Consider the following 230686-nt stretch of genomic DNA (forward strand, 5'->3'; position numbering starts at 1 on the left):
TCCTTCTGGTGGGAGTTACGCGACACGGGGGCAACTGGATTGGAGGCGACGGTCAAGCCGGTGTGATCGGCTGCACATTGCCGATCACCGATGAGGACAAGAGGCGCTCAGAGACGGCTCGGCAGGACACGGTTCGGCGGCCGGTGCCCGTCGAAGAAGGTGCGGATGTTGATGATCACCTTGTCGCCCATGTCGATACGACCCTCGACGGTGGCCGATCCCATATGCGGCAGAAGGACGGCCTTGCCTTCCTTGGCGAGCTTCAGGAGCTTCGGATTGATCATCGGCTCGTTGCTGAACACATCGAGACCGGCGCCGGCAATCTTGCCATCCTTCAGCAACTGGATCAGGGCCGCCTCATCGATGATGTCACCGCGGGCGGTGTTGACGATGATGCCATGCGGCTGCATCAGGGCCAGCCGGCGCGCCGACAGAAGATGGAAGGTTGCCGGTGTCGAGGGGCAGTTCACCGAGACGATATCGACGCGGGCCAGCATCTGGTCGAGGCTATCCCAGTAGGTTGCCTCCAACTCCTCTTCGGTCGCCGGGTTGACGCGCTTGCGGTTGTGGTAATGGATCGACAGGCCAAAGGCCTTGGCCCTGCGGGCAACCGCCGTGCCGATGCGCCCCATGCCGACGATGCCGATCCGTTTGCCGCCGATCCGGTGTCCCAGCATCCAGGTGGGCGACCAGCCGGCCCAGTTGCCGGGGTCTTCCGTCAGAACCCGCGAGCCTTCGATCAGCCGGCGCATGACGGCGAAGATCAGCACCATGGTCATGTCGGCCGTGTCTTCGGTCAGCACGTTCGGCGTGTTGGTGACGGTGATGCCCTTCTTTGCCGCCGCATCCACATCGATGTGATCGACACCGTTCGAAAAGCTGGCGATCAGCTTCAACTGCGGGCCGGCAGCCGCGATCAGGTCTGCATCGATGCGGTCTGTGACGGTCGGAACGAGAACATCGGCGTGTCGGACTGCTTCTTTCAGCTCATCTTGAGACCGCGGCGTGTCATCAATGTTCAATGTCGCGTCAAACAGCTCCCGCATTCGGGTTTCAACCGCATCCGGCAGCTTTCGGGTGATGTAGACCTTGGGCTTCTTCCTGGCGGTCATGGGCGTCCTTCAAAGCTCGTTCAGAACTCGTTAACCAAGATCGGCGACATTCGGCGGATCAGGCGTTTTCTACCAGACCCGTCGGCGAAGACAAACAAAACCTCGTTGTGCCGGGTTCGCGCCGCCCTGTCGGACGTGCGCTGGACGCGCGTCCGCATTTGAAGATCTCGATGAGAAACCACATGCGTCGTTCCCTGCGTCTTACCTGTGTTGCAACTTTTCTGGCCTTTACGGCAACCTCCATGGGGGCCGTGACGGAACATGCGCCTGTTCACGCACAAGGGACGTCCAAGGGGGCGAGCGGGCTTCCCCTGCCGCGCTTCGTCAGCCTGAAGTCGCGGCGAGTGAACATCCGCATCGGCCCCAGTACGGATTACGCGGTCTCCTGGATGTACATGAAGGAAGGCCTCCCCATGGAGATCATCCAGGAATACGAGAACTGGCGGCGTGTGCGCGATGCGGACGGAACCGAAGGCTGGGTCAACCAGGCGCTTCTTTCGGGCGAACGAACCGCCGTTGCCGCCCCGTGGATGAAGGGCAAGGGCAAGGACATCTTCGTCAACCTGCGGCGCGAGGCGCAGAACAGCGCGACCGTGCTGGCCAAACTTGAGCCCGGCGTGATCATGCGCATCAAGGAATGCAATGGCACATGGTGCCGGGCTGAAACCGGCTCCATGGAGGGTTGGGTCAGCCAGGGCGAGATCTGGGGCGCCTATCCGGGCGAGGCCTTCAAATAAGGCCTGCCTCGACGGCGGCATCCTTCAGCGACAGCATCGGCCGCGGCCCGATCTGCTGGATGACGATTCCGGCCGCCAGGCAGCCCAGCTTGCCGCACTCTTCCAGGGACTTGCCCTTGGTGTAGCCGTAAAGGAAACCGGAGGCGAAGAGATCACCCGCACCGGTCGTATCGACGAGACGGTCGATGGCGATGGCATCGACCTTCACCCGTTCGCTGCCGCGCACGATGATGGCACCTTCCTCACTCAGCGTCACCGCGGCAAGCTTGCAGTCGCCGGCGATCTTCTCGATCGCAAGATCGAAGTCTTCCGTTTCGTAGAGCGAGAGTGCTTCCTGCTTGTTGGCGAACACGATGTCCACCGTGCCGGAGCGCATCAGGTCGAGGAATTCGTCGCGATAACGGCCGACGCAGAAGGAGTCCGACAACGTCATCGAGGTTTCGCGCCCGTTTTCATGGGCAATGCGGGCGCATTCGCGGATCGCTTCCTTGGCACGCGGCGGATCCCAGAGATAGCCCTCGAAGTAGGTCACCTTCGAATCGGCCACCACCTGGGGCTCCACATGCTCCGGCCCAAGATCGACGCAGGCACCAAGAAAGGTGTTCATCGAGCGCTCGCCATCCGGCGTGATGAAGATCATCGAGCGGGCAGTCGGCGGAAAGGTGCCATCCGGCTTGGTTTCGTAATGCACGCCCTGGGCGCGGATGTCGTGCTGGAAGATCTTGCCGAGTTCATCCTGCGCGACCTTGCCGAAATAGGCGGCGCGTCCGCCAAAACTTGCAACGCCGGCTGCGGTATTGCCGGCACTGCCGCCGGAGGCCTCGTGGGCCGGGCCCATGAGCGAATAGAGAAGTTCGGCACGCTCGGCATCGATCAAGTTCATCGCGCCCTTGATGATCCCGTTCCGGCTCAGGAAATCATCCTCGCAGCGCGACAGAATATCCACGATCGCATTGCCAATGGTCAGAACGTCGAACTTGCTCATCGAGCCCATCATCTCCAGTTTGAAGCCTCCTTCCCTAATAAGGATTCAGCCTTTAAAGAAAAGGAAAATCGGTCTGCTTTTCCGCTTTGTCATCTCTTCGTCACAGAACCCGGCTAAAACATCCTCATCGGATCGCCCATCGACCACGGATGAACTGGAGATGGGCGGGTCCGGTGCCAAGCGGCCGACACGGGCCGCTTTTTTCGTTGTCGTGATGGATGACGGTTTGTACCCTTCCGCCTTATCCGCTACATCGAAGGCTTCTGCTTCGTGAAAGCCTTCCACGCGTGTCTTCCGTCTTCCTCAACGTTGCCCCGATCTTTCTTCTCATCCTCATGGGATGGATTGCCGCCCGGACCGGGCTGTTGCGCGAGCAGACGGGGGATGGGCTGGCGGAATTCGTCTTCAAGGTCGCACTTCCGGCGCTGATTTTCCGGACGCTGGCAGAGGCGCATTTCCAGGGGGCCTCGCCGTTTCGGCTGTGGATCGCCTATTTCGCCGGCGTGGCGGTGACCTGGACCGTCGGCCATCTGATGGCACGCCACCTCTTCGGTCGCGATGCCAAGATCGGCGTGATTGCCGGCATGTCATCCGCTTTTGCCAACAATGTCTTCATCGGCCTGCCGCTGGTCGGGCGATCGGTGGGCGACGACGGTATCGTCGCGATTTCGATCCTGCTTGCCATCCATCTGCCCTTCATGATGGTGGTCGGAACGATCCTGATGGAACATGCCAGCGCCAAGGTGGACGGCAAGGAAAAGCGCGGCCTGCTGTCGGTCGTTCGACAGGTGGGCGCAAACCTCGTTCGCAATCCGCTCGTCATCGCGCTGACGCTCGGCCTCGGTTACAACCTGACGGGTTTCGGCGCGCTGCCGGCCGTGGTGAAAAGCGTCGTGGACCAGATCGCCAGCGTGACGGCGGGTGCGGCGCTCATTTCGCTCGGCATGACGCTGCGCAAGTATCCGGTAAAGGGCAATCTCGGCCTTGCGACGGTGATGGCGCTTCTGAAGCTGATCCTGCTTCCGGCGAGCGTCTTCGCGTTTGCCCAGGTCCTCGGACTTTCCAAGGCCTGGACCTCCGCCATGGTGCTGACGGCCTCGGTGCCGACGGGGATCAATGCCTGGATCCTTGCCGTCCGCTTCCAATCCGGCGGAAGCCTGGCCGCCTCCGTCATCAGCATCACGACGATTTTCGGCATCGTCAGCGTCAGCTTCTGGGCCTGGGTCCTCGCCTGAGCGCCTTTTCCGCTTTCTGCGACCTGCCGGCATGAAAAAAGCCCGGCGCGAGACCGGGCTTTTTGGCAGTTTTCTTGAAAGCGCAGTGCTTAGTTGGTCGCCGGTGCGGCAGGTGCGTTCGGATCCGGCAGGGGCGCGGGATTGTCGGACAGGGAGCGCAGATAAGCGATCAGGTTGGCCCGCTCGTCATCCTTTTTCACGCCCGCAAAGCCCATCGCCGTTCCCGGGATATAGGCCTTCGGTCCAGCCAGGAAGTGGTTCAGGTGCTCGAAGTCCCAGACCACCGTACCGCCCTTGGAGAAGTCCTTCATCGCCGCCGAATAGCTGAAGCCTTCATGGGTGGCGATCGGACGATTGACGAGATCCCAGAGATCCGGACCAACCTTGTTCGGTCCGCCCTTCTCCCCGGAATGACAGCTCTGACACTTCTTGAAGACCGTTGCACCGGCCGCCGCGTCGGCGGTTGCCAACAGCGTTGCGATCGGAACAGCAGCGGCCGCGGCCGCCTCTCCGGCGCCAGCGGCCGGCGCTTCTTCAGCAACGATCGCAAAGCCTGGCTTCTCCGGCGCTTCGGAATGGAACAGACCTTCCGAGGCGATCGAGACAGACATCATGACAAAAACGGTACTGAGCAAGGCCCCCACAGCCATGTTCGTATAGGCGTTCATCCGCTAAAAGCTCCTTCCCACCCGCAGGAATCGCGGGTGTCCCACCTTGAAATCCCTTGAAAGCTATGCCTTTTGCGACACTGGTGCAACCTGAATCAGTGCACGCCCCCTGAGACCTTTTGCCATCCTGGGGGATGCCAGGAAGACATTGATGCGCAATCCGGAATCCGACAAGACGCTCGTTCTGATCCCCGCCCGCCTGGCGTCCACCCGCTTGCCCGGCAAACCGCTTGCCGATATCGGCGGTGCGCCCATGATCGTGCAGGTTGCCAGACGCGCCAAGGAAGCCGATATCGGGCGGGTTCTGGTGGCGGTGGACGACCAGAGCGTCTTTGACGCCGTGCGCTCCGCAGGCTTCGACGTGGTGATGACGAGGGTCGATCACCAGTCGGGTTCCGACCGGATCCACCAGGCGCTTTTATCGGCCGATCCGGACGGACGCTTCGACTACATCATCAACGTGCAGGGCGATCTTCCGACGATCGAGCCGGAAACGATCTTGGCGTCGTTCCGACCCATGCAGGAGCCTTCCGTCGATATCGCCACGCTCGCGGTGGAAATCCATGACGAGGACGACAAGAAAAACCCGAACATCGTCAAGGTGATCGGTTCGCCTCTCTCGGCGGAGCGGCTGCGGGCGCTCTACTTTACCCGCGCCACCGCACCCTATGGCGAGGGTCCGCTCTACCATCATATCGGCCTTTACACCTACCGCCGGCGTGCCCTCGAACGCTTCGTCGCGCTGGGACCCTCCGTGCTGGAACTGCGCGAACGGCTCGAGCAGCTGCGCGCGCTGGAAGCCGGCATGCGCATCGACGCGGAGATCGTTGACTCCGTGCCGCTCGGCGTCGATACTCCGGCCGACCTCGACAAGGCGCGTGCGATCCTCGCCAGCCGTTCCCTCTGATGGACAATCCCATGGTTTCGAAGACCAATCGCATCGCCTTTCAGGGCGATTTCGGCGCCAACTCCGACATGGCCTGCCGGGACATGTTCCCGGAGATGGAGCCCCTGCCCTGCCCCACCTTTGAGGATGCCTTCACGGCGCTGGAAAGCGGCGAGGCGGATCTGGCGATGATCCCGATCGAGAACACGCTTGCCGGTCGCGTGGCGGACATCCACCACCTTCTGCCCGAATCACGGCTGCACATCATCGGCGAGTATTTCATGCCGATCCGCTTTCAGCTGATGGTTCTGCCGGGCGTTGCACGCGACGAGATCCGCACGGTCCACAGCCATATCCATGCGCTTGGCCAGTGCCGCAAGATCATCCGCTCGAACGGCTGGAAGGGGGTCGTGGCCGGGGATACCGCCGGTGCCGCCAAGCTGGTGGCCGAACGCGGTGACCGCTCGATGGCCGCCCTTGCCCCGCGGCTGGCGGCCGGTCTCTACGGGCTGGAGATCATGCAGGAGAATGTCGAGGATTCCGAAAGCAACGTCACCCGCTTCGTCGTGCTGTCGCGCGACGAGCACTGGGTGAAGCGCCAGAGCGATGCGGACCTGATCGTCACGACGTTTGTCTTCAACGTGCGCAACATCCCGGCTGCGCTGTACAAGGCGCTCGGTGGCTTTGCCACCAACGGCATCAACATGACGAAGCTGGAAAGCTACCAGATCGGCGGCAAGTTCGTTGCCACCCAGTTCTATGCCGATATCGAAGGCCATCCGGACGATGCGCCCGTACGCCGTGCCCTGGAGGAACTCCGGTTCTTCTCGGAAAAGGTGCGCATCCTCGGCACCTATCTCGGCCATCCGATGCGGCGCTCGCTGCACGACGTCTGAAACGCCTTCCTGTTCGCCGGGGATACATCCCCATGCACCGTTCCGATAGTGCTTGCCTGCGGTGAGATGCGCCCCCGCGCGTGATCCGGCATCGGCATAAGGAGTTCCCATGCTGCTCGGGATTCTTGCGGGCCTCACCACCTGCGCCCTCTGGGGCCTGACCTTCGTTGCCGCGCGGCTGGTGCACCCGTTCACGCTGTTCGACATCACCATCGCCCGTTACGCCATCTTCGGCCTCACCTGCGCGCTGACGATGCTGCATCCTCGGTTCCGGCTGCAGGGCGTCGGCGGTCAGCGGATCTTCATCGGCATGATGCTGGGGGTGATCGGGTATGTCGGATATTTTGTGCTGGCGTCGCAGGCCGTACTTCTGGCGGGAGCCGTCGTTCCGCCGCTGATCATCGGCATCATGCCGGTCATCCTCCCGGCGATTGCCAATCTGCTGGACAAATCGGTTGACTGGCGGCGGCTCGCCCTGCCGCTCCTGATGATCGCCGCCGGCATTGCCGTCGTGAACGTCGAATTGGTGGCGAAGCTCGATCTCGACGGCCAGCGGATGATGTTGGCCGGCGCCGGCTGTGCGGTGGCGGCGCTGCTGGTCTGGGTTCTTTATGGCATCATCAACGCCCGGATCATGCGCTCGGATACCCCGCCAAGCACGATCGACTGGACGAACCTGCATGGGCTCGGCGCGCTTGCCGGCTCGCTGGTGCTCGTCCCGATGGCCTCCGATACGTACGCCACGGCATCGACGGACATGCTCCTGCATTTTTTCGCCTGGGCGCTGGTGCTCGGCATGGCCGCCTCCTGGCTTGCCACCTGGTGCTGGAGCTTTGCCTCCAACCGTCTGCCGCTCACGCTGACGGCGCAACTGATCGTGGCGGAAACCGTATTCGGGCTGATCTTCGGACTGATGCTCGACCATCGGTGGCCGACCGCCTCCGAGGCGATCGGCGCAAGCCTGCAGATTGTTGGCGTCTCGCTTGCGGTCCACACGTTTACGCGCAAACCGAAAGCCGACTAACTACCGGCTCCATTCCACCCAGTCGCGCATCAGGCGATGGGCAATCGCGCCGCCCGGCGGTGCAAAGGGTCCCTCGCCCGCATGATCGGCCTCCAGCATGGCGGCCACCTCTTGGCGGCTGAACCAGCGGCAATCGGCGAGCTCCTGCTCGTCGCGGCGGATCTCTTGCGACAGAGCCTCCGCATAACAGCCGATCATCAGAGAATGCGGCATGGGCCAGGGCTGCGAGGCATGATAACGGACGCGTCCCGTCTCGATGCCGGATTCCTCCAGCGTCTCGCGACGTACGGCGTCCTCGATCGTTTCTCCGGGTTCCACGAAGCCCGCGAGCGTCGAATACATGCCGGGTGCGAAATGATGGCCACGGCCGAGGAGGACACGGTCGTTTTCCGCATCCACCGTCAGCATGATGACGACGGGGTCGGTCCGCGGAAACATCATATGCCCGCATGCGGGACAGCTGCGCTTGTAGCCGCCAAGCTGGCTGTCCGTCTTTGTGCCGCATTTGCCACAGAAGCGGTTGGCGGCGTTCCAGTGGGTGAGGCTCAGCGCCTGGGCCACCTCGCCCAGCGTTTCCTCATCCAGCAGTCCGTCCCGGAAGGCCGAGCGCGCATCGGTGATCTTGAACTGGCTTTCCAACTGCTCGATGGCTGCGCCAATGCTTACCGCAAGCCGCGGTTCGCCATTCTGCCGGTAGCCGAGCAGGATCAGCGTCTCCATGTCCGGATGAAGGCCGGCAAGTTCATGGCGGGCAAACAGAGCGTCCAGCACCTGGTCGTCATGCTTGAGAACCAGTTTGCCGCCGGCGAACACGAGGATATGCGAACCGTCATGTGCCACGGCCTGTTCCAGGCAATCCTCGGCACGATGTTCGGCGGCGCGATCCAGGCGATTGCCGGAAAAGGCGGTGAGCCGGCTGGCTTCGGGATGCGGCGCATCCGTTTTGAAAAGAGAAATGCTCATGGGGACATCGCTTCGTTCAGCGCCTTGAGAAAGGCCTGTTTTGCCGGATCGTCATAAGGAACAGCCGTGCCGAAACCCCAGATGGGTCCCGGCCAGTTCGGATCGCCTTCGCTGCGCGCCACCACATGCACGTGGAGCTGCGAGACGACGTTGCCCAGCGCGCCGACATTGATCTTCTTCGCGCCGGTCGCCGTTTTCAGCGCCTCGGCAATCATGTTCGTCTCGAAGGTCAGCATGGCCTGATCGAGGGGGGCAAGTTCGAAGATTTCCGTCTTGGCCGCCCGCTGCGGCACCAGCATCAGCCAGGGCCAGCGGCTGTCCTTCAACAGGCGCAGCTGGCAGAGCCCGAGCACGGTGACGAGGTCCGAATCCCGCTCCAGCCGGGCATCCAATTCAAATGCGCTCAAGGTGTCCTCCGCGTTTTTGTCTCTGCTAGCAGTTTTTTGTCGGCTTGGCTTGCATTTGCTGCGTGAAACGACGATATGTCCCCTCGGGAGGTTGGTGGTGGACGAGCCACTCGCCAACCGGGTCAGGTCCGGAAGGAAGCAGCCCTAACGAGCCCGGCACGGGTCGCCGTGCCAGCCTCCCACCTTCTAACTCTTTCATGGTCAGCTTCCGGTCCGGCCGTTTGGCTGGTCAAAGGCTGGAATAGCCAAGCGGGGCTGGCGGGACTTGATGAGCGACACCGGGCTGACAGTTTCGGGAACGACCGCAACGGGGAACGCCGGCTACCGGGTTCTGGCACGCAAATATCGCCCCAAGGATTTTTCGGACCTGATGGTCGGCCAGGAGCCGATGGTCCGCACCCTCACCAATGCCTTCGAGACGGGCCGCATCGCCCAGGCCTACATGCTGACCGGCGTACGCGGCGTGGGCAAGACGACGACGGCCCGCATTCTGGCCCGTGCGCTCAACTACAAGACCCCGGACATCGACAAGCCGACGATCGACTTGCGCGTGCCGGGCGAACACTGCCAGGCGATCATGGAAGGCCGGCATGTCGATGTGATCGAGATGGACGCCGCCTCGCATACCGGCATCGACGACATCCGCGAGATCATCGAGCAGGTGCGCTACCGACCGGTCTCGGCGCGCTACAAGGTCTATATCATCGACGAAGTGCACATGCTCTCGACGCAGGCCTTCAACGGTCTCTTGAAGACCCTGGAAGAGCCGCCGGAGCATGTGAAATTCATCTTCGCCACCACCGAAATCCGCAAGGTGCCGATCACGGTTCTCTCCCGCTGCCAGCGTTTCGACCTGCGCCGGATCAGCGCCGCCGACCTCGTCGGCCTGTTTTCCGCCATCCTCGGCAAGGAGGCGATTGCGTTCGAGCCGGAGGCGCTCTCGATGATCGCGCGGGCAGCCGAAGGTTCGGCCCGTGACGGCCTGTCGCTGCTCGACCAGGCAATTGCCCATGGCGGCGGTTCAGTCCAGGTCGAGACCGTGCGCGGCATGCTGGGGCTCGCCGACCGGGCGCGGATCGTCGATCTCTTCGAACACGTCGTCAAAGGCGATGTGCAGGCCGCCCTGCAGGAATTTACCGCCCAGTACGAGGCGGGTGCCAATCCGGTCGTCGTTCTGACGGATCTCGCGGATTTCACCCATCTCGTCACCCGCATCAAATATATCCCGGAAGCCGGCAACGATGCCTCGCTCAGCGAAGTGGAGCGGGTTCGCGGCGCGGAGTTTGCCGCCAATGTCGCCGTCACCACGCTGTCGCGGATGTGGCAGATGCTGCTGAAGGGCATTCCGGAGGCGGAAAATTCGTCGCGTCCCGCGGGGGCTGCCGAAATGGTGCTGATCCGTCTCGCGCATGCCGCACATCTGCCTTCGCCGGAGGATGCGGCACGCCGGGTGGCAGATCTCATCAACGGCGGCGGCGATGCCGGTGCCTCCGTGCAAGGTTCCGGCAATGGCGGGGCACGTGCGGCGCTGGGCGGTTCTCCGGCGACGATGGCACGCGGCGTCGATCAGACCCCTGCCCCGCGCATGGCCTCCAATGGCGGCGCGGGCGGACCGACAGCCATGCTTTCTGCGGTCCCCTCGACGCCGCAGCCGATGGCGGTTGGACGCGCGGAAGAGCGGCCCGCAAGCCAGCCCGCCGCCGCGCCTACACCGGCAGTGCCGATCCATTCGCTTTCGGACATCGCCGATCTGTGCGCGAAAAACCGCGAGCCGGTTTTGCGAGCCCGCGTGCGCCAATCCGTTCACCTTGTGAAGATTGAACCCGGACGGCTTGAAATCCGGCTGGAGCCGGACGCGCCGAAATCGATCGCTGCCGATCTGACGTCCAGGCTCAAGGACTGGACCGGTATCACGTGGTGGGTCACGCTCTCCAACGAGAGAGGTGCTCCGACGCTGGTGGAAGCGGAAGAGTCGCTCAAGGAACAGCGAAAGACCGATGCCAAGGCCGATCCGGATGTTGCGGCGATCCTCAGCCAGTTCCCCGGCGCCCGCATCACTGACGTGCGCATCCGGGTGACCGAGGCGGACGAGACGGAAGAGGTTGCGCCGCCGGCGACGATCGAGACCGACGAGGGCGACATCCTGCCCGGCGACGACATGGAATTCTGACAGGAAACGAGAAGGAGCGACCCGATGCGCGACATCATGGGCATGATGGGCAAGGTCAAGGAAATGCAGGCCAAGATGGAGCAGATGCAGGCGGATATCGCCGCGCTCGAAGTCGAGGGCAAATCCGGCGGCGGTCTGGTGACCGTACGCATGACCGGCAAGGGCGAGATGCTGGGCCTCAAGATCGACCCGTCGCTGTTCAAGGAAGACGAGGTCGAGATTCTTGAAGACCTGGTCATTGCCGCGCACAAGGATGCCAAGGACAAGGCCGAGGCGCTCGCCGCAGAAAAGACCCGCGAACTGACCGCCGGCCTGCCGATCCCGCCCGGCATGAAGCTGCCGTTCTAAGAACGTCAGCCCGCTAAAGCTGCCCGCAGCCTTTCGCTGATCGGCAGAGCCAGGAGGTGGGCGCGCTGTTGGTCAGTCACCTGCTTCGTTACTAGTCCCAGCAGATACGGCATGGTGACGGATTGCCCGTCGAAGGGGATGTGGGTGACGGGATCACCCGCCCCGATCGTGCCCTTGCGCAGCACACGGGCGTAAAAGCCCGGCCGTGCCATCTGGTAAAATCGCTTTGCGAACCGCGGGTCGCCCATGCGGGCTGCGAGCGTTGCACACGGCGTGCGCGTCGAAGTCACCTCCAAGAGGACATCGTCCGTCTCGAACCGGTCGCCGACCCGCACCAGCCGGCTATCGAGCCCCTCGATCACCAGGTTTTCGCCGAACGTGCCGGGTTCGACGGTTTCTCCCAGTTCGGCCGACCAGGCCGCCAGATCCACCGAGCCCAGAGCGTAGACCGCCTGATCCGGCCCGCCGTGATGTTTGCGGTTGAGCACCGAATCACCGAGCAGCCCGCTCTCGTCGATCATGACGGCACCGCTGACCGGCGCCTTGTTGATGCCCGTCCGGTAGGTCTTGCCCGGCACTTTCTCCGGTTGCCCGATGCATGTGACGCTGACTTTCATGAGAGATGCCTCACTGTGCGATTCCGTTTCCAACGCTTATCGTCTAAAAGCGGCGCATGGCAAAACGCGTCACCGGTCCTGAAATCGAAAAACTCATCCAGTTGCTGGCCAAGGTTCCGGGGCTCGGCCCCCGTTCCGCACGGCGGGCGGCGCTGCACCTGATCAAGAAGCGCGAGCAGTTGATGGGCCCGCTATCGCTGGCGCTCGGCGACGCCTATGACAAGGTCAAAGTGTGTTCGCGCTGCGGCAATGTCGATACCAGCGACCCCTGCACGGTCTGCACCGACGACCGCCGCGACCAGTCCGTCATCATCGTCGTGGAGGATGTCTCCGACCTTTGGGCACTGGAGCGGGCCGGCGCCATGAATGCCGCCTACCACGTGCTGGGGGGAACGCTCTCGCCACTCGATGGCGTCGGGCCGGACGATCTCAACATCAAGGGCCTCATCGACCGGGCGAGCGAGGGCGGCATCCGGGAAATCATCCTGGCCGTGAACGCGACGGTCGAAGGCCAGGCGACGGCGCACTACATCACCGACCGGCTGGCCGAACTGCCGGTGAAGATCACAAGGCTGGCGCATGGCGTGCCGGTGGGTGGCGAGCTGGACTATCTGGATGAGGGCACACTGACGGCGGCGCTTCGGGCGCGCACGGCGATCTGAGGGTGATGGGAGGAGGAGATATAGTGATCAGGCTTCTTCGGAACTTTCTCGCCCGACGGAACGAAATCTCCAGGATTTCGGTGGATACGAACAGGTCATCGAGATCTCACCTCTCCTTGAATGGAACGACGGCTGGATGGGTCACAAAGACCCCTCCCCACCCCCTCCCCACAAGGGGGACGGGCTTAACCTGCCGCGGCCTCGTCGCCTTGTTCGGAGCATGGCGGCGCGGCAAGTCTTCTCCCCCCTTGGGGGGGAGATGGCCGGCAGGCCAGAGGGGTTCTGTTTGGGTTGGAAAAAGCTGTCTCCTGGCGTTGACGCTTGTTAGCCTGAACACGGTCTCCCTCCCCGCCTTGGCCGCCCCCTCCAAATCCGAGGTGGAGGCCCAGTTCCGCGCCTGGATCAGCCGCGACCTCGCCCCGGAGGCCCGCAAGGCGGGCGTTTCGGAGAAGACGATCGAGCGGGCGTTCCAGGGGGTGATGCTCAACTGGTCGCTGCCGGATCTCGTACCGCCCGGTACAACGCCACCCAAAGAGCAGGACCAGAGCCAGGCGGAATTTTCCTCGCCCGGCGCCTATTTCTCCGAACAGCGGCTGCAGGGGCTTGCCGCGACCGGCCGGACGCTGGCCGAGACCCATGCGGCGACGCTGCGTAAAATCGAAAAGACCTACGGCGTGCCGGGTGCCATCGTGATTGCCATCTGGGGCCGCGAATCCGGTTATGGCCGGGCAAAGCTGCCCTATTCGGCGATCGAAGTGCTGGCGACCAAGGCCTTCATGTCGACCCGCAAGGAGATGTTCCGCACCGAACTGATCGATGCACTGCGTATCCTCGAGCATGGCGACGTGGCGCCGGGGCGGATGATGGGCTCCTGGGCCGGGGCGCTCGGCCAGCCGCAGTTCATGCCATCGAGCTACGTAAAATACGCCGTAGATTTCGATGGCGATGGCCGCGCCGACATCTGGGATTCGGTGCCTGATACGCTGGGCTCGATCGCGCATTATCTGGCGCTCAAAGGCTGGCAGCGCGGTCGCGACTGGGGTTTTGAGGTGCGCATCCCGGACGCCGTCTCCTGCGCGCAGGAAGGGCCGGATCTCGCCAAGGCGATTTCCGCCTGGCAGGCGAGCGGCATCACCCGAATTTCGGGCAAGGCTTTTCCGACCGATGAAGCGAAGCTCTCCGGCATGATGCTGGTGCCAGCGGGGCGGCACGGGCCGGAATTCATCGTCACACCGAATTTCTACGTGCTGAAGGAATACAATAATTCCGATCTCTACGCGCTCTTCATCGGCAATCTGGCAGACCGCATCGCTTTCGGCAGCGGCGCCTTCCAGGGCCAGTGGGGTGCCGTCGGCAGGATGCTGCGCTCGGATGTGCTCGCCATGCAGAAGAGCCTGCAGGCGAAAGGCTACGATGTCGGCAAGGCGGACGGTTTGGCCGGCTTCAAGACCCGCCGCTCGCTTGGCGACTGGCAGGCGAAGAACGGGCAGGCACCCACCTGTTTTCCGGATGAAAGCCTGAAGGCGAAACTGCGCTAGAGGCTGAGCTTGAACCCTTCATGGCTCGCCTCGAAGCCGAGCTGTTCGTAGAAGCGCAACGCATCCTCGCGGCGTTTGTCGGAGGTCAGCTGCACGAGGCCGCAGCCGCGCTTGCGGCATTCCTCGATCGCCCACGACATCATCTCGTGTCCGAGGCCGCTGCCGCGCTGGCTTGCCGCAATCCGCACACTCTCGATCTGGCCGCGCCAGAGTCCGAGCCGCGAGAGGCCGGGAAGGAAGCTGAGCTGAAGGCAGCCGATGACCTCGCCCGCCTCGCTCAGCACCACCGCCAGCAGCTGGTTCGGGTCCGCATCGATGGCAGAAAATGCCTCGACATAGCGGGCATCGACGGGATCGGAGACCACTTCCCGCGACAGACCCAGCTGGTCGTCGGCGAGCATCGCGACGATGGCGGCGAGATCCTTGCGTTCTGCCTTGCGAATCTGGACCATGTGCCTGCCCTCAATGGTGAAGATCGATGGATGCCTTGTGGAAGATGTCGTCGCCGGCATCCTCCGGTGGAATGGCCTGGCGTTCGATCATGCGGTGAACGCGCGGCCCGTCCGGCCCGGCATGCAGGGCACGGATGCGCGTCCACACCTCGGAATCCGCCTGAGTGCGGCGCTGGTTGTGGCGCACATAATCCGCCCAGGTGGCGGTATGATAGGTCTCCGTCCAGATGTCGGGATTTTCGAGATCCCGCATCAGGGCCCATTGGCGGGCACCGTCACGGATCCGGATACGGCGGCGCTCGGACATCAGCGCCAGGAATTCCGGCACGTTTTCCTCGCGGATCGTGTAATCGACAAGCAGGACGATCGGCCCGCTGCGCGGCTGCAGATCGAGACGCAGCGACGGCTCGCGGAAGGTATTGGCCGGGTCGAGATCGAGCGTCTCCATCGAGGGAAGCGAAAAGCGGATGCCGATGAGAGCGCCGATCACCAGCGCAAGGCTGGCCACCAGCAAGGCATAAGCCACACCGAATTCCTCGGCGATCATACCCCACACCCAGCTCCCCAGGGCGATGCCACCGAAGGTGGCCGTCTGGTAGAAGGACAAGGCACGCCCGACCACCCAGCGCGGGGTGGACAACTGCACCGTCGTATTGAAGAGCGATAACGCCAGCACCCAGCAGGCCCCCGGCACGAGCAGGACCAGACAGGTGAGCCAGGTGGACGTGGACAGGGCGGCCACCACGGCACTCGCCGCAAAACCGGTGAAAGAGAGCCGCACGATCATCTCGCTCGAACAGAGTTCGCGCAGGCGTGCGTTCAGGATGGCGCCCCCGACCGCGCCGACACCGAAAGCACCCAGCATGATGCCGTAGGTGAGCGGGCCGCCGGCCACCAGATCGCGCGCCACCAGCGGCAACAGCGCCAGGATGGCGCTGGCCGAAAGGCCAAACAGGCCGGAGCGGAACAGCACCTTGATGAGCTTCGGCGACATCGCGACATAACCGAAGCCGGCTGACAGCGCACGCCCTAAGGTTTCGCGCGGCAACTTGCTGACGGGGATCTCGGGCTTCCAGCGTCCCAGGGCGTAGATCAGCGCAAAATAGCTGAGCGCATTGACGCCGAATGCCGCGGCCGCACCAAACGCCGCAACGATGGCCCCGCCAATGGCCGGACCGACGCTTCGCGTGATGTTGAAACCGACGCTGTTCAGCGTCACGGCCGCCGGCAGCACCGGTCGCGGCACGAGATCTCCGACGGAGGCCTGCCATGACGGGTTGTTCAGCGCCGTGCCGCAGCCGATCAGGAAGGTGAAGGCCAGGAGCGCCCAGGGCGTCAGCCAGCCGAAGAAGGCGAATGCGGTCAGAAGCAGGGACACGACGAGCATGAACCCCTGCGCCGCCAGCATGATGCTGCGGCGGTTGAAATTATCGGCGAGCGCGCCGGCAAGGAGCGAGAACAGCATGATGGGCAAGGCCGTCGAGGACTGCACGAGCGCCACCATGTTTTCCGAACTGGAAATCGCGGTCATCATCCAGGCCGCACCGACCGCCTGGATCAAGCCACCGAAATTGGAGGCGATGCTGGCGATCCAGATGGTCCGGAAGGTCTGGTGGGCGAAAGGCGCCAGGGGGGAAACCCGGTCGGGCACGGTGCACCTCGTCGTGATTCATGCTGCGCCATAAACTAGTCGCACGATCGATCGGGGCAAGCGGAAATGCCGGGCGACGGGAGAGGATCGGGCAAGGCCTTGCAATCGGAGGGTTTGCAGCGTATATGAACCGTAAATTCTTGATCGTCAGATGAAGAGTGGGCCCGCGAAGGACCCGCTCTTTTTTATTAGGCGGTCAGGCGAACGGAACATTATCGCCGGGACGGCGACCACGCCGAAAGACCATATGCAGGACAGCCAGAAGGAAACGCGTCTCATCGTCGAGACGGGTCTCGACCTCAGGATCGCAGAAATCATCGAGCCGACACTGGAGGCGATGGATTTCCGCCTCGTCCGGGTGCGGCTTCTCAACCAGAACGGCCTGACGCTGCAGATCATGTGCGAACGCAATGACGGCACGATGACCGTCGAGGATTGCGAAGCGGTCTCGATGGCCATTTCTCCGGTTCTTGATGTGGAAGATCCGGTCGATAAGGCGTATCATCTGGAAGTGTCCTCGCCCGGCATTGACCGGCCGATGGTGCGCAAGTCCGATTTTGTGCGCTGGACCGGGCATATCGTGAAGTGCGAAACCTCCGTGCTTCTCGACAACCGCAAGCGCTTCCGCGGCAAGATCGCGGAGACAAACGACAACGGCTTCACGCTGGAGCGCGACCAGGTTGCGTACGGTGAAGAACCGCGTGTGACCATTCCCTATTCCGCCCTGGCGGAAGCGAAACTGATCCTGACGGACGATCTGATCCGCGATGCCCTGCGCGCCGACAAACTGGCGAAGGCGGAGGCCGCGAACCAGAACGACGAAAGCGACGAAGACTAAAACCCCATTTTGCCCGCCCGACGACGCGGGCAGCAGCACACATTCGATCTACGGAGACCGACGACAATGGCAGTGAGTGCGAACCGACTTGAACTTCTGCAGATCGCAGATGCAGTTGCGCGCGAAAAGGTCATCGACCGCGAGATCGTTCTGGCCGCCATGGCCGATGCGATCCAGAAGGCGGCCCGCTCGCGCTACGGCACCGAGAGCAACATCCGCGCCGACATCAACTCCAAGACCGGCGAAATCCGCCTGCAGCGTCTCTTGGAAGTGGTGGAGCATGCCGAGGATTACACGACGCAGATTCCGCTGGCGCTGGCCCGCGACCGCAACGTCGATGCCAAGATCGGCGACTACATCGCCGACCCGCTGCCGCCGATGGATTTCGGCCGTATCGCCGCCCAGTCCGCCAAGCAGGTGATCGTGCAGAAAGTGCGCGAAGCCGAGCGTGACCGCCAGTTCGACGAGTTCAAGGACCGCGTCGGCGAAATCGTCAACGGCACCGTCAAGCGCGTCGAATACGGCAACGTCATCGTCGATCTCGGCCGTGGCGAAGGCATCATCCGTCGCGACGAGATGATCCCGCGCGAGAACATGCGTTATGGCGACCGCGTCCGCGCCTATGTCTACGATGTGCGCCGCGAACAGCGTGGCCCGCAGATCTTCCTGTCGCGTACCCATCCGCAGTTCATGGTGAAGCTGTTTACCATGGAAGTACCGGAAATCTACGATGGCATCATCCAGATCAAGTCGGTGGCCCGTGATCCGGGTTCACGCGCCAAGATCGCGGTCATCTCCAACGACTCGTCCATCGATCCGGTCGGCGCCTGCGTCGGTATGCGCGGTTCCCGCGTCCAGGCGGTTGTCGGCGAGCTTCAGGGCGAAAAGATCGACATCATTCCGTGGTCGGCCGATCCGGCCTCGTTCATCGTCAACGCCCTGCAGCCGGCGGAAGTCGCCAAGGTCGTTCTCGACGAAGATGCAGAGCGTATCGAAGTGGTGGTTCCGGACGAGCAGCTGTCGCTTGCCATCGGTCGTCGCGGCCAGAACGTCCGCCTCGCCTCGCAGCTGACCGGCTGGGACATCGACATCATGACGGAGGCCGAGGAATCGGAACGCCGCCAGAAGGAATTCAACGAGCGCACCAACCTGTTCATGGATGCCCTCGACGTGGACGAGATGGTTGGCCAGGTTCTCGCCTCCGAAGGTTTTGCCCAGGTGGAAGAACTGGCTTACGTCGATCTCGACGAAATTGCCTCCATCGATGGCTTCGATGAGGACACCGCCAACGAGATCCAGACCCGCGCCCGCGAATATCTCGAGCGCCTGGAAGCCGAAATGGATGCCAAGCGCCGCGAACTGGGTGTGGCCGACGAGTTGCGCCAGATCGACGGCCTGACCGGCAAGATGCTGGTGGCGCTCGGCGAGGACGGCATAAAGACCGTGGAAGACTTTGCCGGCTGCGCGGCCGACGACCTGATCGGCTGGTCGGAGCGCAAGGACGGCGAAACCAAGAAGTTCGAGGGCATCTTCTCGAAATTCGACGTGTCGCGTGTCGAAGCGGAAAACATGATCGTGCAGGCACGCCTGCTCGCCGGCTGGATCACCGAAGCGGATCTGGCACGCGAGGAGGAAGAGGTTGTCGAAGCGGATGAGGAGGCGGACGCCGCAGTTCAGGAATGATTGCGGCGGCGCAGACCGGTGATGGTGACGCCGATGACGGAGAGCTGGTGGTGAACGATCGCACCTGCATCGTCACACGCGAGGCGACCGATCCGGCCGATCTGATCCGTTTCGTGGCCGGGCCGGATGGCCAGGTGGTTCCGGACCTGAAGCGTCAGCTTCCGGGTCGTGGCTGCTGGGTAAGGGCCGAGCGGGCTCTGGTGGAACGGGCGCTTCAGCGAAAGCTGTTTGCCCGTGCCCTGAAGACGGATGTGACGGCGCCCGGGGATCTGGGCGACCTCGTTGACCGGCTGCTGGTGGCGGATCTCGCCGGCATGATGAACCTGGCGCGCAAGGCGGGACAGTTCGTCTCCGGCGCAATGAAGGTGGACAATGCCGTTCGCAGCGGCGAGGCGCTTGGCGTGTTCCACGCCGTGGATGCCGCTGCGGATGGTGTCAGAAAGATCGACCAGGCCCGCAAGGCCTGGAGGCTGGGTACGGATGCCGAAGAGGACATTGCCTCCTTCAAGCTCTTTACCTTGGCCGAAATGGAAGAACTGATGGGCCAGAATGCTTTTATCCATGCCGCGGCGCTTGCCGGACAGGCGGGTGAAGGTGTAGTGAAACGCGCAACCAAGCTCGAAACGTACCGCACGAGCGGTCACTCCGGAGCAAATGGCGGCGCTGGCCGGTCAAGAACATGACGCGGTCACCGGCCTATGCCGGCTGCCGCATTGAACGACATGTATTGAACGACAGGATGTGATGGTTGCCATCCGTTCCTGTCGGAAGGAACAGGAACGGATGACCGACAGTAACGACGACAAGACACTCAGCGTAACGGGAAAGAAGACCCTCACCCTGAAGCCATCGGGGATGTCTCAGGGCACCGTGCGCCAGGATATGGGTCGCGGTCGCACCAAGGCGGTCGTGGTCGAGACGCGCAAGCGTCGCCCGCTACGCCCGGAAGATGAAAAGCCGATCACACCCGTGGTTGCCGCACCGGCGCCCCAGCCGCAGCGCGCCCCCGAGGCCGCCGCACCGGCACCCCAGCCGCAGCGCCCTGCCCAGCAGACGCCGCCGCCGCGCGTGCACCAGCCGAACCAGCAGTCGCACCGTCCGCCGCAGCAGGGCAATCGCCCCCCGCAGCAGCAGGGCAACCGTCCGCAGCAGTCGCAGCAGCGCAACAATGATCGTCCGCGCGGTGCCGTGCTGCACGATCTGTCCGCAAGCGAAATGGATGCCCGCCGCCGCGCACTTGCCGAGGCCCAGGCCCGGGAAGTGATCGAAGCCAAGCAGCGCGCCGAAGACGAAGCCCGTCGCCGGGCCGAAGACGAGCGCCGCGCAGCGGAAGCTAAGCTCGAAGCCGAACGCCGTGCAGCAGAAGCCCTGGCGGCGCCTGCAGCGGAACCGGTAACGGAAGCCGCTCCGGCTGCCGACGCTCCGGCCGCACGCGATGATGCCGCTCCCGCAGCCCGCGCCGCAACGCCGGGTGCAACTGCCCGTGCACCGGATGGCCGCCCGCAAGGCGCTCGCCCGGCTCCGACGACGACGGCTCCTTTGCCGGCCGGCGCGGTTCGTGGCCGCAAGGCCAGCGACGACGACTTTGACGATCGTGGTCCTCCGCGTGGTGCGCCGGGTCGTGGCAAGGTGGCAGCACCGGCTCCGGCCAAGGTTCCGGCCCGTCCGAAGGAAGACGATCGCCGCCGCGGCAAGCTGACGGTCACTACCGCAAACGTCGATGATGACGGCAATGCACGCGGCCGTTCGCTCGCATCCATGCGCCGCCGGCAGGAAAAGTTCCGCCGCAGCCAGATGCAGGAGACGCGTGAAAAGGTCATGCGCGAGGTCGTCCTGCCGGAAACGATCACCATTCAGGAACTGTCGCAGCGCATGTCCGAGCGCGCCGTCGACGTCATCAAGTACCTGATGAAGGAAGGCCAGATGATGAAGCCGGGCGACGTCATCGACGCCGATCTGGCAGAACTCATCGCCACCGAATTCGGCCACACCGTCAAGCGCGTTTCGGAATCCGACGTTGAAGAAGGCATCTTCAACGTGGTGGATGAAGAAGGCGAGCGCCTGCCGCGTCCGCCGGTCGTCACCATCATGGGTCACGTCGACCACGGCAAGACCTCGCTCCTCGACGCAATCCGCAAGGCGAACGTCGTGGCTGGCGAAGCCGGCGGCATCACCCAGCACATCGGCGCCTACCAGGTCGAGCAGAACGGTCAGAAGATCACCTTCATCGACACCCCCGGTCACGCGGCGTTCACCGCCATGCGTGCCCGTGGTGCACAGGTGACGGATATCGCGATCCTTGTGGTTGCCGCTGACGACAGCGTCATGCCGCAGACGATCGAGTCCATCAACCACGCCAAGGCGGCTGGTGTCCCGATCATCGTGGCGATCAACAAGATCGACAAGCCGGCAGCTGACCCGCAGCGGGTCCGCACCGCGCTCCTGCAGCACGAAGTCTTCGTGGAATCGATGGGCGGTGACGTTCTGGAAGTTCAGGTTTCGGCCAAGAACGGCACGAACCTCGACAAGCTGCTGGAAGCGATCCTGCTGCAGGCGGAAGTTCTGGACCTCAAGGCCAATCCGAACCGGACGGCCGAAGGCACTGTCGTGGAAGCGCAGCTCGACCGTGGTCGTGGTGCCGTTGCCACCGTGCTGATCCAGAAGGGTACGCTGAAGCCTGGTCAGATCATCGTGGCCGGCGACCAGTGGGGCCGCGTGCGTGCGCTCGTCAACGACAAGGGCGAACACGTCAAGGAAGCCGGTCCGGCTCTCCCGGTCGAAGTTCTGGGTCTGTCGGGAACGCCCGCTGCCGGTGACAAGTTCGCCGTCGTCGAAAACGAGGCGCGTGCTCGCGAAATCTCCGAGTACCGTCAGCGTCTGGCCCGTGACAAGGCGGCTGCCCGCCAGTCCGGCTCGCGCGGTTCGCTGGAACAGATGATGAGCCAGCTGCAGACGTCGGGTCTCAAGGAGTTCCCGCTGGTCATCAAGGGCGACGTGCAGGGTTCGATCGAAGCCATCATCGGCGCGCTCGACAAGCTCGGTACCGACGAGGTCCGCGCCCGCATCGTCCATTCGGGCGTCGGCGGCGTGACCGAATCCGATATCGTTCTGGCCGAAGCCTCGAACGCAGCGATCATCGGCTTCAACGTCCGCGCCAACACCCAGGCCCGCGCCGCCGCCGAACGCACCGGCACCGAAATTCGCTACTACAACATCATCTACGATCTGGTGGATGACGTGAAGGCAGCGATGTCGGGCCTCTTGTCGCCGGAACGTCGCGAAACCTTCCTCGGCAATGCCGAGATCCTCGAGGTGTTCAACATCACGAAGGTCGGCAAGGTCGCCGGTTGCCGTGTGGTCGAAGGCAAGGTGGAGCGTGGCGCAGGCGTTCGCCTGGTGCGCGACAACGTCGTCATCCACGAAGGCAAGCTCAAGACCCTCAAGCGCTTCAAGGACGAAGTCGCCGAAGTGCCGGTCGGTCAGGAATGCGGTATGGCCTTCGAGAACTACGAAGACATCCGCGCCGGCGATACGATCGAGTGCTTCCGCGTGGAACACGTCACCCGTACGCTCTGAGACTTTCCTCAGTTCAGGCATGCATCAACGCCGGGCCCTCGGGTCCGGCGTTTTCTGTTGCGGATCTGACCTTCATTGCCCCGGCGCGCTCAACCCGCACACACTTCTTTCGCGATCGCGGCACAATATAGTTGCTAAACACACTCAAGTTTATTATCCCGTATCCATTCGAGGCCAGTCGTCGGACCGAGCTGTCCGGGCGCTCGTCAACGCGCTTGCCGGAGAAGGGCCTTGCGGCCAAGCGCCTGCACTGAAGTCCAATGTCCGGAGTTTGGCCATGTCGATCAACGCCCCGTCCGCCCCCATCCCACACCGGCCGATGCTGCAATCGACCCGCGCGCGGCTTGCGCTCGTTGTCGTGGCCGCCGTTTTCTCCACCCCCGTACTGGCCCAAGACGCGACCCAAAACGCGACCACGGCTCCCGATGCCGTAATGACAACGCAGCCGCGGGTGGTTGCACCATCAGCTGGCACTGTCTCCGAGCCACCCGTCGCGCAACAGGCTGAGACACAGCCTGAGCCCCTCCCGCCTGTGCAGGCACAGACGCAACCGGCTGCGCCCGGCGCGACCACTCCATCCGCAGAGCCTCAGGCCACCACCGATGGCGCCGCGCCCCGGTCAATGTCAGCGGCTCCAGCCACGGCGGATGAAAGCGTGCCGGAGGCGAGTGAGCCCACGGGTCTTCTGACCCAGTTCCTGACCCCTCAGCCGCGCAGCGACATTCCGCATGACCTCTCGCCGGTCGGCATGTTCCTGGCGGCCGACTGGGTGGTGAAAAGCGTCATGATCGGGCTGGCGCTCGCTTCCCTCATCACCTGGACGGTGTGGCTTGCGAAGACGCTCGAGCTTGCCGGCGCCCGCCGCCGCGCCAAGAGCGTCATCAAGGTCATCCGCCACTCCAAGAACCTCACGGAGGCTGTCACGGCCACGGAACGGCGCGGAGGCCCGGCGGCCTCGATGCTGCGCGAGGCCGCCCGCGAACTCGCGCTTTCGGAAGGGGCGCTGGATCACGCCGAAAATGCCGGCGTGAAGGAACGCGTCTCCTCCATCCTCGGCCGTATCGAAGCCTATGCCGGGCGCCGCATGATGCGCGGCACGGGGGCGCTCGCGACGATCGGTTCCGTCGGCCCCTTCGTGGGACTGTTCGGCACGGTCTGGGGCATCATGAACGCCTTCATCGGCATCTCGAAGTCGCAGACGACCAACCTTGCCGTCGTCGCTCCGGGCATTGCAGAGGCGCTGCTCGCCACCGCGATCGGTCTCGTCGCCGCCATTCCGGCCGTCGTGATCTACAACATGTTCTCCCGCTCGATCACCGGCTATCGCCAGCTTCTGGCCGATGCTGCCGCGGGCGTGGAGCGACTGGTGAGCCGCGATCTCGATTTCCGCAAGGTGCCGCCCGGCCAGCGCAAGGCGCCTGTCTCGCTCGTCGCGGGAGAGTAAGATGGCCGGCGGAATCCGCGAAAATCACGGCGACGACCTGCCGGAAAACCACGAGATCAACGTCACCCCCTTCATCGACGTCATGCTCGTGCTCTTGATTATCTTCATGGTGGCGGCCCCGCTTGCCACGGTGGATGTGAATGTCGATCTCCCCGCCTCCACGGCCAAGCCCTCGCCGCGCCCGGACGAGCCGATCTACCTGACCATCAAGCAGGATCTCAGCCTCAATCTCGGCAATGACGCGCTGCTGCGCGAACAACTGGCCGCACGGCTCGACCAGCAGACGGACGGCAACAAGGATGCCCGCATCTTCCTGCGCGCCGACAAGTCCGTCGATTACGGCGAGTTCATGCAGGTGATGAACCTGCTGCGGGACGCCGGTTACCTGAAGATCGGCCTCGTCGGGCTGGAAACGCTTCCCGGTTCCGCCGCCCCTCCTCAGGGAGCCGCCGGAGCAACGCCATGATGCTGATGCAGAAAAGCCGCCGCGCCCGGCTGGGAGAAGCGGCCCTCTGGACCTGTGCCTGCGTCGTGGTGCTGACCGCGCATCTGGCGGCGGCTGCCGTCATGCTGCGCGAGGAACCTTCCGCTGACGCCGACGCCTCGCCGCCTGCCGCAATCATGATCGAACTTGCCCCCGAACCCGAAGCCGCCGTCACCGAAGAGACGGTGGTCAGCGAGGAGATGCAGGATTCGCAGGAGGTGAAGAGCGATACGGTCGAACCGGTGGAGGAACCACCACCGGACCCCGTGCCCACCCCGGACCCGGTCGTGGAACCGGTGCCCGATCCCCCCAAGGAGGTGACTGAGGCGACGCCGGAGGAACCGGTGATCGAGGAGCCTGAACCGGAAGAGCCGGTGCAGACGGCGAAGACCATTCCGGAGGATGTTCCGGAGCCGATCAAAGAACCGGTGGAGCAGCTTGCGCTTCTCGACAATGTGGACGTGCCGCTTCCGGTTATCCGTCCCGAAGAGATCGAAGAGCCGAAAGAGGTCAGGAAGGAAGAGCCGAAGCCGGTCAAGAAGAAGGTCGCCGAGCGTCCGAAACCGAAGCCGCCGGCACCGGCCGCAAAGGCTGCGGAACAGGCGAAGGCCGAGGTGCGCCAGTCCGACCGCACCGCGGCGGCAGCCAACTCCAACAGCCCGGCGGGTTCTTCCGTTTCTCCAGCACGCTGGCAGTCCAAGCTTGCGGCCCATCTCGGCCGCCAGCGCGGCAAATGCCCGGCCGCCGGCCGGGGCAGCACCGCCTATGTGACCTTCCGGATTGATGGCAGCGGCAATTTGAGCGGCGTTTCGCTCTCCCGTTCTTCCGGTTACGGTGATTTCGATCAGTATATGGTCGATCTGGTGCGGCGTGCTTCTCCCGTTCCGCCACCGCCGCCGGGAATTCCGGGCAAGGTCACGGTTCCTCTCGGCTATCGAAACTGCTAATCCTGACGCCTCCCCCAAGGGATGGCGTAAGCCGCCATCCTGCATGCGTTTCAGGATCCTGCCCATGCGTTATTCCCTTCCCGACCTCGAGCGGCAGATCGCCGCCGTTTTCGAAGCAAACGGCGTTCTGCCGCAATCGTCCCTCTCTGTGGCAAAGGCCCTTGTTGCGGCGGAAGCCGCCGGCCAAAGCGGCCACGGGCTTCGCCGTGTCCCCGCCTATGTGAAGCAGGTCCGGACCGGCAAGGTGGACGGCAAGGCCATGGCCAGCACCGAGATGCCGCGCCCCGGTGTGCTCGCCGTCAATGTCAATTACGGCTTCGCCTACCCGGCGCTTGATGTTGCGATTGAGGAACTCGCGCCCATGGCCCGTGCGCAGGGCATTGCCTGCGCATCCCTTTACCGCTCCCACCACGCCGGCGTAATGGCGCTGACCGTGGAGCGCTTTGCCGACCAGGGACTGGTGGCCATGATGTTTGCCAATGCGCCCGCCTCCATGGCACCCTGGGGTGGCCGGAAACCTCTTTACGGCACCAACCCGATCGCCTTTGCCGTTCCGGTCGCCGGGCAGGAGCCGATCGTCATCGACCTTGCCCTGTCAAAGGTTGCCCGCGGCAAGGTGATGGAGGCACAGCAGAAGCGTGTCGCCATTCCCGATGACTGGGCGCTCGACGTGAACGGTAATCCGACCACCGATCCGGATGAGGCGATCAAGGGCACCATGGCGCCGGCCGGCGGCGTAAAGGGTGCTGCGCTTGCCTTCATGGTCGAGGCGCTCTCCGCCGGCATCACCGGCGCGCTGTTTTCCTATGAAGCGACGTCGCTCTTCGATGACAAGGGCGCGCCGCCGGCGCTTGGCCAGTTCATCATTACCATCGATCCCCAAGCAACCGTCGGTGCCGGATTCGGCGCACGAATGGCAGACCTGGCCGGCGAGATGGCGCAGGAGGACGGCGTGCGCATTCCGGGACGACGCGGGCGCTCGTTGCGCGCCGAGGCCCTGCAGGAAGGGATCGAGATCGACGACGGTGTTTTGCAGGCCATCGCTGCGCTTTGATCGAGAGCCAGGCGTTTCGGCGCCTGGCACACCTGCCCTGGAGCGGCTGTTCGCACTCCACCGGGCTCTGCCATTCACGGAGCCTGAGGGGTCAAGACGGGGATCTGTACGGAAAAGAAGCTGAAAATGAAAAAGCCTGCCGCGGGAGGAGGTGCGGCAGGCTTTTAAACTCGATCGGCAATTGGGAGGAGGAGGAGGTTGCCGATCTCTATCTCGCGACGCTGGGAGGAGGAGTGCGTCGCTTCGATGATTTGTATATAGCGAATACGATCAGGCCACACAAACGGCACTGCTGCATTGCAGCAATGCACTGGACGCAGAGCTTGCCCGCCAGTCACTCTTGGCCGCCAACACCTTAGGCATATTCAGCCCGCGCCCCATGCGCTATAGCGGTTTTCACGACAGGAAAGGGAAGACATGAGCACGATCCGTTATCACGAAGGGGATATCTCTACAGAAGACGCTGCCCGTTATACGGGGGCCATCGCCATCGATACAGAAACGCTGGGCCTTGTGCCGCGCCGCGACAGGCTGTGCGTGGTGCAGCTTTCACCGGGCGATGGCAGTGCCGACGTCATTCGTATCGCGGCAGGCCAGACCACCGCTCCCAACCTCGTCGCGATGATGGCGGATGCCGCCCGCGAAAAGATCTTTCACTATGGCCGGTTCGATATTGCCGTGCTCTATCATACCTTCGGCGTCACCACGCAGAGCGTGTTCTGCACAAAGATCGCCTCGCGTCTCTGCCGCACCTACACGGATCGTCACGGCCTGAAGGACAATCTGAAGGAACTGCTCGATATCGACGTTTGCAAGGCCCAGCAGCAATCCGACTGGGCGGCAGAAAAACTGTCGCCCGCCCAGCTGGAATACGCCGCATCGGACGTTCTGCACCTGCATGCGCTGCAGGAAAAGCTGATGCAGCGGCTGATCCGCGACAACCGGCTGGAGATGGCACAGGCCTGCTTCGCCTTCCTGCCGACCCGGGCGAAGCTTGATCTTCTCGGCTGGGAAGAGACCGATATCTTCGCGCATAGCTGATTGGCGACAAGGTCAATCAGGCTTAAAGCCTGTTGACCTATGGTCGGCGGACCAACACCCGTCGTACGGGCACGTCATGATTACGCCGACCATGCAGGCCTTCGAGCAGAGTGCGCTCCAGGCAAAGGCCGATGTGGCCGCGGCGGGGGATGACCTTTCAGAAGACGGGCCAGCCTCCGACCCGCCGGTCTTCGTGGGGAGCGACGAGACGGGGATTTACGCCCTTCCATTGGGGGATCCCGCTTCAAAACCCGCGCATTCCGCCCTTTTCCGTTTCGATTCTGCACAAAGTTAATCAAAAGTTTACGTTTTATCCGGATATTTAAGCATCAAACGGCACTTTGACGCCATGAGGCGCCGCGGCAGCGGCCCATAACACGGTCGCAATAACAGAAGCATTCTGCCCGTCGCCGGTCTGTCCTTTTCAACCGAGACCGCGTGGAGCATTGCCATGTTGCCGCCTGTCGTTGCCCTTTCAGACACTGCGCTCAGCCAGTTCAATCAGTCGCCATACCTGCCGACCCCCAGTCGCGTCCAGATCGGCCAACCGCGCGGTGACGCTGCCAGCGGTCCCCTGACCTCTCCCGCCGCCTTTGACAGCGACCGGCGCGATGTGCTCTCGCTGTCCGGCCAGTTGCAGCTGGCGCAGGGCCTGTCCTCCGTTGCGGAAGCCGTGGGCAGTGTGCTGAAACTGGCCCGCCACGAGGGCGAAACCCTCAACGACTATGCCGACCGCCTGGCCGAGACGATCGCCGCCCTGCCGCCTGCCGAGCGGGTTGCGCTGCAAAGGGTCCTGATGCAGCTCTTCAAGGGCGTGACGCTGCGCCTGCTCGTCGACATTCTGAAGAACCCTTTCGGGCCGGAGGCGACCAGGCTCTCCCTGCAGCTGGAGACCGACGCTGCGGCGGAACGCGATCCGGTCACCAAGCTCGTCGTGACGTCCTATCGGCAGAACGACGGATCGGGTGGCCTAATCGGCCCCCCGAATCGGCCGTTCCTGGCCACCAACGGTGGCACACCTCCTGCGGCCCTCGCACCGAAGGCGGCTCAGGCCGTACCCCCGGGGCTGACGGCTCCGTCACAATCGCCCGGCCTTTTGCCGGCCGCTCACCATTCCGATGGGACCGCAGCGCTGTTCGATGCCGAGGCATCTCCGCAGGCGCTCACCGCCAAGCCCGGGCAACCCGGAGCCGTTGCTCTCGTGGCAGGCAGCAGCCAGGCTTATCAACAGCAGGCGGCAGCGCTGGAATTTGTTGCGATGCCTGGCGCGCAACAGCAGATCTCCGGTGAGATCCGCGGCCAGAACAGTGGTGGGCCAAGCGTTCCGGTTGTACCGGTGCGTGCAGGGGGCGTGGAGAACCACCTCACGGCCATGCCGATGCCGAAAGCAGAGGTCGCGGAACCTGCACGGGCAGACAGGACGGCGGCGCGGACGCTCGAGCCTCTCCCGTCAGCGCGCGACGACGTGACCTATGATGGGCCCGCCCTTGCGCGCCAAGGGTCGCAGCGGGTGCCAGCCGCCGCCGGGTCCCTGCGCACAGCGACGAATACCGCCGTTCTTCTCCCGTCCGCAGGCAAACCGGCTGCGGCGATGATGGAGCCGGTTGCCGCTCGGACAATCGACCGTTACGCGTCGATCTTTGCAGGCGACAGTTTCGCCGATGAGTTTTCCTTCGGCCTCAAGGCCACCGCGCAGGCTTCGCCGGCATCCGTCGCATCGCCTGCAGCAACGGCATCCTCCAATCCGGCCCAACCGGCGTCATCAGCGCTGAATGCCGTTCTGCCCGGTGGTGTCGCACCGCAGGGCGTGCCGAATGAAGGCGCCAATTCCACAGTGCTTGATGCGCAGATGCGGGCGGCCGGCACGTCGGTATCGGTGCAGGCGGAAGCCACGGGCGCCGTGGCCATCGGCAATCCTTCCCCTGAGGCGGCTGTGCAGGCGCCCGGTGTGATGGCCGAGCAGGCCGTCCATCGGCCGGACGGCCTTCTTCCCCCCGCAGCGATGCACACCACGATGGCCACGGCTTTCGTACCGGCTTTTGTGCCCTACCCGATTGCCTCCCCCGCCGCCAAGGACAGTGGTGATCTTGTGCGTGCCGTGGAAGCGGTCAACGAGGATGGCCGTTCCGGCCGCCGCCGGCAGGGCCGCGGTCGGGAGGACCAGGCAAACGAGAACGGGCAGGAAGAGGCCGGAGACGAAGGCCGCGCGGACGATGAGCTGTCTGCGGCGGACATCGCGCAAACGCATCCGGACAGGACGACAGCCGCCAGTAACCGCAATCAGGCGCCCACGGCCCATCTTTCGGGCGACCGCCAGGGCGAAGCGCAGGATTTCTACCAGCGCCTCGCTGCCTGGTAGCCAGGCAAACGCCAGCTCGGACCCAACAGAAAACCCGCCGGACGAGGTCCGGCGGGCTTTTCATTTCAGCAAAGGCAACGCGGATTAGTCGTTGCTGCGGCCCTTCAGAGCGGCGCCCAGGATATCGCCGAGCGATGCACCCGAGTCGGACGAACCGAACTGAGCAACGGCTTCCTTCTCTTCTGCGATCTCGAGAGCCTTGATCGACAGCATGACCTTGCGGTCCTTCTTGGAGAAGTTGACAACGCGGGCATCAACCGTCTGACCGACCGAGAAACGCTCCGGACGCTGTTCGTCGCGATCGCGGGACAGGTCGCCGCGGCGGATGAACGAGGTGATGTCTTCGTGGTTGACGAGACGGACTTCGATGCCACCGTCGTTGACGGCGATGACTTCGCACGAAACGACAGCGTTCTTGCGCAGGTCACCGGCCTGGGCAGCTTCACCGACCGTGTCACGGCCGAGCTGCTTGATGCCGAGCGAGATACGCTCCTTCTCGACGTCCACATCGAGAACAACAGCGCGAACGACGTCGCCCTTGTTGAATTCTTCGATGACCTGCTCGCCCGGACGGTTCCAGTCGAGATCCGACAGGTGAACCATGCCGTCAACGTCGCCTTCGAGGCCGATGAACAGACCGAATTCAGTCTTGTTCTTGACTTCGCCTTCGACTTCCGTGCCAGCCGGATGGCTGTAAGCGAATGCCTGCCACGGGTTTTCAAGCGTCTGCTTGAGGCCGAGCGAGATGCGGCGCTTGGACGGATCGACTTCGAGAACGACCACGTCAACTTCCTGGCTCGTGGACAGGATCTTGCCGGGGTGAACGTTCTTCTTCGTCCAGGACATTTCGGAGATGTGGATGAGGCCTTCGATGCCCGGCTCCAGCTCAACGAATGCACCGTAATCGGTGATGTTGGTGACGGTACCGGAGATCTTCTTGCCAACCGGGTACTTGGCGGAGATGCCATCCCACGGATCCGACTCGAGCTGCTTCATGCCGAGCGAGATACGATGGGTTTCCTGGTTGATGCGGATGATCTGAACCTTGACCTGCTGGCCGATGTTCAGGATTTCCGACGGATGGTTCACACGGCGCCATGCCATGTCGGTGACGTGCAGCAGGCCGTCGATGCCGCCGAGGTCAACGAACGCACCGTAATCGGTGATATTCTTGACGACGCCGTCAACAACCTGGCCTTCTTCGAGGTTCTGAACGATTTCAGAACGCTGCTCGGCACGCGACTCTTCCAGAACGGTACGGCGCGATACAACGATGTTGCCGCGACGCTTGTCCATCTTGAGGATTTCGAAGGGCTGCGGGTTGTGCATCAGCGGGGTCACGTCGCGGATCGGACGGATGTCGACCTGGCTACGCGGCAGGAAGGCAACGGCGCCGTCGAGGTCAACCGTGAAGCCGCCCTTGACCTGATTGAAGATGACACCTTCAACGCGCTCGCCAGCTTCGAACTTGGCTTCGAGCTTGATCCAGCTTTCTTCGCGGCGAGCCTTTTCGCGCGACAGAACAGCTTCGCCGAGAGCGTTTTCGATGCGCTCGACATACACTTCAACTTCGTCGCCGACCTTGAGCGAGCCGTCCTTGCCCTTGGCGCCGAATTCCTTCAGCGGTACGCGACCTTCAACCTTGAGGCCTACGTCGATGACGGCAACGTCCTTTTCGATCGCCGTGACCGTGCCCTTGGCCACATAGCCTTCGGCAAGATCGTGAGAGGCGAAAGATTCTTCGAGGAGGGCCGCGAAATCTTCCCGCGTGGGGTTTGCTACTGACATGAAATCTCCTGATCGTGCCCAGTCTGGACACGCGATGCGCCGGGGGTTGGTGTTGTTCATACCCAAAGATCAAGCCCGCCCTACACACTTCGAGGGCAATCCGGCGCGGGGACCAGGTCTTCAAGTTATTCGTCTGACGGTGATCAGCCGGGAGTGCCGGCCAATCGTCAATTCCTGTTCAAGGCCGCGTCGATAATGGTCTTCGCCGCTTGAAATGCGGCCTCTATACTCATTTCCGATGTATCAAGCAAGTGCGCATCGACCGCCGGTTTCAAGGGGCTGTCGGCCCGGCCCATATCGCGTTCGTCGCGCGTCTTCACGTCCTCGAAAATGGCTGCGAGATCGGCCGTGCCGCCATTGCCGATGATCTCGTCGTAACGCCGTCTTGCCCGCACCTCGGGCGAGGCCGTCACATAGAGCTTCACGGCGGCATCCGGGCAGACCACGGTACCGATATCGCGACCATCCAGCACAGTTCCGGGATCGCGGCGGGAAAATGCACGCTGCGCCTCCACCAGCGCCCGGCGCACCGCCGGCATCACGGCGATCTTCGAGGCGGCCTCGCCGATCTCATGGCGCGCCAGAACCGAACGATCGAGCCCGGCCAGATCGATCGCCAGTGCGGTCTTTTCCGCCACGGCCTCGTCGTCCAACGGCAGCCCCAGATCGAGCAGCGCCTTGGCCGTGGCACGATAGGTCAGGCCCGTATCGAGATGCTGGAAACCGTAGGTGTCCGCAATCGTCCGCGACAGGGTGCCCTTGCCCGCAGCGGCGGGGCCGTCGATAGCAATGATAAAGCCCATGAAGCGCTCCCGCATGAAGGTTTGCCGGCGATGTAACGGAAAACCGCCATCCTGGCTACCGGCGCGACAGGCCAGACCCGGTCCGCAGCAGATCAAACGGCGACGAGAGCGGTGATCTCGATCAGGGACGCCGTCAGCGGTTGGCGTCCGGTGATGCTGAGCATCACCCCGCCCTGCCCAGTCTCTGCCACCGCGACACCGGCACCGAAGCGTTGGAAGAGCCTTGCGATGCGGGGATCGCACCTGCCTTCCTGTGCGATCCCGGTCAGACCGGGTGTGTTCACCGCAGACAGAAGAATGGTGAGCACCTTCACCAAATCACCCACCTCCACCTGCCACTCTCGCGGCGGTGGCATGTTCGAGCCGCGCAGCGATACCCGCGCATGGCTCTTCGCCTCGACCTGCAGGCCGATCGGCAGGAACAGGTCCGACAGATCCGCCACGCCCTCCCCCATGAGGGTCACGGGAACATCATGCGAGGATAGAAGCCCCGTCAGCAGCGCGGCGGTGAGCGGCGCGCCCGAGAGATCGACGGGCTGGACCGGTTCCAGCAGCACGCCGGTGCCGAGGCCGGAGACGATAATGACATCGGGCGCCAGTTCAACCGTTGCGCCGAACGCCCTTGCGGCAGCGACAGCGGCCTTCACCTCCTTCGACGGATGTGCACCCGACAGCCGGCTTCTGCCCGTCGCAACCGCCATCAGCAGCAGGGCCGCGACCGCGAAGAGATCATCGACGGTCCGACTGGCGGACAGGCGCGAGGAGCCAGCCCCCGCTGCAGCTTCGTTTCCCGGCTCTGCCTGTTGCGACATCGATCCCCTGACCACCACCTGATCCGCGCCTGCGCTGCCCCGACGTGCACCGCCTTCGCGGTCATCGACGGGAAACTCTGGAATTGCAAGGCTTTCCCGCCCAAGTTTGTCTTTGACATGCCAATCCACAAGGATTAAGGGGACCGGCTAATATTTTTGTGAGCGCCGCGCACGCGGCAACGCCGAGACAATCGGCCATTTGCACGGGGCATCTAAAGTGGCAAAAGCGGAACTTGGTACCAAGCGCACCGACCCGGATACGGGCAAGAAATTCTACGACCTCAACCGCGATCCGGTTGTGTCGCCCTACACGGGCAAGTCCTGGCCGCTCTCCTTCTTCGAGGAGAACACGGCCCAGATGAAGATGGAACAGGCCGAGGAAGAGGAAGTCGCGGAAGTCGATACCGAAAACCCGGATGTTGAACTCGTCTCGCTCGAAGAGGGCGACGATGCGGCATCGGGCGACGACATTCCGGATATCGGCGATGACGACGTCGAAATCGACGGCGACGATGACGACACCTTCCTCGAGGCGGACGAAGACGATGACGATGACGATGTCACCGGCATTATCGGCGTCGGCGGCGACGAAGACGAGGTCTGATTTTCCTCAAGAATTCGGGCCCGGACGAAAAAATCGCCGGGCCTATCATTTTTAGGCTTGCACTCCGAAACGACCGGACGTATTAAGCCGCCACCCCGACGGAAGCACTGCTTCGGACGGGGTTCCCGGAACCGGAAAATGCCCGGTACCCTGATGGGGCTATAGCTCAGCTGGGAGAGCGCTTGCATGGCATGCAAGAGGTCAGCGGTTCGATCCCGCTTAGCTCCACCAAAATTTTCTAGGCAGTAACGTACAAGACTAAGCTCTTACGAATACGCGGATCTCCGCTCTTCCTTGTTCGCGTTTCGATCAAACACTTAGTCCCTTTTCGTTGCAAGTTAATACTCGAGCGTCACCTTCTTGCATTGCTGTCTCCCCGGGAATCTGATGATCTAAACTCAGACGCAAAGGGCGAGCCACTTCTCCCCACTATTCACAAATCGACAGCCTTGACTGCGCGCATCTTTTACTGTACGGGCAGTGCGCAAATTCTAAGCTATTGTTTTTAATGATTTTTCATGAATCTCATTGAATAAACTAAGATTTTGCGTCGGACAACCTATCCAGATTCGCTTGTCAAACGCGAATCAATAGCTTACAAATCATCATCCTGTTAATCGCAGGATGAAAAAAGGCCCCCACCGAAATGGGAGCTTTTCTTATGCTTCGACATGGTACGTCTGGGTTACGCAACTGGTGCGTTGGAGCGCGGCCAGCGGCGGCAATGAGAGCAGACAGTCTCCCATTGGCCCAGACGGAACCTCCGGTATTGGATAACCGATACCGGCTTGAATGCAGGGCATGAAATTCTCATACCCGCCTCCTATACTCGTATGAGAGCCAGGAGGACTCGCTCTCGCCAGCCCTTCGCCACTTTATGCGACGAAGCTTCACCATCCCCGCACACTTAGGGGTGCCGCATAAGCGTGGACCAGCAAAAACTAATCGATGAATACTAGGTTCCAGTAGAGTCGACAAGCGGCTAACAACTAAAACGCCGCACAATCCCCGTTTATTTGACCACCAGCGCGCATGGCCGCTTGAATTTCTCCTAACCGCAGCGAGGCACAAATCGCTTCAGTGGCCTTCTATGACGATTCTAGGAGGGTTCAATTTTTGTTCTTGTTGACAGCTTCAGGTCGCACCGTAAAGAGAGAAGCCGTTTAACGACGACCTGAAGTTTTTGACGGTTTAAATGCCATTACGCTATAGAGTCTGATGTCTATCGCATTGAGACTTAGTTTCCGTCCAGCGTCTTCTTCCTCTCAAGTCTAGTTGAGATTCGGACGCGGAAGCGTTTTCGACGATGCTACCGCCTCGGTTCCCCACCCGGCGCATAAACACTTTTGCTCTCGAATCGGAACTTGTGGCCGCACTGGCAGCGCAGCATGTATTTTCTCGGATCCCGCGCGGCGAATTCTGTCGCGAACCCCTTCGGCATCTCGTCGATCTGAAAGCCCGGGTCCTTGCGGCGCGGGTCGTCGTCCTCGGAGACCTCGGCAAAGCCTGAGTGTCCGCACTGGGGGCATTCGAGTTTTCGGGAATATCGGTCGCGTGCTGCCATAGCGGGAGAGGTAGAGGCTTGACCGCCGGCTGGCAAGGTCTTCGCCGCCATGACGCTCTCATTGACAGTGGACGACCCCTTGCCAAGCACGCACACCCGGTCGAGATTAAGGTGGATGAGAACCGCGTTTGACAGCACCCTTGAACTGACGGCCTTCTTCGATCGCGACGCCTTGACGGTGGCGCAGGAACTGATCGGCGCAACCTTGACGGTGGAGGGCGTCGGCGGACTGATCGTCGAGACGGAGGCCTATCGGCCGGAGGATCCCGCCTCGCACAGCTTTCGCGGCGAAAGCGCGCGCAACCGCGCCATGTTCGGCCCGCCTGCACATGCCTATGTCTACCGCTCCTACGGCATTCACTGGTGCCTGAACTTTGTCTGCCGGCCGGGAAGCGCTGTTCTCATCCGGGCGCTGGAGCCGGTGACGGGGATCGACACGATGCGGGCACGCCGCAGGCTGGAAAACCCGGTGCTGCTCTGCGCCGGGCCCGGGCGGCTGGCACAGGCGCTCGGCATCAGCCTGGCTGAGGACGGCGCCTCGCTTCTGGAGCCGCCGTTTTCCCTCACCCTGCGCCACAGCGTTCCAGACACCCTCTGCGGCCCGCGCATCGGCATTACCAAGGCGGTCGAGCGTCCGTGGCGATTCGGCCTCAAGGGCTCGGCCTATCTCAGCAAGCGGTTCCGCTAGAGTTTCAGGCGATCGATCTGAGCTGCCCGTTCCTCAGGGTCCGTTGACCAGCGCGAGGATCAGCTGATGCACATTGCCGCCGGGGCTGAGTTCCACCCGGTCGAACTCGACATTCTTGGCCCGCTCGGCCTTGGAGAGTTCGCCGAGGCGTGCCGTCAGCACCTGCCGGATCTTCTGGCAGGAGGGATCGTTCTCCACCCGAAGCCCGAGGCTGAAATCCTGGATCTGCTGCACGAGCTCCTGGATGAAGCGTCCGTGCACCCGCTCGTGTTTCTCGACGCCGGCAATGAAGCGCGCCCAGCTTGCCGCGACATCCGGGCTCAGTGTGTTGGCCGGCTTCGGCAGGGTGTAGGTGATGATGACCTTCGGCTTCGCCACGGTGATGGCGCAGGCACCTCCCTGGGGCGTATAAATTCGGGTCCAGGTGAGCTTGAAGCTGGTATGGGCAATGGCGAGCCCGCCGCCCGCCTGAGGCGCGCGCGCGCCGATTGCGTCGTAGAGTTCGGCGCCCGTCCGGCCGGTGATGGCGTAGGTCTTGATCTGCTCGATCGGCTGCCAGTCCCTGGCATTCGCACCAACGGGGACGGCCAGCACCAGCGCCACCATCGTCAACCACACGATCCTACCGCCCAAGTCCTGCCTCATCCCGTTTCCTTCTGACACCGCCGGTCACGTGCCGGCGGCGCATCATAGGGGGCAGGGATGGACTGGCAAGAGGTCAGCCGATCGTCATCAGGCTGGCATTTCCGCCGGCAGCCGCCGTGTTGATGGAGGTCGATACCTCTTCCAGCAGCCAGTGCAGGCAATAGGCATCCGGCCGCCCCATGGCATCCGACGGCGCGGATTGGGGAAGCACAAGCGGCCCCGGCAGATCGGCCAGCCGCTGCAGAGCCTGTGTCACCACCTCGCCCTCTCCTTCGATCAGCGCACCGGCAAACGGGCCGTCGCTCTCCCAATCGCGGGTCACGCGGATACGGGCGAGAAGATCGGTCGGCAGGCTGTCAAGCCGCGCCTCAACCGAGGGCGATGCCGCGACAGAAGCCGTATTGCCGGTGGCGAGCACGCAGGCCAGCTGGTTCATCAGGCCTTTCTCTGTCTGCGGCACGAGCAGGATCGAGCCGCGCGGATGCAGGGCATAAAGATTTTTCTCGCCGACCGGTCCCGTCAGTTCCAGCTCCAGGCCGAGGGCCGAGTGGCTGCCGATGACATGCGCCAGTTCTGCCATCTCCGGCTGCTGCCGGTCATCGAGGAAGCGGGCAAAGCGTGTCAGCGCCGGATCGAGGTGAACCGAACTCAGCTGCGGCGGCTCCGGCGGTGTCTCCACCAGGCGGCCGAGATAAAGCGGCCCGCCCGCCTTCGGGCCGGTTCCCGAGAGGCCGCGCCCGCCGAACGGCTGCACACCGACGACGGCGCCGATGACATTGCGGTTCACATAGCGATTGCCGACCCTGATCCGGCTCAGCACATGGGCGATGGTTTCATCGAGACGCGTATGCAGGCCGAAGGTCAGTCCGTAGCCGGTGGCATTGATGTCCTCGATCAGCCGGTCGAGGTCTTTTCGCCGATAGCGGATGACATGCAGGACGGGGCCAAACACCTCGCGCTGCAGCTCCTTCAGCGATGCCAGTTCGATGATAGTGGGGACGACAAAGGTACCGAAGCCGCAATCTTCGGGAAGCGCTGCCTGGTGGATCGGCCGGCCAAGCTCGCGCATGCGGGCAATATGGCTCTCGATCGTGCCTTTGGCCTCCTCGGTGATCACCGGGCCGATGTCGGTGCTCAGCCGGTCGGTGCGGCCGATGGATAGTTCCGCCAGCGCGCCCTTCAGCATGGTGAGAACCCGATCCGCCACCTCCTCCTGCAGGCAGAGCACGCGCAGAGCCGAACACCGCTGGCCGGCGCTGTCGAAGGCGGAGGCAATCACGTCGGCCACCACCTGTTCCGCAAGGGCCGAGGAGTCGACGATCATGGCGTTCTGGCCGCCGGTTTCGGCGATCAGCGGAAGCGGTCTGCCCGAAGCGGACAGGCGGCCCGCAAGCTGCCTCTGGATCAGGCGCGCCACCTCCGTCGAGCCGGTGAACATCACGCCCGCGGTCTCTGCCGCTCCGACCAGGGCCGCGCCGATCCGCCCGTCGCCCGAAAGAAGCTGCAGCGCGTCTCGCGGCACACCGGCCTCATGCAGGATGCGAACGGCTTCCGCTGCGATCAGCGGCGTCTCTTCGGCAGGCTTCGCCAGCACCGGGTTGCCGGCCACCAGAGCTGCCGCCACCTGTCCGGTGAAGATGGCGAGCGGGAAATTCCACGGGCTGATACAGAGGATCGGCCCGAGCGGGCGGTGCGCCGGCCCCAGGCTGCGCTTTGCCTGCTCGGCGTAATAGCGCAGGAAATCAACCGCCTCGCGCACTTCGGCAATCGCGTTCGGCGCGGATTTTCCGGCTTCGCGCATGATGAGGCCCATCAGCACGCCGATCCGCGCCTCCATCAGATCCGCCGCGCGCTCTAGGCAGGCGGCCCGTGCGGGCGCCGCAAGGGCGCTCCACGTGGACACGGCGTTGGATGCAGCTCGCACCGCCTGTTCGGCCACCTCCACCGTCGCAACAATGACCGCCCCGACGCTGTCGCGGTGGTCGGCCGGGTTTGTCACCGTCTGCGCCGGTCCCATCGGAGCATCGAAGGCCAGAAGCGGTTCGGCGCGCCAGGATTCGTCCGCGCTGGCCAAAAAGTCCCCGGCAAGATCGGCCAGTACCGCTTCGTTGCTGAGGTCGAGCCCCTTCGAGTTGCGCCGCCCGGCGCCGAACAGATCGACCGGGCGAGCAATCCTGTCGTGTTTCGATCCGGGTTGCGCCATGGCACGCACCACATCGACCGGATCGGCCGTCAGATCATCGACCGGGACCGTCGCATCGCCAATTCGGTTGACGAAGGAGGAATTGGCGCCGTTTTCCAGCAGCCGGCGCACGAGATAGGCAAGCAGCGTCTCATGCGTGCCGACCGGCGCATAGATCCGGCACGGGCGCTGAAGCTTCGCCTCACCCACCACCTCCTCGTAGAGCGGCTCGCCCATGCCGTGCAGGCACTGGAATTCGTAAGAGCCGAGTTCGAATTCCCGCCCGGCGAGCTGATAGATCGCGGCCAGCGTCTGAGCGTTATGCGTGGCAAACTGCGGGAAGACGGCATCGCGCCGGCCAAGCAGCTTGCGCGCGCAGGCGATGTAGGAAACATCCGTGTGGACCTTGCGGGTGAAGACCGGAAAATCGTCCAGCCCCTCCAGCTGGGCACGCTTGATCTCGGCATCCCAATAGGCGCCCTTCACCAGCCGCACCATGATGCGATGGCCGGATCGTTCGGCGAGATCGATGATATAGTCCAAAACGAAGGGGCAGCGCTTGCCATAGGCCTGCACCACGAAGCCGATGCCGTTCCAGCCGGCAAGATCCGGATCGAGGCACAGCGCCTCTAGGAGATCGAGCGAAAGTTCGAGCCGGTCGGCCTCTTCCGCATCGATGTTGAGGCCGATGTCATAGGTCTTTGCAAGCTTTGCCAGCGCGGTCACGCGGGGCAGAAGCTCATCCATCACCCGCTGGCGCTGGGCGCGCGCATAGCGCGGATGGAGCGCCGACAGCTTGATCGAGATGCCGGGACCGGCATAGACCCCGCGACCGGCGGCCGCGCGCCCGATGGCATGGATCGCCGTCTCGTAGTCGCGGAAGTAGCGCTTGGCGTCGTCTGCCGTCGTCGCTGCCTCACCCAACATGTCATAGGAATACCCAAAGCCCTTCGCCTCCATCTCACGGGCGCGGGAGAGCGCCTCGTCGATGGTTTCGCCGGTAACGAACTGTTCCCCCATCATCCGCATGGCCATATCGACACCGCGGCGCACGACCGGTTCGCCGCAGCGGGCGATCAAGCGGGTGAGCGCGGAGGCAAGACTGCGGTCGTTCACCGTCGCCGTCAGTCTGCCGGTCACAACAAGGCCCCAGGTGGCGGCGTTGACGAAGAGCGAGCGCCCGCTGCCGAGATGCGATTTCCAGTCTCCGGTCGAGATCTTGTCGCGAATGAGGGCGTCGCGGGTGGCGGTATCCGGAATGCGCAAAAGCGCCTCGGCAAGGCACATCAGCGCCACGCCCTCCTGGCTGGACAGCGAATACTCATGCACCAGGCCTTCGACGCCTGCTCCCTTCGGCTTGGCGCGGAGAGCGATAACCAGCTGGCGCGCCGTCGCACGTATCGCTTCCTTCTCCGGCCCGCTCACCGTTGCCGCGTCCAAAAGCGGCGCAAGGCACTGGGCTTCCGGCCGCCGGTAGGCCGATGTGATGGCCCGCCTCAAGTTTGAGGCCTCTCCGGATGGGTCGGCGAAGTTTTCAAAGGGACGGACCGGGTTCTGCAGTTCTGCCGGGGACGGCGCGCCTTGCGGGGTCATGAGACAAGCCTCGAAGAGGGAGTGGACGGTGATTGAATTCTACCGCATCCTGGATTTCTCATCAGTCTTTATTTTAGCACCTGTCTGCGCTAACGAACCTGCAGTTCGATCGTTCTTTGGAGGAATTCCCTTTGGATACCAGCAAAGCAGGACATCTTGACCTGTTCGACATCAAGATCCTCGATGAAGTCGCGGAAAACGGACGAATTTCCGTCACCGAACTCGCCTCCAAGATCGGTCTTTCGAAGACGCCCTGCAATGCGCGGCTGAAACGGCTGATGGATGAGGGTTACATCCTGGGCTTTCGCGCCGTGATCAACCCGCAAAAGCTGGGGCTCGACCACGTGGCCTTCACCGAGGTGAAACTGTCGGATACGCGCGAACAGGCGCTGAGCGAATTCAATCAGGCGGTGCGCAAGGTGCGGGAAATCGAGGAGTGCCACATGATCGCCGGACGCTTCGATTATCTGCTCAAGGTTCGCACGCAGAACATCCGCCGCTACCGGGAGGTGCTCGGCGAGAAGATCTCAAGCCTGCCGCATGTCGCAAGCACATCGACATCTGTCGCAATGCAATCGGTCAAGGAGCGGTGACGCCGCTAAATTGGGCAGGCTCCCTGTCCTTTTTTATGCGGATCGTACCGTTTTCAGGCAAAATGGCCTCGCCGAGGTCCTGGCAATCTGGCTCTATGCAAAGGCTCACGCGCAGCCGTACGTGAGCTTTTCCCCCAGATTGCCCCGTCGTTCGGCGGGGCTTTTTTTTCACCTGCCGTCAGAGCAGGACGCTTCCCGCCATGAAGGCCAGGACGAGGAAGATCAGGAACAGCGCGATGGCGAGGAAGAAGAGAATTCGCGCGATGCCAGCCGTCGCCGCGGAGACACCTGAGAAGCCGAGAAAACCGGCAACAAGCGAGATGATGAAGAAGACCAGAGCTGCCTTGAGCATGTGAGCACTCCATTTCATGCGTATCTTGCCCTTCAACGGCCAGAGAATTTATAGGTTCCGTCAGCACGTCGGCTTCAGCCTTTGAAGGTTTGGGGCAGACGAGAAGAAGCCGGTCCTTCATGCGCAAGCGCGCGGCAGCCACAAAACGGGAGATCCCTGGTGCGACGAACCTTCCCTGTTCTCGGGCTTGCCCCCGGGCCCGCGATCATGCTGCTCGGCATGCTGATGTTTGCCATGAACGATGCGATCGGCAAATGGCTGGTGGCCAATTACGGACTTGGCCAGGTCATCCTGATCCGCAGCGTGGCAGCGCTGCTGATCCTTACCCCTTTTCTGTGGAAGGGTGGCATCCGGCCGCTGATGCAGGTGGAACGGCCGCGCCTGCAGGTGGCCCGCGTGGTGTTCTCCACGGCGGAAATCTTCTGCTTCTATTATGCGGTCATGTACATGCCGCTGGCCGACGTGATGACCTACTGGCTGGCAGCCCCCATCTATGTCGCGGCCGCCTCGCCGCTGCTGCTCGGCGAAAAGGTCGGCTGGCGGCGCTGGACGGCGATCGGCATCGGCTTCATCGGAGTCATCATCACGCTCGAACCCTCAAAGGCCATGTTCACCCTGCCGGCCCTGATCTCGATCCTCGGCACCGGTGCATTCGCCTTCATGCTGCTCTCCGGCCGCAGCCTTCGCCAGACCCCGGACAAGGCGCTCGTGCTGTTCCAGTTGACGGGCGCGGCGATTGCCGGACTGTTCATCGCCCCCTTCGACTGGCTTCCCATCCAGTCAACGGCGCAGCTGATGCTGCTCGGGCTCTTGGGCGTGGTCGCCATGGGCGCGCATATGCTGGTGAACCGGGCGCTCAAGATCTCCGATGCCGCGAGCGTCGCACCGTTGCAATATACGCTTCTTTTGTGGGCGGTGTTTTTCGGCTGGCTGTTCTTTGATGAGGTGCCGCGCCCAACCATGCTGGTGGGCGCGGCGCTCATCGTCGGCTCCGGCCTCTTCATCTTCTTCCGCGAACAGCAGTTGAAAAAGAAGGACAGCGTCCTGCCGAGCGTGCCGGAATAAGGTCAGAACAACCGGCGCTGCGCGAGATTCTTCATCAGCGCCCCGGTGCCGAACGTCCATTCCGGGCAGGCATCGCTGCGATCGACCCAGTTGACGAGACGGCCAAGGCTCGGCGTCGAGATCTCCACCCGGTCGCCGATCTCGTGCGTGAAGCCCTGGCCGGGCGCCCGCCTGTCCTTGACCGGTGCGAACATGGTGCCGAGAAAGAGAACCGCGCCATCCGGATACTGATGATTGCGGTTGCGAAGCTGGGCGGCCAGATCCGCCGGCTTGCGGCTGATGGCGGCCATGTGGCTCTCGCCGCTCATCGTGAAGCTATCGGTCCCCTCCACCAGCAGCGAGACCTTCAGCTCTTCCACATGCGACAGACTGAAAGCGCCATCGAACAGCCGGATGAAAGGCCCGATGGCGCAGGAGGCGTTGTTGTCCTTCGCCTTGCCGAGCAGCAGTGCCGAGCGGCCCTCCACATCGCGCAGGTTCACATCATTGCCGAGCGTCGCGCCGACGATCGTTCCGTCTGCGCGAAGGACAAGCACGACCTCCGGCTCCGGATTGTTCCACTGCGAGATCGGGTGAATGCCGACCTTGGCACCGCAGCCGACCGCCGACATCACCTGCGATTTGGTGAAGATCTCGGCATCCGGGCCGATGCCCACTTCGAGATATTGCGACCAGAGGCCCATCTCCTGCAGGAGTGCCTTCACTTCGGCCGCCTTCTGCGATCCGGCCACCAGGCCCCGCAGATTATCACCGATGACCGGTGCCAGGCGGGCTCGGATTTCCTGCGCGCGCGAGGCATCGCCGCGCGCCTGTTCCTCGATGACACGCTCCAGCATGCTGTCGGCAAAGGTGACGCCCGCCGCCTTCACCGCCTGCAGGTCAATCGGCGCCAGAAGCTCACCTGCGCTGCCATCAAGATAATCTGCGAGCGATCCGAGATCGGCAAGCGCGTCGCCGGCAACCACATCCAGCAGATCGGCGCGCTCCAGCAGCAGCGACATCGTCGGGCCAAAGGCGGTCAGGTCATAGAGACGATCGCCGCGCACCGTGACCAGGCACGGCCCCTCTGCCTTGCGCGACCAAACGCGGCCGACCAGGCAAGCCTCCTCCTTCGGCAACAGGTCCACCGGTTTCAGGCTGTGTTCACTCCGCATGTCTCTCTCCCAATCTGCAATGGCAGCCGCTCTCGGCCACCGATCGTTGTTTTATACGAAAGATTGCGGATGAAAACCGGTTCCGAAATCAGGAAACCCGCCGGAACGGGGGCGGGTTTCAAAAGGAAGGGCCGCCGCGGCGACATCGCCGGGCGGCCCTCTTCTTCGAGACTGGGCAGTCTCTTTCCTTGGGAGGAAGCTTATTCCGCCGGCTGCAGCGAAGCAGGAATCGACGGTTCTGCCGGCAGGCGGCCGGCCAGCGCTTCGGCCAGTTTGGTCTGGTCCAGTTCGTTCTCCCAGCGGGCAACGACGATCGTGGCAACTGCGTTGCCGACAAAATTCGTCAGTGCCCGGCATTCCGACATGAAGCGGTCGATGCCGAGGATCAGTGCCATGCCGGCAACCGGCACCGCCGGAACGACCGACAGCGTGGCCGCCAGCGTGATGAAACCGGCGCCGGTGATACCGGCCGCACCCTTGGAGCTCAGCATCGCGACCAGCAGCAGCAGAACCTGATCGACCAGCGACAGCTGGATATCGGTTGCCTGGGCGATGAACAGGGCAGCCAGCGTCATGTAGATGTTGGTGCCGTCCAGATTGAAGGAATAGCCTGTCGGAATGACGAGGCCGACGACCGAGCGCTTGCAGCCGGCGCGTTCCATCTTCTGCATCAGGCCAGGCAGGGCCGCCTCCGAGGAGGAGGTGCCAAGCACCAGCAGAAGCTCTTCCTTGATGTAGCGGATGAGGGCCACGATCGAGAAGCCGTTGTAGCGGGCGACAGCACCCAGCACCACGAAGACGAAGAGCAGCGAGGTGAGATAGAAGGTGCCGATCAGCATCGCCAGATTGGCGATCGAGCCGATGCCGTACTTGCCGATGGTGAAGGCCATGGCGCCGAAGGCACCGATCGGGGCGGCCTTCATCAGGATCGAAACCAGCTTGAAGATCGGGGCGGTGACCGCATTGAGGAAATCGGTGACGGGCTTGCCGCGCTCACCGACCATCGCGAGCGAAATGCCGAACAGGACCGAGAAGAACAGCACCTGCAGAATGTCACCTTCCGCAAAGGCTCCGACGATGGTCGTCGGAATGATGTTCATCAGGAAGCCGGTGATCGAGGTCTCATGCGCCTTGGTGGCATAGGTCGAGACGGCTTTCGCGTCGAGCGAGGCCGGATCGATGTGCATGCCGGCACCGGGCTGGACGACGTTGGCAACAATCAGGCCGACGATCAGCGCGAGCGTCGAGAAGGCCAGGAAGTAGATCATCGCCTTGCCGGCGACGCGCCCGACCTTTTTGAGGTCCGACATACCGGCAATGCCGGTTGCCACCGTCAGGAAGATCACCGGGGCGATGATCATCTTGACGAGGCGGATGAAGGCGTCACCCAGCGGCTTCAGCGACGCGCCGAACTCCGGATAGAAATGACCCAGCAGGATGCCGGCGGCAATCGCCACCAGAACCTGTACGTAAAGCTGACGATACAGCGGAAGTCTGCCGCGCGGCGCGTCGGCGTCGATATGCAAAGCCATGTGTCCAATCCTCCAGCGCCCCTACCGTACCTTGGCTCTCCCGGGGCGAATTTGATGATGCCCATGCTTCGCAAGCGCCGTGCCAGACTCAATCGACGCACTATGTCCTTGTTATCATTAAAAAATATTCCAGAGCATCTTTTCCTACGTCACGCAGTGTGCGGTTTTTCGCACTTCCTGTTTACGGATCTGGCGGATTCATGCACAATACAGACATGATCATCGAACCATCGGGTGTCCGCAAACGCATCCTGGCCTGGGGCACCAGCAGTGCCCGCGCCTGGTTTCTCTTCGCCTGTGCCGGCCTCCTGCTCGGCGCCGTGTCGATTTTCTTTGCACAGCAGATCGCGACCCGGACCGCATTGGAGACGCTGGAACAACAGGGACGGGCGGATGCCGGCCTGAAGGTGGCGTTGCTGCGGGCCGTCCTGGAGCGCCCGCGCTCGCTGCCGCTTATCCTCTCCCGCGATCGCGAGGTGGAAGAGGCACTGCGCGCACCCGATGCCGCGCGGATCAGGGAGTTGAACCGCAAGCTGGAGGACCTGGTCGCCGGCACGTCGGCTTCGGTGCTCTACGTCATCGACATGACCGGCGTGGCGATTGCCGCCAGCAACTGGCGGGAACCGTCGAGCTTCGTCGGCAGTGATTACGCATTTCGCGCCTATTTTTCCGGCGCCATGCAGAATGGCCGGGCCGAACATTTCGCCCTGGGCAACGTCAGCCGCAGGCCGGGTCTCTACATTTCCCACCGGGTGGATGATGCAACCGGCACGCCGCTCGGCGTCGTCGTCGTCAAGGCGGAGTTCGAGCAGCTGGAAAGCGACTGGCGGGATGCGCTGCGCCCCACCTTCGTGACCGATGAAAACGGCGTGGTGCTGATCACCAGCATTCCTTCGTGGCGGTTCATGTCTCTGGGGGTCGCCTCGCAGGAGGTCCTCAACCGCGTCAGGTCCAGCCGCCAGTTCGGCGAGGAAATGCTCCTGCCGCTGCCGATCCTGACCGGCGATCGGCTGGGCGAGCACACACGCCGCGTCGAGACGGCGCTGCCGGGTGGCACCCGCGACGCGTTTATCGAGGTGAGCCTTCCGGTTCCCTCGACACCCTGGTCGCTGCATTTCCTCCTGCCGGTCCAGCCGGCGCTGCCCGCGGCCGTCCGGCAGGCGCAGATGACCGCGCTTCTGATCCTGGCGCCGTTCCTGGCCCTGATCGCTTTCCTCATCCGCCGGCGCCAGCAGGTCCTGGCACGTATTGCGACGGAACAGGCGGCACGCCTGGAGCTGGAGAAAAGGGTCGAGGCCCGCACGCTCGATCTTCGGCAGGCCCGCGACCGGCTGGAGGCGGAAATCGCTGACCACCGGTCAACGGAAGCGCGGCTGCAGGGGGTGCAGCAGGAACTGGTGCAGGCCAACCGCCTGGCGATCCTGGGACAGGTGGCCGCCGGTGTAGCCCACGAGATCAACCAGCCGGTCGCGACCATTCGCGCCTATGCCGACAATGCGAAGACCTTTCTCGACCGCCAGCAGCTGGAGCCGGTCTCGGATAATCTGAGCGAGATCGCCGGACTGACGGAGCGGATCGGCACCATCACGCAAGACCTGAAGGCGCTTGCACGCAAGGGCCGCTCTGCGCCGAAGCCCGTGCGGGTACAGGATGTGCTGACCGGTGCGGTGATGCTGCTGAAGAGCCGGTTTGCCGGCCGGCTGGAGGCACTTGTCATCGATCATCCCGACCCGCAGCTCTTCGTCCTAGGCAACCGCCTGCGGTTGGAGCAGGTGATGATCAACCTGCTGCAGAACGCGCTGGAGGCGATCGAAATGCTTCCCGCCGGCCATGTGCGGGTCTCGGCGAGCGAGGATGCGGAGACCGTCATTCTGCGCGTCGAAGACAACGGGCCCGGCATCGAAGCGGAGGTCCTGCGGCAGCTGTTCACGCCGTTCAACACCTCCAAGGAGGCGGGGCTCGGCCTGGGCCTGGTGATCGCCAAGGACATCGTCGGCGATTACGGCGGCTCCATCGATGTCGACAGCAGCCCGACCGGAACCCGCTTTTCCGTCACGCTCAAGCGAGCCAAACCATGACCGGACCCTTTCCCATCATCCTGATCGACGACGACCGTCAGCTCCTGCGCGCCACCAGCCAGACGCTGGAACTCGCCGGCTTTGCCGTCTCCGCCTTCGAATCGCCCGTGGAGGCCCTTGCCGTCATTCACGCCGACTTTCCGGGTGTGATCGTCTCCGACGTGCTGATGCCGCGCATCGATGGACTGGAACTCTTCAATCGGGTGCGGGCGATCGATCCGCAATTGCCGGTGATCCTGATCACCGGGCATGGCGACATTCCGATGGCCGTGAAGGCCATCCAGGACGGCGCCTATGACTTCATTACCAAGCCGTTTGCCGCTGATCGCCTTGTCCAGTGCGTGGGCCGGGCCGCTGAAAAGAGAGCACTGGTGCTGGAAAACCGGGCGCTTCGGAAGGCCGCCGAGACGGAAGACAGCGACCTTCCCCTGATCGGCCAGACGCCGGTGATGGAGCGGCTGCGCCGCACCCTCAGGCAGATCGCCGATACCGATGTCGATGTGCTGCTGATGGGCGAGACCGGCACCGGCAAGGAGGTGGTGGCGAGCCTCTTGCATCGCTGGAGCCGGCGCACGAAGGGCAATTTCGTCGCCTTGAACTGCGGGGCGCTGCCCGAGCAGATCATGGAAAGTGAACTCTTCGGCCACGAGGCAGGTGCCTTCACCGGCGCGCAGAAGCGGCGTGTCGGGCGCATCGAGCATTCGAGCGGCGGCACGCTCTTCCTGGATGAAATCGAAAGCATGCCACCCGGCACGCAGGTGCACATGCTGCGCGTGCTGGAGATGCGCGAGGTGACGCCGCTCGGCACCAACGAGATCCGCCCGGTCGATCTGAGGGTCGTTGCGGCTGCCAAGGTGGACCTCGGCGATCCGGCGGAGCGCGGCGATTTTCGCGAGGATCTTTATTACCGGCTGAATGTGGTGACGCTGTCGATCCCGCCGCTGCGCGAGCGCCGGGACGACATTCCGCTGCTCTTTCGCCATTTCGCCCAGCGCGCCGCCCGTCGTTTTGCCCGTGAGGTGCCGCAGTTGTCATCCGTGGTCTCCCGCCACCTCGCGGACCACGACTGGCCGGGAAACGTGCGCGAGCTCACGCATTTCGCCGAGCGTTTCGTGCTGGGACTGGAGCCGTCGGGTGAGACGGGCGGTCGGCCGTCCCCAGGCAGGGAAGACGAGAGCGAGCCCCTGCCGGACCGCATCGCACGGATCGAGGCAAAAATCATCCGCGAGACGCTGATGGCGCATGACGGCGACGTGCGCAAAACAATCGAGGCGCTCGGCATTCCACGCAAGACCTTCTACGACAAGCTGCAGCGGCACGGGATCGTGCGGGGCGCCTTTTCGACGCGGGGCGACGGGTAGAGAGAGGCACCGGCTGGCCCCTGATATCGTCCTGTCACACAGGGTTGTCTAGGATGGGCAGCGCCAGAGGTGCGGCAAATTCCGGGAAACGGCATTTGAAAGCGCCGTCTCGTGCCTATATGCCTGTGCTGTCGCTGATCCTTTGCCGGCTGTTCTGCCGGGTTTTGCAAGAGAGAAATAGATGCGTATCACGATGATTGGTGCCGGCTATGTGGGTCTGGTCTCCGGCGTTTGTTTTGCCGATTTCGGCCACGAGGTGACGTGCGTCGACAATGTCGCGGACAAGGTCGAGGCGCTGCGCAACGGCGTCATCCCGATCTACGAGCCGGGTCTCGACGACCTGGTGAAATCCAACGTGAAGGCGGGCCGCCTCACCTTCACCACCGATCTCGCCGCAGCCGTTGCCGAGGCGGATGTCGTGTTCATCGCCGTCGGCACGCCGTCGCGGCGTGGCGATGGCCATGCGGATCTCTCTTTCGTCTATGCGGCGGCCAAGGAGATCGCCCATGCGATGACCGGTTTTACCGTCATCGTGACAAAATCGACCGTTCCGGTCGGCACCGGCGACGAAGTGGAGCGGATTATCCGGACCGAGCGGCCGGATGCGGATTTCGCCGTCGTCTCCAATCCCGAATTCCTGCGCGAAGGGGCTGCCATCTCCGACTTCAAGCGCCCGGACCGTATCGTCATCGGCTCCGAGGATGAGCGCGCCACCGAGGTGATGCGCGAGGTCTACCGGCCGCTCTATCTCAATTCCGCGCCGCTGTTCTTCTGCGACCGCCGTACCTCCGAGCTCATCAAATATGCCGGCAATGCATTTCTCGCGATGAAGATCACCTTCATCAACGAGATGGCGGATCTGTGCGAAAAGGTCGGCGCCGACGTCCAGAAGGTGGCCAAGGGCATCGGCATGGACAAGCGCATTGGGGACAAGTTCCTGCATGCCGGCCCCGGTTACGGCGGCTCGTGCTTCCCGAAGGATACGATGGCGCTGGTGAAAACGGCGCAGGACCACGACAGCCCGGTGCGCCTCATCGAAACGACGGTGGCGGTCAACGATACCCGCAAGCGCGCCATGGCCCGCAAGGTGATGGCCGCCTGCGACGGCAATGTGCGCGACAAGAAGATCGCGATCCTCGGCCTGACCTTCAAGCCGAACACCGACGACATGCGCGATGCACCGTCGATCTCGATCATCCAGGCGCTGCAGGATCACGGGGCGAAGATCCATGCCTATGACCCCGAAGGCATGGAGATTGCCCGCGGCATGCTGTCGGGCGTCGAGTTCGGCACGGACCCCTACAAGATTGCCGAGGGTGCCGACGCCCTGGTGCTGGTGACGGAATGGGATGCGTTCCGCGCGCTCGACTTCCGCCGCCTGAAACAGATCATGGCGCAGCCGATGCTGGTCGATCTGCGCAATGTCTATCCCGCCGAGGAAGTCACCCGCCACGGCGTCGGCTATTTTGGCGTCGGGCGGCAGATCGCGGCCGAATAATCGTTCCGGACAGCAGGCATCCGTCGCCCACGGCGGCTGCCTTGTCACCGGACTTTCAAAAAAAATGTCACAGAGAGCTTGTGCAATAAAAATCCGTCGTCTATAGGAGCGCCACTGGTCACGGAGTGTAGCGCAGTCTGGTAGCGCACCACGTTCGGGACGTGGGGGTCGAGTGTTCGAATCACTCCACTCCGACCAGTTTAAAACCTCCCGAATTCCCGAAAATCGCCGATCATCAACTGGATAGTCTCAGCGGCAACGTGCACCTGCCGTCAAACATGAGCCGCGCCTCCTCGGCGGGAATGGCCTTGCCGAACAGAAAACCCTGGCCATAGGTGCAGCCCATGCTGGAGAGGCTCGACAACTGGTCTTCGGTCTCGATGCCTTCGGCGGTTGTCGGCACATCGAGGCCCATGCCCAGGCCGACAATGGCTCTTACGATCTTTTCCTGCTTTTCCTGATCCTGGAACGAACTCACGAAGCTTCGATCGATCTTGATCTTGTCGAAGCTGAAGTTCGAAAGCTGTGCCAGGTTCGAGTAACCGATGCCGAAATCGTCGAGTGCCACGGAAATGCCGGCGGCGCGCAATTCGCTGAGGATGGAGGCCGCCGTCTCGAGGTCCTGGATAAGGGCCGTTTCGGTGATCTCGATCTCCAACCGGCGCGGATCGAGGCTGGTCTCCATCAGGATGGCAAGGATTCGCAGACCGAGCATCCGGTCCTTCAGCTGTATCGGGGAAATGTTGAAGGACAACCGCGTGTCGGCCGGCCAATCGGCGGCATCCAGACAGGCCTGGCGCAGCAGCACATCCGTCAGTCTGGTCATCAGTCCGCTGTCTTCGGCGAGCGGAATGAAATCGGCGGGCGGAATGAAATGTCCGTCTTCCATCTGCCAGCGGGCAAGCGCCTCAAAACCGCTGATCCTGCCGGACTGCAGGTCGATGATCGGCTGATAGAAGGGCCTGATGCCGCCATAGGCGACAGCATGCCGCAAATTGCGTTCCGCAACGTCCCGTCGCTGCATCCGCTCCCGAATAGTCGCGTCGAAGACCTGAACCTTGCCGCGTCCGGCGGCCTTGGCCGTGTACATCGCCGCATCCGCCGCCCGCAGGCATTCCACGCCACTTGCGCCATCGGTCGGCGCGGTCGCAACCCCGATACTGGCGCCGATATCAAGTGACGTCTCGTTGAAGGGAACCGGACGGTTCAACGACTGCAGCAGCGCCATCGCCACCGGAAGTGCAAGGCTTGGCGTATCGATGACCGCGACGAACTCGTCGCCACCCATGCGGTAAAGATTGTCGTCCGCCAAATGGTCGCGAAGCCGTGCCGCGATCGTCGTCAAGACGAGATCGCCCGCGTGATGCCCGACCAGATCGTTGATGCGCTTGAAGCCGTCGAGATCGATCACGAGGACGGAAAACCGGCGCGATCCACCAAAGGCCTCCTCCGCAGTTCGAAGCCGGCGCTCCAGGCTATGGCGGTTCTGCAACCCTGTCAGATTGTCGTGAAGAGCCATCCAGTCGATCTGCGATTCGGCTTTCTCGCGCCGCTTCTGCTCCCGATGAAAATCCCAGAAACGCAAGATGCCATAGATCAGGCAGAGGACGCCGAAGATGTCGAGCGCCAGCAGGAATTCATCGATCTCGTAGTCCTCGTGCGTCTGCAGAAAGGCAAGAAGCGACTCATAGGAATCGAAGTAATGGAAGATGCCGAAGGCAACAGCGCCCACCGCACCCAGCAACCACGCCTGCCAAACCGCTTTTCGGGCATAGAGTTTCATGATGACCGGCCGTCCGACTGGTGGCCTTCATGGCCTTGAAGCGGAGATGCATTTCCGCGCGGCTCAATGGTTCCCGATCTGGTTTAAGAAACTGATAAAGCAACCCCAGATTTATGAGCACCTCCTCATCCTGTCCGATTCACCAGCTTGATTCAGATCAAGGCCTGCTCGCCCCGCGAGTGAGATGAGTTCATGCGGAGGGGTACGTCGGGGAAACCCGGCGCTCACCCGTGACTGTTCGCCTTTGGGGGATGTTCCAATGAACAACACCGTTCCGATCGTGGCGCTGACCTTGGGGGCGTTTTTGGCGCTTCTGGGTGCCGGCTTTGCCCACGATCATCTGTTTGCCGCCCACATGTGGGTCCTCTTCTTTACGCTGACGGCCGCCACGATCGTCATGCTGCGGCGGGTCAAGTTCGCACCCGCCAACAAGGTGGCGCCTGACCGCTCCGGTTATTTCGACGAAGTGGTCAAATATGGTGCGATCGCCACCACCTTCTGGGGATGCGTCGGCTTCCTCGTCGGTGTGGTCGTTGCACTGCAACTGGCCTTCCCGGACCTGAACTTCGGTCCGTGGTTCAACTTCGGGCGCATGCGCCCCCTTCATACCTCTGCCGTGATCTTCGCTTTCGGGGGAAATGCGTTGATCTGTACGTCGCTCTATGTCGTGCAGCGCACCTCGCGCGCCCGCCTGTTCGGCGGCGACGGGCTCGGCTGGTTCGTCTTCTGGGGCTACCAACTGTTCATCGTCATGGCGGCCACGGGTTATCTTCTCGGCATCACGCAGGGCCGCGAGTATGCCGAGCCGGAGTGGTATGTCGATCTGTGGCTCACCATCGTCTGGGTGGCCTATCTCGTCGTCTTCCTCGGCACCATCCTGATGCGCAAGGAGCCGCATATCTATGTGGCGAACTGGTTCTATCTGGCCTTCATCGTCACGATCGCCATGCTGCATGTCGTGAACAATCTGGCCATTCCGGTCTCCTTCCTGGGTATCAAGAGCTATTCCGTCTTTTCCGGCGTCCAGGATGCCCTGACGCAATGGTGGTACGGGCATAACGCCGTCGGTTTCTTCCTCACCGCAGGCTTCCTCGGCATGATGTACTACTTCGTGCCGAAGCAGGCCGGCCGTCCTGTCTATTCCTATCGCCTGTCGATCATCCACTTCTGGGCTCTGATCTTCATGTATATCTGGGCCGGCCCGCACCACCTGCACTATACAGCCCTGCCCGACTGGGCGCAGACGCTTGGCATGGTGTTCTCGATCATGCTCTGGATGCCCTCCTGGGGCGGCATGATCAACGGCCTGATGACGCTGTCGGGCGCCTGGGACAAGATCCGTACCGACCCGATCATCCGCATGATGGTGATTGCGATCGCCTTCTACGGCATGTCGACCTTCGAAGGCCCGATGATGTCGGTGAAGGCCGTTAACTCCCTCAGCCACTACACCGACTGGACCATCGGTCACGTTCATTCCGGTGCGCTTGGCTGGGTCGGCATGATCTCGTTCGGCGCGGTCTACTTCCTTGTTCCGAAGCTGTGGAACCGCAACCGCCTCTACAGCCTCGCCATGGTCAACTGGCACTTCTGGCTCGCCACGCTCGGCATCGTCGTCTACGCCGCCGTTATGTGGGTGGCCGGCGTCCAGCAGGGCCTGATGTGGCGCGAATATGATGATCAGGGCTTCCTGGTCTACTCGTTCGCCGAAACCGTCGGAGCCATGTTCCCCTACTATGTGCTGCGCGCCGTTGGCGGTGCCATGTACCTGGTCGGTGCACTCATCATGGCCTTCAACATCACCATGACCATCCTCGGCTACGAGCGGGAGGAAACGCTTCCGGGCGTCGTTCCTGCCGGTCTCCAGCCTGCCGAATAAGGAGTGGATCCCATGTCCATTATGGAGAAACACCAGTTCATCGAGCGCAACGCGACCCTGCTTCTCGTTGGCTCCCTGCTCGTGGTCTCGATCGGCGGCATCGTCGAAATCGCGCCCCTCTTCTACCTCGACAACACCATCGAGAAGGTGGAAGGCATGCGGCCCTATTCGCCGCTGGAGCTTGCCGGTCGCAACATCTACATCCGCGAAGGCTGCTATGTCTGCCACAGCCAGATGATCCGCCCGTTCCGGGATGAAGTGGAGCGTTATGGCCACTACAGCCTGGCCGCCGAGAGCATGTACGACCACCCCTTCCAGTGGGGTTCGAAGCGCACGGGACCAGATCTCGCCCGCGTCGGCGATCGCTATTCCAACGAATGGCATGTGCAGCACCTCATCCGCCCGCGTGACGTGGTGCCGGAATCGGTGATGCCGAGCTACGCCTTCCTCAAGGAAACGCCGCTCGAGGTGACGGATGTGAGCATGGACCTCAAGGCAAACAGCCTTGTCGGCGTGCCCTATACGGAAGAGATGGTGCAGAACGCCAAGGCGGATCTGTCCACCCAGGCGGACCCCAATGCCGACACCTCGGCGCTTCTGGCCCGCTATCCAAAGGCGAAGGTCGGCGATTTCGATGGCGACCCGGCAAAACTCACCGAGATGGACGCACTCGTCGCCTATCTGCAGATGCTCGGCACGCTGGTCGATTTCTCGACCTATGACGATGCCACCGGTTATCGCTGAGGAGGGTTGTCATGGAAGTCTACACCGCAATGCGTCACTTCGCCGATAGCTGGGGCCTTCTGGCAATGACCCTGTTTTTCGTCGGCGTGGTGATCTTCACCTTGCTTCCCGGCGCGAGCACCTCGGCGAACGAGGCCGCAAAAATCCCTCTGAAGGAGGATTGATCATGGCGGACAAACATATTGATGACATCAGCGGCGTCGAAACCACCGGCCATGAGTGGGACGGAATCCGCGAACTGAACAATCCGCTGCCGCGCTGGTGGCTTTGGACCTTCTATGCCACCATCATCTGGGCGCTCGGCTATACCGTCATCTATCCGGCCTGGCCGATGCTGACGGATGCGACGAAGGGGGTTCTCGGTTACTCCAGCCGCAGCGAACTCGCTCAGGAAATGCTGAGCGCCAAGGCGGCACAGGCGGGCGTGCGCGACAAGATCGCAGGCTCTTCCCTCGACCAGATCCTCGCCGACCCGCAGATGACCCAGTTTGCGACCGCCGCTGGGGCTGCTGCCTTCAAGGTCAATTGTGTCCAGTGCCACGGCTCCGGTGCCGCCGGCGGGGCGGGTTACCCGAACCTCAATGACGATGACTGGCTGTGGGGCGGCAGCGCCGAGGCCATTCACCAGACGATCGCCCACGGCATTCGTTATGCCGACGACGCAGACACCCGGGTTTCCGAAATGCCGGCCTTTGCCGATATTCTGAAGCCCGAGGAGATCCGCCAGGTCGCCTCCTACGTCGTCAGCCTGACGGGCACGCCGCGCGACACCGCCATGGTCGAGCCCGGCAAGCAGATCTTCCTCGACAACTGCGCATCGTGCCACGGCGAGGACGCCAAGGGCAACCGCGAGTTCGGCGCGCCGAACCTCGCCGATGCCATCTGGCTGAAGGTAAAGGGAGAGGCGGAGATCGCCCAGCAGATCCGCCAGCCGAAGCACGGCGTGATGCCCGCCTGGCAGGTGCGTCTCGGCGATACCACCGTCAAGGAACTGGCCGTCTACATCCATTCTCTCGGCGGCGGCGAATAAGTCAGCCGTCCGACAGATACTGCAACGCAAGACCGGCCGGGGCGCGAATGCCCCGGTCGTTTGTCAGGAAGAGGTGACAGCCGCAGGCCTCCGCGGTCGCCACGTGAAGAGAATCAACGAGCTTTATGTTGAGGGAGGCCCCCAGGTCCGCGGCGTGCTCGATGAGGGCAAGCGTGACAGGGGCGAGCGTGATGAACGCGCGGTTGGACAGCATCAGGCGATAGGCTTCCACCAGAGCGGATCCATGTCGCCATGCGCCCCGCAGACACTCTCCCATGACGAGCTCGCTGGAATGAAACTCGTCCTTATCACCCAAATGCAAGGCCAATATCTTCCGTACTTCGGCCCGACGGGTGTGATTGCCTTCCAGGAGGTAGATCAGAATGTTTGCGTCCAGATAGATCCTGCGCGGCATCTTTCAGTCTTCGCCACGAAAGGTGCGAATGCTTTCCAGGATATCGCGATCCGATCGATTGATCTTAAGGCGCAGTCCCTGCTCGTAAGCGTCATCGAGAGCACGCATGGCCGGTAAGGCTTCGGTGTCTCCCCTTGCGACACCAGGATCCTCCGGCAGATGCTCCCGCAGCGTCTCCACCACCACATCCATGCGGGAATGGTTGGTGCGGGCCGATACGCTGTCGATCCGAGACAGAAGATCATCCGTCAGTTCGATTTCCAGTCGGTGTTTGCCCATGGGCCGTCTCCTGTTGCGGCCACTATAGGCGAGAAAGCCGCTCCTCGCCAGATTGGGCGCAAAGGTCGCACCCGGCGGATTGATTTCCATCAAGGAATAACAGGCATTTTGGAGGCAGGGTTTCCGCGATCAAGGATGGAAGCCCATGTCACTCGAAACCGCACATTCCGAACAGTTCGACGCCGGCAGCGGCAAGCCGGGAACCGATGCGAGGGTGCCGGATCAGCCGGCACCGGCTTCGCCCAATCCCGAGCCTCTTTACTCAGCGCGGGAGAAAATCTTTCCCAAGCGAGTGGAAGGGCAGTTTCGGCGGTTCAAGTGGTTGGTGATGCTGGTGACTCTCGGCATCTATTATCTGACGCCCTGGATCCGCTGGGACCGGGGGCCTTACGCGCCGGACCAGGCCGTGCTGGTCGATCTGGCCGGGCGCCGCTTCTATTTCTTCTTCATCGAGATCTGGCCGCAGGAATTCTTCTTCGTCGCGGGGCTCCTCGTCATGGCCGGCTTCGGCCTTTTCTTGGTCACATCCGCGGTCGGGCGGGCCTGGTGCGGGTACACCTGTCCCCAGACGGTCTGGGTCGATCTCTTCATGGCCGTCGAACGGTTCATCGAAGGGGATCGCAATGCCCGCATCAAGCTCGATGCGGCGCCCTGGAGTTTTTCGAAGATCTGGAAACGCGTGAGTAAACACGCGACCTGGCTTGCGATCGCGGTGGCGACCGGCGGCGCCTGGATCTTCTATTTTGCCGATGCCCCGTCTCTCGCCTTCGATTTCGTCACCGGGCAGGCGAACTATGTCGCCTACTCCACCGTCGCGATCCTGACCGCGACGACCTATGTGCTGGGTGGCCTGATGCGCGAGCAGGTCTGCATCTATATGTGCCCCTGGCCGCGAATCCAGGGCGCGATGCTGGACGAGAACTCGCTTGTCGTGACCTATAACGACTGGCGTGGCGAACCGCGCGGCAAGCATGCCAAGAAGGCTGCCAGCGCCAATCAGGTTGTCGGCGACTGCGTCGATTGCAATGCCTGCGTCGCCGTCTGTCCCATGGGCATCGACATTCGCGATGGACAGCAGCTCGCCTGCATTACCTGCGCGCTCTGCATTGATGCCTGTGACAGCGTGATGGACAAGCTCGGTCGCGAACGGGGTCTCATCGCCTACGCAACGCTCAACGAATACCAATCGAACATGGCGCTCGCCACCGATAACGGCCGCACGGCGATCGATCCGAAGCGCGTGCGCAGCGACGATGGCAGCTTCAGCGACAAGGTGCGCCACTTCAACTGGCGCGTCATCTTCCGTCCGCGCACGCTCGTCTACATGGGGGTCTGGAGCGCCGTCGGCATCGGCCTCCTCGTCGCGCTGCTCAGTCGCGACCGCCTGGAGGTCAACGTGGTCCACGACCGCAACCCGCAGTTCGTCGTGGAATCGGACGGTTCGATCCGCAACGGCTACACTATCCGCCTGCTGAACATGATCCCCGAAAGACGGACGATCCTGTTGTCGATGCAGGGGCTCAGCACCGGCGAGATGAAGATCCCGCAGCTGTCGAGCGACTATTCCGACCGAGTTTTCGCCATCCCGGTCGAACCGGACAAGGCCACCACGCTGAAGGTTTTCGTCACGTTGCCGAAACACGCCGTCGAGGATGCGCGGGAAGGTTTCCGCTTCATCGCCGAAGACCGCTCCAGCCATGAGCGCGATGTCTACAACGCCAATTTCTACACACCCGGAGCCAAATGATGAACACCCGTCAGGCCAAGGAATTCGTCTTTACCGGCTGGCACATGCTGGGCGTGATCTGCCTCTTTTTCGGCACCATCATCTCGGTCAACTTCTTCATGGCCTACCAGGCCATCCATAGCTGGAGCGGCATCGTGGTGGAAAACACCTATGTCGCCAGCCAACAGTTCAACACCAAGGTAGCAGAAGCCAGAAAGCTGGATGCCACCGGCATTTCCGGCAGCCTGACGGTGAAGGACGGCACCGTGCGGTATGTGATCACCGACGCGGCGGGAGAGCCGGTGATGGCCGATCAGGTCGTTGCCAGCTTCCGCCGCCCGGTCGGGGATCACCAGGATTTTGTGCTTCCGCTTGATGACCGCGGCCACGGCCTGTTCGAGGCCAGCCACACCGTGATGCCTGGCCACTGGATCGTCGAGGTCTCGGCGCTGCGCAACAATCAGCGCATCCTCCACCACACCCAGCGCATCGCCATCATTGGGGACACTCCATGAGCTGCTGCGCGCCAGGCACCGAGGCCTCCCTTGAGATCGAACGCGCCGCACGCGGATTGCCCTCGCGCGAGGAGCTTCTCTTGGCCAGCCGTGATCTCGGAAACGGCCTCCTGCAGACCGATCTCAGCGTGCCGGGCGTTCATTGCGGCGCCTGCATTTCCGCCGTCGAGGGCGCGCTCGGCCGTCTGCCGGCCGTCACGAAAGCGCGCGTGAACCTGTCCACGAAACGCGTGTCGATCGTCTGGCAGGCCGGCCGCGAGGACAATCCCACGGATCCGGCGACCTTTGCCGATACCATTCGCCGGGCAACCGGGTACGAAGCGCATCTCTTCTCGACGGAAAGCGACGAGGCGGACGAGTTGAAGACCCAGCTGATCCGGGGGGTGGCCGTCACCGGATTTGCAGCGGCCAACATCATGCTGCTTTCGGTCTCCGTCTGGTCTGGGGCGGAAGCCTCCACCCGCGATCTCTTCCACTGGATCTCGGCCATGATCGCGGCACCGGCGCTCGTCTATGGCGGGCGCTTCTTCTATCGCTCCGCCTGGACGGTCCTTCGCAGCGGACGCACCAACATGGACGTGCCGATCGCGCTCGCCATCACCTTGTCCTACGCGGTGTCGCTGTGGGAGACGATCCATCACGGCGAGCATGTCTGGTTCGACGCCACGGTCTCGCTCCTGTTCTTCCTGCTGATCGGCCGCACGCTGGACCATATCATGCGTGACCGCGCTCGTTCGGCCGTCACCGGGCTTGCCCGGCTAGCCCCCCGAGGTGCGCTGGTCGTGCAGCCGGATGGCAGCCGCGAGTACCGGCCCGTGCAGGACGTGAAACCGGGCGATGTGATTGCGGTGGCGGCCGGCGACCGCATCCCGGTCGATGGCATGGTCATCCAGGGGCAAAGCGATCTGGATCTCTCCATCGTCAATGGCGAAAGCGCACCGGTCGCCGTCAAGCCGGATGATCCGGTTCAGGCGGGAACGGTCAGCCTGACCGGCAGCCTGATGATCCGTGCCACAGCCAGCGCGCGGGATTCCTTCCTCGCCGAGGTGATCTCTCTGATGGAAGCCGCCGAGGGCGGACGCGCGCGCTATCGGCGCATTGCCGACCGTGCGGCGAGCATCTATTCACCCGCAGTGCACCTTCTGGCGCTCCTCACCTTCCTCGGCTGGGGGATCGGTGGCGGTGACTGGAAGCAGGCGCTGCTGATCGCGATTGCGGTCCTCATCATCACCTGCCCCTGTGCGCTCGGCCTTGCGGTGCCGGTGGTGCAGGTCGTTGCCGCCGGCCGCCTCTTCCGCAACGGCATCATGGTGAAGGACGGTTCGGCCATGGAACGCCTGGCCGAAGCCGATACGATCCTCTTCGACAAGACGGGCACGCTGACACTGGGCGTTCCTCGCCTGCTGCAGTCCAAGGGCCTGCCCGCGCATCTGGCCCTGGCGGCGGCGCTTGCCGCGTCGTCGCGTCATCCCCTCTCGCAGGCCATTCATGCCGCCCATGACGGACCGATGCCGGTTCTGGCTACCGTCGAGGAGCGGCCTGGCGCCGGGCTTCTCGCGCATCTTTCGGAGGGCGAGGCAAGATTGGGCAAACGTGCCTTTGCCTGCCCGGGCAGCCGCGCTCCCGTGGAAGACAGCGTGTCCGAGGTGGTGCTTTCCCTGAACGGCCGGGAGCTTGCCTCCTTCACCTTCGAGGACCGGGTCCGGCAGGGGTGTGATGACGCTGCACGGGAGCTGTCTGCCAAGGGGTATTCGCTCGGCATCCTGTCGGGTGACCGCCAGGGTGTGGTCGCACGATTGGCCGCGCGTCTTAGCATCGTCAACTGGAAGGCGGAGCTCTCACCACGCGGCAAGACGGAAGCCATTCAGGAGCTTGCCGGCCTTGGTCACAAGATCCTGATGGTCGGCGACGGCATCAATGATGCGCCAGCGCTGAGTGCCGCCCATGTTTCGATGGCGCCCGCCACGGCAGCGGATATCGGCCGACAGGCCGCGGATTTTGTCTTCATGCACGAGAGCCTGCGTGCCGTGCCGCTGGCCATCGAGGTATCGCGCCGCGCCGGTCGCCTCATCCGCGAGAACTTCGCGCTTGCCATCGGCTACAACGTGATTGCCGTGCCGATCGCGATCGCCGGCTACGCGACCCCCCTCATCGCGGCAGTCGCCATGTCCACCTCGTCGATGATCGTCGTCTTGAACGCCTTGCGTCTCAACCAGCTTCGGACGGCACCCGGACTGGGCAAACCGCAGCGTCATGACGGCGGACAGATGAGCACGAAGGCGCAAACCGCATGAACATGCTCATCTACCTCATCCCGATTGCCCTGTTTCTGGGAGGCCTTGGGCTCGGCGCCTTTCTCTGGTCGTTGAAAAGCGGACAATATGAAGATCTGGACGGCGCCGCCTGGCGTGTCCTCGGCGATGATGAGATGCCGCACGACAAACAGAAAAGGAGCTGACGCACCGGCATCAGCTCCCTCGTAAATTCCAGAAACGTCCCCTCAGGCGGCGGACTGGGCCATGCGCGGTTTTGCAGCGGCGACAGCCGGCACCCGGCGGATGATCTCTTCCGCATAGAGCCTTGCATTCTCACGCGCCTTGTCGAGATTGCTGACCCGATCCGCGCTCATCGTGTAGAGTGTTCCACCGCAATCGAAGACATCACGGAAGGCGGCCCGCTCGATGATCGGCGTGTTCAGGACATCGACATTGCGCTGCGCCAGCAAACCCTTCACGGCGAGAAGAGCGCGCGTCGTGACCATCGAGTTCACACGGGTGAGAACCACCGAGTGCGGCACTTTCAGACCAAGCTTGGCATCGAGATACTGCAGAAGCTCCAGCACATGCGCGCCACCCTGGGCATCCATGGCGCAGCCCTGGATCGGGATCAGCACATGATCGGACAGACCGATGGCCTTCGCAAGAAGTGGGCTGCGGGCGCCCGGAAGGTCGATCAGGAAATAGTCGGTCGCGGACGCCATCTCCTGCAGATGCCGGTCGATGGAGGCTTGCGTGACATAGGGGATGACGGTCAGTCGCGGCAGTGGTTGGGACAGGTCGTACCAGCGGGACATCCAGAACTGCGGATCGGCATCCAGCACGGTCACCCGGTGGCCCAAACGCGAAAGCTCGGTCGCAAGCAGAAGCACGGCGGTGGTCTTGCCGGCGCCTCCCTTGGTATTGGCGAAGGTAATGACGGGCATGTCCGGTCCCTGAAGGTTCGCGAGCGGTCAATCGCTCTCATCTCGGCACTTCCATCGTGCCCCTTCATTGTTCCGCAACATGGTTAATAAAGCGGAAAATTCTGATGCGGATACTGGCCCTGCCGCACCGGTTTTGCTGTGTGGGCGACCGCTATAGAGCGCGATGGACCACAAGTCCTATTCAATGCCGGCGATCGGCCGCCATGATTTCCTGAGCGATCTGATGCAGCGGCACGATGCGATCGACCCCACCTCTGGCAATCGCTTCCTTTGGCATGCCGAACACCACCGACGTCGCCTCGTCCTGGGCAACGGTGAAGGCGCCGGCCTGGTGCATCTCCTCCATGCCGCGGGCGCCGTCATCGCCCATGCCGGTCATGATCACGCCCATGGCATTCGATCCGGCGCAGCGCGCTGCGGAGCGGAAGAGAACGTCCACCGAGGGGCGGTGGCGCGAGACAAGGGGACCCGGACGGACGCTGACCTCATAGCGGGCACCGCGCCGCTCCAGGAGAAGGTGCTTGTCGCCGGGCGCGATCAGCACATGGCCGCGCAGCACGGGATCGCCGTTGGCCGCTTCCTTGATCTCCACTTCGCACAGCCCGTTCAGACGCTTGGCAAAGGCGGCGGTAAAGGATTCCGGCATATGTTGCACGATGACGATGCCGGGCGCGTTGGCGGGAAGCGCCTCGAGAAGTTCTCTCAGAGCCTCCGTGCCGCCCGTCGAGGCGCCGACACAGACAACCATCTCGGTCGTCTTGGCCATGGCGCCGGCTTTCGGCGGCGGCAGAATGGCATCGGCGGTCAGTTTGGCCTGGACGAGTTCGGACTTCGGCCGGAAACGGCGCAGCTTGCCCATGCTGGCTCGGGCAGCGCCCTTCACGGCATTGCGCACCCGTTCCGCACTTTCCGCCAGATGGTCGGCAGCGCCGATCTTCGGCTTCAGAATGATGTCGATGGCACCGGCATCCAGCGCCTGGAGCAGGGTTTCGGATCCCGCTTCCGTCAGCGACGAACACATGACGACCGGAATGGGATGCTGCGACATCAGCTTGCGCAGGAAGGTGATGCCATCCATCTGCGGCATCTCGACATCGAGCGTGATGACGTCCGGAATTTCCTCCCGGATCTTCTTTGCCGCCGCGAACGGATCGGATGCAACCCCGATGACCTCGATCTCGGGATCCTCGGACAGGATTTGTGTCAGCGTCTGGCGGATGCTTGCGGAATCGTCGACGATCAGGACCCGGATCTTGCGTTTTTCCATGATGAGCTACACCCGTTTGAACACCGTATTGGCCACCTGCCGGATGGGCAGGTTGAGACTGGATGCCGTTTCCGAGTGGCCGATGAAAAGATAGCCGCCAGGCACTAAGCAATCGCAAAGACGCGAGAGAACATGCAACTGAGTGGGTTTGTCGAAGTAGATGAGCACATTCCGACAAAACACCACATGCTGCTGTTCATTGACCGGATAGTTGTCATCCATCAGGTTCAGCCGGCCGAACCCGACATGGCGCCGCAGCAGCGGGGACATCCGGACTTCGGTGCGGCGCGAATCGATCGCCTCCATGACGTATTTGCGTCGCATGGCAGGCGGCACCGGTTCCATCATGTCACGCGAATAGATGGCGCGCCTTGCCGTCTGCAGAACCTCCGTCGAGAGGTCGGTGGCAATCACCTTGAAGGAGATGTCCTGCTTCGATTCCAGGCAGTCATGCAGGACCATGGCCAGCGTGAACGGTTCGGCACCGGTGGAGCAGGCGGAACTCCAGACCCGCACCTGCCGATGGCCCTGCGCAATCAGATCCGGGATGGCTTTTTCCACCAGATATTCGAAATGCTTCGGCTCGCGGAAGAAATCCGTCTTGTTGGTGGTGACGGCATCGATCAGGTAGATGGATTCCGTCTCCAGACCATTGTGCTCGAACAGGTAGTCGCAATAGGCGTTAAACCCCTCGATGCCGGTCGCGCGCAGCCGCTTGCGCAGCCGCCCCTCCAGCATCGTCATTTTGGTAATCGGCATCTTGATGCCACTGTATTTGTAGATGTAGGCGCTGAGACGATCGAAATTCCGCTTGCTCAGACGGTCATCGAGGGGCTGTTGCGCCACTGCAGTGTGTGTTGCCACGCGGGAACTCCTCATGCGACGTTCTGTGTCTTTCCGAAGCCGGCGAGCGCTGCACCGGAATCGGAGAAGAGCCGGGCGAGGTCGATGATGACGACGAAACCGCCATTGCGGCGCACGACCCCGGCAATATAGTCGGAGCGCCAGCGGATGCCGATATCCGGCGCGTTCTCGATCTGGCCGCTCTGGAACGGCACCACCTCATAGACGCGGTCCGCCACCAGGCCGAGGGCCAGAACCCGCCCCTCGACCGGCACGTCCAGCACCAGGATGCGGGTGTGCGGCGTCTTTTCGGTGCGGCTCATGCCGAGCCTCAGGCGCAGATCGATGACCGGCACGCCCTGGCCGCGCACATCCCGAAGACCTAGAAGATAATCCGGCCCATGCGGGATCTTGAACGGCTCCTCATGGTCGAGGATCTCCCGGACCACGTCGACCGGCACGGCAAAGATCTCCTCGCCGAGGCTGAACGTCACGAACTGCGCTTCTGAGGCTGTCGACATGGATTAGGCACTTTCCCGAAAGTTGATGTCATCGTCATCCGGTCCGCCCATCGACAGATCGAGGGCAAAACCTTTTGCACGCGCCTGCTGGGCGGAGACGGAGGTATCCGGGCGGCGCTGAAGACCAGCCGTGGCCTTCTGGGAGGCTGCCTTGACAGGCGGATTCACGCCACGGCGCGACGAGGGTGTCCGCTCGACCCGGAAGAAGGCGATGGAGGCCTGCAGTTCTTCCGCCTGGGCAGCAAGCTCTTCCGAGGTGCCGGACATTTCTTCCGACGCCGAGGCATTCTGCTGCGTCACGCGGTCGAGCTGCTGGATCGCCTCGTTGATCTGGCTCGCGCCAACATCCTGTTCGCGGCAGGCGGCCGAGATTTCCGACACGAGTTCCGCCGTCTTCTGGATGTCCGGCACCAACCGGTTCAACATCTCGCCAGCTTCGGTTGCGACCTGAACCGTATCGCCGGAGAGCGCCGAGATTTCCGCGGCAGCGGCCTGGCTGCGCTCGGCCAGCTTGCGGACTTCGGAGGCGACGACCGCAAAGCCCTTGCCATGTTCGCCGGCACGAGCCGCTTCGACGGCGGCGTTGAGGGCCAGCAGATCGGTCTGGCGGGCGATTTCCTGGACGATCGAGATCTTTTCGGCGATCGTGCGCATTGCACCGACGGCCTTGTTCACGGCCTGGCCCGAGCTTTCCGCGTCGCGCGAAGACTGGCGGGCGATCTTTTCCGTCTGGGCGGCGTTTTCGGCGTTCTGCTTGATGTTGGCGGCCATCTCTTCCATCGAGGCAGACGCCTGTTCGGCGGCGGAGGCCTGTTCGGTGGCACCCTGGGAGAGCTGCTCGGAGCTTGCCGAGAGTTCCTGACTGCCGGAGGACACGTTGTTCGAAGCCGCCACCGCATCACCAACGACGCTTCGCAGACGTTCCACCATGTTTTCGAGAGCGATGCCGAGCGAATCGGCATCGGATTGCCGGCGTGCGGTAACGGTGAGATCACCTTCGGAAATGGTCGTGGCAAGATGCGCGGTCCGCTGCAGGTATTCGACCATCTGCGACATCGAAATGCCGAGCGTATCCTTATCCGACAGCGGCTTCACGGCCACACTGACATCGCCCAGCGAAATGCGGTCAGCGGCGGCGGCGGTCTGGCGCAGGTTTGCGGTCATGCCCTTCATCGCATTGATGAGGTCCTTGATCTCGTCATTCGTAGTGTGATCGACCTCGTAGCCAAGATCGCCGATGGCGACAGCCTGAACGAGATCCGTGGCTCGGTTCAAACCCCGGCCAATGGACAGCGACATCCAGATCGCGACGGCCACGGCGAAGATGGCACACAGCGCTATACCGCCAATGACCAGAAGTACGGCCGTTTGATAGATAGCCGAGCCTTCGTTAGCGGCAGCCGTACCGCTTCTTCTGTTGTAACTCACGAGGTCGAGCAAGGTGTTGGACGCTTCCCCAAAGACTTTCAGCGCATCGCCATTGTAGATCGCCATGGCCCGATCCGTCTCGTTTTGCGCTGCAAACTGGAAAGCCTTCTCATGAAGAGCCATATACTCGCCCCAGGAGCGCTGAAACGTTTCGTAGAGGCCCCGTTCTTCCGCCGAAGCGATGAGGGTCTGATATTGTGTCTGAAGCTTCGAAATCGCCTTCGCCAGCTCGGCCTGCTCGGCCGCCCACTGCTTCATTCCGGCTTCGTCCTGGGCAATGACATGCTGCAGTTCCGCGTTTCGGAAGTCTGACGTGGCCGTGTTCATCTGGTTGGAAATATCGACCGATGGCATCCAGTCGGATGCGACTTCGTTTGCCTTTCCGTTGACATGTCCCATCTGCAGCAGACTGAACGCGCCGAGGCCGGCGATCAGAAGGACGAGAAGTCCGAAGGACAAAATCAATTTAAATCTGACGGTGAAACGCATCTGGTAACCTTCCGCAACGCGCAAAGTGATCTTTTGGAAACACGCCGAGCAATCTCGATGGACTACCAGCAATAAATTTAGAATTTGCTAAATAGCCATCCCGGCAGAAGCCGGGATGGCAGCGTCTTCTCAGGCGCTCTGCCGGAACGCCGCGTCATCCTCGTCCGGTCCCCCCATGGAGAGATCAAGGGCGAAACCCTGGACGCGCGCCTGCTGGGCGGCAACACTGTTGCCAGAAGCGCGTGGGCCTGCTGCCGGTTTCGCGGCGGAGGCCTTTTTGGTGGCCATCGGTGCGGGACGAACGTTTGTCGGCGTGCGGCTTGCTTTGGTCCGCTCGACGCGGAAGAAGGCGATGGAAGCCTGCAGTTCTTCGGCCTGCGCGGCCAGTTCTTCCGAGGTCGCCGACATTTCTTCCGACGCCGAGGCATTCTGCTGCGTCACGCGATCAAGCTGCTGGATCGCCTCGTTGATCTGGCTCGCGCCAACATCCTGCTCGCGGCAGGCGGCCGAGATTTCCGAGACCAGTTCGGCGGTCTTCTGGATGTCCGGCACCAGACGGTTCAGCATCTCGCCGGCTTCGGTCGCCACCTGCACAGTATCGCCGGAGAGCGCCGAGATTTCCGCGGCAGCGGCCTGGCTGCGTTCCGCCAGCTTGCGCACTTCCGACGCGACGACCGCAAACCCCTTGCCGTGTTCGCCGGCACGCGCGGCTTCCACCGCGGCGTTGAGGGCGAGCAGATCGGTCTGGCGGGCGATTTCCTGAACGATCGAGATCTTTTCAGCGATCGTCCGCATCGCGCCGACGGCCTTGTTGACGGCCTGGCCCGAGCTTTCCGCGTCGCGCGAGGACTGGCGGGCGATCTTTTCTGTCTGGGCGGCGTTTTCAGCGTTCTGCTTGATGTTGGCGGCCATTTCTTCCATCGAGGCAGAGGCCTGCTCGGCGGCGGAGGCCTGTTCGGTGGCACCCTGGGAGAGCTGCTCGGAGCTTGCCGAGAGTTCCTGGCTGCCCGACGAGACATTGTCGGAGGCCGAGAGTGCGTCGCCGACCACGCCGCGCAGACGTTCGATCATGGCGTTGACGTAACCGAGAAGCTCGCCGATTTCATCACGCGTGGTGATCGTGGCCGTCGAGGTGAGGTCGCCTTCGGCAATGTTCTGGACGGCGACAACGGCGGTGCGCAGACCGCGGTTGATCGACATGGCGATCCAGATGGCAGCGATGACGGCGATCAGCAGAGCACCACCGGCGACCGACAGCACGATGAGGCGGGTCTGACGGTAATCCTCACCGGCCGCAAGTTTGGCGTCCTTCAAACGGGAGGCCTCAAGCTCGACGATTTCCGTCAGGAGCTTGTCGATCTCGTTGACCGTCGCGCGGTTTTCCGTGGTGGAGATCTTCAGGGCCGCATCGCGATCGCCGGCCAGGATCAGGCTTTTGATCTGATCGTCCTGCTTGCGGTATTCGACCATGAAGGAGTTGAGCTTGTTCCAGACAACCTTGCCCTGCTCGGTCGCGAGCAGGAGGACGGCCTGGTAGGCATCGTCGAATTCCTTGCGATAGGCAGCCGCGGTCGCCGCGTAATCATTGACGGCCTTCATGTCGGTGGCCAGCAGCATGTTCTTCTGCTGCCGCAGCTGCTGCAGCTGCGCATTGTTCATGGACTGCGCCAAATTGAGGCGCGTGGCCGGACCTTCCACGACATTCTCCAACGTATCGTTGAGATTGCCGAGGCTCAGGACGCCGAGCGTCGCGATGGCGATCAGCATGGCGATGACGAAGCCAAAGGCCACCGCCAGTTTAAATTTAATGGTTGCGCGCATGGTAGCCCCCTTGACGTCGCGTTCAGCCCTGCTGGGCCTGTTGATTGCGCTCGCTCTGAGCGGAGAAGATTGTTTTGAGGTTTGGAATGATGATGAACTCGCCGTGTCGTCGGACGAGGCAGTCGATGAAGTCGGGCCTCCAGCGCATGCCGACGCTGGGCGGCGGTTCGCCGTGGGATTTTTCGAGCGTGGTGACCTCGTGCACCTTGTCGGTGCGGATGCCGGTCAGCGTCGGCTCGTCGTCGATGTCGAGTTCCAGCACGATAATGCGGCTGTCGATGGTGGTGGTGGTCGCCTCCATGCCGAAGGCGAGCCGGATGTCGGCGAGCGGAATGACCTTGCCGCGGAAGTTGATGACGCTGCCGACGAAGGGTTTGGCCCCGGGCACCGGCGTTTCCGGCAGGAGATCGAGGATTTCCTGGACATGGACCGCTTCGAGCGCGAACATTTCTCCCGCGATCTCGAAGGTGAGGACTTCCAGTTCCTCGCGACCGTCCCAGAGGTGTTCGGGTAGCTTGCGCAGTGCTTCACTCATCCTGCCGCGCGCAAATGCGCCTCCTGTTGCTGGCCGGCCGCCACCAAATGGGCGACATCGAGGATCAGGGCGACGCCGCCGTCGCCGAGGATCGTGGCGCCCGAGAAGGTCACCACGTCATGATGCAGTTTGGACATCGCCTTGATCACCGTCTGGTGGTCGCCGATGATCTGGTCGACGACGAGGCCGACCCGTTCGGCCCCCGTCGAGATCACCACCACCTTCTGGAAGGGATCGGGCTTGGTGCCGGTCCGGAACAGATCGCGCAGGCGGATGAAGGGCACCAGGCTGTCGCGCAGCGAGATGAAGCTGCGGCCGCGCGAGCGCATGTCCTCTTCGACGGAGAGTTCGAGGCACTCTTCCACCGCCGAGAGCGGGATGACGTAACGGCCGGAGCCGACCCGCACGAGCAGGCCGTCGATGATGGCAAGCGTCAGCGGGATGGCGAGCGAGATCTCCGAGCCTTCGCCGGGCCTCGAGACGACGTTGATCGTGCCGCGCAGCGCATCGATGGTGCGCTTGACGACATCCATGCCGACGCCACGACCAGAGAGATTGGTCACCTGCTGGGCGGTGGAGAAGCCGGGCTGGAAGATCAGCTGCAAAAGGTCCTGGTCGGAGAGGCTGGCATTGGCGGCGATCAGGCCGGAACTTTCCGCCTTGGCGCGCACCCGCTCGCGGTTGATGCCGCGGCCGTCGTCCTTGATGGTGATGATCACTTCGCCGGCCTGCTGGCGGGCGGAGAGGAAGATGCGGCCCGTCGGCGACTTGCCGGCCGCGCGGCGCTCGTCGGCGCTTTCGAGGCCATGGTCGCAGGAATTGCGCACCAGGTGGACGAGCGGATCGGCCAGCCGTTCGATGACGCTCTTGTCCACCTCGGTGGTCTCGCCTTCGGTGACGAGCTCGATCGCCTTGCCGGTCTCGATGGCCAGATCATGCACGAGGCGGCGGAAGCGGCCAAAAAGCTGAGCGACGGGCACCATGCGCAGCACCATCATCGTGTCGCGCAGCTCGCCCGACAGGCGCTCCACATCTTCGGAGACCGCGCGCAGCATCAGGTCGCCGCTGACGCCGGCGAGCTGACTGAGGCGCGACTGGGCAATCACCAGCTCGCCGACGCGGTCCATCAACTCGTCGAGGCGCTCGGCCGGAACACGGACGTTTTCGGCGGCCTTCTGCTGCTTGGCATCGGCCTGGGCGGCGCCCCGGCCAGAAGCGGCGGGCGCGGCCGGCGCTGCAGCAGGTGCCGCGGCAACCGCTGCGGCCGATGTGGACTGGGTGGACGGGGCAACAGGAGCGGCCGGTGCGGCGGCTGCAACCGGCGCAGGCGTTGCCTGCGGGGCGGGGGGCTCGGCCGTCGTGCCCTGTGGTTCGACCACCGTCACCTCGAGCTGCATCTCGTCCATGACGAAGATGAACACGTCGTCGATCGCATCGCGCGGCTTGTCGGTTGAAAGCTCCACCTCCCAGCACACATAGAGATCGGTGGCAATCAGGTCGTCGATCGCCGGAATGCGGCTGAGATCGGCCCGGATGGTTGCCGTCCCGAGCTCGGCCAGCTCGTCCAGAAGCCCGATCGGATTGGTGCCGTTCGCCATGGCGTTCTGCGGCAGGCTGAAGCGGATCTTGTAGGTGACGATCCCGGATTTTTGTCCGGATTGTCCCGCGGCAGCGCTCGAAGCAGTTTCGACCGGTGCAGCCGGCGTGGCGGCAGCTGCCTGAGGCGCCGCGCCTGCCGGATGGCCGGCAGCGGCGACGGCGGCGCGCAGCCTGGTAAGAAGTGTTTCGCTTGCCGCATCATGATCGCCACCGGGCACCTCGATCAGCGCCCGCATGTGGTCGGTGGCGCCGAGCACGGCCGTCACCAGATCATGGGTCGCCGGCACGATGCCCTTGCGCACCTGGTCGAAGGCGGTCTCGCAGTGATGGGTGAAGGCGGCCAGCGCCTCGAAGCCGAACATGGCGCCCGAGCCTTTGAGCGTATGCAGGCCCCGGAAGACCGCATCCACCTGCTCCTTGTCGGAGAGATCATGGTTGAGGTCGAGGAGACCCGATTCCACCTGCTCCAGAAGTTCGGCGGCCTCGGTGCGGAAGACGGCAATCGGATCGGGAAAACTCATCGGCCAAGCACCTTCTTGACAATCTTGACCAGGCTTTCCGGATCGAACGGCTTGGTCAGCCAGCCGGTCGCACCGGCGGACTTCGCCTGCTGTTTCAGCTCGTTGTCGGATTCCGTCGTCAGGAAGATCACCGGCACGCCCATGCAGGACGGGATCTTGCGCAGCTCGCGGATCATCGTCAGACCGTCCATGTTCGGCATGTTCAGGTCCGTCACGACCAGGTCGTACTGGCCACCCTTCAGCTTCGACAGGCCATCCAGGCCATCCACCGCCTCGGTGATGGCGTAACCGGCATTCGACAGCGCCACGCGTGTGGTCAGCCGGATGCTGGCGGAATCGTCGACGGTCAAAATACGGGCGCTCATGGCGTTACTCCTTCGTGAAGCCAGAAGCGCCGATCCTCCGGCGTCATCGCCGACAGGAACCCCGATCTCTCCAGAAGATCCAGAAGGCCCCCCTCCGCCGCACGCGACAGGGATACAACCCGACCAGCCGTGCCCGCATACACACGGGCCGCTTCCAGTAATTGCAGAAAACTCAGATCACACACCGCGTCCGGCGAGACCGAAACCTCGACATGCGCATGATCAACCAAAGCACCAAGCAGTGACTCCTGATGCGGACCAGCAAATCGAACCGTCAACGGATCGCTGAACATGCATGTAAAAGAACTTTTAACCGAAGATCGCACGTCGCCGTCCATCAATGAGAACAAAATCTACACGGCAAAGATGAGAGGCTATGATTAACAAGACGATAAGAAAGCCCGACCAGTTTTCACCAGGCAAGAATTATGGATTCCGTAACTTCGTGACTTGATAATGCAAACTTAACCAGAAACCCTTGGCCGACGTCCATTTTTGCAAGTTCTTAATAGGCTCACGCTAGAACCGGTCATGCATTGGCGGGCATGGGCAGAGGAGTCTGTTAAGCGGGTGCACAAAACGTAGTCCGGCAAAACACAACCAATGATAGCGGAGACCATTCAGTGGCATTGAGTGCAAAGATTGCCCAGACCGATACCTGGTCACATGCTTCTGCCGCACGCATGGAAGAGGCGCGCTCGCGCATCGAGCAGCGTTTCCTGGATGGCGGTGCCGTGCTCTTGTCGGTACTCGACGTGCTGAACAAGATGATTTCGTCGCTCGATACCCTGACCAGCTCGCTGGACGAGGAAACGGCGGGCGCCACGCTGAATGAGCTGGGTTCGACGGCGGCGGCGTTGTCGTCGCTCACGCAGAATGAAGGCTCACGCCAGATCCAGTTCCGCGAGATCGCCGCGACCGAACGGCTGGTGCGTCCGCATGTGACCAGCATGCAGGAAACCCTGCGCTATCTCCGGACCTTTGCCGTGACCGCCAAGATCACCGGCGCCGGGATTGCCGATTTCGCCGGTTTTGCCGAAGAGATCCTGCAGCGCATTCAAGAAGGCAGCGACCAGGTCAACCGTTTCTCCGACAGCCTGACGCAGCTCGGCGCCGGCATCGGCCCCGTGATTGCCAAGGGTGACGACATTGTCACCCGCTATGGACAGACTGTTCCGCGGATCATCGCCGCCCTGACCGGCGGCATGGACCAGCTGCGGCTGCAGCGCGAGACGCTGGCCAAACGGGCCGACGAGGTCAAGCGGATCGCCATGGGCGTTCAGAACAAGCTCGCATCGGTTCTCTCCTCGATGCAGGTGGGCGATATCACGCGCCAGAGGATTGAGCACTGCCAGGCGAGCTTCGAACAGCTGGCCGACTATCTGGCATCCGCCGAGGCCAGCATCCTGACACAGGATCAACGTGGCCGGCTTTCGAACCTCGTCGCCAGTCTGGTTCTCAGCCAGCTCGACCAGTCGCGCGGCGATTTCGACCGCGACACCGGCAAGATCATCGACACAATCGCCAGCTTCCGCTCGGATCTTTTCCAGATCACCGATATTCAGAGATCGATGATCGGTGAAGACGGTGGCGACAATGCCTTTTCGATGCGCACGCTGGAGGGCGGCGTGACAGAGGCGCGCGAAGCCGTGCGCGAGATCGAAAAGGTGGCCGCCGCGGCCGCAGAAATGACCCGGCAGATTCTTACCACCGTGCAGACCCTGCTCGACGGCATCAGCCTCGTGCAGGTGGTGCGCGGCGACATTCATTACATGGCGCTCAACACCAACCTGCGCTGCGGCAAGATCGGCGAAGAAGGCAAGGCGATCAATGTCGTCACCGCCGAGCTGCGCATCTTTGCCGGCCAGCTGGACGAGGTTGCCGAAAAGATCGTCGGAGAGCTGAAGGGCCTCGAAACCGCGGCGCAGGCCCTGATCGACGAACCGCAGGACATGATCGAGGTCGGCAGCCTCGATGCCCGCCTCGACAATGCCCTGCAGAGAATTCGCAGCGTCTGCACCCGCATGGAGGCCGATCTCAAGCAGATGAGCGGGGACGGCCAGCGCGGGATCGAGCAGATGAACACGGCGCTCGCCAAGCTCGATTTCCAGGCCGACCTCGGCGAGGTTCTGCGCCGGTGTGCCGAAGACATCCAACTCGATCCGGCCCACGGCCTCAGCACGGAGGGTCTCGACGAGGCCATCGCCGTCCTTGGTCCGCGCATCAACCGGCTCTACACCATGGCCTCGGAGCGGGAGCTGCACGCAGCGATCCTCGGAACGGCCGCACCGGAAGAAGCACCGCTGACGGTGCTCTCCGACGACGACCTGGATGCGGCGCTCTTCTGATCAGTCATCGACGTGATCATGGCCGCCATTGCGGCCGGGACGCCAATAGCCTTCCGAAGCGATCTGCTCACGCGTCAGGCCGCGGGAGATCAGGTGATGGCGCTGGGTGCGCACATTGCTGGTCTCGCCGATGATCAACGCCTGCCCCTTGCCGTCCGGCAGGCCGAAGGCGGCGATGCGGTCGAGCATGATGCTGCTCGGTCCGGCCGGGCCGCGATGGATCCATTCGATCGCCACATCGCCCTTCGTCTCAAAACTCTGCTGCCAGGACGAATCCTGCACCTCGACGAAGGCGAAGGCCCGCGCACCGGCTGGCAGATGTTCCAGAATATGCAGGATGCCGGGAATGCAGGTCTCGTCGCCGGTGATCAGATGCCAATCGGCTTGCGGATTGAAGACGATGCGTCCGCGCGGACCCTTCACCTCCACCGTATCGCCGGGTTTGGCGTTCCGGGCGAAATTCGGCCCGAGCGTTGCGCCGTGCATGACGAAATCGACGGCGATCACGCCGGTCTGCCGGTCGAGGCTGCGGATCGTATAATGGCGCCGGCCGAGTTCCCCGGAGGGATCGGGCAGAAAGAAGACGATATCCTGGCCGGGCTTATAGGAAAATTCGGAGATGCGGTCGGTGGTGAAGAGAACCCGCCGCATGCCGGCCGAAAGATCGAAGGCATCCTTGATCGTCAGCGTCCAGGCGGGAAGCTGCGGACGCTGGCGGGGCGGCTGGGCTGACGGTTGAGCGGGCTGATCCATCCTGTGCTCCATCTTTTTAGAGACAAGACCGCTACGGGTGCGGCCTCAAACAGGGATGCTGGATAGCGTTTTATTCCTTCCTATTAAAGTCATCTTTTTCTGTGCCAGCCGGCGGAGGACCGTTTCACCCGATCCAGACACGCAAAACAGGCCCCGAAGGGCCTGCCGCAGAGGATAAGGCTGACGTTATACGCTACGCTGCAGCTCCAGTTCTTCCGCATGCCGTCGTTCCATCCGGTTGTGTCGGATCGACGACCAGAGCGAAAGGCCGATGAGGCCGGCACCGCCAAGACCGGTGATGACCTCCGGAATATGCACGAGCGTCTGGACATACATGATCACCGAGAGGATCAGGATCGCGTAGAAGGCGCCATGCTCCAGATAGCGGTATTCGGCGAGCGTGCCCTTTTCCACCAGCATGATCGTCATGGAGCGGACATACATGGCGCCGATGCCAAGACCGATCGCAATGATGAAGAGGTTCTGGGTGAGGGCAAAGGCGCCGATCACGCCGTCGAAGGAGAAGCTGGCATCCAGCACTTCGAGGTAGATGAATGCGCCGAGTCCGCCCTTCGCCGCCTCGCTCATGGCCTTTTGCGAGGCATCGAGCGCACCGCCGAGCACTTCCACCAGCAGGAAGGTCAGGAGGCCGTAGACGGCCGCATGCACGAAGGTGGAGGCCTCCGCTTCCGGCAGCAGTTGCGAAAAGAGCATGATCAGCAGCAGCACGAAGGCGATCTCGACGCCCTTGATGGTGGCGAAGCGCGCCACCCGGCTCTCGATCACCTCGACCCAGTGCACGTCCTTCTCGTGATTGAAGAAGAAGGTAAGGCCGACCATCATCAGGAAGGTGCCGCCGAAGGCGGCGATCGGCAGATGCGCCTCATGCATGATGCGCGCATATTCCTCCGGCCGTGCGGCGGCGAGGATGATCGCATCGATCGGGCCGATGCCGGCGGCAATCACCACGATCAGCAGGGGGAAGACGATGCGCATGCCGAAGACGGCGATCAGGATGCCCCAGGTGAGGAAGCGCTGCTGCCAGACCGGCGTCATGTCCTTCAGCTTGTTGGCATTCACGATGGCATTGTCGAAGGAGAGCGAGATCTCGAGGACCGCCAGCACCGCACAGATGAAAAAGACGGTCAGCATGCCGCCGATCGTGCCGGTCGATTGCCAGCCCAGCACACCGCCGAGGATGAGGCCGATGACGGTGACGATGAAGGCCCAGCGGAAATAGCCGAGCATGCTGTTGGAGGAGGTGGGCTGGCTCATGCGGAGACCTCCTGACGGCAGGCCGTGTCAGAGGTTTTCAGGTTCAATGCAGAAAAGGGACGCACGCCGAAGGGTGCACCCGGTATCAGGATGGTAGGCATCATGGTTGCTTCAATCCGCCGGCTCAATTTGCAGGCGGTACCGACATCGCGAGAGCGCCGTAAAAACTCTCGCCAGAGGGGCCCGGCACCAAAGTTCAATCCCCGGTATCGGTTCTTGTTCGGGGAGACAGTCCGAACATGGCGAATTCTTGCCAAAGGTCAAGATCATCCGTCACGATCGGCACAGCGACAGGCGCCCGAAGCACCCCTCTCAGCCAAGAAATCGGTCTGAAACAGCGGCAAACCTTGACCTTTGCCGCAACTGAGGGCATGGAGCACGCCTGCCCGCGCCATCTGGTCTGGTTTCTGTTATTCTGCCGACCTCAAGATTGGCCCGAAGGAAAGAAAAACAACAATGAGCAAAGCTACATCCTCTGCGCCGTCGCAGCGCATGCTGCGTGTTGGCGAACAGGTTCGCGCCGCAATCACCCAGGTGCTCCAGCGCGGCGACGTGCGGGACGACCTCATCGAGAAGACCGTCATTTCCGTCTCCGAAGTACGCATGTCGCCGGACCTGAAGATTGCGACGGCCTATGTGACTCCGCTTGGCGTCTCCGACCATGCCAAGGTGATCGAAGCGCTGAACCGCAATGCGAAGTTCATCCGCGGACGCCTGGGCGGCCAGCTGCGCCAGATGAAATACATGCCGGAAGTTCGTTTCCGCGACGATACCAGCTTCGACAATTACAAGAAGATCGACGAGCTGCTGCGCTCGCCCGAAGTGCAGCGCGATCTTGCCGGCGAGACCGGTTCAGACGAACAAGACTGACAAGACAAGAGCAAGATGTCCAAACCCCGCAAACCCAAGGGCCGGCCGGTTTCCGGCTGGCTGATCCTCGACAAGCCGGTCGATTTCGGCTCCACCGAAGCCGTCGGCAAGATCAAGTGGCTGTTCAACGCCCAGAAGGCGGGCCATGCCGGCACGCTCGATCCGCTCGCCTCCGGCATGCTGCCGATCGCGCTTGGCGACGCCACCAAGACCGTGCCTTACGTCATGGACGGCCGCAAGATCTACGAGTTCACCGTGACCTGGGGCGAGGAACGTTCGACGGACGACCTGGAGGGCGAGGTCACCGAGACCTCGACCAACCGTCCGACCGAAGAGGCGATCCGCGCGCTGCTGCCGCGCTATACCGGCACCATCAGCCAGATTCCGCCGCAGTTTTCGGCGATCAAGATCGCTGGCGAGCGGGCCTATGACCTGGCCCGCGAGGGCGAGACGGTGGAGATCCCTTCGCGTGATGTGGAAATCCACCGGTTGACGCTGCTGAAGGTCGAAACCGATCGCGCCTTCTTCGAAGTCGAATGCGGCAAGGGCACCTATGTGCGGTCGCTGGCGCGCGATTTCGGCCGCGAACTCGGCTGCTTCGGCCACATCTCCGGACTGCGCCGCACCTTTGTCGCGCCCTTTGCCGAAGAGACGATGGTGCCGCTCGCTGACCTGGTCGCTCTCGAGGCGATCGAAGACCGCGACGAGCGGCTTGCCGCACTGGATGCCTTCCTTGTCGAGACCAGCGAGGCGCTTTCGGCCCTGCCGCAGATCCGCATCACCGGCGATCAGGCGCATCGCCTGCGCATGGGCAACCCGATCATCCTGCGCGGCCGCGATGCGCCCGTGGCGGAACCGGAAGCCGTGGCGCTGGCCGATGGCAGACTGGTGGCAATCGGCGAGATCGGCCAGGGCGAGTTCCGCCCGAAGCGGGTCTTTGCCTGAAATACGGCGGCAGAACATGCCTCTTCCCAAGGCGGGCCGAATGGTTTATAGGCACCGCCAGCTAGATGTGCGCTGTGCTGCGCTCTTAGCTTTCATGGCCAAGGCTGGACGACATCCCGGCCTTACGGCGACCCTTCCATCCTCACATCGAAAGGATCCACGATGTCGATCACTGCAGAGCGCAAGGCCGCCCTCATCAAGGAATACGCAATCAAGGAAGGCGACACCGGTTCACCGGAAGTTCAGGTCGCAATCCTGACCGAGCGTATCACCAACCTGACGGAGCACTTCAAGGGTCACAAGAAGGACAACCACTCGCGTCGTGGCCTTCTGACCATGGTTTCGACCCGCCGTTCGCTTCTCGACTACGTCAAGAAGCAGGACGAGGCTCGTTACACGAAGCTGATCACCAGCCTCGGTATCCGTCGCTAAGACAAACAATCCGGCGGGCAATCAGTCGATTGTCCGCCGGTTGTCCATCCGGGCAAGACAGTCCGGACCGAATGCTGCCCGAGACGGGCGAAACTTTGTGGCGGGCCCGGATGGGCCGGACCTGCCAAAACGTAACCGATGACCTGTCATGGGGCAGGATTGCCGGATGCTTTCGCCGCGCTGAGATGCGGCGAGCGATGATCAGGATCGTTGTTTCCGATCATCCTGTCCGTGTTCGAACCGAGTGTCGGACCGCTGAAAGCCTCCCGTTGTCTTGCCCGTGATCGCGTCACCACAAGCGCAGGCCTGAGCCCGCATCTTCTCCGGAAGAGGCGTTGCCGCCGCGCAAGAAGGACTTGAATCATGTTCAATACGCATTCCGTCGAAATCGAATGGGCAGGCCGCCCGCTGAAGCTGGAAACGGGCAAGATTGCCCGCCAGGCTGACGGCGCCGTCATCGCCACCTATGGCGAGACCGTTGTTCTGGCCACCGTCGTTTCCGCCAAGGAGCCGAAGCCGGGCCAGGATTTCTTCCCGCTCACCGTCAACTACCAGGAAAAGACCTACGCCGCCGGCAAGATCCCGGGTGGCTACTTCAAGCGCGAAGGCCGTCCGTCGGAAAACGAAACGCTCGTTTCCCGCCTGATCGACCGCCCGATCCGCCCGCTCTTCCCGGAAGGCTACAAGAACGACACGCAGGTCGTCGTCACCGTCATCCAGCATGACCTGGAAAACAACCCGGACATCCTGTCGATGGTCGCCACCTCGGCAGCGCTGACACTCTCCGGCGTGCCCTTCATGGGTCCGGTCGGCGGCGCCCGCGTCGGTTACATCAACGGCGAATACGTTCTCAACCCGCATCTCGACGAGATGGACGAGTCGAGCCTCGACCTCGTTGTTGCCGGCACGCAGGACGCCGTGCTGATGGTTGAGTCGGAAGCCAAGGAACTGAACGAAGACGTCATGCTCGGCGCCGTCATGTTCGGCCACAAGGGTTTCCAGCCGGTCATCGATGCGATCATCAAGCTTGCCGAAGTCGCAGCCAAGGAGCCGCGCGAATTCGAACCGGAAGATCATTCCGAACTCGAAGCCGAAATGCTGAAGCTGGCCGAAGCCGAACTGCGCGACGCCTACAAGATCACCCAGAAGGCTGACCGTTACGCTGCCGTCGATGCCGTGAAGGCCAAGGTGAAGGCGCACTTCCTGCCGGCAGACGGCGAAGCCAAGTACACGGCGGAAGTCGTTGGCGCCGTCTTCAAGCACCTGCAGGCAAAGATCGTCCGCTGGAACATTCTCGACACGAAGAGCCGCATCGACGGCCGTGACCTGGAAACGGTTCGCGCCATCGTCTCGGAAGTCGGCATCCTGCCGCGCACGCACGGTTCGGCCCTCTTCACCCGTGGCGAGACCCAGGCGATCGTTGTCGCCACGCTCGGCACCGGCGAAGACGAACAGTATGTCGACAGCCTGACCGGCATGTACAAGGAACGCTTCCTTCTGCATTACAACTTCCCGCCCTACTCGGTCGGTGAAACCGGTCGCATGGGCTCCCCGGGCCGCCGCGAAATCGGCCATGGCAAGCTCGCATGGCGCGCCATCCGCCCGATGCTGCCGACGCCGGAACAGTTCCCCTACACTCTGCGCGTCGTCTCCGAGATCACCGAGTCGAACGGCTCGTCCTCGATGGCCACCGTCTGCGGCACCTCGCTTGCTCTGATGGACGCCGGCGTTCCTCTGGCAAAGCCGGTTGCCGGCATCGCCATGGGCCTGATCCTGGAAGGCGATCGCTTCGCGGTTCTCTCCGACATCCTCGGTGACGAAGACCACCTCGGCGACATGGACTTCAAGGTGGCCGGCACCGCTGACGGCATCACCTCGCTGCAGATGGACATCAAGATCGCCGGCATCACCGAAGAGATCATGAAGGTCGCTCTCGGTCAGGCCAAGGGTGGTCGCAACCACATCCTCGGCGAAATGGCCAATGCCCTGTCCGAAAGCCGCGGCCAGCTCGGCGAATTCGCACCGCGCATCGAAGTGATGAACATTCCGGTCGACAAGATCCGTGAAGTCATCGGTTCGGGCGGCAAGGTCATCCGCGAAATCGTTGAAAAGACCGGCGCTAAGATCAACATCGAAGACGACGGCACCGTGAAGATCGCCTCCGCCTCCGGCAAGGAAATCGAAGCGGCCCGCAAGTGGATCCACTCCATCGTGGCCGAGCCGGAAGTCGGCGCCATCTACGAAGGCACGGTCGTCAAGACCGCCGACTTCGGCGCCTTCGTCAACTTCTTCGGCGCCCGCGACGGCCTCGTGCACATCTCGCAGCTCGCGTCCGAGCGCGTGGCGAAGACCTCCGACGTCGTCAAGGAAGGCGACAAGGTCTGGGTCAAGCTGATGGGCTTCGATGAGCGCGGCAAGGTTCGCCTGTCGATGAAGGTCGTCGATCAGGCCACCGGCCAGGAAATCAAGAAGGCCGAAGGCGGCGAAGCTGCTGCCGAGTAAGCTTTTCAAGCTTTCCATGTTCCTGGGGCGCGGGAGGTTTCCGCGCCCTTTTTGCTATTTTAGATCCGGAAGACGACCATGATCCGTGATGCCGTAAAAACCCTGTTCCATCCCTTCTCCACCGGCACGCTTCCCGTTCCGGGCGAAGGAGACCGTATTCTGTTCCTCGGCGCCGAAGCCGGCCCGCGCCTGCCGGAGGGCTTTGCCGCGGATATCGTCAACGTGCAGCCTCTGCGCCCGCTCTATCGGCCGCTCAGCGTCAACGGCGCGCATGTGGTGCCGGAGGTGGAGGGCGAGGCCTATGACGGCGCGCTGATCCTCTGCGGCAAGCACAAGGGCGAAAACGAGGGGAACGTGGCCGAGGCGCTCGCCCGCGTGAAGGAAGGCGGCCTGATCGTGCTCGCCGGCTCCAAGGAAGACGGCGTGCAGCCGCTGCGCAAGCAAATCGCCAATCTCGGTTTTGCCATCGAACACATGCCGAAATATCACGGCGTGGTGGCCTGGTTCACCCGCCCCTCGGATGTCTCGGCAGCTGTCGCCAAGTTTGCCAAGCAGCCGCAGCTGATCGAGAACCGTTTTGAGACCGTGCCCGGCACCTTCTCGCATGACCGGATCGATGCCGGATCGGAACTCCTCGCCAGCCGCCTGCCGCGGGATTTCGACGGCAATGCCGCCGATCTCGGCGCCGGCTGGGGCTATCTCTCCGTGATGCTGGCGGAAGCATCACCGCGCACCAACCGCATCGACCTCTTCGAGGCCGATCACCGGGCGCTGGAATTTGCGAAGAAGAACCTGGCGGCCAACTGCCCGGATCTCGCCGCACGTTTCTTCTGGCAGGACCTCGTTTCCGAGCCGGTCAAGGAGAAGTACGACCTCGTCATCATGAACCCGCCCTTCCATGAGGGCCATGCCGCCGATCCGGCAATCGGCCAGGCCTTCATCAAGGCCGCCGCCTCGGCGCTCAGGATCGGCGGCCAGCTGCTGATGGTGGCCAATCGCGGCCTGCCTTACGAGCCGGTGCTGGCGTCCGAGTTCAAGGAGAGCAGCGAAGTGTGCCGCAACGCGCGCTTCAAGGTGCTGCAGGCACGCAAGTAATTCGGTCTGACCGGTCAAACATGCAAAAGGCCCCGGATGCGGTGACGCATCCGGGGCCTTGTTGTTTCAGGATGATGCCGAGGCTTATTCCGCGTCGGCGTTGCGCAGGCGGTCCAGCGTCGGCAGCGAGGTGATGTTGTAGCCGGCATCCACATAATGGATTTCGCCGGTCACACCACGCGACAGGTCCGACAGGAGATAGAGGGCGGAACCGCCGATATCCTCGATCGTCGCGGTGCGGCGGAGCGGCGAGTTCTTCTGGTTCCACGAATAGATGGCGCGCGCATCCGAAATGCCGGCACCGGCCAGCGTGCGCACCGGACCGGCGGAGATCGCGTTGACGCGAATGCCCTTCGGACCGTAATCAGCAGCCAGATAGCGGACGGAGGATTCGAGCGCTGCCTTGGCGATGCCCATGACGTTGTAGTTCGGGATCACCCGCATGGAGCCGCCATAGGTCAGCGTCAGCATGGCGCCCTCATCGACCATCAGGTCCGCGGCGCGCTTGGCAATCTCGGTGAACGAGAAGCAAGAGATCACCATGGTGCGGCTGAAGTTTTCCCGCGTGGTGTCGGAATAAAGGCCCTTCAGCTCGTTCTTGTCGGAGAAGCCGATGGCGTGCACGACGAAGTCGAGCTTACCCCAGCGTTCCTTGATGGCGTCGAAGGTGGCATCGACGGAGGCCAGATCTTCCACGTCGCACGGCAGGACGAAGTCGGAGCCGACTTCGGCCGCCAGCGGCTTCACGCGCCGGCCCAGCGCCTCGCCCTGAAAGGTGAAGGCCAGTTCAGCACCCTGGGCGGCGAGCGCCTTGGAGATGCCCCAGGCGATCGAATGATTATTCGCGACGCCCATGATGAGGCCGCGCTTACCCTGCATGATACCGCTCATGGGTTTATCCGTTAAAACGCTGGAAGACGAGCGTGGCGTTAGTGCCGCCGAAGCCGAAGGAATTGGAGAGGGCAATATCGATCTTGGCATCGTCGATCCGTTCACGAACGATCGGCACGCCATCAAATTCCGGATCAAGTTCCTGGATATGCGCGCTTTCGCCAATGAAGCCCGCCTGCATCATCAACAGCGAATAGATCGATTCCTGCACGCCGGCCGCGCCCAGCGAATGGCCGGTCAGCGATTTGGTCGATTGGATGTGGGGCATCTTGTCGCCGAAGACTTCGCGGATGGCGCCGATTTCCTTCGAATCGCCAACCGGGGTCGAGGTGCCGTGGGTGTTGATATAATCGACCGTTCCATCGACCGTCTTCAGCGCCTGGCGCATGCAGCGGATCGCGCCTTCGCCCGACGGAGCGACCATGTCGTACCCGTCGGAAGTCGCACCGTAACCCACCACTTCAGCGTAGATCTTGGCGCCGCGGGCTTTTGCATGTTCAAGCTCTTCGAGCACCAGGACGCCTGCACCACCGGCAATGACGAAGCCATCACGGTTGGCGTCATAGGCGCGCGATGCGGTGGCTGCCTGGTCGTTGTACTTGGACGACATGGCGCCCATGGCATCGAAGAGGTTCGACATGGTCCAGTCGAGGTCCTCGTGACCGCCGGCAAACATCATGTCCTGCTTGCCCCACTGGATCATTTCCACGGCATTGCCGATGCAGTGTGCCGAGGTCGAGCAGGCCGACGAGATGGAATAGTTGACGCCGTGGATCTTGAACCAGGTGGCGAGCGTGGCAGAGGCCGTGGACGACATCGCCTTCGGCACGGCGAACGGGCCGATGCGCTTCGGGCTGTTGTTCTTGATGGTGATATCGGCGGCTTCGATCAGGGTGCGGGTGGAAGGACCGCCCGAGCCCATGATGATGCCGACGCGCTCGTTTTCGGCGTAATCCTTGTCTTCCAGACCGGAATCGGCAATCGCCTGCTTCATCGCCACGTGGTTCCAGGCGCCGCCCTGCGACAGGAAGCGCATGGCGCGACGATCGACAAGATCCGTGGTGTCGATGTTCGGACGACCCCAGACCTGGCACTTGAAGCCATGTTCGGCAAAGTCGCTGGAGAAGGAAATGCCGGACTTGGCATCGCGCAGAGAGGCGGTGACTTCCGTGGCATTGTTGCCGATCGAGGAAACCACACCGAGGCCGGTGACAACTACCCGTCGCATCTGATCTAACCCTTGTTTGTTTCCTGACGCACCCAAACCGCGTGTCCGGGCGTCTTATTTGTCCTTGGACAGCCCGACGCGCAGGTCGGATGCCTGATAGATGGTTTCGCCGTCCGCCTTCAGCCAGCCATCGGCGGTTCCGAGAACCAGACGACCGCGCATGACGCGCTTGAAGTCGATGCCGTATTCCAGGAGCTTGGTTTGCGGGCGGACCATGCCCTTGAACTTCACCTCGCCGGTGGACAGCGCCATCCCGCGGCCGGGCTCTCCCAGCCAGCCGAGGAAGAAGCCGGTCAGCTGCCACATGCCGTCGAGGCCGAGGCAGCCGGGCATGATGGGGTTGCCTTCGAAATGGCACGGAAAATACCAGTCGTCGGGCCGCACGTCATATTCCGCCCTCAGGTAGCCCTTGTCGAAAGCGCCGCCGGTTTCCGAGATCTCGGTGATCCGGTGCACCATCAACATGGGCGGCAGAGGCAGTTGCGCATTGCCTTGTCCGAAGAGTTCGCCATGGGCACAGGCAATGAGCTCTTCATAAGTGAAACTGGATTTTCTGCTGTCCATGAGGTTTCTGTGTCCCCCTCGTCGTCGGTTCATGCGTCTTTAAAGCAAGACCGTTATAAATTGAAGCGCAAGGCAGCGACAGCCCGAGATAATGGTTGCCGTTTCCGTAGTGAGATAGGTCCGCATATAGGAACCCGACCCGCCAAACTAGGGGACTCGCGGTCAATTTTTTGCATTTACCCGCCGCAAAACCAGAAGATTTGACGAAGCTATTGAAAGACAGACCGCCAAAAGTTATATCGAAAAATCGAGAAATATCGGGTTGACGGAGCTTGATCCCCCTATGGCCGACGCCATCATGGATGTGGAAACCAGATTGCGCCACTTCGGCTTGCGCCCGACGCGCCAGCGCGTGGCTCTGGCCGACCTTCTGTTTGCCAAGGGCGACCGCCACCTGACCGTGGAAGAACTGCACGAGGAAGCCACGACCGCCGGCGTTCCGGTCTCGCTCGCCACCGTCTACAACACGCTGCACCAGTTCACCGAAGCCGGACTGATTCGCGTTCTGGCCGTCGAAAGCGCCAAGACCTATTTCGACACCAATGTCTCCGATCACCACCACTTCTTCGTCGAAGGCCGCAACGAGGTGCTCGACATTCCGGTCAGCAACCTGCAGATCGACAATCTGCCGGCACCACCCGAGGGCATGGAAATCGCCCATGTGGATGTGATCATCCGCCTGCGCGAAAAGAAGTCCTGATCCTTACTTCCTCTTCTTTTTCATCGCCTCGTCAGGCGGGCGGCCGGGTCGTGCCCGGTAGCGCGGCAACGTCCAGCCGTGATGAATGGCACCGCCGCGCAGCGCAAAGGCCGTGAAGATGCCGGCAGCCGAGCTGTAGGGCAACGGCAACCCCAGGAGCGCCGTGGCCGTGAAGGCGGCAGCACCGGCCAGGGCAGCCGTGACGTAGATTTCCGGTCGCAGCAGGATGGACGGTTCGTTGGCGATCAGATCGCGCAGGATGCCGCCGAATGTCGCCGTCATCGTGCCGGTGACGATCGCGATCGTCGGCGAGCCGGTAATCGCCAGCCCCTTCGCCGCGCCCATCACGCTGTAGGCGGCAAGCCCGACGGCATCCAGCCAGATCAGCAGGCGATAGCGCCATTCGACCCGGTGGGCGGTCAAGAACAGGAAGATGCCAACGCCGGCGCAGACCAGCAGGTAGGTCGGGTCCTTCACCCAGAACACGGGTGCCTGCCCCAGCACCAGATCGCGCAGGGTGCCGCCGCCCACGCCGGTCGCTGCGGCAAAGAACAGGAAGCCGATGAGATCGAGCTGCTTGCGCGAGGCGGCCAGCGCACCGGTGGCCGCAAACAGAGCGACGCCTGCATAATCCAGAAGGGTCAGAAGGGACACGGCCATGGGGATCTCCGGCACCAGCGTCGCGCAAGCGCATTGTTCTTAATCATAGTCACCTAAACTCCCGGCGGCCATCGGATCGGCGGCTTTGTCTACAGAGGATTGAACAAGAGGAAGATGCTTGTGCGGATGATGTTCTTCGCGGCCGTTCACCTGATCGCGCTTGTGCTTTTGCCGTCGCTCGCCAGCGCGCAACAGCAACTGCTCAGCGATCCCGAGATCTACGAGAAGGATTTCTTCCGCAAGCAGTGCCAGAGCGTGCAGTTCGGCGAGAAGTTCATCACCCGTCTCGACATCAACAATGACGGCATCATCGATGCCATTGCCAATCACGGCGACCTGAGTTGCAACGGCAAACAGGGCGTCGGCTGCAACGACGAAGGCTGCCCCTATAATTTCTACCTTCAGGTCAAGGAGGGTGGATATTTCATGATCGCAACCGCCCAGATCTTCGGCTACGATTTCGTCAAGCGGTTCGGCAACATGGTGTTCGTCTTCAAGATGGCGCCGCATTACTGCGACCGGACCGACGACAAGGAATGCCAGATGACGGTTCGGGTGCGCGGTGCGCGCATGGTGACGATTTCCAGGCAGTGACGCTTTAGAAGGGCCAGTCGATGCGGCCCGCTGCATAGTAACCGAGGAGGCCCAGCCACTCGCGCACGGCGGTGGATGTATTCTGGGCATTCAGCGACGGCTGGGTGAAGTCGAAGCCGAGCGTCAGTGCTCCGCTGGTGCGGTAATCCACCGGCCAGGGCGTCACGCCAAGACCTGCCTTGGAAAACAGGGCGAGCGAGCGCGGCATATGGAAGGCAGATGTCACCAGCAGACAGTCTTTCAAGCCCTCCCGCGCGAGAAGCTCTTTCGTGTTCAGCGTGTTTTCCCAGGTGTTGCGGGAGTCATTCTCCCGGATCAGCCGCTCCGGCTGCACACCGAAGGACGTAAAGAACGCTGCCGAGGCGCCGGCCTCGCCCTCATAACGACCGCTGAACGAGCCATCTCCGCCAGAGACGAGGATTTTCGCTTCCGGATGCGCAAGAGCGAGGCGCAGGGTTTCCGTGTAGCGATCGGCAGCGGCATTGAACTCCACGCCGCCGCGCCCGCTCATCACCTCGTTCTCGACGCCACCGCCCAGCATGATGATGCAGGAGATGGTTTGCGGTGCTCCTTGAGGGCGTGGGATGCGGTCTTCCAAGGATTGCAGCAGCACATTACCGGTCGTCGTGTAGAGCGTCACGAACAGTATCAGGGCAGACGATCCCGCAAGACTGGCGCCGGTCCGCGACAGGCGCAGAAGACAAGCGAGCGCCGCAAGGGCTGCCAGGAAGAAGGCAAGCGAGAGCGGCTGCACCAGCAGCCAGAAGATCTTGGAGAGGTAGAACATCCATTACCTGCGTCTGGAGCTCGACAGGGTGCGCTGATTGAAACGCCAATGCAGGGTTCTGCGGATGAAAAGCGACGACAGTGCGACGATCATGGTGAGTGCCGCGGCAACGACGAGGGCATGATCCGGGATTGCAAGGCCAAGCAGAGCGCCGCACATGGCACCGGAGACCATGCCGAACCACGGCACGGCCTGGATCGTCCAGTCGAGATTGCGCTCTCCCATGATGAACCGGCCTATGCCGCGCCCCAGACGAGACAAGGCGCCGGTGACATAGGTGAGGCCGATCGGCAGACCCTCGATATGTTCGACGGTCGCATTGACCATGCCCATGGAGGCAACGACCAGATAAAAGCGCAGCAGGCGGAACTGCTCGGCCTCCAGGATCGCCGCAAAGGCGAGAAGCATGGCGACGCTGGCAAGCACGCCGAACATGCGGCGCGGCACCAGATGCGCAATCACGATGCCGAGCGCATTGCCGAGCACAAACACGAAAATGGCCGCCAGCAGAACGAAACCATGGCTCCAGTCGCCATCCGCCAGGGCAATGGCAGCCCGTGTCGTGTTGCCCGTCATGAACGAAACGAAATCGCCCGAGAGCCTGAGGCCGATCGCATCCGTCAGGCCCGCAATGAAGGATATCGCGGCAACGAGGCCAAGCCCCGTCCGTGTCCGCTGTGTTCGGATGATCTTGCGCCGTTTCTCGCGTGTCATGTGCTGCCCCAGGCTGCGCACGGAATAGCCCGCATGCGAATCGCCCCTGTGGCCAACCTAGCGGGTCGAAGCCCCCGCATGAAAGCACTTCCGCGACAGTCGCCTGATCACATTTCTGCGGTGATCAGGACAACAGCGTGAGGGTCAGCGGATGCTCCGGATCGGCGAGCCCGTCGATGACGTTGAAGTGGTGGCGGTCAGGCTCCACATAGGCGCCGGTTTCCGCGCCGAGCCCTAGCCAGAGGCTCGCCATCAGCGCGTTCTGGCGAAGGAACTCCGCCCGCTCGTTGCCGCCTGCCCAGCAGAAAAGCCGGGTTCCGGCTGATGGCAGCATCAGCACCGGGCTTTCAGCGGCGGCTTCCTGTGCATCGAGCTGCAGGTTCTTGTTGAGCCCGGTCAGCACCAGCGGCCTCAGGTCATGCACACCGGAGATGGAGACGACCGTGCGCACCCGCTCCCGCACCGGAGCGACAAGCGGCGATCCATCCGCCACCATGCGGGTGACGAGGTGGCCACCGGCGGAATGACCGGTCAGGTGGATCGGTCCGTCAATTTCACCCGCCGCATCGGCAATGGCTGCGGCAATCTCCATGACGATGTCGCCGACCCGCGCCTCGGGGCAGAGCGTGTAGCTTGGCATGGCCACCGCATAGCCATGGGCGAGACTTCCCGCCGCCAGGTGCGACCAGTAGGACTTGTCGAGTGCCTGCCAGTAGCCGCCATGCACGAAGACGACCAGCCCCTTTGGGGCCTCTTCCGGCAGAAAAAGATCGAACCGGTTGCGGGGCTTTTCGCCATAGGAGAGATCGAGCCTCGCGCGCCCTTGCGCCTCCAGCATCTCCCGGAAGGCTTTCGCCGGCTCCACCCAGGCAGCCGGCCAGCTGTCGCCCCGGGGAATGTTGGCGCCATTGGTATAGGCGTCGTTCCAGTCGGTGATCTTGTGAAAAAGCATCGAGTCCTCGCTGGTTCCTGCGGTCCGTTCCTGCCGCTCGTCAGAGTACCGTACGCACCCGCCACAATTCCGGGAAGAGCTCCACCTCCAGCATCTTCTTTAGATAATGCGTGCCGGATGTACCCCCTGTGCCCCGCTTGAAGCCGATGACGCGCTCGACCGTGGTGACGTGGTTGAAGCGCCAGCGGCGGAAATAATCCTCGAAATCCACCAGCTTTTCCGCCAGTTCGTAAAGAACCCAGTAACGGCGGGGCTCCGCATACACCGCGCGCCAGGCTTCCAGAACCGCTTCGCTTTCGCCGCGCTTTTCCCGCCAGGAGGTGCGTCCGGCCTCTTCCCCGATCTCGAAGCCATTGCGCCCGAGAAGCAGGATCGCCTCGTCATAGAGGCTGGGCCTCGCGAGGATCGCCTCCAGATGCTCGATCAGGTCCGGCCGGTGGCTATGCGGGCCGAGCATGGCGAGGTTGCGGTTGCCCGCCAGGAACTCGATCGCCCGGTACTGATAGGACTGAAAGCCGGAGGACTGGCCGAGCGCATTGCGAAACTCGGTATATTCGCTCGGCGTCATGGTGCGCAGCACGTCCCAGGCGCCGTTCAGCTGCTCGAAAATCCGCGCCACCCGCGCCAGCATCTTGAAGGCCGGCTGCGGATCGTCGCGGCGGATCGCGCTGATCGCAGACGTGATCTCGTGGATCGCGAGCTTCATCCAGAGTTCGGATGTCTGGTGCTGGATGATGAACAGCAGCTCATCATGCGCGGACGACAGCGGCTTCTGCGCCGACAGGATCGGATCGAGCTGCAGGTAATCGGTATAGGACATGCGTTCGCGGAAGGACATCTCGGCGCCTTCCTGGGCGGGATCATAGGTCTTGGATGTCACGTCACGAGCGCCTTCTTCTTGAATTGCGGTTGATCCCACAGCCGGTTGGTCATGATGTCCGCCAAGATCTCGACGCCGGCCATCACCTCCGCCTCACCGATATAAAGCGGGGTGAATCCGAAGCGGATGGCGTTCGGCGCACGGAAATCACCAATCACGCCGCGAGCGATCAGTGCCTGCATTATCGCGTAGCCTTCGTCATGCAGGAAGGAGACCTGGCTTCCGCGCCTCGCCGCGTCGCGCGGCGAACCGAGCGTCAGATCCGGGCAGCGCGCCTTGACCTCCGCAATGAAAAGCTCGCACAGTGCCACGGATTTCTGGCGCACATCCGCCATCTCGACCTCATCCCAGGCGTCGAGGGCGGCATCGAGAGCTGCGAGCGCCAGGATCGGCGGCGTGCCCACCCGCATGCGATCCACACCGTCTCCCGGGCGATAATGCAGATCGAAGGCAAAGGGCCGCTCATGCCCCAGCCAGCCGGACAGCGCTGGACGCGCCCGGTCGATCCAGCGGGGTGAGACATAGATGAAGGCCGGGGCGCCGGGACCGCCATTCAAGTACTTGTAGCTGCAGCCGACGGCAAAATCCGCATCCGCCCCCAGAAGATCGACCGGAATGGCGCCGGCCGAGTGGGCGAGATCCCAGACCGACAGCGCGCCCACCGCATGGGCCTTGGCGGTCAGCACCTTCATGTCATGCAGGCGACCGGTGCGATAATCCACCTCGGTCAGCATGGTGACGGCAACGGTCTCGTCGATGGCACCCTCGACCTCTTCCGGCGCCACGACCTTCAGTTCATAGCCGCGATCCAGCGTCTGGATGAGGCCTTCCGCCATGTAGAGATCGGAGGGGAAATTGCCGTTGTCGGTGAGGACGATGCGCCGTTTCGGATCCCGTTCGGCCATGATATCGATGGCGGAGGCCAGCGCCTGGTAAACCTTGATCGAGAGCGTGTCGCCCATCACCACGGTACCCTGCGGCGCACCGATCAACCGGCCGACCCGGTCACCAACGCGCCGCGGCATCATCATCCACGCAGCCTCGTTCCAGCCGCGGATCAGCATGTCGCCCCACTCGCCGGTCATCATGGCGGCCACACGATCGCGCGCTGCCTTGGGCAAAGGACCGAGCGAATTGCCATCCAGATAGATCACGCCGTCGGGCATGTAAAACAGGCTGCGCGTCTTGTCGAAATCCGTCATTTTCCAAACCTCTGTGCGCCAGGCCCGATCTGCGCCATTGACTGCGGCCGACCAGCCCCATCCGCTGGAACAATAGCAGAGACATTTGAAGTTTAAACTAGATTTTCGCTGCGACGGCGGGTTCTGACGATCCCTCGGCTGACTGATACCGGTCGAGGTCGCCCAAACTGTCAGTCCGCGACTTGGTGCGGGCGCAAGCAGCCTCGACGGCTCCGCACCGCAAGCAGCCGCCGTCACGATGATCGGGGATGCATTGAAGCGCGCGGTGTGAGGAAGCGGGCCGGGGCGGGCATGGTCTCCCCGGCTCTGATCATCGACGGCGGACTGGTTTGCGGTGTTCGGGCAACGCAAAAAGCCCCGCGATTTTTGGATCGCGGGGCTTTATTGGATGTTTGGTTGCGGGGGCAGGATTTGAACCTGCGGCCTTCAGGTTATGAGCCTGACGAGCTACCGGGCTGCTCCACCCCGCGTTATGTATGAGCTTGCCTTGGCGTTTTGCCTGGCGTAGCGGGCTGGGCTGCCCGGCATTTTTTTGTTTGTTCTTCCTCGCGCATTTTGGTGCGCTGCGGGAGAACGGGTCTGCTCCACCCCGCGTTAATTTTGGGTGTCGTTTTGTGCGGCGCGTTGCGACCCATTGTGATGTTGTGTTGGGTCGGTTTGATTGTTTGTGAGAAGATTTTGTATTGCCTTTAGCAGACCTGGCAGCGACCTACTCTCCCGCGTCTTGAGACGAAGTACCATTGGCGCAGGGGCGTTTCACGGCCGTGTTCGGAATGGGAACGGGTGCAGCCGCCCCGCCATGACCACCAGGTCAGCTAAGGGCAATGTATCCGGCGCGGTTTGGCGCCGGATTGTTTGAGAAGCTGGATTTTGAGCGAATAGGGATTAGCGAATAGCGAATAGTTTTTCGCGTTTGCTTTTCTTTTATCGCTGGATTTGAACACGTCTTTGGCTTGAAGAGCGTCAGGATGTTGCGATGTCTATTCGCCACATCCTATTCGCTATTCGCTCATTTTGTGATGAGCATTGTCAATGGGAACGATGAAGTCGATCGGGCTATTAGTAAGGCTAAGCTTCATGCATTGCTGCACGTCCACACGCCTCCTATCAACGTGGTCGTCTTCCACGGCCCTGATAGGGAATACTCGTTTTCAGGTGGGTTTCCCGCTTAGATGCCTTCAGCGGTTATCCCTTCCATATATAGCTACCCTGCTATGCCGTTGGCACGACAACAGGTCCACCAGAGATATGTCCATCCCGGTCCTCTCGTACTAGGGACAGATCCTGTCAATATTCCTACACCCACGGCAGATAGGGACCGAACTGTCTCACGACGTTCTGAACCCAGCTCACGTACCGCTTTAATTGGCGAACAGCCAAACCCTTGGGACCTGCTCCAGCCCCAGGATGCGATGAGCCGACATCGAGGTGCCAAACAACCCCGTCGATATGGACTCTTGGGGGTCATCAGCCTGTTATCCCCGGCGTACCTTTTATCCGTTGAGCGATGGCCCTTCCACGCGGGACCACCGGATCACTATGACCGACTTTCGTCTCTGCTCGACTTGTCAGTCTCGCAGTCAGGCGGGCTTATGCCATTGCACTCGACGAGCGATTTCCGACCGCTCTGAGCCCACCATCGCGCGCCTCCGTTACTCTTTCGGAGGCGACCGCCCCAGTCAAACTACCCACCATACACTGTCCCGGGCCCGGATAACGGGTCGCGGTTAGACATCCATGACGATAAGGGTGGTATTTCAAGGATGGCTCCACAGAGACTGGCGTCCCTGCTTCAAAGCCTACCACCTATCCTACACATGCCGACACGAATGCCAGTGTAAAGCTATAGTAAAGGTGCACGGGGTCTTTCCGTCTGACCGCAGGAACCCCGCATCTTCACGGGGAATTCAATTTCACTGAGTCTCTGCTGGAGACAGCGGGGAAGTCGTTACGCCATTCGTGCAGGTCGGAACTTACCCGACAAGGAATTTCGCTACCTTAGGACCGTTATAGTTACGGCCGCCGTTTACTGGGGCTTCGATTCAAAGCTTGCACCTCTCCTCTTAACCTTCCAGCACCGGGCAGGCGTCAGACCCTATACGTCGTCTTACAGACTTCGCAGAGCCCTGTGTTTTTGATAAACAGTCGCTACCCCCTGGTCTGTGCCACCCCACAAAAGTTGCCTCAAGTGGGGTCACGCTTCTTCCGAAGTTACGCGTGCAATTTGCCGAGTTCCTTCAGCAGAGTTCTCTCAAGCGCCTTGGTATACTCTACCTGACCACCTGTGTCGGTTTCGGGTACGGTCTATAATGGTGGTGCTATTTCCTGGAACCATTTCCTCGCCCGTTCAATCCAATAAGAACGAACAAGTTACATGATCCGTCACATCCACCAGGCCCACGAATATTAACGTGGTTCCCATCGACTACGCGTGTCCGCCTCGTCTTAGGGGCCGGCTAACCCTGCTCAGATTAACTTTAAGCAGGAACCCTTGGTCTTTCGGCGAGGGGGTCTCTCACCCCCTTTATCGTTACTCATGTCAACATTCGCACTTCCGATACCTCCAGAGGCCCTCACGGGTCCTCCTTCACAGGCTTACGGAACGCTCCGCTACCACATGCCTTGCGGCATATCCTCAGCTTCGGTGCATGGCTTTAGCCCCGTTACATTTTCGGCGCAAAGACCCTTATTTAGACCAGTGAGCTGTTACGCTTTCTTTAAATGATGGCTGCTTCTAAGCCAACATCCTGGTTGTTTTGGGATCCTCACATCCTTTCCCACTTAGCCATGACTTGGGGACCTTAGCTGGAGGTCAGGGTTGTTGCCCTCTTCACGACGGACGTTAGCACCCGCCGTGTGTCTGCCGAGTAGTACTCCCAGGTATTCGGAGTTTGGTTAGGATCAGTAAGACGGTGAGTCCCCATAGCCCATCCAGTGCTCTACCCCCTGGGGTATTCGCTCGACGCTCTACCTAAATAGATTTCGCGGAGAACCAGCTATCTCCGAGTTTGATTGGCCTTTCACCCCTAGCCACAAGTCATCCCAATCTATTGCAACAGATGCGGGTTCGGTCCTCCAGTTGGTGTTACCCAACCTTCAACCTGCTCATGGCTAGATCACTCGGTTTCGGGTCTAATGCGTCGAACTGAACGCCCTGTTCAGACTCGCTTTCGCTGCGCCTACACCTACCGGCTTAAGCTTGCTCGACACACTAAGTCGTTGACCCATTATACAAAAGGTACGCCGTCAGGCTCACGCCCTCCGACTGCTTGTAGGCATCCGGTTTCAGGTTCTATTTCACTCCCCTCGTCGGGGTGCTTTTCACCTTTCCCTCACGGTACTTGTTCGCTATCGGTCATGCACGAGTACTTAGGCTTGGAGAGTGGTCTCCCCATGTTCAGACAGGATTTCACGTGTCCCGCCCTACTCAAGGACATTCAAGACATCTACGTCTACGGGGCTGTCACCCACTGCGGCCGACTTTTCCAAATCGTTCGACTTCTATCTTGAATGCCACTGGCCTGGTCCGCGTTCGCTCGCCACTACTTACGGAGTCTCGGTTGATGTCCTTTCCTGCAGGTACTTAGATGTTTCAGTTCCCTGCGTTCGCTTCTAACCCCTATGTATTCAAGGTTAGATACCTTATTTGCGATACTTGGAACCTCATGCGTCTTCGACGCGGCGAATAGCGAGTAGCGAGTAGCGAATAGTTGGTCAAAAACCCTATTCGCTATTCGCTAAGAACTATTCGCTCATGCGCCAACGGCGCATCAGATTCCCAAGTATCTTAAGGTGGGTTGCCCCATTCGGAGATCCATGGATCAAAGCTCATTCGCAGCTCCCCACGGCTTATCGCAGCGTATCACGTCCTTCTTCGCCTGTGCATGCCAAGGCATCCACCAAATGCCCTTACGACACTTCATCGTTCTCATTGCCAATGCTCATCCGTATTGGGAGCGAATAGGTCCTAGCGAGTAGCGAATAGAATTTTCAAAACTATTCGCTATTCGCTATTCGCTCATAACTCCCAAAACCTGGCTACCTTTTACAACCAGGCCTCTCAGATGCCATCGACGTGTTCGATCAGATCGCTTTATCTGAGGTCACGCCGAGCGACCCACTTCGCGTCTGATCATAAGACCAGCTTCTCGAGATCAAATCCGAGGACGCGCGGTCAGGCAACATCCACCAGATCATCCGTCAGACAAAGGCCAAAGCCTTCGAACAACAGACGATCCTTGACTGGCATCGAGGTCGCCCTCGATCCGGATCAATCTTCTCTTCACAATACGGACAAAACAGGCACAAACGCGAACCGCGTCGTGCAAAACACTGACTTTCTAGGAAGACAACATCACGCTAGCTGTATCACACCCATACAGGGCGATAGCCCGCCGCCGATCGTTCGGCGCACATCCATGCCAATATGGCTGGAGCGCAGCAAACGACGTTTGCGACAGCGTGAGGACAAAATCATGGTGGAGCTGAGCGGGATCGAACCGCTGACCCCCTGCTTGCAAAGCAGGTGCTCTCCCAGCTGAGCTACAGCCCCATCCAGCGCTTCAACCGAACAGGACTACCCCAACCGGCTCCAGCAACATTCAATCCCAAAACAACCAACCGGAACACGTCGCCCCAAACCCAACCAGCAAACAAGCAATGGTGGGCCCGGGAAGACTTGAACTTCCGACCCCACGCTTATCAAGCGTGTGCTCTAACCAACTGAGCTACGGGCCCATTCCGGAGGGCCATCAAGGCCTATCCTGTCAAATTGTCTTCCAAAGAAAGAGAAACGTGGTCGGCGGATTTCGCCATACCGTGAACCTGCAAGCAGTGTTCCGGCGTATTTCATTTCGATCGTGACCTGACTGGTCCGATCTATGTTCTAAAAAGCACGGGAAGGTTCATCCTAATCAAGTTAGGCGTCTTACCAATTCCACAGCTTCCTTAGAAAGGAGGTGATCCAGCCGCAGGTTCCCCTACGGCTACCTTGTTACGACTTCACCCCAGTCGCTGACCCTACCGTGGTTAGCTGCCTCCTTGCGGTTAGCGCACTACCTTCGGGTAAAACCAACTCCCATGGTGTGACGGGCGGTGTGTACAAGGCCCGGGAACGTATTCACCGCGGCGTGCTGATCCGCGATTACTAGCGATTCCAACTTCATGCACTCGAGTTGCAGAGTGCAATCCGAACTGAGATGGCTTTTGGAGATTAGCTCACACTCGCGTGCTCGCTGCCCACTGTCACCACCATTGTAGCACGTGTGTAGCCCAGCCCGTAAGGGCCATGAGGACTTGACGTCATCCCCACCTTCCTCTCGGCTTATCACCGGCAGTCCCCTTAGAGTGCCCAACCTAATGCTGGCAACTAAGGGCGAGGGTTGCGCTCGTTGCGGGACTTAACCCAACATCTCACGACACGAGCTGACGACAGCCATGCAGCACCTGTGTCCAGGCCACCGAAGTGGAAACCACATCTCTGTGGCGGTCCTGGCATGTCAAGGGCTGGTAAGGTTCTGCGCGTTGCTTCGAATTAAACCACATGCTCCACCGCTTGTGCGGGCCCCCGTCAATTCCTTTGAGTTTTAATCTTGCGACCGTACTCCCCAGGCGGAATGTTTAATGCGTTAGCGGCGCCACCGAACAGTAAACTGCCCGACGGCTAACATTCATCGTTTACGGCGTGGACTACCAGGGTATCTAATCCTGTTTGCTCCCCACGCTTTCGCACCTCAGCGTCAGTTGTGGACCAGTCAGCCGCCTTCGCCACTGGTGTTCCTGCGAATATCTACGAATTTCACCTCTACACTCGCAATTCCACTGACCTCTTCCACACTCAAGACACCCAGTATCAAAGGCAGTTCCGAGGTTGAGCCCCGGGATTTCACCCCTGACTTAAATGTCCGCCTACGTGCGCTTTACGCCCAGTAATTCCGAACAACGCTAGCCCCCTTCGTATTACCGCGGCTGCTGGCACGAAGTTAGCCGGGGCTTCTTCTGTAGGTACCGTCATTATCTTCCCTACTGAAAGAGCTTTACAACCCTAAGGCCTTCATCACTCACGCGGCATGGCTGGATCAGGCTTGCGCCCATTGTCCAATATTCCCCACTGCTGCCTCCCGTAGGAGTTTGGGCCGTGTCTCAGTCCCAATGTGGCTGATCATCCTCTCAGACCAGCTATGGATCGTCGCCTTGGTAGGCCTTTACCCCACCAACTAGCTAATCCAACGCGGGCCGATCCTTTGCCGATAAATCTTTCCCCCGAAGGGCTCATACGGTATTAATTCCAGTTTCCCGGAGCTATTCCGTAGCAAAGGGTACGTTCCCACGCGTTACTCACCCGTCTGCCGCTCACCCCGAAGGATGCGCTCGACTTGCATGTGTTAAGCCTGCCGCCAGCGTTCGTTCTGAGCCAGGATCAAACTCTCAAGTTGAGAATTCAATCTAGACTAATCACTTGTTCTGAATCGACGAGAACTCACTTGATCCTTTAGCATCAAAACCATCAACGCTTCACAGCGCCGTATGGCCCGGTTCGGCTTCCGTCATTCCAAAGGAATGGCGAAAGATAGCCGAACCCAGCAAAGAACCGGTGTTCTCATATCAAAACGTGACCGTCTCTAATCGTTTTCAAACAGGAAGCCTAAACTTCCCGCGAAACCGCGCCGACCACGTTTCTCTTTCTTATCCATATTCAATTGTCAAAAAACAGACCGCAATCCGCAGTCAAAACTAAAACCAAAATCAACCACCAGAGCCAAAACCGAAATCTCGGCTCACATTCGCATTCCGCCAATGTCGTGATCAAAAACCTAGCAAAATCAACAAACCAATCAGCAAAATCGCCAACCAATCTACCAATTTCACCAGAACGAGTAACTCCGTCGCCAGCAGCGCCGCCGCCCTCGTTGGTGAAGCGGGTTATACGGATCACTCATCATACCGTCAACTCCAACAGTCGCAAAAAATTCAAAAAAACGACAAGTCACTGATTTCATGATGAATTTTCAAAATTACGCGGGATTGCCAGCCCGATGACCGCAAAAATGCCCGTCAATCTCCGTGGCCCAGCCCCCCCGCCAACGCCACGATCCGCAAGACAGTCGCTCTCTTCCTCCCTCCCTCTCCTACTGCCTCTTCCCTATCCCCTATTCCCTATTCCCTATTCCCTATTCCCTCTTCCCTCTTCCCTATCCCCTACTGCCTACTGCCTACTGCCTACTGCCTACTGCCTACTGCCTACTGCGATAGCAGTCCTGAAACCGCCCGTTTGCCAAGACTATTCCACAATCACCCGTCAATGAGGACGGCGAGATCGGCTGTTGATTCTCCACCGACACGCTTGGATGCGCCTTCGCTGATTTGACTCTCCGTGCCAGATTGGGCACATCTCATGCCGCATGATCCGCGCCAGGAACGACAACAAAAGGGGTGACACCTTAGGAATGACGATGCCTCGCACCATGGTGTCATCGCTCGGAAACGAGGCGCCGCTTCTGGCAGACGGTCGACGTGCGCCGGATCGGCGCGAGATTTCGCTGCGCTGGCTGTCGGGCACCTTCCTGACCGGGATCACCTCCTCCGTGCTGATGGGGGTTGCGCTGTTTGCCGCCCTCGACGGTCGCCAGCAGCTGGCCATTCCGGCGGAAGCCTTTGCCGCCCTTCCCCGCCATGACAAGGAAAGCGTCAGCCGCGGCAATCGCCTCATCGGCAACAAGCTCATTGCACAGCCGACCGGCCGCAAGGTGATGGAGGTGGCGACCCTGGTGAAGGAAGGCTCTCGCGAGATCGTCAAGCGGCAGCCGTTTTCCCATGTGCGAATGACCCTGGCCGCCTACCAGCAGGCCTCGGCGGAGGATTACCCGCCCTTCGACCCGCTCAACATCTTTTCCACCGGCCCGCGCGAGGCGGACGAAGGAGTGGCACTCCCCGGCGTGATCTATGGCTCGAAGGTGGATTCCGAGGTCAACCTGCAAATGTTGCCCTTCCCGACCGACAGCAGCGCCATTCCCTACGCGCCTGGCATGACGCTCGAGGAAATCGAGGAAAACGTCCGCACCAACGGCTCCCTGCTGACCGAAGGCGTCACGCAGAAGGCATCGCTCTATTATGTCGATCCGCAGCGGTTCGAAGCGGATGAGCCCAATCTTTCCATGGGCATCCCGCTCTCCGCGCGCATCGTGGAGGAGAACATCTCCGTCGCCAATCCCGAGCCGATCAATGGCAAAAACCGCGATTATGCGGAAGACGTGATCCCGGTGCGCCGCGACAACACGATCGCTGAGGCGATGACGGGCCTCGGCTATCCCAAGGAATATGCCACCACGATTGCCGAGAGTCTCGGCGAGATCCTGGGAGGGCCGACCCTGCAGATCGGCGACGTCCTGCGGATCGGCCTCATTCAGGACGGCGATCTTGTCTCGATCGTCCGGGCGAGCCTTTACCGCAAGGGACGACATGAGGCCACGATCGCACTGGACGATGATCGCCGTTACGTGAAGGGCAGCGAACCGCCGCATCTCGATGCAGTCGATACCGCTTTTTCCGAGGAGGTACCGGTCGTCTCGCCCGGTCGCGATCTGCCGAGCGTCTATGACGGGATCTACCGGGCGGCCCTTTCCTACGGCATGACGCAGGACATGACCTCGCTCATCGTCAAGCTTCTCGCGAGCACCACCGATCTGCAGGCGCAGCTGAAGCCGACCGATACGATCGAAGCCTTTTTCTCCGCCGCGGATGAAACGGGCGCCGCAGGCCCGAATTCCGAACTGCTCTACGTCAACGCCAAGTTCGGCGACACGGTCACCCGCTTCTACCGCTTCCAGAACCCGGATGATCATTCGATCGATTATTTCGATCAGGACGGAAAGAGCATTCGCCAGTTTCTGCTGCGCAATCCCGTGCCGAACGGCCGTCTGACCTCCGGTTTTGGCATGCGCCGCCACCCGATCCTCGGCTATTCCCGCATGCACACCGGCACGGACTGGGCGGCCTCGCGCGGCACGCCGATCATCGCGACCGGCGACGGCATCGTCGAAAAAGCCGGCTGGGCCTCCGGTTACGGCAACCAGACCATCATCCGCCACACCAATGGCTACGAAACCTCGTACAATCACCAGAGCGCCATCGCCAAGGGCGTGCGGGAAGGTGCGCGCATCCGCCAGGGCCAGGTGATCGGTTATGTCGGCTCGACGGGCTCCTCCACCGGTGCCCACCTGCACTACGAACTCATCGTCAACGGCACGAAGGTGGATGCGATGAAGGTGCGCCTGCCGGGCGGCAAGTCGCTCTCCGGCCAGATGCTTGCCCGCTTCGAAGAGGAGCGCAAGCGCATCGATACCCTGCTCGACCCGAAGAATTCCGAGCAGGTCGCCAGTCGCTGACGGCGGTCCGCCATCAAAACTCCGTCACATGTAAAAAGGGCCACCCGCGCGGGTGGCCCTTCATCACTCATGTTCAAGCGGCTTCCGCCACGTCCTTCTTGACGTAAAAGAGCAGGCGATCGGAGCCGGCGGAGACCTTGACGGTCGAACCATCCGGCACCTGGCCACCGAGGATCTGTTCGGCGAGCGGATCCTGGACGAACTTCTGGATGACCCGCTTCAGCGGCCGGGCACCATAGACCGGGTCATAGCCCTTGTTGGCCAGCCATTCGCGGGCATCTTCGCCGAGTTCGATGACGATCTTACGATCGAGCAGCAGCTGCAGCAGCCGCTTCAGCTGGATATCGACGATCGCCCCCATCTCGCTGCGGGCCAGGCGATGGAAGAGGATGATCTCGTCCACGCGGTTGAGGAATTCCGGCCGGAACGACGCCTTAACCACGTCCATCACCTGGTCGCGGACACTGTCCACATCCTGCCCTTCGGCAAGATTGGTCAGATATTCCGCGCCGAGGTTGGAGGTCATGATGATGATCGTGTTCTTGAAATCCACCGTGCGGCCCTGGCCGTCCGTCAGGCGACCGTCATCCAGCACCTGCAGCAGCACGTTGAACACATCCGGATGCGCCTTTTCGATCTCGTCGAACAGCACGACCTGGTAGGGCTTGCGGCGGATGGCTTCCGTCAAAGCCCCCCCTTCGTCGTAACCGACATAGCCGGGAGGCGCCCCGATCAACCGGGCGACCGAGTGCTTCTCCATGTATTCGGACATATCGATGCGCACCATTGCCGTCTCGTCATCGAAGAGGAAACGGGCAAGCGACTTGGTGAGCTCCGTCTTGCCGACACCCGTCGGGCCGAGGAAGATGAACGAGCCGATCGGCCGGTTCGGATCCTGCAGCCCGGCACGCGAGCGGCGCACGGCGCGCGAGACGGCCTGCACCGCATCGCCCTGGCCGACAACGGATTTTGCCAGCTCGTCTTCCATGCGCAGCAACTTGTCGCGCTCGCCTTCCAACATCTTATCGACCGGAATGCCGGTCCAGCGGGAGACGACATGGGCAATGGCATCCGGATTGACGACCTCCTGCACCATGGACGAACCGGAAACGTCGCGCTCCTCGGCTTCCTTCAGCGCCTTTTCCAGATTCGGAATGACGCCGTAGGTCAGCTCGCCGGCGCGCTGATATTCCCCCTTGCGCTGGGCGATCGCAAGATCGTTGCGGGCCTCATCCAGCTGGCGCTTCAGGTCAGCCGCAAGGCCAAGCTTCTGCTTTTCCGCCTGCCAGCGGGCCGTCAGTGCATCGGCCTGTTCTTCCAGCGAGGCAAGTTCACCCTCCAGACGGGCCAGACGGTCGGCGGACGCCGTGTCGGTCTCCTTCTTCAGGGCTTCGCGCTCGATCTTAAGCTGAATGATGCGGCGGTCGAGCTCGTCCAGTTCCTCGGGCTTGGAATCCACCTGCATGCGCAACCGGGACGCCGCCTCATCCATCAGGTCGATGGCCTTGTCCGGCAGGAAGCGGTCGGTGATGTAGCGGTTGGAGAGCGTCGCGGCCGCCACCAGCGCGGAATCGGAGATCCGCACCTTGTGGTGCTGCTCGTATTTTTCCTTGAGGCCGCGCAGGATGGAAATCGTGTCCTCCACCGTCGGCTCGTCCACCATCACCGGCTGGAAACGACGGGCGAGCGCCGGGTCCTTTTCCACATGCTTGCGATATTCATCGAGCGTCGTGGCCCCCACGCAGTGCAATTCGCCGCGCGCAAGCGCCGGCTTCAGCAGGTTGGAGGCGTCCATTGCGCCATCGGCCTTGCCGGCACCGACCAGCGTGTGCATCTCGTCGATGAAGAGAATGATCTCGCCGTTTTCCGACTGCACTTCGTTGAGCACGCTTTTGAGCCGCTCCTCGAATTCGCCGCGATATTTCGCACCGGCAATCAGCGCGCCCATGTCGAGCGCCATCAGCTTCTTGTCCTTGAGGCTCTCCGGCACGTCGCCATTGACGATGCGCAGCGCCAAGCCTTCGGCGATCGCCGTCTTGCCGACGCCCGGTTCACCGATGAGGACCGGATTGTTCTTCGTGCGGCGCGACAACACCTGGATCGTGCGGCGAATTTCGTCGTCGCGGCCGATGACGGGGTCGAGCCGGCCTTCGCGGGCTTCCGCCGTCAGGTCGCGGGCGAACTTCTTCAGCGCGTCAAAGCCCTGTTCGGCATTGGCGCTGTCAGCGGTGCGGCCCTTGCGGATGTCGTTGATCACCTGGTTGAGACCCTGGGCGGAGACGCCGGCCTTCTTCAGGCTAGCCGCCGTCGAGGCAGAGCTTTCGATCGCCAGCGCCAAAAGCAGTCGTTCCACGGTAACGAAGCTGTCGCCGGCCTTCTTGGCCGCCTCTTCCGCCGTGGAAAAAACCTTGGCAAGCGGCTGCGCCAGATAGACCTGGCCATTGCCGCCGGACACTTTCGGGAGCTTGGCCAGTGCTGCATCATTGGCAAGCCGGGCTTCCTTGGCATTGCCGCCGGCCCGCTCGATGAGCGAGGCGGCCATGCCCTGGTCGTCGTCCAGCAGCACCTTCAGCACATGTTCGGGGGTAAACTGCTGATGCCCTTCGGACAGCGCATAGGTCTGGGCCGATTGCAGGAAACCGCGAACCCGCTCGGAATATTTCTCGATGTTCATGTGAACCTCCTTGGATCGCCCTGCCCTTATAAGGCACAGGCCGACAATTGAGATTGAGCTCCCTCAAAAGGCGAGCCCCGCATCTTCCACCGCAATCCGCATCGGAACCTTGGCGGAAGAAGCATTCTGAGCGTGATATGGGAGGCTGAAGTTTCCGTTTAAAGATGGCAAAAACAAAAACCCCGGCGATAGCGCCAGGGTCTTGCAGTCCGTCAATTTTCTGGAAGGGTCAGGCTTATTCGCCAGGAACAGCTTCGGCCATGGCCGGAGCCTCATCGCCGGATGCCTCGCCGCCTTCACCACCTTCGGCGGTGCGACGCGGACGACGCGGGCGGTTGGCAGCAGTGCGGCGACGCGGCTGGCGCGGAGCGGCTGCCGTCCCCTCTTCCTCGATGGCCACCTCGGCCGGCGTGCCTTCGATCACCGGCTGCGGCCCGCTGCCGTCGATGGCAGGCGCTGCTTCGGCGACCACCGGCTGGGGACGCGGTTCGCGAGGTTCACGCGGCTCGCGAGGTTCACGCGGCTCGCGCTGTTCCCGAGGCTCGCGCTGTTCCCGGGGTTCCGACCGGCGGGACTGCTGCTGCGGTTGCTGGGGTTGAGGCTGCGGCTGCTGCGAGACGTTGACGTTATCGTCCATCTCGTTGCCGTCCATGTCGTCGCCATCGCGATCGCTGCCGTCATTGCGCTCGTCGCGCTGATAACGCTCCTGCATCTGCGCCTGGGCGGCGGCGATGATGCGGTTGTAATGTTCCGCATGCTGCAGGTAGTTTTCCGCCATCACGCGGTCACCTGCGCTCTGCGCATCGCGGGCCAAGGTCGCGTATTTTTCGGCAATATGCTGAGCCGTACCGCGGATCTTGATGTCCGGACCGGAACTGTCGTAGGTCCGGGTTAATGGGTTGGAACCCTTTCGGTTGAAATTGTTACCGCCACCATTGTTGTTGTTATTGTTGTTATTGCCGCGCCCCCGACCACGCTTGTTCTGCTGTCCTGGCCTCATCGATTTTTCACCTGAATTCTCTGTGCTTTGCTGATTAAGGGCCACGCGGCCATGCGGCTTTTCAAGCCAGAACAAGGCTTCACGTGCCGCGGACAGGTGCGATCCATCCATCCTGCCGCTAGTGGAAGTCAGTTTATGTGATGCACGCACTAGGTAATGTTCAACCCTGGAAGCTCCCCTAAGGAGAGCTGCTATCCGGTTGACCTTAACCTGAACGAATCTCCGTTCATTCCCAGCCGCCCAGCGCGTGCCTGCAACCTATCCCGCTTCATTTGGAAATCCAAGCCTTTTCTTTCGCTTGTGCAAAAGGAGGTAAAGGCAAGGCGGGACTATGCTTTGTGCCGTGCGAAGATCAGCGCACGGTCATTGCCTCCATAGTCGGTTACCGATTCAATCAAAGTATAACCTTGCGTCAGGAAGAGATCCGTAACCGCCTGCTTCTGATCGTAACCGATCTCCAGACCGATCACGCCATCATCCGACAGGAAAGCCGCAGCACCATTCGCAATCGCGCGATACGCATCAAGACCATCGATGCCTCCATCAAGAGCCAGGTCGGGATCAAAGATCCGCACGTCCGGCTCCAGTTCGGCGATGATGTCTGTTGTGATATAAGGCGGATTTGACACGATTATGTCAAAGCGGCCCTCGATCTTCGCGAACCAGTCCGTCTCCACGGTGGCAAAGCGGTCGCTCACCCCATTGAACTGTGCATTGCGGCTTGCCGTTTCAAGGGCGCCGGCCGAGATATCGGCGGCAACACCGAAAAAATCGGGCAGTTCGCTGAGGAGAGCGATCAGGATCGCCCCCGTTCCCGTCCCAAGGTCGAGCATGCGACCGGGCCGATCTCCAAAAATTGGCCGCGCATGCCGCAATACCGCATCCACCAGCACCTCCGTATCCGGCCTCGGCTCCAGTGTCTCCGGCGAGAGCATAAACCGCAGGCCGTAGAACTCGCGAAAGCCGAGGATGCGGTGCACCGGCTCGCGATGGATCCGCCGCACCGCAGCACTGTCGATGCGCTCGATCTCGTCGGCGGACAAAATCCGCTCGCCGTTCAGCACCATCTCAGTCGGCGAAAGATCAAGGAGACCCGCAACGAGAACCCGTGCATCGGTCGCCGCATCCGGCAGGCCGGCCTCCGCAAACCGTTTGCGGATGTCTGCCAGAACTGCCGAAAGCGTTGCTGCCATCACGGCTGTTCGCCAAGTTGCGCCAGTTGTCCGGCCTGGTAATCGGCAATCAGGGCATCGACCAATTCGTCGATTTCGCCCTCGACCATCCGGTCCAGCTTGTAGAGCGTCAGGTTGATGCGGTGATCGGTGACGCGTCCCTGCGGGAAATTATAGGTGCGGATGCGCTCCGAGCGATCGCCCGATCCGACCTGGCTCCGGCGGTCGGCGGAACGTTCACTGTCGGCCTTCTGCCGTTCGATATCGTAGAGGCGCGAGCGCAGCACCTGCATCGCCTTGGCGCGGTTCTGGTGCTGCGATTTTTCCGAACTCGTCACGATGATGCCCGTCGGCAGGTGGGTGATGCGCACCGCCGAATCGGTCGTGTTGACGTGCTGCCCACCGGCGCCGGACGAACGCATTGTGTCGATGCGGATATCCTCCGGGCGGATCTCGATATCGATGTCTTCCGCCTCCGGCAGCACGGCAACGGTTGCCGCAGACGTGTGGATGCGCCCACTCGCTTCCGTTTCCGGCACGCGCTGCACCCGGTGCACGCCGGATTCGAACTTCAGCTTGGCAAATGCGCCGCGTCCGCTGATCGTCGCGATGATTTCCTTGTAGCCGCCGGCCTCCCCTTCGGAGGCAGACAGCACCTCGACCTTCCAGCCCTTGGTGGAGGCGAAGCGCTCGTACATGCGGAAGAGGTCGCCGGCAAACAGCGCCGCCTCGTTGCCGCCGGTACCGGCGCGGATTTCCAGGATCGCGTTCTTCTCGTCGGCCGCATCCTTGGGCAGCAGCAGGATCTGCATGTCCTGTTCCAACGCCTCGACCCGCTCCTGCGCATCCGGCAGTTCCAGTTCGGCCAGTTCCCGCATCTCGCGGTCGGTGCCCTTGTCGCCCAGGAGCGTCTTCAGGTCGGAGATTTCCGCCAGCACCTTCTCGTATTCACGAATCTTGGCAACGAGCGGCTGCAGTTCGGAATATTCGGAGGCGAGCTTCACATAGACATCCGCCGCCGGACCTTCGGACATGCGTGCCTCGATCTCGCCAAACCGGCGTTCCAGTTCACGCATTTTTTCGACAGGAAGCTTCGCCACCCTACAGGACTCCGATTTTTCTTGTTGTTCTAGACGGGTATGTTGTTGGCCTGAGCGAAGGCGACCAGCAGGTCGCGCACGGAGGCAATCGAGGTGTGATCGTCGAGCGCACGGTTCAGGTCTTCCGCCAGCAGTCCCGCATCGAGCCCGAGCAGCATCGCCTTCACCGGCCCGATCGAGGTCGGCGTCATGGACACGGAGCGGAAACCGAGGCCGATCAGCGCCATGGCCGACAAGGGCTTGCTCGCCATCTCGCCGCACAGCGTCAGCGGCGTCTTGTTGCGCTCGGCCGCCCGGACGATATCGCGCAGGATTCGGAGGAACGGCTTGCCGAGAATATCGAACCGGTCGGAGACGCGCGCATTGCCGCGATCGGATGCCATCATGAACTGGAAGAGGTCGTTCGACCCGACGGAGACGAAATCCACCTCCTGCATCAGTTCATCCAGCTGCCACATCAGCGCCGGCACTTCCAGCATGGCACCGAATTGCAGCTTGCGCGGCAGCTGATGGCCGAACTTCGACAGATGCTGCACTTCCTTCTGCATCAACTCGCGCACCGCCCGGATTTCGGAGACCTCCGTCACCATCGGCAGCATCATCTTCAGCTGCGTGCCGGCAGATGCCCGCAGCAGGGCGCGCAGCTGGGTGCGCAACAGGCCCGGCCGGTCGAGCGACAGGCGGATTGCCCGCCAGCCAAGCGCCGGATTTTCCTCTTCCTGGCTGCGGAAATAGGACACCACCTTGTCGCCACCGATGTCGAGCGTGCGGAAAGTCACCGGATGGCCGGCGGTCTGGCGCAGAACATTGCGATAGAAGGCTTCCTGCTCCTCCAGCTTCGGCATCTTGGAGGCGATCATGAACTGCAGTTCGGTGCGGAACAGCCCGATCCCGTCCGCGCCCGATTCCGCCAGCTGCGGCAGGTCGACGATCAGGCCGGCATTCATCAGCAGGCTCACCCGCTGGCCGTCCTTGGTGACCGGATCGACATCGCGCAACGCCCGGAACTGTTCCTGCCGTTTCGCCCTCAGGCGAACCTTTTCCTCGTAAGCCTTCACCAGATCGGCAACGGGGCGCAGATGCACCTGCCCGTCGTCGCCGTCGATGATGGCCGCGTCACCGTTTTCGGCGAGCGCCACGACACCCGTAGCCTGGCCGAGCACCGGAATGCCCATGGCACGCGCGACGATGACGACATGGCTGGTCACCGCGCCATCTTCGAGCACGAGGCCGCGCAGGTTGGCACGCGGATAATCGAGAAGTTCCGCCGCGCCCATCGCCCGCGCAAAGATGATTGCATCCGTCGGGAAGCCTTCATCGAAGGCACGGCCGGAAAAGCCGGTCAGCTGGCGCAGCAGGCGGTTCGCCAGATCATCGAAATCATGCATGCGCTCGCGCAGGTACGGATCGGTCAGGCGCATCATGCGCGCCTTGGTGTCGCTCTGCACCTTTTCGACCGCCGCTTCCGCCGTCAGACCGTTGCGGATCGCCTCTTCCATGCGCCGCACCCAGCCCTGGTCGTGGGCAAACATGCGGTAGGTCTCAAGAACCTCGCGGTGCTCGCCTTCCTGAGCCACCTCGCGGCGCGACAGCATGTCGTCGATCGACAGCCGCAGCGAACCGATCGCATCGGCCAGCCGGTGGATTTCCCGGTCCGCATCGTCGTTCAGGAGATTGGTGACGACGACGCGCGGTTCGTGCAGCACGACGTGTCCGAGGCCGATGCCTTCGTTATAGCCATCCCCCTCGATGGTGATCGCCCGGGTCAGATCCAGCTCCAGGCCGGGCTGGGTAATCTTCTTCAATTCTCCGGTGGCAATCATCTCGGCGATCAGCATGGCAGTCGTTTCCATCGCCTCTACCTCGTCTTCGCGGTAGTTGCGCTGTGCCTTGTTCTGAACGACGAGAACGCCCAAAGTGCGACCGGCTCGGAGGATCGGCACACCAAGGAAGGAATGGTAGATTTCTTCGCCCGTCTCCGGCAGGTAGCGGAAGGCCGGGTGCGATTGCGCATCGGACAGATTGAGCGGTTGCGCGGACGCGGCGATCGTGCCGACGAGGCCCTGGCCCATTTTCAGCTGGGCGAGGTGGACGGCATCCTTGTTGAGACCTTCCGTGGCATAGAGTTCGAGAACGCCGTCGGAACGCAGAACGTAGACCGAGCACACCTCGGCCACCATGTTGCTGGCTATCTGGCTGACGATCCGGTCTAGCCGGTCTTGCGGCTCCAGGGGCTCCGCCATCAGTTCCCGAAGCCGTCTCAGCAGGACGCGCGGGCCTGCCGACAGGTCTCTCATCGGCATATCCACTCCCGAATCTAAAATAACCACATCCGGAAGATGATGCGCCGCCCGTTCAGGCGACGCAACTGCGCCGGTACGATATCAACTCTTATCGAGACCATAAGCGGAATGCAAAGTGCGAACCGCAAGTTCGGAATAGGCGCCATCGATCAGGATCGAGATCTTGATCTCGGAGGTGGTGATGGCGCGGATGTTGATCCCCTTGTCGGCCAGCGCCTTGAAGGCGGTGGCGGCAACGCCGGCGTGGGACCGCATGCCGATACCGACGACCGAGACCTTGCAGAGGCCGGTTTCGTTCTGCACCACGTCGAAGCCGATCTTCGCCTTGTTCTCATCCAGAACCTTCATGGCCTTTTCGACGTCGCCGAACGGCACGGTGAAGGTCATGTCGGTCTTGGAACCGTCCTCGGAAATGTTCTGGACGATCATGTCGACATTGATGTGCGATTCCGCCAGCGGGCCGAAGATGGCCGCCGAAACGCCCGGCCGGTCGGCAACGCGACGCAACGAAATCTGCGCTTCATCCTTGGCATAGGCGATGCCGGTAACGACTTCCTGTTCCACGATCTCTTCCTCGTCGCAAATCAAAGTACCGGGCGGGTTGATGAGGTCGCCCATGCCCGGTGCATCGGGATCCTCGAAACTGGACCGAACGAAGGTGCGCACCTTGTGCACCATGGCAAGCTCGACGGAACGAACCTGTAGCACCTTGGCGCCCAGCGATGCCATTTCCAGCATTTCTTCGAACGAAATCTTCTTCATGCGCCGCGCCTTCGGCACGATGCGCGGATCGGTCGTGTAGACGCCATCGACATCCGTGTAGATGTCGCACCGGTCCGCCTTGACCGCGGCCGCGATGGCAACCGCCGACGTATCGGAACCGCCGCGGCCGAGTGTCGCGATACGGTTGTCCGGACCAAGGCCCTGGAAGCCGGCGACGACCGCGACTTGGCCCTCGCCCATGCGGCGGATGATGTCGGAGCCGTCGATATCGAGAATGCGGGCAGCGCCGTGGGCATTGTCGGTGCGGATCGGGATCTGCCAGCCCTGCCAGGAGCGGGCATTGATGCCCATCGACTGCAGCGCAATCGCGAGCAGTCCGGAGGTCACCTGCTCGCCGGAGGCCACCACGGCATCATATTCGCGGGCATCGTAGAAGGGCGAGCTGGCGCCGGTCACCTTCGGGGTATCCTGTACCCAACCGACGAGTTCATTCGTCTTGCCGGACATGGCGGAAACGACGACGGCCACTTCATGACCGGCATCGACCTCGCGTTTCACATGGCGCGCCACATTATGAATGCGTTCGAGATTGGCGACCGACGTGCCGCCGAACTTCATGACAATGCGTGCCATAACCGACCAAAACCACCTTTTCGCACACCCGATCCCGGGATGCCGCTTCAAACACGGGTCGCCCCGGCCTTGAAAGACCGGGGCTTTTGCGGCGTCCTCTTAGCGAAAAGGTGTTGAAGGCGCAATGGCGATATGAGCCGACGCGGTACGCTGCCGCTCCACGTCATGCGGCACCTGCGCCTGCAAGAGCGGCAGGCTCACCGTCCGGGCGGCGAGCAGGGACGATCCGGTGTGCAACCGTCGAAACCCGGCGGCGGGCCGCGGCGGTCATCGGGACGAGCCCCCTCTTCCCACCGGCGACGATCCCGCTCGCCATCACCGCGATTGTCCCAGTTGCCGTCCTGTCGATCCCGCCAGTTGCGGTCCCCGCGCGGATCACCGCGGTCGTCGCCGCCGCGGTTGTCGTATCGGTAGCGGTCGTCCAGGCGATACCGGTCATCATACCGATACCGTCCGTCCTCGCGGTAGCGGTTCGGATCGCGGATCGGGTCGTCGCGCCGGCTGTCGTAATAGCGCGGCGGCGGCGGCACTTCGCGACGATAGTCCCAGCCTCTCCAGCGATCCCGTTCACGGTAGAAATCACGGTCTCGGTAGTAGCGCTGCCAATAGGTATCCACGTCGAAGGTGATCGTCGGAATGCCGAGCGGACGGTAATATTGCGGATCCACATAGACCCGGCGCTGCTGGTAGCCCGCCTGGATATAGCTGCCGGACACCCAGCCGCGGCCGCGCGCAAACGAGACGTCGCACCAGTTCACATTGTTGAGGCACCCGTGGATGACGATCGGCGCGCCCGCGGGCACGACGACGACCGCCGGATACCGTGTGCTCGGGCCGGACCGCATGTTGACATTGGTCGTTGCAAAGCCGTTCGTGGCGGCATTGGCGACCGCCGGCAGCGCAAGCAGAAGGCCCGCCGCCAGCATGTTCAGGATTTGACGTTTCACACCCAACCTCCTGGGATCTGATCTTTTTCTTGTGACGTCCCTTCGGGCGTCACACGCACGTGAAATTCGGGTTTTTTCATGTCGCTCGTCAGCCCGCCGCGTCAAGATGCCGGACGATTGATCCGCGCGAGGAGGACGGGAGTAGTGTCGGGAATGATGGACAATCCACGACCGGCAGCTCGTGCGACACTGCGGCAGGCTTGACAAGCAAGGGCCTTAGGCCGACTTCAAGCCTTGAGACGAACAAGGAGATGAACGATGAGCGAGGCCTCCGCCACGACGATCGACCAGGGTGAAGTGGACCGCTTCTCGGCGATGGCTGCCGAATGGTGGAGCCCGACCGGCAAGTTCAAGCCGCTGCACAAGTTCAATCCGGTGCGCATCGCCTTCATCCGTGACCAGGTCTGCGAGGCGTTCGGCCGCGACCCGAAAAGCCACAAACCCTTCGAGGGCCTGCGTTTCCTCGATATCGGCTGCGGCGGCGGTCTGCTCTCGGAGCCCATGGCGCGCATGGGCGCCACCGTGATCGGTGCCGATCCGTCGGAAAAAAATGTGAAAATCGCCGAGACCCATGCGCGTGAAAGCGGAGTGTCCGTCGATTACCGCGCCGTGACCGCCGAGCATCTGGCAGCCGAAGGCGAAACCTTCGACGTGATCCTCAACATGGAGGTGGTGGAACACGTGGCCGATGTGAACCTCTTCATCTCCACCTGCGCTTCCATGGTGCGCCCCGGCGGGCTGATGTTCATCGCCACCATCAACCGCACCTTCAAGGCCAATGCGCTCGCCATCATTGCCGCCGAACGCATCCTGCGCTGGCTGCCGAAGGGCACCCACAGTTACGACAAGCTGGTGCGCCCTGACGAACTGGAACGCCCGCTCTCCGCCTCCGGCATGGACATCATCCACCGCACCGGCGTCTTCTACAACGTGCTGCAGGACCGCTGGAATCTGTCGCGCGACATGGATGTCAACTACATGATGCTGGCGAAACGGCTGGCCTAAACGCCTCAACCGACGTCGGCTGACAAGGACCGGCGTCGGTTAATTGGCATCATCCGGCAGCACCGGCAGCGGCGCGATTTCGATGCCTTCGTCGATTAGGTCGCGCACTTCGGTGATACTGGCCTGGCCGATGATGCCGCGCGCGTCGGCTTCGCCGTAATGGATCTTGCGCGCCTCTTCGGGAAACCGTTCGCCCACATCCTCGGCATTCGCCTTGATCGTGGCGACTGCCTCCTTGAGCTTGGCCATGGCCTCCTCGCGCACCGTATCGAGCACCACCTGCTGGCGGGCTTCCTTCTTGCGGGCGGTCGAAACCGAGGGCGCCATCAAGCTCTTGCTGACGGAGGCGGAGCCGCAGATCGGGCAGGTCAGAAGACCGGTCTCCACCTGCCGGTCGAAATCGGCGCTCCCGGAAAACCAGCCTTCAAAACCGTGGGCGCTGTCACAGACGAGCGAATAGCGGATCACGCCGGGATGCCTCCGCTTACCGCAACGCGGTCGAGCGAAAACTCGCGGGCATTCTTGAGGTTCGGGATCTTGCCCCGCGCCGCCTTGACGTCCGCGATGTCGATTTCCGCCACGAGCACCGCCTCGCCTGCTCCCCCGGCCTCTGCCAGAACGCGGCCCCATGGATCGATGATCATCGAATGGCCATAGGTTTCGCGGCCATCTTCATGCACGCCGCCTTGCGCGGCGGCCACCAGGAAGGCGCCGTTTTCGATTGCGCGGGCGCGCAGCAGGATCTCCCAATGCGCCTCGCCGGTCTGACGGGTAAACGCCGCCGGCACGGTGAGGATTTCGGCACCGGCCATAGCCTCACTGCGGAAAAGCTGCGGGAAGCGCACGTCGTAGCAGATGGCAAAGCCCAGCGTCGCGAACGGAAGGTTCGCCACGCGCGCCTCTGTTCCCGCCTCGTAAGCCGAGCTTTCCCGCCAGCTTTCGCCATTGTCGAGATCGACATCGAACATGTGGATCTTGTCATAGGAACAGATGCGCTTGCCGTCCGGACCGAACAGGAAACCGCGATTGGCCATCTTCTCGTCGCCCCGCGCAATCGCCGTCGAACCGACATGCACGAAGATCCCGAGGTCACGCGCAAGAGCCGCGGCGCGGGCGACGATCACGTCGCTGTCCTCGTCGGCGAGAACGGCCTTGAGTGCGGCGCGATTGCGCTGCAGCGCCCCGGTCATTTCCGGTGTCTGGACGTAAACTGCCCCTTGCGCCGCCGCGTCACGCACAAGGCGCGCCATGTCGTCCGCATTCTTCTGCGGATCGACGCCCGAGCACATCTGGATAGCGGCAACTTTGAAGGTCATCAAAAGTCCTCAGGCGGCCAGCAGCGGATCGAGCTTGCCGTCGCGATCGAGCGCATGCAGGTCATCGCAGCCGCCGACATGCTTTCCGTCGATGAAGATCTGCGGGAAGGTCGAGCGGCCATGGGCCTTGCCGATCATCTCCTGCCGCAGCTCCTGGCTATAGGTCGCATCATGCTCGGTGAAGGAAACACCCTTCGAGGCCAAGAGAGATTTCGCCCGTGCGCAATAACCGCAGAGCTGACGTGTGTAGATTACCACTTCTGCCATCAGGAACTCCGTATCCGGCAGCCCGCAACTGGTATCGGAACCACCTGTCTTTGTTTGGTCATATAGGCTGACGCAGCGCCATTGCAAAGCTCAAAACCGTAACCTCCGTCGCACCGGCGCGCTTGAGGGCCCGGGTGGCGGAGGAAACCGTCGCCCCAGTAGTATAAACGTCATCGACCAGGATGATGTGGCGACCGAAGACCATGTTCTCCCGCCCCGGCACGATGCGAAAGGCGGCCCTGAGATTGTCCTCGCGCGCATTTGCCGTCAGCCCCACCTGGCGCAGTGTCCGTTTGCGGCGGATCAACACGTCGGAGAGCAGCGGTTTACCGGAGAGACGAGACAGGGCACGCGCCAGTTCCGCTGCCTGGTTGAACCTGCGGCTGGCGAGCCGGCTCCAGTGCAGCGGCACCGGGATGATGGCATCGGCCTCCTGCAGGTGAACCCCGGCTGCCCGCTGCATCCAGTGTGCCATCATGCCGGCAAGCTCTGTCCGGTCCCGGTATTTCAGCGCATGCACCAGAGACCTGGCCGGCCCCTCGTGCAGCGCAACTGCCCTTAGCCGATCGAAGATCGGCGGCTCGGCAATCGCCTCGGCACAGACCATGCCCTCCCCCGGATCGAAGGAGAAGGGAATACCGAGAACCTCGCAGAAGGGCCGCTCGATAAACCGCATCTGCCGCCAGCAGCCGGGGCACAGCGCATGATGCACGCCGGTGCGGATTCCACATGCCGCACAACAGGGCGGGTAGAGAATGTGGAGAACCGGACGCAGCCAGTCCGACCACCGGAAACGGCGCGGCAGAACCTCGATTTTATCGTCCACATCCCCCATCTCTTGACTTTAATCCGATCGTGGCGCCCATGCGACTCGCAATTGCGATCGAAATTGCGTCCCGAACATCAGTGAGTGGAATTCGTCATGGACATGCTTTTCGACCTGCCGCTGGTCACCCGCCGACGCGAGCGCGCCGCCAGACAGGCCGTTTCCGGTGCCGACTTTCTGGTGGATGTCGCGGCCCGCGAACTGGCGGAACGGCTGGCGGTGGTCGAGCGGCATTTCGATGAAGCGGTGGAACTGCACGGCGCAACGGGTTCCGCTGCCCGCGCCGCTTTTGCCACCGGACGCATCGGCACGATCCGTCGTATCGAGACGGGGCCGGTCTTTGCAAGCGCCGCGGAAGGCGTCGAACCGGCAGAGCTGGAAGACGTGCCCCTGGCGGACCAGTCGGTCAACCTGGTGCTCTCGCCCCTGTCCCTGCACCTGACCAACGACACACCCGGCATGATGGTGCGCATCCGCAGGGCCTTGAAGCCGGACGGGCTTTTTCTCGCCGCCATTCCCGGCGCCGGCACGCTGGGCGAACTGCGCGACGTTCTGCTGTCGGCGGAGGCCGAGGTTCTGGGCGGCGCCAGCCCGCGCGTCATTCCCTTTGCCGATGTCCGCGATATCGGTGGCCTGTTGCAGCGCGCCGGTTTTGCGCTCCCCGTCATCGATGCGGAAAACTACACGGTGCGGTATGACACGCTGTTCGACCTGATGCGGGATCTGCGCGCCATGGGCATGACCAATCCGCTGATCGGGCGCAGCCGCAAGCCGCTCACCCGCAGTTTCTTCCTGCGCGCGGCCCAACTCTACGCCGAACGCTATTCCGATCCGGACGGACGCATCCGCGCCACCTTCTCGATCGTCTATGTGTCGGGTTGGGCACCGCATGAAAGCCAGCAGAAGCCATTGAAGCCGGGTTCGGCCAAGATGCGGCTGGCGGATGCGCTGAAGGCTGGGCTGGAACCGTCAGCGAAGGACGAGCCTAATCGGACTTGATGCTGTCGTTGATGGTGTTGAGGATCTTCTCGACATTGTTACTGAGCGTACCGAAGCCCGCAATGATCGCCATGCCCAGAATGCCGGCGATCAGCCCGTATTCGATGGCCGTTGCGCCGGTCTCGTCACGAAGATATCTCAAAAAGGTCTTCATTACAGTCCTTCGCCACGGGGAGGCAGCAAGACTGCCCTTGGCGGCTCAACAGCGATCGTCGTTGCCGTAGCCCTGCACCACACAGACGGAGCCGGGGGTTTCCTGCAGAACGCTACGGCGAATAGTATAATGTTTCGTTCCTTTTTCCTCCGACTTGATCGAACCGGTGGTGATCATGTCGAATTCTTCCTGGACATGGGCCAGGTGGCGCGCATCCTGACGGCTGGCGAGCATCGGTGTAACGATCAGAGACAAGGCGATGGCTGCCGTGCCGAACAGCAGCGCAACGTTCAGTGCGCCGGTCCTGCCAGTCCTGCCGGACCTGATCGACGCCCTCTGCTGGGCACGAACAGTTTTCCAGAATTCCTCATCCATGGCCGCCTCGTTACGCAGTTACATCCGTAAAGCTGCATATTGGCCGAATCCCTTAAAGGATCTGTTAACGGTGAACGCAAAGCGGGAGACCGGCGGCGGTCTGTGGATAAGTCAGAGCAGGTCTTGCAGGAAGGGAATGAGCGGCTCGTCTGCCGGCGGCATCGGATAATCGCGCAGCGCGTTCGGGCGCACCCATTTGATGGCCTGACCTTCACGGCCGCTCGGAATGCCCTCAAAGCGGCGGCAGACGTAAAGCGGCATCAACAGGTGGAAGGTTTCATAGGTGTGGCTGGCGAAGGTGAGCGGCGCCAGACAGGCCACCTTGGTGGTAATGCCCAGCTCCTCCTCCAGTTCGCGAACGAGCGTTTCTTCCGGCGTCTCGCCGGCCTCCACCTTGCCGCCTGGAAATTCCCAGAGGCCCGCCAGGCTTTTGCCTTCGGGCCGTTGGGCAATAAGAATGCGGCCATCGGTATCCACCAGGGCGCAGGCGGCCACCAGCACGATCTTCTTGCCCTCACCCATGCTCATGCCCCTTGGCGCCAGTAGTGATATTGGTAGACCTCACGGAAACCGAACTTTTCGTAGAGCGCGATGGCGCCGGCGTTGTGCGAATGCACCTGCAGCCAGGCGGTGCGCGCGCCGCTGATCCGCGCCCATCGAAGTGCGGCCGACAGCATCTCGGTCCCGAGCCCCTTGCGCCGCCGCTCCCTCGCCACGCAGAAGGACAGAATGCCGGCCAGGTCATTGTCCTGAACGCAGAGCGCCACGGCCTGCGGTGCCTCGCCCGGATTTTCGATCGTAAAGAGACCTGTCGCCGGCTTGATGGCGCTGATGATCTCCGCCAAGGCCGGCTTGATCGCCGGATCCGCCTCATCGACCGCAATCAGCGCATCAATGAAACGGCCGATATCGTGGCTCGGCAGATGATCGAGCACATCGGGAAGTTCGAGGCGGGTCAGATCCGCCGTCATGACCCTGGCCGTCTCGAAAACCTCCCAGCCATTCGCATCGAGCATGGACAGGAGCGGCTTCGGGGCAAGCGGCGTCTCGCGGATCACCAGCGGGCGGCCATAATCCTCGAAACGCTTGCGGGCCTTTTCGATCCGCATCTCCGCATCGCGATAATCGGACGGATCGAGCGGCACGACGCAATTCAGCCGCTTCGACGGATGCCCGCCGGTCAGACGAACCTGCCAGCTCCCGTCATAGACGACGGAAGCTGCGGGCCATGCGCGAAAACCCACCGCTTCCAGGCGCCGCACAAGCGGCAGGTTGCCGTGGGGAGAAAGTGCCTGCATCAATATCATCAGCTCCGGTAGTCACCATTGATGGCGACATATTCCTTCGTCAGGTCACATGTCCAGACGGTAGCCGTTCCGGAACCAAGACCGATATCGGCACGGATCAGAATATCTTCCTGCTGCATCACCGCCGTCGCGGCAGCTTCGGAATAGGAAGGATCGCGCTCGCCGTTGACGGCGACGCGCACATCGCCGAACCAGATCGCCAGACGATCGCGATCCGCCATCTCGCCCGACTTGCCGACCGCCATCACGACGCGGCCCCAGTTGGCATCCTCGCCGGCAACCGCCGTCTTCACCAGCGGCGAATTGGCAATCGAGAGCGCAATGCGCTTGGCCGCGACATCGCTCTCGGCGCCGGTCACGGTGACCTCCACCATCTTGCGAGCGCCTTCGCCGTCACGCACCACCTGCAGGGCAAGATCCTTCAGCAGGTCGTTCAGCGCCGCCCGGAAGGACGAGAGCCGCGCATCATCCGCCATCTCCACCGCCACCTGGCCATCGTCCTTCGCCTTGCCGGTCGCAAACAGGAGAAGCGTGTCGGAGGTCGAGGTGTCGCTGTCGACGGTCACCGAATTGAAGGTCGGGCCGACGCCGTCCGACAACAGCGCCTGCAGTGCCGCCGGTGCGATATCCGCGTCGGTCGCGACGAAGGAGAGCATGGTGGCCATGTCGGGCGCGATCATGCCGGCGCCCTTGGCAATGCCGTTGATCGTGACCGTCACGCCGCCGATCTCGGCGGTGCGGGTCGCAACCTTCGGATAGGTGTCGGTCGTCATGATTGCCTTGGCGGCTTCCAGCCAGAAATCGCCGATCGCCTCACCATGCATGTCGCCCAGGACACCGGCAAACTTGGTGGCATCGAGCGGCTCGCCGATCACGCCGGTGGAGGCGAGATAGACCTCGTTGGTGGCGCAGCCGACGGCCTCCGATGCGGAACGCGCCGTCAGTTCCGTCGCCGCCTTGCCCTTGACGCCGGTAAAGGCATTGGCATTGCCCGAATTGACGACCACGGCGCGCGCCTTGGCGGCCGGCAGGTTGGCCCGGCAGAAATCGACCGGCGCCGAGGGGCACTTGGAACGCGTGAAGACGCCGGCGACGGCCGCCGGTTCGTCGAACACCATCAGGAGAACGTCGGTGCGGTTCTTATACTTGATGCCGGCGGCAGCCGTTGCCATGCGCACTCCGCGCAGGGCCGGCATTTCGGGATAGGACTTCGGGGCGAGCGGAGAAACGGTTGCGGACATGAGCCTTGAGATCCAAACGTGAGATCCGGATATGGAAAGGCCCGCAAATGCGGGCCAGGTTTATCGTTCGACGAGCGAATTACTCGCCCTTGGTCAGTTCCTCATAGGCCTTGCGCGTGGCCTCGTCCATGATCTCGACCTTCTGGTCCTTCTTCGCATCGTCGATGATCTGGGTGTACTTCTCCTGCATGACGATCTGGCGAACCTGCGGCTCGACCTGGTCGAATGCCGGCGGCTGAGCATCACGCTTGTCTTCCACCTTGATCACGTGCCAGCCGAACTGCGACTGCACCGGGGTCTTCGTGTAGGCACCCTTTTCCAGCGCAAAGGCAGCCTGTTCGAATTCCGGAACCATGCGGCCCTTGGTGAAGTAGCCGAGATCGCCGCCATCGGACTTGCTGGTGTCTTCAGACTTTTCCTTGGCCAGTTCGATAAAGTCCTTGCCGGCATCGAGCTGCTTGATGATCTCCTTCGCCTCGTCCTCGGTCTTCACCAGGATGTGGCGGGCATGCACTTCCTCTTCCTTCGGCATGGCTGCGACTTCCTTGTCGTAGCGTGCCTTGACCTCTTCCGGCTTCAGCTTGTCGAACTGGTCCCGCAGGTAGGCATTGTGCAGTTCGCGCTCCTGCAGGTAGGCCATGCGCTTCTTGAAGTCGTCGGCATTCTGCAGGCCGGCGGCTTCAGCCTTCTTCGCCACCAGCTTGATGTCGATCAGCTGCGAAAGGGCTGCGACCTTGCGCTGGTCTTCCGGCAGCTGCTGATACTGCTGGCTGAGATTGGCGATCGCCGTGTCCAGATCCGACTGGTGGATTTCGACAGTGCCGATCTTGGCGATCACGGCATCGGTCTGAGCGAAGGCCGGCGCCTGGAAGGAAACCGCGACGGCCAGGGCGGCAGCTGCGATGAATGTGGGGCGAAACATTGAACTACCTTTCGGATTGAACACCGGTCTGATGGCAAGCATGACCGGCCGGAACACTCTCAGAAACACCGGATTATGGCCTTTCTGTATCTGCCGGAACCGTTGACATCATTCGACCCCCCTCTTATCTGTCACGCTACTTCGCGTCCAGAAGAGTTTCCGGGCAGAACCGGCATTTTGCCTGTGTAAATTGGCAGACAGATGTTGGGTGAACCGGTCACGTGATGACACATCAGTCTAGAAAGGACCATTCGTATGGTCAGCCTTGGTGGGATTGCCCGCAAGTTCTTCGGTTCAGCCAATGACCGCCGTGTACGCTCCTATCGTTCCCGCATCAGTGCCATTGCCGCGCTTGAGGAGAACATCAAGTCGCTGAGCGACGCGCAACTGGCAGCCAAGACCCAGGAATTCAAGCAGCAGCTTGCCGACGGCAAGTCGCTCGACGACATCCTTGCTCCCGCCTTTGCCGTGGTGCGCGAGGCCTCGCGCCGCGTTCTCGGCATGCGCCCCTTCGACGTGCAGTTGACCGGCGGCATGATCCTGCATGAAGGCGCAATCGCCGAAATGAAGACCGGCGAAGGCAAGACGCTGGTGGCAACGCTTCCGGTCTACCTGAACGCGCTGTCCGGCAAGGGCGTGCATGTCGTGACCGTCAACGACTATCTCGCCAGCCGCGACGCCGCCATCATGGGCAGGCTCTACGGCTTCCTCGGGCTCACGACCGGCGTCATCGTCCACGGCCTCGACGATGAGCAGCGCCGCGACGCCTATGCCTGCGACATCACCTACGCGACGAACAACGAACTCGGCTTCGATTACCTGCGCGACAACATGAAGTACGACCGCGGCCAGATGGTGCAGCGCGGCCACAATTTCGCGATCGTCGACGAAGTGGACTCGATCCTGGTCGATGAGGCGCGCACGCCGCTGATCATTTCCGGCCCGCTGGACGACCGCTCTGACCTCTACAACACGATCGACACCTTCATTCCGCTGCTCTCGCCGGAAGACTACGAAATCGACGAGAAGCAGCGCTCGGCCAACTTCTCCGAAGCCGGCACCGAGAAGCTCGAAAACCTCCTCCGCCAGGCGGGCCTGCTGAAGGGTGAGTCGCTTTATGACGTGGAGAACGTCGCGATCGTCCACCACATCAACAACGCGCTGAAGGCTCACAAGCTGTTCCAGCGCGACAAGGACTACATCGTCCGCAACAACGAGATCGTCATCATCGACGAGTTCACCGGCCGCATGATGCCGGGCCGCCGCTATTCGGAAGGCCAGCACCAGGCGCTGGAAGCCAAGGAAAAGGTGCAGATCCAGCCGGAAAACCAGACGCTGGCTTCAATCACCTTCCAGAACTATTTCCGCATGTACGAAAAGCTCGCCGGCATGACCGGTACGGCTTCGACGGAAGCGGAGGAATTCGCCAACATCTACAGGCTCGACGTGGTCGAAGTGCCGACCAACCTGCCGATCCAGCGTATCGACGAGGACGACGAGGTCTACCGGACGAACGAGGAAAAGTTCAAGGCGATCATCGAAGAGATCAAGACCGCCCACGCGCGCAACCAGCCGGTTCTCGTCGGCACCACCTCGATCGAAAAATCAGAACTGCTGGCCGCCATGCTGAAGCAGGCGGGCTTCGACAAGTTCCACGTCCTGAACGCCCGTTATCACGAGCAGGAAGCCTACATCGTCAGCCAGGCCGGCGTGCCGGGCGCCGTCACGATCGCGACGAACATGGCCGGCCGCGGCACGGACATCCAGCTCGGCGGCAATATCGACATGCGTCTTGAGCGCGAACTGGAAGGCATGGAGCCCGGTCCGGAGCGCGACGCCAAGGAAGCGGCCATCCGCGCCGAGGTCAAGCAGCTGAAGGAAAAGGCGCTCGCCGCCGGCGGTCTCTACGTGATTGCCACCGAACGCCACGAAAGCCGCCGCATCGATAACCAGCTGCGTGGCCGTTCCGGCCGCCAGGGCGACCCCGGCCGCTCCAAGTTCTACCTGTCGCTGCAGGACGACCTGATGCGCATCTTCGGCTCCGACCGTATGGACGGCATGCTGCAGAAGCTCGGCCTGAAGGAAGGCGAGGCGATCGTCCATCCCTGGATCAACAAGGCGCTGGAACGGGCCCAGAAGAAGGTCGAAGCCCGCAACTTCGACATCCGCAAGAACCTGCTGAAATACGACGACGTCACCAACGACCAGCGCAAGGTGATCTTCGAACAGCGCATCGAGCTGATGGATGCGACGGATCTGACCGAGACCGTCACCGACATGCGCCATGAGGTCGTCGATATCCTCGTGACGAAGCACATCCCTGAGCGCGCCTACGCCGAACAGTGGGATGCCGCGGGCCTGAAGGAAGCCTCTCAGCGCCTGCTGAACCTCGATCTGCCGATCGAGGAATGGGTGCAGGAGGAAGGTATTGCGGAGGACGATATCCGCGAGCGCCTGATGCAGGCGGCCGATGCCGCCGCCCAGGACCGCGCGGAGCGTTTCGGTGCGGAAATCATGACCTATGTCGAGCGCTCCGTGCTCTTGCAGACGCTGGATCACCTCTGGCGCGAGCACATCGTCAACCTCGACCACCTGCGCTCCGTCGTCGGTTTCCGCGGTTACGCCCAGCGTGATCCGCTGCAGGAATACAAGGCGGAAGCCTTCGAACTCTTCCAGGCGCTTTTGGCGAACCTGCGCGAGGCGGTCACTGCCCAGCTGATGCGGGTGGAACTGGTCCGCGATCAGCCGGCCCCGGAACCGCCGCCGGTCATGCAGGCCCACCACATCGACGCGACGACCGGCCAGGATGAGTTCGCCCAGGCCGCGATCCTGCCGGCCGTTGCACCGGAAGATCGCGACCCCGTGGACCAGTCCACCTGGGGCAAGGTCGGCCGCAACGAGCCCTGCCCCTGCGGGTCGGGCCGCAAATACAAGCATTGCCACGGCGCCTTCGAACAGGCCTGACGCGATTGCGAGAGATGCATGTTGAAGGGCTGCCCCTCGGGCGGCCCTTTTGCTTTTCGGCGAAGCGCGAGCGCATGCCAATGCAACCGCGGGCAATCGTTTCTTAACCCTGTCGGGCTCATAGTCGCCGGCGGAAAGTCCTGCGTCCCACGGGTAGTGCGTGCCTTACATGACAGTGATCGAAACAGCGGAGAAGCTCATCCCGCTCAGCCTCCGGACTCGGCTTCTGCCGATCGCCCGGAAGCTTGCCCCGATCCTGGCCGGCAGCGACGAAACCGCCCGTGCCCAGCGCATGGCGCTGATCGCCTTCGTCATCCGCGTCATCAGTGCCGCGATCGCCTTCGTCTCGCAGATCATCATGGCGCGCCTGATGGGCGAGTTCGAATACGGCATCTTCGCCTTTGTCTGGGTGCTGGTCGTCGTCTTCGGCAATCTCTCCTGCCTCGGTCTCCACACCGCCGTCATCCGGTTTCTGGCGCAGCATGCCACCCGCGGTGAAATCGAGCTGCTGCGCGGCTTGAACTGGACCGCGCGCGTGCTCGCCATGCTGGCCGCCACGGTGCTGGCCACGTCCGGTTTCGTCTTCCTGCAGGTCTTCGACCACATCATCCCGGACTACTGGATGATCCCGGTGATCCTTTCGCTGTTCACCCTGCCGATGATTGCGCTCGGCGACGTTCTGGACGGCACCGCGCGCGCCAATGGCTGGACGGTAACGGCGCTCAGCCCCACCTACATCATCCGCCCGCTCCTCATTCTCGCCTTCATGCTGATCGCCGTCTGGCTCGGCCAGCCACGCGCCGCCCGCACCGCCATGGAGGCAGCGCTTGCCGCAACCTATCTGACGACGATCTTCCAGTTCGTCCGCGTCACGATGCGGCTGAAGCGGCTGCACGGCCGGGGGAACCTCGCCTTCGATATCGGCCCGTGGATGCGCTTTGCCTTCCCGCTCTTCCTCGTCGATGGCATCGGTTTCCTGCTCACCAATTCGGATGTCGTGGTCGTCGGGCTTTATCTGCCGCCCGATCAGGTCGCGGTCTATTATGCGGCGGCAAAATCGATCGCGCTCGTCCAGTTCGTCTATTTTTCCGTCAAGGCCGCGGCAGCCCCCCGCTTCTCCGCCATCATGGCCGAGAACGACCAGACGGCACTCGCCGCCTTCGCCGTCCAGGCCGCCCGCTGGAGCTTCTGGCCGGCGCTCGCCGTTGGCCTTACGGTTCTTGCGCTTGGCGAATTCCTGCTTTCGCTCTTCGGACCGGCTTTCACGGAAGGCTATATCCTGATGGTCATCCTGTTTACGGGCATCCTGGCAAAATCCTCCGTCGGCCCCGGTGAAGTCCTCCTCAACATGGCCGGCCGGCAAACGCTGTGTGTCGCGCTCTACGCCTTCATCCTCGCCTGCAATATCGGCCTCAACATAACGCTCATTCCGCATTTCGGGTTGGCGGGTGCGGCATCCGCAACGGCGCTGGCCATGATCATCGAGGCGATCCTCCTCCACGTCACGGTGCGCCGCACGCTCGGCATCGTTCTCTTCGCCTTTGCCGGCAACCCCTCGACAGCTGGCGCAGAAAGGTCGGACCGGCATGGTTGAGATCCCGCCCGTCGCCCGTCCGCTGACCGAAGCGGCCCCTTCCTTGCCGACGGGCAGCGGTTTCCAGCGCCCCACCGTCGAGATCCCCGACGCGCCGGTGAAAGTGCCGGTCGGCCGCCCGGGTCGCTCGCTCTCCATTTATCCCGCCACGATGGGCTATGACCTGCAGGAGGAACTCGACTTCCTCTCCAACCGCGTGATGGAGCCGAATGTCTTCTTCAGCGGCCGTATGCTGGCGCCGGCCATGCCCCGCGTCGAGGACCGTCAGGTGAGGCTCGCGCTCATCCGCGACCAGAGCGACCGCACCAGCCGCATGCGCCTGCTGATGCCATTTTCCGTGGAGAAGCCCGGTTTTGCCGTCGGCGCCTCCATCCTGCGTGTCTGGGCGAACCCCTTCGGTCCGCTCGGCACGCCGCTCGTCGATGCGGAGGATGCCGCCGAAACGCTGGACAATCTGCTGGAAGCGCTGACCGACAAGCAGGCGCGCCTGCCCAGGGTGCTTGTGATGCCGGACCTGCGGCTGAACGGCCGTCTCACGCAGCTGATGCGGGCCGTCGCCGTCGCCAGGAACCTGCCGCTCACGGTCACAAGCCCCTATCAGCGCCCCACGCTGGAAAGTGATCTCGACGGAGAATCTTATCTGCGCCAGGCCGTTTCAGCGCACCATCTGCGGGAAATGCGCCGCCTGTGGCGCAATATCGAAAAAACCGGCACCCTGACTTACGAGGTGGCCCGTCAACCGGATGATATCCGCCGGCGAACGGAAGAATTCCTGGCGCTGGAAGCCAGGGGCTGGAAGGGCCGTAAGCGGTCTGCCCTAATCAGCGACCGCTACCGCGCTGCCTTCGCCCGCGAAGCCATCGGTAACCTGGCGGAAGCAGACGGTGTGCGTATCCACACGCTCGACTGGAACGGCCGCGCCATCGCCTCGCTCATCGTCTTCCTCATGGCCGGCGAAGCCTATACTTGGAAGACCGCCTATGATGAGGAATTTTCCCGCTTCTCGCCGGGCAAGCTCCTGATGATGAAGGTCACCGACTGGCATCTCGAGGATGCCAACATCCTGCGGACCGACAGTTGCGCAGTGCCGGACCATCCGATCATGAGCAGGCTCTGGACGGAGCGCGAAGAGATGGGCACGCTGGTCATCGGCCTGCACGAATCCTCTGACCGCGACGTTCGGCAGGTGGCAGCGCAGCTGCATCTCTACCGCAACACCCGCAACATGGCGCGCATCCTGCGCGAGAAGATCATGGGGCTGGCCGGCCGCGACGGATGAGGTCTGCGCCCGGCGTTTCTCTGAATTGCTAACATTAATACTTAATGATGCCCCCCGTTGAAGGCGCCGTTGGTTATGCTAGGAAATATCCGCCCGATTTTGGGTACGGGGATCCAACATGATCAGGACTGCATCCATTGTTGCGGGGGCCTTGATGGCACTGGCAGCAACGATTTCGACGTCGAAAGCCGAAGATCTCGTCTTTACGTTGAAGAACAACACGAACGGAACAATAGAACGTTTCTTCACCTCGCCGGTTGGGGTGAATAACTGGGAAGAAGACGTCTTCGGAGCCGACGTTATCGAGCCCGGCGAAAGCATGGAGATCACCATCGGCGATGGTCGATCCGTCTGCCAGTATGACATGCGCTTTGAGTTTACTGCGGATTCCAACATCGAAACGCTGGAAGATACGCAGGACCTGTGCGCCATGGGCTCCTACACCATCAGCCTGTCGAAGAACTGAGGCACGCCATGACCGTATTTCGCACACACATCATCAAGGCCGCCCTTGTTGCCGGAGGCCTTTTCGCAACCTGCACCAGCGCACTGGCTTTCGGTGCGATTGCCGTCAACGATTCGCAGGGCACAGCCGCCCATGAAGCAGGTTACGGCGTCGGTTGGGGCAGCACCAGGAAGGAAGCAGAACGCAACGCCATGCGCGAATGCCTGTCCGCCGGCAATGACGAATGCGAAGTGGCCGTCTGGTTCGAGACCTGCGGCGCCTATGCCGGCGACCGCGTAAAGTATGGCATCGGCTGGGGCGCCACCCTGCGCGAAGCCGAACGCAACGCGCTGGAAGATTGCCCGAACTGCAAGATCGTCGTCTCCGACTGCCAGTAAGGCACGCTTTTGCGCCCGCCGCTATCAACCCTGATGGCGGCGGAGATCTTCAGCGAGATATGTGTAAAATGAGAAATCGTGGTGCCCCGTGCCGGAATCGAACCAGCACTCCTCTCGGAACCTGATTTTGAGTCAGGCGCGTCTACCAATTCCGCCAACGGGGCATCGAAAGTGGTGGTTGCCCTCTAGCACAGGAAATTCTATTCGCGCAAGCACACAGGCATCCCGTTGACAATCTTCTTGCATCTCACAAAGATTTGCCCGTGACAGAGTGATGCGCCGGGCCTGTTTCACATTTACAGGCCTGGACGCGGCGATTAGAGCAGGAGCCACGAAGTCAAGCGTCCGGAGATCACCATGGCTGCCACAGACGAAACCCGCCGCACCTTGATGGCGCAGTCCGCCATTCTGGCGATCGGCATGGCGGCAACCGTCGGAACGGCGCTCGGTTTCCAGCATATCGGCGGTTATATCCCCTGCGCGCTCTGCCTTCTGCAGCGCGAGCCCTATTACTGGGGCATTCCAGTGGCGCTCGGCGCGCTGGCCACCGCGGCCTTCCGCCTGCCGCCCGCGGTCACCCGTGGCCTCATCGCTATCGTCGGCATCATGATGATCATCGGCGCAGGCATGGGCGTCTACCATTCGGGCGTCGAGTGGGGTTTCTGGGAAGGTCCGGCTACCTGCTCCACGACGGCAAACGGCATGACGACCAGCGCCGCTAACCTGTTGAGCGACATCAACACCATCAAGGGGCCGTCCTGCACGGAAGCAGCGCTTCGGGTGCTCGGTCTTTCCTTTGCCGGCTGGAATGTCATCGCGAGCGTGGTTCTCGCAGGTTTTGCCTTCCGCTCCGCTCTGGCGCGGCGCGGCTGATCCGCCCCAGCGACGCCGGGTTTACGGCTGCAGCTCGGTATCCCAGTAGAGATAGTCCATCCAGCTTTCGTGCAGATAGTTCGGGGGAAAGAGCCGGCCATTGTTGTGCAGGTCCTGCACGGTCGGCTGGTAGGGCGCCTGGTGGGGGTGCATGCCCGCCTGCTTGGGAAGTTTGCTGCCTTTTTTGAGATTGCAGGGGGAGCAGGCCGCCACCACGTTTTCCCAGGTCGTTTCCCCGCCATGGGCCCGGGGTATCACGTGATCGAAGGTCAGATCCTCGCGGGAACCGCAATATTGGCACTCGAATTTGTCGCGGAGGAAAACGTTGAAGCGGGTGAAGGCGGGGTTTCGAGTGGGCTGAACGTAGGTCTTGAGACTGACGACACTCGGTAATCGCATCGAGAAGGTGGGAGAGGATACCGAGTGATCATACTCTGCGATGATATTCACACGGTCAAGAAAGACTGCCTTGATCGCGTCCTGCCAGGACCACAGCGACAAGGGGTAATAACTCAGCGGCCGGTAGTCAGCGTTCAAGACGAGCGCCGGCAGGGCCTGCGGGGAGACTGCAATCGTCACGGACGCTCCTCACCGATTCGGCTTATGTCCTTTCTATATTAGGTCTGTTGTTACAGGAATGTGAAGCCGAATTTATGACGCAGCCGCTGTCGCAGGCGATCACGTCACCGGGAGCGCGTCGCCCCGCATTTCCCGGGCATAATAGGCCCAAAACAGACGCGCTGCGACCGAGCGCCACGGACGCCACAGGGCCGCCCGTTCCGCCGTAAGCGTCAGCGAAGGGCGCTCCTGCATGGCAAAGGCGTGGCCAAGGGCGGCCCTCAGCGCCACGTCACCCACCGGAAAGATGTCGCGCGCGCCAAGGCAGAACATCAGATAGACCTCCGCCGTCCAGGGACCGACGCCCTTCAGCGCCACGAGCCGTGCCATCGCCTCGTCGGTCGATACCTTGCCCAGCAGCGCGAGGTCGAGCTCGCCATCGACGATCGCCTGCGCCACGCTTGAGATCGTGACTGTCTTCGCCCGCGACAGGCCGAACCCCGCCACCACTTCCGGCGCATGGGCCAGAAAGCGCTCCGGCGTCACGGGACCCTGCGCCAGCATCCGCGACCAGATGGCATTCGCACTGGCTTTCGAGACCATCTGCGAGACGATGATATGCGCAAGCCCGGCAAATCCCGGTTCGGAAAGGCGCAGCGGCACCGGACCTGCAGCCTCGATCACGGGTCGTAACGCCGGATCCAGATCGATCAGCGCCGCAAGCCCTTCCGCAATATCGCGCTCATCCCGTATCACGGCCATCGAATTGCCTCCCGATTCGTGGCAGAAGAAATCATGGCCCACACCGCACGTCAAAACCCGGTCTTCCGTTTTGCCCCAAGCCCCAACGGCTTCCTGCATCTCGGGCATGCACTGTCCGCCCTCATCAATCAGCAGATGGCACGGGCGGCACACGGACGTCTTCTCCTGCGCATCGAGGATATCGACCAGACGCGCTGCCGTCCGGAATTCGAAGACGAGATCCTGTCCGATCTCGCCTGGATCGGCTTTGCCTGGGAAGAGCCGGTCCGCCGTCAGTCGGAGCATGTGGCGGAGTATCATGCGGCGTTGCGAAAGCTGGAAGACCAGGGATTGATCTACCCGGCCTTTTTGACCCGCGGCGAGGTGAAGGCCCGCGTGCATGCGGCGGAGGCGGCCGGACGGACCTGGCCGCGCGATCCGGATGGCGCGCCGCTTTATCCGCCGGATGATCGGGAGCGAAGCCCGGCGGAACGGCAGAGGCTGCTGCAGAGCGGGCTTCGCCACGCTCTCAGGCTCGACATGACGAAAGCCTTGGCGCTGGTCGGACACCCCCTCACCTGGACGGAAACCGGCGACGGAGATAAAGGCGATATTGCCGTCGATGCGGCCGCCTGGGGCGACGTGATCCTGTCCCGCTCGGACGCGCCCTCCAGCTATCATCTGTCGGTGGTGGTTGATGATGCGGCGCAGGGTGTGACCCATGTCGTGCGCGGGCTCGACCTTTTCCACGCCACCTCCGTGCACCGCCTGCTGCAGCAGCTTCTGGATCTGCCGCAGCCGCTTTACCACCATCACCGGCTGATCATGGGTCCGGACGGGCGCAAGCTCTCGAAGAGCCACGGATCGACCGGGCTTGCGGCGCTGCGCGCCTCCGGCCATTCACCGGCGGATATTCGCGATCTGCTGGGCCTCTGACGGCACCTCATCCAGCGCCGGAACGGGAGTGGTGGCAGACCGCCGGGCATGCTTGAGGGTCGAATAGACGCGGTATTTCATCAGCGCCGCGTTCACCTCCGCCCCCAGCATGAAGATCACCCCGACCATGTAGAGGAAGACCAGCACGATCATCACCGAGGCGAGGCCGGCATAGGTGGCGGCGTAATTGGCAAAGGTGGACAAGTAGGAGGCAAAGGCAAAGCCGAAGGCGCTCCAGCAGATCAGCGTGAGGACAATCCCCGGCAGGATGTCGATCAGCCTGCGGTTTCCGGCCGGCAGCCACTTGTGGCAGACGATGAGGCCGAGGAAGAGCACGATCGCCGTGCCGAGCAGTCCGAAGCTTGAAATATGCGTCAGTTCGTCCTGCAGCCAGGGCAGACGCGCCCCCGCATAGCGAATGGCAATCGGGATCGCCACCAGCACGATGCTGATCGCCGCAAAGATCACCACCGCCACGATCACGTAACCGAGGCTCGCCAGGCGCGTCACGTACCAGGCCCTGTCCTCCGCCACCCGGTAGGCCCGGTTCAGCGAAATGCGAAGCGCCTCCACCCCGTTGGAGGCGAAATAGGCCGCGGCAAGCACCGAGATCGTCAGGAGCCCGCCACGCGGAATTTCCAGCACCCGGCGGATCTCCGCCGCCAGCGGTTCGGCGATATCCGAAGGCCACGTGTCGAAGAGAAGATGCACCGCCGTATCGGAAAAGCTGTTGGCGCCGAGAAATCCGGCAAGCGCGGTACCAAAGATCAGGAACGGAAACAGCGCCAGCAGGCCGGACAGCGCCACATGGCTTGCCAGCGCCCAGCCATCGTCATCGTTGAAATGACAATAGGCGTCATAAAAGACTTTGAAGCAAAGCCGGAAAGGCCGGATCGTCTGTCCTTGCTCGCTCAAGGGGAACTCCGTTGTCACTGAAGCCCAAATATGGGAAATGCAGAGGCAATGTACAGGGAGGGGCCATGTCCGATCCGCGCACGATCATCATCACGGGCTGTTCATCCGGGATCGGAGCCTATTGCGCCCGCGCCCTCAACAAGGACGGTTGGCGTGTTTTCGCCACCGTGCGCAAGCCGGAGGATGTCGCCGCCCTCGAAGCGGACGGCATCGAAACCCTGGTGATGGATTACACCAAGCAGGAGACGATCGACGCCCTGGTTGCGGAGGTTAGCCAGCGTACCGGCGGTCGGATCGATGCCCTGTTCAACAACGGCGCCTATGGCCAGCCGGGTGCGGTCGAAGATCTGCCGACCGACGTGCTGCGCCTGCAGTTCGAGACCAATGTCTTCGGCTGGCACGAACTGACGCGGCAGGTCATTCCCTTCATGCGGGCACGGGGTAAGGGCCGTATCGTCCAGTGTTCGTCCATCCTCGGCCTCGTGCCCTACCGTTATCGCGGCGCCTACAACGCCTCCAAACACGCAATCGAGGGCCTCGGCGTCACGCTCCGGATGGAACTCGACGGCAGCGGCATCTTTGTGAGCCTGATCGAGCCGGGCCCGATCACGACGCGATTCACCGCCAATGCGCTGGCGGCCATCGAAGCCCATATCGATGTCGAGAACTCGGCCCATGCGCGCGAATACAAGCGGCAGTTGGCGCGACTGGATGGGTCCGGGCCGATCAACAAACACAAGCTCGGGCCGGAGGCCGTGCATGAGGTTCTGTTGCATGCCTTGAATGCCCCGCGCCCTCGGCCACATTACCTCGTGACGAAACCCGCCAAGCAGGGTGTGTTGCTGAAGCGGCTACTGCCGGCAGATCTGTTCTACAGGCTCCTGCGTAAGACGGACTGAAACCCCAGAAAAGGCATCTCCATGTCCAGCTTTACCACCATCCTGGCCCTCATCGTGATGGGTCTCGTGGTTCTCGTCCTGATCCGCGGCCTGTTCAACATGCTGCAGGGTAAGGATGCCAACAAATCCAACAAGCTGATGCAGTTGCGCGTCATGCTGCAGGCGATCGCCATCGTCTTGATCATGCTGACGCTCTGGCTGACCGGCGGAGGGCGCTGATCGTGGTGAAACTCAACAAGATCTATACCCGCACCGGCGACGACGGGACGACGGGCCTCGTCACCGGCCCCCGCCGCCTGAAGCACGACCTGCGGGTGGATGCCTATGGCACGGTGGACGAGACCAATTCGGTGATCGGCGTTGTCCGCCTGCACACCGGTGCCATGGCGGAACTCGACGGCATGCTGTTTCGCATCCAGAACGACCTGTTCGACCTCGGCGCCGATCTGGCCACGCCGGAGACCGGCGAAAAGGTGGAATGGGAACCGCTGCGCATCGTCCAGTCGCAGGTGGATCGGCTGGAAAGCGAGATCGACACGCTGAATGCCCATCTCGATCCCCTCACCTCCTTTGTGCTGCCCGGGGGCTCGCCGGCAGCCGCACAGCTGCATGTGGCGCGCACCATCTCACGCCGGGCGGAACGGCTGATGGTCGAACTCTCGAAACTGGAGGGCGAGATCGTCGGTGGCCCTGCCCTCAAATACATCAACCGGCTCTCGGATTTCCTGTTTGTCGCGGCCCGCTATGCCAATGGCGGCGGCAAGGCAGACATTCTCTGGGTTCCGGGCAAGAACAGATAGAAGCGATCATGGCGCAAAGAGCGGAGTAGAAGGTCACCGATGTTCATTCCGCTCTACGACGTCAATCACCTGAAGCACATTCGCGCTCAGTACGTGACGATCGGTCTGATCGTCGCCAATTTTCTCGTCTGGGCCTTCGGTACCGTCGCCCCGGCGGGCGTGGCTGATCTCGCGGCGCTGACGCTCGGCTTCATTCCGGCGGTCGCCTTCGAGCACGCGGTTCTGCCGCCGGCCCTCGACATCCTGCCGGGCGAGTTGAGCTTCGTCACCTACGCCTTTGTGCATTTCGATTTTTGGCATCTGGCCTCGAACATGGTCTTCCTCTGGGTCTTCGGCGACAATGTCGAGGATGCACTGGGGCACATTCGGTTCCTGCTGTTCTATCTCGCCTGCGCTGCAGCCGGTGCCCTGTTTCATGGATTGATCAACCCGCTTTCTGAAGCGCCGCTCATCGGCGCCTCCGGAGCCGTGTCCGGCATCGTCGTCGCCTATCTCATCCTCCACCCGCGCGTGCGGCTGTGGACGCTGGTCTTCTTCCGCATTCCGCTGCCGCTGCCGGCCTTCATTCCGCTGCTGCTCTGGGTGGGTCAGCAATTCATCATGCTGGGGCTGGATCTGGAGGGAATGGTGTCCTGGGGCGCCCATGTTGGCGGCATCCTGGCGGGGACTGTTCTCGTGGTGGCGATGCGGCGGCCGGGCGTTCCGCTCTTTGATCGCCGGGTCGTTGTGCCGCGCGCGGTTGAACTGAAAGACCCCTCCTGATCCCCCCTCGGGAATGGGGGGATGACCAAATTGCACGACAGGAAAAGCCGAAAAGCCTTTGTGTTCGGTGCAAAAATGCGTATCCATGTCGCCCATTGACAATCGGCCGCTTGGGAGAGGCCGCATTTTCCCCACTGGTTTTATCTGAGGAAGGAAGTCATGAAGATCCTGGTGCCTGTGAAGCGGGTTGTGGACTACAACGTGAAGATCCGCGTGAAGGCGGACGGAACCGGCGTCGAGCTGGCCAACGTGAAGATGTCGATGAACCCGTTCGACGAAATCTCCGTGGAGGAGGCTCTGCGGCTGAAGGAAGCCGGCAAGGCGGAGGAGATCGTCGTGGTTTCCATCGGCCCGGCCAAGGCGGAAGAAACCATCCGCACGGCACTCGCCATGGGCGCAGACCGCGGCATCCTGATCGAAACAGATGAAGCGGTCGAGCCGCTCGCCGTTGCCAAGCTGCTGAAGGGTGTGGTCGAGGCGGAAAACCCCGGCCTCGTGATCCTCGGCAAGCAGGCGATCGACGACGACTCGAACCAGACCGGCCAGATGCTCGCAGCCCTCCTGAAATGGGGCCAGGCCACGTTTGCCTCGAAGGTCGAACTCTCCGCCGATAGCGCCAAGGTCACCCGCGAAGTCGATGGCGGCCTGCAGACGATCGACGTCAAGCTGCCGGCCATCGTCACGACGGACCTGCGCCTGAACGAGCCGCGTTATGCTTCTCTGCCCAATATCATGAAGGCAAAGAAGAAGCCGCTCGACAAGAAGGCTCCGGCCGATTTCGGCGTCGATCTCGCGCCGCGCCTCAAGGTCCTGAAAACGGAAGAGCCCGGCGGCCGCAAGGCGGGCATCAAGGTCAAGAGCGTCGCCGAACTGGTCGAAAAGCTCAAGGTCGAAGCAGGCGTCCTCTAAGGATACGACAGGGAGAACACGAACAATGGCTATTCTTCTTCTCGCAGAACACGACGGCGCAAGCGTCTCGGATCAGACCGCCAAGGCCCTGACGGCCGCTGCCACGATCGGCGGCGACGTGCATGTGCTGGTGGCTGGCGCCGGCGCTCAGGCTGCAGCCGATGCCGCGGCAAAGCTCTCCGGCGTCTCTAAGGTGCTGCTCGCCGACGACGCGGGCTACGCCAACAGCCTGGCCGAGCCGCTTGCCGATCTCATCGTCTCGCTCTCCGGCGCCTATGACGTGATCATGGCTGCCGCCACCGCGTCCGCCAAGAACGTCATGCCGCGCGTCGCAGCCCTTCTCGACGTCATGCAGGTCTCGGAAATCATCGAAGTGGTCTCCGCCGACACCTTCAAGCGTCCGATCTACGCCGGCAACGCCATCCAGACCGTGCAGTCGACCGACGCCAAGAAGGTCATCACCGTGCGTTCGGCGGCTTTCGCCGCCGCAGGCGATGGCGGTTCGGCAGCTGTCGAGACCATCTCGGCCACCGCAAATCCTGGCCTCTCCACCTTCGTCGAAGATGCGCTCTCCTCCTCGGACCGTCCGGAACTCACCTCGGCGAAGATCATCGTCTCGGGTGGCCGCGCGCTGGGTTCGTCGGAGAAGTTCCAGGAGGTCATCCTGCCGCTCGCCGACAAGCTGGGGGCAGCCGTCGGTGCCTCGCGTGCCGCTGTCGATGCGGGCTATGCGCCGAACGACTGGCAGGTCGGCCAGACCGGCAAGGTGGTCGCCCCCGATCTTTATATCGCCTGCGGCATTTCGGGTGCCATCCAGCACCTCGCCGGCATGAAGGATTCCAAGGTGATCGTCGCCATCAACAAGGACGAGGAAGCCCCGATCTTCCAGGTCGCGGATTATGGTCTGGTCGGTGATCTGTTCCAGATCCTGCCGGAACTTGAAAAGGCGCTCTGAGCCCTTCCGCAAAGCCCGTCATCACACCATAAGACAAGGCCGTGTCCGTTACCGGGCGCGGCCTTTCTCTTTGTTTTCACAAACGAAACTCAGAATTCTTCCCAGTTCTGATCGCCGCTCTTCGCCGGCGCGCCGCCGGCGGCAGACTGGATGCCTTGCGCCACCTTATTGAGGAGGTCGCGCGCCGGAGAGCTGATCTGGCGGCTGGTCGCATCCGCCGGTTTGATCCGCGGCTTGGCGACAGGCGCCGAACCGGCTGGCCGTGACGGCACCGAGACCGGCAGCGGCAGATCGAGCAGCGGTCGGCCCAGCGTTGGCGGCGCCTGATCCTCCGACAGATGGAAACGGGAAACGAGACCCGACAGCGCCTGCGCATCCTGCGTCAGTTTCGCCATGTCGTTGTTGGTCCGCTCGGCCATCTGCGAGTTCTGCTGAGTCGCATTCTCCATCTGGCGAATAGCGGTGGAAATTTCCCGCACGCTTTCCGCCTGCTCACCGGCAGCCTCGGCCATCGAACCGATGCGCTCGTTGATGCGCGACACCTGCACCGCGATCTCGTCCAGCGCCGTGCCGGTGTCCTGCACCAGGTGCACGCCGGTCTTCACCGCATCGCCCGACTTGCCGATCAGTTCCTTGATTTCGCGTGCCGCCTGGGCAGAGCGCTGCGCCAGTTCACGCACCTCCTGCGCCACGACCGCAAAACCCTTGCCGGCTTCACCGGCGCGTGCCGCCTCGACACCGGCATTCAGCGCCAGGAGATTGGTCTGGAAGGCGATCTCGTCGATCACGTTGATGATCTGCGAGATTTCCTTGGATGCCTGTTCGATCCGGCTCATGGCATCGACGGCGGAAGTGACGATCTCGCCCGACTTGTCGGTCGAGTGTTTGGCCTCGGCCACCATCTTTCGGGCATCCGCGGCGCGGTCGGTCGAAACGCGGATCGCCTCCAGGATCTGCGAGATAACGGCGGAGGTCTCCTCGATCGCCGCTGCCTGCTGTTCGGAACGCCGCGACAGGTCGTCGGTCGCCGAGACCATGCCGGCGGCGGTACCGTTGATCGAAGCGGTATTGTTGGAGACCTGCTGCAGCGTGCTGGAGAGGTTGCGGATCGACTGGTTGAAGTCGGTGCGCAGACGGTCAAGGCCTTCCATAAAGGGGGTGTCGATGGTGGTTGCAAGATCACCCGAAGCCAGCCGCTGCAGGCCGGCGCCAAGGATCTCGACGGTCTGCTGCAGACGCGCCGTTTCATCCGCCCGGGCGCGGTCCCGCGCGACACGCTCCTCCTCGGACATCTGCCGGTCCCGTTCCGCCTGGCTCTGGAGCTGCATCTTGTCGATCGCCGCATCACGGAACACGGCAACCGAGCGCACCATGTCGCCGATTTCGTCCGAGCGCTTTTCGCCCTTCAGCGCGATGGAGGTATCGCCGCCGGCAAGCTTCGCCATCGCATCGACCAGCTCGCGGATCGGCCGGGAAATGCTGCGCGACAAGAGCACCGCCGCGATGATTGCCAGCACCAGGATGCCAACCGCCATGATCAGGATCGTGTTGCGCATGCTGACGAGGCTGTAGAGCGCCTCATCCTCCGCCATCACGGCGATGACCGCCCATTTGTGCCCGCCGAACGCAAGCGGCGTCGCCGCCGCATAACTCACCCGATCGCGATACCCGGTCAGCGTATCGGTCACCTTCTGGCCTCCGATGGCGCTTGCCACCATCGGCGCATCGATCCTGCCGAGCAGTGCGTCGTTGTCACTCGTCAGGGCCGAGTCGGTCACGATGACGCCGGCTTCATTGACCAGCAGGGTTTCTCCGGTCTGGCCAAGGCCGGTCCGGTTGGCAAACATGGCATTGAGGCGCGTTGCCGGAATGGCAGCCACGATCACGCCGACCTTGATGTCGTTCATGAACAGCGGCAGTGCCAGGAATGTCATGGCCTGCTTTTGCGGCCCGTAGAGCACGTAATCGGAAAAGGCGTATTGTTCGCGATCCTCGGTCTCCGCCACGGCGCGGAACGCTGTTGCCAGCGCCGTATCCTTGAGCTCCGGATCGGCAATGTTGGCGGCATATTCGGCATTCTTCTGCACCGTGTACATGATCGTGCCCTTCGCATCGATCAGGTAGAGGTCGGCATAGCCGTAGCGCTTCAGCGAGGCATAGAGCGCCGGATGATAGAGCGCATGGTTGCTGTCATAGGTATCGACACGCGCAGTATCGAGGTCAGCCCGCTTGCCGGCGGGGTTTGGGTTGTTGGTGATGTAGCGGTCGGTCAGCGTCTCGCGCGGCTTGTCGCCCAGGTAGCGCCAGTCACGGCGGAACTTGTGCAGCGCCTCGCCGGTGGTCGCGATGCCGGCCAGCGAGCGCAGGTTGGTCAGCATGTTGGCGAAGTAGAGCTCGGCCTCGTTGCGCCGGCCGTCCGCCGTCGCCTCGAGCTTTTCCATCGCTTGCGCCTTTACCACGCGCGAACTCTCGAAAAGACCGGCAAAGCTGGCCGCCCCGATGGAGCAGATCACCACCAGTGTCACGAAAATTGGCAGCTTGCTTGCAATCCGCATTGCGTCTCTTTCCCGCCTATAACCCAGCCTAAAGCACAAACCCGGCTGTCTTCTTCACCGGGGAGCATTTCCCAATTCGCTTAAGATCTGCCTAAATTCTGCGCGATCCGCCGGCTTGAGAGGCGGAGGCTTTAGGCGCAGTCTGCACGGAAATGGCACCGGGGGCTGGAAAATCTCGCATTGCGGCATTATCACTTCGGGGTAGAGTGCGGGGCCCTCTCCGGGCATCCGCGGGGCCAGCGCTACAATCGCTGCAGCCGTAATACCTCTTGATGAGAAACGGGGCGTCATGATCACGAATGTCGGAATTGTTGGAGCAGGTCAGATGGGCTGCGGTATCGCGCATGTCAGCGCGTTGGCCGGCTACAAGGTGACGATCTACGACCTGTCCGCCGAACGGATCGAGGCGGGCCTTGCCACCATCAACGGCAATCTCGCCCGTCAGGTCTCCAACGGCAAGATGAGCGACGAGGATCGCAAGGCGGCGCTGTCGCGCATCAGCGGCACCGTCGATCATCATGATCTCGCGCCGGTCGACCTCCTCATCGAAGCAGCGACGGAAGATGAAAGCGTCAAGCGCAAGATCTTTGGCCAGATCTGCCCGGTGCTGAAGCCGGAAGCCATTCTCGCCACCAACACCTCCTCCCTCTCGATCACCCGTCTGGCCGCCAGCACCGACCGCCCGGAACAGTTCATGGGCATCCATTTCATGAACCCGGTGCCGGTGATGAAGCTGGTGGAACTGGTGCGCGGCATCGCGACCGGCGAGCAGACGTTTCGCGCCGCCAAGGAATTCGCTGCCTCGCTCGACAAGACGGTCACCGTCGCGGAGGATTTCCCGGCCTTCATCGTCAACCGCATCCTGCTGCCGATGATCAACGAGGCGATCTACACGCTGTATGAAGGCGTGGGCTCCGTCGAGGCCATCGATACGGCGATGAAACTCGGCGCCAATCACCCGATGGGACCGCTGCAGCTTGCCGATTTCATCGGCCTCGATACCTGCCTGTCGATCATGCAGGTGCTGCATGACGGGCTGGCCGATAGCAAGTACCGCCCCTGCCCGCTTCTCGTCAAATATGTCGAAGCAGGCTGGCTCGGCCGCAAGTCCGGCCGCGGTTTCTACGACTACCGCGGCGAAGTGCCGGTTCCGACGCGCTAAGTCCTCAAGGGACTAGAGAGCAGACACCCGGTCGATCAGCGTCTTGGCCTGTTCGCCGTCCCAGGCGGCAGGCCCGTTCATCGATCCGATCAGACAACCCTCGCGGTTGATGACGAGGGTGACGGGCAGGCCGAAGGCGAGTCCCTCCTTCTTCAGCGCATTGAACACGCCCATCGAACTGTCGCGATAATAGGCGAGCCTGTGCACGCCGGTCTCCTCCAGGAAAGCCTTCGGCTTCTCGTCGCCGCCGGTATCGATGTTGATCGCCACCACCTCGAACCGGTCGCTGCCCTTGGCGGCCTGCAGGTTGTTGAGGGCCGGCATCTCCTCGCGGCAGGGCACGCACCAGGTGGCCCAGAGGTTCAGAAGCACCGTCTTGCCTTCGAAGTTCGACAGCGTCAGCGCGTCGCCGTCCGGCCCCTTGAAGGTGAGCGCCTGCAGCCGGCGGGGTGTATCGGCTCCCGTCAGCGCGGCAATATCGCCCTTGGCAAGTTCGGAAACGGTCTTTGCCTGCTGAACCGCGCCTTGGCACTGCGTTTCCGCCGTTTCAGCGGCATTGCCAGACGGGGTCGGCTTCACGTATACCGCCACGGCACCGGCAATGATGCCGGCGACGGCAGCAATCAGGATCAGGCGGGCGGACGGCAGACCAAAGGGTCTCTTGTTCGGCATTTCAACACTCCAGGACGGATACTCATGGCAGACGGCACGAAGGACCAGGCTTCCTCCAACCAGATGTGGGGCGGGCGCTTTGCCTCGGGACCGGACGCCATCATGGAGGAGATAAATGCCTCCATCGGCTTCGACAAGAAGCTCTACGCCCAGGATATCCGCGGCTCAATCGCGCATGCCACCATGCTGGCGAAACAGGGCATCATTTCCGCCGAAGATAAAGACAAGATTGTCGAAGGCCTGAACACGATCCTGTCAGAAATCCAGGAAGGCCGTTTCGAGTTCTCCCGCAAGCTCGAAGACATCCACATGAACATCGAGGCGCGGCTCGCCACGCTGATCGGCCCCGCCGCCGGTCGCCTGCACACCGCCCGTTCGCGCAACGATCAGGTGGCGCTCGATTTCCGCCTCTGGGTCAAGGAAGAACTCGCCAAGAACGAGGCCATGCTAAGCGACCTGATCGCCGCCCTGCTTAACAAGGCGGAAGAGCATGCCGATACGGTCATGCCGGGCTTCACCCATCTGCAGACCGCCCAGCCGGTCACCTTCGGCCACCACTGCATGGCCTATGTCGAAATGTTCGGCCGTGACCGTGCCCGTGTCCGCCACGCGATCGACCACCTGGACGAAAGCCCGATCGGCGCCGCAGCGCTCGCCGGCACCGGCTTTGCCATCGACCGTCACATGACCGCGCAGGCGCTCGGCTTCCGCGAACCGACCCGCAACTCGATCGACACCGTCTCCGACCGTGACTTTGCGCTCGAATTCCTGTCGGTCGCCGCCATCTGCGCCGTCCACCTGTCGCGTTTTGCCGAAGAGATCGTCATCTGGTCCACGCCGCAATTCGGTTTCATTCGCCTGTCGGATGCCTTTTCGACCGGCTCCTCGATCATGCCGCAGAAGAAGAACCCGGATGCCGCCGAACTGGTGCGCGCCAAGACCGGCCGCATCAACGGCTCGCTGGTGGCGCTTCTGACCGTGATGAAGGGTCTGCCGCTCGCCTATTCGAAGGACATGCAGGAAGACAAGGAACAGGTCTTCGATGCCGCCGAGAACCTGGAACTGGCGCTTGCCGCCATGGCCGGCATGGTGCGCGACATGACGGTACGCACCGACCGCATGCGCGCCGCCGCCGGCTCCGGTTATTCGACCGCCACCGATCTTGCCGACTGGCTGGTGCGCGAGGCGGGCCTGCCGTTCCGCGACGCCCACCATGTGACCGGCCGCGCGGTTGCCATGGCGGAAGAGAAGGCCTGCGATCTTGCCGACCTGTCACTGTCCGACCTGCAGTCGATCCATGCTTCGATCACCGAGAAGGTGTTCGACGTGCTCTCCGTCGATGCGTCGGTCGCAAGCCGCGTCAGCTTTGGCGGCACGGCGCCGTCCGAAGTGCGCAAGCAGATTGCCTGGTGGCGGTCGCGCAACTGATTTCATCACGAGAATTGACTGCACAAGCGGGCTGAACTTCGCTAAGAACAGGCAGCCCTCTTGCAGATAAAGGCCCCTGCCAAGGGCCATCCGATAAAGGAAGAAGAATGTCGACCCTGCGCAACACTGCCCGCATCGCCATCGTGCTCTGCATTGCCGGTATCGCCGTCACCGGCTGTGGCCGCAAAGGGTCGCTCGACAAGCCGAGCACGCCGATCGACCAGCAGAACGTGCGCAAAACGCCAGGCCACAAGAACCAGCCGGTCGCCGATCGCCCATTCCTTCTCGATCCGCTTCTCTAAGCCGAGCACGCCCCCGTGAACCATTTCCAGTATATCGACGGCGTTCTGCACGCCGAAAACGTTGCCATTCCCGAGATCGCCAAGGCGGTCGGCACGCCCTTCTACTGCTATTCGACGGCCACGCTGGAGCGGCACTACCGCGTCTTCTCGGAAGCCTTTTCTGATGTCGATGCCATGGTCTGCTATGCCATGAAGGCAAATTCCAACCAGGCGGTGCTGAAGACGCTCGGTCGTCTGGGGGCCGGCGTGGACGTGGTCTCCGGCGGTGAGCTGCGCCGGGCGCTGGCGGCGGGTATCCCGGCAAACCGCATCATGTTCTCCGGCGTCGGCAAGACACCGGCGGAAATGGATCTGGCGCTGGACGTCGGCATCTACTGCTTCAACGTCGAATCCGAGCCGGAACTGGAAATCCTCAACCTTCGCGCCGAGAAGATGGGCAGGAAGGCGCATGTCTCCTTCCGCATCAATCCGGATGTCGATGCCCGCACCCATGCGAAGATCTCCACCGGCAAGAAGGAAAACAAGTTCGGCATTTCCTATGAGCGCGCACGGGCCGTCTACGCCCATGCGGCGACGCTGCCCGGCATCCATATCAGCGGCATCGACATGCATATCGGCAGCCAGATCGTCGAACTGCAGCCCTTCGAGGATGCCTTCCGCCTGCTGCGCGAACTGGTGGAAACCCTGCGCGGCGATGGCCACACGATCGACCACGTCGATATCGGCGGTGGCCTCGGCATCCCTTACAAGGATGACAACACGCCCCCGCCGCTCCCGGATGCCTATGCCCATATCGTCAAGGCGCAATTGAGAAGCCTCAACTGTAAGATCGTCACGGAACCGGGCCGGCTGATCGTCGGCAATGCCGGCATCCTGGTGACAGAAGTCCTCTTCGTGAAGGACGCCGGCGACAAGACCTTCGTCATCGTCGATGGCGCGATGAACGACCTGATCCGTCCGACGCTCTACGAGGCCTATCACGCCATCCGCCCCGTCGTGCTGCCGGCCACGGATACGCCCCGCATCAAGGCCGACGTGGTTGGCCCCGTCTGCGAAACCGGCGACTATCTGGCGCTTGACCGTGAGATGGCGCGTCCTGCGGCGGGAGACCTGTTCGCCGTCGCCTCTGCCGGGGCCTATGGCGCCGTTCAGGCCGGCACCTACAATTCGCGGCTGCTGATTCCCGAAGTTTTGGTGAAGGGCGATGAATTCCACGTCATTCGTCCGCGCACGACCTATGAGGAATTGATCGGGCTCGATTCCCTTCCCGATTGGCTGGCGTGAGCCCGCCAGACCTGGTTCTGCCGGTCCATTAGCATTCACATTTCAGCGAAACCGCCAGAAAGCGGGGGCAAACCGGAAGGTTGCCCTCGTCTTCGCCACAAACACTGGTATCCTGTCACGCATCGGTTCGCGCAATGCGACGCCGGTCACGGTTGACGCCGCCACCACAGGAGACGGACCGCATGAGCCTCATTCGCAAGGGCGCCTTCGACGCGCATCCCGCACTCGCGCGTCGCGTGGCGCTCAAACGATCGCTGGCCCGGTTCGTGCTGTTCCTGGAGCGGCTGGCGCCGCTGATGCTGGCACCTCTGGCGGTCATCGCCCTGTTTCTCGCCACCGCCTGGTTCGGCCTGTTCCGGCAGATGCCGGACCTGATGCGCTGGATCGCCTTCGGTCTTTTCGTCTTCGCCTTCCTCTCCTCCATCCTGCCGCTCGGCCGCCTGCGCTGGCCGACGCCGCCGGAGGCCGACCGCCTGCTGGAGGAGCGCAACAACCTGCCGCACCAGCCGGTGACCGTGCAGGAGGAAGAGCCGGCCTTCGATACGCCGATCGCCCGCGCGCTCTGGAAGGAGCACCAGCTGCGCATGGCGCGCCGCATTGCAGCGCTCGATGCCGGCCTGCCGAAACCGGATATCGCCCGCCATGACCGCTTTGCGCTGCGCGCCATTCCGGCCCTGCTTCTCGCGGCCGCCTTCGGCTTTTCCTATTCCAATGGCGGCGGCAGCACCACGGACGTGCTGCAGCCCTCGACACCCGCCGCACGGGTCAATCCCGATCTGCGCGTCGATGCCTGGCTGACCCCGCCCCCCTATACAGCGCGCGCGCCGATCTTCCTGACGGGCCGGGAAGCCCCGGTGACCGGCGGGGTGCAGATCCCGCAGTTTTCCGAGCTCACCATTCGCGTCACGGGTGGCGAAGGGGACGAAGCCGTCACCTTTGCGCCGCTCGAAGGCGGACCGGCGGCCACGCTTGCATCGGAGGAGGCGCGTGCCGCCGTGGCATCGGCGGACCAGGCAGCCGCCGGTCAGACGGCCCCGACCGCAGCCGCAGCCCCGCAGGTTGCCGCGCGTGCGGAAGGCCAGCCCTTGGCCCCCCGCACCTACAAGATGAAGGTCAACGAAAGCGGCGACCTGACGGTCAACGGCCAGCAGTGGATGTTTGATGTCATCCCCGACCGCGCACCGGAAATCGCCTTCGACAAGCAGCCGCGCCGCGCCGTGAACGGTGCGCTGGAGATCGGCTTCACCGGCAAGGACGATTACGGCATCCAGCGCGCCTTCGCCCTGATCGAACCGGCGGAAAAGCAGGCAGAGGGCGCGACACCTCTCTATCCGCTGCCGGAGTACAAGCTCGACCTGCCGCGGCAGAATGCCCGCGACGTGAAGGGCACGACGAGCCGCAACCTCACCGAACACCCGCTGTCCGGCACGCGCGTCAAGATCACGCTGGTGGCAACCGACGGCGCCGGCCAGGAAGGCCGCAGCCAGCCGCTGGAAATGGTGCTTCCCGCCCGCCGTTTCGTCGAACCGCTCGCCGCCTCCGTTGCCGAACAGCGGCAGGTCTTTGCGCTCGACACGCGCCAGATGCCGCGTGCGGTCGCGCTCAACGAAGCGCTTGCCATCCGCCCGGATGAGACCATCCCAAACCTCAGCCATTTCCTGCTGATCCGCTCCGCCTTGGAGCGCATGAAGCTTGCCCGCAACGAGGAACAGTTGAAGGATACCGCGGATTATCTCTGGGAAATCGCGCTTGGCATCGAGGACGGCGGGCTGTCGCTTGCCGAACGCCGCCTGCGCGATGCGCAGGAGGCTCTGTCGGAAGCGCTGGAAAACGGTGCCTCCGACCAAGAAATCGCCAAGCTCATGCAGGAATTGCGCGAGGCGATGCAGAACTTCATGTCGGAACTGGCGCAGCGCATGCAGAACATGCCGCAGTCCCAGCAGAACGCGCAGGCGCAGAACGTCATCCGCCAGCGCGACCTGCAGAACATGATGGACCAGATCGAGAACCTTGCCCGATCCGGCAATCGCGACGCCGCGCAGCAGATGCTGTCCGAACTGCAGCGCATGATGAACAACCTGCAGGCCGGCCGCATGCAGCGCCCGCAGCAGGGGCAGCAGCAGAACAGCCAGATGCGCCAGCAAATCGACAAGCTCGGCGAGATCATGCAGGAACAGCAGCGGCTGATGGACCAGACCTTCCAGCTGAACCAGGCGTTGCGCGACCGCATGCAGCGCGGCAACCCCAACCAGCCCTACAATCAGGGCCAGCAGCAACAGGGTCAACAGCAGCCGGGCCAGCAAGGCCAGCAGCAGCAGGGCCAGCAGGGTCAACAGGGCCAGCAGGGGCAGACCCCGACGGACCAGATGACCGCCGAGCAGTTGCGTGAGGCGCTGAAGAACCTGCGCGCCCAGCAGGAAGGGCTCGGCAAGAAACTGCAGGAACTGCAGCAGGGGCTCAAGGATCTCGGCATGGACCCCGGCCAGGGCTTTGGCGAAGCCGGTCGCGAGATGGGCAATGCCGGCCAGGCGCTTGGCCAGGGCCAGGGTGACCAGGCGGTCCAGGGCCAGGGCAATGCGTTGAACGCGCTGCGCCAGGGCGCCCAGAGCATGATGCAGCAGATGATGCAGGCCATGCAGCAGGGCCAGGGCCAGCAGCCGGGTCAGGGACCGGGCCAGGGCATGGCGAACGATGGCGGACAGAACGGTCGTGATCCGCTTGGTCGTCCGCGCGCCACGTCAGGTCCGGAATTCGGCGATCAGGTCAAGGTGCCGGACGAGATCGACGTGCAGCGCGCCCGCGAGATCCTGGAGGCGATCCGCGAAAAGCTCGGCAACGCCCTGTCGGGAGAAGCAGAGCGGCGTTATCTCGAACGCCTGCTCGATATCCGGTGATCCGGAACATGCGAAGGCCGCGCCAGGCGGCCTTCAGGATCAGGCGGCCTTCGGGGCCGCCGTCAGGGCCTGGGCCACGGCCCGGCGAATATCAGGAAGCGCAAACGGCTTGTCCACCACGTCGATGATCTTCGCCATCAGGTCGTCCGCACGCTCGCGCTGCTCGGCATAGCCGGTCATCAGCAGGATCTTCAGGTCCGGATACTGGGCCGCCGCGCGGTGCGCCAGTTCGATGCCATCCATCACCGGCATGCGGATATCGGACAGCAGAAGATCGAACTGGTCCTCCTCGAGAAGCTGCAGCCCCTCGGCACCATCCGCTGCTTCCTGGGTGTCATGGCCATCCAGGCGCAGAGCACGCGCCACGAATGAGCGCAGCGAATCTTCGTCCTCGGTGATCAGGATCTTGGCCATGGTGAATCGGTACTCCGTGCATCAAATCGGGACCCAACTGACCAGTATTTCCTTTGCGAGGAGTAAACATTCACCGAGACGGGGCTGGCATGGTTAACGCCCCGTCACCGGTTTCCGATTATGATTCAGATTGAACATCACCGGTGACGACCCCGACAAAGGGCAGTTCACGGAAGGCATAGGCCACGTCCATGCCGTAACCCACGACGAAATAATCCGGGCACTCGAACCCAACATAGTCCGCTTCCAGCTCTTCCTTGCGCTTGACGCTCTTGTCGAGCAGCACGGCAAGCGTCACGTGGCGGGCGCCACGTTCGTAGAGCAGTTCCTTGGCGAATTTCAGCGTGCGGCCCGATTCCAGGATGTCGTCGATCAGCAGGACGTCGCGATCCTTGACGGAAGAATCGATGTCCTTGACGATTCTAACGCCCTGCGACACCGTCCCGGCGCCGTAGCTGGAGAGCGTGATGAACTCCACTTCCGGCGCAAGACCCGTCTCGTGCAGGGCACGCAGCAGATCGGCCGCGAAGATGAACGAGCCCTTGAGCACGGCAATCACCAGCAGGTCCTTCGTCGGACCGGCAGCAATCTGCTCGGCCAGGCTGCGGTTGCGCTCGGCAATCTGTTCGGCGGTGAAAAGCGGCTCGATGATCTTGCCGCGCACGATGGGCATGGGCGTCTCCAAATGTCTTGAAGACCCGCGATAGCACAATCAGGAGGCTGTGGCACCCGTCTCGGCAAACGAAAGGCGAAGCTGTGGATTCTTGCCGCCGGGATGCGGGATCTTGGCCGTGAACCCCCGGCTGTGATCATGTGCCAGGTCGCTGATCGGGAGCGCAATGAGTGTGGAGGCCACCGGCATTCCATCGACCAGGATGTCGGCGCGGATCGGCGGAACCTCGATGCGGGCGCCCGCGCGGTTTTCGACAATGCCGTTGATCACCAGAACACGCAGGCCATCGGCATCCTGCGGCGTCAGCGTCACATGGGTAATGTCGAGCCCGGCCGCCTGGGCGGGATCGCTGCCAGCACCGGCGACGAGCGAAAATCCACCAGCAAGCCCGAAGACGACGATGAAGACGAAGGCAACGAGGGCGGAGAAGAAATCCGCCGACATGCGCATCAGAAGCGCCTCGAAGCGCGAAAGCAGCCTTTGCAGGAGCGAAGGTGCCGCCTCCGCCACCCGCATGGCAGGCTTCGGCTGCCTCTTTCGATTGTCGTTCTGGAAACGCTGGGTTCGAGTGTCCTCGCGCACCGTCACGAAATGCGCGTCTTCCACATCGGCTCTTGCCGGCATCCGCACTGGCCGGTTCGATCCGATCGCCTCGGGCGGCAGAATATCGTAAGCGGCGGCATTGTCACGGCGCGAGCGAAAGGCGTGCATCGGATCTTCTCCCTCCCCCGCCGTGAAGCCACGGGAAACGGGGGCATTGCAACGAATCCCGCTCAGTCGTAAATTTAATTGGTTAATGCTTCGCAAATCCGGCCCGGAAACCGCCTGCTTTCCGGGGGATGATTCAGCATCCGTCAACCCTTGCCGTTTACCAACGGTCGCAGAATGACCACCCAAAGGACTGGACGACGCGTTGATCCACTTTGAAAATGTCGGCTTGCGATATGGGATGGGGCCGGAAATCCTGCGCGACCTCACCTTCGATATTCCGGGGCGATCCTTCCAGTTTCTCACCGGTCCCTCCGGTGCCGGAAAGACGACATTGCTGCGCCTTCTCTTCATGTCGCTGCAGCCGACGCGCGGCCTGATCCGCATGTTCGACCGCGACCTGTCGCAGATCCCGCGGGCGGAACTGCCCATGCTGCGCCGGCGTGTCGGCATCGTCTTTCAGGATTTCCGCCTGCTCGATCATCTGACCACCTACGAGAATGTCGCTCTGCCGCTGCGCGTGCGCGGCAAAGAGGAGAGCACCTATCGCAACGACGTGATCGAACTTCTGAAATGGGTTGGGCTCGGCGAACGCATCAACGTGCTGCCGGCAGTGCTGTCCGGCGGCGAAAAACAGCGTGCCGCCATTGCCCGCGCCCTGATGGACCGTCCCGAAATCCTGCTCGCCGACGAACCGACGGGCAATGTCGATCCGCCCATGGCACGGCGGCTCCTGAACCTCTTTCTGGAACTCAACCGGCTGGGAACGGCCGTCGTGATTGCCACCCACGATCTGGCGCTGATGGACCAGATCGATGCAAGGCGCATGATCCTCACCGATGGGCGGCTCGATATCTATGAATGAGATCAGCCGCCCCCGCACACCCCAGAAACAGACCAAGGACCAGGCTTCGGCCACAAAGCCGCGACGCACCGAGATGCGGGTGCGACCGATGGGCCCGATCCTGCCGCCCTCCAACATCCAGGGCAATGCGCTGATGGTGGTGATCGCCATCATGTCCTTCCTCGCCTGCCTCACGCTTGGCGCCGTCAGCATGGTGCGCTCGACCGCCTCGAGCTGGGAAAGCCAGATCTCCCGCGAGATCACCATCCAGATCAAGCCGCAGGATGGGCTCGACATGGATGCAGCCCTTGCCAAGGCGCGCGATCTGGCACTCACCTTCGTCGGCACGAAGGACGGCAAGATCATGGATGATGCGGCGACCGCGCGCCTGCTCGAACCCTGGCTCGGCACCGGTCTCGATCTCAAGGAACTGCCGGTTCCGCGTCTCGTCATCATCACCATCGACGAGGACAATCCGCCCGATTTCGCCGGCATGCGCGCCCTCCTGCGCAGCGAAGTGCCGCAGGCTTTCCTCGATGATCACCGCACCTGGGTCGATCGTCTGGTCTCCATGGCGCACACCACCGTGCTGATCGGCACCGGCGTGCTTGTGCTCGTCTTCACGGCGATGATCCTCACCGTCATCTTTGCCACCCGCGGTGCGCTTTCCGGCAACCGCCATATCGTTGAGGTTCTGCATTTTGTCGGTGCCGAGAGCGGCTTTGTCGCGACCGAATTCCAGAAACATTTCCTCAAGATCAGCCTGAAGGGGTCTGCCGCCGGCGGCGTGCTGGCCGCCCTTCTGTTTGCCACGGCGAACCTGTGGCAGAGCAACTCGCTCGCCACCCCGGAAAGCGATCAGGCCACCGCCCTCTTCGGCACCTTCACCATCGGTTTTTCCGGTTATCTCGGCATTCTCGCCACAATGATCGTGATTGCCTTGCTGACGACGCTGACCGCCCGATTCACGGTGATGCGGACCATTGACGAGATCGATCTCATCCGCTCCGACCCCGCGCGATCCGACGGCCTGCCGTCATCATGATGACGTCTCAGCTCTGTTCTCCAGAGCGGATTGGGTATAAGGACCTCGGCCATGACCCTTGGCCAGACGATGCAGACCAATGGTGCTCAGGAAGAGCCGCCGCCGCGCAGATGGAGCAGATTGTTCCGTCGCAGCGGGCCGATCCGCCGTACCCTGCGCTATGTCGGCATTCTGGTCCTGCTGCTCGGCGCCACCGCCGGCGGTGGTTTCCTCTGGTTTGCCGATGCGGTCACCTCGCTGAAGGCCCCCGATGGCGTGAAGGCCGATGCGATCGTCGTGCTGACCGGCGGTTACCAGCGGATCGACCAGGCGCTCGGCCTGCTGCGCGACGGCGCCGGGCGGCGCCTGCTGATTTCGGGCGCCCACCCGTCCGCCTCGCCGACCCAGATCCGCCGCACCACGCAAGGCTCCGAAGACCTCTTTAAGTGCTGCGTCGATGTCGGCTATGCGGCGATCGACACCATCGGCAATGCCAACGAGATCACCCGCTGGATCTTCGATCATCAATACCGCTCGGTTCTGGTGGTCACCTCCAACTATCACATGCCACGCAGCCTGCTGGAGCTTCGCCGGCTCGATCACGGCACCGCATTCATTCCCTATCCGGTCGTCACGTCGGATCTCACCCGTAAGGCCTGGTTCACCGAACCGGATGCTCTGCGGACCATGCTCTCCGAATATATGAAGATGGCCGCCGCCAGTCTGCGCTGGGTGGCCGGCATGCCGCAGGGCACCGGACTTCGCTCCGAGGAAGAGATCGAGAAGGAAAGCGTAAAGGTGCGTCACTGACGCGCAGCGCTTCCGTCCGCGGGCGCGATGGTGTAGGGACCGCGTGCGCCCGCAAACTTCTGGATCTCCTTCATGCTGATGCTGCGTTCGACCCTTTTCAACGTCGCCTTTTATGCCAACCTCATTTTGCGCATGATCGTGCTGACCCCGGTCTATTTCCTGCTTCCACGCAAGAAGGCGTTCCGCGTTCCCAAGGACTGGGCACGCTCGAACCACTGGCTGATGGAAAAGATTGTCGGCACCACCTTCGAGATCGAGGGCCTTGAAAACATCCCGAAGACCGGCTGCATCTTTGCGCCCAAGCATCAGTCGTTCTGGGATACCTATGCGCTGCTGCCGTGGATGGACGATCCGGTCTACATCCTGAAGCGCGAACTGACCTGGATTCCGCTGTTCGGCTGGTACGTGAAGAAGCAACGGATGATCCCGGTGGACCGTGGTGCCCGCGGCAAGGTGATGCTGGAGGTGATGCGCCGCACGAAGATCGAGATGGAGGCGGGGCGCCAGCTGATTATTTATCCGGAAGGCACACGCCGCCCGCCGGGCGCCGAGCCCGCCTATCGCTATGGCATCGCCCGCATCTACCGCGACATGGGCGTCCCGGTCGTCCCGATTGCTCTGCATCCCGGCCTCTTCTGGCCGCGCCGCAGCACCATGCGATACCCGGGACATTTCAAGGTGCGCATCCTGCCGCCGATCGCGCCGGGCATGGATCCGGATGCCTTCTTCGCCCATCTCGTCGAGACGCTGGAAAAGGCAAGCGACGATCTGCTCTTGGAAAATGTTGCTGCCAATCCCGACCTGCCGCTGCCGCCGACCGCCGCGAAGCGGGTGGCGGAACTGAAGGCGGAGCGTGAAAAAACTCAGGCGCCCGCCTGACCCTGGAGGGAGGCCACCGTCTGCGCCACGCCTTCCAGCCAGGCATCGCGAATGCCCATCTCGTGCATGTGCGCAACCGTATTGGCCACATAGGCATGGTTGGGCCCGGACTTCCCCACGGAGGCATGCACGATGCGGGCTGCCTCCTCCACATCGAGCGCGCCGGCATATTGCGGATGCGCCCGGTCCACCACATAGCCCAAGGCCTTCACCTGACGGCCGTCTTCCAGCGCTACCGGCAGATGCCGCTCCAGATAGACATGGGTGACAAGTTCCCGCTGGCGCAGATAGTCGAGCACCGCCTCGCGATCCGGAGGCGGCACGCGGAAGGCGACCCCGCGGCAGGAGCCGCCCCGGTCGAGCCCCAGCACGAGGCCGGGCCGATCCGGCGTTCCCCGATGAACGAAGGAGCGCACGCAGAGCGCCCGCCGATAGCCGAATGCCCGTGCCTGCATTCTCGCATCAAAGGCAAAACCCGGATTCCACATCAGGGAGCCGTAGCCAAACACCCAAAATTCGTCCATATCCCACGCCACACCGCATGCAATTCGAACGGGCACCATTGGAGAAGATCATGGCAGCGTCAAGCCGAAGCGGCATCAGCGGCAAGATTTGGGGCCTCGCGGCGGGGATCATCCTCGTCATCGCGGTCTATACAGCGGGCTGGTTCTATGCCGCATCGCTGCTGAAGGAAAAGACCCTCGCAATCCTCGGCGAACAGCAGCGCAACGGCGTGACCGCCGAATGCAGCGATGCCGACTACCGCGGCTTCCCCTTCCGGATCGGCCTGTTCTGCTCGAAGGTCGCGATCGACGACCGCGACAACGGTGTCGCCGTGACCTTCGGCGCGCTCCGCTCCGCCGCCCAGATCTACCAGCCGCGCCATATCGTCTGGGAACTGGATGGCCCGGCGGAAACCCGCACCAGCCACGGCTTCACCGCTTCCTCGCAATGGCAGAACCTGCAGTCGAGCCTGATCACCACTCTGGGCGGCGTCGAACGCAGTTCCACCGTCATCAAGGGGCTGCAGACCAACATCGTCTCGACCCAGACGCAGCAGACCATCAATCTGGCGGTGGCCGATACCGAAGCGCATCTGAGGCAGAACGGCGCGGATCTCGATGCTGCCATCACGCTGAAGGATATGGTTCTGACCTCTGCCGGCCTGCCGCAGACGCTGCCGAAGTTCACGGCGGTGGCCGATGTGACGCTGTCCGGCAAGGCGGCTATGCTCGCTGGGCAGGACGGCGGCAAAGGCCTCTATGGAACACAAGGCGAGATGCGCCAGGTGGGCATCGATCTCGGCAATGGCCAGCTTCTCTCCGTCAGTGGCCCCTTCTCGATCGACGACGAGGGCCGCATTTCTGGCAAGCTGAAGCTGCGCGTGGACAAGATCGCAGCCTGGCGGGATCAGTTGAAGGCAAACCTGCCGCAGGCTGCTCCCACCATCGACACGGCCTCCAAGATGCTCTCGGCCCTGACCGGCGGCGGCGACAGCGCCAGTCTCGACCTGACGCTGAACCGCGGCAAGGTGCTGGTCGGCGGCTTCATCGCGATCGGCGAGATCCCGCCGATCTGATCAGGGTTTCGGGTCCAGCGCGTGGCGGCCGAAGTCGGGTGCGTCCACGTCCTGGCCCGCCTGGACGATCGAGCGGCGAATGGTGCGGGTGCGCGAGAAGAGTTCGAACAGCTTGTCGCCCTCGCCCCAACGGATCGCCCGTTGCAGATAGGCGAGATCTTCCGAAAAGCGCGCCAGCATTTCGAGGATCGCGTCCTTGTTGTGCAGGCACACATCCCGCCACATGGTGGGGTCGGAGGCTGCAAGACGCGTGAAATCGCGGAAACCGGAGGCGGAATATTTGATGACTTCCGATTCCGTCACCGTCTCCAGGTCATCGGCCGTGCCGACGATATTGTAGGCGATGATGTGCGGCAGGTGGGAGACGATCGCCAGCACCTTGTCGTGGTGCTGCGGGTCCATCTCGTCCACGCGCGAGCCGAGCGCGATCCAGAAATCCTTGAGCTTGTCGAGGGCGGCCGCATCCGTCTCCGGCAGCGGCGTGAAAATGCACCAGCGGCCCTTGAACAGGCCGGCAAAGCCCGCATCCGGGCCGGATTTTTCCGTGCCCGCCAGCGGATGGCCGGGGATGAAGTGCACACCCTCCGGCACATGCGGCGCCATCTGCGCGATCACCGACGCCTTGGTCGACCCGACATCGGTGAGGATCGCGCCGGGCTTCAGGTTCGGCGCGATCTGCTCCGCTACCATGCCGGACGAACCGACCGGCACCGAAACGACGATGAGATCCGCCCCCTTCACCGCCTCGGCGGCAGATGTCTCGTACCGGTCGCCGAGCGACAGTTCCTCGGCCCGCTTCAGGGTCGCCTCGCTGCGGGTCGAAATCACCAGCTCGCGGGCAAGGCCAAGCGCCTTGATGTCGCGCGCGATGGACGATCCGATCAGGCCGATGCCGATCAGCGTGATGCGGTCGAACAGAAAATCCGTCATGCCTTGCCCATAAACTCGCCGAGAGCATCGATGACGCCGCGATTGGCCTCTTCCGGGCCAACCGTCATGCGCAGCGCGTTCGGGAAACCATAGCCCTTCACCGCCCGCAGGATATAGCCGCGGCTGGTCAGGAACTCATCCGCATCCGGCGCCCGCTTGCCATCGACATCCGGGAAGTGGATCAGAAGGAAGTTGGTGACGGACGGCGTGACCTTGAGGCCGAGCGTCGTAAAGGCATGCGTCAGCTTGTCGAGCCAGAGAGCGTTGTAGTCAATCGCCGTGCCGATGAAGGCCTGGTCGCGGATCGCAGCAGAACCGGCGGCAATCGCCGGTGCATTCAGGTTGAACGGACCACGCACGCGGTTCAGCGCGTCGAGGATATCGGCCGGGCCATACATCCAGCCGATGCGCAGGGCCGCGAGACCATAGACCTTGGAGAAGGTGCGCGTCATCACGACGTTCTGCGCGGAGGAGACCAGTTCGATGCCGGACTCGTAATCGTTCTCGCGCACATATTCCGCATAGGCCGCGTCGAGCACCAGGATGACGTTCTTCGGCAGGCCGGCATGCAGGCGGCGCACTTCGGCGGCCGGCACATAGGTGCCCGTCGGATTGCCCGGATTGGCGATGAAGACCATTTTCGTCTTCGGCGTCACGGCGGCCAGGATCGCATCGACATTCACCCGGCACTCGGTTTCCTTCACCGTCACCGGGGTCGCACCGGCGCCCATGATCTGGATCTTGTAGACGAGGAAACCGTGCTCGGTGATGATCGCCTCATCGCCGGCGCCGAGATAGACATGGCATAGCAGGCCGAGCAGTTCGTCAGAGCCGTTGCCGCAGAGAATGTTGGCCGCATTCAGCCGGTGGGTTTCGGCGATCGCTGCGCGCAGTTCGTTCGCCTGGCCGTCCGGATAGAGTTCGAGGTGGCCGGCCGACTGGCGGAAGGCATCGAGTGCCTTGGGGCTCGCCCCAAGCGGCGTCTCGTTGGAGGAGAGCTTGAAGACGCGCGCGACACCCGGCGCATGTTCCTTGCCCGGCACGTAAGCGGCAATATCCAGGATACCGGGGCGGGGAACGGGCTTCAGCTGTGCATTGTCCATGGGGCCAAGACCTTCAAAAAAGATGATCCTTCGCCTTAATCCCGCACACCGCTTTTGTCGAGCAGGAAGAGGGGATCGGCTTTCGTTCTCGTGGTCGGCACCCCTTGCGCGCCGAGCACCGGCACGAAGACGCGGCGCGAGGCCCGCGCAGCGACCGGAAGCCCCTGATAGAGCCGCTTCTGCGCCTCCAGCACCAGCACCCCGGAAAACGCGGGCCAGAGGCGTCGCCCGATCCGTTCAAACCCGTGGCGCAGTTTCAGCATGGCCCTCAGCTTGGACGGCGGGAAGAACAGGGCTTCCGCGCTGGCGGCGGGGGTAAAATTGGTTTCCCGCAACAGATTGGTCAGCTGCCGGCGCGAATAGGGCCGCCCGGAGCCGAACGGCGTGTGCTCCATGCGGGCCCAGACGCCACGCCGGTTCGGCACGACGATGATCAGCCGCCCGCCCGGCGCCAGCACGCGCCACAGCTCCTTCAGCGACTCACGCGGGTTTTCGGTGAATTCCAGCGAATGCACCATCAGCACGCGATCGATCGAACTGTCCGGCAGCGGCAGTTCCTCCTCGAAGACCAGCGCCGTCGATGACAGTTCCCCCACTGGCCAGTTCACCGCCCCCTGCCCCGCCGGCATGAAGGCGAAGGTGCGCTCGGTGTCGGCGCGAAAGCGGTCGAGATAGGGAATGGCATAACCGAGCCCCACCAGCCGTTCCTCCGGCAGGCGCGTCCAGAGAGACGACAAGGCCATGGCGATCGATTGTTCGGCGAAGTGGCCGAGCGGCGAGTGATAGAATTCGCGGAGATCGACGATATCGGCGTGCATGGCGCGAACCTATCAAAGGGTGGTTGGACTTCAAGTCCGGGACCTCTACATTGTGGTGACTGACCGCAAGCACAATGGATTATTGCCATGAAAACCCTGGCCATCGACGTTTTCCCCTGTCGCAGCGACAATTTCGGCGTCCTGCTGCACGACCCGGACAGCGGCCTCACCGCCTCGATCGACGCTCCGGAAGAGGCTCCGATCGTTGCTGCAGCAGAGGCACGCGGCTGGAGGATCACCCACATTTTCACGACGCATCATCACACCGACCACGTGGACGCCAACCTGGCGCTGAAGGAGCGCTACGGCTGCGAGATCATCGGCCCGGTCAACGAGGCCGTGGCGATCCCCGGCCTTGACCGCACCGTGGCAGACGGCGACGAATTCCTCTTCGGCGAGCATCCGGTGCGGGTTTACGAAACGCCCGGCCACACGGCAGGCCATGTCTGCTACAGCTTTCCGGAAGACAAGCTGCTGTTTGCCGCCGATACGCTGTTTGCGCTCGGTTGCGGCCGGCTGTTCGAGCGGCCCGCCGCCGACATGTGGCACTCGCTGCAGAAGCTCTGCGTGCTGCCGGACGAAACGGCGATCTATTTCGGCCACGAATACACGCTGTCGAATGCCCGCTTCGCGATCACCATCGATCCGGACAACGAGGTGCTGCAGCGCCGCCTGCGCCAGATCGAGGAATTGCGGGCCGAGGGCAAATTCACCATCCCGACCATGATGGGGCTGGAGAAGGAAACCAATCCCTTCCTGCGCGTGGCCGATCCGGCCATCCGCCGCAACCTGCTGCTGGAAGGCGCCAGCAACGAAGAGGTGTTTGCCGAAATCCGCAAGCGCAAGGACAATTTCAAGTGACCGCCGACGAGATCATCACCACGCTTGCCATGCAGCCGCACCCGGAAGGCGGCTGGTACACGGAAACCTTTCGCGATGAAAACGGCGGAACGCGCGGCCATTCCACGGCGATCTACTACCTGCTGAAGGCCGGCGAGCGCTCACACTGGCATCGCGTGAAAGATGCTGCGGAGGTCTGGCATTTCTATGCGGGCGGGCCCCTGAAGCTGCGGCTTGCCAAGGACGGCGAGACGGCACGCGAGGAAATTCTCGGCCTCGATCTGGCCAAGGGCGAACGGCCGCAGGTCGTGGTGGTGGCGGATGAATGGCAGTCAGCCGAGCCGCTCGGCACCTTTACCCTGGTCGGCTGCACCGTGGCGCCCGGTTTCGACTTCGAAAAGTTCGAGATGGCCCCGCCCGGCTGGGAACCGGGCACCTGAATTATTCCGCCGGCGCGGGTTCCCTCTTGCGCCGGCCGAAGATCATGTCCCTGGCCGCCAGCACCGCGCCGCCGGTGATCAGCAGGCAGGCGAGCGCGATCCTGAAGCTCGGTTCAGCAAACCCGAAGAGGACGAGGATCAGCGTCGAGAGAAGCGGCGCCGCATAGCTCGCCGCACCAAGGATCTGGATGTCACCCGTCTTCACCCCGTAATCCCAGGCATAGAAGGCCGCCCCCACCGGCAGCAGGCCGAGACCGACGATCGCCAGCCACTCGCTGCCATGCACCGGCCAGACGGTGGTTTCCAGCGCCAGGTGGCAGAGGAGCGACAGGAGCGAGGTGGCGAGGCAGAAGCCGGTGACGACATCGGTCGAGACCGCTTCGAAGCGCCGCGTCAGCAGCGAATAGCCGGACCAGGTGAAGGCGCAGAGGAAGGCCGCGCCATAGCCGACGAGATAGGTGCCCTCGAACGAAATGCCGGCACGCGAGACGATGGCGACCGTGCCCGCCAAACCGGACAACGCGCCGGCCAGATGATACCAGCGCAGCCGCTCGCCCGGCAGAAGCGCCGAACCGACGACGATGAACAGCGGCCAGAGATAGGCGATCAGCCCGGCCTCCACCGCCGGCGCGTTGCGCAGCGCCGTGAAATACAGAAAATGATAGCCGAACAGCCCGCCAATGCCGGTGAGCCAGACCTTGCCCGGCTGGCGCAATAGCTTCAACCGCTCCGGCCGCAGGGCGAGAAGCACGATTCCAGGAAGGCTGCCGATCGCAAAGGTGATCGCCGACAACTGGAAGGGCGGCATGGTGCCGGAGGCTGCCGTCATCAGCGCCAGCAGCGACCACATCAGGATGGCCGTAAAGCCGATCAGCGTTCCCTTGATCTTCACACTCGCCCCCTTCGGGGCAGCCGTGCGCGCCCCTCTTACCCGCCGTATTTCACCGCCGTCACATAGACGTCCCCGACCTTGGTCGGAATGCGGGCATAGACCGGAGCATATACATTGACGCCGTCTGCCTTGGCAAACCAGACTTCCATGCGCGCCTGTTTGAGGAACTCGATATCGCTGCGGCCCTTGCGATAGCCCGATTTCGGCATGTAGCGGACTTCGCAGATGGTCACGTCACCCTTGTAGCCATCGGTGGAGATGGTCTTCTTGCCCTTCGGTGTCAGGACCAGATCCATGCGGGATTCGCCGTCGTAGATCGGCAGGCGGCTCGGGCAGATCTGCGCACCCTCCGGAAACACCATGCCGGAAAGTGGATCGAGCACCGATTGCAGATCGCCATCCGACACCGGCACCCAGGTCGGCGGGCGCGAGCCGGGCTCCGGCTTGATGGTCGAGGAGACCACATCGCCGTTCCGGTAGGCGATGTCGTAGACCCGCGTTTTCTTGCCCTGCGTATAAACCAGCGAATAGGCGTCCGCCTGCAGCCGCCGGCCACGGATCGTGCCCTTGACGCTGGTATCGGCGGAAATCCGCGTGAAGAGGTTGACGAGGCCGGACGAACGGAAAGCTCCTGAGATCGTGTAGGAGCGCCCGTCGAACTCGCTGGCAAACGAGGCCCTGGCGATCGGCAAAAGGCCGAGCGACACGTTGTATTCGCTGACATGGCGGGTGCCGGCCGTTACCGCCGGCGTGGCGGACAGGCCGGTCGCGGCCACCGCGAGAAGAACAAGGGAGCGGCTCCGCTGGAGCATGGGCGTTTCCTGAAAGCGGGTTGGGTGTGCTTGTTATAGATCGGCAACTATGGCAACAAAATAGCGATTGCGCCGGAGCATGCGGTGGAATTCGGCCGTCGGATGCAGGTTCGACTTGACGGACGCGGCCCCACTGACTATAGAACCGCAACTTTCCATACAGGACCAGTTGGATCGGCTGGGCGGGCTTTGCCCGAATCCCCGTTCAATTGCAAAGAAGAACAAAGGTGTACCCATGTCCCGTAAGTGCGAATTGACCGGCAAGGGCGTCCAGTCGGGCAACAACGTCTCTCACGCCAACAACAAGACCAAGCGCCGGTTCCTTCCGAACCTGTGCGACGTCACGCTGATCTCCGACGCGCTCGGCCAGCGTTTCCGTCTTCGCGTGTCTGCTCATGCCCTGCGCTCGGTTGAGCATCGCGGTGGCCTTGATGCGTTCCTGCTGAAGGCAAGCGAAAACGAACTGTCGATGCGCGCGCGTCTGCTGCGTCGCCAGATCGCCAAGAAGACCACAGAAGCCGCGTAATCAGCGCCTTCTGACCGATCACTGGTTTCAGACAGGGCTTGACGGTCTTCCGTTCAAGCCTTTTCTGTTGCCGAATTTTCTCCAGCTGGTGGCATCACCCAGGGTAAAAAAATGCAGTATCTGCGCGCGACTTCCCTTTACGTTCTCCTGATGACGCTCGTCGTCGTCGCCTCGAATTTCCTCGTCCAGTTCCCCGTCCTCGGCAGCCTCTTCGGCATCCAGCTGAGCGATCTCTTGACCTGGGGCGCCTTCATCTATCCGGCCGCCTTCCTGGTGACCGACCTCACCAACCGCCAGTTCGGGCCGCAGATTGCCCGCCGCGTGGTGCTGGCGGGTTTCGTCGTTGGCGTGGCGATCTCCTACTACACCTCGATGCCGCGCATCGCGATGGCCTCCGGCACGGCCTATCTGGTGGGCCAGCTTCTCGACATCTCCGTCTTCAACCGCCTGCGCCGCCAGACCTGGTGGCAGGCGCCGCTTGCCGGTTCGCTGTTCGGCTCGATGCTCGATACGGTGCTGTTCTTTTCGCTGTCCTTTGCGCCGGCCTTTGCCTTCCTCGGCGCCAATGACGATTTTGCCATTAGCCAGGCGCCGATCCTCGGCGTGTTTGCGCTGGAAGCGCCGCGCTGGATTTCCTGGGCGATCGGCGATTTCGTCGTGAAGCTCCTGGTCGGCCTCTTGATGCTTCTGCCCTATGGCGCGCTGATGAGCGTCATCAAGCCGATGCCGCCGGCGAAGGCCGCCTGAGCGGATCACTCCACCAGGCGGAATTCCAGCATCACGTTCCGCTGCAGGATCGAGTGATTGTCATCCGAGACAAGCAGGATATGCGGGCGCCCATCGGCGCCCGTTATCACGTCGATCCCTTCCATATTGTCGATCTGGAAGCCAATATCGGCCTCCAGCAGCACCGGCCCATCGATCAGCGCGCCTGGCCGGAGAGTTTCGCCGGCAATGCGGCGGATGCGCATGCCCACCCCGCCGATGAAGCTGAAGCGGCGCTCCAGCAGCAGGAGATCGCCGGACGGCAGGAAGGCGCCATCGGTCACGTCCCAGGGCTCGTTGCGTTTCACCTTGAACTGGCCCTTCAGCGGCCCTTCCAGAATGGCCGCGAACAGGTTGCCGTCGCGGTCCACGCTCCGTTCGGCAATCGTCAGCGCGGCCCCCTTCAGCGGGCTGCCCGAGGGCGCCACCGCCACCGTCTCCAGGCTGCCATTGCCGCGCAACTCGCGCAGCGGAATCAGGATCGGCAGGCTGGCCTTCGGTTTCGCGGTCTCAAAACCCGGATCAGGATAGGCATCGACGCGGTGCGTGCGCTCATAGCTCACCAGCACCTCGCCCTCACGCAGCGCCACCCCTTCCGCATCCATATCGCCTTTGTAGCGCGGTTCTGCGCCACGGGCGTCCAGCATGGGTGAGATGACGACATCCGAAAGACCGGAGAGCCTGCCTTCGCCATTGCGGGTGATCGCACCGGTCAGCCAGTGGCCGGTATCCAGCACGGCGACGAAATGCTCTCCGTCTGGGCGGAAGCGAAAGCTGGAGATGGAACCCAGCAGATCCTGGCTAGAGGTGAATTCGATACCGCCCAGGAATTCGAAAGCGCCGAAGCGGGTATCATTCGAGCCGGACTTGAAGGTGGCGATTGGCTTCGCCTGAACCGGCGCGTCAAGCGACGCTGCTAGGACAAGCGGGCCGCCGCAGATCGTCGTCGCCAGAAGCAGCGCTGCAAAAAGATGTCTCGTCGCCATCCCGCGCCGGTCAGCCCGCACGCCGCAGACGGCCACGGGCTCCGGCCTTTTCGTCGAAGAGCGAGGCGAGCTGCTCGGTCATCGCACCCGCCAGCTCGTCCGCATCGACGATGGTGACGGCGCGGCGGTAATAACGGGTGACGTCGTGGCCAATGCCGATGGCAAGAAGCTCGACGGGCGAGCGGTTCTCGATCTGGTCGATGACGGCGCGCAGGTGGCGCTCGAGATAGTTGCCCGGATTGACCGAGAGCGTGGAATCATCGACCGGCGCACCATCGGAGATCATCATCAGGATCTTGCGCTGCTCGCGGCGGCCGATCAGGCGGTTATGCGCCCACATCAGCGCTTCGCCGTCGATGTTTTCCTTCAGCAGGCCCTCGCGCATCATCAGGCCGAGATTGCGACGCGAACGACGCCAGGGCGCATCCGCCGCCTTGTAGACGATGTGGCGCAGGTCGTTGAGGCGGCCGGGCGTCGGCGGCTTGCCGTTCGCCAGCCACTGTTCGCGGCTCTGGCCGCCCTTCCAGGCCTTGGTGGTGAAGCCGAGGATTTCCACCTTGACGCCGCAACGCTCCAGCGTGCGAGCAAGAATATCGGCGCAGGTGGCCGCCACCGTGATCGGGCGTCCGCGCATCGAGCCGGAATTGTCGATGACGAGAGAGACGACCGTATCGCGGAACTGCGTGTCGCGTTCGCGCTTGAAGGAGAGCGGCTGCATCGGGTCGATCACCAGGCGCACCAGGCGGGCGGGATCGAGATAGCCTTCTTCCAGGTCGAAATCCCAGGAGCGGTTCTGCTGCGCCATCAGGCGGCGCTGCAGGCGGTTTGCCAGACGCCCGACGGCGCCCTGGAGATGCGAGAGCTGCTTGTCGAGAAAGGCGCGCAGGCGTTCCAGTTCCGCCTCGTCGCAGAGTTCCTCGGCGGTGACCTCCTCGTCGAAGGCTTCCGTGAAGATGTGATAATCGACCTTCTCGTTGAAATCGTCGAAGGGCAGGTTCGGGCGCTTGGTCTCGCCGGGCGTTTCGGACTGGTCGTCATCCTCGTCCGACATGTCGTCGTCGGAGATTTCCGCGCCGTCCATCTCGCCGTCGTCGAGCTGCTCTTCCGCAGCCTGGCTTTCTTCAGCTGGAGCCGCATCGGAGCCCGCATCTTCCTCGACCTCTTCGTTCTCGGTCTCGTTGCTGCGCGGCTGCTCCTCGTCGTTCTCGTTCTCCATGTCCTCCGGCTGGTTTTCCTCGTCGCCGTAATCCTCCGCCATCTGCATGGAGGAGAGCATGTGGCGAACGAGCTTGCCGAAGGCCTGCTGGTCATCGACGACGCCTCTCAGGCTGTCGAGATCCTTGCCCACCTTCTCCTCGAAGAAGGGGCGCCAGAGGTCGAGAACCTTGCCGGCGCTCGCCGGCGGCCTGGTGCCGGTCAGCTTTTCGCGCACCAGCATGGCCATGGCCTCGCCGATCGGCGCATCTTCCTGGCGGTCAACGCCGGTGAAGTTGGCCTTCGAATACTTCTCGGCATTCATGCTGTTGAGGTTGGAGGCGACGCCCGCCATGCGCAGTGCGCCAAGCGATTCGACACGCGCCTGCTCGACGGCATCGAACACGGTGCGCGCATCGGTGCCCTGCGGCGACATGGTCGCATGGACATTGGTATCGTGGCAGGCAAGCCGAAGCGCCATGGAATCGCCGAGCCCGCGGGTCACCGCAAGCTCGTGCGCCGTCGGACGCTTGGAGATCTCCGGCAGGCGGATGCGATCACCCGCCATGCCCGGCCGCTCGTTGGCGAAGGAAACTTCCACCTCGCCGTTGCCGGCAATCGAACGCACGCAGCCGGTGATGGCCCGGCGCAACGGCTCGGTATCCACCGGTCCGCCTGTCTTTGCCTTCGAATTATCGCCGCGGCCTGCCATTATCTTTACCTTGTCTGCCGTTCCTGCTCAGTCACGCTCCGAGAACGATGTTCGCAGCGCTTTCCTTCAGTTCCACGCCAAAGGCCCGCTGATACTGCTCGGCCACCAGCGTCCGCTCCAACTCATCGCACTTGTTGAGGAAGGTGATGCGGAAGGCGAAGGCCACGTCGCCGAAGATTTCGGCATTTTCCGCCCAGGTGATGACGGTACGCGGGCTCATCACGGTCGAGAGATCGCCGTTGATGAAGGCCGACCGCGTCATGTCGGCAACGCGCACCATCTTGGACACGGTTTCGCGGCCCTGCGCGGTGGCGCCAAAGCTCTTCACCTTGGCGGCGACGATATCGACTTCCTTCTCGTGCGGCAGGTAGTTCAGCGTCGTCACGATCGACCAGCGGTCCATCTGTGCCTGGTTGATCTGCTGCGTGCCGTGATAGAGGCCGGTCGTATCGCCGAGGCCGACGGTGTTCGCGGTCGCGAAAATACGGAAGGCCGGGTGAGGACGGATGACACGGCTCTGGTCGAGCAGCGTCAGGCGACCAGAGCTTTCCAGCACGCGCTGGATGACGAACATCACGTCCGGACGACCGGCATCGTATTCGTCGAAAACGAGCGCGACATTGTGCTGGTAGGCCCAGGGCAGGATGCCGTCCTTGAATTCGGTGACCTGCTTGCCATCCTTGAGCACGATCGCGTCCTTGCCGACGAGATCGATACGGCTGACATGGCTGTCGAGGTTGATGCGCACGCACGGCCAGTTGAGGCGCGCCGCCACCTGCTCGATATGCGTCGATTTGCCCGTGCCGTGGAAGCCGGAGACCATCACGCGGCGGTTGTGCGCGAAGCCCGCCAGGATCGCGAGCGTCGTGTCGCGATCAAACAGATAGTCGGGGTCGAGGTCCGGAACGTAAGGGTCGCCATTGCTGTAGGCCGGAACCCGAAGATCCGTATCAATGCCGAAGACGTCCCGGACCGAGACCGTCGTGTCCGGGAGGTTGGAAATATCAAGATCGATTTTGCTCATCACCACTCCACGCCGCACCGGGAAACGGTCCGGCCGCAATCATTCGCTGCCATGTTGCCTTGCACCAGAACGGCTTAGCAGAAACCGGACTGCTTTAACAATTGGTAGGCTTGCACGACAGCCCGAAAACGTTCCTCCGAGCCGCGATCGCCGCCATTCGCGTCCGGATGGTGCTTCTTCACCAGTTCCTTGTAGCGGCTCTTGATTTCTGGCGCGGTTGCGCCCGCCGTCAAGCCCATTGTGTCGAAGGCCTTGGCCTCCAGCGTCTTTAATTTTCGCACCGCCGGCTGCGCCGTGCGGCCGCCCATGTGCCCCTCGCGCACGAAACCGAACGGATCCTTGACCCGCTGGTAGCTCTGGGCGGAGCCGGAGCGCATCGTCGCATGGATGGGCGCATCCTTCGCCGCCTTGTTGACGCCGACCGTCCAGGTGGGGCGATGGCCGGTGATCGCCTCCTTCTGGTAACGCGCGATCTCGTTGTCCGAGAGGCCGGAGAAGTAGTTGTAGCCCTTGTTGTATTCCTTGACGTGCTCGAAGCAGAACAGGAAGAACTGGCCTTCGGCGTTGCGACCCACGGGAGCGCGATGCGCGCCCGGCTTGTCGCACCCGTCCCACTGGCAGGTCGGCGCCTGCGGCACCGATTCCTGCTCCCGTTTCCGGCGCGTCCGGATGCGATCGAAGTATTTGGAATCCAGTTTCATGTGAGCCCATTATGGGGTGCCGCCAAGGGCAGGACAAGAATTGACAAAGTGGTTTGTTGCTGCTTTCTGGGACCCCCTCCGACGATCCGGAAAGAGCCTCATGTCCGTCCGTTCACGCATCGAATCGACCCTTCTCAAGCATCTCGCACCGGTGCGGCTGGAGGTGATCGACGAGAGCCATCACCATGCCGGCCACCAGCCGGACATGACAGGAACTGGCGAAACCCACATGCGGGTGCGCATCGTCTCGGAAAAACTGGAAGGCCTTGGCCGGCTGCAACGCCACCGGCTGATCAACGAGTTGCTGAAGCCGGAGCTCGATGCCGGCCTTCACGCGCTCGCCATAGAAGCGGCAGCCCCCGGCGAACCGACGCGCTGGTAACGCGAACGTTCCTCAGTTCTGCAGCGGGATTTCTTCCGCCGGACGGATGCGCAGCCGCGTGATGCGGTTCTTCTCCCGCTTCATCACCGTGAAGCGTTTGCCGTGGAAGGTGAAGCTTTGCCGCTCCTGCGGGATGAGCTTCGATTCGTGGATGACGAGGCCGGCAATCGTGGTTGCCTCCTCGTCCGGCAGGTTCCAGTCGAGCGCGCGGTTGAGGTCGCGGATCGGCACCGCGCCATCCACGACGATCGAACCGTCCGCTTCCTGACGCACGCCCTGGATCTCGAGATCGTGTTCATCGGCAATATCGCCGACGATCTCTTCCAGGATGTCTTCCAGCGTCACGATGCCCTGCACCTCGCCATACTCGTCGACCACCACGGCGAAGTGCACCTTGCGGCGCAGGAAGGCGTTCAGCTGATCCTTGAGGCTTGTCGTATCCGGCACGAACCAGGGTTTCTGGGCGATCTTGACGACATCGAGATCCCTCGGCTCCATGTCCGGCTCGGCGAGCGCGCGCAGGAGGTCCTTGGCATGCACGACGCCGATGATGTTTTCCGTTGTGGTGCGCCACAGCGGCATGCGCGTGAAGGGGCTTTCCAGCACCGTGCGCACCACCACTTCCGGCGGATCATCCGCGTTGATCGCCCGCATCACGGTGCGATGTTTCATCACGTCGGAGACTTCCAGTTCCTCAAGATCGAGCAGACCGCCCAGGCGGTCGCGGTCGGCCTTGATGAAGGAGCCTTCCCGGTGCAGGAGGTCGAGCGCGCCGCGCAATTCCTCATGCGCCGTCAGCATCGACGTCTCGCTCGACAGATTGACGCCGAAGAGTGACAGCAGGAAGCGGACGATGGCGTTGACACCGCTCGACAGCGGCCCGGCAATGCCCACGAAGATGCGCACCGCCGGCGCTACGAACATGGCAAACCGGTCCGGCGAGGAAATCGCCCAGCTTTTCGGCAGCACTTCGGAGAAGACGACCAGCAGCACGGTCATGACGATGGTCGCCACCGCCACGCCCGTCTGCCCGAACAGGCCGAGGAAGAGGCTTGTCGTCAGCGACGAGGCGAGGATGTTGACGAGGTTGTTGCCGATCAGGAGCGCGCCGATCAACCGGTCACGCCGTTCGATCAGCCGGCTGACCAGGCCCGCCCTTTCATCGCCATTGCTCTCCAGCGTATGCATCCGGGCCCGCGAGGCGGCGGTCAGGGCCGTTTCGGAGCCCGAGAAGAAACCCGAAGCCATGATCAGGCCGATGATCGAGATGATCGTCAGCCAATATTCAGACAGAGTGGCGAGCAGCGTTTCCAACATCAGCCGTTTCGTGTTTCCTCGAGGAAGGATTGGACTTCGGAGATCGGCACGTCATCGGCAATGAAGGACTGCCCGATGCCGCGCGTCAAGATGAAGGTCAGCCGTCCGCTCTTGACCTTCTTGTCCTGGGCAATCGCATCCAGCAGCACCTCGGTCGGCGGCAATTCGCCCGGAATGTCCGAAATCTGCGTCGGCAGGCCGACAGCCTTCAGATGCGCCTCGACGCGGGTTGCATCGTCGGCGCTTGCGAGGTTCATGCGGGTCGAAAAGCGATGGGCGAGCACCATGCCGATGGAAACACCTTCGCCATGCACGAGGCGCCGGCCGTCATACTGCACGGCCGCTTCCAGCGCATGGCCGAACGTATGGCCGAGGTTCAGAAGCGCCCGGCGTCCTGTCTCCCGCTCGTCCTCAACGACCACGTCGGCCTTCGCCTGGCAGCTGATCGCGATTGCCTCCGCCCGCGCGGCACCGCCGGCAAAGACCTCCTGCCAGTTCTTCTCCAGCCAGTCGAAGAACTCCGGCTTGTCGATCAGCCCGTATTTCGCGACTTCCGCGTAACCGGCGCGAAACTCCCGCTCGCTCAACGTATCGAGGGCGCTCGTATCCGACAGCACCAGGTCCGGCTGGTGGAAGACGCCGAGCAGGTTCTTGCCGTGGCGGGTATTGATGCCGGTCTTGCCGCCGACGGAGGAATCGACCTGCGACAGAAGCGTGGTCGGGATCTGCACGAAGCGCACGCCGCGGCGCACGATGCCGGCGGCAAAACCGGCGAGATCGCCGATCACCCCGCCGCCCAGCGCGATGATGCAGTCGTTGCGCTCGATGCGCGCCGTCAGCGCCATGTCGCAGACGGCCATCAGCGGCTCGACGCTCTTCGTCTTCTCGCCCGCCGGCAGCGTCAGCGACACCGCCTCGATGCCATCCGTCTGCAGGCTGTCCATCAACGCGTCGAGATAAAGCGGCGCCACCTGCTCGTCCGTCACGATCGCGGCCCGACGGCCCTTCAGCCGCGCGGTGATTTCGCCACCCGCATGGGAAATGAGATCCGGCCCGATCAGGATGTCGTAGGCCCGCTCGCCGAGCGGTACATGCACGATGCGTTCGGGATTACAGCTCGTTTGGCTTGTCATCGACTTCATTTCCTTCAGCCATGGCGGCAATGGCGCAGAGCACCTCGTTGGCCATGGTCTCCTTGCGAACATCGCGGGATTGCACCGTCAGATCCGCCTGCGCATACACGGGGTAACGCTGGTTCATCAGGTTTTCCAGCGTCTGCTTCGGATGTTCCGTTTTCAAGAGCGGCCGGTTGTTGCGTTTGTTTACCCGCTCCCACAGCACATCGAGATCGGCTTTCAACCATAACGACAAACCGCCGGATTTGATGCAGGCGCGCGTCCGTTCGTTGATGAAAGCGCCGCCGCCGGTCGAAACCACCCGCGGGCCAGAGCGCAGCAGGCGTTCGACAACGCGCGTTTCGAGCGCCCGGAACTCCGCCTCGCCATAGGCCTCGAACAGTTCGGGGATCGTCATGCGCGAGACGCGTTCGATCTCGGCATCGGTATCGATGAACGGCAGCCCCATCTGCTGCGCCACGAGGCGGCCGATGACCGACTTGCCCGCGCCCATCAGGCCGACGAAGATCAGGTTGCGCTTGCCCAGCGCCGCGCGCGCGCGGTCGGACAGCGTCAGCGGTACCGTCAGATGTTCAACAAGATCGGGCATCGTGATCGATCGCTGTCCTCTCGCAGTCTTGTCCCGCACCCTATCGACAAATGCACGGGAAGCGTCAAGTCACGCCGTGCCAAAACGAAGAATACGCGCTGGTTCTTGCACTCATCCGCCACATCTCGCATAAAGCCTGCGCAAGCGTCGGAGCCCGCCATGCCCACCCTTTTCCGTTTTCTCTTCATTGTCGGCATCATTGCCGGGCTGATCTACGGAAGCATGGTCGCGCTCGTCTTCCTGGTGGAGCCGAAGGAGCGCGAGGTGACCATCCGCATTCCGTCCGAGCGGCTGAACCCGACGAAGACCGAGCAACAGTGATGGATCTGTCGCGCGCTCACCTGGAATCCTTCCTGGAGATGATGAGTGCCGAGCGCGGAGCGGCCAACAACACGCTGGAATCCTACCAGCGCGATCTGGACGACCTGCATCTCTTTCTGAAAGGCCGAAAGGTTGCGCTGACCGCAGCGACGCCCGGCGATCTCACCGCCTACCTCGCCCATCTGACGGCACAGGGTTTTGCCGCCTCCTCGCAGGCGAGGCGGCTCTCGGCCATGCGGCAGTTCTACAAGTTCCTCTATGCGGAAAACCTGCGCGGCGACGACCCGACCTCGATCCTCGACGCCCCGAAGAAACAGCGCTCCCTGCCGAAGATATTGAGCGAGGACGACGTAACCCGGCTTCTGACGCTCGCTGCCACCGAGGCGGAGACGGAGGGACCGGGACACCTCCAGCGCCTGCGCATGCTGGCGCTGTTGGAGATGCTCTATGCCACGGGCATGCGCGTCAGCGAACTCGTCTCTCTTCCCGCCCAGGTGCTCGATCAGGAGGGCCGCTTCCTGATGATCCGCGGCAAGGGCAACAAGGAACGGCTCGTGCCGCTCTCCCGTTCGGCGATCCGGGCGCTTGCCGCCTATGGACAGGCGCGTGCTGCCGCCGAAAAGGCGGGGCTTGCCGAAAGCCCGTGGCTGTTTCCCTCCGCGGGCAAGGAGGGCTACCTGCCGCGCCAGGTCTTTGCCCGTGACCTCAAGGATCTTGCATCCCGGGCGGGCATTCGGGCCGCCAGCATATCCCCGCACGTGTTGCGCCATGCCTTTGCCAGCCACCTTCTGCAGAACGGTGCAGATCTGCGCGTTGTGCAGGAACTGCTAGGACATTCAGACATTTCCACAACGCAGATCTATACCCATGTCTTGGAGGAACGGCTGCGGCAGGTGGTGGAAACGCATCACCCTCTTGCAAAAAGCGCCAAAAACCCTGATTAGAGCCCGGGCGGAGGGCGGCCTGGCCGCAAGAACGATCGGAACACGGAGCTCATGCAGACTTATCTCGACTTCGAAAAGCCAATCTCCGACCTGGAAGGCAAGATCCACGAGCTGAAGAAGCTTGCGACGGAAGATGAAAGCATCGATACGTCCGACGAGATCCAGCGGCTTGAAGTTCGCGTCCGCGAAGCCATGCAGGACATCTATTCGAAACTGTCCGCCTGGCAGAAAACGCAGGTCGCGCGTCATCCGCAGCGGCCGCATTTCGTTGATTACGCCGCCCAGTTGTTTACCGAGTTCACGCCGCTGGCCGGCGACCGCTCGTTTGGCGAGGATGCCGCGATCCAGGCCGGCCTCGGCCGTTTCCGCGGTCAGCCGGTGGCGATCCTCGGCCAGGAAAAGGGCAACGACACCAAGTCGCGCATCAAGCACAATTTCGGCAGCCCCCGCCCCGAAGGCTATCGCAAGGCGATCCGCGTAATGGAAATGGCAGACCGTTTCGGCCTGCCGGTGATTTCGCTGGTCGATACCGCCGGTGCCTATCCGGGGGTCGGCGCCGAAGAGCGCGGCCAGGCGGAAGCGATCGCCCGATCGACCGAAATGTGCCTTGGCCTGCGCGTGCCGATGATCTCGATCGTCATCGGCGAAGGCGGCTCCGGCGGCGCAATTGCCATTGCCGCGGCCAACAAGGTCTACATGCTGGAGCATGCGATCTACTCGGTCATTTCGCCGGAAGGTGCGGCCTCCATCCTGTGGCGGGACTCGACCCGTGCCCGCGAAGCCGCGACCAACATGAAGATCACCGCTGAAGACCTGAAGGGGCTCGGCATCATCGACGGCATCATTCCCGAGCCGCTCGGCGGCGCGCATCGTGATCCGGAGACGGTCATCGAGAATGCAGGCTCGGTCATCGAGCAGGCCCTGGCGGAACTCGGGCAGCTGTCGCCGAATGACGTGCGCGCAGCCCGCCGCCAGAAATTCCTCGAGATCGGCCGGAATCTCTGACAATTCGGGCGCGGCGGGACAATCTGCCGCGCTCTGATCACATTTATGTGCAACCACTGCCAGGCGATCCGGTAAGATAATGTAAAGCTTACCACTTTATTATTCTTGGCAGAATGGGTATGAGCAGATGAACTGCACCCATTGGTCGACCACTGTGTGATCCTTTGCCGATGCGCCTAAGACATATCGCCTACGCTCTTCTCATGGCCACCGCGCTTGCCGGTTGCAACGACACCATTGACGGCGCCATCGATGTTTCGAAGGTGAAGAACAAGGTCGAGCAGCCGCTGCCGGGCCGCATCGTTGCGGAAATGCAGAAGAAGAACATGCCGCGCAACTCGCCGATCATGATCCGTGTCTTCAAGGAAGAAGGCAAGATGGAGATCTGGAAGGCGAAGGCGGACAACCGTTTCGACAAGATCGCCGATTACGACATCTGCGCCTGGTCCGGCAAGCTCGGCCCCAAGGTGAAGGAAGGCGACCGTCAGGCGCCGGAAGGTTTCTACAACCTGACGCCGGCGCATCTCAATCCGAATTCCAAATACTACCTCGCCATCAACACCGGCTTTCCGAACCGCTATGACGCGGTGAATGGGAGAAGCGGCTCCAATCTGATGATCCACGGCGCCTGCTCGTCGTCGGGCTGCTATTCCATGACCGATGCGCAGATCCTCGAGATCTACGCCTTCGCCCGCGATGCCTTCCGCGGTGGCCAGAGTTCGGTGCAGCTGCAGGCCTTCCCTTTCCGCATGACGGCCGAAAACATGGCCCGCCACCGCAACAGCGAGAACTTCGAGTTCTGGAAGATGCTGAAGGCGGGTTACGACAATTTCGAAGTCACCAAACGTCCGCCAGAAGTGAATGTGTGCGAGAAGAAGTATGTCTTCAACCAGCAGGCTCAGGGCTCCGGACAGTTCTCCGCGGCGGCCGCTTGCCCGCCGATGTCCACACCGCCGGCCCTGACGGCAGCCCTTGCCTCCTATGAGAAGGAGTACCAGGTGGCCTATGCCAAGGCGATGGACAAGCTGGATGGCAAGCTCTGGTATGAGCCGACCGAAGCCGAGCGCAAGGCGATCGTTGCCGAAAAGCGCAAGGGCCGCGATCTCGCCTATGCGCCGACGGGAACCTCGCTCGCCGCCGGCAAGCTGGTCGAGCCGGAAGAATTCGAAAAGCTGATGGCCGCCCGCCTTGCCAAGCAGACCGCCAAGCCCGGCCAGATCCTGACCGCATCCACCCAGGCAAGCGCGGCCAAGCAAGGTCGTGTCGTCCTGCCGGGCACGGCACCGGGCAACCGCTCCACCATGTCCGTCCAGACCGCCATGGCGGCACCGGCGCCGGGCGCTGCTGCCCCGACGGCCAGCCAGACCGCACGGCCGCAGCCCGACATGGCACAGGCCACCACGACCGGTTCCGTGCCGGTCCCCGCCCCCAATCCGCTCGCCTATGCCGCAGTTCAGCAGCCGACGGAAACGGAAGGCAAGAAGCCGTTCTGGAAGTTCTGGTAAACGCGGTGACCGTTTTGGCGCCGCCGCTGCACTACGATCTGAAGGGGCTCAAATGCCCCCTTCCTGTGCTGAAGACGCGCAAGAAGCTGGCGCAGCTCGCGCCGAGGGCTGAGCTGCAGATCGAGACCACCGATCCGCTCGCCGGCATCGACATCCCGCATTTCTGCGATCAGGAAGGCCACGCGCTTCTTTCCACGGAGCGGACCGACACCGGCCACCGCTTTCTCATCCGCCGGGCAGACGAGCTGAAAGCGGACACCGATCCGTTCTGATCAGCTCTAGAATCAAAGAGCATGATGTCGACCGAAAACCGCATACACTTTTCGGCATCATGCTCTAAAACCCGGCACCGCCAGCGGATTGTCTTCGAGTGCCGCCCGGTCCGGCCGGTCGATCCTGGGCTCGCCGGTAAAGGCGGCGAACAGGTCCGTCACAAACTCTTCCGCCAGGCCTTGCGTGATCAGCACCATGCGCGTCTTGCGATCACTGCCGTCCGGCCAGCGCGGCAGGCGCTGCGGCGGATGAAAGATCGTCTGGACACCGTGCAGGACGAGCGGACGCTCCGGATTGTCGGACAGTTTCACCACCGCCTTCATGCGCAGAAGTTTTTCGCCATGGGCGGAGCGCAGCAGATCGATGAACATCTCCACCGCCAGCGGATCGATCGGCGCCTCGTGCACGATCGAGAAGGAGCGGATATCGGCGCCGTGCCGGTTCACGTCGTGATGGTGATGGTGGTGCCCGCGCGGGCCATGGTCGTCGTGACCAGGATGCGCATCGTTGTGGTCATCATGGTGGTGGTCGTGGCCATGGGCGTGGTCGTGATGACGGCCATGCTCGTCCGCATGCTGCTCGTCGTGCAGCCAGCGCACCACATCGGCAATCTTGCTGCCCGGCTCGTAGAGGCCGTTGGTAAGCATCTGCGCCCGTCCCGCCTCCGGACTGTCGCCATCCAGAACGAGAGCCCGGGGATTGAGGCTGCGCAGGCGTTGGAGAAGCCGGGCCTTGGCATCGTCGCCGGCGAGCGTCCGTTTCGTGAGGATCAGCCGGTCGGCCACCGCCGCCTGCTTCAAGGCCTCCGGATGCCGCTCGATGCTCGCCTCTCCATGGACGGCATCGACGACGGTGATGACGCCGTCCAGCTGGTAGCTTTGCGCGATGACCGGATTGCCCATCACCGCCTGCATGACCGGCGCCGGATCGGCAAGTCCCGTGGTTTCGATCACCACCCGGCGGATCGGCTTGAGACGCCCCGTCTGCACCTGATCGACCAGCGAAGCGAGCGTCTCGACGAGTTCGCCCCGCACCGTGCAGCAGAGGCAGCCATTGGAGAGTTCGAGCAGCGTATCGCCGGAGCTTTCGACGAGCAGGTTGTCGATCCCGACCTCGCCGAACTCGTTGATGATGACGGCGGTATCCTGCGCCGCCTCGTCCTTGAGGATGCGGTTGAGCAGGGTCGATTTCCCCGCCCCCAGGAAACCGGTCAGGATGGATACCGGTATGCGCTCACTGGGTACTGGCATGGGAATGGATGTCCTGGAAACGAGAAATCAGAAGGAGGCCGGACGGGGGATCGGCACCGGAATATTGGCAAGCTCACCCTTGGCTGGCGTCGGCGGCGGAAGGATGGCGGCCATGCTGAACTGCGGCGGCGCGGCCATTTCCTTGATAAAGGGCGAATGCACGACCATGCGCCCGGCATCGTCGCGGTTTTCGCTGCGCACCTTGGCGGCCTGCGGATTGCAGATCTCGGCGCTGACATCGACCACCTGATCCTGGTCCGGCCCGTAGGGCTGCAGGCTTCCCAGCGCTTCGCCGGAGCCTTGCGGCAGGGTCAGCCCCTTCTGCAGCAGGTCGGCGGATTCATCCGCCCGTCCGGCGAGACTGTCGGAGCCCAGCACGACGGAGACGACCGTGCGGCCGTTGCGTGTGGCGGACGAGACCTGGTTGAAGCCGGAGGCGCAGATAAAGCCCGTCTTCATGCCGTCGGCGCCATCGAAGCGACCGATCAGCATGTTGTAGTTCGGGTAATCCTTGGAGCCGGTCGTGACACCTTCCAGCGCGAAATAACCGGCATATTCCGGAAATTCGCGGCGCAGCTGCACGGCAAGAACCGCCAGATCGCGCGCCGTCGTGTACTGCCCCTTGCCGGGCAGGCCATGCGGATTGATGAAGCGCGACGAACTCATGCCGATCCGTGCGGCCTCCGCATTCATCATGGCGACGAAGTTTTCCGCCGTGCCACCAATCGTCTCGGCAACGCCGACGGCGACGTCATTGGCGGACTTCACCATCAGGATCTTCAGCGCCGCATCGAGCGTCATCGAGGCGCCGGGCTTCAAATACATCTTGCTCGCCGGCTCATCGACCGCCCGCCGGCTCATCACCACCGGCATATCGAGGCTGGCCTTGCCGGACTTCAGCGCCTTGAACGTCACATAGATCGTCATCAGCTTGGTGAGCGATGCCGGATACCACTTGCGGAAGGCTTCCTGATGCACCAGCACCCGGCCGGAGCGGACATCCACCACCATCTTCGGATTGGCCATTGCCGCGGTGCTTCCGGTTGCAAGGACAAGTCCAGCGGCGATCGTCGCAGCAAGCAGTCTCGATGCGGTCAGGCGGAGCGTCTGGTCGGACAAGGAGTAAGCCTCGTTAAGGTCGCGGGAAACGCAATGGCGCTTACGGTGCACTTATGGCCAAGCAATGGCAAAGATCATTGATTCCGTCAATTCTGCGGCGCAATATCAATGCTTCGGAACACCCATCGCAGCCGTCAATGACAACAGGAAGTCCCATGCCGATCTTGAACAGAGCCGCCGAACTGCAGCACGAAGTGACAGAATGGCGGCGTCATATCCATGAAAATCCAGGTCTTCTCTACGACGTGGAGGAAACCGCAGCCTTTGTCGAGGACAAGCTGAAGGCGTTCGGCGTTGACGAAGTCGTGACCGGGCTTGGCCGCACCGGCGTCGTCGGCATCATCCGGGGCAAGGGTGAAAGCGACCGGGTGATCGGCCTGCGCGCTGACATGGACGCGCTGCCGCTCGAAGAAATCACCGGCAAGCCCTGGGCTTCGAAGGCGCCCGGCAAGATGCATGCCTGCGGCCATGACGGCCACACCGCCATGCTGCTCGGCGCCGCCAAACATCTCGCCGAAACGCGCAACTTCAACGGCGCGGTCGCCGTGATCTTCCAGCCGGCCGAAGAAGGCGGACGCGGCGCGCTCGCCATGGTCGAAGACGGCATGATGGAGCGGTTCGGCATTGAGGAAATCTATGGCATGCACAACATGCCGGGCATGCCGCTCGGCACCTTTGCCATCCGCAAGGGCGGCATCATGGCTGCCCCCGACAAGTTCTCGATCCGGATCACCGGCCGCGGCGGCCACGCAGCCGAGCCGCACCGCACGGCAGACCCGATCGTCATCGGCTCGCAGATCGTCGGCGGCCTGCAGATGATTGCCGCCCGCAATGCCAATCCGCTGCGCTCCGTCGTCGTTTCGGTCACCCAGTTCCATGCCGGCACAACGCACAACATCATTCCGGAAGAAGCCTTTCTCACCGGCACCGTGCGCAGCCTCGATGAAGGCGTGCGCGATCTTGCCGAAAACCGCATCCGCCAGATCGCCGAAGGCATTGCCGCCGCCCATGACGCGAAGGTGGAGGTGGAGTACGAGCGCGCCTGCCCGGTGACGGTGAACCATGCCGACGAAACCCTGCACGCCGCACGCGCCGCCATCGACATCGTCGGCGAAAAGAACGTCAACACCGACGTGGATGCGAGCATGGCCGGCGAGGATTTCGCCTTCATGCTGCAGGCCCGCCCCGGCGCCTATATCATGATCGGCAATGGCGAGACCGCCGCCCTTCACAATCCGTCTTACGATTTCAACGACGAGGCGATCGCCTACGGCATCTCCTACTGGGTGAAACTTGCCGAACAGCGGCTGACCGACTGATCCGCAGCGCATCGACCGCCGCCGGGCTTGAAAGGCTTGTCCCTTACGCCCGGCTGCGGTATGTAGCGAACGATCCGCAAGCGGCGCGATGTCCACGTAGCTCAGCAGGATAGAGCACAGGATTCCTAATCCTGGGGTCGGAGGTTCGAATCCTCTCGTGGACACCATTTCCTGAAAAATTCGGCCCTATCAGCGGATGCCGCAGGCACCGCCGTGTGACGGCTTGTCACATCGGAGCCGTGCCGGAGGACCAGCCGAACCAGCCGCTGATCAGCCACCAGCCGCCGAGCAGGATGAAGGCGGTGAAGGCGATGGCCGCCGCGCCGAACGCAAGGCCGATGCCGATTGCCACGCCATCGCGCTGCGCCAATCCGAGCGCGATGAAGAAGACCGAGAGACCCGGAAGCACATTGCCGAACGGGATCGGCAAAGCGATGATGACGCCCATGACGACGACGACGGCGCCGAGCGGGCGAAGGGCCGCGGGACCGGACAGCCCCGTCCATCGCGGTTTCAGCCAGGTTTCGAGCCATTGAAGTTTCGGGCCGAGGCGCACGACCATGGCAGAAAGCAGATTGCGCGGCACCTCGATCCGCGCCAGCCGTTTGGGCAGCCAGAAGCGACGCGTTCCCACGACGAGCTGGCAGGAGAGCACGACGAGCACGGAGCCAAAAATCATTCCGGCCGGCACGCCGGGCGTCGGGATGATGGCCGGGATGGAAAAGACCAGCAAAACCATCGCGATCGCTTGCTCGCCGAGAACGGCAAGCAGGCGACCGAGCGTGATCGGTCGGTTTTCGAAATACTGAAACAGATCGTCGAGAACCAGGGAAAGGCTTTTTTCTGTCTGCACCGTCACGTGGCCCCTTGCCGCAAGACCAGGCGAAGCGCCTGGGTCAGGTGCGAGGATATGGTGTGCCGACCGGCATTTGACCAGCCATCTGCCACCGGCACGCAAACTCTCTGCGACAGCCCGGGCCTGGGCCAGCCAAAAAGCAAGGTTACATCCGTTCCCCTGCCCGCAACGCGTCCAGGAACACGACGCTTTGTCGGCTCAGTCGGGCTTCATCGATAAAGGCATCGAGGCAATCCAGCAGGCGTCGCCGGCGGTTCGCCACCTCGCTCTCCGGCAGCGGCGACCGATTGAACACGCCCATCGAATTCAAGAACGATTGGGTTGCCGCACTGAGGGAGGGAAGAAGATCGATGAGATAGACGCTGGGTTCACGCGGATCCATGACGGATGCGATGTAGCCGAAAAGTGCGCTAGGTACATAAGTCGCGGTTTGAGTATCGCATGTCGCAACGAGATCTCGAACCAGAATTCCGTCCATGGGTTCCATTGTCATGGTCATTCCTCGCCAGGGATGATGAAATCGAAAGAGAACACAGTCATTGCATTCTTGCTCTTTCGCAAAACAGCCGGCCATTTTGACACCGCAAGGCATCGTGCTGGCCGGTTGTGCTCAGCACCTCAACTCTTCGTGCAACATGGTAAACTTTCCGTAAAAATGACTAACCAAGAGAATGGCGATGTCAACTCTTGAGCAGAAATGTTTCCATCCAAGAGCAAAAACTTGATCGAGCCCAGCTAAACCTGATTCTGTGCCAGAAAAGAGGCAGCCGTACTTTAGCAATTACGCACATGTTCCATGCGAAATCCGAGCCCGATGAATCGGCCGGCCAGGTGCGCAAGCAACGGAAAACGCGCTATACCACGAATGAAGGCTGGCGGCCCCTTACGGCGCTCCTCCTGCCCCTGATCCTTGCGGCGGCTGGAGCGCATCATCAATTGCAGCTTCTGCGTGGCCTTGGTGGGAAACAGGCGGCGCTTTTCCACCGCCGCGAGATCGGCATCCGTCAGACGCCCCTCCTTCAAGGGGCGCGCCAGCAGGTTACCGGCCGCCACCGCATCCTGGATGGCGAGATTGACGCCGACGCCGCCGATGGGCGACATGGCATGCGCCGCATCGCCGATGGCGAGCAGTCCCGGCCTCCACCACTGTTTCAGCCGATCGATGCGCACCTGCAAGAGGCTGACATCCTCCCAAGTGGCGATTTCGGCCATGCGCGAGGCCGGAAGCGGCGAAACGGCTCGGACCATGTCGCGGAAGGCTTCGAGGTCGCCCGTGCGGATTTCGGCAAAGGTGCCGCGCCGGACAATGAAGCCGCATTGCCAGTAATCGCCACGATCGATCAGCACGAAACCCTGGCGCGGCCCGGCATGACCCATGGTCTCCGCGGGATCGCCCGGCTGCTTGGAAAGCTTCATCCAGACGACTTCGCTGGGAGTGCCAAAACTTTCGACCTCCAGTCCGGCCTTTTCGCGCACCACCGAATGGCGGCCATCGGCGGCAACCACCAAGGTGGAGCGCAGCCGCATCGGGCCATCCGCGGTATCGAGCGACAGCCCGGCGATTCGTGCGCCCTCCTCCAGCACGTCCACGACCTTGGTCGCCATCATCAGGCGGAAGTTCGGATAGCGCCCCGCTTCCTTCGACAGGAAATCGAGGAAATCCCATTGCGGCATGAAGGCGATGAAGCGGTTGCGCACCGGAAGCCGGGAAAAATCCGCCATGGTGATGGTGCGTCCGCCCATTTCCGCCGAGAGTTTTGGCGCACGCGTGTGCGGTAATTTCAGAAAAGCCTCTTCTAGGCCCAGTTCGTGGATCACCTCCAGCGTCGAAGGATGGATGGTGTCGCCGCGGAAATCCCGCAAAAAATCGCCGTGCTTTTCGACGACGGTGACATCGACACCGGCGCGCGCCAAAAGGAGGCCAAGCATCAGCCCGGCCGGGCCGCCGCCGGCAATGGCGCAGGTTGTTGTCAGCACCGTATCAGCCATGATTTCGTCTCCACCCGGCCATCATCATTGACAGTCTACCGCATCTGGCACCGGCAGGGATGAAATTCAATGCGACGCATCCGCCCTTGTGAGGCGCACGCGCCGGCTGTAAACGAGCGGTGACCAACGCGGACCCTTGGCATGACAGTGACGAAGCGCAGCATCTCCATTCTCGGCTCGACCGGCTCCATCGGCACGAACACGCTGGATGTGCTGACCCATCTGGATGATCACGACGCCTTCGAGGTTGTCGCCCTGACCGGTGCCGGCAATATCGAGCTTCTGGCCGAGCAGGCGAGAACGCACCGGGCAAAGCTCGCAGTGACCGCTGACGAAAGCCAGTATGTGGCGCTGCGCGATCTTCTCTCCGGCACCGGCATCGAGGTGGCCGCCGGCCAGACGGGGCTTTTGGAAGCCGCCAGCGCCGAGGCCGGCATGGTGATGGCGGCGATCGTCGGCACCGCCGGTCTTGCGCCGACGCTGGCCGCGGCCCGCCGCGGCGCCGACATTGCACTCGCCAACAAGGAATGCCTAGTTTCGGCGGGCGATCTGTTCGTCTCGGCGGTAAAGGCAGGCGGCGGACGCCTGTTGCCGGTCGACAGCGAACACAATGCCATCTTCCAGGTGCTGGAGGAAAACCAGCGCCACGCCATCGAGCGCGTCATCCTGACCGCCTCCGGCGGCCCGTTCCGCACCTTCACCAAGGCGCAGATGGCCGATGTGACGGTGGAGACGGCGCGTGCCCATCCCAACTGGTCGATGGGGCTGAAGATCTCCATCGACAGCGCCTCGATGTTCAACAAGGCGCTGGAAATGATCGAGGCGAAACATCTGTTCGGCCTGACGCCCGAACAGGTGGAGGTGATCGTGCATCCGCAATCGATCATCCACTCCATGGTGGGTTATGCGGATGGCTCGGTGCTGGCGCAGCTTGGCTGCCCGGACATGCGCCACGCGATCGGTTATGCGCTGCATTATCCGCGCCGCGGAAAGCTGCCGGTGGAGCGGCTGGATTTCGCCAAGCTCTCGCGACTGGATTTCGAAGCGCCCGACGAGGACCGTTTTCCGGCGATGAGACTAGCACGGCTCGCGATGACCCGTGCCGGCGTGCAGGGTGCCGTGCTGAACGGCGCCAAGGAAATGGCGCTCGACGCCTTCATTGCCGGCGACCTTGGCTTCCTCGCCATGGCCGAGATCACCGAAGCGGTGATGGAGGAACTGGCCCACCTGCCGCCGGCGGCCAGCATGGACGATGTGTTTGCCGCGGACCTCGAAGCCCGGCATGCGGCAGGGCGCCGGCTGGGGTAAGGCTCAGGCGGCCCGGACCAGTCGGACAGCCTTTGACGGCGGCAATGCCCCTCATCCGCCCTTCGGGCACCTTCTCCCCGAGGGGAGAAGGGATAAGCCGCAACGTTCGCGGATCTCCTCTCCCCTTGGGGAGAGGGTGGCCGAGCAAAGCGGAGGCCGGGTGAGGGAGTACGGTTCCGAGCGCACGAGATGCTTCGATTTTGCAAGCTTTACGCGTTTCGGCGCCGGCCCTCCATCAGGTCGAGGATGGCACGCGCCGCATCCAGCACATTGGTGCCGGGGCCGAAGACGGCGGCGACGCCCGAGTCCATCAGGAACTGGTAATCCTGACGGGGGATGACGCCGCCCACCACGACGATGACATCCTCCGCACCCTTGGCCTTCAGCGCTTCCACCAGTTGCGGCGCCAGCGTCTTGTGCCCGGCGGCAAGCGACGACATGCCGACCACCTGCACCTTTTCCGAGACGGCGAGCGCCGCGGCCTCATCCGGCGTCTGGAACAGCGGCCCGGCGACCACCTGGAAGCCGATATCGCCGAAGGCAGAGGCGATCACCTTCGCGCCGCGGTCGTGCCCATCCTGGCCAAGTTTGGCGACCAGCATTTTCGGCTTGATGCCGGTGGCCTGAGCATAGGCCGAGAGGCGGCCGGTCAGCGTCTGGTATTCCGGATCATCCGCATAGGCCGGGCCGTAGATGTCGCTCACCACTTCTGGCACGGCCGTGTGATCGCCAAAGGCCTGGCGCATGGCATCGGAAATTTCGCCGACGGTGGCCCGCGCCCGCGCCGCCTCGACGGCAGCCGCCAGAAGATTGCCTTCGCCGGTTTCCGCCACCTCTTCCAGCAGCGCCAGCGCTTCGGCCACACGCTTCGGATCGCGCTGGCGCTTGATCTGCTCCAGCCGCTTGATCTGCGAATTGCGCACGGCGGTATTGTCGATGTCGAGGATGTCGATCGGCTCCTCGTTTTCGAGCCGGTACTTGTTGACGCCGACGATGATTTCCTCGCCCCGATCGACCCGGGCCTGGCGCCGCGTCGCCGCCTCCTCGATCAGCCGCTTCGGCAGGCCATCGGCCACGGCTTTCGTCATGCCGCCCATAGCCTCGACCTCTTCGACCAGCGCCCAGGCCTTGTCCGCCAGCTCCTTGGTCAGGCTTTCGACATAATAGGAACCCGCCAGCGGATCGACGACCTTGGTGACGCCGGTTTCGTGTTGGAGGATCAGCTGCGTGTTGCGGGCAATGCGCGCCGAAAATTCCGTCGGCAGCGCAATCGCCTCATCCAGCGCATTGGTGTGCAGCGACTGCGTGCCGCCGAGCACCGCCGACAGTGCCTCGTAAGCCGTGCGGATGACGTTGTTATAGGGGTCCTGCTCCTGCAGCGAGACACCCGAGGTCTGGCAGTGGGTGCGCAGCATCAGCGAACCCGGCTTCTTCGGTTGGAACTCCTCCATGATCCTCGACCAGAGCAGGCGGGCGGCGCGCAGTTTGGCCGCTTCCATGAAGAAGTTCATGCCGATGGCGAAGAAGAAGGACAGGCGCCCGGCGAATTCATCGACATTCAGGCCGCGGGCGAGTGCTGCGCGCACATATTCGCGGCCATCCGCGAGCGTGAAGGCGAGCTCCTGCACCAGCGTCGCGCCGGCTTCCTGCATGTGGTAGCCGGAAATCGAGATGGAGTTGAAGCGCGGCATTTCCTTCGCCGTATAGGCGATGATATCCGCGATGATCCGCATCGACGGTTCCGGCGGATAGATATAGGTGTTGCGGACCATGAACTCCTTCAGAATGTCGTTCTGAATGGTGCCGGAGAGCAGATCGCGGGACACGCCCTGCTCCTCGCCGGTCACGATGAAGTTCGCGAGAATCGGGATGACCGCGCCGTTCATGGTCATCGAGACGGAGATATCCTGCAGCGGAATGCCGTTGAACAGGATCTTCATGTCCTCGACGCTGTCGATTGCCACGCCCGCCTTGCCGACATCGCCGACGACACGCGGATGATCCGAATCGTAACCGCGATGGGTGGCGAGATCGAAAGCGACGGAGACACCCTGCTGGCCGGCGGCAAGCGCCTTGCGATAAAAGGCATTGCTTTCTTCCGCCGTGGAGAAGCCGGCATATTGACGGATCGTCCAGGGACGGCCGGCATACATGGTGGCGCGCGGCCCGCGCAGATAGGGCTTGAAGCCCGGCAGGCTGTCGAGATGCTCGATGCCGTTGAGATCGTCTGCCGTGTAAACCGGCTTGACCGGGATGCCTTCCGGCGTGTGCCACACAAGCTTGTCCGGTGAGGCCTTCAGCTCCTTTTCGGCGAGCGCCTGCCAGTCTACGACGGTTTTCTTGGTCATCGGGCGGATCCTCCGGGGGCCGACATCACAGTCAGCGTGGCGTTGAGATTGACGGAATTGCTACTCAGTAGCATAGTGTACGCATTTCTCGCGGGAGCCCTGAGCCATGACCGTAAAAGCATCCGTCTCGATTTCCGATCAGCAGGACGCCTTTGCCCGCAGGCTTGTAGAGGAAGGCCGCTATTCCAGCATAAGCGCCGTGGTGCAGCAGGGGCTGGAACTCTTGCGCGAGCAGACCGAGATGAAAGAGGCGGAGCTTGCGGCACTACGGGCGTTGATTGAACGCAGACGCAAGGGCCCCTTCCTGACGATGGAAGAGAGTCACGCGCAAATAGAGGCAATGATAGCTCGAAAGAAGGCGGAATACGGCCTCTAGCGAACGGTTCGCTGTGAGATCCCGTTCGATCATACTGACAGAGCCAGATACCCCCCTCTGCCCTGCCGGGCATCTCCCCCACAAGGGGGGAGATCGGCAAAAGGCGACGTCTCGAGAACCAGCGATCGCGGAAGCCTGAGCGCCCCTTAAAGCGGACGAGGGTCTGCGGGACGGTTCCACACCCGATCTCCCCCCTTGTGGGCGAGATGCCCGGCAGGGCAGAGGGGGGTGAAACCGCCTTCCGCATCACTCGAACTCCATGATCAACTCGTCCACTGCCAGGCTCTGACCCGCACTGGCCGCCACGCGTTTGACCACAGCCCGGCGCTCCGCCTTCAGCACGTTTTCCATCTTCATGGCTTCGACGGTCGCCAATGTCTGGCCGGCTTCCACCGTATCGCCCGCCTTGACCGCGACGCCGGTGATGACGCCCGGCATCGGGCAGAGCAGCATTCTCGACGTATCCGGCGGCAGCTTGACCGGCATCAGCTTTGCCAGCTCTGCCACCCGCGGCGAGCGCACGCGGGCCAAGACATCCATGCCGTTGGCGCGAAGCCGGATGGCGGAGCCGATCAGGTTGATCTTCACGCCGAGTTTTTGCCCGTTCACCGCAAAATGCGCATGTGTCTGGCCCGGATGCCAGGAACCGGAAACCTTCACGCTGTCGCCGCCCTCGCCGAAGGTGACAGTCTCCGTCCCCGATCCTCCGGACAGTGTGACCGTGTGGCTGACCTCGCCGAACGTCACCACCCAGTCCTTGCCGACCTTGCGGGCATGATTGCCGATGGTGCCGGATATCTGCGCCGCCCGGCCCTGGATCTGGGCATGAAGGACGGCAGCAATGGCGGCCAGTTGCTGCGAGGAGGCCGCATCCGGGGCGACGCCGGAGAAGCCGTCCGGGAACTCTTCCGCGATATAGGCGGTGGTCAGTTTGCCGGAGCGGAAACGCGCCTGCCCCATGACGGCGGAGAGGAAGGGCAGGTTGTGGCCGATGCCGTCCACCTCGAAATCATTGAGCGCCGCGGCCATGGCATCGATCGCCACCGCACGCGTCTCACCCCAGGTGCAGAGCTTGGCGATCATCGGATCGTAATACATGGAAATCTCGCCGCCTTCGAAGACGCCGGTATCATTGCGCACCACGGTGCCATCGGCCTGGACGCCTTCGACCGGCGGGCGATACCGCGAGAGCCGGCCGATGGAGGGCAGGAAGTTGCGGAAAGGATCTTCCGCGTAAAGCCGGCTTTCGATCGCCCAGCCGTTCAGCTTCACATCATCCTGTGTCAGCGCCAGCTTTTCGCCCGAGGCCACGCGGATCATCTGCTCGACAAGATCGATGCCGGTGACGAGTTCGGTCACCGGATGTTCCACCTGCAGGCGGGTGTTCATTTCGAGGAAGTAGAACGTGTTGGCCTTGCCATCGACGATGAATTCCACCGTACCCGCCGAATGGTAACCCACGGCTTTCGCAAGCGCGACGGCCTGCTCGCCCATGGCGCGGCGGGTTTCCGGCGTCAGGAAAGGCGACGGTGCCTCTTCGATGACCTTCTGGTTGCGCCGCTGGATCGAGCATTCGCGCTCGCCGAGATAGAGGCAGGTGCCGTGTTTGTCGCCCAGCACCTGGATTTCGATATGGCGCGGTTCGGTGACGAATTTTTCGATGAAGATTCGATCGTCGCCAAACGCGCTTTTCGCCTCGTTTTTCGACGACTGAAACCCCTCACGGGCTTCCGCATCGTTCCAGGCGATGCGCATGCCCTTGCCGCCACCGCCGGCGGACGCCTTGATCATCACCGGATAACCGATCGCGGCGGAAATCCTCACCGCTTCGTCGGCATCCTCGATCAGGCCCATATGGCCGGGCACGGTGGATACACCGGCTTCCGCGGCGATCTTCTTCGAGGTGATCTTGTCGCCCATCGCCTGGATGGCGCCGACCGGCGGGCCGATGAAGGTCACGCCCGCCTTGTCGAGCGCCTCGGCAAACAGCGGGTTTTCCGAGAGAAAACCGTAACCGGGATGGACCGCATCGGCGCCGGTCTTTCGGATGGCGTCCAAGATCTTGTCGATGACGATATAGGACTGCGAGGAGGGTGCCGGCCCGATATGCACCGCCTCATCAGCCTCGCGCACATGCAGCGCGTTTGCATCCGCATCAGAGTAGACGGCGACCGTCTTGATGCCCATCTTCTTGGCCGTGCGGATGACCCGGCAGGCGATTTCGCCACGATTGGCGATCAGGATTTTCTGGATCATGACGCTTTGTCTCATTCAGCAGCTTGAGCAGGAGGAACAGCGCCCGGCGCGGCACCGCCGATGATGAGCGCCTTGGCACTGATATATTCGTCGATCTCTTCCCAGCCCACCGCATCGCCAAACGGCAGGATGGTCCAGGCGGCACGTTGTTGGGCAGAGGCCGCCTGAAGGCGCGGATACCACCACAAGGGCGCTTCGATGCGGCGTCCGTCAGCCATGTCGAAAATGATGCTTTGCGCCGTCACCTCGACAGCAGCAACCTGGAGCTGCCGCTCATCAATGTCCAAAATAGTCATCCCACGCCTCCTCGAAACTTTGCCGGTGTTGCGCGACGACCTTGAGGATAGCATTCACCTCATGTTCCGCGAAGCCAGCGTTACGGGCCACACCGAGATCCCGAAGCCAGACTTTCAACTGCTTTGCATCCTTCAGAACATGCACATGCGGCGGCTCTCCGATTTCCTTGGAGTAGAATAAGAAGCGATGCCCCTTCCAAACCAGCAGCGTTGGCATGCAATCCGGTCCCCGCCCCTTAAACCCCACCCATCTCTTCGAAGGCCTGCGGAAAATTCTTCCGTGCCACGGCCTCGTTCAGTTTCAGCATCGCGGAATAGGAGGCGGGATCAAAACCGCGTTCGGCTGCGATCACTTCGCGCCCGAACAGGCGGCAGAGCCGCTCGCCATCCAGATTGCCGCGCTCGAACGGTTCTGAGCCAAAAAACTGCCAGAGCGCCTGCACGAAACCGGCATCGGCGAGCGCCACCGTCTGGTCCAGCGTGCGATAACGCGGCATGGCAAAAAGCTTGGTTACCTTCGAATTGGCGCGGCGCAGCGTATATTGCCACTGCGTGCCGGGCAGGCCGAGGGGAAAGCCACGATGTTTCGGCATCTCCGGGGTCTTGGCCATCATCCGTGCTCCGGCAGGGAAAAGACAGAGTGCATCATCACACCTCGAACACGTCTTCGAAACTTTCCGGAAAGTTCTGCCGCGCCAGGCGCTCGTTGATCTGCAGCAGCGCCTCGTAGGAGAGCGGATCGAAATCCTTGTCCACCGCCACCACTTCTCGCCCGAACAGCAGGCTGAGGCGGGCGGCATCCAGATTGCCGCGCTCGAAGGGTTCCGTGCCGAAATGATGCCAGAGGGCATGCAGGAAGGCCGCATCGATGCGATGTTCCTTGGTGCCGGGGCGGGCTTTGCGCGGAATCGCCTTCAATGGCGTGACACCGCGCGGATTGGCACGCCGGATGGTGAACTGCACCCCCGTGCCGGGCATGCCGCCCGGAAAACCGCGATGTTTCGTCATTTCGGGCAGATTGGCCACGTCCGTCTCCAGTGCATGCTTTTTGTCTTGGATCAGACTGCCTCTTCCCGAAACCGGCAAGAGGCAGTCGAAAAGTAGTGTCAGATCGTCAGTCCGTCGAAATCCGAGGCCGAATGACGTTCGGGCAGGAAAGCACCGGGATTTCCAGAGGCCTTGTTGACCATGGAACCGCGTTTCACAGCCTTCCGCTCACCGATCTGCTTCGTCCAGCGCTGGACGTGTTCGTAGTCGTCAACCGACAGGAAATCGCCAGCGTCGTTATAGGCATCCTTCAGCGCCAGGCGCCCGTACCAGGGCCAGATCGCCATGTCGGCGATCGAATAGTCGCTGCCCGCCATGAATTCATTCTCTGCCAGGTGACGGTTCAGCACATCCATCTGGCGCTTCACCTCCATGGCATAGCGGTCGATGGCATATTGGATCTTGATCGGCGCATAGGCATAAAAATGGCCGAAGCCGCCACCGAGGAAGGGCGCCGAGCCCATCTGCCAGAACAGCCAGTTCATCGCTTCTGCCCGCGCCCGCTGATTTTCCGGCAGGAAGGCGCCGAATTTTTCCGCGAGATAGACGAGAATGGAACCGGATTCGAAGAGGCGCAGCGGCTTGCCACCATCCTTCGGCTGGTGGTCCATCAGCGCCGGGATCTTGGAATTCGGGTTGACCTCGACAAAGCCGGATCCGAACTGGTCGCCCTTGCCGATGTTGATCAGCCAGGCATCGTATTCCGCGCCCGCATGACCCGCGGCCAGAAGCTCTTCCAGCATGATCGTGACCTTCACGCCGTTCGGGGTGCCCAGCGAATAGAGCTGCAGCGGATGCTGGCCGACCGGCAGGTCCTTGTCATGCGTCGGGCCGGAAATCGGACGGTTGATATTGGCAAAGGCGCCGCCATTGCCCGGCTCCCAGGTCCAGACCTTGGGCGGCTCGTAGCCGGCGGGCAGATTGTTTTCCGGCGGAAATTTGGTGTCGGTCATCGAAATCCGTTCCTTCGTTCGTGAGGGGCGCTCCAGTCAGCGCCTTCGGTCATATGGGGAGGCATATGGGACTGTTCCGCTCTTCCCCGCTATTTTCAACCTCACATCAATATTATTCAGCAGCCTCAGCGGGCGGTTTTGCCTCCGGGTATCTGCGGCCCTGCAACATGCCTTCGATGCTGAGATCCTCATCCAGATCTGGCCAGTGAACGCCCGAGGGCGAAAGCGCAATCCGGTTGCGCGCCTCCCGCGTGGCCGCCAGGAGCGGCGGGTACCACCACAGCGGCGTCGAAACTTTCACGCCATTGGCCAGGACGACGATCAATTCGCTGTCGCTGCACGTGGCCTCGACCGGCTCGAAATCTTCCCAGTTCTCATCCGAAATAACGGTTCCAGGCATCAAGGAACTCCTTCCGATGTTCATTCACGACCGCCACGATGGCGTTGACCTCGTGATCCGCGACACGGCGATTATACCCCACACGCACCGGATCCAGCCACAGCTTCAGTTCCTTCCGATCCTTGCGGACATGGACGTGTGGCGGTTCGCCTCGGTCAAGACTGAAAAACAGGAACGTCCAGCCCTTCCATTCAAAGATCGTCGGCATCTCGGCCCCCGCCTTACAGGGGGATCGTGTCGTGCTTTTTCCAGTGTGTGTTCACCTGCTTGTTGCGCAGGCTCGCAAAGGCGCGGGCAATGCGGCGGCGCGAGGAATGCGGCATGATCACCTCGTCGATGAAACCGCGCTCCGCAGCGACGAAGGGATTGGCGAAACGCTCCTCATATTCCTTCGTGCGCGCGGCGATCTTCTCCGCATCGCCGAGTTCCGAACGGTAGAGGATTTCGGTGGCGCCCTTGGCACCCATCACCGCGATTTCCGCCGTCGGCCAGGCATAATTCACATCGGCGCCGATATGTTTCGACGCCATCACGTCATAGGCGCCGCCATAGGCTTTTCGGGTGATCAGCGTCACCATCGGCACGGTGGCTTCCGAATAGGCGAAGAGGAGTTTCGCGCCATGCTTGATGACGCCGCCATATTCCTGCGCCACACCCGGCAGGAAGCCCGGCACGTCGACCAGCGTCAGGATGGGAATCGAAAAGGCATCGCAAAAGCGCACGAAACGGGCGGCCTTGCGCGAGGCATCGATATCGAGGCAGCCCGCGAGCACCATGGGCTGGTTGGCGACGACGCCGACCGTCTGCCCCTCCAGCCGGATGAAGCCGGTGACAATGTTTTTCGCAAAGGCCTCCTGGATTTCGAAAAAATCCCCCTCATCGCCAATCGCGTAGATGAGTTCCTTCATGTCGTAGGGTTTGGCCGCCGAATCCGGGATCAGGCTGTCGAGCCGCATCTCGATGCGGGCCGGATCATCGAAGAAGGGGCGCATCGGCGGTTTTTCGCGATTGTTGAGTGGCAGGAAATCGAAAAGCTGGCGTACGGCTTCCAGCGTTTCGATGTCGTTTTCATAGGCCGCATCGGCGACGGACGATTTCTTCGTATGGGTGGAGGCGCCGCCCAGTTCTTCCGCCGTGACGATCTCGTTGGTCACGGTCTTCACCACGTCCGGGCCGGTGACGAACATGTAGGATGAATCACGCACCATGAAGATGAAATCGGTCATCGCCGGGGAATAGACGGCGCCGCCGGCGCAGGGGCCCATGATGACGGAAATCTGCGGAATGACACCCGAAGCTTCCGCATTGCGGCGGAAGACTTCGGCATAACCCGCCAGCGACGCAACGCCTTCCTGGATACGCGCGCCGCCGGAATCGTTGAGACCGATGACAGGCGCCCCGACACGCACCGCCATATCCATGATCTTGCAGATTTTTTGCGCATGGGTTTCCGACAACGAGCCGCCCAGAACGGTAAAATCCTGGGAGAAGACATAGACCTGGCGGCCGTTGATCGTGCCCCAGCCGGTGATGACGCCATCGCCCGGCACCTTCTGCTCCGCCATGCCGAAATCGACGCAGCGATGCGTGACATACATGTCGTATTCTTCAAACGAGCCTTCATCGAGCAGAACCTCGATGCGCTCGCGGGCGGTCAGCTTGCCCTTAGCGTGCTGCGCATCGATGCGCTTCTGCCCCCCGCCCAGACGCGCTTCCGCCCGCCGTGCTTCCACTTCGCTCAAGACTGCGCGCAATGCTGCCTCCCAAACCTCTCGTTGTTGCTGTTGTATCGCGTTGAAGGGACACACGAAACATGGATTTTCGTTGAACAGGTGGCGATGTGTATTGTATGAATATGCAAACAGCATTTTGCGAAATTGCAAATCATGGCCATCGGCAAGCTCTATATCGGTCGCAAGGTGCGCGAGGTGCGCGAGGGCGCCCGCGCGACACAGGCACAGTTTGCCGAGCGGCTCGGCATTTCGACGAGCTATCTCAACCAGATCGAGAACAACCAGAGGCCTGTTTCAGCCTCCGTGCTGCTGGCACTGGCGGAAAAATTCGGCGTCGGCATTACCGAACTCTCTTCCGGTGAGGGCGACCGCCTGCTCTCGGCGCTGTCCGAGGCTTTGTCCGATCCGCTGTTCGATGGCTACACCGCCAATCTGCAGGAGTTGAAACTGGTGACGCAGAATGCGCCTGCCTTGGCGCATGCATTGATTGCCACCCACCAGGCCTATCGCCGCTCCAGCGAACAACTGGCCAGCATGGACGACCGGTTGGACCGGGCCGCCCTGACGGAGGCGACGCCCTATGACGAGGTGCGCGACTATTTCCACTTCGTCGACAACTACATCCATGATCTGGACGTGATGGCGGAGAAGCTCGCGGCGGAGCTATCGCTTGGCGGCGGCGACAATTCTGCAGCCCTGCAGCATTTCCTGCTGGAGCATTACGGTGTTCGCGTGGAGCGCACGGCGCTGCAGGACGAACTGATCCGCAGCTTCGATCCGGCCGGCCGAAGGCTTTCGCTGAACGCCTATGCGACGCCGGCGACACGTGATTTCCAGATGGCGTTGCAGATTGCTCAGCTTCATGCGGCGGACACGATCGACCGGATTGCCCGCGAGGCCGGTTTCCGGGCATCGGAGGCGATAGAAATCTGTCGCATCGGCCTGCAGAACTATTTCGCCGGCGCGCTGCTTTTGCCCTACGACACCTTCCTGAAACGCGCCCGAGATCTGCGCCACGATCTCGACCTGCTGGCCGCGCATTTCGGCGCGAGCCTCGAACAGATCTGCCATCGGCTGAGCACGCTGCAGCGGCCGGGGCAGAAGGGCGTGCCGATTTTTTTCGCCCGCGTCGACCGCGCCGGCAACATCACCAAACGCCACAGCGCAGCAAAACTGCAGTTTGCCCGTTTCGGGGCCGCCTGTCCCTTGTGGAACGTGCACCAGGCCTTCGAAATGCCGGGCCGCATCATCCGTCAGTTGGCGGAAACACCGGATGGCGTGCGTTATCTGTGTCTTGCCACCCAGATCACCAAGGGCAGCGGCGGTTTTCGCGCCGTGCAGCCGCGCTATGCGCTGGCGCTCGGCTGCGAGATCTCCTACGCCGACAGTTTTGTGTATGCCGACGATCTGGACCTTGCCAACCGCGCCGCCTTCGAGCCGATCGGCATTTCCTGCCGCATTTGCGAGCGCCACACCTGCCCGCAACGCGCCATGCCACCGCTGAAGAGCCGGCTTGCGGTGGACCACGACAACCGCTCGATCGTGCCGTACCGGATCGTGTGAGGGAGAAACAGGCGGACGAAACGAGGCAGCGCGCGGTATACACGATTCGAGTTCACACGCTCAAGCGCGGAGACGTTGCGGCTACGCCGCCCCCTCATCCGGCTGCCGCCACCTTCTCCCCGATGGGGAGAAGACACGCGCAGTGCCGCTTTGCGCCAAGTAGGGTGTAAAACAGGACGTTAGCGCCCTTTTCATCCATGAGAGGTTGGGCTGAACGTTGGCCACCTGGCCTCTTCTCCCCATCGGGGAGAAGTCCCCGGCAGGGGGATGAGGGGACGAAGCCAAAATCGCGGGGCTGTGGTTCAAAGGTTTTCGCAGACCGCTGCGCGCAATTCCTCGACATAGGCGCCGTTGCAGCCTTCGAGCGCATTGTTGGAGAGGCTGACCACCGTGACGCCCTTCTCGGGCAAGATGAACCAGGTGTTGCCATAGACGCCGCCCCACTGGATGGCGCCGGCGGGGAGTGCCGTTGCCGCGGCCACGGGATCGGTGACGATCGCACCGAAATAACCGAACCGCTGGCCGGGATTGCCGGGCACGTCGCCGATCTGGTTGGAAAGGCCGGCTTCGGCCAGGTCTCGCGAGAACAGCGGATCGCCGCCGGTGCGGATGGTTTCGAGAAGCCGCATGACATCGCGCGCCGTTCCCGCCATGCCGGCACCGCCCGACTGGTAGGCCCGGGCGTTGAAAATCCGCGACGGCGAGAAATAGCCCTCGAAGCGGTCCGGCTTATGCGCGTACCAGGGATCCGGCATGCGCACCGGCCCATCGGGGGAATCGGCATAGGCGACGGCCAGGCGCGACAGGTCGGTAACGCGGAAGCGGGCGTCGCGCATCTGCAAGGTTTCCGCCACATGATGGACGACGGCATCTTCCAGCGGCGTGCCGTGCACCTTTTCCAGCACCGCGCCCAGCACATCGATGGCGGTGGAATAGGCCCATTGCGCGCCGGGCCGGAAGGCAAGCGTCGTGCCGCTGAGGCGCGAGAAGTTGTCCTCCAGCGAGAGAGTCGTATCGCTGAGCCCCTGGTTAACGGCGCGGTCCGGCGGAAGGCGCTCAAGGCTTGCGTCATAGGCAAGGCCAGACGTGTGGGTGATCAGATGCCTCACCCGTATATCTGCCGGCGAGCCATCCGGATCAAGCGGCCGGAACCAGGGCAGGTAATCGGCCACGGCATCGTCCAGCGTCAGAAGGCCGCGCTCGACCATGGCAAGCGTCGTGGCGGCCACGATCGGCTTGGTGACGGAGGCATAACGAAAGATGGTGTCGAGGCTGACCGGCACGCCGGCTTCGCGGTCCTGATAGCCGACGGCGCGCTCCAGAACGGGCTCGCCATCGCGGTAGATCAGCACCACGGCTCCCGTGATGCGACCGCTGGCTGTGACCTGATCGAGTAGAACATTCACACGATCCATGGACATCGGCCAGCACTCCGGGAAAAACAAAGGACGGATCATCTGTCCATGATCCGTCCTCGAAATTCAAGCCGTGAATTCGCGCAAAGAATTCAGTCGGGAATGTAAGCCTCAGGCAACCGCACGCGCGAGGGCGCAACGTGACCAGAGCTGATGCAGGGCGCCGACCAGATGCTCGATATCGGCATCCGAATGCAGCGGCGTCGGGGTGATGCGCAGGCGTTCGGTCTTGCGCGGCACCGTCGGATAGTTGATCGGCTGGACATAGATGTCCGAATGGTCGAGCAGAAGGTCCGAGATCCATTTGCACTTCGCCGCATCGCCCACCATCACCGGCACGATGTGGCTGGGGTTCGGCATATGCGGAATGCCGCGGGCATCGAGCGAGGCGCGCAGCTTGCGCACGCGGTCCTGGTGACGGGCGCGTTCGAACGGGCTCGCCTTCAGGTGGCGGATCGAGGCGACCGCCCCGGCGGCGAGCGCCGGCGGAAGCGCCGTCGTGAAGATGAAGCCGGAGGCAAACGAGCGGATGAAATCGCACACCGCATGCGAGCCGGTGATGTAACCACCCATCACGCCAAAGGCCTTGCCGAGCGTGCCTTCGATGATGGTGATTCGGTCCATCAGGCCTTCGCGCTCGGCAATGCCGCCACCGCGCGGGCCGTACATGCCAACCGCATGCACTTCATCGAGATAGGTCATGGCGCCGAATTCCTCGGCGAGATCACAGATGGCGCGGATCGGAGCGATATCGCCATCCATGGAATAGACGCTTTCAAACGCGATCAGCTTCGGCGCCTTCGGATCGGCCGCCTGCAGTTTGGCACGCAGATCGTCCAGATCGTTGTGTTTCCAGATGACGCGCTCGCACTTGCCGTGGCGGATGCCCTCGATCATTGAGGCGTGGTTCAGCGCGTCGGAGAAGATGATGAGGCCGGGGATCTTCTGGCCGAGCGTGCCAAGCGTCGCCCAGTTCGACATGTAGCCCGAATTGAAGATCAGGCCGGCTTCCTTGCCGTGCAGATCGGCCAGTTCCTGCTCCAAGAGGACGTGATAGTGGGTGGTGCCAGAAATATTCCGGGTGCCTCCCGCACCCGCGCCACAGTGATCGATCGCCTCATGCATGGCGGCGATCACGGCCGGATGCTGGCCCATGCCGAGATAATCGTTGGAACACCAGACGGTGACTTCGCGTTTGCCATCCGGAGTGTGTCGCGTCGCGCGCGGAAAATTACCGCGGTGCCGCTCGAGATCGGCGAAAACACGATAACGGCCTTCCTGATGAAGACTGTCCAGCTCGCCCTTGAAATATGCCTCGAAATCCATTCTCACACTCCAGAACCTGCCCTTTTTTGGGTCTCCACGCACACAGCGTCAACCCCGGCAGGCGCAATTCGCAGTCACCTGCGGCATTTGGCCCATTTTTTTGAACAATTCCAATTTGAATTTACGACACGATCCATAAGAGAAAGTTGATTCACATCAAGTTGAGCGCAAAAAGGGGCGACCGAAGCCGCCCCTTGCACATTTTAATGCCAAGTCAGGCGGCCTGTACGGCCCGTTTGGCCATGACGCGCACCAGATTGGCGCGATATTCCGATGTCGCATGCATATCCGACATCAGCATGCCCGGATCGACGGACACACCGGCAACCGATTCGGGCGACCAGGACGCCGCAAGCGCGGCCTCCATCTCTGCGACGCGGAAGACGCCGTTCGAGCCGGCGCCCGTCACCGCGACACGCACCCCGGTCGCAAACTTGGCGACAAAGACGCCGGTCAGCGCGTAACGCGAGGCCGGGTTGGCGAATTTGGCATAGCCCGCCTTTTCCGGCGCCTCGAAACGGATGGCGGTGATCATCTCCGCCTCGTCCAGTGCCGTCTCGAACATGCCGACGAAGAAGTCGTCGGCTGCAATCTCCCGCCGGTCGGTGACGATCGTGGCATTGAGGGCAAGCATGGCCGAGGGATAATCCGCCGCCGGGTCGTTGTTGGCGACCGAACCGCCGATCGTGCCCATGTGGCGCACATGCGGATCGCCGATCATGCCGGCGAGAGCGCAGATGGCCGGGCAAACGGCGCGCAGCGCCGCGGACGCCGCGACCTCCGCATGCGGGGTCCCCGCACCGATCCGCACGGCGCGCCCCTCGACGCTGATGCCCTTCAAATCGTTGATATGGCGCAGGTCGATCAGGTCCGAGGGTGCTGCAAGACGCTGTTTCATGGTGGCGATCAGCGTCATGCCGCCGGAGATGTAGCGCCCCTCCTCCTGGGAGGAGCGCAGGTTGACGGCCTCGCCGACAGAGGAGGCACGGTGGTAGCTGGTGGCATACATGGTGTTCTCTCCTCTTGTCTTATTCGGCGGCCATGCGCATGGAGGAGCCCTGCAGGGCGCTCCAGACTTTGAGCGGTGTGGCCGGCATGGTGAGATCATTGATGCCGATCGCATCGGTGATCGCATTCATCAGCGCCGGCGGCGAACCGATGGCGCCCGCTTCGCCGCAGCCCTTGATGCCGAGCGGATTGCCGGGGCACGGCGTGTTCTGGTGCGACAGGGTGAACGACGGCAGATCATCGGCGCGCGGCATGGCATAATCCATGTAGCTCGCGGTCAGGATCTGGCCCGTCTGCTCGTCGTAGCGCACCTCTTCCAGCAGCGCCTGTCCGATCCCCTGGGCAAGCCCGCCATGCACCTGCCCCTCGACGATCAGCGGATTGATGATATTGCCGAAATCATCCGCCGCGACAAACTGCAGGATCTCGGTCTTGCCGGTTTCCGGGTCGATTTCCACCTCGGCGATGTAACAGCCGGCCGGGAAGGTGAAGTTGGACGGGTCGTAGAAGGCGCCTTCCTTCAGGCCGGGTTCCATGCCGGCCGGCAGGTTGTGGGCGGTATAGGCGGCGAGCGCCACCTGGAACCAGGGCAGGCTCTTATCGGTGCCGGCCACCTTCAGCTCGCCGTTTTCGATGACAATGTCGCTCTCATCGGCCTCCATCAGGTGGGCGGCGATCTTCTTTGCCTTCATCTCCACCTTGTCGAGCGCCTTGACGATGGCCGACATGCCGACGGCGCCGGAGCGCGAACCATAGGTGCCCATGCCCATCTGTACCTTGTCGGTATCGCCATGCACGATGTTGACATTGGCGATCGGCACGCCGAGGCGATCCGCCACCAACTGAGCGAAGGTGGTTTCATGGCCCTGGCCATGGCTGTGCGAGCCGGTGAGCACTTCGATCGTGCCGACCGCATTGACCCGCACCTCCGCCGATTCCCAAAGGCCGACACCGGCGCCGAGCGAGCCGACCGCCTGGGACGGGGCAATCCCGCACGCCTCGATATAGCAGCTCATGCCGATACCGCGCTTCTTGCCGTGCGCTTCGGACTGTGCCCGGCGGGCCGGGAAACCATCCCAATCCGCCGCGGCCATGGCCGCCGAGAGCGAGGCTTCGTAATCGCCGGCGTCATAATTCATGATGACCGGCGTCTGGTAGGGGAAGCTACGGATGAAGTTCTTGCGGCGAAGCTCCGCCGGCGAAATGCCGAGTTCGCGCGCCGCCGTCTCCATGGTGCGTTCCAGCAGATAGGTGGCTTCCGGACGGCCGGCGCCACGATAGGCATCGACCGGCACCGTATTGGTATAGACGGTGCGGACATTGGCGTGGATGGCCGGGATGGCATATTGGCCAGAGAGAAGCGTCGCGTAGAGATAGGTCGGCACCGCCGACGAGAAGAGCGACATGTAGGCGCCGAGATTGGCGATCGTATCCACCTTCAAGCCGATGATGCGGTGGTCCTTGTCGAAGGCCATCTTCACCTTCGACACATGGTCGCGGCCATGCGCATCGGTAAGAAAGGCTTCGGTACGATCCGAGGTCCACTTGACCGGCACGCCGGTCTTCTTCGATGCCCAGAGACAGACGATCTCCTCCGGATAGATGTAGATCTTCGAGCCGAAACCGCCGCCGACATCCGGGGCAATGACGCGCAGCTTGTTTTCCGGCGCGACATTGTAGAAGGCGCTCATCACCAGACGCGCCACATGCGGGTTCTGGCTGGTGGTGTAGCAGGTGAAGTGATCCTCGGCGCTGTCATAGATGCCGAGCGTGGCGCGCGGCTCCATCGGGTTCGGCGACAGACGATTGTTCAGGATCTCAATCTCGGTGACATGCGCGGCCGACGCGATCGCCGCGTCGGTTGCGGCGCCGTCGCCGATCTGCCAGTCGAAGATGAGGTTGCCCGGCGCTTCCGGGTGGATCTGCGGCGCACCCTCACCGAGGGCGGCAAGCGATGTCGTCACCGCCGGCAGTTCCTCGTAATCGACGATCACGGCTTCCGCCGCATCGCGTGCTTCGGCAGCCGAATCCGCCACGACGATCGCCACCGCATCGCCGACATAGCGCACGGTATCGACGGCGAGCGGCCGCCAGGCGCCCATCTTCATCGGCGAGCCATCCTTTGAATGGATCATCCAGCCGCAGATGAGATTGCCGATACCATCGGCCTGCAACTGCTTGCCGTCCAGCACGTCGATGACGCCCGGCATGGCCTTCGCAGCCGATGCATCGATGCCGGTGATCCTGGCATGAGCATGCGGGCTGCGGACAAAATAGGAAAATTTCATACCCGGAACGATCATGTCGTCGGTGTAGCGGCCCTTGCCGGTCAGGAAGCGCTTGTCTTCCTTGCGGGCCACGCGTGCACCAATACCTTCCATGCCCATTTTCGTCTCCTCCAGAGAATAGGGATTAGGATGTAGGCAATAGGCAGTAGGGATTTTGCGCAATGGCGGCGTGCCGGGGACAAAGCCCCACCGGCGACTGCCTATTGCCTACTGCCTACTGCCTCACTCTGCGGCCTGCCGTGCAGCCCCATGCATCTCTTCATTGGCCGACAGCACCGCCTTGACGATGTTGTGATAGCCGGTGCACCGACAGATATTGCCTTCCAGTTCGTGGCGCACCGTCGCCTCGTCGAGATTGCCGCCGTGGCGGGCGATCATATCGACGGCGGTCATCACCATGCCGGGCGTGCAGAAGCCGCATTGCAGGCCGTGATGCTGGTTGAAGGCGGCCTGCACCGGATGCAGCTCGCCCTGGGCGGCGATACCTTCGATCGTCGTGACGGTGGAGCCGGAGGCCTGCACCGCTAGGATGGAACAGCTTTTGACAGACCTGCCATCCAGGTGCACGACACAGGCGCCGCACTGGGTGGTATCGCACCCCACATGCGTGCCGGTCAGCCCCAGCTTTTCCCGGATGAAATGCACGAGCAGCGTGCGGTCGTCGCACTCGCCCGACATCGTCCGGCCGTTCACCGTCAACGTCACTTTCGCCATATTGTCCTCCCGTTTGCCCTCTCGAAAAGGGCCGTGTCTCCTCAAACACAAGGCGCATCATTTGCCTTTTTTGGCAGAGGATCAACAGATAGTTTTCGGGGAGCGACCAAATGTCAGGGCGGGCGATTTCCACTTTCTCAGGAGAATCAGCCGGCGCTGATATGGACTTCCAGAAGGCGGACCTTATTCTTGCCTGTATGCGGGGAGATGACACCGTGCCGCGGTTCAGCGGCTAAAGAGCGGCGACACGCTCGTGACAAGTGGAGAGAGTGATGAAAAAGGCTTTGGTGCTAGTGGTGGTCGGCCTGACGATGGCAGGCTGCACGCAGACGGAACGCGGCGCAGGGATCGGTGCCGGTACGGGCGCAGTGATCGGCGGTCTCGCAACGGGCAATGTCCGCGGCGCAGCGGTCGGTGCTGCTGTCGGCGGCGTCAGCGGCGCGCTCATTGGCTCCGTCGCCGAACAGCCGGGCCAGTGCTACTACCGTGACCGTTACGGCCGCCGCTACATCGACAACTGCTGAGCAGCGACCATTGCATATTAGATGGAACGGGAAGGCTCCGGGCATGCGCCGGAGCCTTTTCGCGCCTCTGAGGCAGATGCGACACAGCCTGCCCGTGCATTTTCGTTTACATTAGGAAGAAGTGGAATGGGCAGGATGCCCGCAGCGTGGGAACGGCACACTGAGTACGAGCGATGACATGCCCGCGCCGGAACGCGTTTCACCTCTTCGCAAAGGCGGGCTCGTTGCGGCGCTTGCCGCAAGCCTGCTGGCGATGCCGCCGCTGGCCAGTGAAGCGCATGCGCTGAAGCTTTTCGGCATTACCCTGTTCGGCAGCGACGAGGACGAGGAAGCCGCCGAGGTGATCGACCCGGTCCGCTACGATGCTACCCTCAATTCGGAAGGGGCAGAAGGCGAACTGAAGGATCGCCTGGATACGGCCACATCGCTGGTCAATGACGAGGACCTGCCGGTCTCCGGCGATCTCGGCCTTGTCGTGAAAGCGCGGGAGGACCGGGAGCGGCTGGTCGCGGTGCTTTACGAAGAGGCCCGTTACGGCGGCGTCGTGCGCATCAGCATCGCCGGAACCGATCTCGACCGCCTGCCGCCCAATCCCGTTTTCGATCACAGCCAGCCGGTTCCGGTGACCGTGACCGTGGAGCCGGGCCCGGTCTTCACGCTCGGGCGGGTGACGCTCGCCGGCGATGCCGCTCGGCTGGATCCTGCCGCCTACGACCTCGAACCCGGCGGTTCCGCAGGTTCCGTCAAGATCATTCAGGCGGGAGAGCGCATCGTGCGCGACCTGAAGGCCGAGGGTCGGCCGCTGGCGGAACTGACGGACCGCAGCGTCGTGGCCGACCATGCCAGCCGCACCGTCGATGTGACGATCTCGGCACGGGGCGGCCCGGTGGCGCCGCTCGGCGAGGTTGCCGTGAAGGGATCGCGGGCAGTCGATGCAAACTTCATCCGCCGCTACTCGCGCCTCGACGACAACCAGCGTTATTCTCCCGACCAGTTGCGCAAGGCCGGCGAGCGGCTGCGCGAACTCGGCGTCTTTTCCAGCGTCAGCATTCGCGAAGCGGAGGCACTAGCACCGGATGGCACCTTGCCGCTGACGATCGAAGTGTCCGAAGGCAAGTTCCGCTATTTCGGTTTTGGCGCGGAATACTCCTCGATCGATGGCGCCGGCCTCTCCGGTTACTGGGGCCACCGCAACCTGTTCGGCGAGGCGGAATCGCTGAGGATCGAAGGCAAGGTCTCCGGCATCGGCGCCACCACCGATTATACGACCTTCGACTATTCGGCGGGGATCTTCTTCACCAAGCCGGGGATCTTCATGCCCCGCATGACGCTCGATGCGAGCCTGGAGGGCGAACGGGAGACGCCGGACGTCTATACGGCCAACACCATCAGCGCAAAGGCGCTTTTATCTTACGAACTGAGCGACCAGGACATCATCAAGGGTGGTGGCGACATTACCTGGAGCAAGACCGAAGACGCCTTCGGCAACAACACCTACCTGACCTTTTCCACTCCGCTCTCCTTCGAACGGGATGCACGCGACAACAAGCTGAACCCGACGGAAGGATACCGCGCGACGCTTGCCGCGCAGCCGAGCTACGAGGCTTATGGCGGCACCGTCTTCTCCTCCTTCGAAGGCTCGATTTCGGGCTATCTCGGGCTCGGCGAGGAGGATCGCGTGGTTCTCGCCGGGCGTCTCGCCGCTGGCTCGATCGTCGGCGCCGACCGGTTGAAGGACATCCCCACCACGCGGCGCTTCTTTGCCGGCGGCGGCGGTTCGGTGCGCGGCTATGCCTACCGGGAAATCTCCCCCTACACGGCGGAGAACGAGGCCACAGGCGGCCGCTCCTATGCCACGGCCTCGTTCGAGGCTCGCATCACGGTGACGGAAAAGGTTGGGATCGTTCCTTTTTTCGACATCGGAAGCGTCTCGAACGAAATCGTGCCCAATTTCTCAGATATCCGCATGGGCGCAGGCCTTGGCCTGCGTTACGCCACCCCGTTTGGTCCGCTGCGGCTCGATGTTGCGCTGCCTCTGGACCGCTATAAAGGTGGTAGCGCATACGGTATTTATGCGGGCATCGGACAATCATTCTGATGTCGAAATATCACGAGGATCAGGATACATACGTCCGGCAGTTAGAAGGTTGAACCCGCGTTCATGTCATCATCATCCCGCCTGACGTCAGGGATCGCCCGCATTGCGCTTGCCGCGATGGCGCTCCTGCTCGTGGTGGCGCTGGGCTTCATCCTGTTCATCGGCTTCCTGCCCGCCGGCGGTCAACTGGCCGGCCGGCTGATCAGTTCGCTGGCCTCCGGGCCGGATCGCGGTGTGACGATCACCGCGCCGCGCGGCCTCCTGACCGGTAACCTGCATGTGGACAGTGTGGCCTTGTCCGACAGCCAGGGTGTCTATGCCCGGGCCGAAGACATTGCCGTCGATTGGTCGCCGCTCTCGCTTCTGCGCGGCACGTTCCATGCCGACAGCATCCGGATCGACAAACTGACGGTCAACCGGGCGCCGATCGCCGTCGAGCAGCCGCAAACGCAGAGCCAGGAGAGCTCCGGCGGCGGCTTTTCGCTTCCCGTGGCCGTGAAAGTAGACCGCTTTGAGCTGCCCAATATCGATCTGCAGCCGGAACTCGCCGGCCGGTCCTTCCAGCTTGCGGCAGAGGGATCTGCTGATGCAACGGACGAGCGCATCGGCCTGCAGCTGTCTGCACGGCGCAAGGATGTGCCGAACGCGCTTGCCAAGACGGATCTCGTCTTCGCCCCCGGCCAGAACGAACTGAAACTGCAGGCCCTGGTCTCCGAGCCGCAGGGCGGTCTTCTGGCCCGCCTTCTGCACCTACCGGGCGCGCCTTCCCTGGCGCTGGCGCTCGACGGGCGCGGTCCGCTGTCCAACTGGACGGGCGAACTGCGCGGCACGGTGGATGGCAAGCCCGTCATCAGCATCGACGGCCAGCATGTCATCACACAGCAGGCGGCCCACAGCATCCATATCGAGGGCGGTGGCCAGCTCGCCGAACTGCTGCCTCCGACGATCCGCCCGCTGTTTGCCGGCCGCACTGACGTGGTGCTGACGGCCAATATTGGCAACAACGGCCGGATCGAGATCAAGAACGGGACGCTCGCCAACGATGCCGTGAAGCTGTCGGCATCCGGCGCGCTCGATCCGTCCGGAGACAACAGCCTGACCGGCAGCATGACCGCGGCCAACGGTCCGGTGCAGATCGAATGGCCGCTCGCTGGCGCGCCGGCGCGATTTGCCCTCGACAACCTGAACTTCACCCTGACCGGACCGGCGGAATCCTCGCGCTTCAACGCCACGGCAGCACTCCGTTCGGCGACCGTCGAGGGTGCGCATCTCGGGCAGATCCGGCTGCAGGCCGAAAGCGAGGACCTGAACCTCGTGACCTATGCGGGCAGCATCCGCACCCGCCTGACCGCCGCCCAGGCCGATTTCGACGAACCGAACCTCGACCGGCTGATCGACGGCCCGATCCGCCTTGATGCGCCGATCAGGCTCGCCATGCCGGCGATCGGGCTCGATGCCGCCACCTTCGAAAGCGCCAACCTCTCCGGCACGGTGAGCGGCGCCTACAACCAGTCGAAACAGTCGGTCACCGGCAATATTCGTCTTTCGCTCAATCCGGCCGGTCTTCCCGATGCCGTGGGCCGCAATTTCAGCGAGTCGATCGGCCTCGAAGGCTATATCGACAGCATCATCGGCGGCAAGTTGAGCCTCGAGAACATTGTGCTGAAATCGAACCTGCTCGATGGCCACGGCAATGTCGCGTTCGAAAACGGCAAGCTGCAGGGGCAACTGGCCGGCCGCATCGCCGATATTGCCAAGCTGCGCAAGGATGCCAAGGGTGCGGTCGGTTACGATATCAGCGTTTCCGGCCCGCTTGATGCCATCGCGCTGAAAACTGTTCTGAATGCCGCCGATCTGCGCATCAGCGGCCACACACTGCAGGCCCTGAGCGCGCAGGTGGAAGCCACGACGGCAACCGAGGGGTTGAAGGGCACTGTGCTTGCAACGGCAATGCTCGATACCAAGCCGGTCCGTCTGGAAGGCACGGTCAACCAGGCCAATGGTCTCCTGTCCATCTCGCAGATCAGCCTGGAAGCCGGTGCCAACCGCCTGACGGGAGCGCTTGAGCTGTCGGAGAGCTTCCTGCCCGCCGGGCAGCTGAATTTCGATCTGCCGGAAATCGGCGTTCTGGCAGGCCTTGCCGGACAAAAGGCGGAAGGCGACCTGAAGGGCAGCGTGACGCTGACGAATGCCGCGGGCGTTCCGGCCGCGACCATCACTGCCAGCGGCGAGATGCTGACGGCGCAAGGTGCAACGCTTGCCAAGCCCCAGGTCGATCTTGCCAGCACGGATCTTAGAAACCTTGCGCTTCAGGGCACGCTTCGCGCCGATCAGCTGTCGGTCGGTGGTCAGACACTGTCCGGTCTTGCCCTCTCCCTGTCGCAGGACGGCAGCCGTACGGCATTCGATCTGGGTGCCACCTATTCCGATGCGCCGCTGACGCTCTCCGGGAGCCTGACCCGTCTGCCGGAAAGCGGCGATCTGACGCTCAGCCTCGACCGCTTTCAGGCAGCACCGGGCGGCGTTGCGGTGGCACTCTCCGAGCCCTCCGAGATCCGCGTGCAAAGCGGCAACGTCGTGCTCGATCCGATCCGGCTCACCGTGGGCGGCGGACAGGTGATCGTGGAAGGCAGCGCTGCCGATCAGCTGAACCTCGCCATGCGCATCAACAAGCTGCCGGCAGCGCTCGCCAACGGTTTCGTTCCCGATCTCGGGGCGGAGGGCGATATTGGCGGCGTCGTGACCCTCGGCGGTCCTTCCGCAAAACCGGTCATCCGCTACAGCCTTGCCTGGGACAATGCGAAGGTCTCCCAGACCCGCACTCTCGATCTCGGCCCCTTCGGCCTCTCGCTTCGTGGGCGCTACGAAACCGGCACCGCGACCATCGATGAAGCCGTGCTGGAGGGTAAAGACGGGCTTTCCGCCCGGGCCTCCGGCAGTGTTGCAACGGCGAGCCCCGGCAAACTGGACCTCAAGCTCGACCTGAACGCCATGCCGGCGGCAATCGCCAACCGGTTCCGGCCGGAATTGCAGGCGGAAGGCGTGGTCTCGGGCGCCGCGCAGATGTCCGGAAGTTTTGCGACCCCTCAAGTGCGCTTCGATCTCGCACTCAAGGAGGGCTCGACTGTCGGGACGCGCAAGGCGGGCCTTGTCGCTCTTGCCGCCACCGCCACCGGAAGTTTCGAGAACAACACCGTCGCCGTTCAACAGATGACGATCAGCGGCGGCGATGGCGTTTCGGCCCGCGCCACCGGCTCGCTGAACCTCAGCGGAGACCGACCGATCAGCCTTGACGCCACGATCGATGCGCTGCCGGCAAACCTGATCGACATCGCGCGTCCTGATCTTGGCGCGCAAGGCACACTGAAGGGCACGGCGACCGTTGCCGGCACGCTCTCAGCGCCTCAGGCCGAGTTCAACCTGGCCTGGACGGATGGCACGCTTGCCCAGACCCGCAGCGCCAATCTCGGGCCGCTGTCCCTGACCGCCGCCGGACGGTTTGCCGATCAGACACTCACCCTCAACGAGGCGCGGCTTGGCGGAGAGAACGGCATCGCCATGACGGCCAGCGGAACGGCGGGCATTGCGCTCGGCGCACCGCTCAACATCACGGCCGAGTTCAACCAGCTGCCGGCGTCGCTTGCCAATATCGCACGACCGGACCTCGACGCCGCCGGCCGGCTGAACGGATCCCTCACCGCAAGCGGCACGCTGGAAGCACCCGATCTCCGCTATGATGTGCGTCTGGCCGATGGTTCGACCGCTCAGACCCGGCAGGCGGGCGTCAACGCCATCGATGCCAGCGCCCGAGGAAGCTTCACCGGCGGCCTGTTGACCCTCGACGAAACGGCCATGAGCGACCCATCCGGTCTGTCGGTCAGCGCTAAGGGACGGGTTCAGCTGGCCGATGAGCAACCGCCGACGCTCGATGTGAACGCCTCCATTGCGGCCCTTCCGGCAAACCTCGCCAATGCCTTCGCGCCGGATCTGGGCGCAACGGGCATGGTGTCCGGAACGGTATCTTCCACAGGCACGCCCGACGCGCCCGCGACGCAGTTCGACCTGGCCTGGCAGGATGCCGGACTGGCGCTGACCCGCAGCGCCGGCCTTGCCGGGCTTTCTGTGCGCACCCGCGGCTCGCTGGTCAACGGCACGCTGACACTGGACGAAGCCAGCCTCGACGGTCCTTCGGGTCTGTCCGCAACCGCCAGCGGCACCGTTGGCCTGGCGGGCGAGCGTCCGCTGAACCTCACGGCAGAGCTGCGTTCAGTTCCCGCCGACCTCGCCAACACCTTCCTGCCCGGCATCCGGGCCGGTGGCACGATCACCGGCAACGCCACAGTGACCGGCACGGTTGCCAACCCCAACGCCAGCTATGACCTGCAATGGGCCGACGGCGTGATCCAGCGCCAGGGCGACGCGGGCATCCGCGGCCTGAACCTGCGCACCGCCGGCAGCTTTGCCGACAATCGGTTGACCCTGAAGGATACGCGGCTGACGGGGCCGGACGGATTGTCCGTGACTGCCGATGGCAGCGTCGCCTTTGGCGACAATGGTCCGCAGCCGAACCTCAATGCCGAGATCAATGCCCTGCCGGCCCGCCTTGCTAATGCCTTCCAGCCGGGGCTGGACGCCACAGGCACGGTGTCCGGACGCCTGTCTGCCCTGCCGGCGAACGGTGCCAGCGGCGGACGTTTCGACCTCCGGTGGAATGGGGCCTCGGTTGCGCAGACGCGAAGCGCCGGCCTTGCCCCCTTCGATATCACGGCATCGGGCACGCTCGGCAGCCAGCAAGTGCAGTTCGAAACCCGGCTCAGCGGCGCAAGCGGCCTCAACGTGACCGGCAGCGGCACTGTCGGCCTCACCGGCGACCGCGCGCTCAATGTCCGCGTCGAGGGCAGTCTGCCCTTTGCTCTCGCGGCAGCGCAGCTTTCGGGTCAGGGACTGGCGCTGGAGGGCGCAGCCAATGTCAATGTGAGTATTGGCGGCACGGCCGCGGCACCGGCGATTACCGGTACCGCCTCCACAACGGGCGCACAGCTGATCGATGTCCGCCGCAATCTTGCGCTCAACGGCATCAATGCCAGCGTGACCTTCAACCGCGACACGGCGACGATCTCCCGCCTGACGGCAGAGGTCTCCACCGGCGGCACCGTTTCGCTGCAGGGATCCATCGGTCTCCGCGACGGTTACGCCGCCGATCTGCGCATCGTTCTGGACAACGCCACCTATGTCGATGGCAATCTGGTGACGGCGACGGTGAACGGCACGTTGAACCTGAGCGGTCCGCTGACGGGAGCACCGACCCTCTCCGGCGAGATCGCCCTGGTGCGCGCCAACATCACCGTGCCCGCCTCGCTGCCGGCATCGCTTGCGCAGATCGATGTCAAACATGTCAACGCGCCGCCGGATGTGCGGGCGCTGCTGGCGAGCCTCGCCCCGAAAGGCGGCAGCGGAACGAGCGCCGGCATCAATCTCGACCTGACGCTGCGCGCGCCGAACGGGATCTTCGTGCGTGGTCGCGGCATCGATGCGGAATTGGGCGGCGCGCTGACCATCCGCGGCACGACGGCAGCCCCCAATGTGGCCGGCGCCTTCGAGATGCGGCGCGGCCGGATCGTGATCCTGACCAAGCGGCTGGACTTCACCAGCGGACGCATCACCTTCGGCGGCAGCCTCATTCCCGTGCTGGATCTGGCGGCCACCACGAGTTCCGGCCAGACCACGATCACCATCACGGTGACGGGCGTGGCCAACGATCCGGAGATCGGCTTCAGTTCGTCGCCTTCGCTGCCGCAGGACGAGATCCTGGCGCAGTTGATCTTCGGGCAGTCGCTGTCGCGGCTCTCGGCCCTGCAGATCGCCCAGCTGGCCGATGCCGTCGCCCAGCTGGCCGGCGGCGGAGACAATTCCCTCCTGCAGTCGCTGCGGTCCAGCCTCGGGGTGGACGATCTCGACATCAAGACCGACGAGGCCGGGCAGACGAGCGTGTCGATTGGGCGCCGGCTGAACAACCGCACCTATCTGCAGCTCGAACAGGGCGGCAGCGGCGGCGCGCGCGCAACGATCAATCTCGACATCGGGCGCGGAGTGAAGCTGAAAGGATCGGCCGGCAGCGATGGCGGCTCGGGCGGGATTTTCTACGAGAAAGAATATTAACCGGAAAATCGTCCAGCACGCGCTTCGGGATAATACCCTAAAGCGTGTCGCATTTATTTTGCCTCATATCCTGCTGCGCGGAAAAAGTTTCTGCATTCGGTGACGGAGAAGAGGCTGATGATGTCGCCGAGGGCTTGGGCAATCGCATCGAAGCTTCTGGCGGCTCGCTTTCGTAAGAGCGCCTTGAGCTTTGAGAACGCCATTTCGATGGGGTTCAGGTCCGGTGAATAGGGCGGCAGGAAGAGCAGCCAGGCGCCCTTCGCCTTGACCAGCTGCTCGGCTTTCTCGCTTTTGTGGAAGCCGACATTGTCGAGGATGACAACATCGCCGGGCGACAGTGTCGGCGCAAGCTGTGTTTCGATCCATGTTTCGAAGATGCGGCCGTTCATGGGCCCCTCGACGATCCACGGCGCGGTCAGGCCATGGCAGCGCAGTCCGGCGATGAATGTCTGCGTCTTCCAGTGGCCAAAGGGAGCGTAAGCCGCAAAGCGGCTGCCTTTGGCAGACCATCCGGTGCGCTTCGTCAGGCGGGTATTCGTGGACGTCTCATCGATAAAGATGAGCCGGGACAACGCTTTGTTGAAGAACCGCTTTCGGCGGTTGATCCAAAGATCACGCGCCTTGGCGATCTCCGGTCTGCGCTGCTCGCTTGCCTTGAGGCTTTTTTTTATTGCTCAGCCCAAGCTGGTGTAGAAACCGCCCGACGGTGGCGCGGTGGACGTCGATACCGCGCTCGGCCAGTTCGAGACACAGTTCGTCCAGGGTCACTTCGCCATGCAGAGCAACGCGCTCGCTGATCCACTCCGCATGAGGCGAAAGTTTACTGCCAGGCGGATGGCCCTGTCTGGCGGGGCGAAGAGAACCAGAGGAACGATGCAGGATCATCATGTTGTTGACGAACCGGGGCGAAACCCGGAAATGCCGGGCGGCTTCCCGATTGCTATTGCCTTCGTTCACAAATGCAACGACACGCTCACGCAACTCCATCGGATGCGGCTTGCCCATGGCGCTTCTCCTTCCATGGGCAAATGAATCATAAATCCAAACAAACCGGAATACCGAATCTGGTTTGGCGCGACACGCTTTAGATTTTGGATAATTTCCTAAACACGTGCAGGCAGCAAACGAGCTTTACGTGACGAAATTCCTTACATTTATCAATTGCTCGAGATAACCAGCGTTAATTTCACAACCCTTGCGAGATTAACGTTTGACTTAAATTTAACCAATCACGGTTACTCTACGAACGTCTTGAGAGGCGGGAGCAACAGTTGGGTGCTCTGACACTCTTTCTGTTCTACCGAGGGTAATGACAGTGCAACTTAAACTGATCGGGATCAACGACAGCAGCAGCGTACTGGCTGCCATTGGGCGTTCTCAGGCCATCATCGAATTTAGCCCGACGGGGCAGATCATCTCCGCCAACGAGAACTTCTGCAAAGCGCTCGGTTATGATCTTTCCGAGATCAAGGGAAAAAGCCACAGCCTGTTCTGTGAGCCGTCCTACGTGAACTCGCAGGCCTACCGGGATTTCTGGGCTCGTCTGGCGCGCGGCGAATTTGATGCCGCGGAATACAAGCGCATCGGCAAGAACGGCAAGGAAATCTGGATCCAGGCCTCCTACAATCCCGTCATGTCCGGCAGCAAGGTGGTCAAGGTCGTCAAGATCGCCACCGACATTACGACCGCCAAGCTGAAGGCTGCAGAAGACGCCGGCAAGCTCAACGCGATTTCCCGAACGCAGGCCGTCATCGAGTTCACGACCGCCGGCGACATTCTGACCGCCAACGAGAACTTTCTCTCCTGTCTTGGCTACAGCCTGGCGGAGATCAAGGGGAAGCATCACAGCATGTTCTGTGATCCGGCCTTTTCCGCGAGCCCCGACTACCGAAGCTTCTGGAGCAAGCTGGCTTCCGGAGAACCCATTGCCGCCGAGTTCAAGCGCATCGGCAAGGGCGGCAAGGTGGTCTGGATCCAGGCGTCCTACAATCCGATCTTCAATGCGGACGGCCAGGTCTTCAAGGTGGTGAAGTTCGCGACCGACATTACCGAACGCGTGCGGGCGGTGGACGACATCGGCGAGGGTCTCGGCGCCTTGGCAAATGGCAACCTGACCTTCCGCATCGAACGGGCCTTCATTCCGTCGCTGGAAAAGATCCGGACGGATTTCAACACGGCGATCGAAAAACTGCGTCAGGCGATGGAAAACGTCGGCCAGAACGCCGAAGCGATTGCATCGGGCTCCCAGCAGATCCGCGAAGCCTCCGACAGCCTGTCGAAGCGCACCGAGCAGCAGGCAGCCGCCGTGGAGGAAACCGCAGCGGCTCTCGACGAGATCACCCAGACGGTTGCGACAAGCGCCAAGCGCGCGGAAGAGGCCGGCGATCTGGTGGCCCGCACCACGACCGGCGCAACGCGCTCCGGCGAGGTCGTCTCCAGCGCCATTTCCGCCATGGGCGAAATCGAGCGCTCAGCCGGCGAGATCTCCTCGATCATCGGGGTGATCGACGACATCGCCTTCCAGACCAACCTTCTGGCCTTGAATGCCGGCGTCGAGGCGGCCCGCGCCGGTGAGGCCGGCAAGGGCTTTGCGGTCGTCGCCCAGGAAGTGCGCGAGCTGGCACAACGCTCCGCCAAGGCGGCAAAGGAAATCAAGGCGCTGATCAACACCTCCGGCGAGCAGGTGAAGAAGGGCGTGGCACTGGTGGACGAGACCGGCCGTGCCTTGCAGGCGATCATCACCGAAGTCGGCGACATCAACACCAATGTGCAGGCGATCGTGGAAGCCAGCCGCGAACAGGCAATCGGCCTCAAGGAAATCAACAACGCCATCAACCTGATGGACCAGAACACCCAGCAGAACGCCGCAATGGTGGAGGAGACCAACGCTGCCAGCCACGGCCTTGCCAAGGAAGCGGGCTCGCTGCGCGATCTCATCAGCCGATTCAGCTTTGGGAAACAATCTTCGTCTACTGTGCGAATCGCGCGACCCGATGCACGCCCCGTCGCATCCCCGGCACGCTCACTCATGGCTAAGGTCGCCCGCGCCAACACCGGTGCAGCCGCCGCGGTCCAGGCATCGGAGAATTGGGAAGAATTTTGATGGCGACCACGATCAACACCACCAGCTTCAGCGGCGAAACACTCGAGATCATTGCCTTTCGCCTTCACGACCAGGAATTCTGCGTGAAGACGACGACGATCCGCGAAATCCGCGGCTGGGCGCCGTCGACGCCGATCCCGCATGCGCCGGCCGATGTGATCGGCGTGATGAACCTGCGCGGATCCGTCATCCCGATCATCGACCTCGCCTACAAGCTCGGCATGAAGAGCACGGTGGCCAACGAGCGTTCCGCAATCGTTGTGGCGGAAGTCCACAACATGGTCATCGGCATGCTGGTGGACCGCGTCTCCGACATCCTGACGATTTCCTCCGCGCAGGTGCAGCCGGTGCCGGAAGTCTCCGCCTCCTTCGACAAGTCCTTCTCCGAAGGCATCATCGCGACCGAGAGCGGCATGATCTGCTTCCTCAACCTGTCGAAGATGTTCAAGGGCAGCGACCTCGAAGATCTGGCCGCCTGACGGCCTCTTGTCCGCACCGCCATCGCACACGAAGGGCAACACACGAGGTTGCCCTTTTTGCGTTTGCGTCAAAGGTTGATCTGCCGCGAGGCTTACCATAGGAAGCGCTTGGTTACACTGAGGGAGAGACCATGCGCCTGCTTCTCATCCACACCGGCGGCACCATCGGCATGGCAGAAGGACCGGACGGGCTGGCACCGGTCGAGGGACTGGTCGAAGAGGCCGTCCGCGACCGCCTGCCCTCAGGCGTCACGCTCGACAGCCATGTCTTTTCCCCGCTGCTCGACAGTGCCGATGTTGGCCCGCGCCACTGGAACGAGATGCTCTCGGTTATCCGGGCGCATCCAGACCGGCCCGTGATCATCACGCACGGCACCGATACGATGGCCTTTACCGGCGCGGCGCTGTCTCAGGCACTGGCGGGTGAAGATCGGCGGATCCTCCTCTGCGGCTCCATGCTGCCGCTCGGCCAGCACGGCGATGCGGAGGGCAATCTGTCGCTGGCGCTGGAAGCGGCCTTTCAGGCTGGCGACGGCGTTCACCTGGCATTTGCCGGAAAGCTGCTGGCGGCTGCCGGTCTCGTCAAGCACGACAGCCACGCCGCCGACAGCTTTCGCAGCCAGCCGCAGGCAGACCCTGCAGCGCCGCGCCTGCGGCAATTCACCGAAGACCGTCGGTTTGCCATCCTGACACTCTCGCCCGGCATGCCGGCACAAGCCCTCGATGCAATGCTTCAGCACCTCGACGGCGCGGTGCTGCGGGTCTTTGGTTCGGGGACGGCGATGTCGGACGAGGCCGTTCTTGCGGTCCTGGAACGGGCCATCGCAAGCGGCAAGCGGCTGCGTGCCGTCAGCAGTTGCGAGGCTGGTGGCCTGGCGCCCGGCACCTATGCCGCCGGCGCCGACCTGTGGAGCACCGGCATCGAAAACGGCGGCACCGAAACGCCGGAAGCCGCCCTCATCCATCTCTGGCTGAACTGACGAAACGCAAAGAGCCGGCACGATGGCCGGCTCCCGCATCGACTTTTGCCGGACGTCAGCCAAAGATGGCCAGACTGTTCCGGAGCGTCACCCAGACACCCCACAGAAGCGGAATGCCGACGACCGACCAGGCGAGTGCCGCCTTGGCATCGAGACCACCTTTGCCGATGCCGAAGGAACCGGTCGGGCCGGCATTGGCCGCCGCGGTCTTCGCTTGCAGCGAGGCGACTTCCTCATCCGACATGAACCACTTGTCCGAGAGTGGTTTGACGAAGGCGTTGGCGACAAGGCCAAGCGCCAGCATGCCGGCCAGGATATACATCGTGCTGGTGTAGAGAGCCGGGCCCGGTGCGACACCGGCGGCGATCTGCGCCTCGCGGATATAGTTGACGACGACCGGGCCGACGATGCCGGCGGTCGCCCAGGCGGTCAGCAGACGGCCGTGGATCGCGCCGACGAACTGCGTGCCGAAGATATCCGCCAGATAGGCCGGGATGGTGGCAAAACCGCCGCCATACATTGACAGGATGATGCCGAAGGCCAGAACGAAGAAGGCCTTGGACCCCAGCATGGCCAATGTCGGTGCCGCGGCATAGAGAACGATGCCGAGGATGAAGAAGCAGAAGTAAGTGTTCTTGCGGCCGATCTTGTCCGACATCGAGGCCCAGAAGAAGCGGCCGCCGATGTTGAAGAGCGACAGGAGGCCGGTAAAGCCTGCGGCAATCGCCGCGATCTGCGCCTTCTGGCCGGCATCGAGCTGCGCGAAGGCAACACCCGGCAGGCCGATCAGCGAGCCGGCGAAGATTTCCTGCAGCATGGGCGAGGCCATGCCGATGACACCGATGCCGGCCGACACGTTGAGGCAGAGCACGGCCCAGATCAGCCAGAACTGCGGTGTCTTGTGCGCATCGCGCAGATGCACGTGGCGGTGGGTGATCATCGTGCTCTTGGCCGCCGGCGGCGTCCAACCTTCCGGACGCCAGCCAGCCGGCGGGATGCGATAGCCGAAGGCGCCGCCCATCATGAAGACGAAATAGACGAGCGCCATGACCACGAAGGTCTGCCAGACGCCGACCGAAGTGTCGGTCTTGAAGGTGTTCATCAGAAGGTTGGCGAGCGGCGCGCCGATCATCGCACCACCGCCGAAGCCCATGATGGCCATGCCCGTTGCCATGCCACGCCGGTCCGGAAACCACTTGATGAGGGTGGAAACCGGCGAGATATAACCAAGGCCGAGACCAACGCCACCGATGACACCGGCGCCCAGCCACATCAGCCAGAGCTGGTGGGACATGACGCCGAGCGCCGCAACGAGAATGCCGCCGCACCAGCAGCAGGCGGAGACGAAACCAGCCTTGCGCGGCCCCACCCGCTCCAGCCAACCGCCCCAGATGGCCGCCGAGCAGCCGAGCAGCACGAAGAACAGCGTATAGATCCAGCCGAGATCCGCCACGCGCCAGTTGCAGGCGGTGGTAAACAGCGCGCCGGCCAGCGTGAGGCTGGAGCAGCTGGGATCTGCGTTCGGAATGGCGCGGCTGAGCGGCAGCCAGAACACGCTGAAGCCATAGGCCATGCCGATGCACAGATGGATGGCGAGCGCCGCCGGCGGCACCAGCCAGCGATTGAATCCCGGTTTGGCGATAATTCGTTCTCGATCGAGGATGCCGACGCCTGTCAGATCCCCTCCACTTACGCCTGCAACTGCCATTGACAAAGCCTCCCTCTTGGAATGTCAGGACAATAAAAATCTCTGTCCGCCACCGTGGCCGGAGCGGATGAAAGCCCATTTTGGAACCGGCGATCCTGAACCGTCGGCTCTCGTTTTTTCATCTGATCAATGTGTCGCCCGTAATCCCGACACCTGTTTCGATCAGACGGTTCCCGGCGGAACGCTGGGTTCCGACAGAGATTCGCCGGCCACCGGGCCCTTGCCGCCCGGCGCGCCCCGCGCTGCATCAGCCCCGACGCCGACAGCGCTGTCATCGCTCTGGTATGGGCGCTTGATCTTGGAGGACGCGAGGACGACGAGCGGCAGGAAGCCGCCGATGCCGGCATCGATCATCTCGAAGAAGCGGCGGCGCATGCGCTTCTCCCAGAACTTGTTGATGTGTGTCGCCACACCATCCACCCTGACCGCCTCCGGCTGCGAGGCAAAGAAGGTGGCGATCTGGTTCGCCATGCGGACAAGCTTCTCGTCGGTGTGATCAAGCGACATGACTGTTCTCTCCCGTCGTCAGACGATCAGGCCTTGTAAACACTTCGAATTCATCACCCCGGGCGATGCCGATCAGCGTGATGCCGGCGCGTTCCGCGGTTTCGATGGCGAGCGCGGTGGGCGCCGAGATCGCGATCAGATAGGGGCAGCCGAACAGCGCCGTTTTCTGCACCATCTCCACCGAAAGGCGGCTGGTGACGACGACCGCCCCCTCGCCGGCCTTGATCGAGGCACGCAGAACGGCACCGACGAGTTTGTCGAGCGCGTTGTGGCGGCCGACATCCTCGCGGATCGCGACCAGCCCCTGGCCCGAGCGGTAGAACGCTGCACCATGCACGGCGCGCGTTTCCCGGTTCAGCCGCTGTCCGTCACCGAGGAGCCGTGTCGCCTCGGCCACCATGGCCGGCGTCAGCACGAAGCGGGCATCGGAGACGACGGCCACCTCGCGCGCGGCCTGCTCGATGGATTCGATGCCGCAGAGACCACAGCCGACGGGGCCCGCCATGCGACGGCGCCGCGCGGTCAGCGCATCGGCGGTCGCATCCTTGAGACTAATCTGCACATCGATCCCGGCCCCGGCCTCGATCGGATCGACCTCGAGAATATCCGCGGCCGAGGTAATGATCTCCTCGGCCAGCGAAAACCCGTAGGCAAAATCGATCAGGTCGGATGGCGTCGCCATCATCACCGCGTGGGTGGAGCCGCCATAGGAGAGCGCGATCGGCACCTCTTCCGGCACGATGCGATGACCTTCCGCCAGGTGTCCCTGCCGGAAGCGCCATTCTTGAACCGTGCGGCTCTGGTTTTCCGTCATCGCCTTGCCCTTACTCCGCCGCTTCCAGCTTGCCGACGATACGCCTGGAGCGACGGCTGAGTTCCTCGTAATCCTCCTGCCAGTCCGTCGGGCCGTTGGAGGGCGAGATCTGCACCGCCGTGACCTTGTATTCCGGACAGTTGGTCGCCCAGTCGGAGAAATCCGTGGTGATGACATTCGCCTGCGTGTTCGGATGGTGGAAGGTGGTATAGACCACGCCCGGTGCCACACGATCGGTGATCAGCGCCCGAAGCGTCGTCTCGCCGGCGCGGCTTGCAAGCTTCACCCAGTCACCCTCCTTGATGCCGCGCTGTTCGGCATCGTGCGGATGGATCTCCAGCAGGTCCTCCTCGTGCCACACGACATTCTCCGTGCGACGCGTCTGGGCCCCGACATTGTACTGGGACAGGATGCGGCCGGTGGTGAGCAACAGCGGGAAGCGCGGACCGGTGCGTTCATCGGTCGCGACGTATTCCGTGCGTATGAACTTACCCTTTCCGCGCACGAAGCCATCGACATGCATGATCGGCGAGCCATTGGGGAATTTCTCGTTGCAGGGCCACTGCACCGAACCCTTTTCCTCCAGATAGGCATAGGATACACCGGCAAAGCTCGGCGTCGTTGCGGCAATTTCGTCCATGATCTGGGACGGATGGCTATAGTTCCACGCAAGCCCCATGGCCTGCGCCAGTTTCTGCGTCACTTCCCAGTCGGCATAGCCGTTCTTTGGCGTCATGACCTTGCGGACGCGGTTGATGCGGCGCTCGGCATTGGTAAACGTGCCGTCCTTTTCCAGGAAGGTGGAGCCCGGCAGGAAGACATGCGCGTAATTCGCGGTCTCGTTGAGGAAGAGGTCGTGCACGACGACGCATTCCATCGCGGCAAGCCCAGCCGACACATGCTTGGTATCCGGATCGGACTGGAGAATGTCCTCGCCCTGGATATAGATGCCCTTGAACGACCCTTCGACGGCGGCATCCAGCATATTCGGGATGCGCAGCCCCGGCTCGTTGTTGAGCGTCACGCCCCAGAGTTTTTCGAAGGTTTCGCGCGTCGCATCATCCGAGATATGGCGATAGCCCGGCAGTTCGTGCGGGAAGGAGCCCATGTCGCACGAACCCTGGACATTGTTCTGGCCACGCAGCGGGTTCACGCCGACGCCCGGACGGCCGATATTGCCGGTTGCCATGGCGAGGTTGGCGATCGCCATGACGGTCGTCGAACCCTGGCTGTGTTCGGTGACACCGAGACCATAATAGATCGCGCCATTGCCGCCTTTGGCGAACAGGCGGGCAGCACCGCGCAGTTCTTCCGCCGGAACGCCGGTGAACTTTTCCGTCTCCTCCGGCGAATGCTGCGGCTCTGCCACGAAGGCCGCCCAGTCCTCGAATTCCGACCAGTCGCAGCGGTTGCGGATGAAAGCTTCGTCGAACAGGCCTTCGGTGACGATGACATGTGCGAGCGCCGTCAGAACCGCGACATTGGTGCCGGGTTTCAGCGGCAGGTGGAAGGCGGCTTCCACATGCGGCGTCTTGACCAGATCGATGCGGCGCGGATCAATCACGATGAGCTTGGCGCCCTGGCGCAGCCGCTTCTTCAGCCGCGAACCGAACACCGGATGACCATCGGTCGGGTTGGCGCCGATCACCAGCACCACGTCGGAATGTTCGACGCTGTCAAAGTTCTGCGTGCCGGCGGAGGTGCCGAAAGCCTGGCCGAGGCCGTAACCGGTCGGCGAATGGCAGACGCGGGCGCAGGTATCGACATTGTTGTTGCCGAAGCCGGCGCGGATCAGCTTCTGCACCAGATAGGTTTCTTCGTTCGTGCAGCGCGACGAGGTGATGCCGCCGATCGATTCCCGGCCATACTGGTACTGGATGCGACGGAACTCCGAGGCGACATGCGCATAGGCCTCTTCCCAGGTCACTTCGCGCCAGGGATCGGTGATCTTTTCGCGGATCATCGGGTTGAGGATACGGTCCTTGTGGCTGGCGTAACCATAGGCGAACCGACCCTTGACGCAGGAATGGCCGCGATTGGCCTGGCCATCCTTCCACGGCACCATGCGAACGAGTTCCTCGCCGCGCATTTCCGCCTTGAAGGAGCAGCCGACGCCGCAATAGGCGCAGGTGGTGACCAGCGAATGCTCCGGCTGACCGATGGCAATCACCGATTTTTCCGTCAGCGTCGCCGTCGGGCAGGCCTGTACGCAGGCACCGCAGGAGACGCATTCGGATTCGAGGAAGGCCTCGTGCGCACCGGGCGAAACGCGGCTGTCGAAACCGCGGCCTTCGATGGTCAGCGCAAACGTGCCCTGCACCTCTTCGCAGGCCCGCACGCAGCGCGAGCAGACGATGCATTTCGACGGATCATAGGTGAAATACGGGTTGCTCTCGTCCTTCGGCATCCACTGGGCATTGATGGCGCCGGTGGCGGAACGCGCCTTCACATGGTTGTCGCCCTCATAGCCATAACGCACGTCGCGCAAGCCCACGGCGCCGGCCATGTCCTGCAACTCGCAATCGCCATTGGCGGCGCAGGTCAGACAGTCGAGCGGGTGGTCGGAGATATAAAGCTCCATCACCCCCTTGCGGATCTGCTTCAGCCGCTCCGTCTGGGTATGCACGACGATGCCGGGGGCAACCGGCGTGGTGCAGGAGGCGGGGGTACCGTTGCGGCCCTCCACCTCGATGAGACAGAGGCGGCAGGAACCGAAGGCATCGACCATGTCGGTGGCGCAGAGTTTCGGCACCTGAATGCCGGCCTCCATGGAGGCGCGCATGATGGAGGTACCCTCGGGAACGGTGATCTCGCGACCGTCAATGGTCAGCGTCACCATGTTTTCGGAACGCGAGGCGGGTGTGCCGTAGTCAATTTCAGGAACGAGGGGCATGGTGGGCCTCCTGTTTGAACGATGAATTCGTAAGCGAGGCTGTCTGCCCCTCATCCCCCTGCCGGGACCTTCTCCCCGCAGGCGGGGAGAAGGGGAGCGCCGCGACGTCGCAGCGTCCCGCAACGGCAGAGATACCCGAGCGGGCGGCGGCAATCGCGTCCCCTCTCCCCGCCTGCGGGGAGAGGGTTAGGGTGAGGGGCTTGTGCACGACCTGTTTTGTCATTCCGCCGCCTCCCTCACAGGTGCCGGCGCGAAATCCTCCGGGAAATGCGTCATGGCGCTCATGACCGGATAGGGCGTAAACCCGCCCAGCGCACAGAGCGAGCCGAACTTCATGGTGTTGCAGAGATCTTCCAGAAGCACCTTGTTCTTTTCCGGCTCGATGCCGCGGGCAATTTTATCGACCACTTCCACGCCGCGGGTGGAGCCGATGCGGCAGGGCGTGCACTTGCCGCAGCTTTCGACGGCACAGAATTCCATGGCAAAGCGCGCCTGGTTCAGCATATCGACCGTCTCGTCAAACACCACGATGCCCGCATGGCCGATGAGGCCACCGGCGGCGGTGAAGGCTTCGTAATCAAACACCGTGTCGAACAGCGCGGGCGGGAAATAGGCACCGAGCGGCCCGCCGACCTGGACGGCCTTGACCGGCCGACCGGTGATCGTGCCGCCACCGATCTCGTTCACCAATTGCCCGAGCGTCAGGCCGAAGGCGGTTTCATAAAGCCCGCCATGTTTCAGGTTGCCGGCAAGCTGGATCGGGATCGTGCCATGCGAGCGGCCGACGCCATAATCCCGGTAGAACTGCGCGCCGCGGTCCATGATCACCGGGATCGAGGCGAGCGACATGACGTTATTGACCACCGTCGGCTTGCCGAACAGGCCCTGCAGCGCGGGCAGCGGCGGCTTCGCGCGCACGATGCCGCGTTTGCCTTCGAGACTGTTCAGCAGCGAGGTTTCTTCGCCGCAGACATAGGCGCCGGCGCCCATGCGGACGTCCATGTCGAAGGCGTAAGGCGAACCCAAAACGGACGGGCCGAGAATGCCCTCGCGCCGGGCAATCTTGATCGCCTCTTCCATGATGGCGATGGCATGCGGATATTCGGAGCGGGTGTAGACGTAACCCTTCGTGGCGCCGACCGCGATGCCGGCAATCACCATGCCTTCGATCAGCACGAAGGGATCGCCTTCCATGATCATCCGGTCGGCAAAGGTGCCGCTATCGCCCTCGTCTGCGTTGCAGACGATGTATTTCTGATCGGCTGTCGCGTCGGCGACCGTCTTCCACTTGATGCCGGTCGGGAAACCGGCGCCGCCGCGGCCACGCAACCCGCTGTCGGTGACCTGTTTGACGATGTCGGCCGGGGGCATGGCCAGCGCTTTTTCGAGACCGGTCAACCCCTTGTAATGGCGGTAATCTTCAAGCGACAGCGGATCGGTGATGCCGCAGCGGGAGAAGGTGAGCCGCGTCTGACCCTTGAGGAAGGGAATTTCGCTGGTCAGGCCGTGGCTGAGCGGATGATCGCCGCCCGTCAGGAAACCGGCATCGAACAGGGACGGCACATCCGAGGTCTTGACCGGGCCATAGGCCACCCGGCCATGCGCGGTGCGCACCTCTACCAGCACCTCCAGCCAGAGCATGCCGCGGGAGCCGTTGCGCACGATATGGACGTCGAGATTGCGGGCTGCCGCTTCGCGCTCGATGGCGGCTGCCACCTTGTCGGCACCGACGGCAAGCGCTGCCGCATCGCGGGGAACGAAAACGGTGATGGTGTCGGTCATGCTCATGCCCGCACCTCCGCCACGATGTCGTTCAGACAGTCTTCGTCGAGACGGCCATAGAGTTCGCCATCCAGCATCGCAGCCGGCGCCTGGGCGCAGAGGCCGAGACAGAAGACCGGCTCCAGGGTCACGGCGCCATCCGCCGTCGTCTCATGCCAGTCGATGCCGAGCTTCGCCTTCGCCTTCTCCGCCAGGGGCTCGCAGCCCATCGACTGGCAGGCCTCGGCACGACAGAGTTTGAGGGTATGGCGGCCAGCGGGATGGTCGCGGAAATCATGGTAGAAGGTCACGACGCCGTGCACTTCGGCGCGCGACAGATTGAGCGCCTGGGCGATGATCTGCTTGGCGTTTTCGGGAATGTAACCGAACTCCTCCTGCACCTTGTGCAGGATCGGCAGCATCGGCCCTTCCAAGTGACGACAGTGGTCGATGATTTCGGAAATTCGGGTCGCTTCGTTGGTGGCAACCGCTCGGATGTTCATTGGTCAGTCCTCCCAAACCGACGCAAGGCAAGCTGCGATGTCGTCTTGCCCGCCTCAGATCAGTTGATCACAGCGCGGCCTGCAAACCGGCTAGACTTGGCTTTTGGGAAGGATGGCCAAGATGCATGCATCAGGTCAATAACGGCATTTCGTTGTGCGATAGAAAATTTCTATCAAACGCGGATGCTGCAGCGCGGGATCTTGCCTCATGCAGCAGGGCGGACACCAGCGGCGTATGCGGCTCACGGTGCGTGGCAACAAGGCCGACCAGATGTTCGGCATCCGGCTCGGCAATCGGGATCATCCGGATCTGTTCCGGAAAACCGAATGATTCCGCGACGTTACGCGGCATGATCGAGGCCCATTGCCCCGTGCGGATATGCGAAAAGAGCACGATCATGGAATTGGATTCCAGCGTGGGCTTCACCCAGACCCCGGCCTCCGTCATGTGTTTGTTGATGATCCGGCGGTTTTGCATGTCCGGGGTCAATAGGCAAAGCCGAAGACCGGAAACCTCCTTCCAGGTCACAGTTTCCCGGTCTGCGAGCGGTGTCCCTGCCGCCGCAATCAGATGATATCGTTCGGAATAGAGCGGCACCGTGGTCACCCGCCCGAGCGGTTCGTTGTCGAGATAGGTGATGCCGGCGTCGATCTCGAGGTTTTCCAGCTGGCTCAGAACCTGCAGCGAGGTGCGCGACGTGACCGAGAAGGTGACGTCCGGATGGCGTTTCTGGAAGGGTTCGGTGAGCTTCGGCACCATGGCGAGCGCCGTCGGAATGACGGCGATGCGGATATGGCCGGCGAGACCGCGGCGGGCGGCGCGCATTTCCTCGCGCATGGTGCGGGTATCGCCGACGATGCGGCGCGCCCATTCCAGCACCCGCTGTCCCTCCGGTGTCAGGCCCTGATAACGCGATCCGCGCACCACGAGAACGACACCCAGCTGATCCTCCAGCTGGCGGATGGCCGCCGAGAGCGTCGGCTGCGAGATGCCGCATTCCTCCGCCGCCCGGCCGAAATGCCCGACACCGGCGAGCGCAATGAAGAATTCCAGCTTATCGATCATCTGTTTCCTCCATCGGGCCTCACCGTTGCCGGTTCTCACCACCGATTTGCACCCCTGCGGCGCCGATGGCAATTGCCGCCAACCGTTTAGACCCTAAGTGCCACAGGCAAGACGACATCATCATCTTCCAATCAACACTGTTTGAGAGGCTCCGTGACGACAACAGACAAACTCTCATTCCTTCAGGGTGGCGGTCGCTCAGCCGAGCTGGTCCGGCAGACAGACTGGACGAAAACGCCGCTCGGGGCGCCGGAGGCCTGGCCGGTGGCGCTGAAGACCGCCGTGGGAATGACCCTCAGCTCCGCCTTTCCGGCCCTGATTGCCTGGGGACCGGAGCTGACCATCATCTACAATGATCCCTTCCGCCCGATCCTCGGCAACAAGCCGGAAGCCATGGGCCGCCCGCTGGCCGAAAGCTGGGTGGAAATCTGGGACGACATCAAGCCGATTGCCGACGCAGCACTCGCGGGCAAGGCCACGTTCCTTGAGGATTTTGCCCTCACGATCGATCGCAACGGTTTTGCGGAGGAAGCCTATTTCACCTTCTGTTACAGCCCCTTGCGCGATGACGACGGCAATATTGCCGGGCTTCTCGATACCGTGGTGGAGACAACCCAGCGCGTGCAGGCGGAGCGGCAGTTCCGGTTGATGAATTCCGAACTTCATCACCGGATGAAGAACATGTTTGCCACCGTCACCTCGATCGTCAGCCAGACGCTGCGGGTGGAACGCCCGCTCACCGAAGTGCGCCCCCTGCTTCTGCAGCGGCTGGGTGCCATTGCCAATGCGCAGTCCCTGCTGCTCGATCAGCAGCAGGGCGACCTGCCGCTGCTTCAGGTCCTGGAAATGGCACTGTCGCCGCACAGCACGGGCCAGAACCGGATTCACCTGTCCGGACCGCCGGATATCCAGCTGAACGAGAAACAATCACTCTCGCTTGCGCTCGCCGTCAACGAACTCGTGACCAACGCGATCAAATATGGTGCGCTCTCCGCAGAAGGCGGCCGGGTCTGCGTGGACTGGCAGGGCGAAAACGGCGGCGGGTTTGACTTCCAGTGGCGCGAATCGGGCGGCCCGACCGTTCTGCAGCCGGCGCGGCGCGGGTTTGGCACCACGCTGATGGAGCGCATTGCGCCGCATGATTTCGGTGGCGAGGGAGAACTGCTCTATCATCCGGACGGCCTTTACTACCGTCTTTCGACCGACCGGCTCCAGACGTAGCCCCGCTCAGAGGCGGACGGACGAAGCCTTCTCCTTGAGGATCCTCGCACTCTTCAGAAGGGCTGCGTGCTCACCATCATCGAGATCCGGGAAGAGATCCATGAGGACACCGGCAGCCCCGATGACGCGCGGAATGGACAGGGCGACATCGCTTACACCTTCCACGTCCGGCGTGACGATGGAGACGGAGAAAATCGCCCGCTGATCAAGCGAGATGGCCTTCACGAGACGTGCAAGCCCGGCGCCGATGCCGTAATAGGTGGATCCCTTGCCGTCGATGATGCGATAGGCGGCATTGCGCACATTGTCGTCGATCCGGTCGCGGATCTCTTGCGTCAGCGGACGGCCCATCTGCGCGGCGACGGAGGCCACCGGCACGGACCCGGCGAGCGCATTCGACCACGACAGAACCTCGCTGTCGCCATGCTCCCCTAGCACATAGGCATGCACCGATTGCGGCGAGATGCCGAGATGGCGCCCGAGCAGGCTGCGGAAGCGGGCCGTATCGAGGATCGTGCCGGAACCGATCACCCGTTGCGGGACAAGGCCGGAGATCCGCGTGGTGATATCCGTCATCACATCGACCGGATTGGAGGCAATCAGCAGGATGCACTCCGGTGCCACGGCCAGCACCTCACCCACCACCTGGCGGAATACGTCCGCATTGCGCTCCAGAAGCGCCAGTCGCGTTTCTCCGGGTTTCTGGCTGACACCGCAGGCGAGGATAACGATGCCGGCGCCGGCCAGCGCCTCATAACCGCCGGCGCTGACCTTCGTCGCGGAGTGGAAGGGGGTGGCGTGGGCGATGTCTTCCGCCTGGGCCATCGCCAGCTTTTCGTTCTGATCGACCAGAACCACCTCGCTCGCCGTGCCGGTCAAAGCCAGCGCATAGCCTGCTGAACTGCCGACCATGCCGGCACCGACGATTCCAACCTTCATTCGCTTTCTCCCGTGGCTGAGGACCGCCAAGAGTTGCACAGCGGCACGCCATCATCATGACATGGCGCAAGGCGTTCAGAAAAACAGCAGAAAGCAGGTGACGGTTTCCGTCTCCCTCTGATTAAATGCGCAAAGACGGGGGGGACAAGCATGCGACGGCTACCGGCGCTGACGGCCATGAAAGTGTTCGAGGTGGTGGGCCAGACGCGCAGTTTCACCCGCGCCGCCGAACGCCTGAACCTGACCCAGAGTGCCGTCAGCCGCCAGGTGCGCAATCTGGAGGATCAGCTGGGCGAAAGACTGGTGATCCGCCATCACCACCATCTGGAGCTGACACCGTCTGGCGCGGAACTCTATGCCAGCCTGCAGAACGCCTTTCATGCGGTCGAACTGACGGTGCGCAACATCGTCGAAAAGAGCAACCGCCACCGGCTGCGCATCAACGTGCCGCCGACCTTTGCCAAACGCTGGCTGTTGCCCCGGCTCGGGAGCCTGCGCGCCGCCCTTCCCGATCTCGACATCAGCATCACCACCGATGCCGCCGACAGCCTGACGGATCGGAGCCTGCTCGACTGCGCCATCCGCTTCGGTGATGGCGAATGGCCGATGCTGTCCTGCACCCGGCTGCTGACGGAGCGCCATATCGCCGTCTGCGCGCCATATCTCATCGAAGAAGGCGGCCCGATCGATCTTTCCCGCTTCACCTTCCTGCATGTGCTCGCCTCCGCCGACCAGCGCTATCTCACCTGGCAGCGCTGGCTGGATGCCGCGGGCCTTGGCCAGACGGATACGCGCGGCGGCATGGAGTTCGATCTTCTCGATCTGGTAATCGAGGCGGCCTGCAACGGGCTGGGCGTTGCCGTTGCCGACCGGGCGATGGTGGCGCCGCTGATGGCGAGCGGCCAGCTGGCGCAGGTGCTGGATGTGGAGGTGGAAGGCCACGAGGCCTATTGGCTGGTGACCCGCGCGGACACGCAGGAGCCGCCGAAGGTGAAGGCGTTTCGCGGCTGGCTGCAGGCCGAGCTTAAGGGCGAGATCTGACGCTGGCGCAAAGCGAGCATTCCCTTTTGGAATGATCTGACTGCCAAAACCTCGCTTGCGAACCACCCCTGCCCTGACGTCTTCTTGGCCTTCCAGCGAAGGAGGTCGAGATCCATGCGCCACTGCCAGAATTTCATTGCCGGGCACTTTGTCGAGGCGAAACCCGATGCCGTGATCGAGGTGATCAACCCGGCAACCAGTGCGCCCTTCGCCACGGTGCCGCTCGCAACGGATGCGGATGTCATCGAGGCGGCCAGCCGTGCAGCCGAGGCACAACGAGCCTGGGGCCGCCTGCCCTCGATCGAACGGGGCAATGCCCTGCGGCGGTTGGCAGATCGTCTGGAACACCGGGCGGACAAGATCGGCGTGGCACTGGCGGAGGAGAGCGGCAAGAGCTTAGCCGACGCGACGGCAGAGGTGGGCTATGGCGTCGAACTGATGCGCTATCACGCCGAATGGGCGCGGCGTATCGAGGGGGAATTGATCGACAGCGACACGCCGAACGAGACGCTGATGCTGCAGCGGGTGCCGATCGGCGTGGTTGCCTGCCTCATCCCCTTCAACTTTCCGATCTACACGCTGGTGCGCAAGATCGCCCCGGCGCTGATTGCCGGCAATGCGGTGGTCGTGCGCCCCAGCAACACGACGCCGACCTCCGCCTTCGCCTTTGCTGAAGCCGTGGCGGAGGCCGGCCTGCCGGAGGGTCTCGTCAGCATCCTGACGATGACGCACGAGGTGGCGGGAACGCTCTGCACGCGCCCGGAGGTCGGCATGATCACGTTGACCGGCAGTGTGACGGCTGGCCAGGCGGTGCTGGAGTTCTGCAAGAAAAACATCGCCAAACCCTCGCTGGAACTCGGCGGCAAGACACCGGTGATCGTCGAGCCGGATGCCGATCTGGACGCCGTGGCAAACAGCCTGCTGGCCGCCAAGACCGCCCATTGCGGCCAGGTCTGCACCTCCGTCGAGCGGCTTTACGTGCATGCCTCCGTGCACGATGCGCTGCTGGACAAGTTGAAGACCGGTTTTGCCGCCCGCGGTTTCGGTGACCGGGCGACGGATGCGGGCCTGATGGGGCCGCTGGCCTCGGATACGACTCGCCGGCGTGTGCATGCCATGGTGGAACACGCAGTTCAGGACGGGGCGGTTCTGGAGACCGGCGGCACGCTGCCGGAGGGGCAGGGTTTCTTCTACCCGCCGACGTTGCTCTCGCACTGCCGGCAGGACATGCAGATCATCCGCGAGGAGATCTTTGGGCCGGTCCTCCCGGTGATCCCCTACAGCGATTTCGACGAGGCATTGCGGCTGGCCAATGACAGCCCCTTCGGCCTCGCCTCCGTTCTGTATTCCAACGACTACGGAAAGGTGATGCGCGCGGCAAACAGCATCGAGGCCGGCGAACTCTATATCAACCGATTTCCGGCCGATCCCTATCAGGGCTACCACGCCGGCTGGAAACGCTCCGGCCTCGGTGGCGACGATGGCAAGCACGGCATGCTGGAATTCACCCAGACCCGTCTCGTGATCCTGAAGCACTGAGGAGGAGAGATCGATGAAGCTTGCGTCTTTGACCACCCATGTGGTTGCCGTTCCGCCCCCGCATATCGGCGGCATGTACTGGATCTTCGTGGAACTGGAAACCGCCTGCGGCATTCGCGGACTGGGCGAAATCTATGCGACCGCCTTTGATCCGAACGCGCTGGTGCCGCTGATCGAGGATGTCTTTGAGCGGTATCTGGAGGGCCATGACCCGCACCGGATCGAGCGCTTCTGGCGCGCCGCCTATTCGAGCGGGTTCACACAGCGGCCGGACCCGACGATGATGGGAATCGTTTCCGGGCTGGAGATCGCCTGCTGGGATATAATCGGCAAGGCGGCGGGGCGGCCGGTGGCCGACCTTCTGGGCGGCACCGTGCATGAGCGCCTGCGCGCCTACACCTATCTCTATCCGAAAAATGCCAGCGGCGACTACGACTACAACGATCCGGACCTTGCCGCCGAAGAAGCCGTGCGCATGGTGGAACTTGGATTCACCGCCGTGAAGTTCGATCCCGCCGGCCCCTACACGCAGTATAGCGGCCATCATCTGTCGCTCGGCGTGATGGAGCGCTGCGAGACCTTCTGCCGCAAGATCCGTGACGCGATCGGCGCCCGGGCCGATATCCTGTTCGGGACGCATGGGCAAATGGTTCCGGCCTCCGCCATCCGGCTCGCCAAGCGGCTGGAGAAATACGATCCGCTGTGGTTCGAGGAGCCGGTGCCGCCCGGCCAGGAGGCGGCGATGGCGACGGTTGCCCGCGCCACATCCATTCCGGTTTCCACCGGCGAACGGCTAACGACGAAATACGAATTCCAGCGCGTGCTGCAGGAAGGGGCTGCCTCCATTCTGCAGATGAATGTCGCGCGCGTCGGCGGCCTGCTGGAGGCAAAGAAGATCGCCGGAATGGCGGAGTGCTTTTATGCCGAGATCGCGCCGCATCTCTACAACGGGCCGGTAGGGGCTGCGGCCAGCATTCAGCTTGCCGCCGCCACGCCGAATTTCCTCATCCATGAGGCGATCATGGATTTCTCCGGCTTCCATGCCGCAGTGCTGAAGACCAAGCTGGTTGTGGAAGACGGCTACCTGATCCCGTCTCGCGAGCCAGGCATCGGCGTGGAACTGAACCACGACGTGGTCGCTGCCCATACACCCTATACAGGCAAGCGGCTTCATTTGCAGATGGCGCCGGACCACGCCGATGTGAAGCGGTTTTCTCCGGCCAAGGGATGACACCGCGATGGAGGTCGATTTCATCGTGGTCGGTGCCGGTTCCGCCGGCTGCATCCTCGCCAGCCGGCTGTCGGAGAGCGGGCGATATTCGGTTCTGCTGCTGGAGGCAGGCAGCAAGGGCAACTCGGTCTGGCTCAAAATCCCGGTTGGCTATGCGAAGAGCTATTACAATCCGGCAGTCAACTGGATGCACTGGAGCGCGCCGCAGCCGGAACTGAACGACCGGCGCCTCTACGTGCCGCGCGGCAAGGTGGTTGGCGGGTCCGGCGCCATCAATGCCATGGTCTATGTGCGCGGCGACCGCGCTGACTTTGACGACTGGAGGGCCGCCGGAAATCCCGGCTGGGGGTTCGACGACGTGCTGCCGACGTTCCGCAGGCTTGAGACGCACGCCCATGGCGACACCGAATGGCACGGTGGCAAGGGACCGATCCACATCACGCCGATGCGCGACGGCATCCACCCGATCAGCCGCGCCTTCCTGCGCGCCGGCGCGGAACTGGGCTTTCAGCAAAACCTCGATTTCAACGGCGAAACGCTGGAAGGGGTTGGGGTCTACGACATCAATACCCGCAACGGATTCCGCTCGCATTCGGGTGTGGAGTACCTGACGCCGGCGCTAAAGCGCCAGAACCTCACCCTGGAAACCGGGGCGCTGGCTGAGCGACTGCTGTTCGACGAGACGGGGCGGGTGACCGGCGTGGAGGTGTCCCAGCACGGTCGCCTGCGGCAGTTGCATGCGCGGCGAGAGGTGATCCTCTCCGCCGGCGCCGTACAATCGCCGCTTCTGCTGCAGCGCTCGGGGCTGGCGGATGGCGCGCTTCTGCAGGAGCATGGTCTTGCCGTAAAACGACACCTGCCGGCGGTGGGGAAAAACCTGCAGGACCATCTCTGCGCCAGCGTCTATTATCGCGCGCGGCGCCCGACGCTGAACGGCCTCTTCGGCTCACTCACCGGCAAGGCCTGGTGCGGACTGCAGTATCTTGCCACCCGCAAGGGTCCCTTCGCCATGAGCGTCAACCAGGCCGGCGGTTTTCTGACAGGCAGGCCGGAGGCGGAGCGGGCCAACCTGCAGATCTATTTCAACCCCCTCTCCTATCGCATCCCGAGCGATCCGAGGGTCGGACTGCTGCCGGAGCCCTATCCCGGCTTCCTGATGGCTTTCAGTGCCTGCCGCCCGGCAAGCCGCGGCGAAATCCGGCTTACATCCCCCGGTGCAACCGCCGAACCGCTCATCCAGCCGAACTATCTGACGGCAGACCGGGACATCGCAGAGGTGCTGGAGGGAATGCGGCTAATCCGCCGTTTGGCAGGGGCCACGGCACTTTCCGATTGGGTGACGGAGGAGGTGTCGCCCTCGCCCGCCGTGGCGGATGACGCAGGGCTTCTCGATTATTTCCGCGACAATTGCGGTTCGATCTATCATCTCTGCGGCACCTGCGCGATGGGACCGGACGCGGTGAGCGCCGTGGTGGATCACCGGCTGCGGGTACATGGCGTGCCGGACCTGCGGATCGCGGATGCCTCGATCTTCCCCAACATCACCGCCGGCAACATCAACGCACCGACCATGATGGTGGCGGAAAAGGCCGCTGACCTCATTCTTCAGGATGCAAAAGCCTGAAACGACGAAAGTCGGACACGAGGGCCCGGCTTTTCAAAGTTCATCCAGCGACGGCAAGTCAGGCCGGCAGAACCGCATGGTTGAGATGCGTCAGGTCCGCCAGCATGTGCTCGAGCTTGGTGCGGTGCTCGTCCGTCGGCGCATCCGAAATGTCCTGGCGCAGGGCATCGATGCGCTGCTGCAGGAGATCGCGGTTGGCTTCGTCCTGCGGCACGGCAGATTCGGCAAGCAGCGTGCAGCCGGTCGGCAGAATGTCTGCGAAACCGCCGAACACGACGTATTTCTTGGTGCCGCCCGATGCGAGCTTCACCGTCACCACGCCGGGCTTGATGGTCGTCATCGTCGGCGCATGTTTCGCCATCACGGTCATTTCACCGAGCGTCGCCGGGATCACGACTTCCGTCACCTTTTCCGACAGGAGAAGGCGCTCGGGCGAAACCAGTTCAAAATCGAAAGAGTCGGCCATGACGGTCCACTTCTTTGGGCGTTATGCGGAAAGGAGCGGCGCCAGCCCTAGGGCAGGCGCCAATCCGTTGATTTTTAAGCGGCGGCCAGCTTCTTGGCCTTTTCGATCGCTTCTTCGATCGAACCAACCATGTAGAAGGCGGCTTCCGGCAGATGGTCGTAGTCGCCGTTGACGAGGCCCTTGAAGCCCTTGATCGTGTCTTCGAGCGAAACCAGCTTGCCCGGCGAACCGGTGAAGATTTCAGCAACGTGGAACGGCTGAGACAGGAAGCGCTCGATCTTGCGGGCGCGGGCAACCGTCTGCTTGTCCTCTTCCGACAGTTCGTCCATGCCGAGGATGGCGATGATGTCCTGGAGAGACTTGTAGCGCTGCAGCGTCGACTGCACCTTACGAGCCACTTCGTAATGCTCTTCGCCGATGATCATCGGGTCGAGCATGCGCGACGTGGAGTCGAGCGGGTCAACGGCCGGGTAGATGCCCTTTTCGGCGATCGAACGGGACAGAACGGTCGTTGCGTCCAGGTGGGCGAACGAGGTGGCCGGAGCCGGGTCGGTCAAGTCGTCGGCGGGAACGTAGATCGCCTGAACCGAGGTGATCGAGCCCTTGTGGGTGGTGGTGATGCGTTCCTGCAGGGCGCCCATGTCGGTCGCAAGCGTCGGCTGATAACCAACGGCCGACGGGATACGGCCGAGCAGAGCCGACACTTCGGAACCGGCCTGCGTGAAGCGGAAGATGTTATCGACGAAGAACAGAACGTCCTGGCCCTTGTCGCGGAAGTCTTCAGCGATCGTCAGACCCGTCAGAGCGACGCGAGCGCGCGCACCCGGCGGTTCGTTCATCTGGCCATAGACGAGGGCGCACTTCGAACCAGCGGCAGAACCGTTGTTTTCATGTGGATCGACGTTGACCTTGGACTCGATCATTTCGTGGTAGAGGTCGTTGCCCTCCCGGGTACGCTCACCGACGCCGGCGAAGACGGAGTAACCGCCGTGGGCCTTCGCCACGTTGTTGATCAGTTCCATGATGAGAACGGTCTTGCCGACGCCGGCGCCGCCGAACAGGCCGATCTTGCCGCCCTTGGCGTACGGAGCCAAGAGGTCGACGACCTTGATGCCGGTGACCAGGATCTCGGCTTCCGTCGACTGCTCGACGTAGTCCGGAGCCGGCTGGTGGATGCCGCGGCGGGCTTCCGTCGGGATCGGGCCGAGTTCGTCAACCGGCTCGCCGATGACGTTGATGATGCGGCCGAGCGTTTCGTCACCGACCGGAACGGAGATCGGAGCGCCGGTGTTGACGACCTTCTGGCCGCGGACGAGACCTTCGGTCGAGTCCATGGCGATGGTGCGGACCTGGTTTTCACCAAGGTGCTGCGCCACTTCCAGAACGAGGCGGTTGCCGTTGTTGTCGGTTTCCAGCGCGTTCAGGATCGCCGGCAGGTCGCCGGAGAAGGCAACGTCGACGACGGCGCCGATAACCTGGGTCACGCGGCCGACGGACTCGGTCACGCTGCTCGAGGTGGTATTCAGGGTCGCTGCTCTAGCCATGTGTTCTTACCCTTCTTCTCTGGGCCTTCAGAGCGCTTCCGCGCCCGAAATGATTTCGATGAGTTCCTTCGTGATCTGCGCCTGACGCTGGCGGTTGTAGGACAGCGTCAGCTTGTTGATCATCTCGCCGGCATTGCGCGTTGCGCTGTCCATTGCGGACATCTGCGCGCCGTAGAAGGAAGCGTTGTTTTCAAGAAGCGCACGGAAGATCTGCACCGCGATGTTGCGCGGCAGAAGGTCTTCCAGAATTTCCTGTTCGCTGGGCTCGTACTCGTAAAGCGCAGCCGCCGAAGACGGCTGGGCTTCCTGGTCGAACTTGGCCGGAATGATCTGCTGGGCTGTCGCAACCTGCGAGATCACCGACTGGAAGCGCGCGAAAAACAGCGTCGCAACGTCGAATTCGCCGGCGTTGAACAGGGCGAGAACCTTCTGCGCCACCTCGTTGGCGTTGACGAAGCCAAGCTGCTTGACCTCGCGGAACGTCACGTAATCCACGATGTTCTCGCGGAAGGTGCGGCGCAGAATGTCGTTGCCCTTGCGGCCGACGGTCAGGATCTTGACGGTCTTGCCTTCGGCGATGAGCTTCAGCGCGTGGTCACGCGCGAGGCGGATGATGGAGGAGTTGAAGCCCCCCGCCAGGCCGCGCTCGCCGGTCGCAACGATCAGAAGATGGGTCTGGTTCTTGCCGGTGCCCCTCAAGAGCAGCGGTGCCTCTGCATTTTCAGCATTGGCAGCGCTGAGGCTGGCAAGAACGCGGTTCATCCGTTCCGCATAAGGACGCGCCGCTTCGGCGGCCTCCTGCGCACGGCGCAGCTTCGCCGCGGCGACCATTTTCATCGCCTTGGTGATCTTCTGCGTCGCCTTGACGGAGGCGATCCGGTTTTTCAGATCCTTAAGTGAAGGCATCCGTTATCGGTCCTTGAGCTTTTCCGTTCAGGCGAAGGTCTTGGAGAATGCGTCCAGAGCCGACTTCAGCTTCGCACGGGTATCGTCCGAGAGTTGCTTTTCGGTGCGGATCGCGTCGAGGATCGCCTTGCCTTCGGTACGCAGGTAGTTCAGCAGGCCCTGTTCGAACTTACCGACCTGAGCGACCGGAAGCTTGTCGAGATAGCCGTTGACGCCGGCGAAGATCACCGAAACCTGCTCTTCCGTCTTCAGCGGCGAGAACTGCGGCTGCTTCAGGAGTTCGGTCAGGCGGGCACCGCGGTTGAGCAGGCGCTGCGTGGAGGCGTCAAGGTCGGAGCCGAACTGGGCAAAGGCCGCCATTTCGCGGTACTGCGCCAGTTCACCCTTGATCGAGCCGGCAACCTGCTTCATCGCCTTGATCTGAGCGGCAGAACCAACGCGCGAAACCGAGAGACCCACGTTCACGGCCGGGCGGATGCCCTGGTAGAACAGGTCGGTTTCGAGGAAGATCTGGCCGTCGGTGATCGAAATTACGTTGGTCGGAATGAAGGCCGAAACGTCGTTACCCTGGGTTTCGATGACCGGCAGAGCCGTCAGCGAACCGGCGCCGCGCTCGTCGGAGAGCTTGGCAGCGCGCTCGAGGAGACGCGAGTGCAGGTAGAAAACGTCGCCCGGGTAAGCTTCGCGGCCCGGCGGGCGGCGCAGCAGGAGCGACATCTGGCGGTAAGCAACAGCCTGCTTGGACAGATCGTCATAAGCGATCAGGGCGTGCTGGCCGTTGTCGCGGAAGTATTCGCCCATCGCGCAACCGGCGAACGGAGCAAGATACTGCATCGGCGCCGGATCGGAGGCCGTGGCGGCAATCACGATCGAGTACGGCAGCGCGCCGCGCTCTTCGAGCACCTTCACGAACTGGGCAACCGTAGAACGCTTCTGGCCGATGGCGACGTAGACGCAGAACAGCTTGTCGTTGTCCGGACCATTGTCGTGAATGGCCTTCTGGTTAAGGAAGGCATCGAGAATGATGGCGGTCTTGCCGGTCTGGCGGTCGCCGATGACGAGCTCGCGCTGGCCACGGCCAACCGGGATCAGGGCGTCGATGGCCTTGAGGCCGGTCGACATCGGCTCATGAACCGACTTGCGCGGAATGATGCCGGGCGCCTTCACGTCAACGCGCGAACGGCGCGAAGCATTGATCGGACCCTTGCCGTCGATCGGGTTGCCGAGCGCATCGACGACGCGGCCGAGCAGTTCCGGACCAACCGGAACGTCCACGATGGCGCCAGTCCGCTTGACGGTGTCGCCTTCCTTGATGTCACGGTCGGAGCCGAAGATAACCACGCCGACATTGTCGGATTCGAGGTTGAGGGCCATGCCGCGGATGCCGCCCGGGAACTCGACCATTTCACCGGCCTGAACATTGTCCAGACCGTAGACGCGGGCGATACCGTCACCAACGGAGAGAACCTGGCCGACTTCGGAAACCTCAGCCTCCTGGCCGAAGTTCTTGATTTGATCTTTGAGAATTGCGGAAATTTCCGCGGCGCGGATATCCATCAGCCAACCTCTTTCAGTGCAAGCTTAAGGGTGGAAAGTTTGGTGCGGAGAGACGTATCGATCTGACGGGAGCCGACCTTGACGATCAGACCACCGAGGATCGAAGGGTCGACAGACACGTCGATGGCGACGTCCTTGCCGGTTACGCCCTTCAGCGCCGACTTCAGTTCATCTTCCTGCGCCGAAGACAGCGCATGG

209 protein-coding genes, 7 tRNA genes, 3 rRNA genes and 1 other RNA gene (1 of these 220 running past the window's edge) are annotated in these 230686 nt (G+C 62.6%); 98 read left to right on the forward strand and 122 right to left on the reverse strand.

Features of this window, described 5'->3' with window-relative positions:
- Positions 1-107: 107 nt before the first annotated feature.
- Positions 108-1112, reverse strand: coding sequence for a 2-hydroxyacid dehydrogenase (locus G6N78_RS05035; RefSeq protein ID WP_165216224.1), 1005 nt, complete (start codon positions 1110-1112; stop codon positions 108-110).
- A 242-nt stretch (positions 1113-1354) separates the two neighbouring features.
- On the opposite strand from G6N78_RS05035, the gene G6N78_RS05040 reads away from it, so the two are divergent.
- Positions 1355-1849, forward strand: a complete 495-nt coding sequence (locus G6N78_RS05040) for an SH3 domain-containing protein (protein ID WP_370691510.1) — start codon at positions 1355-1357, stop codon at positions 1847-1849.
- Here the strand turns inward: G6N78_RS05040 and G6N78_RS05045 are convergent.
- Together G6N78_RS05045 and G6N78_RS05050 are read right to left on the reverse strand one after the other, a co-directional pair.
- A complete protein-coding gene (locus G6N78_RS05045; protein ID WP_165216227.1) occupies positions 1842-2834 on the reverse strand; it encodes an adenosine kinase in 993 nt (330 codons plus the stop codon). The genes G6N78_RS05040 and G6N78_RS05045 overlap by 8 nt on opposite strands.
- Before the next feature lie 45 nt (positions 2835-2879).
- A complete protein-coding gene (locus G6N78_RS05050) occupies positions 2880-3119 on the reverse strand; it encodes a hypothetical protein (RefSeq protein WP_165216229.1) in 240 nt (79 codons plus the stop codon).
- A gap of 2 nt (positions 3120-3121) precedes the next feature.
- Between G6N78_RS05050 and G6N78_RS05055 the strand changes: the two genes are divergently transcribed.
- Positions 3122-4069 carry an AEC family transporter gene (locus tag G6N78_RS05055; RefSeq protein ID WP_165216230.1) on the forward strand — a complete coding sequence of 316 codons (948 nt, stop codon included), beginning with the start codon at positions 3122-3124 and terminating at the stop codon, positions 4067-4069.
- A gap of 89 nt (positions 4070-4158) precedes the next feature.
- On the opposite strand, the gene G6N78_RS05060 is transcribed toward G6N78_RS05055, so the two are convergent.
- Positions 4159-4737 carry a c-type cytochrome gene (locus tag G6N78_RS05060; protein ID WP_165216232.1) on the reverse strand — a complete coding sequence of 193 codons (579 nt, stop codon included), beginning with the start codon at positions 4735-4737 and terminating at the stop codon, positions 4159-4161.
- A 151-nt stretch (positions 4738-4888) separates the two neighbouring features.
- On the opposite strand from G6N78_RS05060, the gene G6N78_RS05065 reads away from it, so the two are divergent.
- The 3 genes from G6N78_RS05065 to G6N78_RS05075 all read left to right on the forward strand — a co-directional run bounded on the left by G6N78_RS05065 (position 4889) and on the right by G6N78_RS05075 (position 7543).
- Positions 4889-5644, forward strand: coding sequence for a 3-deoxy-manno-octulosonate cytidylyltransferase (locus tag G6N78_RS05065; RefSeq protein WP_165216233.1), 756 nt, complete (start codon positions 4889-4891; stop codon positions 5642-5644).
- An 11-nt stretch (positions 5645-5655) separates the two neighbouring features.
- Positions 5656-6519, forward strand: a complete 864-nt coding sequence (locus tag G6N78_RS05070; protein ID WP_165216235.1) for a prephenate dehydratase — start codon at positions 5656-5658, stop codon at positions 6517-6519.
- A 109-nt stretch (positions 6520-6628) separates the two neighbouring features.
- Positions 6629-7543, forward strand: a complete 915-nt coding sequence (locus G6N78_RS05075; RefSeq protein ID WP_165216236.1) for a DMT family transporter — start codon at positions 6629-6631, stop codon at positions 7541-7543.
- On the opposite strand, the gene nudC is transcribed toward G6N78_RS05075, so the two are convergent.
- Both nudC and G6N78_RS05085 read right to left on the reverse strand, forming a co-directional pair.
- Positions 7544-8506, reverse strand: coding sequence for an NAD(+) diphosphatase (gene nudC / locus G6N78_RS05080; protein WP_165216238.1), 963 nt, complete (start codon positions 8504-8506; stop codon positions 7544-7546). It lies immediately after the preceding gene.
- Complete coding sequence (locus G6N78_RS05085; RefSeq protein ID WP_165216240.1) at positions 8503-8913, reverse strand: HIT family protein; 411 nt, start codon at positions 8911-8913, stop codon at positions 8503-8505. The genes nudC and G6N78_RS05085 overlap by 4 nt, the downstream gene beginning before the upstream one ends.
- Positions 8914-8999: 86 nt before the next feature.
- Between G6N78_RS05085 and ffs the strand changes: the two genes are divergently transcribed.
- The 3 genes from ffs to G6N78_RS05100 all read left to right on the forward strand — a co-directional run bounded on the left by ffs (position 9000) and on the right by G6N78_RS05100 (position 11431).
- An RNA gene (gene ffs / locus G6N78_RS05090) (signal recognition particle sRNA small type) lies at positions 9000-9096 on the forward strand.
- 85 nt (positions 9097-9181) lie between these two features.
- Complete coding sequence (locus G6N78_RS05095; RefSeq protein WP_165216241.1) at positions 9182-11083, forward strand: DNA polymerase III subunit gamma/tau; 1902 nt, start codon at positions 9182-9184, stop codon at positions 11081-11083.
- A gap of 24 nt (positions 11084-11107) precedes the next feature.
- Entirely contained in the window at positions 11108-11431 is a 324-nt protein-coding gene (locus tag G6N78_RS05100; protein ID WP_165216243.1) for a YbaB/EbfC family nucleoid-associated protein, read from the forward strand.
- A 5-nt stretch (positions 11432-11436) separates the two neighbouring features.
- Here G6N78_RS05100 and G6N78_RS05105 read toward each other — a convergent pair whose 3' ends face one another.
- A complete protein-coding gene (locus G6N78_RS05105; RefSeq protein ID WP_165216244.1) occupies positions 11437-12048 on the reverse strand; it encodes an MOSC domain-containing protein in 612 nt (203 codons plus the stop codon).
- A 56-nt stretch (positions 12049-12104) separates the two neighbouring features.
- Between G6N78_RS05105 and recR the strand changes: the two genes are divergently transcribed.
- Positions 12105-12710: a recombination mediator RecR gene (gene recR, locus G6N78_RS05110; RefSeq protein WP_165216246.1), complete on the forward strand. Its 606-nt coding sequence runs from the start codon at positions 12105-12107 to the stop codon at positions 12708-12710.
- 314 nt (positions 12711-13024) lie between these two features.
- The gene (locus tag G6N78_RS05115) at positions 13025-14248 is read left to right on the forward strand and encodes a lytic murein transglycosylase (protein WP_370691488.1); all 1224 of its coding nucleotides are present in this window, start codon (positions 13025-13027) and stop codon (positions 14246-14248) included.
- Here G6N78_RS05115 and G6N78_RS05120 read toward each other — a convergent pair.
- Together G6N78_RS05120 and G6N78_RS05125 are read right to left on the reverse strand one after the other, a co-directional pair.
- The gene (locus tag G6N78_RS05120) at positions 14245-14700 is read right to left on the reverse strand and encodes a GNAT family N-acetyltransferase (protein ID WP_165216249.1); all 456 of its coding nucleotides are present in this window, start codon (positions 14698-14700) and stop codon (positions 14245-14247) included. The genes G6N78_RS05115 and G6N78_RS05120 overlap by 4 nt on opposite strands.
- Before the next feature lie 10 nt (positions 14701-14710).
- Positions 14711-16351 carry an MFS transporter gene (locus G6N78_RS05125; protein ID WP_165216251.1) on the reverse strand — a complete coding sequence of 547 codons (1641 nt, stop codon included), beginning with the start codon at positions 16349-16351 and terminating at the stop codon, positions 14711-14713.
- A 247-nt stretch (positions 16352-16598) separates the two neighbouring features.
- Here G6N78_RS05125 and rimP point away from each other — a divergent pair, with 247 nt between their 5' ends.
- From rimP to G6N78_RS05180, 11 genes are all read left to right on the forward strand, one after another.
- Positions 16599-17189: a ribosome maturation factor RimP gene (gene rimP, locus G6N78_RS05130; protein ID WP_165216252.1), complete on the forward strand. Its 591-nt coding sequence runs from the start codon at positions 16599-16601 to the stop codon at positions 17187-17189.
- Between the two features lie 66 nt (positions 17190-17255).
- A complete protein-coding gene (nusA, locus tag G6N78_RS05135) occupies positions 17256-18872 on the forward strand; it encodes a transcription termination factor NusA (protein ID WP_165216254.1) in 1617 nt (538 codons plus the stop codon).
- Positions 18869-19555 carry an RNA-binding protein gene (locus G6N78_RS05140; RefSeq protein WP_165216255.1) on the forward strand — a complete coding sequence of 229 codons (687 nt, stop codon included), beginning with the start codon at positions 18869-18871 and terminating at the stop codon, positions 19553-19555. Before nusA ends, G6N78_RS05140 begins: the two co-directional genes overlap by 4 nt.
- A gap of 100 nt (positions 19556-19655) precedes the next feature.
- A complete protein-coding gene (infB, locus tag G6N78_RS05145; RefSeq protein WP_165216257.1) occupies positions 19656-22448 on the forward strand; it encodes a translation initiation factor IF-2 in 2793 nt (930 codons plus the stop codon).
- Positions 22449-22725: 277 nt separating this feature from the next.
- Complete coding sequence (gene exbB, locus G6N78_RS05150) at positions 22726-23892, forward strand: tonB-system energizer ExbB (protein WP_165216258.1); 1167 nt, start codon at positions 22726-22728, stop codon at positions 23890-23892.
- A gap of 1 nt (position 23893) precedes the next feature.
- Positions 23894-24358, forward strand: coding sequence for a TonB system transport protein ExbD (exbD, locus tag G6N78_RS05155; RefSeq protein WP_165216260.1), 465 nt, complete (start codon positions 23894-23896; stop codon positions 24356-24358).
- Positions 24355-25323: a TonB family protein gene (locus G6N78_RS05160; protein ID WP_234905883.1), complete on the forward strand. Its 969-nt coding sequence runs from the start codon at positions 24355-24357 to the stop codon at positions 25321-25323. The genes exbD and G6N78_RS05160 overlap by 4 nt, the downstream gene beginning before the upstream one ends.
- Positions 25324-25387: 64 nt before the next feature.
- A complete protein-coding gene (locus tag G6N78_RS05165; protein WP_165216261.1) occupies positions 25388-26377 on the forward strand; it encodes an Ldh family oxidoreductase in 990 nt (329 codons plus the stop codon).
- 417 nt (positions 26378-26794) lie between these two features.
- Positions 26795-27418: a ribonuclease D gene (locus G6N78_RS05170; RefSeq protein ID WP_165216263.1), complete on the forward strand. Its 624-nt coding sequence runs from the start codon at positions 26795-26797 to the stop codon at positions 27416-27418.
- 76 nt (positions 27419-27494) lie between these two features.
- Positions 27495-27713, forward strand: a complete 219-nt coding sequence (locus G6N78_RS05175) for a hypothetical protein (protein WP_165216264.1) — start codon at positions 27495-27497, stop codon at positions 27711-27713.
- A gap of 156 nt (positions 27714-27869) precedes the next feature.
- Positions 27870-29777 carry a hypothetical protein gene (locus G6N78_RS05180; protein WP_165216266.1) on the forward strand — a complete coding sequence of 636 codons (1908 nt, stop codon included), beginning with the start codon at positions 27870-27872 and terminating at the stop codon, positions 29775-29777.
- A gap of 84 nt (positions 29778-29861) precedes the next feature.
- Here G6N78_RS05180 and rpsA read toward each other — a convergent pair whose 3' ends face one another.
- The 3 genes from rpsA to G6N78_RS05195 all read right to left on the reverse strand — a co-directional run bounded on the left by rpsA (position 29862) and on the right by G6N78_RS05195 (position 33180).
- Positions 29862-31565 carry a 30S ribosomal protein S1 gene (gene rpsA, locus G6N78_RS05185; RefSeq protein ID WP_165216267.1) on the reverse strand — a complete coding sequence of 568 codons (1704 nt, stop codon included), beginning with the start codon at positions 31563-31565 and terminating at the stop codon, positions 29862-29864.
- A gap of 167 nt (positions 31566-31732) precedes the next feature.
- Entirely contained in the window at positions 31733-32368 is a 636-nt protein-coding gene (gene cmk / locus G6N78_RS05190) for a (d)CMP kinase (RefSeq protein ID WP_165216269.1), read from the reverse strand.
- Positions 32369-32460: 92 nt separating this feature from the next.
- Positions 32461-33180, reverse strand: a complete 720-nt coding sequence (locus G6N78_RS05195) for a carboxyvinyltransferase (RefSeq protein WP_165216270.1) — start codon at positions 33178-33180, stop codon at positions 32461-32463.
- Between the two features lie 217 nt (positions 33181-33397).
- On the opposite strand from G6N78_RS05195, the gene G6N78_RS05200 reads away from it, so the two are divergent.
- Together G6N78_RS05200 and G6N78_RS05205 are read left to right on the forward strand one after the other, a co-directional pair.
- Positions 33398-33784, forward strand: coding sequence for a TIGR02300 family protein (locus G6N78_RS05200; protein WP_165216272.1), 387 nt, complete (start codon positions 33398-33400; stop codon positions 33782-33784).
- Between the two features lie 155 nt (positions 33785-33939).
- Positions 33940-34015, forward strand: a tRNA-Ala gene (locus G6N78_RS05205).
- Between the two features lie 1078 nt (positions 34016-35093).
- On the opposite strand, the gene G6N78_RS05210 is transcribed toward G6N78_RS05205, so the two are convergent.
- Positions 35094-35348 carry a hypothetical protein gene (locus G6N78_RS05210; RefSeq protein ID WP_165221302.1) on the reverse strand — a complete coding sequence of 85 codons (255 nt, stop codon included), beginning with the start codon at positions 35346-35348 and terminating at the stop codon, positions 35094-35096.
- Between the two features lie 115 nt (positions 35349-35463).
- On the opposite strand from G6N78_RS05210, the gene G6N78_RS05215 reads away from it, so the two are divergent.
- Positions 35464-36036 carry a DNA-3-methyladenine glycosylase gene (locus G6N78_RS05215; RefSeq protein ID WP_165216273.1) on the forward strand — a complete coding sequence of 191 codons (573 nt, stop codon included), beginning with the start codon at positions 35464-35466 and terminating at the stop codon, positions 36034-36036.
- A gap of 33 nt (positions 36037-36069) precedes the next feature.
- On the opposite strand, the gene G6N78_RS05220 is transcribed toward G6N78_RS05215, so the two are convergent.
- Both G6N78_RS05220 and putA read right to left on the reverse strand, forming a co-directional pair.
- Entirely contained in the window at positions 36070-36681 is a 612-nt protein-coding gene (locus G6N78_RS05220; RefSeq protein ID WP_234905884.1) for a DUF922 domain-containing Zn-dependent protease, read from the reverse strand.
- A gap of 73 nt (positions 36682-36754) precedes the next feature.
- Positions 36755-40456: a trifunctional transcriptional regulator/proline dehydrogenase/L-glutamate gamma-semialdehyde dehydrogenase gene (gene putA / locus G6N78_RS05225; RefSeq protein ID WP_165216282.1), complete on the reverse strand. Its 3702-nt coding sequence runs from the start codon at positions 40454-40456 to the stop codon at positions 36755-36757.
- A gap of 131 nt (positions 40457-40587) precedes the next feature.
- Between putA and G6N78_RS05230 the strand changes: the two genes are divergently transcribed.
- Positions 40588-41049: an Lrp/AsnC family transcriptional regulator gene (locus G6N78_RS05230; RefSeq protein ID WP_165216284.1), complete on the forward strand. Its 462-nt coding sequence runs from the start codon at positions 40588-40590 to the stop codon at positions 41047-41049.
- Between the two features lie 178 nt (positions 41050-41227).
- On the opposite strand, the gene G6N78_RS05235 is transcribed toward G6N78_RS05230, so the two are convergent.
- Positions 41228-41401, reverse strand: a complete 174-nt coding sequence (locus G6N78_RS05235; RefSeq protein ID WP_165216285.1) for a DUF1328 domain-containing protein — start codon at positions 41399-41401, stop codon at positions 41228-41230.
- Positions 41402-41608: 207 nt separating this feature from the next.
- On the opposite strand from G6N78_RS05235, the gene G6N78_RS05240 reads away from it, so the two are divergent.
- Complete coding sequence (locus G6N78_RS05240; protein WP_206531632.1) at positions 41609-42466, forward strand: DMT family transporter; 858 nt, start codon at positions 41609-41611, stop codon at positions 42464-42466.
- A 2-nt stretch (positions 42467-42468) separates the two neighbouring features.
- Here G6N78_RS05240 and G6N78_RS05245 read toward each other — a convergent pair whose 3' ends face one another.
- Together G6N78_RS05245 and G6N78_RS05250 are read right to left on the reverse strand one after the other, a co-directional pair.
- On the reverse strand, positions 42469-43620 hold the full coding sequence (locus G6N78_RS05245; protein ID WP_165216287.1) for a fumarylacetoacetate hydrolase family protein: 1152 nt from the start codon (positions 43618-43620) through the stop codon (positions 42469-42471).
- A 200-nt stretch (positions 43621-43820) separates the two neighbouring features.
- On the reverse strand, positions 43821-45152 hold the full coding sequence (locus G6N78_RS05250; RefSeq protein WP_165216288.1) for a dicarboxylate/amino acid:cation symporter: 1332 nt from the start codon (positions 45150-45152) through the stop codon (positions 43821-43823).
- A 200-nt stretch (positions 45153-45352) separates the two neighbouring features.
- Here G6N78_RS05250 and G6N78_RS05255 point away from each other — a divergent pair, with 200 nt between their 5' ends.
- The 4 genes from G6N78_RS05255 to G6N78_RS05270 all read left to right on the forward strand — a co-directional run bounded on the left by G6N78_RS05255 (position 45353) and on the right by G6N78_RS05270 (position 50287).
- On the forward strand, positions 45353-47230 hold the full coding sequence (locus G6N78_RS05255) for a sensor histidine kinase (protein WP_165216290.1): 1878 nt from the start codon (positions 45353-45355) through the stop codon (positions 47228-47230).
- Entirely contained in the window at positions 47227-48591 is a 1365-nt protein-coding gene (locus tag G6N78_RS05260) for a sigma-54-dependent transcriptional regulator (protein WP_165216291.1), read from the forward strand. Before G6N78_RS05255 ends, G6N78_RS05260 begins: the two co-directional genes overlap by 4 nt.
- A 181-nt stretch (positions 48592-48772) precedes the next feature.
- Positions 48773-50089 carry a UDP-glucose dehydrogenase family protein gene (locus G6N78_RS05265; protein WP_165216293.1) on the forward strand — a complete coding sequence of 439 codons (1317 nt, stop codon included), beginning with the start codon at positions 48773-48775 and terminating at the stop codon, positions 50087-50089.
- A 121-nt stretch (positions 50090-50210) separates the two neighbouring features.
- Positions 50211-50287: transfer RNA gene (locus G6N78_RS05270), tRNA-Pro, on the forward strand.
- Positions 50288-50324: 37 nt separating this feature from the next.
- On the opposite strand, the gene G6N78_RS05275 is transcribed toward G6N78_RS05270, so the two are convergent.
- Complete coding sequence (locus tag G6N78_RS05275) at positions 50325-51872, reverse strand: putative bifunctional diguanylate cyclase/phosphodiesterase (RefSeq protein WP_234905885.1); 1548 nt, start codon at positions 51870-51872, stop codon at positions 50325-50327.
- Positions 51873-52131: 259 nt separating this feature from the next.
- Between G6N78_RS05275 and ccoN the strand changes: the two genes are divergently transcribed.
- From ccoN to ccoP, 4 genes are read left to right on the forward strand one after another with little or no spacing between them, the layout of a single operon-like run.
- Positions 52132-53751 carry a cytochrome-c oxidase, cbb3-type subunit I gene (gene ccoN, locus G6N78_RS05280; protein WP_165216295.1) on the forward strand — a complete coding sequence of 540 codons (1620 nt, stop codon included), beginning with the start codon at positions 52132-52134 and terminating at the stop codon, positions 53749-53751.
- Between the two features lie 12 nt (positions 53752-53763).
- On the forward strand, positions 53764-54495 hold the full coding sequence (ccoO, locus tag G6N78_RS05285; protein WP_165216296.1) for a cytochrome-c oxidase, cbb3-type subunit II: 732 nt from the start codon (positions 53764-53766) through the stop codon (positions 54493-54495).
- Between the two features lie 11 nt (positions 54496-54506).
- Entirely contained in the window at positions 54507-54659 is a 153-nt protein-coding gene (locus tag G6N78_RS05290) for a cbb3-type cytochrome c oxidase subunit 3 (RefSeq protein ID WP_165216298.1), read from the forward strand.
- Between the two features lie 2 nt (positions 54660-54661).
- Positions 54662-55525 carry a cytochrome-c oxidase, cbb3-type subunit III gene (gene ccoP / locus G6N78_RS05295; protein WP_165216299.1) on the forward strand — a complete coding sequence of 288 codons (864 nt, stop codon included), beginning with the start codon at positions 54662-54664 and terminating at the stop codon, positions 55523-55525.
- A 1-nt stretch (position 55526) separates the two neighbouring features.
- On the opposite strand, the gene G6N78_RS05300 is transcribed toward ccoP, so the two are convergent.
- Positions 55527-55940 (reverse strand): type II toxin-antitoxin system VapC family toxin, encoded by a 414-nt coding sequence (locus G6N78_RS05300; RefSeq protein ID WP_165216301.1) that lies wholly within the window; start codon positions 55938-55940, stop codon positions 55527-55529.
- Positions 55941-55943: 3 nt separating this feature from the next.
- Complete coding sequence (locus G6N78_RS05305) at positions 55944-56219, reverse strand: hypothetical protein (RefSeq protein WP_165216302.1); 276 nt, start codon at positions 56217-56219, stop codon at positions 55944-55946.
- A 145-nt stretch (positions 56220-56364) separates the two neighbouring features.
- Here G6N78_RS05305 and ccoG point away from each other — a divergent pair, with 145 nt between their 5' ends.
- From ccoG to ccoS, 4 genes are read left to right on the forward strand one after another with little or no spacing between them, the layout of a single operon-like run.
- Complete coding sequence (gene ccoG / locus G6N78_RS05310) at positions 56365-57966, forward strand: cytochrome c oxidase accessory protein CcoG (protein WP_165216304.1); 1602 nt, start codon at positions 56365-56367, stop codon at positions 57964-57966.
- Positions 57966-58460, forward strand: a complete 495-nt coding sequence (locus tag G6N78_RS05315) for a FixH family protein (protein WP_165216305.1) — start codon at positions 57966-57968, stop codon at positions 58458-58460. Before ccoG ends, G6N78_RS05315 begins: the two co-directional genes overlap by 1 nt.
- Positions 58457-60754, forward strand: a complete 2298-nt coding sequence (locus G6N78_RS05320; RefSeq protein WP_165216307.1) for a cation-translocating P-type ATPase — start codon at positions 58457-58459, stop codon at positions 60752-60754. The genes G6N78_RS05315 and G6N78_RS05320 overlap by 4 nt, the downstream gene beginning before the upstream one ends.
- Complete coding sequence (gene ccoS / locus G6N78_RS05325) at positions 60751-60918, forward strand: cbb3-type cytochrome oxidase assembly protein CcoS (RefSeq protein ID WP_165216308.1); 168 nt, start codon at positions 60751-60753, stop codon at positions 60916-60918. Before G6N78_RS05320 ends, ccoS begins: the two co-directional genes overlap by 4 nt.
- A 42-nt stretch (positions 60919-60960) precedes the next feature.
- Here ccoS and G6N78_RS05330 read toward each other — a convergent pair whose 3' ends face one another.
- The 10 genes from G6N78_RS05330 to G6N78_RS05375 form a co-directional block, all read right to left on the reverse strand.
- Positions 60961-61662, reverse strand: coding sequence for an AAA family ATPase (locus G6N78_RS05330; protein ID WP_165216310.1), 702 nt, complete (start codon positions 61660-61662; stop codon positions 60961-60963).
- 181 nt (positions 61663-61843) lie between these two features.
- Positions 61844-62929, reverse strand: coding sequence for a protein-glutamate methylesterase/protein-glutamine glutaminase (locus G6N78_RS05335; protein WP_165216311.1), 1086 nt, complete (start codon positions 62927-62929; stop codon positions 61844-61846).
- Positions 62930-62935: 6 nt separating this feature from the next.
- A complete protein-coding gene (locus G6N78_RS05340; protein WP_234905886.1) occupies positions 62936-63793 on the reverse strand; it encodes a CheR family methyltransferase in 858 nt (285 codons plus the stop codon).
- 11 nt (positions 63794-63804) lie between these two features.
- Complete coding sequence (locus G6N78_RS05345; RefSeq protein ID WP_165216314.1) at positions 63805-64293, reverse strand: chemotaxis protein CheW; 489 nt, start codon at positions 64291-64293, stop codon at positions 63805-63807.
- Positions 64294-64296: 3 nt separating this feature from the next.
- The gene (locus G6N78_RS05350) at positions 64297-66210 is read right to left on the reverse strand and encodes a methyl-accepting chemotaxis protein (RefSeq protein WP_165216316.1); all 1914 of its coding nucleotides are present in this window, start codon (positions 66208-66210) and stop codon (positions 64297-64299) included.
- Positions 66211-66339: 129 nt separating this feature from the next.
- Positions 66340-68031, reverse strand: coding sequence for a methyl-accepting chemotaxis protein (locus G6N78_RS05355; protein WP_165216317.1), 1692 nt, complete (start codon positions 68029-68031; stop codon positions 66340-66342).
- Between the two features lie 22 nt (positions 68032-68053).
- Positions 68054-68566 (reverse strand): chemotaxis protein CheW, encoded by a 513-nt coding sequence (locus G6N78_RS05360; RefSeq protein WP_165216319.1) that lies wholly within the window; start codon positions 68564-68566, stop codon positions 68054-68056.
- A complete protein-coding gene (locus G6N78_RS05365) occupies positions 68563-70686 on the reverse strand; it encodes a chemotaxis protein CheA (RefSeq protein ID WP_165216321.1) in 2124 nt (707 codons plus the stop codon). Before G6N78_RS05365 ends, G6N78_RS05360 begins: the two co-directional genes overlap by 4 nt.
- The gene (locus G6N78_RS05370; protein WP_165216323.1) at positions 70683-71051 is read right to left on the reverse strand and encodes a response regulator; all 369 of its coding nucleotides are present in this window, start codon (positions 71049-71051) and stop codon (positions 70683-70685) included. The genes G6N78_RS05365 and G6N78_RS05370 overlap by 4 nt, the downstream gene beginning before the upstream one ends.
- Positions 71048-71344: an STAS domain-containing protein gene (locus tag G6N78_RS05375; RefSeq protein WP_165216324.1), complete on the reverse strand. Its 297-nt coding sequence runs from the start codon at positions 71342-71344 to the stop codon at positions 71048-71050. The genes G6N78_RS05370 and G6N78_RS05375 overlap by 4 nt, the downstream gene beginning before the upstream one ends.
- Before the next feature lie 330 nt (positions 71345-71674).
- On the opposite strand from G6N78_RS05375, the gene G6N78_RS05380 reads away from it, so the two are divergent.
- Positions 71675-73399: a methyl-accepting chemotaxis protein gene (locus G6N78_RS05380; RefSeq protein WP_165216326.1), complete on the forward strand. Its 1725-nt coding sequence runs from the start codon at positions 71675-71677 to the stop codon at positions 73397-73399.
- Here G6N78_RS05380 and G6N78_RS05385 read toward each other — a convergent pair whose 3' ends face one another.
- Both G6N78_RS05385 and G6N78_RS05390 read right to left on the reverse strand, forming a co-directional pair.
- The gene (locus G6N78_RS05385) at positions 73400-74152 is read right to left on the reverse strand and encodes a siderophore-interacting protein (RefSeq protein WP_165216327.1); all 753 of its coding nucleotides are present in this window, start codon (positions 74150-74152) and stop codon (positions 73400-73402) included.
- Positions 74153-74338: 186 nt separating this feature from the next.
- Positions 74339-75427 (reverse strand): DUF475 domain-containing protein, encoded by a 1089-nt coding sequence (locus G6N78_RS05390; protein WP_165216328.1) that lies wholly within the window; start codon positions 75425-75427, stop codon positions 74339-74341.
- A 456-nt stretch (positions 75428-75883) separates the two neighbouring features.
- Between G6N78_RS05390 and rbfA the strand changes: the two genes are divergently transcribed.
- The 5 genes from rbfA to G6N78_RS05415 all read left to right on the forward strand — a co-directional run bounded on the left by rbfA (position 75884) and on the right by G6N78_RS05415 (position 81271).
- Complete coding sequence (gene rbfA / locus G6N78_RS05395; protein WP_165216330.1) at positions 75884-76297, forward strand: 30S ribosome-binding factor RbfA; 414 nt, start codon at positions 75884-75886, stop codon at positions 76295-76297.
- A gap of 15 nt (positions 76298-76312) precedes the next feature.
- Positions 76313-77242 carry a tRNA pseudouridine(55) synthase TruB gene (gene truB, locus G6N78_RS05400; protein ID WP_165216331.1) on the forward strand — a complete coding sequence of 310 codons (930 nt, stop codon included), beginning with the start codon at positions 76313-76315 and terminating at the stop codon, positions 77240-77242.
- A gap of 162 nt (positions 77243-77404) precedes the next feature.
- On the forward strand, positions 77405-77674 hold the full coding sequence (gene rpsO / locus G6N78_RS05405; RefSeq protein WP_102020548.1) for a 30S ribosomal protein S15: 270 nt from the start codon (positions 77405-77407) through the stop codon (positions 77672-77674).
- Between the two features lie 363 nt (positions 77675-78037).
- Positions 78038-80176 carry a polyribonucleotide nucleotidyltransferase gene (gene pnp, locus G6N78_RS05410; protein ID WP_165216333.1) on the forward strand — a complete coding sequence of 713 codons (2139 nt, stop codon included), beginning with the start codon at positions 78038-78040 and terminating at the stop codon, positions 80174-80176.
- A 78-nt stretch (positions 80177-80254) separates the two neighbouring features.
- Positions 80255-81271, forward strand: a complete 1017-nt coding sequence (locus G6N78_RS05415) for a class I SAM-dependent methyltransferase (protein ID WP_165216334.1) — start codon at positions 80255-80257, stop codon at positions 81269-81271.
- A gap of 84 nt (positions 81272-81355) precedes the next feature.
- Here the strand turns inward: G6N78_RS05415 and fabI are convergent, their stop codons facing one another.
- Genes fabI through fabA form a run of 3 tightly spaced genes read right to left on the reverse strand, consistent with a single transcriptional unit; the run spans position 81356 to position 83954 of the window.
- A complete protein-coding gene (fabI, locus tag G6N78_RS05420) occupies positions 81356-82162 on the reverse strand; it encodes an enoyl-ACP reductase FabI (protein WP_165216336.1) in 807 nt (268 codons plus the stop codon).
- A gap of 4 nt (positions 82163-82166) precedes the next feature.
- On the reverse strand, positions 82167-83390 hold the full coding sequence (gene fabB, locus G6N78_RS05425) for a beta-ketoacyl-ACP synthase I (RefSeq protein WP_165216338.1): 1224 nt from the start codon (positions 83388-83390) through the stop codon (positions 82167-82169).
- Positions 83391-83444: 54 nt separating this feature from the next.
- A complete protein-coding gene (gene fabA, locus G6N78_RS05430) occupies positions 83445-83954 on the reverse strand; it encodes a 3-hydroxyacyl-[acyl-carrier-protein] dehydratase FabA (RefSeq protein ID WP_165216339.1) in 510 nt (169 codons plus the stop codon).
- A gap of 283 nt (positions 83955-84237) precedes the next feature.
- Here fabA and irrA point away from each other — a divergent pair, with 283 nt between their 5' ends.
- Complete coding sequence (gene irrA, locus G6N78_RS05435) at positions 84238-84654, forward strand: iron response transcriptional regulator IrrA (protein WP_165216341.1); 417 nt, start codon at positions 84238-84240, stop codon at positions 84652-84654.
- 3 nt (positions 84655-84657) lie between these two features.
- On the opposite strand, the gene G6N78_RS05440 is transcribed toward irrA, so the two are convergent.
- Entirely contained in the window at positions 84658-85308 is a 651-nt protein-coding gene (locus tag G6N78_RS05440) for a trimeric intracellular cation channel family protein (RefSeq protein WP_165221314.1), read from the reverse strand.
- A 132-nt stretch (positions 85309-85440) separates the two neighbouring features.
- Between G6N78_RS05440 and G6N78_RS05445 the strand changes: the two genes are divergently transcribed.
- Positions 85441-85908, forward strand: a complete 468-nt coding sequence (locus tag G6N78_RS05445; RefSeq protein ID WP_234905887.1) for a hypothetical protein — start codon at positions 85441-85443, stop codon at positions 85906-85908.
- Positions 85909-85912: 4 nt separating this feature from the next.
- On the opposite strand, the gene G6N78_RS05450 is transcribed toward G6N78_RS05445, so the two are convergent.
- The 12 genes from G6N78_RS05450 to G6N78_RS05505 all read right to left on the reverse strand — a co-directional run bounded on the left by G6N78_RS05450 (position 85913) and on the right by G6N78_RS05505 (position 97377).
- Complete coding sequence (locus G6N78_RS05450) at positions 85913-86695, reverse strand: YdcF family protein (RefSeq protein ID WP_165216348.1); 783 nt, start codon at positions 86693-86695, stop codon at positions 85913-85915.
- A 3-nt stretch (positions 86696-86698) separates the two neighbouring features.
- Positions 86699-87409, reverse strand: a complete 711-nt coding sequence (locus tag G6N78_RS05455) for a YoaK family protein (protein WP_165216350.1) — start codon at positions 87407-87409, stop codon at positions 86699-86701.
- A gap of 124 nt (positions 87410-87533) precedes the next feature.
- Positions 87534-88361 (reverse strand): hormone-sensitive lipase, encoded by an 828-nt coding sequence (locus G6N78_RS05460; protein ID WP_165216352.1) that lies wholly within the window; start codon positions 88359-88361, stop codon positions 87534-87536.
- Between the two features lie 40 nt (positions 88362-88401).
- A complete protein-coding gene (gene kynA / locus G6N78_RS05465) occupies positions 88402-89241 on the reverse strand; it encodes a tryptophan 2,3-dioxygenase (protein WP_165216353.1) in 840 nt (279 codons plus the stop codon).
- On the reverse strand, positions 89238-90443 hold the full coding sequence (gene kynU, locus G6N78_RS05470; RefSeq protein WP_165216355.1) for a kynureninase: 1206 nt from the start codon (positions 90441-90443) through the stop codon (positions 89238-89240). Before kynU ends, kynA begins: the two co-directional genes overlap by 4 nt.
- Positions 90444-90836: 393 nt before the next feature.
- A tRNA-Met gene (locus G6N78_RS05475) sits at positions 90837-90913 on the reverse strand.
- Positions 90914-91139: 226 nt separating this feature from the next.
- Positions 91140-91254, reverse strand: a 5S ribosomal RNA gene (gene rrf, locus G6N78_RS05480).
- A 227-nt stretch (positions 91255-91481) separates the two neighbouring features.
- Positions 91482-94367: ribosomal RNA gene (locus G6N78_RS05485) — 23S ribosomal RNA — on the reverse strand.
- A gap of 552 nt (positions 94368-94919) precedes the next feature.
- Positions 94920-94995 (reverse strand) — tRNA-Ala (locus tag G6N78_RS05490).
- 108 nt (positions 94996-95103) lie between these two features.
- Positions 95104-95180 (reverse strand) — tRNA-Ile (locus G6N78_RS05495).
- A 214-nt stretch (positions 95181-95394) separates the two neighbouring features.
- Positions 95395-96877 (reverse strand): 16S ribosomal RNA (locus tag G6N78_RS05500).
- The 16S, 23S and 5S rRNA genes sit together here with 3 tRNA genes alongside, the layout of an rRNA operon.
- 260 nt (positions 96878-97137) lie before the next feature.
- Positions 97138-97377, reverse strand: coding sequence for a hypothetical protein (locus tag G6N78_RS05505; RefSeq protein ID WP_165216357.1), 240 nt, complete (start codon positions 97375-97377; stop codon positions 97138-97140).
- Between the two features lie 511 nt (positions 97378-97888).
- Between G6N78_RS05505 and G6N78_RS05510 the strand changes: the two genes are divergently transcribed.
- The gene (locus G6N78_RS05510; protein ID WP_165216358.1) at positions 97889-99826 is read left to right on the forward strand and encodes a M23 family metallopeptidase; all 1938 of its coding nucleotides are present in this window, start codon (positions 97889-97891) and stop codon (positions 99824-99826) included.
- Positions 99827-99899: 73 nt separating this feature from the next.
- Here G6N78_RS05510 and clpB read toward each other — a convergent pair whose 3' ends face one another.
- The 7 genes from clpB to G6N78_RS05545 form a co-directional block, all read right to left on the reverse strand.
- The gene (gene clpB, locus G6N78_RS05515; protein WP_165216359.1) at positions 99900-102500 is read right to left on the reverse strand and encodes an ATP-dependent chaperone ClpB; all 2601 of its coding nucleotides are present in this window, start codon (positions 102498-102500) and stop codon (positions 99900-99902) included.
- A 235-nt stretch (positions 102501-102735) separates the two neighbouring features.
- The gene (locus G6N78_RS05520) at positions 102736-103500 is read right to left on the reverse strand and encodes a DUF4167 domain-containing protein (RefSeq protein WP_165221317.1); all 765 of its coding nucleotides are present in this window, start codon (positions 103498-103500) and stop codon (positions 102736-102738) included.
- Between the two features lie 329 nt (positions 103501-103829).
- Positions 103830-104693 (reverse strand): peptide chain release factor N(5)-glutamine methyltransferase, encoded by an 864-nt coding sequence (gene prmC, locus G6N78_RS05525; protein ID WP_165216361.1) that lies wholly within the window; start codon positions 104691-104693, stop codon positions 103830-103832.
- Positions 104693-105772, reverse strand: coding sequence for a peptide chain release factor 1 (gene prfA / locus G6N78_RS05530; RefSeq protein ID WP_165216363.1), 1080 nt, complete (start codon positions 105770-105772; stop codon positions 104693-104695). The genes prmC and prfA overlap by 1 nt, the downstream gene beginning before the upstream one ends.
- Positions 105773-105801: 29 nt before the next feature.
- Positions 105802-108069 carry a phosphoenolpyruvate--protein phosphotransferase gene (gene ptsP / locus G6N78_RS05535; protein WP_165221320.1) on the reverse strand — a complete coding sequence of 756 codons (2268 nt, stop codon included), beginning with the start codon at positions 108067-108069 and terminating at the stop codon, positions 105802-105804.
- A gap of 87 nt (positions 108070-108156) precedes the next feature.
- Positions 108157-109431, reverse strand: coding sequence for an aspartate kinase (locus tag G6N78_RS05540; RefSeq protein WP_165216364.1), 1275 nt, complete (start codon positions 109429-109431; stop codon positions 108157-108159).
- A 197-nt stretch (positions 109432-109628) separates the two neighbouring features.
- Complete coding sequence (locus G6N78_RS05545; protein ID WP_165216366.1) at positions 109629-110378, reverse strand: SH3 domain-containing protein; 750 nt, start codon at positions 110376-110378, stop codon at positions 109629-109631.
- 258 nt (positions 110379-110636) lie between these two features.
- On the opposite strand from G6N78_RS05545, the gene ubiG reads away from it, so the two are divergent.
- On the forward strand, positions 110637-111383 hold the full coding sequence (ubiG, locus tag G6N78_RS05550) for a bifunctional 2-polyprenyl-6-hydroxyphenol methylase/3-demethylubiquinol 3-O-methyltransferase UbiG (protein ID WP_165216368.1): 747 nt from the start codon (positions 110637-110639) through the stop codon (positions 111381-111383).
- 39 nt (positions 111384-111422) lie between these two features.
- On the opposite strand, the gene G6N78_RS05555 is transcribed toward ubiG, so the two are convergent.
- Genes G6N78_RS05555 through G6N78_RS05570 form a run of 4 tightly spaced genes read right to left on the reverse strand, consistent with a single transcriptional unit; the run spans position 111423 to position 113801 of the window.
- Positions 111423-111851: a DUF1178 family protein gene (locus G6N78_RS05555; RefSeq protein WP_165216370.1), complete on the reverse strand. Its 429-nt coding sequence runs from the start codon at positions 111849-111851 to the stop codon at positions 111423-111425.
- Positions 111848-112699, reverse strand: coding sequence for a carbon-nitrogen hydrolase family protein (locus tag G6N78_RS05560; protein ID WP_165216372.1), 852 nt, complete (start codon positions 112697-112699; stop codon positions 111848-111850). The genes G6N78_RS05555 and G6N78_RS05560 overlap by 4 nt, the downstream gene beginning before the upstream one ends.
- A 9-nt stretch (positions 112700-112708) precedes the next feature.
- Positions 112709-112966 carry a glutaredoxin 3 gene (grxC, locus tag G6N78_RS05565; protein ID WP_165216373.1) on the reverse strand — a complete coding sequence of 86 codons (258 nt, stop codon included), beginning with the start codon at positions 112964-112966 and terminating at the stop codon, positions 112709-112711.
- A 58-nt stretch (positions 112967-113024) separates the two neighbouring features.
- Positions 113025-113801, reverse strand: a complete 777-nt coding sequence (locus tag G6N78_RS05570) for a ComF family protein (RefSeq protein WP_165216375.1) — start codon at positions 113799-113801, stop codon at positions 113025-113027.
- 87 nt (positions 113802-113888) lie between these two features.
- Here G6N78_RS05570 and G6N78_RS05575 point away from each other — a divergent pair, with 87 nt between their 5' ends.
- Positions 113889-114791 carry a methyltransferase domain-containing protein gene (locus G6N78_RS05575; RefSeq protein ID WP_165216377.1) on the forward strand — a complete coding sequence of 301 codons (903 nt, stop codon included), beginning with the start codon at positions 113889-113891 and terminating at the stop codon, positions 114789-114791.
- Here the strand turns inward: G6N78_RS05575 and G6N78_RS05580 are convergent.
- The 6 genes from G6N78_RS05580 to G6N78_RS05605 form a co-directional block, all read right to left on the reverse strand.
- Entirely contained in the window at positions 114778-114945 is a 168-nt protein-coding gene (locus G6N78_RS05580; RefSeq protein ID WP_165216378.1) for a Flp family type IVb pilin, read from the reverse strand. The two genes, G6N78_RS05575 and G6N78_RS05580, sit on opposite strands and share 14 nt — an antisense overlap.
- Before the next feature lie 45 nt (positions 114946-114990).
- Positions 114991-115320, reverse strand: a complete 330-nt coding sequence (locus G6N78_RS05585) for a hypothetical protein (RefSeq protein WP_165216380.1) — start codon at positions 115318-115320, stop codon at positions 114991-114993.
- A gap of 111 nt (positions 115321-115431) precedes the next feature.
- Positions 115432-115842, reverse strand: coding sequence for an 8-oxo-dGTP diphosphatase MutT (mutT, locus tag G6N78_RS05590; RefSeq protein WP_165216382.1), 411 nt, complete (start codon positions 115840-115842; stop codon positions 115432-115434).
- A 2-nt stretch (positions 115843-115844) separates the two neighbouring features.
- Positions 115845-116618, reverse strand: a complete 774-nt coding sequence (locus tag G6N78_RS05595; RefSeq protein WP_165216384.1) for a GNAT family N-acetyltransferase — start codon at positions 116616-116618, stop codon at positions 115845-115847.
- An 8-nt stretch (positions 116619-116626) separates the two neighbouring features.
- Positions 116627-117868 (reverse strand): bifunctional glutamate N-acetyltransferase/amino-acid acetyltransferase ArgJ, encoded by a 1242-nt coding sequence (argJ, locus tag G6N78_RS05600; protein ID WP_165216386.1) that lies wholly within the window; start codon positions 117866-117868, stop codon positions 116627-116629.
- A 79-nt stretch (positions 117869-117947) separates the two neighbouring features.
- Entirely contained in the window at positions 117948-118790 is an 843-nt protein-coding gene (locus tag G6N78_RS05605; protein ID WP_165216388.1) for a peptidylprolyl isomerase, read from the reverse strand.
- Between the two features lie 255 nt (positions 118791-119045).
- Here G6N78_RS05605 and secA point away from each other — a divergent pair, with 255 nt between their 5' ends.
- The 5 genes from secA (at position 119046) to G6N78_RS05630 (ending at position 125470) form a co-directional block, all read left to right on the forward strand.
- Complete coding sequence (gene secA, locus G6N78_RS05610; RefSeq protein WP_165216399.1) at positions 119046-121754, forward strand: preprotein translocase subunit SecA; 2709 nt, start codon at positions 119046-119048, stop codon at positions 121752-121754.
- A 169-nt stretch (positions 121755-121923) separates the two neighbouring features.
- Positions 121924-123348, forward strand: a complete 1425-nt coding sequence (locus tag G6N78_RS05615) for a lipopolysaccharide biosynthesis protein (RefSeq protein ID WP_165216401.1) — start codon at positions 121924-121926, stop codon at positions 123346-123348.
- A complete protein-coding gene (locus G6N78_RS05620) occupies positions 123341-124627 on the forward strand; it encodes a GNAT family N-acetyltransferase (protein WP_165216403.1) in 1287 nt (428 codons plus the stop codon). The genes G6N78_RS05615 and G6N78_RS05620 overlap by 8 nt, the downstream gene beginning before the upstream one ends.
- A gap of 154 nt (positions 124628-124781) precedes the next feature.
- Positions 124782-125093, forward strand: coding sequence for a hypothetical protein (locus tag G6N78_RS05625; protein ID WP_234905888.1), 312 nt, complete (start codon positions 124782-124784; stop codon positions 125091-125093).
- Between the two features lie 8 nt (positions 125094-125101).
- Positions 125102-125470 (forward strand): DUF4189 domain-containing protein, encoded by a 369-nt coding sequence (locus tag G6N78_RS05630; protein WP_165216406.1) that lies wholly within the window; start codon positions 125102-125104, stop codon positions 125468-125470.
- Between the two features lie 79 nt (positions 125471-125549).
- Here the strand turns inward: G6N78_RS05630 and G6N78_RS05635 are convergent.
- A tRNA-Leu gene (locus G6N78_RS05635) sits at positions 125550-125634 on the reverse strand.
- Positions 125635-125827: 193 nt separating this feature from the next.
- On the opposite strand from G6N78_RS05635, the gene G6N78_RS05640 reads away from it, so the two are divergent.
- Complete coding sequence (locus G6N78_RS05640; protein WP_165216408.1) at positions 125828-126343, forward strand: disulfide bond formation protein B; 516 nt, start codon at positions 125828-125830, stop codon at positions 126341-126343.
- Positions 126344-126364: 21 nt separating this feature from the next.
- Here G6N78_RS05640 and G6N78_RS05645 read toward each other — a convergent pair whose 3' ends face one another.
- Both G6N78_RS05645 and G6N78_RS05650 read right to left on the reverse strand, forming a co-directional pair.
- Positions 126365-126922, reverse strand: a complete 558-nt coding sequence (locus tag G6N78_RS05645) for an HNH endonuclease (protein WP_165216410.1) — start codon at positions 126920-126922, stop codon at positions 126365-126367.
- Between the two features lie 99 nt (positions 126923-127021).
- Positions 127022-127663 (reverse strand): DNA-3-methyladenine glycosylase family protein, encoded by a 642-nt coding sequence (locus tag G6N78_RS05650; RefSeq protein ID WP_165216411.1) that lies wholly within the window; start codon positions 127661-127663, stop codon positions 127022-127024.
- A 33-nt stretch (positions 127664-127696) separates the two neighbouring features.
- Between G6N78_RS05650 and gluQRS the strand changes: the two genes are divergently transcribed.
- The gene (gene gluQRS / locus G6N78_RS05655) at positions 127697-128578 is read left to right on the forward strand and encodes a tRNA glutamyl-Q(34) synthetase GluQRS (protein ID WP_165216413.1); all 882 of its coding nucleotides are present in this window, start codon (positions 127697-127699) and stop codon (positions 128576-128578) included.
- Here the strand turns inward: gluQRS and G6N78_RS05660 are convergent.
- Positions 128543-129493: a YihY/virulence factor BrkB family protein gene (locus G6N78_RS05660; protein WP_165216415.1), complete on the reverse strand. Its 951-nt coding sequence runs from the start codon at positions 129491-129493 to the stop codon at positions 128543-128545. The two genes, gluQRS and G6N78_RS05660, sit on opposite strands and share 36 nt — an antisense overlap.
- Positions 129494-129558: 65 nt before the next feature.
- On the opposite strand from G6N78_RS05660, the gene G6N78_RS05665 reads away from it, so the two are divergent.
- The 6 genes from G6N78_RS05665 (at position 129559) to G6N78_RS05690 (ending at position 133818) form a co-directional block, all read left to right on the forward strand.
- Entirely contained in the window at positions 129559-130392 is an 834-nt protein-coding gene (locus G6N78_RS05665) for an SDR family oxidoreductase (protein ID WP_165216417.1), read from the forward strand.
- Between the two features lie 21 nt (positions 130393-130413).
- Positions 130414-130611, forward strand: coding sequence for a twin transmembrane helix small protein (locus G6N78_RS05670; protein WP_165216418.1), 198 nt, complete (start codon positions 130414-130416; stop codon positions 130609-130611).
- 2 nt (positions 130612-130613) lie between these two features.
- Positions 130614-131192, forward strand: a complete 579-nt coding sequence (locus G6N78_RS05675; RefSeq protein WP_165216420.1) for a cob(I)yrinic acid a,c-diamide adenosyltransferase — start codon at positions 130614-130616, stop codon at positions 131190-131192.
- Between the two features lie 39 nt (positions 131193-131231).
- Positions 131232-131954, forward strand: a complete 723-nt coding sequence (locus G6N78_RS05680; RefSeq protein ID WP_165216421.1) for a rhomboid family intramembrane serine protease — start codon at positions 131232-131234, stop codon at positions 131952-131954.
- Between the two features lie 159 nt (positions 131955-132113).
- Positions 132114-132863: an electron transfer flavoprotein subunit beta/FixA family protein gene (locus tag G6N78_RS05685; RefSeq protein WP_165216423.1), complete on the forward strand. Its 750-nt coding sequence runs from the start codon at positions 132114-132116 to the stop codon at positions 132861-132863.
- A gap of 25 nt (positions 132864-132888) precedes the next feature.
- Entirely contained in the window at positions 132889-133818 is a 930-nt protein-coding gene (locus tag G6N78_RS05690) for an electron transfer flavoprotein subunit alpha/FixB family protein (protein WP_165216425.1), read from the forward strand.
- Positions 133819-133907: 89 nt separating this feature from the next.
- On the opposite strand, the gene G6N78_RS05695 is transcribed toward G6N78_RS05690, so the two are convergent.
- Positions 133908-136373: a methyl-accepting chemotaxis protein gene (locus G6N78_RS05695; protein ID WP_165216426.1), complete on the reverse strand. Its 2466-nt coding sequence runs from the start codon at positions 136371-136373 to the stop codon at positions 133908-133910.
- Between the two features lie 289 nt (positions 136374-136662).
- Here G6N78_RS05695 and G6N78_RS05700 point away from each other — a divergent pair, with 289 nt between their 5' ends.
- A complete protein-coding gene (locus G6N78_RS05700) occupies positions 136663-137535 on the forward strand; it encodes a 3-hydroxybutyryl-CoA dehydrogenase (RefSeq protein WP_165216428.1) in 873 nt (290 codons plus the stop codon).
- A 12-nt stretch (positions 137536-137547) separates the two neighbouring features.
- Here the strand turns inward: G6N78_RS05700 and tlpA are convergent, their stop codons facing one another.
- Positions 137548-138207 carry a thiol:disulfide interchange protein TlpA gene (gene tlpA, locus G6N78_RS05705; protein WP_165216429.1) on the reverse strand — a complete coding sequence of 220 codons (660 nt, stop codon included), beginning with the start codon at positions 138205-138207 and terminating at the stop codon, positions 137548-137550.
- A 24-nt stretch (positions 138208-138231) separates the two neighbouring features.
- Here tlpA and argH point away from each other — a divergent pair, with 24 nt between their 5' ends.
- The 4 genes from argH to G6N78_RS05725 all read left to right on the forward strand — a co-directional run bounded on the left by argH (position 138232) and on the right by G6N78_RS05725 (position 144115).
- On the forward strand, positions 138232-139635 hold the full coding sequence (gene argH, locus G6N78_RS05710; RefSeq protein WP_165216431.1) for an argininosuccinate lyase: 1404 nt from the start codon (positions 138232-138234) through the stop codon (positions 139633-139635).
- A gap of 107 nt (positions 139636-139742) precedes the next feature.
- Positions 139743-139937 carry an LPS translocon maturation chaperone LptM gene (lptM, locus tag G6N78_RS05715; protein WP_165216432.1) on the forward strand — a complete coding sequence of 65 codons (195 nt, stop codon included), beginning with the start codon at positions 139743-139745 and terminating at the stop codon, positions 139935-139937.
- Positions 139938-139952: 15 nt separating this feature from the next.
- Entirely contained in the window at positions 139953-141221 is a 1269-nt protein-coding gene (gene lysA / locus G6N78_RS05720) for a diaminopimelate decarboxylase (protein WP_165216434.1), read from the forward strand.
- A gap of 182 nt (positions 141222-141403) precedes the next feature.
- Positions 141404-144115: a TIGR02302 family protein gene (locus tag G6N78_RS05725; protein WP_165216436.1), complete on the forward strand. Its 2712-nt coding sequence runs from the start codon at positions 141404-141406 to the stop codon at positions 144113-144115.
- A 39-nt stretch (positions 144116-144154) separates the two neighbouring features.
- On the opposite strand, the gene G6N78_RS05730 is transcribed toward G6N78_RS05725, so the two are convergent.
- The 3 genes from G6N78_RS05730 to G6N78_RS05740 form a co-directional block, all read right to left on the reverse strand.
- The gene (locus G6N78_RS05730; protein WP_165216437.1) at positions 144155-144529 is read right to left on the reverse strand and encodes a response regulator; all 375 of its coding nucleotides are present in this window, start codon (positions 144527-144529) and stop codon (positions 144155-144157) included.
- Between the two features lie 118 nt (positions 144530-144647).
- Positions 144648-145202 carry a hypoxanthine phosphoribosyltransferase gene (hpt, locus tag G6N78_RS05735; protein WP_165216439.1) on the reverse strand — a complete coding sequence of 185 codons (555 nt, stop codon included), beginning with the start codon at positions 145200-145202 and terminating at the stop codon, positions 144648-144650.
- Positions 145203-145241: 39 nt separating this feature from the next.
- Complete coding sequence (locus G6N78_RS05740; protein ID WP_165216440.1) at positions 145242-145913, reverse strand: hypothetical protein; 672 nt, start codon at positions 145911-145913, stop codon at positions 145242-145244.
- A gap of 202 nt (positions 145914-146115) precedes the next feature.
- Between G6N78_RS05740 and ftsE the strand changes: the two genes are divergently transcribed.
- The 4 genes from ftsE (at position 146116) to G6N78_RS05760 (ending at position 149467) form a co-directional block, all read left to right on the forward strand.
- Positions 146116-146775, forward strand: coding sequence for a cell division ATP-binding protein FtsE (gene ftsE, locus G6N78_RS05745; protein WP_165216442.1), 660 nt, complete (start codon positions 146116-146118; stop codon positions 146773-146775).
- The gene (locus G6N78_RS05750) at positions 146768-147799 is read left to right on the forward strand and encodes a cell division protein FtsX (RefSeq protein WP_165216444.1); all 1032 of its coding nucleotides are present in this window, start codon (positions 146768-146770) and stop codon (positions 147797-147799) included. Before ftsE ends, G6N78_RS05750 begins: the two co-directional genes overlap by 8 nt.
- 51 nt (positions 147800-147850) lie before the next feature.
- A complete protein-coding gene (locus G6N78_RS05755; protein WP_165216445.1) occupies positions 147851-148588 on the forward strand; it encodes a YdcF family protein in 738 nt (245 codons plus the stop codon).
- A 72-nt stretch (positions 148589-148660) separates the two neighbouring features.
- Complete coding sequence (locus G6N78_RS05760; RefSeq protein ID WP_165216446.1) at positions 148661-149467, forward strand: lysophospholipid acyltransferase family protein; 807 nt, start codon at positions 148661-148663, stop codon at positions 149465-149467.
- Here G6N78_RS05760 and G6N78_RS05765 read toward each other — a convergent pair.
- Positions 149452-149991 carry a gamma-glutamylcyclotransferase gene (locus G6N78_RS05765; protein ID WP_165216447.1) on the reverse strand — a complete coding sequence of 180 codons (540 nt, stop codon included), beginning with the start codon at positions 149989-149991 and terminating at the stop codon, positions 149452-149454. The genes G6N78_RS05760 and G6N78_RS05765 overlap by 16 nt on opposite strands.
- A gap of 50 nt (positions 149992-150041) precedes the next feature.
- On the opposite strand from G6N78_RS05765, the gene G6N78_RS05770 reads away from it, so the two are divergent.
- Positions 150042-151046, forward strand: coding sequence for a DUF2125 domain-containing protein (locus tag G6N78_RS05770; protein ID WP_165216448.1), 1005 nt, complete (start codon positions 150042-150044; stop codon positions 151044-151046).
- Here G6N78_RS05770 and G6N78_RS05775 read toward each other — a convergent pair whose 3' ends face one another.
- From G6N78_RS05775 to G6N78_RS05785, 3 genes are read right to left on the reverse strand one after another with little or no spacing between them, the layout of a single operon-like run.
- Positions 151047-151976 (reverse strand): prephenate/arogenate dehydrogenase family protein, encoded by a 930-nt coding sequence (locus G6N78_RS05775; protein WP_165216449.1) that lies wholly within the window; start codon positions 151974-151976, stop codon positions 151047-151049.
- Complete coding sequence (gene hisC / locus G6N78_RS05780; RefSeq protein ID WP_165216450.1) at positions 151973-153079, reverse strand: histidinol-phosphate transaminase; 1107 nt, start codon at positions 153077-153079, stop codon at positions 151973-151975. Before hisC ends, G6N78_RS05775 begins: the two co-directional genes overlap by 4 nt.
- Before the next feature lie 35 nt (positions 153080-153114).
- A complete protein-coding gene (locus G6N78_RS05785; RefSeq protein ID WP_165216451.1) occupies positions 153115-153897 on the reverse strand; it encodes a class I SAM-dependent methyltransferase in 783 nt (260 codons plus the stop codon).
- Positions 153898-153984: 87 nt separating this feature from the next.
- Here G6N78_RS05785 and gloB point away from each other — a divergent pair, with 87 nt between their 5' ends.
- Positions 153985-154758 carry a hydroxyacylglutathione hydrolase gene (gloB, locus tag G6N78_RS05790; protein ID WP_165216452.1) on the forward strand — a complete coding sequence of 258 codons (774 nt, stop codon included), beginning with the start codon at positions 153985-153987 and terminating at the stop codon, positions 154756-154758.
- A complete protein-coding gene (locus G6N78_RS05795; RefSeq protein WP_165216454.1) occupies positions 154755-155177 on the forward strand; it encodes a cupin domain-containing protein in 423 nt (140 codons plus the stop codon). Before gloB ends, G6N78_RS05795 begins: the two co-directional genes overlap by 4 nt.
- 1 nt (position 155178) lies before the next feature.
- On the opposite strand, the gene yddG is transcribed toward G6N78_RS05795, so the two are convergent.
- On the reverse strand, positions 155179-156069 hold the full coding sequence (yddG, locus tag G6N78_RS05800) for an aromatic amino acid exporter YddG (protein ID WP_165216456.1): 891 nt from the start codon (positions 156067-156069) through the stop codon (positions 155179-155181).
- Between the two features lie 35 nt (positions 156070-156104).
- Positions 156105-156881 carry a DUF3108 domain-containing protein gene (locus G6N78_RS05805; protein ID WP_165216458.1) on the reverse strand — a complete coding sequence of 259 codons (777 nt, stop codon included), beginning with the start codon at positions 156879-156881 and terminating at the stop codon, positions 156105-156107.
- 235 nt (positions 156882-157116) lie between these two features.
- Between G6N78_RS05805 and rpmB the strand changes: the two genes are divergently transcribed.
- Together rpmB and G6N78_RS05815 are read left to right on the forward strand one after the other, a co-directional pair.
- Positions 157117-157407 carry a 50S ribosomal protein L28 gene (gene rpmB / locus G6N78_RS05810; RefSeq protein WP_165221323.1) on the forward strand — a complete coding sequence of 97 codons (291 nt, stop codon included), beginning with the start codon at positions 157117-157119 and terminating at the stop codon, positions 157405-157407.
- Between the two features lie 111 nt (positions 157408-157518).
- The gene (locus tag G6N78_RS05815; protein ID WP_165216460.1) at positions 157519-158154 is read left to right on the forward strand and encodes a queuosine precursor transporter; all 636 of its coding nucleotides are present in this window, start codon (positions 157519-157521) and stop codon (positions 158152-158154) included.
- Positions 158155-158159: 5 nt separating this feature from the next.
- On the opposite strand, the gene G6N78_RS05820 is transcribed toward G6N78_RS05815, so the two are convergent.
- From G6N78_RS05820 to G6N78_RS05835, 4 genes are all read right to left on the reverse strand, one after another.
- Positions 158160-159158 (reverse strand): esterase-like activity of phytase family protein, encoded by a 999-nt coding sequence (locus G6N78_RS05820; protein ID WP_165216462.1) that lies wholly within the window; start codon positions 159156-159158, stop codon positions 158160-158162.
- Between the two features lie 10 nt (positions 159159-159168).
- Positions 159169-161064: a cobaltochelatase subunit CobT gene (gene cobT / locus G6N78_RS05825; protein WP_165216468.1), complete on the reverse strand. Its 1896-nt coding sequence runs from the start codon at positions 161062-161064 to the stop codon at positions 159169-159171.
- Positions 161065-161095: 31 nt separating this feature from the next.
- A complete protein-coding gene (cobS, locus tag G6N78_RS05830) occupies positions 161096-162088 on the reverse strand; it encodes a cobaltochelatase subunit CobS (RefSeq protein WP_165216477.1) in 993 nt (330 codons plus the stop codon).
- 74 nt (positions 162089-162162) lie between these two features.
- The gene (locus G6N78_RS05835) at positions 162163-162789 is read right to left on the reverse strand and encodes a J domain-containing protein (protein ID WP_165216485.1); all 627 of its coding nucleotides are present in this window, start codon (positions 162787-162789) and stop codon (positions 162163-162165) included.
- A gap of 100 nt (positions 162790-162889) precedes the next feature.
- Between G6N78_RS05835 and G6N78_RS05840 the strand changes: the two genes are divergently transcribed.
- A complete protein-coding gene (locus G6N78_RS05840; RefSeq protein ID WP_165216487.1) occupies positions 162890-163171 on the forward strand; it encodes a BolA family protein in 282 nt (93 codons plus the stop codon).
- A gap of 12 nt (positions 163172-163183) precedes the next feature.
- On the opposite strand, the gene G6N78_RS05845 is transcribed toward G6N78_RS05840, so the two are convergent.
- Genes G6N78_RS05845 through G6N78_RS05855 form a run of 3 tightly spaced genes read right to left on the reverse strand, consistent with a single transcriptional unit; the run spans position 163184 to position 166213 of the window.
- A complete protein-coding gene (locus G6N78_RS05845) occupies positions 163184-164488 on the reverse strand; it encodes an HlyC/CorC family transporter (RefSeq protein WP_206531608.1) in 1305 nt (434 codons plus the stop codon).
- Positions 164488-165621 carry a 3-dehydroquinate synthase gene (aroB, locus tag G6N78_RS05850; RefSeq protein ID WP_165216488.1) on the reverse strand — a complete coding sequence of 378 codons (1134 nt, stop codon included), beginning with the start codon at positions 165619-165621 and terminating at the stop codon, positions 164488-164490. Before aroB ends, G6N78_RS05845 begins: the two co-directional genes overlap by 1 nt.
- Positions 165599-166213, reverse strand: a complete 615-nt coding sequence (locus G6N78_RS05855) for a shikimate kinase (protein ID WP_165216490.1) — start codon at positions 166211-166213, stop codon at positions 165599-165601. Before G6N78_RS05855 ends, aroB begins: the two co-directional genes overlap by 23 nt.
- Positions 166214-166372: 159 nt before the next feature.
- Between G6N78_RS05855 and G6N78_RS05860 the strand changes: the two genes are divergently transcribed.
- The 5 genes from G6N78_RS05860 to G6N78_RS05880 all read left to right on the forward strand — a co-directional run bounded on the left by G6N78_RS05860 (position 166373) and on the right by G6N78_RS05880 (position 170260).
- Positions 166373-166534, forward strand: coding sequence for a hypothetical protein (locus tag G6N78_RS05860; RefSeq protein ID WP_165216492.1), 162 nt, complete (start codon positions 166373-166375; stop codon positions 166532-166534).
- Positions 166531-167478 carry a site-specific tyrosine recombinase XerD gene (gene xerD / locus G6N78_RS05865; protein ID WP_206531609.1) on the forward strand — a complete coding sequence of 316 codons (948 nt, stop codon included), beginning with the start codon at positions 166531-166533 and terminating at the stop codon, positions 167476-167478. Before G6N78_RS05860 ends, xerD begins: the two co-directional genes overlap by 4 nt.
- 51 nt (positions 167479-167529) lie before the next feature.
- Positions 167530-168483, forward strand: coding sequence for an acetyl-CoA carboxylase carboxyltransferase subunit alpha (locus tag G6N78_RS05870; protein ID WP_165216496.1), 954 nt, complete (start codon positions 167530-167532; stop codon positions 168481-168483).
- Between the two features lie 170 nt (positions 168484-168653).
- Positions 168654-169988: a L,D-transpeptidase family protein gene (locus tag G6N78_RS05875; protein ID WP_165216498.1), complete on the forward strand. Its 1335-nt coding sequence runs from the start codon at positions 168654-168656 to the stop codon at positions 169986-169988.
- A gap of 14 nt (positions 169989-170002) precedes the next feature.
- Positions 170003-170260, forward strand: coding sequence for a sulfurtransferase TusA family protein (locus G6N78_RS05880; protein WP_165216500.1), 258 nt, complete (start codon positions 170003-170005; stop codon positions 170258-170260).
- Between the two features lie 57 nt (positions 170261-170317).
- On the opposite strand, the gene G6N78_RS05885 is transcribed toward G6N78_RS05880, so the two are convergent.
- The gene (locus tag G6N78_RS05885; protein ID WP_165216502.1) at positions 170318-171511 is read right to left on the reverse strand and encodes a CobW family GTP-binding protein; all 1194 of its coding nucleotides are present in this window, start codon (positions 171509-171511) and stop codon (positions 170318-170320) included.
- Positions 171512-171538: 27 nt separating this feature from the next.
- Positions 171539-172630 (reverse strand): D-alanyl-D-alanine carboxypeptidase family protein, encoded by a 1092-nt coding sequence (locus G6N78_RS05890; protein WP_234905889.1) that lies wholly within the window; start codon positions 172628-172630, stop codon positions 171539-171541.
- A 155-nt stretch (positions 172631-172785) separates the two neighbouring features.
- Between G6N78_RS05890 and G6N78_RS05895 the strand changes: the two genes are divergently transcribed.
- Both G6N78_RS05895 and G6N78_RS05900 read left to right on the forward strand, forming a co-directional pair.
- A complete protein-coding gene (locus G6N78_RS05895) occupies positions 172786-173949 on the forward strand; it encodes a M20 aminoacylase family protein (RefSeq protein WP_165216504.1) in 1164 nt (387 codons plus the stop codon).
- A gap of 90 nt (positions 173950-174039) precedes the next feature.
- Positions 174040-174116: transfer RNA gene (locus tag G6N78_RS05900), tRNA-Arg, on the forward strand.
- Positions 174117-174175: 59 nt separating this feature from the next.
- On the opposite strand, the gene G6N78_RS05905 is transcribed toward G6N78_RS05900, so the two are convergent.
- The 3 genes from G6N78_RS05905 to G6N78_RS05915 all read right to left on the reverse strand — a co-directional run bounded on the left by G6N78_RS05905 (position 174176) and on the right by G6N78_RS05915 (position 176794).
- A complete protein-coding gene (locus G6N78_RS05905) occupies positions 174176-174808 on the reverse strand; it encodes an exopolysaccharide biosynthesis protein (protein WP_165216506.1) in 633 nt (210 codons plus the stop codon).
- Between the two features lie 142 nt (positions 174809-174950).
- Complete coding sequence (locus G6N78_RS05910; RefSeq protein WP_165216508.1) at positions 174951-175298, reverse strand: hypothetical protein; 348 nt, start codon at positions 175296-175298, stop codon at positions 174951-174953.
- Between the two features lie 281 nt (positions 175299-175579).
- Positions 175580-176794, reverse strand: a complete 1215-nt coding sequence (locus G6N78_RS05915) for an FAD-dependent oxidoreductase (RefSeq protein WP_165216510.1) — start codon at positions 176792-176794, stop codon at positions 175580-175582.
- A gap of 141 nt (positions 176795-176935) precedes the next feature.
- Between G6N78_RS05915 and dxr the strand changes: the two genes are divergently transcribed.
- Positions 176936-178102, forward strand: a complete 1167-nt coding sequence (gene dxr / locus G6N78_RS05920) for a 1-deoxy-D-xylulose-5-phosphate reductoisomerase (RefSeq protein ID WP_165216512.1) — start codon at positions 176936-176938, stop codon at positions 178100-178102.
- Positions 178103-178311: 209 nt separating this feature from the next.
- On the opposite strand, the gene scpA is transcribed toward dxr, so the two are convergent.
- On the reverse strand, positions 178312-180450 hold the full coding sequence (gene scpA, locus G6N78_RS05925; RefSeq protein WP_165216514.1) for a methylmalonyl-CoA mutase: 2139 nt from the start codon (positions 180448-180450) through the stop codon (positions 178312-178314).
- Between the two features lie 106 nt (positions 180451-180556).
- Between scpA and G6N78_RS05930 the strand changes: the two genes are divergently transcribed.
- Positions 180557-180826 (forward strand): type II toxin-antitoxin system ParD family antitoxin, encoded by a 270-nt coding sequence (locus tag G6N78_RS05930; protein ID WP_165216516.1) that lies wholly within the window; start codon positions 180557-180559, stop codon positions 180824-180826.
- A 246-nt stretch (positions 180827-181072) separates the two neighbouring features.
- Here G6N78_RS05930 and G6N78_RS05935 read toward each other — a convergent pair whose 3' ends face one another.
- The 9 genes from G6N78_RS05935 to G6N78_RS05975 all read right to left on the reverse strand — a co-directional run bounded on the left by G6N78_RS05935 (position 181073) and on the right by G6N78_RS05975 (position 187532).
- Entirely contained in the window at positions 181073-183082 is a 2010-nt protein-coding gene (locus G6N78_RS05935) for an acetyl-CoA carboxylase biotin carboxylase subunit (protein ID WP_165216518.1), read from the reverse strand.
- A gap of 11 nt (positions 183083-183093) precedes the next feature.
- Positions 183094-183378, reverse strand: a complete 285-nt coding sequence (locus tag G6N78_RS05940) for a DUF2442 domain-containing protein (protein WP_165216520.1) — start codon at positions 183376-183378, stop codon at positions 183094-183096.
- Positions 183359-183595, reverse strand: coding sequence for a DUF4160 domain-containing protein (locus G6N78_RS05945; protein WP_165216522.1), 237 nt, complete (start codon positions 183593-183595; stop codon positions 183359-183361). The genes G6N78_RS05940 and G6N78_RS05945 overlap by 20 nt, the downstream gene beginning before the upstream one ends.
- Positions 183596-183614: 19 nt before the next feature.
- Positions 183615-183989 carry a hypothetical protein gene (locus G6N78_RS05950; protein ID WP_165221332.1) on the reverse strand — a complete coding sequence of 125 codons (375 nt, stop codon included), beginning with the start codon at positions 183987-183989 and terminating at the stop codon, positions 183615-183617.
- Positions 183990-184026: 37 nt separating this feature from the next.
- Entirely contained in the window at positions 184027-184404 is a 378-nt protein-coding gene (locus G6N78_RS05955; RefSeq protein WP_165216524.1) for a hypothetical protein, read from the reverse strand.
- Positions 184405-184484: 80 nt separating this feature from the next.
- The gene (gene yghU, locus G6N78_RS05960) at positions 184485-185378 is read right to left on the reverse strand and encodes a glutathione-dependent disulfide-bond oxidoreductase (RefSeq protein ID WP_165216526.1); all 894 of its coding nucleotides are present in this window, start codon (positions 185376-185378) and stop codon (positions 184485-184487) included.
- A gap of 112 nt (positions 185379-185490) precedes the next feature.
- Entirely contained in the window at positions 185491-185778 is a 288-nt protein-coding gene (locus tag G6N78_RS05965; protein WP_165216528.1) for a DUF2442 domain-containing protein, read from the reverse strand.
- A complete protein-coding gene (locus tag G6N78_RS05970; RefSeq protein WP_165216529.1) occupies positions 185753-185986 on the reverse strand; it encodes a DUF4160 domain-containing protein in 234 nt (77 codons plus the stop codon). Before G6N78_RS05970 ends, G6N78_RS05965 begins: the two co-directional genes overlap by 26 nt.
- Positions 185987-185999: 13 nt before the next feature.
- Positions 186000-187532: an acyl-CoA carboxylase subunit beta gene (locus G6N78_RS05975; RefSeq protein WP_165216531.1), complete on the reverse strand. Its 1533-nt coding sequence runs from the start codon at positions 187530-187532 to the stop codon at positions 186000-186002.
- 132 nt (positions 187533-187664) lie between these two features.
- Here G6N78_RS05975 and G6N78_RS05980 point away from each other — a divergent pair, with 132 nt between their 5' ends.
- A complete protein-coding gene (locus G6N78_RS05980; RefSeq protein ID WP_165216532.1) occupies positions 187665-189074 on the forward strand; it encodes a helix-turn-helix domain-containing protein in 1410 nt (469 codons plus the stop codon).
- A 302-nt stretch (positions 189075-189376) separates the two neighbouring features.
- Here the strand turns inward: G6N78_RS05980 and G6N78_RS05985 are convergent, their stop codons facing one another.
- The 5 genes from G6N78_RS05985 to G6N78_RS06005 form a co-directional block, all read right to left on the reverse strand.
- Positions 189377-190495, reverse strand: coding sequence for a serine hydrolase domain-containing protein (locus tag G6N78_RS05985; RefSeq protein WP_165216534.1), 1119 nt, complete (start codon positions 190493-190495; stop codon positions 189377-189379).
- 105 nt (positions 190496-190600) lie between these two features.
- Positions 190601-191815 (reverse strand): 5-aminolevulinate synthase, encoded by a 1215-nt coding sequence (gene hemA, locus G6N78_RS05990; protein ID WP_165216536.1) that lies wholly within the window; start codon positions 191813-191815, stop codon positions 190601-190603.
- A 214-nt stretch (positions 191816-192029) separates the two neighbouring features.
- The gene (locus G6N78_RS05995; protein WP_165216538.1) at positions 192030-192824 is read right to left on the reverse strand and encodes an FAD binding domain-containing protein; all 795 of its coding nucleotides are present in this window, start codon (positions 192822-192824) and stop codon (positions 192030-192032) included.
- 19 nt (positions 192825-192843) lie between these two features.
- Positions 192844-195210, reverse strand: a complete 2367-nt coding sequence (locus G6N78_RS06000) for a xanthine dehydrogenase family protein molybdopterin-binding subunit (RefSeq protein ID WP_165216539.1) — start codon at positions 195208-195210, stop codon at positions 192844-192846.
- Positions 195211-195333: 123 nt separating this feature from the next.
- A complete protein-coding gene (locus G6N78_RS06005) occupies positions 195334-195825 on the reverse strand; it encodes a (2Fe-2S)-binding protein (RefSeq protein ID WP_165216541.1) in 492 nt (163 codons plus the stop codon).
- Positions 195826-196097: 272 nt separating this feature from the next.
- Between G6N78_RS06005 and G6N78_RS06010 the strand changes: the two genes are divergently transcribed.
- The 3 genes from G6N78_RS06010 (at position 196098) to G6N78_RS06020 (ending at position 204606) form a co-directional block, all read left to right on the forward strand.
- Positions 196098-196349 carry a YMGG-like glycine zipper-containing protein gene (locus tag G6N78_RS06010; protein ID WP_165216543.1) on the forward strand — a complete coding sequence of 84 codons (252 nt, stop codon included), beginning with the start codon at positions 196098-196100 and terminating at the stop codon, positions 196347-196349.
- Between the two features lie 178 nt (positions 196350-196527).
- Positions 196528-198447 (forward strand): autotransporter assembly complex protein TamA, encoded by a 1920-nt coding sequence (locus G6N78_RS06015; protein ID WP_206531610.1) that lies wholly within the window; start codon positions 196528-196530, stop codon positions 198445-198447.
- Between the two features lie 63 nt (positions 198448-198510).
- On the forward strand, positions 198511-204606 hold the full coding sequence (locus tag G6N78_RS06020; RefSeq protein ID WP_165216545.1) for a translocation/assembly module TamB domain-containing protein: 6096 nt from the start codon (positions 198511-198513) through the stop codon (positions 204604-204606).
- Positions 204607-204659: 53 nt separating this feature from the next.
- On the opposite strand, the gene G6N78_RS06025 is transcribed toward G6N78_RS06020, so the two are convergent.
- A protein-coding gene (locus G6N78_RS06025) for an IS630 family transposase (RefSeq protein WP_165216547.1) occupies positions 204660-205611 on the reverse strand; the annotation gives its coding sequence in 2 pieces (ribosomal slippage) (positions 204660-205277 and positions 205279-205611; 951 coding nt in all).
- Between the two features lie 310 nt (positions 205612-205921).
- Here G6N78_RS06025 and G6N78_RS06030 point away from each other — a divergent pair.
- The 3 genes from G6N78_RS06030 (at position 205922) to G6N78_RS06040 (ending at position 209168) form a co-directional block, all read left to right on the forward strand.
- Positions 205922-207709, forward strand: a complete 1788-nt coding sequence (locus tag G6N78_RS06030) for a methyl-accepting chemotaxis protein (RefSeq protein ID WP_441397896.1) — start codon at positions 205922-205924, stop codon at positions 207707-207709.
- On the forward strand, positions 207709-208188 hold the full coding sequence (locus G6N78_RS06035; RefSeq protein ID WP_165216558.1) for a chemotaxis protein CheW: 480 nt from the start codon (positions 207709-207711) through the stop codon (positions 208186-208188). The genes G6N78_RS06030 and G6N78_RS06035 overlap by 1 nt, the downstream gene beginning before the upstream one ends.
- 131 nt (positions 208189-208319) lie before the next feature.
- Positions 208320-209168 carry an asparaginase domain-containing protein gene (locus G6N78_RS06040; RefSeq protein ID WP_165216559.1) on the forward strand — a complete coding sequence of 283 codons (849 nt, stop codon included), beginning with the start codon at positions 208320-208322 and terminating at the stop codon, positions 209166-209168.
- 55 nt (positions 209169-209223) lie between these two features.
- Here the strand turns inward: G6N78_RS06040 and G6N78_RS06045 are convergent, their stop codons facing one another.
- The 7 genes from G6N78_RS06045 to G6N78_RS06075 all read right to left on the reverse strand — a co-directional run bounded on the left by G6N78_RS06045 (position 209224) and on the right by G6N78_RS06075 (position 218420).
- Positions 209224-210876, reverse strand: coding sequence for an OFA family MFS transporter (locus G6N78_RS06045; protein WP_165216561.1), 1653 nt, complete (start codon positions 210874-210876; stop codon positions 209224-209226).
- A gap of 162 nt (positions 210877-211038) precedes the next feature.
- Positions 211039-211383: a formate dehydrogenase subunit delta gene (locus tag G6N78_RS06050; RefSeq protein WP_165216563.1), complete on the reverse strand. Its 345-nt coding sequence runs from the start codon at positions 211381-211383 to the stop codon at positions 211039-211041.
- Positions 211373-212197: a formate dehydrogenase accessory sulfurtransferase FdhD gene (gene fdhD, locus G6N78_RS06055; protein ID WP_165216565.1), complete on the reverse strand. Its 825-nt coding sequence runs from the start codon at positions 212195-212197 to the stop codon at positions 211373-211375. The genes G6N78_RS06050 and fdhD overlap by 11 nt, the downstream gene beginning before the upstream one ends.
- A 10-nt stretch (positions 212198-212207) precedes the next feature.
- Positions 212208-215090 (reverse strand): formate dehydrogenase subunit alpha, encoded by a 2883-nt coding sequence (gene fdhF / locus G6N78_RS06060; protein ID WP_165216567.1) that lies wholly within the window; start codon positions 215088-215090, stop codon positions 212208-212210.
- Positions 215091-215309: 219 nt separating this feature from the next.
- Positions 215310-216878 carry a formate dehydrogenase beta subunit gene (locus G6N78_RS06065; protein WP_206531611.1) on the reverse strand — a complete coding sequence of 523 codons (1569 nt, stop codon included), beginning with the start codon at positions 216876-216878 and terminating at the stop codon, positions 215310-215312.
- A complete protein-coding gene (locus tag G6N78_RS06070) occupies positions 216875-217354 on the reverse strand; it encodes a formate dehydrogenase subunit gamma (RefSeq protein ID WP_165216569.1) in 480 nt (159 codons plus the stop codon). The genes G6N78_RS06065 and G6N78_RS06070 overlap by 4 nt, the downstream gene beginning before the upstream one ends.
- 130 nt (positions 217355-217484) lie before the next feature.
- Positions 217485-218420 (reverse strand): LysR family transcriptional regulator, encoded by a 936-nt coding sequence (locus G6N78_RS06075; RefSeq protein WP_165216571.1) that lies wholly within the window; start codon positions 218418-218420, stop codon positions 217485-217487.
- A 153-nt stretch (positions 218421-218573) separates the two neighbouring features.
- On the opposite strand from G6N78_RS06075, the gene G6N78_RS06080 reads away from it, so the two are divergent.
- Positions 218574-219641 carry a sensor histidine kinase gene (locus G6N78_RS06080; protein WP_206531612.1) on the forward strand — a complete coding sequence of 356 codons (1068 nt, stop codon included), beginning with the start codon at positions 218574-218576 and terminating at the stop codon, positions 219639-219641.
- 6 nt (positions 219642-219647) lie between these two features.
- On the opposite strand, the gene G6N78_RS06085 is transcribed toward G6N78_RS06080, so the two are convergent.
- Positions 219648-220580 carry an L-lactate dehydrogenase gene (locus G6N78_RS06085; RefSeq protein WP_165216573.1) on the reverse strand — a complete coding sequence of 311 codons (933 nt, stop codon included), beginning with the start codon at positions 220578-220580 and terminating at the stop codon, positions 219648-219650.
- Between the two features lie 150 nt (positions 220581-220730).
- Between G6N78_RS06085 and G6N78_RS06090 the strand changes: the two genes are divergently transcribed.
- From G6N78_RS06090 to G6N78_RS06105, 4 genes are all read left to right on the forward strand, one after another.
- Positions 220731-221621: a LysR substrate-binding domain-containing protein gene (locus G6N78_RS06090; RefSeq protein WP_234905890.1), complete on the forward strand. Its 891-nt coding sequence runs from the start codon at positions 220731-220733 to the stop codon at positions 221619-221621.
- Positions 221622-221735: 114 nt separating this feature from the next.
- Positions 221736-223160: an aldehyde dehydrogenase gene (gene aldA, locus G6N78_RS06095; RefSeq protein ID WP_165216575.1), complete on the forward strand. Its 1425-nt coding sequence runs from the start codon at positions 221736-221738 to the stop codon at positions 223158-223160.
- Positions 223161-223173: 13 nt separating this feature from the next.
- Positions 223174-224391 (forward strand): mandelate racemase/muconate lactonizing enzyme family protein, encoded by a 1218-nt coding sequence (locus tag G6N78_RS06100; RefSeq protein ID WP_165216577.1) that lies wholly within the window; start codon positions 223174-223176, stop codon positions 224389-224391.
- 7 nt (positions 224392-224398) lie between these two features.
- On the forward strand, positions 224399-226015 hold the full coding sequence (locus G6N78_RS06105; RefSeq protein ID WP_165216579.1) for a GMC family oxidoreductase: 1617 nt from the start codon (positions 224399-224401) through the stop codon (positions 226013-226015).
- A 58-nt stretch (positions 226016-226073) separates the two neighbouring features.
- Here the strand turns inward: G6N78_RS06105 and G6N78_RS06110 are convergent, their stop codons facing one another.
- The 5 genes from G6N78_RS06110 to G6N78_RS06130 all read right to left on the reverse strand — a co-directional run.
- Entirely contained in the window at positions 226074-226481 is a 408-nt protein-coding gene (locus G6N78_RS06110) for a F0F1 ATP synthase subunit epsilon (RefSeq protein ID WP_165216581.1), read from the reverse strand.
- Positions 226482-226555: 74 nt separating this feature from the next.
- Positions 226556-228025: a F0F1 ATP synthase subunit beta gene (atpD, locus tag G6N78_RS06115; protein ID WP_165216583.1), complete on the reverse strand. Its 1470-nt coding sequence runs from the start codon at positions 228023-228025 to the stop codon at positions 226556-226558.
- Positions 228026-228052: 27 nt separating this feature from the next.
- Entirely contained in the window at positions 228053-228931 is an 879-nt protein-coding gene (locus G6N78_RS06120; RefSeq protein WP_165216585.1) for a F0F1 ATP synthase subunit gamma, read from the reverse strand.
- 27 nt (positions 228932-228958) lie between these two features.
- Positions 228959-230488 (reverse strand): F0F1 ATP synthase subunit alpha, encoded by a 1530-nt coding sequence (gene atpA, locus G6N78_RS06125; protein ID WP_165216587.1) that lies wholly within the window; start codon positions 230486-230488, stop codon positions 228959-228961.
- A protein-coding gene (locus G6N78_RS06130; protein ID WP_165221346.1) for a F0F1 ATP synthase subunit delta crosses the window boundary here: on the reverse strand, positions 230488-230686 show its 3' end. 368 nt of this gene lie beyond the right edge of the window; 199 of the gene's 567 nt are visible here — the last part of the coding sequence; its start codon lies beyond the right edge, outside the window; its stop codon occupies positions 230488-230490. The genes atpA and G6N78_RS06130 overlap by 1 nt, the downstream gene beginning before the upstream one ends.

Origin of the sequence: Allorhizobium pseudoryzae (assembly GCF_011046245.1) — a bacterium.
GTDB lineage: Bacteria > Pseudomonadota > Alphaproteobacteria > Rhizobiales > Rhizobiaceae > Neorhizobium > Neorhizobium pseudoryzae.

Coding starts and splice junctions, on each gene's coding strand:
- G6N78_RS05035 (WP_165216224.1), bottom strand. CDS start 1,112: ATGACCGCCAGGAAGAAGCCCAAGGTCTACATCACCCGAAAGCTGCCG.
- G6N78_RS05040 (WP_370691510.1), top strand. CDS start 1,355: ATGGGGGCCGTGACGGAACATGCGCCTGTTCACGCACAAGGGACGTCC.
- G6N78_RS05045 (WP_165216227.1), bottom strand. CDS start 2,834: ATGAGCAAGTTCGACGTTCTGACCATTGGCAATGCGATCGTGGATATT.
- G6N78_RS05060 (WP_165216232.1), bottom strand. CDS start 4,737: ATGAACGCCTATACGAACATGGCTGTGGGGGCCTTGCTCAGTACCGTT.
- G6N78_RS05065 (WP_165216233.1), top strand. CDS start 4,889: ATGCGCAATCCGGAATCCGACAAGACGCTCGTTCTGATCCCCGCCCGC.
- G6N78_RS05070 (WP_165216235.1), top strand. CDS start 5,656: ATGGTTTCGAAGACCAATCGCATCGCCTTTCAGGGCGATTTCGGCGCC.
- G6N78_RS05075 (WP_165216236.1), top strand. CDS start 6,629: ATGCTGCTCGGGATTCTTGCGGGCCTCACCACCTGCGCCCTCTGGGGC.
- nudC (WP_165216238.1), bottom strand. CDS start 8,506: ATGAGCATTTCTCTTTTCAAAACGGATGCGCCGCATCCCGAAGCCAGC.
- G6N78_RS05095 (WP_165216241.1), top strand. CDS start 9,182: ATGAGCGACACCGGGCTGACAGTTTCGGGAACGACCGCAACGGGGAAC.
- G6N78_RS05100 (WP_165216243.1), top strand. CDS start 11,108: ATGCGCGACATCATGGGCATGATGGGCAAGGTCAAGGAAATGCAGGCC.
- G6N78_RS05105 (WP_165216244.1), bottom strand. CDS start 12,048: ATGAAAGTCAGCGTCACATGCATCGGGCAACCGGAGAAAGTGCCGGGC.
- recR (WP_165216246.1), top strand. CDS start 12,105: ATGGCAAAACGCGTCACCGGTCCTGAAATCGAAAAACTCATCCAGTTG.
- G6N78_RS05120 (WP_165216249.1), bottom strand. CDS start 14,700: ATGGTCCAGATTCGCAAGGCAGAACGCAAGGATCTCGCCGCCATCGTC.
- rimP (WP_165216252.1), top strand. CDS start 16,599: ATGCAGGACAGCCAGAAGGAAACGCGTCTCATCGTCGAGACGGGTCTC.
- nusA (WP_165216254.1), top strand. CDS start 17,256: ATGGCAGTGAGTGCGAACCGACTTGAACTTCTGCAGATCGCAGATGCA.
- G6N78_RS05140 (WP_165216255.1), top strand. CDS start 18,869: ATGATTGCGGCGGCGCAGACCGGTGATGGTGACGCCGATGACGGAGAG.
- infB (WP_165216257.1), top strand. CDS start 19,656: ATGACCGACAGTAACGACGACAAGACACTCAGCGTAACGGGAAAGAAG.
- exbB (WP_165216258.1), top strand. CDS start 22,726: ATGTCGATCAACGCCCCGTCCGCCCCCATCCCACACCGGCCGATGCTG.
- exbD (WP_165216260.1), top strand. CDS start 23,894: ATGGCCGGCGGAATCCGCGAAAATCACGGCGACGACCTGCCGGAAAAC.
- G6N78_RS05160 (WP_234905883.1), top strand. CDS start 24,355: ATGATGCTGATGCAGAAAAGCCGCCGCGCCCGGCTGGGAGAAGCGGCC.
- G6N78_RS05165 (WP_165216261.1), top strand. CDS start 25,388: ATGCGTTATTCCCTTCCCGACCTCGAGCGGCAGATCGCCGCCGTTTTC.
- G6N78_RS05170 (WP_165216263.1), top strand. CDS start 26,795: ATGAGCACGATCCGTTATCACGAAGGGGATATCTCTACAGAAGACGCT.
- G6N78_RS05175 (WP_165216264.1), top strand. CDS start 27,495: ATGATTACGCCGACCATGCAGGCCTTCGAGCAGAGTGCGCTCCAGGCA.
- G6N78_RS05180 (WP_165216266.1), top strand. CDS start 27,870: ATGTTGCCGCCTGTCGTTGCCCTTTCAGACACTGCGCTCAGCCAGTTC.
- rpsA (WP_165216267.1), bottom strand. CDS start 31,565: ATGTCAGTAGCAAACCCCACGCGGGAAGATTTCGCGGCCCTCCTCGAA.
- cmk (WP_165216269.1), bottom strand. CDS start 32,368: ATGGGCTTTATCATTGCTATCGACGGCCCCGCCGCTGCGGGCAAGGGC.
- G6N78_RS05195 (WP_165216270.1), bottom strand. CDS start 33,180: ATGTCGCAACAGGCAGAGCCGGGAAACGAAGCTGCAGCGGGGGCTGGC.
- G6N78_RS05210 (WP_165221302.1), bottom strand. CDS start 35,348: ATGGCAGCACGCGACCGATATTCCCGAAAACTCGAATGCCCCCAGTGC.
- G6N78_RS05215 (WP_165216273.1), top strand. CDS start 35,464: ATGAGAACCGCGTTTGACAGCACCCTTGAACTGACGGCCTTCTTCGAT.
- G6N78_RS05220 (WP_234905884.1), bottom strand. CDS start 36,681: ATGAGGCAGGACTTGGGCGGTAGGATCGTGTGGTTGACGATGGTGGCG.
- putA (WP_165216282.1), bottom strand. CDS start 40,456: ATGACCCCGCAAGGCGCGCCGTCCCCGGCAGAACTGCAGAACCCGGTC.
- G6N78_RS05235 (WP_165216285.1), bottom strand. CDS start 41,401: ATGCTCAAGGCAGCTCTGGTCTTCTTCATCATCTCGCTTGTTGCCGGT.
- G6N78_RS05240 (WP_206531632.1), top strand. CDS start 41,609: ATGCTGCTCGGCATGCTGATGTTTGCCATGAACGATGCGATCGGCAAA.
- G6N78_RS05245 (WP_165216287.1), bottom strand. CDS start 43,620: ATGCGGAGTGAACACAGCCTGAAACCGGTGGACCTGTTGCCGAAGGAG.
- G6N78_RS05250 (WP_165216288.1), bottom strand. CDS start 45,152: ATGGCTTTGCATATCGACGCCGACGCGCCGCGCGGCAGACTTCCGCTG.
- G6N78_RS05255 (WP_165216290.1), top strand. CDS start 45,353: ATGCACAATACAGACATGATCATCGAACCATCGGGTGTCCGCAAACGC.
- G6N78_RS05260 (WP_165216291.1), top strand. CDS start 47,227: ATGACCGGACCCTTTCCCATCATCCTGATCGACGACGACCGTCAGCTC.
- G6N78_RS05265 (WP_165216293.1), top strand. CDS start 48,773: ATGCGTATCACGATGATTGGTGCCGGCTATGTGGGTCTGGTCTCCGGC.
- G6N78_RS05275 (WP_234905885.1), bottom strand. CDS start 51,872: ATGAAACTCTATGCCCGAAAAGCGGTTTGGCAGGCGTGGTTGCTGGGT.
- ccoN (WP_165216295.1), top strand. CDS start 52,132: ATGAACAACACCGTTCCGATCGTGGCGCTGACCTTGGGGGCGTTTTTG.
- ccoO (WP_165216296.1), top strand. CDS start 53,764: ATGTCCATTATGGAGAAACACCAGTTCATCGAGCGCAACGCGACCCTG.
- G6N78_RS05290 (WP_165216298.1), top strand. CDS start 54,507: ATGGAAGTCTACACCGCAATGCGTCACTTCGCCGATAGCTGGGGCCTT.
- ccoP (WP_165216299.1), top strand. CDS start 54,662: ATGGCGGACAAACATATTGATGACATCAGCGGCGTCGAAACCACCGGC.
- G6N78_RS05300 (WP_165216301.1), bottom strand. CDS start 55,940: ATGCCGCGCAGGATCTATCTGGACGCAAACATTCTGATCTACCTCCTG.
- G6N78_RS05305 (WP_165216302.1), bottom strand. CDS start 56,219: ATGGGCAAACACCGACTGGAAATCGAACTGACGGATGATCTTCTGTCT.
- ccoG (WP_165216304.1), top strand. CDS start 56,365: ATGTCACTCGAAACCGCACATTCCGAACAGTTCGACGCCGGCAGCGGC.
- G6N78_RS05315 (WP_165216305.1), top strand. CDS start 57,966: ATGAACACCCGTCAGGCCAAGGAATTCGTCTTTACCGGCTGGCACATG.
- G6N78_RS05320 (WP_165216307.1), top strand. CDS start 58,457: ATGAGCTGCTGCGCGCCAGGCACCGAGGCCTCCCTTGAGATCGAACGC.
- ccoS (WP_165216308.1), top strand. CDS start 60,751: ATGAACATGCTCATCTACCTCATCCCGATTGCCCTGTTTCTGGGAGGC.
- G6N78_RS05330 (WP_165216310.1), bottom strand. CDS start 61,662: ATGCCCGTCATTACCTTCGCCAATACCAAGGGAGGCGCCGGCAAGACC.
- G6N78_RS05335 (WP_165216311.1), bottom strand. CDS start 62,929: ATGGAAAAACGCAAGATCCGGGTCCTGATCGTCGACGATTCCGCAAGC.
- G6N78_RS05345 (WP_165216314.1), bottom strand. CDS start 64,293: ATGTCGACAGCCTCAGAAGCGCAGTTCGTGACGTTCAGCCTCGGCGAG.
- G6N78_RS05350 (WP_165216316.1), bottom strand. CDS start 66,210: ATGCGTTTCACCGTCAGATTTAAATTGATTTTGTCCTTCGGACTTCTC.
- G6N78_RS05355 (WP_165216317.1), bottom strand. CDS start 68,031: ATGCGCGCAACCATTAAATTTAAACTGGCGGTGGCCTTTGGCTTCGTC.
- G6N78_RS05360 (WP_165216319.1), bottom strand. CDS start 68,566: ATGAGTGAAGCACTGCGCAAGCTACCCGAACACCTCTGGGACGGTCGC.
- G6N78_RS05365 (WP_165216321.1), bottom strand. CDS start 70,686: ATGAGTTTTCCCGATCCGATTGCCGTCTTCCGCACCGAGGCCGCCGAA.
- G6N78_RS05370 (WP_165216323.1), bottom strand. CDS start 71,051: ATGAGCGCCCGTATTTTGACCGTCGACGATTCCGCCAGCATCCGGCTG.
- G6N78_RS05375 (WP_165216324.1), bottom strand. CDS start 71,344: ATGTTCAGCGATCCGTTGACGGTTCGATTTGCTGGTCCGCATCAGGAG.
- G6N78_RS05385 (WP_165216327.1), bottom strand. CDS start 74,152: ATGGATCAGCCCGCTCAACCGTCAGCCCAGCCGCCCCGCCAGCGTCCG.
- G6N78_RS05390 (WP_165216328.1), bottom strand. CDS start 75,427: ATGAGCCAGCCCACCTCCTCCAACAGCATGCTCGGCTATTTCCGCTGG.
- rbfA (WP_165216330.1), top strand. CDS start 75,884: ATGAGCAAAGCTACATCCTCTGCGCCGTCGCAGCGCATGCTGCGTGTT.
- truB (WP_165216331.1), top strand. CDS start 76,313: ATGTCCAAACCCCGCAAACCCAAGGGCCGGCCGGTTTCCGGCTGGCTG.
- rpsO (WP_102020548.1), top strand. CDS start 77,405: ATGTCGATCACTGCAGAGCGCAAGGCCGCCCTCATCAAGGAATACGCA.
- pnp (WP_165216333.1), top strand. CDS start 78,038: ATGTTCAATACGCATTCCGTCGAAATCGAATGGGCAGGCCGCCCGCTG.
- G6N78_RS05415 (WP_165216334.1), top strand. CDS start 80,255: ATGATCCGTGATGCCGTAAAAACCCTGTTCCATCCCTTCTCCACCGGC.
- fabI (WP_165216336.1), bottom strand. CDS start 82,162: ATGAGCGGTATCATGCAGGGTAAGCGCGGCCTCATCATGGGCGTCGCG.
- fabB (WP_165216338.1), bottom strand. CDS start 83,390: ATGCGACGGGTAGTTGTCACCGGCCTCGGTGTGGTTTCCTCGATCGGC.
- fabA (WP_165216339.1), bottom strand. CDS start 83,954: ATGGACAGCAGAAAATCCAGTTTCACTTATGAAGAGCTCATTGCCTGT.
- irrA (WP_165216341.1), top strand. CDS start 84,238: ATGGCCGACGCCATCATGGATGTGGAAACCAGATTGCGCCACTTCGGC.
- G6N78_RS05445 (WP_234905887.1), top strand. CDS start 85,441: ATGATGTTCTTCGCGGCCGTTCACCTGATCGCGCTTGTGCTTTTGCCG.
- G6N78_RS05450 (WP_165216348.1), bottom strand. CDS start 86,695: ATGTTCTACCTCTCCAAGATCTTCTGGCTGCTGGTGCAGCCGCTCTCG.
- G6N78_RS05455 (WP_165216350.1), bottom strand. CDS start 87,409: ATGACACGCGAGAAACGGCGCAAGATCATCCGAACACAGCGGACACGG.
- G6N78_RS05460 (WP_165216352.1), bottom strand. CDS start 88,361: ATGCTTTTTCACAAGATCACCGACTGGAACGACGCCTATACCAATGGC.
- kynU (WP_165216355.1), bottom strand. CDS start 90,443: ATGACGGATTTCGACAAGACGCGCAGCCTGTTTTACATGCCCGACGGC.
- G6N78_RS05510 (WP_165216358.1), top strand. CDS start 97,889: ATGACGATGCCTCGCACCATGGTGTCATCGCTCGGAAACGAGGCGCCG.
- clpB (WP_165216359.1), bottom strand. CDS start 102,500: ATGAACATCGAGAAATATTCCGAGCGGGTTCGCGGTTTCCTGCAATCG.
- G6N78_RS05520 (WP_165221317.1), bottom strand. CDS start 103,500: ATGAGGCCAGGACAGCAGAACAAGCGTGGTCGGGGGCGCGGCAATAAC.
- prmC (WP_165216361.1), bottom strand. CDS start 104,693: ATGGCAGCAACGCTTTCGGCAGTTCTGGCAGACATCCGCAAACGGTTT.
- ptsP (WP_165221320.1), bottom strand. CDS start 108,069: ATGAGAGACCTGTCGGCAGGCCCGCGCGTCCTGCTGAGACGGCTTCGG.
- G6N78_RS05540 (WP_165216364.1), bottom strand. CDS start 109,431: ATGGCACGCATTGTCATGAAGTTCGGCGGCACGTCGGTCGCCAATCTC.
- ubiG (WP_165216368.1), top strand. CDS start 110,637: ATGAGCGAGGCCTCCGCCACGACGATCGACCAGGGTGAAGTGGACCGC.
- G6N78_RS05560 (WP_165216372.1), bottom strand. CDS start 112,699: ATGACCTTCAAAGTTGCCGCTATCCAGATGTGCTCGGGCGTCGATCCG.
- grxC (WP_165216373.1), bottom strand. CDS start 112,966: ATGGCAGAAGTGGTAATCTACACACGTCAGCTCTGCGGTTATTGCGCA.
- G6N78_RS05570 (WP_165216375.1), bottom strand. CDS start 113,801: ATGGGGGATGTGGACGATAAAATCGAGGTTCTGCCGCGCCGTTTCCGG.
- G6N78_RS05575 (WP_165216377.1), top strand. CDS start 113,889: ATGGACATGCTTTTCGACCTGCCGCTGGTCACCCGCCGACGCGAGCGC.
- G6N78_RS05580 (WP_165216378.1), bottom strand. CDS start 114,945: ATGAAGACCTTTTTGAGATATCTTCGTGACGAGACCGGCGCAACGGCC.
- G6N78_RS05585 (WP_165216380.1), bottom strand. CDS start 115,320: ATGGATGAGGAATTCTGGAAAACTGTTCGTGCCCAGCAGAGGGCGTCG.
- mutT (WP_165216382.1), bottom strand. CDS start 115,842: ATGGGTGAGGGCAAGAAGATCGTGCTGGTGGCCGCCTGCGCCCTGGTG.
- G6N78_RS05595 (WP_165216384.1), bottom strand. CDS start 116,618: ATGCAGGCACTTTCTCCCCACGGCAACCTGCCGCTTGTGCGGCGCCTG.
- argJ (WP_165216386.1), bottom strand. CDS start 117,868: ATGTCCGCAACCGTTTCTCCGCTCGCCCCGAAGTCCTATCCCGAAATG.
- G6N78_RS05605 (WP_165216388.1), bottom strand. CDS start 118,790: ATGTTTCGCCCCACATTCATCGCAGCTGCCGCCCTGGCCGTCGCGGTT.
- secA (WP_165216399.1), top strand. CDS start 119,046: ATGGTCAGCCTTGGTGGGATTGCCCGCAAGTTCTTCGGTTCAGCCAAT.
- G6N78_RS05615 (WP_165216401.1), top strand. CDS start 121,924: ATGACAGTGATCGAAACAGCGGAGAAGCTCATCCCGCTCAGCCTCCGG.
- G6N78_RS05620 (WP_165216403.1), top strand. CDS start 123,341: ATGGTTGAGATCCCGCCCGTCGCCCGTCCGCTGACCGAAGCGGCCCCT.
- G6N78_RS05625 (WP_234905888.1), top strand. CDS start 124,782: ATGGCACTGGCAGCAACGATTTCGACGTCGAAAGCCGAAGATCTCGTC.
- G6N78_RS05630 (WP_165216406.1), top strand. CDS start 125,102: ATGACCGTATTTCGCACACACATCATCAAGGCCGCCCTTGTTGCCGGA.
- G6N78_RS05640 (WP_165216408.1), top strand. CDS start 125,828: ATGGCTGCCACAGACGAAACCCGCCGCACCTTGATGGCGCAGTCCGCC.
- G6N78_RS05650 (WP_165216411.1), bottom strand. CDS start 127,663: ATGGCCGTGATACGGGATGAGCGCGATATTGCGGAAGGGCTTGCGGCG.
- gluQRS (WP_165216413.1), top strand. CDS start 127,697: ATGGCCCACACCGCACGTCAAAACCCGGTCTTCCGTTTTGCCCCAAGC.
- G6N78_RS05665 (WP_165216417.1), top strand. CDS start 129,559: ATGTCCGATCCGCGCACGATCATCATCACGGGCTGTTCATCCGGGATC.
- G6N78_RS05670 (WP_165216418.1), top strand. CDS start 130,414: ATGTCCAGCTTTACCACCATCCTGGCCCTCATCGTGATGGGTCTCGTG.
- G6N78_RS05680 (WP_165216421.1), top strand. CDS start 131,232: ATGTTCATTCCGCTCTACGACGTCAATCACCTGAAGCACATTCGCGCT.
- G6N78_RS05685 (WP_165216423.1), top strand. CDS start 132,114: ATGAAGATCCTGGTGCCTGTGAAGCGGGTTGTGGACTACAACGTGAAG.
- G6N78_RS05690 (WP_165216425.1), top strand. CDS start 132,889: ATGGCTATTCTTCTTCTCGCAGAACACGACGGCGCAAGCGTCTCGGAT.
- G6N78_RS05695 (WP_165216426.1), bottom strand. CDS start 136,373: ATGCGGATTGCAAGCAAGCTGCCAATTTTCGTGACACTGGTGGTGATC.
- G6N78_RS05700 (WP_165216428.1), top strand. CDS start 136,663: ATGATCACGAATGTCGGAATTGTTGGAGCAGGTCAGATGGGCTGCGGT.
- tlpA (WP_165216429.1), bottom strand. CDS start 138,207: ATGCCGAACAAGAGACCCTTTGGTCTGCCGTCCGCCCGCCTGATCCTG.
- argH (WP_165216431.1), top strand. CDS start 138,232: ATGGCAGACGGCACGAAGGACCAGGCTTCCTCCAACCAGATGTGGGGC.
- lptM (WP_165216432.1), top strand. CDS start 139,743: ATGTCGACCCTGCGCAACACTGCCCGCATCGCCATCGTGCTCTGCATT.
- G6N78_RS05725 (WP_165216436.1), top strand. CDS start 141,404: ATGAGCCTCATTCGCAAGGGCGCCTTCGACGCGCATCCCGCACTCGCG.
- G6N78_RS05730 (WP_165216437.1), bottom strand. CDS start 144,529: ATGGCCAAGATCCTGATCACCGAGGACGAAGATTCGCTGCGCTCATTC.
- hpt (WP_165216439.1), bottom strand. CDS start 145,202: ATGCCCATCGTGCGCGGCAAGATCATCGAGCCGCTTTTCACCGCCGAA.
- G6N78_RS05740 (WP_165216440.1), bottom strand. CDS start 145,913: ATGCACGCCTTTCGCTCGCGCCGTGACAATGCCGCCGCTTACGATATT.
- G6N78_RS05750 (WP_165216444.1), top strand. CDS start 146,768: ATGAATGAGATCAGCCGCCCCCGCACACCCCAGAAACAGACCAAGGAC.
- G6N78_RS05755 (WP_165216445.1), top strand. CDS start 147,851: ATGACCCTTGGCCAGACGATGCAGACCAATGGTGCTCAGGAAGAGCCG.
- G6N78_RS05760 (WP_165216446.1), top strand. CDS start 148,661: ATGCTGATGCTGCGTTCGACCCTTTTCAACGTCGCCTTTTATGCCAAC.
- G6N78_RS05765 (WP_165216447.1), bottom strand. CDS start 149,991: ATGGACGAATTTTGGGTGTTTGGCTACGGCTCCCTGATGTGGAATCCG.
- G6N78_RS05770 (WP_165216448.1), top strand. CDS start 150,042: ATGGCAGCGTCAAGCCGAAGCGGCATCAGCGGCAAGATTTGGGGCCTC.
- G6N78_RS05775 (WP_165216449.1), bottom strand. CDS start 151,976: ATGACGGATTTTCTGTTCGACCGCATCACGCTGATCGGCATCGGCCTG.
- hisC (WP_165216450.1), bottom strand. CDS start 153,079: ATGGACAATGCACAGCTGAAGCCCGTTCCCCGCCCCGGTATCCTGGAT.
- G6N78_RS05785 (WP_165216451.1), bottom strand. CDS start 153,897: ATGCACGCCGATATCGTCGATCTCCGCGAATTCTATCACTCGCCGCTC.
- gloB (WP_165216452.1), top strand. CDS start 153,985: ATGAAAACCCTGGCCATCGACGTTTTCCCCTGTCGCAGCGACAATTTC.
- G6N78_RS05805 (WP_165216458.1), bottom strand. CDS start 156,881: ATGCTCCAGCGGAGCCGCTCCCTTGTTCTTCTCGCGGTGGCCGCGACC.
- rpmB (WP_165221323.1), top strand. CDS start 157,117: ATGTCCCGTAAGTGCGAATTGACCGGCAAGGGCGTCCAGTCGGGCAAC.
- G6N78_RS05815 (WP_165216460.1), top strand. CDS start 157,519: ATGCAGTATCTGCGCGCGACTTCCCTTTACGTTCTCCTGATGACGCTC.
- G6N78_RS05820 (WP_165216462.1), bottom strand. CDS start 159,158: ATGGCGACGAGACATCTTTTTGCAGCGCTGCTTCTGGCGACGACGATC.
- cobT (WP_165216468.1), bottom strand. CDS start 161,064: ATGGCAGGCCGCGGCGATAATTCGAAGGCAAAGACAGGCGGACCGGTG.
- cobS (WP_165216477.1), bottom strand. CDS start 162,088: ATGAGCAAAATCGATCTTGATATTTCCAACCTCCCGGACACGACGGTC.
- G6N78_RS05835 (WP_165216485.1), bottom strand. CDS start 162,789: ATGAAACTGGATTCCAAATACTTCGATCGCATCCGGACGCGCCGGAAA.
- G6N78_RS05840 (WP_165216487.1), top strand. CDS start 162,890: ATGTCCGTCCGTTCACGCATCGAATCGACCCTTCTCAAGCATCTCGCA.
- G6N78_RS05845 (WP_206531608.1), bottom strand. CDS start 164,488: ATGTTGGAAACGCTGCTCGCCACTCTGTCTGAATATTGGCTGACGATC.
- aroB (WP_165216488.1), bottom strand. CDS start 165,621: ATGACAAGCCAAACGAGCTGTAATCCCGAACGCATCGTGCATGTACCG.
- G6N78_RS05855 (WP_165216490.1), bottom strand. CDS start 166,213: ATGCCCGATCTTGTTGAACATCTGACGGTACCGCTGACGCTGTCCGAC.
- G6N78_RS05860 (WP_165216492.1), top strand. CDS start 166,373: ATGCCCACCCTTTTCCGTTTTCTCTTCATTGTCGGCATCATTGCCGGG.
- G6N78_RS05870 (WP_165216496.1), top strand. CDS start 167,530: ATGCAGACTTATCTCGACTTCGAAAAGCCAATCTCCGACCTGGAAGGC.
- G6N78_RS05875 (WP_165216498.1), top strand. CDS start 168,654: ATGCGCCTAAGACATATCGCCTACGCTCTTCTCATGGCCACCGCGCTT.
- G6N78_RS05885 (WP_165216502.1), bottom strand. CDS start 171,511: ATGCCAGTACCCAGTGAGCGCATACCGGTATCCATCCTGACCGGTTTC.
- G6N78_RS05895 (WP_165216504.1), top strand. CDS start 172,786: ATGCCGATCTTGAACAGAGCCGCCGAACTGCAGCACGAAGTGACAGAA.
- G6N78_RS05910 (WP_165216508.1), bottom strand. CDS start 175,298: ATGACAATGGAACCCATGGACGGAATTCTGGTTCGAGATCTCGTTGCG.
- G6N78_RS05915 (WP_165216510.1), bottom strand. CDS start 176,794: ATGGCTGATACGGTGCTGACAACAACCTGCGCCATTGCCGGCGGCGGC.
- dxr (WP_165216512.1), top strand. CDS start 176,936: ATGACAGTGACGAAGCGCAGCATCTCCATTCTCGGCTCGACCGGCTCC.
- scpA (WP_165216514.1), bottom strand. CDS start 180,450: ATGACCAAGAAAACCGTCGTAGACTGGCAGGCGCTCGCCGAAAAGGAG.
- G6N78_RS05930 (WP_165216516.1), top strand. CDS start 180,557: ATGACCGTAAAAGCATCCGTCTCGATTTCCGATCAGCAGGACGCCTTT.
- G6N78_RS05935 (WP_165216518.1), bottom strand. CDS start 183,082: ATGATCCAGAAAATCCTGATCGCCAATCGTGGCGAAATCGCCTGCCGG.
- G6N78_RS05940 (WP_165216520.1), bottom strand. CDS start 183,378: ATGACTATTTTGGACATTGATGAGCGGCAGCTCCAGGTTGCTGCTGTC.
- G6N78_RS05945 (WP_165216522.1), bottom strand. CDS start 183,595: ATGCCAACGCTGCTGGTTTGGAAGGGGCATCGCTTCTTATTCTACTCC.
- G6N78_RS05950 (WP_165221332.1), bottom strand. CDS start 183,989: ATGGCCAAGACCCCGGAGATGCCGAAACATCGTGGCTTTCCCCTCGGC.
- yghU (WP_165216526.1), bottom strand. CDS start 185,378: ATGACCGACACCAAATTTCCGCCGGAAAACAATCTGCCCGCCGGCTAC.
- G6N78_RS05965 (WP_165216528.1), bottom strand. CDS start 185,778: ATGCCTGGAACCGTTATTTCGGATGAGAACTGGGAAGATTTCGAGCCG.
- G6N78_RS05970 (WP_165216529.1), bottom strand. CDS start 185,986: ATGCCGACGATCTTTGAATGGAAGGGCTGGACGTTCCTGTTTTTCAGT.
- G6N78_RS05980 (WP_165216532.1), top strand. CDS start 187,665: ATGGCCATCGGCAAGCTCTATATCGGTCGCAAGGTGCGCGAGGTGCGC.
- G6N78_RS05985 (WP_165216534.1), bottom strand. CDS start 190,495: ATGTCCATGGATCGTGTGAATGTTCTACTCGATCAGGTCACAGCCAGC.
- hemA (WP_165216536.1), bottom strand. CDS start 191,815: ATGGATTTCGAGGCATATTTCAAGGGCGAGCTGGACAGTCTTCATCAG.
- G6N78_RS05995 (WP_165216538.1), bottom strand. CDS start 192,824: ATGTATGCCACCAGCTACCACCGTGCCTCCTCTGTCGGCGAGGCCGTC.
- G6N78_RS06000 (WP_165216539.1), bottom strand. CDS start 195,210: ATGGGCATGGAAGGTATTGGTGCACGCGTGGCCCGCAAGGAAGACAAG.
- G6N78_RS06005 (WP_165216541.1), bottom strand. CDS start 195,825: ATGGCGAAAGTGACGTTGACGGTGAACGGCCGGACGATGTCGGGCGAG.
- G6N78_RS06010 (WP_165216543.1), top strand. CDS start 196,098: ATGAAAAAGGCTTTGGTGCTAGTGGTGGTCGGCCTGACGATGGCAGGC.
- G6N78_RS06015 (WP_206531610.1), top strand. CDS start 196,528: ATGCCCGCGCCGGAACGCGTTTCACCTCTTCGCAAAGGCGGGCTCGTT.
- G6N78_RS06020 (WP_165216545.1), top strand. CDS start 198,511: ATGTCATCATCATCCCGCCTGACGTCAGGGATCGCCCGCATTGCGCTT.
- G6N78_RS06035 (WP_165216558.1), top strand. CDS start 207,709: ATGGCGACCACGATCAACACCACCAGCTTCAGCGGCGAAACACTCGAG.
- G6N78_RS06040 (WP_165216559.1), top strand. CDS start 208,320: ATGCGCCTGCTTCTCATCCACACCGGCGGCACCATCGGCATGGCAGAA.
- G6N78_RS06045 (WP_165216561.1), bottom strand. CDS start 210,876: ATGGCAGTTGCAGGCGTAAGTGGAGGGGATCTGACAGGCGTCGGCATC.
- G6N78_RS06050 (WP_165216563.1), bottom strand. CDS start 211,383: ATGTCGCTTGATCACACCGACGAGAAGCTTGTCCGCATGGCGAACCAG.
- fdhD (WP_165216565.1), bottom strand. CDS start 212,197: ATGACGGAAAACCAGAGCCGCACGGTTCAAGAATGGCGCTTCCGGCAG.
- fdhF (WP_165216567.1), bottom strand. CDS start 215,090: ATGCCCCTCGTTCCTGAAATTGACTACGGCACACCCGCCTCGCGTTCC.
- G6N78_RS06065 (WP_206531611.1), bottom strand. CDS start 216,878: ATGAGCATGACCGACACCATCACCGTTTTCGTTCCCCGCGATGCGGCA.
- G6N78_RS06070 (WP_165216569.1), bottom strand. CDS start 217,354: ATGAACATCCGAGCGGTTGCCACCAACGAAGCGACCCGAATTTCCGAA.
- G6N78_RS06075 (WP_165216571.1), bottom strand. CDS start 218,420: ATGATCGATAAGCTGGAATTCTTCATTGCGCTCGCCGGTGTCGGGCAT.
- G6N78_RS06085 (WP_165216573.1), bottom strand. CDS start 220,580: ATGAAGGTTGGAATCGTCGGTGCCGGCATGGTCGGCAGTTCAGCAGGC.
- G6N78_RS06090 (WP_234905890.1), top strand. CDS start 220,731: ATGCGACGGCTACCGGCGCTGACGGCCATGAAAGTGTTCGAGGTGGTG.
- aldA (WP_165216575.1), top strand. CDS start 221,736: ATGCGCCACTGCCAGAATTTCATTGCCGGGCACTTTGTCGAGGCGAAA.
- G6N78_RS06100 (WP_165216577.1), top strand. CDS start 223,174: ATGAAGCTTGCGTCTTTGACCACCCATGTGGTTGCCGTTCCGCCCCCG.
- G6N78_RS06105 (WP_165216579.1), top strand. CDS start 224,399: ATGGAGGTCGATTTCATCGTGGTCGGTGCCGGTTCCGCCGGCTGCATC.
- G6N78_RS06110 (WP_165216581.1), bottom strand. CDS start 226,481: ATGGCCGACTCTTTCGATTTTGAACTGGTTTCGCCCGAGCGCCTTCTC.
- atpD (WP_165216583.1), bottom strand. CDS start 228,025: ATGGCTAGAGCAGCGACCCTGAATACCACCTCGAGCAGCGTGACCGAG.
- G6N78_RS06120 (WP_165216585.1), bottom strand. CDS start 228,931: ATGCCTTCACTTAAGGATCTGAAAAACCGGATCGCCTCCGTCAAGGCG.
- atpA (WP_165216587.1), bottom strand. CDS start 230,488: ATGGATATCCGCGCCGCGGAAATTTCCGCAATTCTCAAAGATCAAATC.